General features: G+C 62.8%; 199 protein-coding genes, 3 tRNA genes, 3 rRNA genes and 7 pseudogenes (2 of these 212 cut by a window edge). 83 read left to right on the forward strand and 129 right to left on the reverse strand.

Annotated features, from left to right (window positions below):
• From PI93_RS22595 to PI93_RS22615, 5 genes are all read left to right on the forward strand, one after another.
• Window positions 1-1,021 carry the 3' portion of a sensor histidine kinase gene (locus tag PI93_RS22595; RefSeq protein ID WP_052241064.1) on the forward strand. Its footprint begins 536 nt before the window's first position, so the window shows 1,021 of its 1,557 coding nt (coding positions 537-1,557); its start codon lies off the left edge, out of view; it ends in the stop codon at window positions 1,019-1,021.
• Between the two features lie 193 nt (window positions 1,022-1,214).
• Window positions 1,215-1,421 carry a CsbD family protein gene (locus PI93_RS22600; RefSeq protein WP_039374866.1) on the forward strand — a complete coding sequence of 69 codons (207 nt, stop codon included), beginning with the start codon at window positions 1,215-1,217 and terminating at the stop codon, window positions 1,419-1,421.
• A gap of 107 nt (window positions 1,422-1,528) precedes the next feature.
• The gene (locus tag PI93_RS22605; RefSeq protein WP_039374867.1) at window positions 1,529-1,666 is read left to right on the forward strand and encodes an entericidin A/B family lipoprotein; all 138 of its coding nucleotides are present in this window, start codon (window positions 1,529-1,531) and stop codon (window positions 1,664-1,666) included.
• 89 nt (window positions 1,667-1,755) lie between these two features.
• Complete coding sequence (locus PI93_RS22610) at window positions 1,756-2,346, forward strand: hypothetical protein (RefSeq protein ID WP_039374869.1); 591 nt, start codon at window positions 1,756-1,758, stop codon at window positions 2,344-2,346.
• A gap of 536 nt (window positions 2,347-2,882) precedes the next feature.
• A complete protein-coding gene (locus PI93_RS22615) occupies window positions 2,883-3,191 on the forward strand; it encodes a hypothetical protein (RefSeq protein ID WP_039374871.1) in 309 nt (102 codons plus the stop codon).
• Between the two features lie 106 nt (window positions 3,192-3,297).
• On the opposite strand, the gene PI93_RS22620 is transcribed toward PI93_RS22615, so the two are convergent.
• Both PI93_RS22620 and PI93_RS22625 read right to left on the reverse strand, forming a co-directional pair.
• On the reverse strand, window positions 3,298-4,710 hold the full coding sequence (locus tag PI93_RS22620) for a methyl-accepting chemotaxis protein (RefSeq protein WP_039372123.1): 1,413 nt from the start codon (window positions 4,708-4,710) through the stop codon (window positions 3,298-3,300).
• 226 nt (window positions 4,711-4,936) lie between these two features.
• Window positions 4,937-5,866, reverse strand: coding sequence for a LysR family transcriptional regulator (locus tag PI93_RS22625; RefSeq protein WP_236105744.1), 930 nt, complete (start codon window positions 5,864-5,866; stop codon window positions 4,937-4,939).
• Window positions 5,867-6,003: 137 nt separating this feature from the next.
• On the opposite strand from PI93_RS22625, the gene PI93_RS22630 reads away from it, so the two are divergent.
• The 3 genes from PI93_RS22630 to PI93_RS22640 all read left to right on the forward strand — a co-directional run bounded on the left by PI93_RS22630 (window position 6,004) and on the right by PI93_RS22640 (window position 8,768).
• Window positions 6,004-6,786, forward strand: a complete 783-nt coding sequence (locus PI93_RS22630) for a sulfite exporter TauE/SafE family protein (protein WP_080759259.1) — start codon at window positions 6,004-6,006, stop codon at window positions 6,784-6,786.
• A gap of 74 nt (window positions 6,787-6,860) precedes the next feature.
• On the forward strand, window positions 6,861-7,790 hold the full coding sequence (locus PI93_RS22635; protein WP_039372126.1) for a carbohydrate kinase family protein: 930 nt from the start codon (window positions 6,861-6,863) through the stop codon (window positions 7,788-7,790).
• A gap of 69 nt (window positions 7,791-7,859) precedes the next feature.
• Window positions 7,860-8,768 (forward strand): LysR family transcriptional regulator, encoded by a 909-nt coding sequence (locus PI93_RS22640; RefSeq protein ID WP_039372128.1) that lies wholly within the window; start codon window positions 7,860-7,862, stop codon window positions 8,766-8,768.
• An 85-nt stretch (window positions 8,769-8,853) separates the two neighbouring features.
• On the opposite strand, the gene PI93_RS22645 is transcribed toward PI93_RS22640, so the two are convergent.
• A complete protein-coding gene (locus PI93_RS22645) occupies window positions 8,854-9,960 on the reverse strand; it encodes an SDR family oxidoreductase (RefSeq protein ID WP_052240766.1) in 1,107 nt (368 codons plus the stop codon).
• A 40-nt stretch (window positions 9,961-10,000) separates the two neighbouring features.
• Window positions 10,001-10,870: a MipA/OmpV family protein gene (locus PI93_RS22650; protein ID WP_052240767.1), complete on the reverse strand. Its 870-nt coding sequence runs from the start codon at window positions 10,868-10,870 to the stop codon at window positions 10,001-10,003.
• Between the two features lie 252 nt (window positions 10,871-11,122).
• Here PI93_RS22650 and PI93_RS22655 point away from each other — a divergent pair, with 252 nt between their 5' ends.
• From PI93_RS22655 to PI93_RS22680, 6 genes are all read left to right on the forward strand, one after another.
• Window positions 11,123-11,827: a response regulator transcription factor gene (locus tag PI93_RS22655; protein WP_039372129.1), complete on the forward strand. Its 705-nt coding sequence runs from the start codon at window positions 11,123-11,125 to the stop codon at window positions 11,825-11,827.
• 3 nt (window positions 11,828-11,830) lie between these two features.
• Entirely contained in the window at window positions 11,831-13,132 is a 1,302-nt protein-coding gene (locus tag PI93_RS22660) for an ATP-binding protein (protein WP_039372131.1), read from the forward strand.
• A gap of 187 nt (window positions 13,133-13,319) precedes the next feature.
• Entirely contained in the window at window positions 13,320-14,456 is a 1,137-nt protein-coding gene (locus tag PI93_RS22665; protein WP_039372133.1) for a porin, read from the forward strand.
• Window positions 14,456-15,166: an ABC transporter ATP-binding protein gene (locus PI93_RS22670; RefSeq protein WP_407945338.1), complete on the forward strand. Its 711-nt coding sequence runs from the start codon at window positions 14,456-14,458 to the stop codon at window positions 15,164-15,166. Before PI93_RS22665 ends, PI93_RS22670 begins: the two co-directional genes overlap by 1 nt.
• Window positions 15,167-15,205: 39 nt before the next feature.
• Window positions 15,206-16,144, forward strand: a complete 939-nt coding sequence (locus PI93_RS22675) for an ABC transporter substrate-binding protein (protein WP_236105741.1) — start codon at window positions 15,206-15,208, stop codon at window positions 16,142-16,144.
• A gap of 2 nt (window positions 16,145-16,146) precedes the next feature.
• Window positions 16,147-17,805, forward strand: a complete 1,659-nt coding sequence (locus PI93_RS22680; protein ID WP_039372139.1) for an ABC transporter permease — start codon at window positions 16,147-16,149, stop codon at window positions 17,803-17,805.
• Between the two features lie 93 nt (window positions 17,806-17,898).
• Here PI93_RS22680 and PI93_RS22685 read toward each other — a convergent pair whose 3' ends face one another.
• The gene (locus PI93_RS22685; RefSeq protein WP_052240768.1) at window positions 17,899-18,231 is read right to left on the reverse strand and encodes a flagellar hook-basal body complex protein FliE; all 333 of its coding nucleotides are present in this window, start codon (window positions 18,229-18,231) and stop codon (window positions 17,899-17,901) included.
• A 213-nt stretch (window positions 18,232-18,444) separates the two neighbouring features.
• Here PI93_RS22685 and PI93_RS22690 point away from each other — a divergent pair, with 213 nt between their 5' ends.
• From PI93_RS22690 to PI93_RS22720, 7 genes are read left to right on the forward strand one after another with little or no spacing between them, the layout of a single operon-like run.
• Window positions 18,445-19,302: a hypothetical protein gene (locus tag PI93_RS22690; protein ID WP_144400225.1), complete on the forward strand. Its 858-nt coding sequence runs from the start codon at window positions 18,445-18,447 to the stop codon at window positions 19,300-19,302.
• Between the two features lie 7 nt (window positions 19,303-19,309).
• Window positions 19,310-19,762, forward strand: coding sequence for a FliM/FliN family flagellar motor switch protein (locus tag PI93_RS22695; RefSeq protein WP_080759263.1), 453 nt, complete (start codon window positions 19,310-19,312; stop codon window positions 19,760-19,762).
• Window positions 19,759-20,580, forward strand: coding sequence for a flagellar type III secretion system pore protein FliP (locus PI93_RS22700; RefSeq protein ID WP_080759264.1), 822 nt, complete (start codon window positions 19,759-19,761; stop codon window positions 20,578-20,580). The genes PI93_RS22695 and PI93_RS22700 overlap by 4 nt, the downstream gene beginning before the upstream one ends.
• 10 nt (window positions 20,581-20,590) lie before the next feature.
• Window positions 20,591-20,863 carry a flagellar biosynthetic protein FliQ gene (locus PI93_RS22705; protein ID WP_039372143.1) on the forward strand — a complete coding sequence of 91 codons (273 nt, stop codon included), beginning with the start codon at window positions 20,591-20,593 and terminating at the stop codon, window positions 20,861-20,863.
• A gap of 37 nt (window positions 20,864-20,900) precedes the next feature.
• A complete protein-coding gene (locus PI93_RS22710) occupies window positions 20,901-21,716 on the forward strand; it encodes a flagellar biosynthetic protein FliR (RefSeq protein WP_039372146.1) in 816 nt (271 codons plus the stop codon).
• Window positions 21,717-21,720: 4 nt separating this feature from the next.
• Window positions 21,721-22,869: an EscU/YscU/HrcU family type III secretion system export apparatus switch protein gene (locus tag PI93_RS22715; RefSeq protein WP_039372149.1), complete on the forward strand. Its 1,149-nt coding sequence runs from the start codon at window positions 21,721-21,723 to the stop codon at window positions 22,867-22,869.
• A 4-nt stretch (window positions 22,870-22,873) separates the two neighbouring features.
• Window positions 22,874-24,952, forward strand: a complete 2,079-nt coding sequence (locus tag PI93_RS22720; protein WP_039372151.1) for a flagellar biosynthesis protein FlhA — start codon at window positions 22,874-22,876, stop codon at window positions 24,950-24,952.
• A gap of 346 nt (window positions 24,953-25,298) precedes the next feature.
• Here PI93_RS22720 and PI93_RS22725 read toward each other — a convergent pair whose 3' ends face one another.
• From PI93_RS22725 to PI93_RS22890, 34 genes are all read right to left on the reverse strand, one after another.
• Window positions 25,299-26,516 carry a flagellin N-terminal helical domain-containing protein gene (locus PI93_RS22725; RefSeq protein WP_039372153.1) on the reverse strand — a complete coding sequence of 406 codons (1,218 nt, stop codon included), beginning with the start codon at window positions 26,514-26,516 and terminating at the stop codon, window positions 25,299-25,301.
• Window positions 26,517-26,677: 161 nt separating this feature from the next.
• Window positions 26,678-27,823 carry a hypothetical protein gene (locus PI93_RS22730; RefSeq protein WP_039372155.1) on the reverse strand — a complete coding sequence of 382 codons (1,146 nt, stop codon included), beginning with the start codon at window positions 27,821-27,823 and terminating at the stop codon, window positions 26,678-26,680.
• Window positions 27,824-27,870: 47 nt separating this feature from the next.
• Window positions 27,871-28,761, reverse strand: coding sequence for a hypothetical protein (locus PI93_RS22735; RefSeq protein WP_039372158.1), 891 nt, complete (start codon window positions 28,759-28,761; stop codon window positions 27,871-27,873).
• Window positions 28,762-28,791: 30 nt separating this feature from the next.
• On the reverse strand, window positions 28,792-30,126 hold the full coding sequence (locus PI93_RS22740) for a FlgK family flagellar hook-associated protein (protein WP_039372161.1): 1,335 nt from the start codon (window positions 30,124-30,126) through the stop codon (window positions 28,792-28,794).
• Between the two features lie 37 nt (window positions 30,127-30,163).
• A complete protein-coding gene (locus PI93_RS22745) occupies window positions 30,164-30,493 on the reverse strand; it encodes a hypothetical protein (protein WP_052240769.1) in 330 nt (109 codons plus the stop codon).
• A gap of 8 nt (window positions 30,494-30,501) precedes the next feature.
• Window positions 30,502-31,662, reverse strand: coding sequence for a flagellar basal body P-ring protein FlgI (locus PI93_RS22750; protein ID WP_052240770.1), 1,161 nt, complete (start codon window positions 31,660-31,662; stop codon window positions 30,502-30,504).
• A gap of 13 nt (window positions 31,663-31,675) precedes the next feature.
• Entirely contained in the window at window positions 31,676-32,380 is a 705-nt protein-coding gene (gene flgH, locus PI93_RS22755) for a flagellar basal body L-ring protein FlgH (RefSeq protein ID WP_080759265.1), read from the reverse strand.
• Window positions 32,381-32,395: 15 nt separating this feature from the next.
• Window positions 32,396-33,184, reverse strand: a complete 789-nt coding sequence (gene flgG / locus PI93_RS22760) for a flagellar basal-body rod protein FlgG (RefSeq protein WP_039372163.1) — start codon at window positions 33,182-33,184, stop codon at window positions 32,396-32,398.
• Window positions 33,185-33,219: 35 nt separating this feature from the next.
• The gene (locus tag PI93_RS22765; protein ID WP_039372166.1) at window positions 33,220-33,951 is read right to left on the reverse strand and encodes a flagellar basal body rod protein FlgF; all 732 of its coding nucleotides are present in this window, start codon (window positions 33,949-33,951) and stop codon (window positions 33,220-33,222) included.
• 4 nt (window positions 33,952-33,955) lie between these two features.
• Complete coding sequence (locus PI93_RS22770) at window positions 33,956-35,062, reverse strand: flagellar hook protein FlgE (protein WP_039372169.1); 1,107 nt, start codon at window positions 35,060-35,062, stop codon at window positions 33,956-33,958.
• Window positions 35,059-35,781 (reverse strand): flagellar hook assembly protein FlgD, encoded by a 723-nt coding sequence (locus PI93_RS22775; RefSeq protein WP_052240771.1) that lies wholly within the window; start codon window positions 35,779-35,781, stop codon window positions 35,059-35,061. Before PI93_RS22775 ends, PI93_RS22770 begins: the two co-directional genes overlap by 4 nt.
• The gene (gene flgC, locus PI93_RS22780; protein WP_039372171.1) at window positions 35,778-36,188 is read right to left on the reverse strand and encodes a flagellar basal body rod protein FlgC; all 411 of its coding nucleotides are present in this window, start codon (window positions 36,186-36,188) and stop codon (window positions 35,778-35,780) included. The genes PI93_RS22775 and flgC overlap by 4 nt, the downstream gene beginning before the upstream one ends.
• Window positions 36,189-36,190: 2 nt before the next feature.
• A complete protein-coding gene (flgB, locus tag PI93_RS22785; protein WP_039372173.1) occupies window positions 36,191-36,577 on the reverse strand; it encodes a flagellar basal body rod protein FlgB in 387 nt (128 codons plus the stop codon).
• 213 nt (window positions 36,578-36,790) lie between these two features.
• Window positions 36,791-37,237 carry a flagellar export chaperone FlgN gene (flgN, locus tag PI93_RS22790; protein ID WP_039372176.1) on the reverse strand — a complete coding sequence of 149 codons (447 nt, stop codon included), beginning with the start codon at window positions 37,235-37,237 and terminating at the stop codon, window positions 36,791-36,793.
• A complete protein-coding gene (gene flgM, locus PI93_RS22795; RefSeq protein ID WP_039372178.1) occupies window positions 37,234-37,530 on the reverse strand; it encodes a flagellar biosynthesis anti-sigma factor FlgM in 297 nt (98 codons plus the stop codon). The genes flgN and flgM overlap by 4 nt, the downstream gene beginning before the upstream one ends.
• 18 nt (window positions 37,531-37,548) lie before the next feature.
• On the reverse strand, window positions 37,549-38,442 hold the full coding sequence (locus PI93_RS22800) for an OmpA family protein (protein ID WP_052240772.1): 894 nt from the start codon (window positions 38,440-38,442) through the stop codon (window positions 37,549-37,551).
• Complete coding sequence (locus PI93_RS22805; RefSeq protein ID WP_052240773.1) at window positions 38,439-39,311, reverse strand: motility-associated protein; 873 nt, start codon at window positions 39,309-39,311, stop codon at window positions 38,439-38,441. The genes PI93_RS22800 and PI93_RS22805 overlap by 4 nt, the downstream gene beginning before the upstream one ends.
• Complete coding sequence (locus tag PI93_RS22810; RefSeq protein ID WP_201278414.1) at window positions 39,308-40,237, reverse strand: FliA/WhiG family RNA polymerase sigma factor; 930 nt, start codon at window positions 40,235-40,237, stop codon at window positions 39,308-39,310. The genes PI93_RS22805 and PI93_RS22810 overlap by 4 nt, the downstream gene beginning before the upstream one ends.
• Window positions 40,234-41,478 (reverse strand): flagellar hook-length control protein FliK, encoded by a 1,245-nt coding sequence (locus PI93_RS22815; protein ID WP_039372180.1) that lies wholly within the window; start codon window positions 41,476-41,478, stop codon window positions 40,234-40,236. The genes PI93_RS22810 and PI93_RS22815 overlap by 4 nt, the downstream gene beginning before the upstream one ends.
• Window positions 41,468-41,776, reverse strand: a complete 309-nt coding sequence (locus tag PI93_RS22820; RefSeq protein WP_039372182.1) for a hypothetical protein — start codon at window positions 41,774-41,776, stop codon at window positions 41,468-41,470. Before PI93_RS22820 ends, PI93_RS22815 begins: the two co-directional genes overlap by 11 nt.
• A complete protein-coding gene (fliS, locus tag PI93_RS22825) occupies window positions 41,769-42,146 on the reverse strand; it encodes a flagellar export chaperone FliS (protein WP_039372185.1) in 378 nt (125 codons plus the stop codon). Before fliS ends, PI93_RS22820 begins: the two co-directional genes overlap by 8 nt.
• A gap of 35 nt (window positions 42,147-42,181) precedes the next feature.
• Window positions 42,182-43,606 carry a flagellar filament capping protein FliD gene (gene fliD, locus PI93_RS22830; protein ID WP_039372187.1) on the reverse strand — a complete coding sequence of 475 codons (1,425 nt, stop codon included), beginning with the start codon at window positions 43,604-43,606 and terminating at the stop codon, window positions 42,182-42,184.
• Window positions 43,594-44,145 carry a flagellar export protein FliJ gene (locus PI93_RS22835; RefSeq protein ID WP_144400227.1) on the reverse strand — a complete coding sequence of 184 codons (552 nt, stop codon included), beginning with the start codon at window positions 44,143-44,145 and terminating at the stop codon, window positions 43,594-43,596. The genes fliD and PI93_RS22835 overlap by 13 nt, the downstream gene beginning before the upstream one ends.
• 38 nt (window positions 44,146-44,183) lie before the next feature.
• The gene (locus tag PI93_RS22840) at window positions 44,184-45,467 is read right to left on the reverse strand and encodes a FliI/YscN family ATPase (protein WP_039372191.1); all 1,284 of its coding nucleotides are present in this window, start codon (window positions 45,465-45,467) and stop codon (window positions 44,184-44,186) included.
• A complete protein-coding gene (locus tag PI93_RS22845; RefSeq protein WP_039372192.1) occupies window positions 45,464-46,189 on the reverse strand; it encodes a FliH/SctL family protein in 726 nt (241 codons plus the stop codon). The genes PI93_RS22840 and PI93_RS22845 overlap by 4 nt, the downstream gene beginning before the upstream one ends.
• Window positions 46,186-47,205, reverse strand: coding sequence for a FliG C-terminal domain-containing protein (locus tag PI93_RS22850; protein WP_039372195.1), 1,020 nt, complete (start codon window positions 47,203-47,205; stop codon window positions 46,186-46,188). The genes PI93_RS22845 and PI93_RS22850 overlap by 4 nt, the downstream gene beginning before the upstream one ends.
• Window positions 47,189-48,829, reverse strand: coding sequence for a flagellar basal-body MS-ring/collar protein FliF (gene fliF / locus PI93_RS22855; protein WP_052240774.1), 1,641 nt, complete (start codon window positions 48,827-48,829; stop codon window positions 47,189-47,191). The genes PI93_RS22850 and fliF overlap by 17 nt, the downstream gene beginning before the upstream one ends.
• A gap of 364 nt (window positions 48,830-49,193) precedes the next feature.
• Window positions 49,194-50,792, reverse strand: coding sequence for an alkyl hydroperoxide reductase subunit F (gene ahpF / locus PI93_RS22860; protein ID WP_039372197.1), 1,599 nt, complete (start codon window positions 50,790-50,792; stop codon window positions 49,194-49,196).
• A 187-nt stretch (window positions 50,793-50,979) separates the two neighbouring features.
• Window positions 50,980-51,543, reverse strand: coding sequence for an alkyl hydroperoxide reductase subunit C (ahpC, locus tag PI93_RS22865; protein ID WP_039372199.1), 564 nt, complete (start codon window positions 51,541-51,543; stop codon window positions 50,980-50,982).
• A 169-nt stretch (window positions 51,544-51,712) separates the two neighbouring features.
• Window positions 51,713-52,381: a Vgb family protein gene (locus tag PI93_RS22870; RefSeq protein ID WP_052240775.1), complete on the reverse strand. Its 669-nt coding sequence runs from the start codon at window positions 52,379-52,381 to the stop codon at window positions 51,713-51,715.
• A 44-nt stretch (window positions 52,382-52,425) separates the two neighbouring features.
• A complete protein-coding gene (locus tag PI93_RS22875) occupies window positions 52,426-53,646 on the reverse strand; it encodes a hypothetical protein (protein WP_039372201.1) in 1,221 nt (406 codons plus the stop codon).
• A gap of 63 nt (window positions 53,647-53,709) precedes the next feature.
• A complete protein-coding gene (locus PI93_RS22880) occupies window positions 53,710-55,209 on the reverse strand; it encodes a YfcC family protein (protein WP_052240776.1) in 1,500 nt (499 codons plus the stop codon).
• A 107-nt stretch (window positions 55,210-55,316) separates the two neighbouring features.
• Window positions 55,317-56,111, reverse strand: coding sequence for an IclR family transcriptional regulator (locus PI93_RS22885; protein WP_052240777.1), 795 nt, complete (start codon window positions 56,109-56,111; stop codon window positions 55,317-55,319).
• On the reverse strand, window positions 56,108-57,031 hold the full coding sequence (locus PI93_RS22890) for an N-formylglutamate amidohydrolase (protein ID WP_080759268.1): 924 nt from the start codon (window positions 57,029-57,031) through the stop codon (window positions 56,108-56,110). The genes PI93_RS22885 and PI93_RS22890 overlap by 4 nt, the downstream gene beginning before the upstream one ends.
• Window positions 57,032-57,410: 379 nt before the next feature.
• Between PI93_RS22890 and PI93_RS22895 the strand changes: the two genes are divergently transcribed.
• A complete protein-coding gene (locus tag PI93_RS22895; RefSeq protein ID WP_052240778.1) occupies window positions 57,411-58,640 on the forward strand; it encodes a porin in 1,230 nt (409 codons plus the stop codon).
• Between the two features lie 45 nt (window positions 58,641-58,685).
• Here PI93_RS22895 and PI93_RS22900 read toward each other — a convergent pair whose 3' ends face one another.
• On the reverse strand, window positions 58,686-58,928 hold the full coding sequence (locus PI93_RS22900) for a hypothetical protein (RefSeq protein WP_039372203.1): 243 nt from the start codon (window positions 58,926-58,928) through the stop codon (window positions 58,686-58,688).
• A 241-nt stretch (window positions 58,929-59,169) separates the two neighbouring features.
• On the opposite strand from PI93_RS22900, the gene PI93_RS22905 reads away from it, so the two are divergent.
• The 3 genes from PI93_RS22905 to PI93_RS22915 all read left to right on the forward strand — a co-directional run bounded on the left by PI93_RS22905 (window position 59,170) and on the right by PI93_RS22915 (window position 62,356).
• On the forward strand, window positions 59,170-59,607 hold the full coding sequence (locus PI93_RS22905; RefSeq protein WP_052240779.1) for a MarR family winged helix-turn-helix transcriptional regulator: 438 nt from the start codon (window positions 59,170-59,172) through the stop codon (window positions 59,605-59,607).
• 13 nt (window positions 59,608-59,620) lie between these two features.
• Window positions 59,621-61,408, forward strand: coding sequence for a chloride channel protein (locus PI93_RS22910; protein ID WP_052240790.1), 1,788 nt, complete (start codon window positions 59,621-59,623; stop codon window positions 61,406-61,408).
• A gap of 81 nt (window positions 61,409-61,489) precedes the next feature.
• Window positions 61,490-62,356, forward strand: a complete 867-nt coding sequence (locus tag PI93_RS22915; protein ID WP_039372206.1) for a DUF72 domain-containing protein — start codon at window positions 61,490-61,492, stop codon at window positions 62,354-62,356.
• 94 nt (window positions 62,357-62,450) lie between these two features.
• Here the strand turns inward: PI93_RS22915 and PI93_RS22920 are convergent, their stop codons facing one another.
• Complete coding sequence (locus PI93_RS22920; RefSeq protein WP_039372208.1) at window positions 62,451-63,827, reverse strand: MFS transporter; 1,377 nt, start codon at window positions 63,825-63,827, stop codon at window positions 62,451-62,453.
• Window positions 63,828-64,100: 273 nt separating this feature from the next.
• A complete protein-coding gene (gene pobA, locus PI93_RS22925) occupies window positions 64,101-65,279 on the reverse strand; it encodes a 4-hydroxybenzoate 3-monooxygenase (protein ID WP_039372210.1) in 1,179 nt (392 codons plus the stop codon).
• Window positions 65,280-65,559: 280 nt separating this feature from the next.
• On the opposite strand from pobA, the gene PI93_RS22930 reads away from it, so the two are divergent.
• A complete protein-coding gene (locus PI93_RS22930; RefSeq protein WP_039372212.1) occupies window positions 65,560-66,486 on the forward strand; it encodes a helix-turn-helix domain-containing protein in 927 nt (308 codons plus the stop codon).
• 72 nt (window positions 66,487-66,558) lie between these two features.
• Here the strand turns inward: PI93_RS22930 and pcaD are convergent, their stop codons facing one another.
• From pcaD to pcaH, 5 genes are all read right to left on the reverse strand, one after another.
• Window positions 66,559-67,365: a 3-oxoadipate enol-lactonase gene (gene pcaD, locus PI93_RS22935; RefSeq protein WP_039372214.1), complete on the reverse strand. Its 807-nt coding sequence runs from the start codon at window positions 67,363-67,365 to the stop codon at window positions 66,559-66,561.
• A gap of 13 nt (window positions 67,366-67,378) precedes the next feature.
• Entirely contained in the window at window positions 67,379-67,804 is a 426-nt protein-coding gene (gene pcaC, locus PI93_RS22940) for a 4-carboxymuconolactone decarboxylase (protein ID WP_039372216.1), read from the reverse strand.
• Window positions 67,801-69,177: a 3-carboxy-cis,cis-muconate cycloisomerase gene (locus PI93_RS22945; protein ID WP_039372338.1), complete on the reverse strand. Its 1,377-nt coding sequence runs from the start codon at window positions 69,175-69,177 to the stop codon at window positions 67,801-67,803. The genes pcaC and PI93_RS22945 overlap by 4 nt, the downstream gene beginning before the upstream one ends.
• 163 nt (window positions 69,178-69,340) lie before the next feature.
• A complete protein-coding gene (pcaG, locus tag PI93_RS22950; protein ID WP_039372218.1) occupies window positions 69,341-69,931 on the reverse strand; it encodes a protocatechuate 3,4-dioxygenase subunit alpha in 591 nt (196 codons plus the stop codon).
• 3 nt (window positions 69,932-69,934) lie between these two features.
• A complete protein-coding gene (pcaH, locus tag PI93_RS22955; protein ID WP_039372219.1) occupies window positions 69,935-70,645 on the reverse strand; it encodes a protocatechuate 3,4-dioxygenase subunit beta in 711 nt (236 codons plus the stop codon).
• A 119-nt stretch (window positions 70,646-70,764) separates the two neighbouring features.
• On the opposite strand from pcaH, the gene pcaQ reads away from it, so the two are divergent.
• Window positions 70,765-71,712, forward strand: a complete 948-nt coding sequence (gene pcaQ, locus PI93_RS22960; RefSeq protein ID WP_039372221.1) for a pca operon transcription factor PcaQ — start codon at window positions 70,765-70,767, stop codon at window positions 71,710-71,712.
• 12 nt (window positions 71,713-71,724) lie between these two features.
• On the opposite strand, the gene PI93_RS22965 is transcribed toward pcaQ, so the two are convergent.
• From PI93_RS22965 to PI93_RS23030, 14 genes are all read right to left on the reverse strand, one after another.
• A complete protein-coding gene (locus PI93_RS22965) occupies window positions 71,725-72,633 on the reverse strand; it encodes an amidohydrolase family protein (protein WP_039372223.1) in 909 nt (302 codons plus the stop codon).
• Window positions 72,630-74,378: an acyl-CoA dehydrogenase family protein gene (locus PI93_RS22970; RefSeq protein ID WP_039372226.1), complete on the reverse strand. Its 1,749-nt coding sequence runs from the start codon at window positions 74,376-74,378 to the stop codon at window positions 72,630-72,632. Before PI93_RS22970 ends, PI93_RS22965 begins: the two co-directional genes overlap by 4 nt.
• 1 nt (window position 74,379) lies before the next feature.
• Complete coding sequence (locus tag PI93_RS22975) at window positions 74,380-76,257, reverse strand: feruloyl-CoA synthase (protein WP_052240780.1); 1,878 nt, start codon at window positions 76,255-76,257, stop codon at window positions 74,380-74,382.
• Between the two features lie 82 nt (window positions 76,258-76,339).
• Window positions 76,340-77,791 (reverse strand): aldehyde dehydrogenase, encoded by a 1,452-nt coding sequence (locus PI93_RS22980; RefSeq protein WP_039372228.1) that lies wholly within the window; start codon window positions 77,789-77,791, stop codon window positions 76,340-76,342.
• A gap of 48 nt (window positions 77,792-77,839) precedes the next feature.
• Window positions 77,840-78,670, reverse strand: coding sequence for a p-hydroxycinnamoyl CoA hydratase/lyase (locus tag PI93_RS22985; RefSeq protein WP_039372231.1), 831 nt, complete (start codon window positions 78,668-78,670; stop codon window positions 77,840-77,842).
• Between the two features lie 140 nt (window positions 78,671-78,810).
• Entirely contained in the window at window positions 78,811-79,953 is a 1,143-nt protein-coding gene (locus PI93_RS22990; RefSeq protein ID WP_039372233.1) for a porin, read from the reverse strand.
• Window positions 79,954-80,091: 138 nt separating this feature from the next.
• Window positions 80,092-81,345, reverse strand: a complete 1,254-nt coding sequence (gene mhpT, locus PI93_RS22995; protein WP_236105740.1) for a 3-(3-hydroxy-phenyl)propionate transporter MhpT — start codon at window positions 81,343-81,345, stop codon at window positions 80,092-80,094.
• A gap of 301 nt (window positions 81,346-81,646) precedes the next feature.
• Complete coding sequence (locus PI93_RS23000; RefSeq protein WP_039372235.1) at window positions 81,647-82,183, reverse strand: MarR family winged helix-turn-helix transcriptional regulator; 537 nt, start codon at window positions 82,181-82,183, stop codon at window positions 81,647-81,649.
• A 163-nt stretch (window positions 82,184-82,346) separates the two neighbouring features.
• Complete coding sequence (locus PI93_RS23005) at window positions 82,347-82,712, reverse strand: response regulator (protein ID WP_039372237.1); 366 nt, start codon at window positions 82,710-82,712, stop codon at window positions 82,347-82,349.
• A gap of 47 nt (window positions 82,713-82,759) precedes the next feature.
• Window positions 82,760-83,401, reverse strand: a complete 642-nt coding sequence (locus PI93_RS23010) for a chemotaxis protein CheX (protein WP_052240781.1) — start codon at window positions 83,399-83,401, stop codon at window positions 82,760-82,762.
• Between the two features lie 29 nt (window positions 83,402-83,430).
• Entirely contained in the window at window positions 83,431-84,000 is a 570-nt protein-coding gene (locus PI93_RS23015) for a hypothetical protein (RefSeq protein ID WP_039372239.1), read from the reverse strand.
• A 16-nt stretch (window positions 84,001-84,016) separates the two neighbouring features.
• A complete protein-coding gene (locus tag PI93_RS23020; protein WP_039372243.1) occupies window positions 84,017-84,745 on the reverse strand; it encodes a methyl-accepting chemotaxis protein in 729 nt (242 codons plus the stop codon).
• 118 nt (window positions 84,746-84,863) lie between these two features.
• Window positions 84,864-87,287: an MCP four helix bundle domain-containing protein gene (locus PI93_RS23025; protein ID WP_052240782.1), complete on the reverse strand. Its 2,424-nt coding sequence runs from the start codon at window positions 87,285-87,287 to the stop codon at window positions 84,864-84,866.
• 275 nt (window positions 87,288-87,562) lie between these two features.
• Window positions 87,563-88,507, reverse strand: coding sequence for a LysR family transcriptional regulator (locus PI93_RS23030; protein WP_039372245.1), 945 nt, complete (start codon window positions 88,505-88,507; stop codon window positions 87,563-87,565).
• 124 nt (window positions 88,508-88,631) lie between these two features.
• Between PI93_RS23030 and PI93_RS23035 the strand changes: the two genes are divergently transcribed.
• Together PI93_RS23035 and PI93_RS23040 are read left to right on the forward strand one after the other, a co-directional pair.
• A complete protein-coding gene (locus PI93_RS23035) occupies window positions 88,632-89,891 on the forward strand; it encodes a flavin-dependent oxidoreductase (RefSeq protein ID WP_039372246.1) in 1,260 nt (419 codons plus the stop codon).
• Window positions 89,892-90,007: 116 nt separating this feature from the next.
• Window positions 90,008-91,366 carry an MFS transporter gene (locus PI93_RS23040; RefSeq protein ID WP_039372248.1) on the forward strand — a complete coding sequence of 453 codons (1,359 nt, stop codon included), beginning with the start codon at window positions 90,008-90,010 and terminating at the stop codon, window positions 91,364-91,366.
• Here the strand turns inward: PI93_RS23040 and PI93_RS23045 are convergent, their stop codons facing one another.
• From PI93_RS23045 to PI93_RS23070, 6 genes are all read right to left on the reverse strand, one after another.
• Window positions 91,367-93,004: a gamma-glutamyltransferase family protein gene (locus PI93_RS23045; RefSeq protein WP_039372251.1), complete on the reverse strand. Its 1,638-nt coding sequence runs from the start codon at window positions 93,002-93,004 to the stop codon at window positions 91,367-91,369. It lies immediately after the preceding gene.
• An 83-nt stretch (window positions 93,005-93,087) separates the two neighbouring features.
• Window positions 93,088-94,011: an ABC transporter permease gene (locus PI93_RS23050; RefSeq protein ID WP_236105739.1), complete on the reverse strand. Its 924-nt coding sequence runs from the start codon at window positions 94,009-94,011 to the stop codon at window positions 93,088-93,090.
• Between the two features lie 13 nt (window positions 94,012-94,024).
• On the reverse strand, window positions 94,025-94,969 hold the full coding sequence (locus PI93_RS23055) for an ABC transporter permease (RefSeq protein ID WP_039372254.1): 945 nt from the start codon (window positions 94,967-94,969) through the stop codon (window positions 94,025-94,027).
• A gap of 44 nt (window positions 94,970-95,013) precedes the next feature.
• Entirely contained in the window at window positions 95,014-96,516 is a 1,503-nt protein-coding gene (locus PI93_RS23060) for an ABC transporter substrate-binding protein (RefSeq protein WP_039372256.1), read from the reverse strand.
• A 40-nt stretch (window positions 96,517-96,556) separates the two neighbouring features.
• Window positions 96,557-97,645: an ABC transporter ATP-binding protein gene (locus tag PI93_RS23065; protein ID WP_039372259.1), complete on the reverse strand. Its 1,089-nt coding sequence runs from the start codon at window positions 97,643-97,645 to the stop codon at window positions 96,557-96,559.
• Window positions 97,642-98,667, reverse strand: coding sequence for an ABC transporter ATP-binding protein (locus PI93_RS23070; protein ID WP_407945373.1), 1,026 nt, complete (start codon window positions 98,665-98,667; stop codon window positions 97,642-97,644). Before PI93_RS23070 ends, PI93_RS23065 begins: the two co-directional genes overlap by 4 nt.
• 150 nt (window positions 98,668-98,817) lie before the next feature.
• Here PI93_RS23070 and PI93_RS23075 point away from each other — a divergent pair, with 150 nt between their 5' ends.
• On the forward strand, window positions 98,818-99,702 hold the full coding sequence (locus tag PI93_RS23075) for a LysR substrate-binding domain-containing protein (protein ID WP_039372262.1): 885 nt from the start codon (window positions 98,818-98,820) through the stop codon (window positions 99,700-99,702).
• Window positions 99,703-99,772: 70 nt separating this feature from the next.
• On the opposite strand, the gene PI93_RS23080 is transcribed toward PI93_RS23075, so the two are convergent.
• Window positions 99,773-101,107 (reverse strand): MFS transporter, encoded by a 1,335-nt coding sequence (locus tag PI93_RS23080; protein WP_039372267.1) that lies wholly within the window; start codon window positions 101,105-101,107, stop codon window positions 99,773-99,775.
• 160 nt (window positions 101,108-101,267) lie between these two features.
• Between PI93_RS23080 and cyoA the strand changes: the two genes are divergently transcribed.
• The 5 genes from cyoA to PI93_RS23105 all read left to right on the forward strand — a co-directional run bounded on the left by cyoA (window position 101,268) and on the right by PI93_RS23105 (window position 106,288).
• The gene (gene cyoA, locus PI93_RS23085) at window positions 101,268-102,302 is read left to right on the forward strand and encodes a ubiquinol oxidase subunit II (RefSeq protein WP_052240783.1); all 1,035 of its coding nucleotides are present in this window, start codon (window positions 101,268-101,270) and stop codon (window positions 102,300-102,302) included.
• Between the two features lie 65 nt (window positions 102,303-102,367).
• Window positions 102,368-104,359, forward strand: a complete 1,992-nt coding sequence (gene cyoB, locus PI93_RS23090) for a cytochrome o ubiquinol oxidase subunit I (RefSeq protein WP_039372268.1) — start codon at window positions 102,368-102,370, stop codon at window positions 104,357-104,359.
• 82 nt (window positions 104,360-104,441) lie between these two features.
• A complete protein-coding gene (gene cyoC / locus PI93_RS23095) occupies window positions 104,442-105,020 on the forward strand; it encodes a cytochrome o ubiquinol oxidase subunit III (protein WP_370834729.1) in 579 nt (192 codons plus the stop codon).
• On the forward strand, window positions 105,017-105,418 hold the full coding sequence (gene cyoD / locus PI93_RS23100) for a cytochrome o ubiquinol oxidase subunit IV (RefSeq protein ID WP_039372272.1): 402 nt from the start codon (window positions 105,017-105,019) through the stop codon (window positions 105,416-105,418). Before cyoC ends, cyoD begins: the two co-directional genes overlap by 4 nt.
• A gap of 12 nt (window positions 105,419-105,430) precedes the next feature.
• The gene (locus PI93_RS23105) at window positions 105,431-106,288 is read left to right on the forward strand and encodes an SURF1 family protein (RefSeq protein ID WP_407945339.1); all 858 of its coding nucleotides are present in this window, start codon (window positions 105,431-105,433) and stop codon (window positions 106,286-106,288) included.
• Between the two features lie 19 nt (window positions 106,289-106,307).
• Here the strand turns inward: PI93_RS23105 and pdxR are convergent, their stop codons facing one another.
• Window positions 106,308-107,753 (reverse strand): MocR-like pyridoxine biosynthesis transcription factor PdxR, encoded by a 1,446-nt coding sequence (gene pdxR / locus PI93_RS23110; RefSeq protein WP_052240784.1) that lies wholly within the window; start codon window positions 107,751-107,753, stop codon window positions 106,308-106,310.
• A 229-nt stretch (window positions 107,754-107,982) separates the two neighbouring features.
• Between pdxR and PI93_RS23115 the strand changes: the two genes are divergently transcribed.
• Complete coding sequence (locus PI93_RS23115) at window positions 107,983-108,642, forward strand: M24 family metallopeptidase (protein ID WP_039372273.1); 660 nt, start codon at window positions 107,983-107,985, stop codon at window positions 108,640-108,642.
• A 633-nt stretch (window positions 108,643-109,275) separates the two neighbouring features.
• Window positions 109,276-110,898, forward strand: coding sequence for a gamma-glutamyltransferase (ggt, locus tag PI93_RS23120; protein WP_224786311.1), 1,623 nt, complete (start codon window positions 109,276-109,278; stop codon window positions 110,896-110,898).
• A gap of 99 nt (window positions 110,899-110,997) precedes the next feature.
• Here the strand turns inward: ggt and PI93_RS23125 are convergent, their stop codons facing one another.
• The 3 genes and pseudogenes from PI93_RS23125 to PI93_RS23135 all read right to left on the reverse strand — a co-directional run bounded on the left by PI93_RS23125 (window position 110,998) and on the right by PI93_RS23135 (window position 113,423).
• Window positions 110,998-111,642 carry a methionine ABC transporter permease gene (locus PI93_RS23125; RefSeq protein WP_039372277.1) on the reverse strand — a complete coding sequence of 215 codons (645 nt, stop codon included), beginning with the start codon at window positions 111,640-111,642 and terminating at the stop codon, window positions 110,998-111,000.
• 58 nt (window positions 111,643-111,700) lie between these two features.
• Window positions 111,701-112,528, reverse strand: a pseudogene (locus PI93_RS23130) (methionine ABC transporter ATP-binding protein); the annotation flags it as partial.
• Window positions 112,529-112,601: 73 nt separating this feature from the next.
• The gene (locus PI93_RS23135; protein ID WP_039372279.1) at window positions 112,602-113,423 is read right to left on the reverse strand and encodes a MetQ/NlpA family ABC transporter substrate-binding protein; all 822 of its coding nucleotides are present in this window, start codon (window positions 113,421-113,423) and stop codon (window positions 112,602-112,604) included.
• 323 nt (window positions 113,424-113,746) lie between these two features.
• Between PI93_RS23135 and PI93_RS23140 the strand changes: the two genes are divergently transcribed.
• Window positions 113,747-115,009 (forward strand): serine hydrolase, encoded by a 1,263-nt coding sequence (locus PI93_RS23140; protein WP_052240785.1) that lies wholly within the window; start codon window positions 113,747-113,749, stop codon window positions 115,007-115,009.
• Window positions 115,010-115,054: 45 nt separating this feature from the next.
• Here the strand turns inward: PI93_RS23140 and PI93_RS23145 are convergent, their stop codons facing one another.
• Window positions 115,055-116,569, reverse strand: coding sequence for an MFS transporter (locus tag PI93_RS23145; protein ID WP_039372282.1), 1,515 nt, complete (start codon window positions 116,567-116,569; stop codon window positions 115,055-115,057).
• Between the two features lie 324 nt (window positions 116,570-116,893).
• Here PI93_RS23145 and PI93_RS23150 point away from each other — a divergent pair, with 324 nt between their 5' ends.
• Window positions 116,894-118,972, forward strand: a complete 2,079-nt coding sequence (locus PI93_RS23150) for an OPT family oligopeptide transporter (protein WP_039372284.1) — start codon at window positions 116,894-116,896, stop codon at window positions 118,970-118,972.
• A 538-nt stretch (window positions 118,973-119,510) separates the two neighbouring features.
• On the opposite strand, the gene rrf is transcribed toward PI93_RS23150, so the two are convergent.
• The 5 genes from rrf to PI93_RS23175 all read right to left on the reverse strand — a co-directional run bounded on the left by rrf (window position 119,511) and on the right by PI93_RS23175 (window position 124,788).
• A 5S ribosomal RNA gene (rrf, locus tag PI93_RS23155) occupies window positions 119,511-119,623 on the reverse strand.
• 142 nt (window positions 119,624-119,765) lie between these two features.
• Window positions 119,766-122,643 (reverse strand): 23S ribosomal RNA (locus PI93_RS23160).
• A 283-nt stretch (window positions 122,644-122,926) separates the two neighbouring features.
• Window positions 122,927-123,002: transfer RNA gene (locus PI93_RS23165), tRNA-Ala, on the reverse strand.
• Window positions 123,003-123,114: 112 nt separating this feature from the next.
• Window positions 123,115-123,191 (reverse strand) — tRNA-Ile (locus tag PI93_RS23170).
• Window positions 123,192-123,255: 64 nt separating this feature from the next.
• A 16S ribosomal RNA gene (locus tag PI93_RS23175) occupies window positions 123,256-124,788 on the reverse strand.
• The 16S, 23S and 5S rRNA genes sit together here with 2 tRNA genes alongside, the layout of an rRNA operon.
• Window positions 124,789-125,474: 686 nt before the next feature.
• Between PI93_RS23175 and PI93_RS23180 the strand changes: the two genes are divergently transcribed.
• Window positions 125,475-127,109: a phospholipase D family protein gene (locus PI93_RS23180; protein ID WP_039373124.1), complete on the forward strand. Its 1,635-nt coding sequence runs from the start codon at window positions 125,475-125,477 to the stop codon at window positions 127,107-127,109.
• 131 nt (window positions 127,110-127,240) lie between these two features.
• Here the strand turns inward: PI93_RS23180 and PI93_RS23185 are convergent, their stop codons facing one another.
• The 4 genes from PI93_RS23185 to PI93_RS23200 all read right to left on the reverse strand — a co-directional run bounded on the left by PI93_RS23185 (window position 127,241) and on the right by PI93_RS23200 (window position 132,337).
• On the reverse strand, window positions 127,241-129,778 hold the full coding sequence (locus PI93_RS23185) for a TonB-dependent siderophore receptor (protein ID WP_039373127.1): 2,538 nt from the start codon (window positions 129,776-129,778) through the stop codon (window positions 127,241-127,243).
• A gap of 111 nt (window positions 129,779-129,889) precedes the next feature.
• The gene (locus PI93_RS23190) at window positions 129,890-130,933 is read right to left on the reverse strand and encodes a FecR domain-containing protein (protein ID WP_039373129.1); all 1,044 of its coding nucleotides are present in this window, start codon (window positions 130,931-130,933) and stop codon (window positions 129,890-129,892) included.
• On the reverse strand, window positions 130,930-131,445 hold the full coding sequence (locus PI93_RS23195) for a sigma-70 family RNA polymerase sigma factor (protein WP_039373132.1): 516 nt from the start codon (window positions 131,443-131,445) through the stop codon (window positions 130,930-130,932). Before PI93_RS23195 ends, PI93_RS23190 begins: the two co-directional genes overlap by 4 nt.
• Before the next feature lie 178 nt (window positions 131,446-131,623).
• Complete coding sequence (locus PI93_RS23200) at window positions 131,624-132,337, reverse strand: M24 family metallopeptidase (RefSeq protein ID WP_052240857.1); 714 nt, start codon at window positions 132,335-132,337, stop codon at window positions 131,624-131,626.
• Between the two features lie 214 nt (window positions 132,338-132,551).
• Between PI93_RS23200 and PI93_RS23205 the strand changes: the two genes are divergently transcribed.
• The 9 genes from PI93_RS23205 to PI93_RS23245 all read left to right on the forward strand — a co-directional run bounded on the left by PI93_RS23205 (window position 132,552) and on the right by PI93_RS23245 (window position 140,289).
• Entirely contained in the window at window positions 132,552-133,520 is a 969-nt protein-coding gene (locus PI93_RS23205; protein ID WP_039373134.1) for a GlxA family transcriptional regulator, read from the forward strand.
• A 157-nt stretch (window positions 133,521-133,677) separates the two neighbouring features.
• The gene (paaA, locus tag PI93_RS23210) at window positions 133,678-134,694 is read left to right on the forward strand and encodes a 1,2-phenylacetyl-CoA epoxidase subunit PaaA (protein ID WP_039373136.1); all 1,017 of its coding nucleotides are present in this window, start codon (window positions 133,678-133,680) and stop codon (window positions 134,692-134,694) included.
• Window positions 134,695-134,735: 41 nt separating this feature from the next.
• Complete coding sequence (paaB, locus tag PI93_RS23215; protein ID WP_039373139.1) at window positions 134,736-135,032, forward strand: 1,2-phenylacetyl-CoA epoxidase subunit PaaB; 297 nt, start codon at window positions 134,736-134,738, stop codon at window positions 135,030-135,032.
• 68 nt (window positions 135,033-135,100) lie between these two features.
• Window positions 135,101-135,904 carry a 1,2-phenylacetyl-CoA epoxidase subunit PaaC gene (paaC, locus tag PI93_RS23220; RefSeq protein WP_039373142.1) on the forward strand — a complete coding sequence of 268 codons (804 nt, stop codon included), beginning with the start codon at window positions 135,101-135,103 and terminating at the stop codon, window positions 135,902-135,904.
• Window positions 135,905-135,948: 44 nt separating this feature from the next.
• The gene (paaD, locus tag PI93_RS23225; RefSeq protein WP_052240860.1) at window positions 135,949-136,524 is read left to right on the forward strand and encodes a 1,2-phenylacetyl-CoA epoxidase subunit PaaD; all 576 of its coding nucleotides are present in this window, start codon (window positions 135,949-135,951) and stop codon (window positions 136,522-136,524) included.
• Window positions 136,525-136,609: 85 nt separating this feature from the next.
• Complete coding sequence (gene paaE / locus PI93_RS23230) at window positions 136,610-137,698, forward strand: 1,2-phenylacetyl-CoA epoxidase subunit PaaE (RefSeq protein ID WP_039373144.1); 1,089 nt, start codon at window positions 136,610-136,612, stop codon at window positions 137,696-137,698.
• Between the two features lie 240 nt (window positions 137,699-137,938).
• Window positions 137,939-138,727 carry a DUF1835 domain-containing protein gene (locus PI93_RS23235; protein ID WP_039373146.1) on the forward strand — a complete coding sequence of 263 codons (789 nt, stop codon included), beginning with the start codon at window positions 137,939-137,941 and terminating at the stop codon, window positions 138,725-138,727.
• A 9-nt stretch (window positions 138,728-138,736) separates the two neighbouring features.
• Window positions 138,737-139,393 carry a TetR/AcrR family transcriptional regulator gene (locus PI93_RS23240; protein ID WP_039373149.1) on the forward strand — a complete coding sequence of 219 codons (657 nt, stop codon included), beginning with the start codon at window positions 138,737-138,739 and terminating at the stop codon, window positions 139,391-139,393.
• Window positions 139,394-139,632: 239 nt separating this feature from the next.
• Window positions 139,633-140,289: a GNAT family N-acetyltransferase gene (locus PI93_RS23245; RefSeq protein WP_039373151.1), complete on the forward strand. Its 657-nt coding sequence runs from the start codon at window positions 139,633-139,635 to the stop codon at window positions 140,287-140,289.
• An 87-nt stretch (window positions 140,290-140,376) separates the two neighbouring features.
• Here the strand turns inward: PI93_RS23245 and PI93_RS23250 are convergent, their stop codons facing one another.
• Window positions 140,377-140,865 (reverse strand): Lrp/AsnC family transcriptional regulator, encoded by a 489-nt coding sequence (locus PI93_RS23250; protein ID WP_039373152.1) that lies wholly within the window; start codon window positions 140,863-140,865, stop codon window positions 140,377-140,379.
• Window positions 140,866-141,080: 215 nt separating this feature from the next.
• Window positions 141,081-141,296 (reverse strand): hypothetical protein, encoded by a 216-nt coding sequence (locus tag PI93_RS23255; protein ID WP_039373154.1) that lies wholly within the window; start codon window positions 141,294-141,296, stop codon window positions 141,081-141,083.
• A gap of 595 nt (window positions 141,297-141,891) precedes the next feature.
• Here PI93_RS23255 and PI93_RS23260 point away from each other — a divergent pair.
• Window positions 141,892-145,458: an indolepyruvate ferredoxin oxidoreductase family protein gene (locus PI93_RS23260; RefSeq protein WP_039373155.1), complete on the forward strand. Its 3,567-nt coding sequence runs from the start codon at window positions 141,892-141,894 to the stop codon at window positions 145,456-145,458.
• Between the two features lie 131 nt (window positions 145,459-145,589).
• Here PI93_RS23260 and PI93_RS23265 read toward each other — a convergent pair whose 3' ends face one another.
• Together PI93_RS23265 and PI93_RS23270 are read right to left on the reverse strand one after the other, a co-directional pair.
• Window positions 145,590-147,869 (reverse strand): NADP-dependent malic enzyme, encoded by a 2,280-nt coding sequence (locus PI93_RS23265; RefSeq protein ID WP_039373157.1) that lies wholly within the window; start codon window positions 147,867-147,869, stop codon window positions 145,590-145,592.
• Window positions 147,870-148,200: 331 nt separating this feature from the next.
• The gene (locus PI93_RS23270) at window positions 148,201-149,439 is read right to left on the reverse strand and encodes an MFS transporter (protein WP_039373159.1); all 1,239 of its coding nucleotides are present in this window, start codon (window positions 149,437-149,439) and stop codon (window positions 148,201-148,203) included.
• A 358-nt stretch (window positions 149,440-149,797) separates the two neighbouring features.
• Here PI93_RS23270 and PI93_RS23275 point away from each other — a divergent pair, with 358 nt between their 5' ends.
• A complete protein-coding gene (locus PI93_RS23275; protein ID WP_010806896.1) occupies window positions 149,798-150,487 on the forward strand; it encodes an orotate phosphoribosyltransferase in 690 nt (229 codons plus the stop codon).
• Between the two features lie 98 nt (window positions 150,488-150,585).
• Entirely contained in the window at window positions 150,586-150,984 is a 399-nt protein-coding gene (crcB, locus tag PI93_RS23280; RefSeq protein ID WP_039373161.1) for a fluoride efflux transporter CrcB, read from the forward strand.
• Window positions 150,985-151,014: 30 nt separating this feature from the next.
• Here the strand turns inward: crcB and PI93_RS23285 are convergent, their stop codons facing one another.
• Window positions 151,015-151,863: a helix-turn-helix transcriptional regulator gene (locus PI93_RS23285; protein ID WP_039373163.1), complete on the reverse strand. Its 849-nt coding sequence runs from the start codon at window positions 151,861-151,863 to the stop codon at window positions 151,015-151,017.
• Between the two features lie 132 nt (window positions 151,864-151,995).
• On the opposite strand from PI93_RS23285, the gene PI93_RS23290 reads away from it, so the two are divergent.
• Window positions 151,996-152,805 (forward strand): class I SAM-dependent methyltransferase, encoded by an 810-nt coding sequence (locus tag PI93_RS23290; RefSeq protein WP_039373166.1) that lies wholly within the window; start codon window positions 151,996-151,998, stop codon window positions 152,803-152,805.
• A gap of 81 nt (window positions 152,806-152,886) precedes the next feature.
• Here PI93_RS23290 and PI93_RS23295 read toward each other — a convergent pair whose 3' ends face one another.
• The 8 genes from PI93_RS23295 to PI93_RS23330 all read right to left on the reverse strand — a co-directional run bounded on the left by PI93_RS23295 (window position 152,887) and on the right by PI93_RS23330 (window position 162,166).
• Entirely contained in the window at window positions 152,887-154,371 is a 1,485-nt protein-coding gene (locus PI93_RS23295) for an NAD(P)/FAD-dependent oxidoreductase (RefSeq protein WP_052240858.1), read from the reverse strand.
• An 11-nt stretch (window positions 154,372-154,382) separates the two neighbouring features.
• A complete protein-coding gene (locus PI93_RS23300; RefSeq protein ID WP_039373171.1) occupies window positions 154,383-155,189 on the reverse strand; it encodes a fatty acid desaturase in 807 nt (268 codons plus the stop codon).
• Window positions 155,190-155,231: 42 nt separating this feature from the next.
• The gene (locus PI93_RS23305) at window positions 155,232-155,801 is read right to left on the reverse strand and encodes an AfsA-related hotdog domain-containing protein (protein ID WP_039373174.1); all 570 of its coding nucleotides are present in this window, start codon (window positions 155,799-155,801) and stop codon (window positions 155,232-155,234) included.
• Between the two features lie 83 nt (window positions 155,802-155,884).
• Window positions 155,885-157,270: a protoporphyrinogen/coproporphyrinogen oxidase gene (locus PI93_RS23310; protein WP_052240859.1), complete on the reverse strand. Its 1,386-nt coding sequence runs from the start codon at window positions 157,268-157,270 to the stop codon at window positions 155,885-155,887.
• Window positions 157,271-157,617: 347 nt separating this feature from the next.
• Window positions 157,618-158,379, reverse strand: a complete 762-nt coding sequence (locus PI93_RS23315; RefSeq protein ID WP_039373040.1) for a peptidylprolyl isomerase — start codon at window positions 158,377-158,379, stop codon at window positions 157,618-157,620.
• An 81-nt stretch (window positions 158,380-158,460) separates the two neighbouring features.
• A complete protein-coding gene (locus tag PI93_RS23320; protein WP_039373037.1) occupies window positions 158,461-159,021 on the reverse strand; it encodes a gamma carbonic anhydrase family protein in 561 nt (186 codons plus the stop codon).
• Window positions 159,022-159,297: 276 nt separating this feature from the next.
• Window positions 159,298-160,251 (reverse strand): ketopantoate/pantoate/pantothenate transporter PanS, encoded by a 954-nt coding sequence (gene panS / locus PI93_RS23325; RefSeq protein WP_039373115.1) that lies wholly within the window; start codon window positions 160,249-160,251, stop codon window positions 159,298-159,300.
• 313 nt (window positions 160,252-160,564) lie between these two features.
• Window positions 160,565-162,166 carry a DEAD/DEAH box helicase gene (locus PI93_RS23330; RefSeq protein ID WP_052240852.1) on the reverse strand — a complete coding sequence of 534 codons (1,602 nt, stop codon included), beginning with the start codon at window positions 162,164-162,166 and terminating at the stop codon, window positions 160,565-160,567.
• Window positions 162,167-162,528: 362 nt separating this feature from the next.
• Between PI93_RS23330 and PI93_RS23335 the strand changes: the two genes are divergently transcribed.
• Window positions 162,529-163,476 carry a LysR substrate-binding domain-containing protein gene (locus tag PI93_RS23335; RefSeq protein WP_039373035.1) on the forward strand — a complete coding sequence of 316 codons (948 nt, stop codon included), beginning with the start codon at window positions 162,529-162,531 and terminating at the stop codon, window positions 163,474-163,476.
• A 79-nt stretch (window positions 163,477-163,555) separates the two neighbouring features.
• On the opposite strand, the gene PI93_RS23340 is transcribed toward PI93_RS23335, so the two are convergent.
• The 3 genes from PI93_RS23340 to mprF form a co-directional block, all read right to left on the reverse strand.
• Window positions 163,556-164,863, reverse strand: coding sequence for a solute carrier family 23 protein (locus PI93_RS23340; RefSeq protein WP_039373033.1), 1,308 nt, complete (start codon window positions 164,861-164,863; stop codon window positions 163,556-163,558).
• Between the two features lie 166 nt (window positions 164,864-165,029).
• Window positions 165,030-166,805: a virulence factor family protein gene (locus PI93_RS23345; RefSeq protein WP_201278415.1), complete on the reverse strand. Its 1,776-nt coding sequence runs from the start codon at window positions 166,803-166,805 to the stop codon at window positions 165,030-165,032.
• Window positions 166,802-169,540 carry a bifunctional lysylphosphatidylglycerol flippase/synthetase MprF gene (gene mprF / locus PI93_RS23350; protein WP_039373031.1) on the reverse strand — a complete coding sequence of 913 codons (2,739 nt, stop codon included), beginning with the start codon at window positions 169,538-169,540 and terminating at the stop codon, window positions 166,802-166,804. Before mprF ends, PI93_RS23345 begins: the two co-directional genes overlap by 4 nt.
• Window positions 169,541-170,014: 474 nt before the next feature.
• Between mprF and PI93_RS23355 the strand changes: the two genes are divergently transcribed.
• Window positions 170,015-171,307 (forward strand): serine hydrolase domain-containing protein, encoded by a 1,293-nt coding sequence (locus tag PI93_RS23355; protein WP_039373028.1) that lies wholly within the window; start codon window positions 170,015-170,017, stop codon window positions 171,305-171,307.
• On the opposite strand, the gene PI93_RS23360 is transcribed toward PI93_RS23355, so the two are convergent.
• Window positions 171,279-171,623, reverse strand: a complete 345-nt coding sequence (locus tag PI93_RS23360) for a GIY-YIG nuclease family protein (protein ID WP_039373025.1) — start codon at window positions 171,621-171,623, stop codon at window positions 171,279-171,281. The genes PI93_RS23355 and PI93_RS23360 overlap by 29 nt on opposite strands.
• A 397-nt stretch (window positions 171,624-172,020) precedes the next feature.
• On the opposite strand from PI93_RS23360, the gene PI93_RS23365 reads away from it, so the two are divergent.
• The 4 genes from PI93_RS23365 (at window position 172,021) to PI93_RS24965 (ending at window position 175,518) form a co-directional block, all read left to right on the forward strand.
• On the forward strand, window positions 172,021-172,329 hold the full coding sequence (locus tag PI93_RS23365; RefSeq protein WP_052240851.1) for a type II toxin-antitoxin system RelE/ParE family toxin: 309 nt from the start codon (window positions 172,021-172,023) through the stop codon (window positions 172,327-172,329).
• Window positions 172,326-172,628, forward strand: a complete 303-nt coding sequence (locus tag PI93_RS23370; protein WP_039373022.1) for an addiction module antidote protein — start codon at window positions 172,326-172,328, stop codon at window positions 172,626-172,628. The genes PI93_RS23365 and PI93_RS23370 overlap by 4 nt, the downstream gene beginning before the upstream one ends.
• Before the next feature lie 91 nt (window positions 172,629-172,719).
• Window positions 172,720-174,189: an SLC13 family permease gene (locus tag PI93_RS23375; RefSeq protein WP_039373021.1), complete on the forward strand. Its 1,470-nt coding sequence runs from the start codon at window positions 172,720-172,722 to the stop codon at window positions 174,187-174,189.
• Window positions 174,190-174,384: 195 nt separating this feature from the next.
• Window positions 174,385-175,518: a methyl-accepting chemotaxis protein gene (locus PI93_RS24965; protein WP_080759322.1), complete on the forward strand. Its 1,134-nt coding sequence runs from the start codon at window positions 174,385-174,387 to the stop codon at window positions 175,516-175,518.
• A gap of 35 nt (window positions 175,519-175,553) precedes the next feature.
• Here PI93_RS24965 and PI93_RS23385 read toward each other — a convergent pair whose 3' ends face one another.
• The 10 genes from PI93_RS23385 to PI93_RS23430 all read right to left on the reverse strand — a co-directional run bounded on the left by PI93_RS23385 (window position 175,554) and on the right by PI93_RS23430 (window position 186,905).
• Window positions 175,554-175,982 carry a hypothetical protein gene (locus PI93_RS23385; RefSeq protein WP_039373020.1) on the reverse strand — a complete coding sequence of 143 codons (429 nt, stop codon included), beginning with the start codon at window positions 175,980-175,982 and terminating at the stop codon, window positions 175,554-175,556.
• 4 nt (window positions 175,983-175,986) lie between these two features.
• Window positions 175,987-176,661 carry a hypothetical protein gene (locus PI93_RS23390; protein WP_039373018.1) on the reverse strand — a complete coding sequence of 225 codons (675 nt, stop codon included), beginning with the start codon at window positions 176,659-176,661 and terminating at the stop codon, window positions 175,987-175,989.
• 59 nt (window positions 176,662-176,720) lie between these two features.
• Entirely contained in the window at window positions 176,721-178,235 is a 1,515-nt protein-coding gene (gene sctE, locus PI93_RS23395) for a type III secretion system translocon subunit SctE (protein ID WP_039373015.1), read from the reverse strand.
• A complete protein-coding gene (locus PI93_RS23400) occupies window positions 178,232-178,750 on the reverse strand; it encodes a SycD/LcrH family type III secretion system chaperone (protein ID WP_052240850.1) in 519 nt (172 codons plus the stop codon). The genes sctE and PI93_RS23400 overlap by 4 nt, the downstream gene beginning before the upstream one ends.
• A complete protein-coding gene (locus tag PI93_RS23405) occupies window positions 178,747-179,376 on the reverse strand; it encodes a hypothetical protein (protein WP_039373014.1) in 630 nt (209 codons plus the stop codon). Before PI93_RS23405 ends, PI93_RS23400 begins: the two co-directional genes overlap by 4 nt.
• 84 nt (window positions 179,377-179,460) lie before the next feature.
• Window positions 179,461-179,985 (reverse strand): hypothetical protein, encoded by a 525-nt coding sequence (locus PI93_RS23410; RefSeq protein ID WP_039373012.1) that lies wholly within the window; start codon window positions 179,983-179,985, stop codon window positions 179,461-179,463.
• 13 nt (window positions 179,986-179,998) lie between these two features.
• Window positions 179,999-180,412: a hypothetical protein gene (locus tag PI93_RS23415; protein WP_144400462.1), complete on the reverse strand. Its 414-nt coding sequence runs from the start codon at window positions 180,410-180,412 to the stop codon at window positions 179,999-180,001.
• Between the two features lie 158 nt (window positions 180,413-180,570).
• Window positions 180,571-184,251: a hydantoinase B/oxoprolinase family protein gene (locus PI93_RS23420; RefSeq protein WP_039373008.1), complete on the reverse strand. Its 3,681-nt coding sequence runs from the start codon at window positions 184,249-184,251 to the stop codon at window positions 180,571-180,573.
• Window positions 184,252-184,494: 243 nt separating this feature from the next.
• Window positions 184,495-185,817: an MFS transporter gene (locus PI93_RS23425; protein WP_039373102.1), complete on the reverse strand. Its 1,323-nt coding sequence runs from the start codon at window positions 185,815-185,817 to the stop codon at window positions 184,495-184,497.
• A gap of 314 nt (window positions 185,818-186,131) precedes the next feature.
• Entirely contained in the window at window positions 186,132-186,905 is a 774-nt protein-coding gene (locus PI93_RS23430; protein ID WP_039373100.1) for a putative hydro-lyase, read from the reverse strand.
• 274 nt (window positions 186,906-187,179) lie between these two features.
• Between PI93_RS23430 and PI93_RS23435 the strand changes: the two genes are divergently transcribed.
• Entirely contained in the window at window positions 187,180-188,112 is a 933-nt protein-coding gene (locus PI93_RS23435; RefSeq protein ID WP_039373006.1) for a LysR family transcriptional regulator, read from the forward strand.
• Between the two features lie 24 nt (window positions 188,113-188,136).
• Here PI93_RS23435 and PI93_RS23440 read toward each other — a convergent pair whose 3' ends face one another.
• The 5 genes and pseudogenes from PI93_RS23440 to PI93_RS23460 form a co-directional block, all read right to left on the reverse strand.
• On the reverse strand, window positions 188,137-188,502 hold the full coding sequence (locus tag PI93_RS23440) for a cytochrome C oxidase subunit IV family protein (protein WP_039373004.1): 366 nt from the start codon (window positions 188,500-188,502) through the stop codon (window positions 188,137-188,139).
• Window positions 188,503-188,510: 8 nt separating this feature from the next.
• Window positions 188,511-189,203 (reverse strand): heme-copper oxidase subunit III family protein, encoded by a 693-nt coding sequence (locus PI93_RS23445; RefSeq protein ID WP_039373002.1) that lies wholly within the window; start codon window positions 189,201-189,203, stop codon window positions 188,511-188,513.
• 35 nt (window positions 189,204-189,238) lie between these two features.
• Window positions 189,239-189,874 carry a cytochrome c oxidase subunit 3 gene (locus PI93_RS23450; RefSeq protein ID WP_080759320.1) on the reverse strand — a complete coding sequence of 212 codons (636 nt, stop codon included), beginning with the start codon at window positions 189,872-189,874 and terminating at the stop codon, window positions 189,239-189,241.
• Entirely contained in the window at window positions 189,871-191,745 is a 1,875-nt protein-coding gene (gene ctaD, locus PI93_RS23455; RefSeq protein WP_039372998.1) for a cytochrome c oxidase subunit I, read from the reverse strand. Before ctaD ends, PI93_RS23450 begins: the two co-directional genes overlap by 4 nt.
• 574 nt (window positions 191,746-192,319) lie before the next feature.
• Window positions 192,320-193,453 (reverse strand): annotated as a pseudogene (locus PI93_RS23460) (cytochrome c oxidase subunit II); the annotation flags it as partial.
• Window positions 193,454-193,743: 290 nt separating this feature from the next.
• On the opposite strand from PI93_RS23460, the pseudogene PI93_RS23465 reads away from it, so the two are divergent.
• A pseudogene (locus tag PI93_RS23465) lies at window positions 193,744-194,846 on the forward strand (IS3 family transposase).
• A gap of 120 nt (window positions 194,847-194,966) precedes the next feature.
• Here the strand turns inward: PI93_RS23465 and PI93_RS23470 are convergent.
• Both PI93_RS23470 and PI93_RS23475 read right to left on the reverse strand, forming a co-directional pair.
• On the reverse strand, window positions 194,967-195,776 hold the full coding sequence (locus PI93_RS23470) for a 2OG-Fe(II) oxygenase (protein ID WP_039372996.1): 810 nt from the start codon (window positions 195,774-195,776) through the stop codon (window positions 194,967-194,969).
• A gap of 263 nt (window positions 195,777-196,039) precedes the next feature.
• Window positions 196,040-196,281: pseudogene (locus PI93_RS23475) on the reverse strand (transposase domain-containing protein); the annotation flags it as partial.
• An 88-nt stretch (window positions 196,282-196,369) separates the two neighbouring features.
• Here PI93_RS23475 and PI93_RS23480 point away from each other — a divergent pair.
• The 22 genes and pseudogenes from PI93_RS23480 (at window position 196,370) to PI93_RS23585 (ending at window position 219,565) form a co-directional block, all read left to right on the forward strand.
• A complete protein-coding gene (locus PI93_RS23480; RefSeq protein ID WP_039372994.1) occupies window positions 196,370-196,594 on the forward strand; it encodes a hypothetical protein in 225 nt (74 codons plus the stop codon).
• Between the two features lie 133 nt (window positions 196,595-196,727).
• Entirely contained in the window at window positions 196,728-197,156 is a 429-nt protein-coding gene (locus PI93_RS23485) for a MarR family EPS-associated transcriptional regulator (RefSeq protein WP_236105668.1), read from the forward strand.
• Window positions 197,153-198,598, forward strand: a complete 1,446-nt coding sequence (locus PI93_RS23490) for a mannose-1-phosphate guanylyltransferase/mannose-6-phosphate isomerase (protein WP_039372993.1) — start codon at window positions 197,153-197,155, stop codon at window positions 198,596-198,598. The genes PI93_RS23485 and PI93_RS23490 overlap by 4 nt, the downstream gene beginning before the upstream one ends.
• Window positions 198,595-199,578, forward strand: coding sequence for a GDP-L-fucose synthase (gene fcl / locus PI93_RS23495; protein ID WP_039372991.1), 984 nt, complete (start codon window positions 198,595-198,597; stop codon window positions 199,576-199,578). The genes PI93_RS23490 and fcl overlap by 4 nt, the downstream gene beginning before the upstream one ends.
• A gap of 5 nt (window positions 199,579-199,583) precedes the next feature.
• Window positions 199,584-200,717 (forward strand): GDP-mannose 4,6-dehydratase, encoded by a 1,134-nt coding sequence (gene gmd, locus PI93_RS23500; RefSeq protein WP_201278460.1) that lies wholly within the window; start codon window positions 199,584-199,586, stop codon window positions 200,715-200,717.
• 3 nt (window positions 200,718-200,720) lie between these two features.
• Window positions 200,721-201,716 carry a 2Fe-2S iron-sulfur cluster-binding protein gene (locus PI93_RS23505; RefSeq protein WP_080759318.1) on the forward strand — a complete coding sequence of 332 codons (996 nt, stop codon included), beginning with the start codon at window positions 200,721-200,723 and terminating at the stop codon, window positions 201,714-201,716.
• 18 nt (window positions 201,717-201,734) lie between these two features.
• The gene (rfbF, locus tag PI93_RS23510) at window positions 201,735-202,508 is read left to right on the forward strand and encodes a glucose-1-phosphate cytidylyltransferase (protein ID WP_039372986.1); all 774 of its coding nucleotides are present in this window, start codon (window positions 201,735-201,737) and stop codon (window positions 202,506-202,508) included.
• A 7-nt stretch (window positions 202,509-202,515) separates the two neighbouring features.
• Window positions 202,516-203,580, forward strand: coding sequence for a CDP-glucose 4,6-dehydratase (gene rfbG, locus PI93_RS23515; RefSeq protein WP_039372983.1), 1,065 nt, complete (start codon window positions 202,516-202,518; stop codon window positions 203,578-203,580).
• Complete coding sequence (gene rfbH / locus PI93_RS23520; protein ID WP_052240849.1) at window positions 203,577-204,929, forward strand: lipopolysaccharide biosynthesis protein RfbH; 1,353 nt, start codon at window positions 203,577-203,579, stop codon at window positions 204,927-204,929. Before rfbG ends, rfbH begins: the two co-directional genes overlap by 4 nt.
• Window positions 204,916-205,851, forward strand: a complete 936-nt coding sequence (locus tag PI93_RS23525; protein ID WP_144400463.1) for an NAD-dependent epimerase/dehydratase family protein — start codon at window positions 204,916-204,918, stop codon at window positions 205,849-205,851. Before rfbH ends, PI93_RS23525 begins: the two co-directional genes overlap by 14 nt.
• Window positions 205,848-207,029 (forward strand): glycosyltransferase family 4 protein, encoded by a 1,182-nt coding sequence (locus PI93_RS23530; RefSeq protein ID WP_039372978.1) that lies wholly within the window; start codon window positions 205,848-205,850, stop codon window positions 207,027-207,029. The genes PI93_RS23525 and PI93_RS23530 overlap by 4 nt, the downstream gene beginning before the upstream one ends.
• Before the next feature lie 3 nt (window positions 207,030-207,032).
• Window positions 207,033-208,547 (forward strand): lipopolysaccharide biosynthesis protein, encoded by a 1,515-nt coding sequence (locus PI93_RS23535; protein WP_039372975.1) that lies wholly within the window; start codon window positions 207,033-207,035, stop codon window positions 208,545-208,547.
• Window positions 208,544-209,461 carry an alpha-1,2-fucosyltransferase gene (locus tag PI93_RS23540; RefSeq protein WP_201278416.1) on the forward strand — a complete coding sequence of 306 codons (918 nt, stop codon included), beginning with the start codon at window positions 208,544-208,546 and terminating at the stop codon, window positions 209,459-209,461. Before PI93_RS23535 ends, PI93_RS23540 begins: the two co-directional genes overlap by 4 nt.
• Window positions 209,462-209,543: 82 nt before the next feature.
• Window positions 209,544-210,863: a hypothetical protein gene (locus PI93_RS23545; protein ID WP_039372973.1), complete on the forward strand. Its 1,320-nt coding sequence runs from the start codon at window positions 209,544-209,546 to the stop codon at window positions 210,861-210,863.
• 232 nt (window positions 210,864-211,095) lie between these two features.
• Window positions 211,096-212,109, forward strand: coding sequence for an EpsG family protein (locus PI93_RS23550; protein WP_158453297.1), 1,014 nt, complete (start codon window positions 211,096-211,098; stop codon window positions 212,107-212,109).
• A gap of 148 nt (window positions 212,110-212,257) precedes the next feature.
• A pseudogene (locus tag PI93_RS23555) lies at window positions 212,258-213,349 on the forward strand (IS5 family transposase); the annotation flags it as partial.
• Window positions 213,350-213,458: 109 nt separating this feature from the next.
• Complete coding sequence (locus PI93_RS23560) at window positions 213,459-214,523, forward strand: glycosyltransferase (protein ID WP_158453298.1); 1,065 nt, start codon at window positions 213,459-213,461, stop codon at window positions 214,521-214,523.
• 88 nt (window positions 214,524-214,611) lie between these two features.
• Entirely contained in the window at window positions 214,612-215,196 is a 585-nt protein-coding gene (locus tag PI93_RS25025) for a DapH/DapD/GlmU-related protein (RefSeq protein ID WP_039372968.1), read from the forward strand.
• Window positions 215,175-216,275 (forward strand): glycosyltransferase, encoded by a 1,101-nt coding sequence (locus tag PI93_RS23570; RefSeq protein WP_144400464.1) that lies wholly within the window; start codon window positions 215,175-215,177, stop codon window positions 216,273-216,275. The genes PI93_RS25025 and PI93_RS23570 overlap by 22 nt, the downstream gene beginning before the upstream one ends.
• A 203-nt stretch (window positions 216,276-216,478) precedes the next feature.
• Window positions 216,479-217,330, forward strand: a pseudogene (locus tag PI93_RS23575) (transposase).
• 94 nt (window positions 217,331-217,424) lie between these two features.
• Window positions 217,425-218,207: a glycosyltransferase gene (locus PI93_RS23580; RefSeq protein WP_052240846.1), complete on the forward strand. Its 783-nt coding sequence runs from the start codon at window positions 217,425-217,427 to the stop codon at window positions 218,205-218,207.
• Window positions 218,165-219,565: a hypothetical protein gene (locus PI93_RS23585; RefSeq protein ID WP_144400465.1), complete on the forward strand. Its 1,401-nt coding sequence runs from the start codon at window positions 218,165-218,167 to the stop codon at window positions 219,563-219,565. The genes PI93_RS23580 and PI93_RS23585 overlap by 43 nt, the downstream gene beginning before the upstream one ends.
• Before the next feature lie 102 nt (window positions 219,566-219,667).
• On the opposite strand, the pseudogene PI93_RS23590 reads toward PI93_RS23585, so the two are convergent.
• From PI93_RS23590 to PI93_RS23650, 13 genes and pseudogenes are all read right to left on the reverse strand, one after another.
• Window positions 219,668-220,156: pseudogene (locus PI93_RS23590) on the reverse strand (ATP-binding protein); the annotation flags it as partial.
• 226 nt (window positions 220,157-220,382) lie between these two features.
• A tRNA-Ala gene (locus PI93_RS23595) sits at window positions 220,383-220,458 on the reverse strand.
• Between the two features lie 129 nt (window positions 220,459-220,587).
• Complete coding sequence (gene soxB, locus PI93_RS23600; protein ID WP_039372965.1) at window positions 220,588-222,297, reverse strand: thiosulfohydrolase SoxB; 1,710 nt, start codon at window positions 222,295-222,297, stop codon at window positions 220,588-220,590.
• A gap of 198 nt (window positions 222,298-222,495) precedes the next feature.
• The gene (locus PI93_RS25135; RefSeq protein WP_144400467.1) at window positions 222,496-222,942 is read right to left on the reverse strand and encodes a TlpA family protein disulfide reductase; all 447 of its coding nucleotides are present in this window, start codon (window positions 222,940-222,942) and stop codon (window positions 222,496-222,498) included.
• Window positions 222,943-223,305: 363 nt separating this feature from the next.
• The gene (gene soxX / locus PI93_RS23610; protein WP_039372963.1) at window positions 223,306-223,956 is read right to left on the reverse strand and encodes a sulfur oxidation c-type cytochrome SoxX; all 651 of its coding nucleotides are present in this window, start codon (window positions 223,954-223,956) and stop codon (window positions 223,306-223,308) included.
• A 19-nt stretch (window positions 223,957-223,975) separates the two neighbouring features.
• On the reverse strand, window positions 223,976-224,782 hold the full coding sequence (soxA, locus tag PI93_RS23615; RefSeq protein WP_080759314.1) for a sulfur oxidation c-type cytochrome SoxA: 807 nt from the start codon (window positions 224,780-224,782) through the stop codon (window positions 223,976-223,978).
• 154 nt (window positions 224,783-224,936) lie between these two features.
• Complete coding sequence (gene soxZ, locus PI93_RS23620) at window positions 224,937-225,248, reverse strand: thiosulfate oxidation carrier complex protein SoxZ (RefSeq protein WP_039372960.1); 312 nt, start codon at window positions 225,246-225,248, stop codon at window positions 224,937-224,939.
• A gap of 33 nt (window positions 225,249-225,281) precedes the next feature.
• On the reverse strand, window positions 225,282-225,749 hold the full coding sequence (gene soxY / locus PI93_RS23625; protein WP_039372958.1) for a thiosulfate oxidation carrier protein SoxY: 468 nt from the start codon (window positions 225,747-225,749) through the stop codon (window positions 225,282-225,284).
• Window positions 225,750-225,885: 136 nt separating this feature from the next.
• Complete coding sequence (locus PI93_RS23630; RefSeq protein ID WP_039372956.1) at window positions 225,886-226,215, reverse strand: c-type cytochrome; 330 nt, start codon at window positions 226,213-226,215, stop codon at window positions 225,886-225,888.
• A gap of 82 nt (window positions 226,216-226,297) precedes the next feature.
• Entirely contained in the window at window positions 226,298-227,488 is a 1,191-nt protein-coding gene (locus PI93_RS23635; protein WP_407945340.1) for a c-type cytochrome, read from the reverse strand.
• The gene (soxC, locus tag PI93_RS23640) at window positions 227,478-228,854 is read right to left on the reverse strand and encodes a sulfite dehydrogenase (RefSeq protein WP_039372955.1); all 1,377 of its coding nucleotides are present in this window, start codon (window positions 228,852-228,854) and stop codon (window positions 227,478-227,480) included. Before soxC ends, PI93_RS23635 begins: the two co-directional genes overlap by 11 nt.
• Before the next feature lie 157 nt (window positions 228,855-229,011).
• Window positions 229,012-229,359 carry an ArsR/SmtB family transcription factor gene (locus PI93_RS23645; RefSeq protein ID WP_052240844.1) on the reverse strand — a complete coding sequence of 116 codons (348 nt, stop codon included), beginning with the start codon at window positions 229,357-229,359 and terminating at the stop codon, window positions 229,012-229,014.
• 391 nt (window positions 229,360-229,750) lie between these two features.
• A protein-coding gene (locus tag PI93_RS23650) for a ShlB/FhaC/HecB family hemolysin secretion/activation protein (protein WP_236105672.1) crosses the window boundary here: on the reverse strand, window positions 229,751-230,686 show its 3' portion. 705 nt of this gene lie beyond the right edge of the window; only the last 936 of its 1,641 coding nucleotides appear in the window; its start codon lies off the right edge, out of view — the gene reads right to left on this strand; the stop codon is at window positions 229,751-229,753.

The following is a 230,686-nucleotide window of genomic DNA, read 5'->3' on the forward strand; positions in this document are numbered from 1 at the left end:
GGACGACGGCCGCTTCGATCAGGCAATCTCGGCGATAAGCGCCGGCGCCCTCTCGGTGCTCACCATCCTGCTGTTTATCCTGCTGTTCCGCACTCTCGGCCGGCAAATGCGACAGGAAGAACTGGCGCGCGAACAGTTGCGCGAACAGCAAGCGCATCTGGACCGGCTCGTGCGCGAACGTACCGAACAGCTCGACGAGTTGGCGACCCACTTGCAAAACGTCAGCGAAGACGAGAAGACGCGCCTCTCACGGGAGTTGCACGATGAACTGGGTGCGATTCTCACCGCCTGCAAAATGGACGTCACGTGGGCCCACCACAAACTGCGCGCGACCGATCCCTCCATCGCAGAGAAGCTGGCCCGCGCACAGCGCAATCTGGACTCGGGCATTCAAACCAAGCGCCGCATCATCGAAAATCTGCGCCCCACGGTGCTGATCAACTTCGGTCTGGTCACCGCATTACGCTCGCTTGCGGAGGAAACCGCAGATCAGCAACATTGGCAACTCGATCTCGATCTGCCAGAAGAAGATTTCGCACTGCCAGAGTCGACCGCCATCGTGCTGTTCCGCGTTGCTCAGGAGTCGCTCACGAACGCCGGCAAATACGCGCGTGCCACCGCTGTGCGCGTCGCGCTGGCATGCGACGGTCAACGAGTGCGTCTGGAAGTCATCGACAACGGCATCGGCCTCACGCGCGATCAGTTCAACAAGCCCAAGACGCATGGCCTGTTCGGCATGCGACAGCGTGTATCGGCCAAGGGTGGACGCATCGACATTCATTCGCTGCCGCAACGCCTCGGCACCGAAATTCAGGTCGTGCTGCCGCTGTGCAATCCCGCCGATGCACCTGACATCGCCACGGAAGTGACCGAGAGCACAGCGCCGCAAGCCCCCGTTGCCGGCACCACCGGTGCCGCCGACAACGGCACCGGCGAAGCGCCGCAAACGGCGCAAACGCCTGAATCGCAGCCATCCCCCCAAGCCGCCAAGCCCCCCACGCCGCCCGTCGGAATGCACTGACAGCGCAACCCGACTCCGCCTACACCGCAACGCTGACGCGGCTGACAGCGCGAACGTTTCGCACTCCCTACCATGGAATCACTTGCCGCCCTCATGGCGCGGTAACGACGCGGGTAACGACGCGGGCAATCATGCACGACGCTGTGCATGCAGTCGCACGAAACACACCTGAACCCAACATGAAGGAGTTGCTATGAACTCGGATCTGATCAAGGGCAAGTGGAACCAGCTTAAGGGTGAAGCCAAGAAGCAGTGGGGCAACCTGACCGACGACGATCTGCTCAAGATCGAAGGAAACCGCGACAAGTTCGTGGGCGTGATTCAGGAACGCTATGGCAAGGCCAAGGCCGATGCCGAACGCGAAGTCGACACCTGGAACAACCAGCACAAGCTCTGGTAAGCGAGTGTCACCGGCCCGCCGGGAGGCGGGCCGTCACCGCTCTCTCGCGCCTTCCTTGCGCTTTTCCGGCGCCTCGGACGACATCCTCTCTCAAAGGAGAAATCAAAATGAAACGATTGATCGCCATTGCACTGCTCTCCGGCTTCGCGCTGGGTCTCGCCGGCTGCAACACCATTCACGGTGCGGGCAAGGACGTTGAAAAGGGTGGCGAAGCCATCCAAGGCGCCGCAGACCGCAACAAGTAACGCGGGCATCCCGCCAGCCCCCTGACACGCGATGCATCGGCATCGCGCCTCATGCTCGTTCCAATGCCAGCCCAAAGGAGGACTTTGAGATGTCACATCGAATCGCCATGAACTTCCTCACCTGCGCCTGTCTCGCAGCAGGTGCCGCGGGAATGATGGGCACATCGGCAGCCACTGCGGCCGACGCCGCCGCCAAGGATCGTTACGACGCCGCGCAGAAATCTGCCGAGGCCGACTACAAGGCATCGGTGGCGCGCTGCGAAGATCTCAAGGACAACGCGAAGAAGGTCTGCGTCGAGAACGCCAAGGGTAACGAGAAGGTTGCCAAGGCCGTTGCTGAAGCCGACTACAAGCAAACGCCCAAGGCACGTTACGACGCCGCCGTCGCCAAGGCCGACGCCGATTACAGCGTCGCCAAGCTGCGCTGCGACGACAAGAAGGGCAACGAGAAGGACGTTTGCGTCAAGGACGCGGACGCCGCCAAGACCAAGGCCTACGGCGATGCCAAGGTCATGCGCACGAGCCGCGAATCGTCGAAGGACACCATGGCCGCACGCCAGGATGCCAATGCCGATGCGAACAAGGCGCAATACAAGGCAGCGGTTGAGCGTTGCGACAGCATGACCGGCAACAGCAAGGACGCCTGTGTCGCGGACGCCAAGGCGCGCTTCAACCAGTAACCGGGAATCACCGGGCATCCGCCCGAAGTCTCAGGACGATTCAGGGCGATTGCCCCAAAAGCAAAGCACAACGGCAGGTCGACCGGTTTGGCAGGGAGGAGACGGTGTCTCGTAGGCAGGAGAGACGCCGACAGCAGGCGGATGCCGTGTATGCGGCATCCGCCGCTGTTTTTGCGCCACATGACCGGGGCCGTCATGTAAATGAATGTAACAAGTGTCGCTCGACACCGCGCCCCCACGCGCGAATACCCCCCTGCGGCACGTCAACCGAAACGAGCGCAAAGCGTTGATTCTGCATAGAATAGGGGCCTGATTCACACGTTTGGCGGCCGCTTTTCTACGCCCGAGCGTTCCCTATGCCGTGTCAATGCGCATACTTTGCAACAATTGCGCCACGCCTGCGTTTCGGAACTTCAGTAAAGTTAAGTCAAGGAATCTGACGAACCAGGGTGCCGGCGGGCACCAGGCGCGTCGAGCGGCATGGTGCCGTTCGGGCGCTGTCATCAGTACGCTGCCAAGTCCGCAGGAGAAATGTCATGAAAACCAAGTTTGCCGCCCTTGCCATCGCCGGGATCGCGCTCGCCGCGGGTGCGATCGGCACGGCGCAGGCGCACGTCTCGGTCGGTATCGGTATTGGTGTGCCGCTGGTCGTCCCCGGCCCGGTGTATGCCCCGGCTCCGGTGTACGTGGCGCCGCCTCCGCCGGTCTACTATGCGCCGCCGCCCGTCTACGTCGCCCCCGCACCGGTTTACTACGGCGCGCCGCCGCCGGCTTATTACGGTCGTCCGTACTATGGCGGATACGGGCACGGCTACTGGCGCCACGGCCGCTGGTATCGCTATTGATCCACGGCCGGCAGGCCAGGCCATGGAAAACACAACGCGCCACCGACCTTGCAGTCGGTGGCGCGTTGCTTTTCATGCGGTGAACGACGTGCGTGCCTGCCCCCCACTAACGCGCCACCCGGTAAGCGATCCGAAAGCCCCCCCAATGACGCCCGTTCACATAGATCGGTGCCGAGGCGTCTTTCATCACCACGAACTCGCCCCCGCCCATGTCGCGCCGGTAGGTCTGGAGCAGCAGCGGTTTGGTGTTGCGTCCGGCGGCCGCGCCCGTGCGATCGTTGAAGAGACGGCGGTTGCGGCAATGCGCTGCGTTCCACACCGGGTCGTTCGTTGGCGACTGTGAGAACTTGCGGTTGTGCGTCGGCAGATAGCCATTCTCGTCGACCGCGGCACAAAACGTGATGCGCTCGTTGAGCCCGAGCAACGGTTCCTGAATCGCCGGCAATGTCTCGTCAGTGAAGCGAGTGAAGCGCGCCATCAACTGCTGCGGGTTCGACCCCGGAATCGGTTCGTAGCGACGGTCGAACAACTCCTGCTCGCTGATCTTGCCCTTGGCCAGCGCGGCCTCGAAACTCTCCCCCACTTGCTTGGCCGCCCGGCGCACGGCGCGAATGAACGGAGTGTCCTCCGTCTCCACGTCGGCTTCGGCGATCAGGCCGATCAGATGCTCCGAGACGGACAGCAACCCGTTGATTCGCTCGCGGGCGCTTTCGACGTGTTCCGCCGAATGCGAGACCCCATCGGCCATTTCGTCGACGTGGGCGGCGAGTGTCGTGCATTCGTTTTCGATGACTTCGCTGACTTCGGCGATCTGCCCAGCCTGACGATCGAACGTATCGAGCGCCGTGCCGGCGGTCTCGATCACGCTCGCAATGGCGCGGGTGCCTTCGCGCGCATCGTTGGCGCGAGCGACATTGGCATTGCTCTCACGCATCAGACGTTCGGTACGCTCGCCCAACGCCGCGAGGGTGTGCTCGATTTGCTGCGTCGCCTCCGCGGTCTTGCTGGCGAGCAATTTGACTTCCGTCGCCACGACCGCGAAGCTGCGGCCGGCCGCCCCCGCGCGCGCCGCTTCGATCGCCGCGTTGAGCGCGAGCAGATTGGTCTGACGAGCGATGACGGAAATGCCCTCGGCCACCTTCCCCACATGATCGAGGGCGTCACGTAGTCCGGCGATCTCACCCGCCATACCGGACACGCCCTCCACCAAGCCGTGAATGGAAGCCAGCGACGCATGCGCCGTGTTGCGCGACGCCGAAATCTCAGCGCTTGCGCGTTCAGCGACGTCGCGTGCCTCGCGTGCTGCGCTCGCGATGCGCTGATTCCCTTCGCTGGTATCGGAGGCGGCCCGGCGAAGGTCTTGAAACACTTCGGCCTGGCGCTTGATTCGAACGGCGATTTCGTCGACGTTACCGGCGATATCGCACAACTCAACGCCGAGGGTGCCCGCGCTCTCGGCCACCTCGTTCATGATAGCGACGGTCTGCGCCGCTCCCCTGGTGCGCGTGAATAGCCCCATCGTCAGTCTCCTCGCATCTCTGATCTGCTTGTTATGACGAGGGCGCGACATCCGCCGGAACTGCCGGAAACGCCGGGAAGACGTTCGCGCCGCACGCTGATGTGTCGAAAAGTATAACGGGAGAAAAAACGGCTGACTTGAGGGTTTCCTCGCTTGCTACAACGCCCGCAGCCCCCGCATTTCCGACTTTGTGGGGCCACCCTCTCACGCAGGGCTTACGCGGGACTTACTGCCTCTCGGGCTGGCTCGCAGACGCCGCGTGGCCGATCGCTGCGCGTAGCGCCTCGCCGACGGCAATGACCAATCCGCCGGCGTCGCGGCGGTGCAGCAAGGCGATTTTGCTGTCGGCGTTGGCGTCGTCGAGCGTCACGCGTCGCACCTCCGGCCCGGCCATGGCGGCAAGGCTTTGCGGCACGATGGCCACCCCAAATCCCGCCGCGACGAGATTCACGAGCGTTGCCTTGCGCGACGTCGCCACGGCAGCCTTCGGGAAAAAGCCATGCTGCTGGCACAACTGCGCGACACGGTAGCTCAATCCGCCACGCTCGCGATGTGGCAGCGACACAAACGGCTCGGCGGCCAGCGCCGCCACGCTTACCGACGTCTCGCCCGCCAGCGCGTGGCCCGGCGGCACCAGCAGCAGCAAGCGTTCGGTCGCGAGGGTCTCGCACATCAACGACGCCGCCGGGCGCAGCACCGGCAACCGCACCAGTCCCAGATCGATACGCCCCGCCTCGATGTCGTCCTGCTGCTGCTCCGAGGACAGGGTCGAGATGTCGACGCTCACGCCGGGATTGGCTTGAAGATGGGCCAACAAGGCGGCGGGCAACGTGCCGGCGAACGGTACCGAGCTCGAATGCGCCAGGCGTACCGTGCCCTGCTCACCGCGCGCCACGCTGCGCGTGAGGGCCACCGAGCCTTCGAGTTCTGTGAGCACACGCCGCGCCTCGTTCACGAACGTCCGTCCCGCAGGCGTGAGCGTCACGCCCTTGGACGAGCGCTCGAGCAACACCGCCTGCAACTCGCGCTCAAGTTCCGAGATCTGGCGGCTCAGCGCCGATTGTGCAACGAACAAACGTTCGGCCGCCGCACTGAACCCACCGGCGTCGACCACTTCCAGGAAATACCGCATCTGCCGCAGCGACACCATGACCATGCCGTTTCGAGATCGAATATCGCCACATTCTATATTGGCGCGCCTCCGGCACACGGCCCTATGCTGACGAGCATCCCGCGCAGGTCCTGTGCGGCCCCTGGCCCGCTTCGCTCACCTCTCATCCCTGCCCCGTCACCATGCTTTCGACGTTGTCTCTGCCGATCCTCGACACCCTTCTCGCCGCCCTCCCGACGCCCGGCCACTGGCTACTGATGAGCGCTGCGCTCGTCGTCGCTTATGTCATCTTCGGCGTGGCGGGCTTCGGCACAGCACTCGTTGCCAGTCCCATCCTCGCCTATGCCATGCCGGTCGCACAGATCGTGCCGATGTTGGCCTTGCTCGATTTCGGCGCAGCCTCGGGCAATGTGGTGCGCAACGCCCGTGCCGCAGACGTCGGCGAGTTGCGCCGTCTGGTGCCTGCCATCATCGCCGGCAGTCTTGCCGGTGCCGCGCTGTTGCTGACGTTACGACCCGACGTCCTGTTGCGCGCGCTGGCCTGGTTCATCTGCGGCTATGCCGTGTTCTCGCTGATCGGACCGCGCGCAAAATCGCGTCTGTCGCAGGCATGGGCAGTGCCGTTCGGGGCGCTGGGCGGCATGTTCGGCGCGATGTTCGGTAGCGGCGGCTTCATCTTCGCGATCTATCTGACGAGTCGGCTCGAGCGCGTCGAAGCGATGCGGGTGACGCAGGCAACGCTCATCGGCTTGAGCACGTTGGTGCGCGCCACACTTTTTCTGATTGCAGGGGTCTACGCCAATTTGTCGATGCTGGTCACGGCGGCATCGCTGATACCGGCCATGATCGCCGGGATGTGGCTCGGAAAGCACATCACCCTGCGACTCTCCCGCCAACAGTTCGTGAAGGTGGTCAATCTCGTCGTGCTGGCGGCAGGTATCGCGCTGCTCATGCGCAGTCGATAGCGCGCCGACGTCCCCGACACCCACCGGCAGCGGGTATGCTGGCGCCCGTACCCCACTGCACACGGCCTCGTCACATGTCCCTGCCTGCCTTGCTCGTCTTCGGCGAAGCGCTTACCGATCTGATTCGCCAACCCGGGGGCGACGGCCGCCAATGGGTGAGCCGCGCCGGCGGTGCGTGCTGGAATGTCGCGCGGGTCAGCGCAGCCATGGGGGTGGCAACGGGCTACGGTGGTGCGATCAGCACGCATGCACCGTTTGGCCACGAATTGCTGGCCCTGTCCCGCGCGGCCGGTCTCGACGAACGGTATCTGCAACCGGTCGATGCCCCACCGCTCGTCGCCGTTGTGCATCGTCACGATCCGCCCGCGTACTTCTTCCTCGGCGAAGGCGCCGCCGATCTCGCTTTCGATCCCGACGCGTTGCCCTCAGGCTGGCAGAATGCCGCCCGCGTCGCGCACTTCGGCTGTATCAGTCTTGTGCGAGAGCCGCTGGCGGGCAAGCTGATGTCGTTAGCCGCGCAGTTGCATGCGCGCGGCGTTGCGATCAGCTTCGACCCGAACCTGCGCAATCTGATGGGCCCCGACTACTTCGCCACGTTCACGCGCATGGCGACACTCGCGACATGGCTCAAGCTCTCGGTCGAAGACCTGCGCGGCCTGTACCCCGGACGTACCGATGACGATGCGCTGGCAGACTTGCGCCGTCACGCGCCACAGGCATCGGTCTTGCTCACGGACGGTGCACAAGGCATGCGATTGCTGCTCCCCGACGGCACGGTGCTTGTCCAGCCGGCATATGCGGTCGACGTCGCCGACACGGTCGGCGCGGGCGACGCTGCCATCGGCGGCTGGCTGGCCAGCCTGTCGCGCGACCCCGAAGCACCACTGGCCGCTCACCTGCGCCGCGCTGCGGCCGCGGCGGCCCTCGCTTGCACGCGCACCGGTGCCCACGCGCCCGACTGGCAGACCGTGGAAGCCCTCGTCGCCACCGGCCGCGCCCCCTGAGCGTCAAGTCAATCATCCAAATAATGGCTATGATGAGAGCCAATCATCACCCTAGCCGATGAATTCGACATGACGCCGGACCAATTGCTGACCTTCGCGACGGTCGCCGAACTGGGCAATATCAGCCACGCCGCCCAGGCGCTGCATCTGTCGCAGCCCGCCGTCTCCGGACAATTGCGGTTGTTGCAGGAGTCGTTCGGCGAGCCGCTCTACCGGCGCGACGGACGCGGCATCCGTCTCACGGCCGTGGGCGAACAGGTGGCGGTGTACGCCAACAAATTGCGGCAGGACTATCGTCAGGCGCTCGCCCTGCGCGACAGCCTGCGCGGCATGGAAACCGGTGCGTTGCGCATCGGTGCGAGCACGACGCCGGCCAGTTACCTGCTGCCCTACGTGATCGCGGAGTTTCATCAGCGCTACCCCGCCGTCGCCCTGCATATCGTTGACGGCAACACCAGTGAGATCGTGGCGCAGCTCGACCGGCTCGACGTTGCCTTCATCGAGGGGGCGGTGCCGCCGGGCCTGTCGCCGGAGATCGCGGTGCGGCCGTGGCGCGACGACGAGGTCGTGGCGATTGCACGTGCCGATCATCCGCTAGCGCAACGCCCCGAGGGGGCGTCGTTGCAGGCCATCGCCGACTACCCGTTGATCCTGCGCGAACCGGGTTCGGGGGTGCGGGCGCTGGTCGCCAGAGCGTTCTCGGTGGCCGGGCTCACGCCGCGCGTGGCGCTCGAATTGGCGGGGGTCGAAAGTATCAAGGAAGCGGTGCGCGCAGGCATGGGCGTGGGTTTCGTCTCGGCAATGTCGATGCGTCATGAAGATGCCGCGCTCGCCTCGGTACGCATCGATCCGCCACATGGTCTCAAGCGCTTGCTCACTGCCCTCGTGCCACACGCCGACGCCTTGTCGCGTCCCACCGAGCGCTTTCTCGCCCAGTGCTTTGCAGGAGACGCCGCCGATCCGGCTGCGGTGCGGTGACACGCGACAGCGACCCCATCGTGCGCAGCGCGGCACTCGTCGCATCGCCCACCGGACCGGCGCGTCAGGCCGATCTCCTACGGCCTCATTTGAAATCCCACGCCATCTGCTCCGCCACCGAGGTGGCCTCCGACGAACGCACGCATACCTCCAGATAGTCGGTGACGGGCGGCGGCGGAGGCGTGCCTTCGGACAGGAGACGACGGTTGTCGAACACATAATCGAGCGCCGCAAACGCGCCGTATCGACGCAGCGCCTTGGCCATCAGACGGCTGTTGCCATGGCCCAACTCACGGGCCAACGCCGGGGTCAGGCGATCGATCTCGGCTTCGCCGATGTGCCGGAAGCGCTCACCCAGCGGCGCCACACCTCGCGCCCTTGCCAGTGCCGCCTCGATCTGGCGAATGGTTCGCGCGCTGCCCTCACCCGCCGACACGTGATACAGCTCGTGACGCAGGTGCGGCAGAAATGCGAGATCGATCAACGCGTCGGCGCAGAAATCCACGGGCACCACATCGAGCCGGTCGTCGAGACCGCAGGTGAATGCGCCAAGCAACTGGACCATGCGGAACATCCAGAAGATGCTGCCGGACGGCTCGCAACCCAGTCGCGTATGCCCCACGACGATGGATGGCCTGGCGATCACCAGGGGCAGCCCCGGCCATTCACGGCGCAAACGCCGCTCGGCCTCGGCCTTCGATGCGGTGTAAGGCACGACCTGATGGTCCGCGAGCGCCAGATCGTGCGACTCGCGAACCAGTCCCGAGAGCGCGTCGCCACAGGCCATGGCCGTGCCGACGTGGACGAAGCGCTCGAGCACCGGCGACGCCGCAACCGCGCGGGCGAGTGCCAGCGTGCCGGTCACGTTGACGCTGTCGAGCTGCGGATGCGCGGAGAAGGTCGCAATCGCCCCGGCGTGAATCACATGCGTGACGCGGCGCATGCGCGGGTCGTCCTCGAACGAGACCGGCTGCGCAAGGTCGCCGCACACGATGTTCGCTTCGCCAAGCGCGAGCCGATGCACCGGCGCGACCCGAAAGCGATCCATCGCGGCACGCACGCGGGCCAGGCCATCACTGGTGGTACGCGCACGCACGAGGAGCAACAACGACGGACCGAAGCCGTCCTTGAGAAGCTGGGCGACAACCGCGCCGCCCACAAAACCGGTACTGCCGGTGACGAGAATTCGCATGGCTTTAGCCTCGCAGAAAAACAGAACCGCAACGCGTTCCTCAGAACGTGTAGTCGAGCGTTGCGGCGACCTGATAGTTGGTCTTGTTGAATACGATGGGGCTCTTCGACGCATTGCCCGTGTAGCGCATGACGCCGCCGGCCACCGTGGTGCTCCAGTGCTTGGTGAACTTGTGTGTCCAGTTCGCCGTCAGGCTCACGCCGTACAGGCCGCCACCCGCCGCGTACTGGCGATAGCCCGAATTCAGGCTCTGGTTGGACGTCACGCCGAAATAGGTCTGCGCATACTTGCCGCTGGCAAAGTGCGCCGTGGCGCCGAGGCCGACCGAGTCCGTCGCCGACTTGAAAAGCACGCTGTCCACGGCGAAGCGATAGACGTTGCCGCGCTCGCGATTGGACAGTGGGATATCCGTCGCCACACTCACAACGGCCAGATCGCCAATCGCGTAGCCGGCTTGCAGCGTGGTGAAGACCGAGCCCTTGATGTCGCCCATGCCGCGCAACTTGTTCGAGCCGGAATCGAGCCCCTTGGCGCTGTCCTTGCGTCCACCGTCGTAGGAGAGCGCCGCCGACACAAAGAAGCCCAGCGGCAGCGGAAGCCGATAGCCGATCCCCCCCAGACCGACGAACACGCCATAGGGCGTTTGCAGCGCGAGGTTGAGGGCCGGCGTGGCGCGATACTCGTCGCTGCCCATGTAGCGCGGGGAGTAACCGACACCGCCCCCAATCGTGAATTCGTAGTCGCTTTGCGCTGCGCTGGACGGCAGGCTCTGGTCCTGCTGAATGCCGCTATACCGGGCGGGTTCGACCGCGAAAGCCTGCGGGGCGGTACCGGCGAGCCACAACCCTGCCGCACTTGCAGCGAGACTGGGGAGATGACGACGGGCGAGGCGTGAGTAGCGACTTTTCATGGCACTCCTACAAATACGAGGCGTTTCTGTTATTGGGGAATTGCAATCAGCGCAGGGATCGCAAGGTGAACGCATGGTAGGCGTGAAGCGAGCGCGTGGCTGTTACCTGATTTAGGAGAGTTGTGAACAAATGTTTTCATTTGTTCGCAGGTTTGAAACGCCCGCCCGGCGGGGCTCCGGGGCAGTAGAATGCGCATCACGGGAGTGCCGCCGAGTGTGTGCGGCACGGCACAACAGGAAAGGAATACGGCCATGTACCGTGTCTTGCTGGTCGAAGACGATGCGCGGCTGGCCGCGCTTGTCACGGAATACCTGCACGCCTATCGCTTCGAAGTGATGGTCGTTGCCAATGGCGCGCGCGCTCTGGAGCGCTTTCGCGCGTTCTCACCGGATATCGTGGTGCTCGATCTGATGCTGCCCGGCATGGACGGCATGGAAATCTGCCGCCAATTGCGCGCGGTGAGCACCACGCCGATCCTTATCCTCACCGCGCGTGAAGACACCTACGACCAGGTCGCGGGCCTGGAAGTCGGGGCTGACGATTACGTCGTGAAACCGGTCGAGCCACGCCTGTTGCTCGCGCGTTTGCGTGCGCTGCTGCGGCGTGCCGTACCGGTTGCCGAAGTGGAGATCGCGAACGACGACGGACTGGCGTTCGGTCTGTTGCGCATCGTGCCGCGCGATCGCATGGTGTTCTGGCGTGGCGTGCCCGTGGAATTGAAGTCCAACGAATTCAGTCTGCTGCTGATTCTGGCGCGCGGCGCCGGCCGCGTGGTCACGCGCGACGAGATCCTGCAACAGCTGCGCGGCATTGAATTCGACGGCATCGACCGCACGGTCGATGTCGGCATTTACCGGTTGCGCAAGCGCTTCGAAGACACCGACGGTGAGCCGCAACGTATCAAAACCGTCTGGGGACGCGGCTATCTGTTCAGCCCGTCGGCCTGGGAGAGCTGAGCCATGTTTCGTGTTCTTTTAAAGTTGTACGTGTTAGTCGGCATCTCGCTCGTCGCCGCGATTCTGCTGATCCAGCACACCTTCGGCTACCTGTTCTACGACATCATGAACCGATCCATGCAGACGCAGTTAGGCGCCTATGTGTGGCTCGTCAATGAGTCGCTCGCGAAGATTCCTGAATCGAAATGGCCCGAGTTCATCGCCGAATTCCAGAGCAAGGGCAAGGACAAGATGGACATCGTGCCGCTCAAGGGCTTCAAGCTCGAACGCGAGTACGTGCGAGCGCAACTGGAAGCCGGCCTGCCGATCGTCAACGACACCGCAGGCGACCACGTTGCCGTGCGGCTGCGCAACTCCGACTGGGTGCTCTCCTACGAGAGCGGCACCGATCTGAAGCTGAAGCAGATCAACTACCTCGCCTACGCGTTGCTCGCGGCGCTCATGCTCATCGCTGTGCTGACGTGGGTTCGATGGTACTGGAGCGATTTGCAATCGCTCAATCGCGCCGCGATCCGCTTCGGGGAGGGCGATTTCAACTCTCGGGCGAAAGTCTCGCGTTTCTCGAATCTCGGCTCACTCGTCTACGTCTTCAACACGATGGCCGAGCGTATCGACCGCTCCATCAAGGCACAGAAAGACATGATCAACGCGGTGTCGCATGAGTTGCGCACGCCGATCGCCCGCCTCGATTTCGGGCTGGAAATCCTTCAGCAGCGCCGGCATGAGAGCGACGCCGACGAGCGCATCAACGCCCTCAAAGGCGACATCCGCGAACTCGACGAACTGGTCACCGAACTGCTCTCGCTCGCAAGGCTGGATCAGATCACCGTACCGCCCGCGCGTCACGCCGTCTCGTTACGTCTGATGTTCGACAGCCTCGCGGCGAATTGCACCGAAGCGCTGGCCGCCCGTTCGATTGCACTCGACATTGCCGCCGAACCCGGGGCGGATTGCGTCGAAGTCGAACCCAAACTGCTCGCGCGCGCCGTGCAGAACCTGCTCAACAACGCCATGCGGCATACGTCGCGACGCATTGTCTGCGGAGCAAAGACCTGCGAGGGGGACGCCGTCATGATCTATGTCGACGACGACGGCGAGGGCGTACCCGTGTCTGAGCGCGCCCGCATCTTCGAGCCCTTCCACCGGCTGGACAGCAGTCGCAACCGCGCGACGGGCGGCTTCGGTCTGGGGCTCGCCATCGTGCGACGCATCGCGCTGCTGCACGGCGGTCGCGTCGGCGTGGATACGTCGCCGCTGGGTGGCGCACGCTTCACCATCACGCTTCCAGGCACCTCCACGGGCTGATATCAAGCAGCCCGCGCCCCCCTCAACGCCAATCACCCCCAATCAACCCCAACCGTAACGGCCGGCGAACGATTCGCCGGCCTTTTGCATTGCCGCGTCTCTCTTCGGATGGCGATCCATTGTCATGTTCGCGACATGTTGGCCGCTTACATTGGCGGCTCAATTTAATCCCAAAGAGGACCTTGTCATGAAACCCAACCTCCGCATGGCGGCGGCCGGGGGCTGTCTGGCGTTTGCCAGCTGCCTGCCCATGCCCGCTCTGGCCCAATCCAACGTTCAGCTCTACGGGCTGATCGACTCGGGCGTCGAATTCCTCACCAATGCCGACAAGAATGCTGCCGGCAACACCGTCAACCTGACCCGCGTCACCTCGGGCAACCTCGCCGGCTCGCGCTGGGGCATCAAGGGCACCGAAGATCTCGGCGGTGGCAACAAGGCCCTGTTCCTGCTCGAAAACGGCTTCAACCTCGGCAACGGCCAATCGCTCCAGGGCGGCCGCGAGTTTGGTCGTCTGGCCTACGTCGGCCTGTCGAACAGCGCGTTTGGCACCGTCACGATCGGCCGGCAGGGCGGCGTGTTCCTCGACTGGGTGAGCAAGTTCAACCCGCTCAACAACGCCGTGTACGCCATCAAGATGCAGGACACGGCGTTCTCCGATCGTCTGGACAATAGCCTGCGATATAGCGGCAAGATCGGTGCGTTCGAAGGCATGGTCCAGTACTCGAAGGGCTACGACGACGTGAGCTTCGGCGCCGCCAGCACCACGCCGGGCGACAATCGTCGCGCCCAGGTCATCGACGCCGGTGTGCGTTACGCCAACGGCCCGCTGTCGTTCGTGATCGCCTACGACCAGAAGAACGGGGGGTCGACGCTGCCCAACGCCGCCATGACCTCGAAGGTCGGCGGCTATGAAGGCAACATCGATCGCCGTATCGCCGCCGCCGTGCAGTACTCGCTGCAAAGCGTCGATCTGTACGTGGGTTATCGCTACCTGAACGCCAAGGCGATCCACCTCTCGGCCCTGAACAAGAGCCCGGTGGAAGCGTCGAGCTACTACTGGATCGGCTCGACGTGGCACGCAACGCCGGCGCTCGACCTGTCGGCCACGGCGATGTATCAGGACTTCTACGGTACTAACCGCGACCCGCTGTCGTTCCAGGTCAGCGCCGACTACAACTTCTCGAAGCGTACCGACGTCTACGTCAACCTCGGCTATGTGGTGAACCGCAATGGCTCCGACCTCGGGCTGAACGGCTTCGGCACCAACGTGGTCGCTGGCAAGAACCAGTTCGGCACGATGGCCGGCATCAAGCACACGTTCTGATGACGAGCGACACTCGCGCTTCGCACGGCCGTATGTCGTCGGGCGTGTCCCTGTCGCTGCGCGCGTTGCACCAGACCTTCGGTGCAACGCGTGTCCTCGACGGCATCGACCTCGATGTGCCGGCCGGCACCACGACCGCCCTGCTCGGCCCCTCGGGCTGCGGCAAGAGCACCCTGCTCAAGCTGCTCGCCGGCCTGCTCGCTCCCACTGGGGGCGAAATCCGTTTCGACGACACGGTCGTCGCCAGCGACAGCGTCTGCCACGCGCCCGAGCGGCGCTCGCTCGGCATGGTCTTTCAGGACTACGCCCTGTGGCCGCACATGACCGTGGCCGCCAATGTGGCCTTCCCGCTCGAGATGCGTGGTGTGAAACGCCCCGAGCGCGCCGAACGTGTCGAGGAAGCGCTCTCGCTCGTCGGTCTGGCAGGTCTTGGCTCGCGCCGTCCGCAAGCGCTCTCCGGTGGCCAGCAGCAACGGGTTGCGCTGGCACGCGCCATCGTCTCGGCGCCGCGTCTGCTGCTGTTCGACGAACCGCTCTCGAACCTCGACCGTGATCTGCGCACACGTTTGTGCACCGATATCGGCGCACTGCTCTCGCGCCTTGGCACCACGGCCGTCTACGTCACACACGACCGCGACGAAGCCGAGACGCTGGCCGATCAGATCGTGATCCTCGCCCACGGGCGCGTTGACAAACGTATTACGAGGTAGCCCATAATGTTTCACCGCAAAATTATCGCGACACTCACCATGGCATTTGCTGCGAGCGTCGGCGCACAACACGCGCATGCGCTGACCGTCTATACCGCCGGCCCCGGCAACCTCAGCAAGAAGCTCGCTGCAGGTTTCGAGAAGAAGACCGGCATCAAAGTCGATGTATTTCAAGCCACGACCGGCAAGGTGATGGCACGTATCGAAGCAGAACAGGCCAACCCGCGCGCCGACGTTCTGATTTCGGCCTCGTGGGACACCGCGCAGGATCTCGAGAAGCGCGGCTGGCTCGCCCCTGTCCAGAGTCCCAATGCCGCACGCGTGCCCGCGCCGTTCAAGACGTCACATTACGTGGCACAGGGCCTCTCGGCGCTCGGCATTGTCTGGAACGCCAAGTCGGGCACCCCCGAGCCGCATGACTGGCGCGACCTGACCAAGCCGGCCTATCGCCATCTCGTGACGATGCCGGACCCGGCTCTCTCGGGGGCGTCGGCGGATCTGTTGCTGGGATTGCAAGCCCGTCTGGGCGTCGAAGCGTGGAAACTCTTCGACGATCTCAAGCAAAACGGCATGGTCATCTCGGGCCCGAACGCTCAGGCGCTCAACCCGGTGCTGCAAGGCGCGAAGGCGGCCGTGTTCGGTGCGGTCGATTACGTCGCCTACGCAGCCGCGGCAAACGGCGAAGCAGTGAAGGTCATCTTCCCGACGAGCGGCACGGTCATCGCTCCGCGGCCGATGATGATCCTGAACACGTCGAAGCAGCAGAACGAAGCGCGTCAGTTCATCGACTATGTCCTGTCGGAAGAAGGTCAGCAGATGGTCGCCGAAGCGTGGCTGATTCCCGCGCGCGAGGACATCGCGATCAAGCGCGCGTCGTTCAAGGATCTGCGACTGTTGCCGCAGGGTGACGCACAATCGTCGGGCGCTTCGCGCGCCGAAGTCCTGGCACGTTTCGCCAAACTTAACGGCCAGCACTGACGGTGAAATCGTTCCGACTACTCCCCTCGGCGACGGTTGCAGCCCTCGCCGTCGTGGTAGCGTTGCCGGTCGCGTTCGTGCTGTTGCAGGCGGTTTTTCCGCACCTCGCGCAAGGCTCGTTCGCCGAGCCCTTCGCCGCGCTCTGGCCCACGCTGTCGCATGACAGCACGCTACCGCTGGTCACCAACACGTTACGGTTGGGACTCTCGGTCGCGCTGGGTACGGCACTCGTCGGCGGTGCGCTGGGGGCGGTACGCGGCCTGTTTCATGTACCGGGCGCCCGGCTCTGGGATCTGTGCTTCCTGCTCCCGTTTCTCGTGCCGCCGTATCTCGCGGCACTCGGCTGGATGCTGTTGTTGCAAACGGGCGGCTACGCCCAGCAACTCACCGGGCTCGATGCCGGACAGTTCCTGTTCTCGCTGCCGGGCCTCGTCTTCGTGATGACGCTCAACATCTTCCCTGTCGTGTACTTCGCCGTCTCGCGCGCACTTGCCACCACCGGCTCACGCCTGGCCGACGTCGCGCGCGTGCACGGCGCCTCGGCATGGCGGGCGTTTGCCCGGGTGACGTTGCCGCTGGCGCTGCCCGCGTTCGCTGCCAGTCTGCTGCTGGCGTTCACGATGGCCATCGAGGAGTTCGGTGCGCCCGCCGCCCTCGGCGCGCGTGCCGGCTTTTCCGTGCTGGTGACGTCTATCGAAGGCCGCTTTGCCGACTGGCCCATCGATCTGCCGGGCGCGTCGATTCTGTCGGTCATGCTCGCCGCGATCGCTCTGCTCGCCTTCGTGTTGCAGCACAGACTCGCGGCAGGCAAGGACGTCGAGACGCAGACCGGCAAACCGATCGCTTCACCACCGCGTGCGCTGGGGCGCTGGCAGGCGCCGGTGCTGTGCGGCTTCGGTTTTGTGGCGCTGCTGGCCACGCTCGCCCCCCTGTTCTCGATTCTGGCCACGGCGTTCTCGGGCACGCTCTCGGGCGGCCTGTCGCTCGCCAATCTGACGACGGCGCACTTCGCGGCGTTACTGGGTCAGGGAGCGGAGGGCATCGAAGCGCTGGCGACGAGCCTGTCGCTCGCGTTGGGGACATCGCTAGTGACCGGCGTGCTGGGGTTTCTGTGCGCTTGGTGCGTCGTGAAGTCGACGATGCGCGGACGTGTCCTGATCGACGGCCTGTCGTTGCTGCCGCATGCGCTGCCGGGCATCGTTGTCGGCGTGGGCCTGATCCTCGCGTGGAACCTGCCGTTCTGGCCGGTCACGCCGTACAACACGTGGGGGATTCTGCTGCTGTCGTATAGCTGCCTGTTACTGCCCTACCCGGTGCGTTACACGAGCGCGGCCTTGCGTCAGACAGCCGCCTCGCTCGAAGCCGCCGCTCGCGTGCACGGCGCGCCCGCCGGTGTGGCGCTGCGCCGCATCACGTTGCCACTCGTGATGCCCGCCCTCGGGGCGTCGCTGATGATCGTGTTCGCCATCGCATCGCGCGAGTTGGTGACCTCGTTGCTACTCGCTCCCAGTGGCGTGCAGACAGTCTCGATCTTCGTGTGGCGTCAGTTCGAGCAGGGCTCCATCGGGCAAGGCATGGCGATGGGTGTCGTGTCGATGACCGTGAGCGGCACCTTGCTTGCGCTGGCGTCGAAGCTCAACGGCAAACCGGCGAACGGCTAACGCCATGCGCATCGCGCCCGGCTTGCCCTGACCTCGATTGACGTCAGCGCCGGGCGCAACCCGCTGCCCCTATCGCCGCAATGCGTGTGCCGTTCAGAACGGCATGCGCACCAACTCCTCCACCGCGCCCACCACCTTGTCGCGCGTGCGCATGAGCATGGAAAACGACAGGTCGGCCTGAGCGCTCGCCAGCATCGCGCCCGTCAGATCGTCGCTGTGCCCCAGATCGACCGCCTTCATGCGGTCGCCCGCGTCGCGCTGAGCGGCATCGACACCGCGCAGCATCGCGCCGAAATCGGGCCTGCCCGAGGGACCGGCCAATGCTGGCTCGGCCTCGCGCACACCTGCGGCCATATTCAATTCGCGTTGCGTCGCCTGCATGCGACGCATTTCAGTCATCAGCGACTGTTCCATCGAGATGGGCATTCGGATCTCCGTGATGCGTTTGAACGGGTGCCTCGCTGACTGCACAAGCGCACCGGCATGAGTCCGCACTTTACGCACACCCACCCCCCTCACGATTGGGCAATCCCCCAAAGCGCACGCACTTGAGTTATTCCCCATCAACAAGGATGGGCTACGCCCTTAGGATGCGAACTTCCCTGCGCTCAGAAGCGCTGCGAACCGTCTACCCATCTCATGAACACTATGCACGCGCCTACGCCGCCCGGCGTGATCCGGGCACTCGATCCATGCCGGCTCGGACAGCCGACGCAGCTCCTCGATCCCCTGACCGAGCGGCTGCGCTCGCGTCTCGATGTCCAATTACCGCAGCACGTCCGTCATCGCCATGCTATGGCGTGGCGCGTCACCGCCATGTCGGTGAGCGCCAACGCCCCGGATACGGCCAATGTCATCGTGCAGCGCTTTCGCATCGAGGGTCATTGCATCGACGTGGCGCTCGACGCCGGCCTGCTCCGTGACGCCTTCCGTCTGCGCTACGACGCGGACGACTTCGTCGGGCCGCCCGCCATGCACGCGACGCCCCCTGCGGCGACTTACGAGCGCTTTGTCACCCGCTTTGCGAGGCAAATGCTCGACGCCCTGCGACAGGCGGTGTCCCCGGAGATGGCGCCGGTCCCGGCCAATGTCGAGACCCTCGACCCCGATCCGCGACTGACGCCGTCCTCCTTGTGGATCGGCGCGTGCATTGCAGATCGTGCCGGCGACACCCCGCTGGGCACCGTCACGTTCCGGCTCGCGGCAGAAGACGCGCGCCGTTGGCTCACGATGTTGGGCCCCGATGCGAGCGAACGTGCCGCACAACACACCCGGGCCGCGTGCGACGTCGCCACGATTCCAGTGCGTCTGAGCGCGCACTGGCTCGACATCGATCTGTCGCTCGGCGCCCTGCTCGACGCCCGTGCCGGCGATGTGCTGCCCGTGCGCTTCATGCAACGTGCCCTCGTTTGCGTGGATAACGACCCGCTGATGAGTGCCGACATCATCGAGCGCGATGCCCATCTGTGCCTCACGCACTTCCAAACTCTGGAGTAAGGTTCCCATGACTACCCATTTCCCTCACGACCCCGCCGCTCAGGCGTCGCACGACGCCAACGTGGCCGATCTGCGCCCGGACGCGGCTCTGGACGATCTTCCCCCGTTGGACGATCTCGCTCAAGACCTTGCCGGCGACTGGCTCGGCGACGCCGTTACGGGATCGGCGCCTGCGTCGCAAGCCGGCGCTGCGCCCGTACCGCTCGCCATGCGCGAGACGCTGCGCCGCGTGCCGGTCAAGCTCACGCTCGAAGTCGGTGCGACGCGTCTTACGCTCGGTGAACTGGCCGCGCTGCGCGCCGACGACGTACTCAGCCTCGACCGTGCCGCCGGTGCGCCGCTCGCCGTGCTGGTCAATGGCGTGCCCGTCGGCCTGGCCGAGGTGGTGGTCTCGGGTGCGCAATACGGACTGAAGATCCTCACGCTCGACGCGCTCGAGCTGGATCGTCTCGCGCGATGAAAGCCGCGCTACAGATCGTGCGCCAGCGGTTGGTGCACCCGATCAGGACGCGCGGCTTCCCGCTGTGCGCATCGGAGACCTTCGTCCTCGCGATTCTGGCGATCGGCTTCGCCCTGTTCGCCACCGGGGCACGCGCCGACGAGGCAGGCGACCTGATGCGCTTGCGCTCACAGGGCGGCACGACCGACTTCACCGTCAAGACGCAGTTGCTCATCCTGATGACGCTGCTGGGCCTGCTGCCCATGATGCTGATGGTGATGACCACATTCGTGCGCTTCGCCATCATCCTGGCGCTGCTGCGTCAGGCGCTCGGTCTTCAACAGGGGTTGCCTGCGCGCGTGCTGACCGGCATGGCACTCTTGCTCAGCCTGCTCGTCATGCGCCCGGTCGGCGAAGCCATCTGGTCACAAGCGGTCGTGCCCTACGACGAAAACCGGATCACGCTGACCGAAGCGATCCGTGCCGGCGAGGCACCGCTCTCGCGCTTCATGCTCGCGCAGACCCGTCAATCTTCTCTCGACCTGATGGCTCGCCTCACAGGTGAGACCGAGGTTGCCGAGCCGCAGGCGCACAGTTTTCTGGTCAAGGCATCGGCCTTCCTGCTGAGCGAACTCAAAACCGCGTTTCAGGTGGGCGCCATGCTCTTCGTGCCGTTTCTCGTCATCGATCTGGTGGTGGCCTCGGTGCTGATGGCGATGGGCATGATGATGCTCTCGCCGCTGGTCGTCTCCCTGCCGCTCAAGCTCCTGCTGTTCGTCCTCATCGACGGTTGGACACTGACCGTCAGCACGTTGGTCTCCAGCGTGCAGGCCGTTTGAGGAGAACGTCATGCTTACCAGCGACATTGCCATTGACATCGGCCTCGACGCGCTACGGCTCGTCATCACCATCGTGCTTGTGCTGATCGTGCCGAGCCTCGTGATGGGCCTTGTGGTTGCCCTGTTTCAGGCGGCCACGCAAATCAACGAGCAGACGCTGTCGTTTCTGCCGCGCCTGATCGTCACACTGATTACGCTCGGGCTCGCCGCCCCTTGGCTCGCCGGCACGCTCACCGACTTTGCCGCCGAAACCTTTGCCCGGGCGGCCACCCTGGCCGGTTAGCGCTGCGCGCACCGACGCCGCTGCCGGACGAACGATCATGCCGTTTCCCCTCCCCTTTGCCGCGTGGCCCGGCCTCGAAGGCTGGCTTGCCCAGTGGCCCGCCCAACTCGTCGTGCTGTGGTGGCCGTTCTGCCGCTTCATCGCGGCACTGAGCATGCTGCCGCTCGTGGGCGAAGGCGTGGTGCCAATGCGCTGGCGTGTGTTGATGGCGCTGATGCTAAGCCTCGCCCTCTGGCCGATATTCGCCCAGAGCGGCGTGCCGTCGACCGATCCGTTTTCACTCGCCGGCATTGCGCTCGCGGCCGAGCAGGCAATCATCGGCGCATGCCTCGGTCTGGCGTTCTTCATCGTACGCAGTCTGCTCACGCTCGTGGGATATCTGTGCGCGTCGCAGATGGGATTGGCCATGGCGGCCATGAACGATCCGATGAACGGCGAAGCCAGCGAACCGGTATCGCTGCTGATGGTCTGCCTTGGCACGTTGCTCTTCTTCATCGCCGATGCGCACCTGATCGCCGTGTCGGTCGTTGCGCGCAGTTTCGAGGTGTGGCCCATCGGGGGCGGGTTGCCGCTCACCGACCTGACCGGTCTGCTGCGCGCCCTGGGCTGGACGCTGGCCGCCGCGATCACACTGGCGCTGCCCGTCGTGCTCACGACGTTCATCGTGCAATTCGGTCTCGGATTGCTCAACCGTGCCGCGCCGGCCCTGAATCTGTTCTCGCTGGGCTTCGCCGTGACGACGCTTGTCGGACTGGTCGTGCTCGCCGCACTCGTCCCGGCCCTGCCGGCCCATTACCTGACGTTGACCGAGCGCGTACTCGATTCGCTCGGCCCCGTCGCACGACCGGGATGAGTGCATGACGCCCCAAGACACCGGCGACAAGTCGGAAGCCGCCTCCCATCAGAAGCTGCGCCGCGCGCGTGAGCAAGGACAGGTGGCGCGCTCGCGCGATACGGCCACGGCCGTGGGCATCATGGCCAGCGTCGCGGTGCTCGCCGTCACCGCCCCTGCGCAGCTCGACGAATTCCGCTCGCTCTACGCGGCAGCATTCGCCGACCTCGCCGGCATCGGCTTCGACGACGCATGGACGGCCTTGTTGCCCGCCGCGATGGGGTTGCTCGTCAAACTCATCGCCCCGCTCGCGGCCATTCCGCTATGCATCAGCGTGGCCGCCATGCTGCCCGGCGGTTACGTCTTCAGCACGACCTTGCTCAAACCGAAATGGCAACGTCTGTCGCCCAAGTCGAACCTCGGGCGGCTGGTCTCGATGAAGCACTACGCGCAGGTCGGGACCGCCATTCTCAAGGTCGCACTGGTCGTGACCGTGCTGATCCTTGCCCTGCGCGCGCGCTGGGACGATTTGCTCGCGTTGCAGGCGAGCGCTCCCACCGAGGCCATCACCGTGGGATTGTGGCTGTTGCGCGACGCCGTGCTCGCACTGGGTGGCGCGTTCGTGGCGTTCGCGATGCTCGATCTGCCGCTGCAACGCTTTCTGTTCATGCGCGACCAGCGCATGACCAAGCAAGAGGTGAAGAACGAACACAAGCAGACCGAGGGACGCCCCGAAGTGAAGCAGCGCATTCGCCAGATTCAGCGCCGCATGGCCGAGCGTAGCTTGCGCCGCACGGTGCCGGGCGCCGATGTAGTGATCGTCAACCCGACGCACTACGCCATCGCGCTCAAGTACGACACCGCGCGCGCGCAGGCGCCCTACGTGGTGGCGCGCGGCCTCGACGAAATGGCCGGCGTGATGCGCCAGATCGCCCGCGAACACAAGATCGACGTGGTGAGTGCTCCGCCGCTCGCCCGCGCCCTGTACCACACAAGTCAGGTCAACCAGCAGATTCCCGGCGTCCTTTACGACGCGGTCGCCGTGATTCTGGCCTACGTCCTGCAATTGCGCGCCTGGCGTACCGGCGAGCGCGCGACCCAACCCGACCGTCCGGACACGCCCGCCGTGCCCGTGGCGCTCTCCGATCCCCCTTCCACGCGACCGAGTCCCTGAACCTATGAGCCGACTACTGACCGACCTTCGGCGTCACAAATTTCTGACGCCGCTCCTCGTCTTCGCCATCCTCGCGATGGTGATCCTGCCGCTGCCGCCGCTGCTGCTCGACACGCTCTTCACGTTCAACATCGTGCTCTCGATGGTCGTGATTCTGGTGAGTCTGTCAGTGCGGCGTCCGCTCGACTTCTCCGTCTTCCCGACGGTCATCCTCGCCACGACGCTCATGCGTCTGACGCTGAATGTGGCCTCCACGCGCGTGGTGCTGCTCAACGGCAACGAAGGCACGCATGCGGCGGGTAGCGTCATCGAATCGTTCGGTAACGTGGTCATCGGGGGCAACTTCGTCGTGGGCCTCGTGGTGTTCGTGATCCTGATGATCATCAACTTCGTGGTGGTCACAAAGGGAGCCGAGCGCATTTCCGAGGTCTCGGCGCGCTTCACACTCGACGCGTTGCCCGGCAAGCAGATGGCCATCGATGCCGACCTCAACGCGGGGCTCATCAATCAGGAAGCCGCGCAGACCCGCCGACGCGAAGTGAGTTCGGAGGCCGATTTCTACGGCGCGATGGATGGGGCTTCGAAGTTCGTGCGTGGCGACGCCATCGCCAGCATCCTGATCCTGCTCATCAATCTGATCGGGGGTGCGGCCATCGGCGTGACGATGCACGACATGAGTGCCGGCGACGCCTTCCGTCAGTACTCGCTGCTGACCATCGGCGACGGGCTGGTCGCACAGATCCCGGCCCTGCTGCTCTCGTCGGCCGCCGCCATCATCGTGACGCGCGTCTCCGACGCGGGCGACTTCGAGAAGCAGGTCGGCAGTCAGTTGCTGGCCTCGCCCTCGGTGCTCGCGAGCGTGGCGGTATTGATGTTCATTCTGGCGGTGATACCGGGCATGCCGACGCTGCCGTTTCTGGCGTTCGCGGCGGTCATGGCATTCGTTGCGTGGCGCGTGAGCCAGCGGCGTGCCCCTGACGAAGCGGACGACACAGAGGCACTCGAGGCAGCCCTGACGGCCTTTGAGCCGCCCGCACTCACGTGGCAGCAACTGCCGTTCGTCTCGCCGGTGACGGTCAGCCTCGGTTATCAGATCGTCGGGCTGGTGGACAAACGCGAAGGGGCGCCGCTGGTGCAGCGGCTATATGGCATGCGGCAAACGCTCTCGCAAGCGATGGGCTTCGTGGTGCCTGCCGTCAAGCTGGACACGGGCCTCGGACTGGGCGCCAGCGAATATGCCATCGACGTGGGCGGCGTGCGGGTCGCGAGCGCGACGCTGCCGCACGACCGCCTCATGGCCATTGCCGCGCCGGACTGCTATGGCGAACTCGACGGCATGCCGGCCATCGACCCGTCGTTTGGCATGTCCGTCGTGTGGATCGAACCGGAGCAACGTGCCCACGCGCTGGGTCTGGGCTACCAGATCGTCGATCCGGCGGGGGTCATCGCCACGCATGTCCAGGAGGCGATGAAGGCGCATCTGGCCGATCTGTTCACTTATCAGGATGTGACGTCGCTGGGTGAGCGGTTGCGAGAGCTATCGCCTTCGCTCGCCGATGCGCTGGACAAGGCGCTCACGCATCAACAGCAACTGGCGGTCATCCGTCTGCTGCTCGCGGAGGCCGTGTCGTTGCAGGATATCGACGTGTTGGCGACCGCGCTGGTCAACGCGTCGGCCGTGAGCAAGGAGCCATTGGTGCTGGCCGCCGAAGCGCGCAGTGCGCTCAAGCGACGGCTGGTGCACGGGCTGATCGGTGACGAGCCGACGCTGCACGTTTATCAGCTCACGACGGATCTGGAGAACCTTCTGCTGGGCGCCTACACGGCGGCGCAACAGGCCGGGAAGTCGACCGCCGACGCCTTCCCGCTCGACCCGCAACTGCTTGAGCAATTGCAATCGCATATGCCGCAGGCCCGCGAAAACATGAAGCAGACGGGCCGCACGCCGGTGCTGCTCGTCATGCCCCAACTTCGCCCGCTGCTGTCGCGTTATGCGCGGATGTTCGCGAGCGGGTTGCATGTGCTCTCGTATAACGAAGTGCCGCAAACGAAAGAGATCGAAGTGGCCGGAACCCTGGGCTGACAAAGGCGTTTGCAAACGCGCGGCCAGTCCAAAGTCTTCAAGCGCCAACGGCATCACGTCGTTGGCGCTTTTTTGTGCGGAGCGCAACGCCGCCTGTCATCAATATCCATTGATGCACACGCGAGAACACGTTCCCGGCGGACCACACGGCGCACGCACACAACCTCTGCTGTCATTCCGGCAGGATGTCGACCGGAAGGACGGAGGAGCCAGGTATTGGCATTCTCGAACGCGGCCTTGGTTGAACATTCCTGCGCATAAAGCAAAAGAGCCAACGGCATAAAACCGTTGGCTCTTTCTTTCCAGACTATCCGGCCGGAAGACTTCACCGGCCGGTGCGGCGCGATTAGCGCAGCAGCATCTGGATCATGCCCGGCATTTCGCCGGCCTTTTGCAGCATTTGCAGGTTCACGTTCATCTGCGTTTGCAGCTTGGTCAGTTCCGACACCGACTCGGCAAAGTCCACTTCGTTCAGACGCGAATTGGCTTCACGCGTGTTTTGCAGCAGCGTCGACTGGACTTCCTCACGGCCGTCCAGATCCATCATCGCAGCGCCGATGCTGGCTTGCACGGTGGCGAGTTGACCGATGGCGGCTTCGAGGTTGGTGATGGCGCTTTCTGCATCATTTGCCGTGGTCAGTTGGGTCGAAGACGACTGCACCTTCGATACCAACAGGGTTTCAACCGCGCTAAAGAGCTTTCCACTTTCCTCGGTGGTCAACGTGTTAGCCCCCACTCGGGCCAGCGTTCTATACGCATTATCGAGACTCGACTTCAGAGTTCCGATATCGCTCGGCGTTTTTGCGACTTCTGCGGTAAGAATGGTCGTCAAAACGGATTCCCAATTGTTACCGCTGGTCTGGTCCTTCGACAAAATCGTTGCGATTTCCGAGTTTCCTTTGAGGTCGTCCACCATCGATGCCGCCAATGCTGCAGCACTCTGAGCGCCCACCAGGGTGAAAATCTCGGAGCTGCCGTCCAATGCCGCGACGGGCTTACCGAACTCGCCGGTCGCAGAGCCAACGCTCGCGAACAATTGCTGAAGGTCGGCGCTGATGTCCAGCGTCTTCGTTTCGGCAGCGCCCGCGCCGACTTGCAGATCGATCTTGCCCGAAGCCAGAATGCCCGTTGCCGACTGACCAAATTCCATCTTCAACAGGTTCTTACCAGCGAACGTGGTGTTCTCGAAGATGGCTTGCAGTGCCTGTGCGTTGTTGGTGTATTGCTGTTGCAGCGCGGCCTTCTCGGCGTCGCCCTTCAGGCCGTCCTTTGCTTGCGTGGCCAGATCCTTCATGGTCACGAGCAGTTCGTTGGCCTTGTCCAGCGCGCCTTGGGCAACACGGGTGCTCGACTGAGCGTACTTCATGTTGCTGATCGCCGCCTTGGTGCCGCTGGCGTGCATGTTCAGCATGGCCGAGATACGGGCAGCAGCCGGATCGTTCTTATACAGGTCGTTTTTCTTGCCGGTCGAGAGATCGCGCATGATGGCGTTCAGCTTGCCGCCGGTGCTGCGTTGCGAGTTCAGCGACGACATTTGCGCCACGTTGGTATGCAGAGTCAACATTGCTAGGGCTCCTTGTTCTGGTGAGCTATTCGGCAGACCGGATTGCCTGCCTCACCGTGTTAAGGCGTCCCTTCGCGAATTTTGTTAATCCCTTGCGGCGGAGATTTTTCCCATCTGCATGTTCGGCCCGACAGCGCGTTTGCCGAACGCCCAACGCTTGCTTACACGTTGCCCAGCAACGCGCGCACGTTCGCACGTGTGACAGGAAGGCCCTTCGGCATGGCCAGCGTCAGCGCGACAAACGGGGGCTGCGTGCCGAGTCGCGACGTCCATGCCTTCGCCGATGCCAGCGCGATATCGAACGCCGCGTCGTCTGCAACAGCACGCTGGCTGACCAGCGCCGCTTGTCCAACAGCCTTCGTCGAGGTGCTCGCTGCGTGCTTTGCCACGGCATGGGAGGCGCGAATGGCTCTGACCATCGACGCCAATGCGCGGCGGGTCTCTGCGATTGCCTTCGCGCTATCGAGACGCCATGTCTGCGGTGCAATCGCATCGGGAGCATCACGCAACGTGGCGCGTTGCGGGTGGCCCTCGACGCCCTGACTCGTTTGTGCAACGGCGAAGCGCGACGCCAGCGACGGCCATGCGGTGCCGGGCGCACTCATCACCCATCCGCGCTCGGGCGGAGGCGGCTCCAGCGTAATGCCATAGGCCGCCAGTGCCCGGGTCGTCCGACGGCGCAAGCCGGCTTGCGATACCGCGTTCGCCAGATCGATCTCCACCCCCGCCTTGTAGGGCCCCGCCGGGAAAAGCGTCATCTGCTCAGCTTTCGACGCGCGCCACTGCGCGGGCGCAACGCCATCGACGGTGAACCGTCGCGGCGCCTTTCCCTGCGCATCGAAATGCAGACGGTCGTCGACGGTGCCCAGACTTGCGCGCTCGCGGCTTTGCCATTGCGCGCCAAGCGCGTCGAGCGCCCGGCGTGCCTGCGCCTGCGAGACGGGGTCGCCGTCCTGCCAGCGCGAGAGCGACGTCAGTGCCACGGTTGCCGACGCATGCAGCGTCGACAACCATTGCGCCCCGGCGCTCGCACGGCTGGCCGTCGCGTGCTGCGAAATCAGTTCGGTGACTTGTGCGACACGTTGTTTGTCGAACGACTCGGCGCCTCGCACCGCCGGCCAGGCCGACGCGCCGACGCGCGCCCCCCCGGTGGCGAGCGTCGACGCATTCGTCGAATCGACCCCCGAAGGCGCCCGCGACGACGCGCCGACCGTCGGCCCGTCGCCCTGGCGGGGATTCAGGCGCGCCGAACTCAGTGCATCGTCCAGCGCGGCGCTGCCGGGAATCTCACGGATGCTATCGACCATGAACGAGATCCTGTCGGGTCATGCGGTACGAATCCACGGGGAGCGTCTTAGACGACATCGAAGAAAGACAACTTGCCCACTTCAGCGTGCGCAGTGCGCGCAGCGGAAATGAGGCGATACATGGCCAACAGTTCCGGCAAGGCCTCGGTGGCACTCTTTCCTTCAATGACGACGCGAGCCTTCGTCAGCACCTCGCCCTGCAACACATAGTCCTGACGCACGGCATCAAGACGTTTCGCAGCGTGGTCGTTCGTGAATTGAACGGCGGCAATCTGACGCGCCAGATCGTCAACGGGATCGGCCAGATCACGCAGCACGGCGATCGGTGCCGCCCCCGCATTTGTCAGGGCGGCAGCCGCCGCCCCGAGACGGTTGAGCAGATCCGGCATGCCCTGCCAAACCTGAGACGCCTGCGTATGGACCAGCCCATCGCCGATCTCGACGGAGGCCGGCGCTTGCGTGGCAGCGCTCAATACGTAATTCGTCGCCGCGCCCGGCACGGCCGTATCGCTGATGGGTGCACCGCTACCGGCGAACAGATAGCTGCCGTCCGCGCGACGCGTGTTGATCGCGCCAACAAGACCGGTCATCAGTTCGCGAATCTTGTCTGCGGAGGCCTGCGCGTCACCGGCCTGCAACGCGTCCGACTTCAACGACACTTCGTTCTTGAAGGCGCTAAGTCGGTCGTAAGCATTCTTGAGGCTCACACTCGCTTGCTTGAGATCGGCCTCAAGGCTGGCGACGATCTTCGTGCGATGCGCGATGGTCTGCTGTTCCCGGTCGATGCGCGCGAGGCGCTCGAAATCGACGGGATCGTCGGAGGCGCGCAGTACGCGCTTCTCTTCGCGCGCGTGGTCGGTCATACGCGCCAGCCGTTCATTCATGTCGCGCAGGACGTGTTCGCGCTCGAAGCGGCTGAAATGATGATGAATTTGCATGGTGGTTTCCTTTCCCGGAGGTGGTGCAGATCAGCGCACCATCGCCAGCGTGGCATCGAATAATTCGTTGGCGACCGACGCCACCCGGGCGTTCGCGCGGTAGAGCTTCATATAGGACATGAGTGCGCCGCCCGACTCCGTCTCGTCGACGCCCGCCTGCTTTTGAAATTGCGTGCGTGCGGACACCAGCACCGCACGGGCAGACGTTCCGCCCGCCTCGATGTCACTGGCACGACGGCCGGTATCCGCCGCCAGCGCACTCATCGCTTCCACGAGCGTGGTGTTCACGCGACCCGGCAGCGATACCGGCGCGTGGATCGCCCCTTTCAGACGCTGCAACGTCTTGCCGTTGCCGTTGGCGCTATCGGCGTTCAGATCGAGCCCCTGAGCCGTCGCGAGCGTGCGCTCCAGTCGCGGCACACCGTTCGGGCCGACAGCGAGCGACAGCAGCGGCGTAGCGCTAAAGCCAGACGACGTGTCGTCGGCATGCGCACGATTCAGTTGTTCGACGAGTGTGCGGGCGACTTCGGTCACGTCTGCGATTCGCTGATCGAGCTCGCGCGTGATAAATGCGTCGTGCCCTCCCAATCGACCGCCCAGCCCATCCGCCGGCACGCTCACCCGCGACGCCCCTGCCACGAGCGTGTAGCCCCCCGCTGGCAGCGCTTCGAGTTGCGCCGCACGATTGCCCAGCACGAGCGGATGCCCGCTACGCGTGAGCACGTGATACGCGCCGCTGCTGTCCTCCCGCACGTCCACATCGAGAAACGTCGCCAGTTCGCCCAATGCCTGATCGCGCTGGTCCTCGATGGCAAGGCGGCCTGCCTCGTCGGGTGCAAGCCGATGCAAACGATTCAGATCGGCCACCGTGGCCGTGAGGCGATTGACCTTCTCCGCATCCCCGCTGCGCACCATGTTGAGGTTCCCGCGCAGGCGTTCCAACGCGGAGAACATCGAATTGGTGCGCTCGGCGACGCGGCCCAGCGCGGCGAAGACTTCGTCGGCATGCACATCGCCGCCGACCGTCTGTGCCTCATGGTCGAGCGCCTTGACGAAGTCGCGCAGCCCCAGCGGGTCGCTCGCCACGTCGGTCCCGCCCAGTTGCACGAGCAACGCGTCGGCGTGCGGCTTCTGCACCTCAAGCTCGTTCGCACCGGACACCGCACGCCACAACTGACGCCGCTGCTCCAGCCCGGCCACGCGCACAACTTCCTGCGCCTGCACCGTGCCGTCCGCGCGCGACGTCACGCGCACGTTCCGGCGCGTGTACGCCGAATTTCCCATCTGGGAGATGTTGAGCGACTCGTTGTCGAGCAGCGACTGCGCAGTTTTCACGCCTTGCGTGGCGATGTTCAGCATGTTCATGTTGGAGTGCCTGTCGTGTCGGAGTTAGCTGGCGCGCTCAGCGGCCCGCCATTTGCCGGATGATCGTGTCGGCAATGCCGAACGCGCGCCGCGACGCGAGCGCCTGCGCGACCTGCGTGTCGGCCCAGTCATGCAGACCGTCGGTCGAGCGATCGCGTTTGCCTAGCCCAGCGGCATCGTCGCGGTCGTCGCGCAATGCCTGTGTCGCGCGTCGCATCTCGCCAAGCAGGCGTGCAACAAAGATCGCTTCGAACTGTTCGGCGGCCGCCTCGAGCGTTGTCCCCGAGGCTTTCGGTGCTGCGCCTGCCTCTTGCACAGGCGACCCGGTCGCGGAAATCGGTAAATAGTGGTGGGTTATCGGCGTCATCAGATATCTCAGATCACATGCAGCTCGCCGTTTAGCGCGCCAGCTTCGTCCAGGGCTTGCAGGATCGCAATCACGTCGTCGGGGGTCGCCCCCGAACGGCGCAGACTGTCGACGATGGTTTGCAGATCGACGCCGTCCGGCCAGACCTGAATGTCCATGCCGTCCTCCTGCACGTCGATATTCGAGCGTTGCACCTCGGCGGTACGTCCGCGCGAGAAGGGGGCGGGTTGCGCGATGACCGGCGACTCGGTCACCGTCACCCGCAGCGAGCCATGCGAGACCGCCACCGGGCGCACGGTCACGCCCTGCGAGATCACCACCGTGCCCGAGCGTGCGTTGATCACGGCACGCGGCACCCGGTTGACGCCCGGCACTGGCAACGAATGAACGTCGGCGAGAAAGCGCACGCGGGCGTCGGCGTCTTCAGGCGCGCTCACCTCGACCGTGCTGCCGTTCATGGCCTGCGCCACGCGCTCGCCAAAGCGGGTGTTGATGGCATCTGCGATATTCGCCGCCAACTGAAAGTCGGGGCGTTTCAGGCTCAAACGCATGGCGCCCCCCTCGCCGACCGGCACGGGAATCTCTTGCTCGATCGTTGCCCCGTTGGGCACGCGGCCGGCAGTCGGCGTGTTTTTCTGGACACGCGAGCCGCTGCGCCCCTCGGCCTGCATGGCGCTCACGACCAGATTGCCCTGCGCCAGCGCGTAAGTCTGGCCGTCGACGGCGCGAAGCTGAGTCAACAGCAATGTTCCCCCGCGCAGGCTGCGCGCGTCGCCCATCGACGACACGGTCACGTCGATGGTCTGCCCCCGAAGAAAGCCGGAGGGATAGGTCGCGCTGACCATGACCGCAGCGACATTGCGCGAGCGCAGTTGCACGTTGTCGGGCATGCTCACGCCGAACTGCTTGAGCAGGTTGGCGAGCGACTGACTGGAGTGACGCGAACGCGGGCCGTCGCCCGTGCCGGGCAGTCCTACGACCAGACCGTAGCCCACAAGCTGGTTATCTCGCACGCCTTCCACATTCACGTAGTTGCGCACGGTCTGTGCATGGCCGGCCGGTGCCGTGACCAACGCCGCGATCACGGCGATGGCGACAATCGTCGTCGACAACGACAATGCGGCCAACCGGCGGGACACCGGCCCGAGCGCCTCAGGAATTCCGAACATATGAGTCTCCCCCTCAGAGCGGCGCGAACTGGCTGTTGAAGAAGCGCGTCAGCCAGCCGGGATTGTTGCTGTCTGCAAGCGCCCCGGTACCGAAGTACTGAATGCGGGCATTCGCCACACGCAGCGACGACACGCGATTGGTCGTGTCGATATCGCCGGCACGCACGTAACCCGCGACGCGCACGGTTTCTTCGCCTTGATTCAGGAACAGCCGCTTCTCGCCGCGCACGTGTAACAGCCCGCTGGGCAACACGCGATGCACAACGACCGTGATCGCGCCGCGCAGCGTGTTCTGCGCCGTGCTCGAGCTATCGCCGCGAAAGCCGCGTCGCGCACCCAGCGCGGAATCACCGAAGGTGGACTTGCCCATCAGCGTGATCTCGTCGATCGACATGTCGCTGCGCTTGTCCAACCGTGTGCCTGCGCGCTTGCTCGCCTGTGTCTGCTCTTGCAGCACGATGGTCAACACATCGCCCGAGCGGAACGCACGCTGATCCGAGGTCAGCGACAACGCGTTTCCGGATGAAAAGAGCCCGCCTGCCTGTCCCTGCGAGGACATTTCGGCCACGCTAGGCAGGTCGTCACTCTCTTCGAGCTGCGGCGGCAGATAGCCTGCGCAGCCCGTGAGCACGGCGGCCAGCGCGACTACGACCGCCGCGCGCACGCCACGATAAGCCGTGCGGGCATCGTTCGGTAGAAGGCGGAGCGCGTCCGTCATGATGATCTCCGTCCGTTACCGCGCGACCTGCGCGAGGCTTTGCATCATGTTGTCGGCGGCCGACAGCACTTTGGTGCTCATTTCGTAAGCACGCTGCGCCTGAATCATGTTCACCATTTCTTCGACGGCAACGACGTTCGAGCCCTCCAGCGCCTTCTGTCGCAACAGACCCAGATTTTCCTCTCCCGGGTTGCCTTCGATAGCCGGACCGCTCGCGGCCGTCTCTGCGAACAGGTTGCTGCCCATCGGACGCAGCCCGGAGGGGTTCACGAAGTCGGCCAGTTGCAGGCGGCCGAGCGATGTCGGCGCGGTGTCGCCGTCCTCCAGCGCGCTGATGTCGCCGTCGGCGCTGATCGTCAGATCGCGCGCGCCCGGGGGCACAACGATATCGCCCACGAGCGGGTGCCCGGCCTGCGTCACCAACCGTCCGTCCGAGTCGAGCCGGAGATTGCCGGCACGGGTGTACGCGGTCTCGCCATCGGGCATCTCGACCTGCAGAAAGCCGCGCCCGGTAATGGCGACGTCGAGTTCGTTCTGGGTGTCTTGTTCCGCCCCGTTGACGAACTGCTTCTGCGTGCCGGCGAGCCGCACGCCGGTACCGAAGTACATGCCACCGGGCAATGTCGCGTCGCCCTGCGTGCGCGCACCTGCCGGACGGATGGCGCGGTAAAACGTGTCTTCGAACGCAAGACGATCGCGCTTGAAGCCGGTGGTGTTCACATTGGCCAGATTGTTGGCAATGGACTGCAACTGCGCGTCTTGCGCGTGAACCGCCGTGCGGGCGATGAGAAGTGCGGGATTCATGACATCTCGATAGGAATAGGGGGAATGAACGCGGTTTAGCCACGCACGAGGCGATTGCCGCCTTCTGCCATGTCGTCGGCGATCTTGAGGACACGCATCTGCATCTCGAAGTCGCGGCTCGCGTTCATGCTCTGCACCATGGCGCCGACAGCCGAAACGTTGCTCGCTTCGAGGTGCGCGCCGCGCAGCATGACGTCGTCGCCGGGCAGCGTGCCGGCGTCGCTCACGAGCAGACCACCGCCAGTGCTGCGCATATCGCCCGGCATGGCAAGTACGCGTCGCAGCGTGCCTACCGGCACCAGATCGGTCGACCCTTCGAGCACGACGGAGACTGTGCCGTCGGCACCGATGTCGAGTTCGCGATGCGGCGGTACCACGATGGGACCGCCCTCGCCCAGCACCGGGCGGCCATGCAACAGCAACGTGCCGTCGCCATCGAGCATGAGCGAGCCGCCACGCGAGTAGACGGCGTCTGCACCGTCTTCGGGAAGCGCCGCGAGCGCGAGATAGCCATCACCATCGATGGCCACGTCGAGCGCGCGCCCCGTCGGCTCGAGCACGCCGGGCGTAGTATCGAGACCGGCAGGTGCCTGAACCGCGTAGTGGCGCGAGCCCAATCCGGGACCGGGCAAGGCGTTGGCCTGCGCCACAGCCAGCGACGCTCGAAAGCCAGTCGTCGTGGTGTTGGCCAGGTTGTGCGCCACTGTGCGCTGGGCATCGTGCGCGCGCTGCGCGCCCGACATGGCCGTATAGATCAGGGCGTCCATCGCGTCAGATCGACTGCATCAGGTTGCGCATCATCTCGTTCTGCGTCGAGATGACTTTCGTGTTTGCCTGATAGTTACGCTGTGCGGACATCAGGTTCACCAGTTCGTCCGTCACATTGACGTTCGAGCCTTCGAGCGAACCGCTCACGAGCACCCCTGCGGCGCCCTCGCCAGGACGACGCAGTTGCGCGACGCCGGAATCGCCCGTTTCGCGCCAGACCGTGCCGTCCACGGGAACCAGACCGCCCGCATTGGCGAACTCGCCCAGAGCGAGTTGGTATTGCGTGCTGCTCGTGCCGTTGCTGTACTCCGCGACCACCGAGCCGTCCTTGTCGATGCGCGCACGAACAAAGCTGCCCGCTTCACGGCCACCGACTTCGGTGGCGGTCGCGTCGAACCCACCCGCCTGGAAGCGCATGCCGCTGAAATCGAGGTTCGGGAGCGTGCCGTTCCCTGTGGGACCGGTCAATTGCATCGTTGTCGGATTGAGCACACCCAAGATGACGGAACTTGCCCCATCAATCTCTGAGATTTCCAGCGAAGCCGGCGAACCCGCCACCATGTTGAACTGGAGGTTTCTCACCGCCAGTTCGCCGCTGCCGTCGCGGAAGGTGACCGAGATCTCACCGAGGCGTCCCGCCGTGCTCGGCAGCGGGTTCGGCAAACGCCCGGTCACGTTGATCGCCGTGCTCGGCAACGCCCCCACCGGACTCTTGTCGATCGTGACATCCGACACGTTGGCCTGACCTTGCGCAAAGCCCTGCACGTTGCGACCGCTTCCGTCGACCAGTTTGTTGTCCTTGTCGACTTCGAAATCGCCCACACGCGAATAGACTCGCTGCCCGTTCGTCTCTTTGAGGATGAAGAACCCACCCCCTTGAATCGCCTGATGCAGACGATCGCCGGAGCTACGCAGGCTGCCGTTGGCACCGACCGAATAGCGCGTGCCGCTGACTTTCACGCCGGCAGGCTGCGCCTCGGCCATTGCCGACTCGAAGTTGGTTCGCCCCGACTTGTAGCCATTCGTCTCCACGTTGGAGATGTTCTGCGAAATGGTCTCAAGCGACTTGTTGATGGCGTTGATGCCCGACAGGGCAATATCGAAACTCATGCTGCACTCCCATGCTTGGCCGCGCCCGGGGGCGCACTGGCCGACAATTCTTTGATGTTTGCCGCGTCGATGCGGCTCCCCACGCCCGTCACGTCGATCTGCGCGCCGGCACCGTCGAGATGCACGCGCTCGACACGCCCCGCGATGCGAACCGGCAGCTTGGTCGTGCCCGATTGAACGTGAATATCGAACCGGCCTGCGCCGAGGTTGTGCTCGGTGAACCACGCGTCGTCGATGTGGAATTCCGTCCGCCCGGCAGACACCGGCAGCGGCTTGCGAACCGTCTTGCCGTCGTGGCTCGTGAGCACGATCTCGGCACCCTCGCTGCCCACCGGCAGGTCGACGCTGCCCCGAACCCCTCGGCCGCTCACACGATCGATGCCGGGCGTCTCCACACTCACCTCCCGGCCGACATGGTTACCCAGCGTATAGCCCTGCAGACCGGAGAGCACCTTGGTCTGCGTCAGCATGCGCTGGCTGACCTGCTGCATGGTTTCGGTCTGGCTGAGTTGCGTGAGCTGTGCGACGAACTGCGCCGGATCGGTCGGATTGAGCGGGTCCTGATGGCGAATCTGCGCGACCAGCAACTTCGTGAACATCATGCGGATGTCGTCGCCGGCGTCGCCTGCGGATGCCGGTGCGGCAGCGGTATTCGCCGGCGCGCTCAGTGCGCCGGCGTGGTTTCCAGTGTTTCCAATACTTCCAATAGGCAGCGTCATCCGCGCTCTCCAAGTCGTAACAGTTCCTGCTGCGCCGTACGCACACGGGCCAGCACTTCCAGATTGGTTTGAAACGCCCGCGACGCATCGAGCATGTCCGTCATCTCCTCGATTGCATTCACGTTCGCATAGAAGACATTGCCGTCGGCGTCGGCGACCGGATTGCCGGGTTCGTAGGCGACGCGCGGCAAATCCTCGCTCTCGTAGATATCGATGACCTGCACGTGTTGCGCACCCTGTGCTTCTCCAAGCACGGTGGCGAACACCGGCTTGCGCGCGCGATATGCGGTCTCGGCGTCGCCCGATACGGCGCTGGCGTTCGCCAGATTGCTCGCCACGGTGTTCAATCGAATCGTTTGCGCGGCCATCGCCGAACCGGCGATTCCCGCAATTTCTCTGAAGCTCATCGTCAACGGCCTCCGTCGATGACCTTCTGCAACCCGGCAAGACGCCGGTTCAGAAAGGAAAGACTTGCCTGCCAGTCAGACAGGTTCTGTGCAAAAAGCGCCTGCTCGATACCGAGCTCCACGGTGTTGCCGTCGGCACGCGCCTGCATCGGCACGCGATAACGCAAGGCGTCCGACGACTCGCTCGCATGGAATGCATCGACGCTGCCGAGCGGTGCCATGCCGGCGTCCAGATGCCGCTGCACGCGCGCTCCGAAGTCGAGGTCGCGTGCCTGATAACCCGGCGTTGCCTCGTTCGCGAGATTGGCCGCAAGCACACGCGTGCGTTCCTCCCTCGCGCGCAAAGCCGCAGCGTGAACGCCAAGCGCCTGAGAAAAAAATGTCTGCAAAACTCCGCCTCCGTGGATCACTGATATCGACTGCAGCCATTGTCGGCATAACTATCGAAAAGCGGCCCAAAAGCGATGGAAATTGACATGTTTCCCAAAGGACTTGCCCCGCTTTGGGCAAATGACGTTGGTTGCGTAGATTTTTTCGATTGACAGGGGCGTTACCCTACGCAAGTCGTCGGTCGAGATGCACGACGCGCACAGGCAGGGAGGTCAGCGCTGCGGCGAGTAAGTTGCCGAGACGGGGGACAGCACGACATCGAGTGCCTGAAGGCGCGTGCCGATGTCTTGCAGATTGCGGGCATTGCTCGCTTTGCAGCGTGCCGCGCTCGCCTGAAGTGCCTGCCAGCGCGCGGAGAAAGTCTGACGCGCGGGGGCGTCCAGCCATTGCAGGACGGGCGCCATGGTGTTGGCCGACGCCTCGCCGAACGCCCGCTCCAGAGACTGGACGCGGCGACGTGCGCGGATCTGCAAACGGCTGACCAATTGCACGGCGCGATCGTGTGCGCGCCCGAGTGCATCGAGTTGTTCGTCGACAAGTGCGCGATGCAGTCCGTCAAGGGTATCGATCAGCAGACGATAGTCCCCGAGATCGGCATCGACGTCGGCCACGATACGTGCCACGCACTCACCGCGAAGACGCTGAAGCTCGGCGCTCAACGCAGCATCCCGTGATGCGCGAGAATCCCGTTCGCCACGCGCTCGCTGTCGAAAGCCAGTTCGCCGCTCGCCAGCATTGCCTTGATGCGGGCGACCTTGGCGGTATCGATACGGGGGATGGCATCGATGGCGGCACGCGTGCCGGCGATCCATTCGCTGGCGCTCGTCGGCATCGCGCGAACGGCGCCCTCTGCGGCATTCGCCTTCGCCTGCGGCTTCGACTGCCCTGCCGTCAGGCGCATGCGCGCGGCGTCGATGGGCGTGACATTGGCAATCGAGTCGATCTTGGGCATGAGAGGTGTCCTTGGAAATTACGGTTCACTCGAATCAGGCGACCGGTCGCCGTCATTTGTTAAGCGCGCCGGGAGCGTGGCGATCGCGGCGGCATCCGACGCCGGGTTCTGGCCGGAAAGCACCATCTCGCCGGCCTGCGGCGCACCGAACATCTGAGACAGTTGTGTCGCCCTCGCCTTCGTGAGCACCACGAATTCGATGCGTCGGTTGGCCGCCGCGACCGGATCGTCCACCCGCAACGGCGCGTGGTCTGCCATGCCGACCGCCATCAGCACGCGATCGAGTTCCAACCCTCCGGCAACCAGTGCGGTGCGCGCCGCGAGTGCTCGTTCCGACGACAGGTGCCAGTTCGTATAGCCATCGGCCGCCGTGGTGCGATATCGCACGGCGTCGGTATGCCCCACGATCATCAGCGAGTTCTCGACGTTCGCCAGCAACCCGCCGATACGCGAGAGCAATGCGCGAGCGCCCGGCGACGGCGTGGCGCTGCCCCGCTCGAACATGCCTCGCTCGTCGGAGTCGGCCAGTCGCACACGCAACCCGTCGGGCGTGATGGTTGTGCTCACGTGGTCCGAGAGCTTCGCCATCTCGCCGAGTTGCTGCACGGCATCGGCCAGACGCGCCAGATCGGCCGGCGACTCGAACTGCCCGTGAGGCAATTCGTCGGCCGTCTCGTTCGCGGCATGCCGGGCGTCGGACGGCGAAACGCTCGTGGACGACGACGCCGTCCATGAGGGCTGCTGCTGGCTGGACGTCTGCGAGCTGGACGGTGCCGGCTCCTCGAAGACCCGCCGCTCCAGCATCCACATCACGACGAACAGACACATGAGCACCAGACACAAATCGGCAAACGCCACCTTCCAGGCGCCGCTATGCTCCTCGTGCGCGGCGCGCGATCGACGCGTGCTCATCGCCCATCCTCGACGTTGCGCACCCACCCTTCAAGCGCGCTGAAACTTGGCAACGCGCCGTACTGCAACATGCGACGGCCCGCGTCGGCCGAAAGTAGCGGTGTCTTGCCGCTCAGGAACGCGATCAATGCCGCGTGCACGCATTCGAAGCCGGTCATTTCCACAGCAACCGACTGCGACAGACGGTTCGCCAGCGGGCTGATCACGGCATAGCAGGCGAAAACACCGAAGAACGTGCCGACCATCGCCACGGCCACCTGACGCGTGATCGTGGCCGTTGCCGCACCGGCACCGATGTCGTACATCGCGAGCACCAGACCAAGCACCGCCGCGATGATGCCGAAGCCCGGCATCGACTCGCCCAGTTTGTGCAGCGCCTGCACCGGCTGCATCATGCGACGCTCCCGGCTCTCGATCTCCATTGCCAGCAAGCTGTCGAGTTCACTGCGCGAGCCTTTGCTCAGGGCCGCCACACGCAGCGCATCGACCGTGAAGTCGACCAGCCTCGTGTTGGCCAGCACGTGACGGCTGCGCTGGAAGATGGCGCTGCGCGACGGATCGTCAAGGTGTGCATCGAGTGCGCGAACGCCGTCACGCGACGAAGTTTGAAGCAGCGAGTAGGTCAGCGTGAGCAATTCCTGCTCGAACGCTTCGCCATGACGGCGGCGGCGCATTGCGGCAGCCACCACGGCGCGCAGGTCGCCCAGCACGCGTGCCGTATTGCCGACGAGAAACGCCCCCAGCGCGGTGCCGATCACCAGCACGAGTTCGTTCAGATGAAAGACAGTCTCGAACTGGCCGCCATTGAGCCAGAACATGCCGAACACGCTGCCCGCGATCACGGCAGCCCCAAGCATCAATAATTTCATTTCCCTTGCCTCGTCTCACATTTCGGTCGTGGTGTACGGGCAGCCTGTGAGCTGCCTCGCTCTGCGTCTTGCAGGGCGACTTTCATCTTTCCGAGCGCTGCCTGATGGATCTGGCAGATGCGAGCACGGGTCACGCCCAGCACTTCGCCAATCTCTTCAAGATTCATGTCGAACTCGTAGTAAAGCTGTACGACGTGTTGCTCCCGCTCGTCGAGCGCGTCGAGTGCTCGCGTCAGACTCTGCCGCGTGGCGACCAGAGATTCCGGACTGCGCCGCTCGACAAGCGCCTCGTTGGCCACCAGGCCTCCTTCGTCCAGCATCTGGTCGAAGCTCGCGATGCTCTCGGCGTATCCGGCCATCTCGGCCGCTTCGAGCGAGGTGTCGTCCATGCCGGCGTGTGCGCTCAACTCCTCGCGCGTCGGTGCGCGACCGAGCGAGCGGGTCAGCTCGCGCTCGGCGTCGCGACGCTTGTGCGATGCCTGCCGCAACGTGCGCGGGCGCCAGTCCAGCCGCCGAAGTTCATCCAGCACGGCACCGCGAATGCGCGTGGCTGCGTAAGCGGTAAAGCGTTCGTCGGGCGGCCCGTAGCGTCGAACCGCATCGAGCGCAGCGATCAGGGCGATCTGCGTCATGTCTTCCTGCGCAATCGTCACACTGGTCTGCGGTGCCAGCGAGCGCACGATGCGCGCAATCACAGGCATCAGCCGCAGAACGTGCGCCTGTTCCTCGGCCACCGGCAACGATTGCCATCCGGGCGACGACGGCCCCTTCGTCGCGGCGACAGGCTTCGCGTCATGCGAGTGCATCGTCGCGTTCATGCCCTGCGCAAGTTTCGCCTCGGGTGCGCTGCCCCGCTTCTCGCTCCGCTTGTCGCCCTGCTTCTCGCCCCGGCGGTACACAACGGGGCCGTACATCAATGTGTTCATAGCCGGAACGCCTTGCGCTCGCGCGCAGCGTCTCCCAGAGCCAGCCCCGGGTCGGCCTCGCCGGACGAGTCATCGCGCGACTGCCGCTCGCGTGCGTTGCCCGATGCACCGTCGCCGCTATAGGAAGGCATGCCCGCGACGCTCACCTGCACCTCGCCCGGGTGACGCTGGGAAAGCATGTCGCGTAACAGCGCCGCCGTCCCCTGCACCAGGCTCAACGCCTCGGGGCGCGCCACCTGCAAGCTCACGCTCAACTGCATGGGCGACTTGCGAACCACGATGGCGATGTCGCCCAACTCGGCGGGCGTCAGGCGCAGGCGAGCCTCGTGGACACCCTTCTGCGTCATCGTGTGCACCCGCTCGGACAGTGCCCGGGCCACCGCCGTGTCATCGCCAGCGGCGACGTTTGCACTCACGGACCCGCTCGACACCGTGGGCGCGGACGGCTCGCCCGCATAGGCGTTGCCGAAGGTCACCGGCGCAAACGGCGTGCGTAGGGCTGGCGTCGCCCCGTTATCGATGGATGCCACACCTTGCGATGCGGGCTCCGTTGCCATCTGGCGCGTCGCCAACGACGGCGTCACCGGACCGAGAGGTGGCAACACGAGCGACGCCGACGCCACGGCTGCGGAAGCGCGCACCGCAGCGGCTGGCGAGGACACCGACGTATCGACGTCCCCGGCCTGTGGCTGGCCATCTGGTGCCGACACCTGACTGCCGAGCGCACCGCGCATCCTGTGCTCATGCGCAGCGAGCAACGTCGCGATATGCGGCGCCACCGTATCGCGCAGCGATTCGTCGCCCGCCGCAGGCCGATCTTGTGTGGCAAACGCCAGGTCATCGGCGACGGGCATGACTACACCCGGCAAGACCGGAACGTCGTGCGGTAGAGATGCGGCGTCGTCTGCCGCCAGCAAACCGTCGTCACCCGGCGCGACCGCCGGCTTGACCGCTATCGCGGGCAAGCCTGTGAACGTTGCCACATCGGGATGCGCCAGCGCCTGCGTTTCCGGCGCCTGCGCCGGGGCGACGAGACCTGCCTCGCGCTCGGTGTCTTGCCCAGAAAAATCAGGCACTTGCCCCGTCGAACGATCGAGTGACGCGGCAAAATCGCCGAGCGCCGTGTCGATGCCGGCATCGGCCAGCGTCTGCGCAAACCCGTCGGGCAGCGCACCGTCCGCGACCGGCGCCAACGAGTCCGCGCTGCCGGGCGTCATGAGACGTGTGATTTCAACGATCATCGTGCATCCTCAGATAGCCGAGCGCGCCGTCGCGCCAATGCCCCAGTCCTGCCAGACGTCTGCGAGCTTCCGACGTCGCTCGCTGGCTTAGCGCGTAGGCTTGCTCGTGCGCCACCCGCGCATCCGCCATGGCTTGCGCGAGCGAAGCGTCGCGTGCAGCGGGCGCAGGTGCGAGTCGCCACGCCCGCCGGAACAAGGCGTCGGTGGCTTGCAACAAGTCCCACTCACGCGCGGCGGAATACCGTCGCAGATCTCGCGCCAGCGCTCGAAAGGTCGCCGCGTCAGCCGTATTAGCCACGCCGCGTCTCCAACGCTCGCCAGCCCTGCGTGAGCTGCGTGATGACTGCTACGACCTCGTCGAGCTTGGCAAGATCGAGTTCCACACTGGCCTGCGCAACCCCTCGCATGCAGAAGTCGTACACGGTCGTGAGCGGCTGCGTGACGCCCGGGCCGTCGGCCACGTCGATATGCGACGCCAGCCCGTTGAGCAGGTTCAGGCATTTGGTCACGCTACGCAGTCGCGCATCGTGACGTGAGTGTTCGATGTGTCCGCGCACGCGGGCCAGTTCGTCGAGCAGCCCATCCAGAAGGATCAGCATGAGCTGCAACGGTGTTGCACCGGCGATGCGCGCATCGAGGTCGGACGCATGGTATTGCTGGTAGGTCATGATTGGATTGACTCCCTGAAAGATGGCGTCGCGCGTCAGTCGTCGGACTTGCGCGACCCACGGAAGAGCGCGTCGACAAAGCCGCGTGTCTCTTTCATTTGTTGCTGAACCTGCTCGGCACGAGCGAGTTCGTCGGTGTAGCGCGCCACAAGCGCCAGAAAACGCGCCCTGAGCTGGTCTTCTTTCGCGGCAAGCCGCTGTGTGGCAACCTCGTCGGTATCCGTGCGGTGCTTGAGCACCCCGGTGATCTCGTCGGTCCATTCACGAATCCGCACGGCAAGGCGCATGCCTGCCGGCTGTTTGTCCAGATCGGTACTGGTGTCGCGCTTCATCACGTCGGCGGTCTCGCCGAACCACTGCGCCAGCAGTGCCTTGTCGCCGGCATACGCCGCCTCGAAGCGCTTCTGATCGAAGGTGACGGACCCGTCGGCGTTTCGCTTCACACCGAACTGGGTCGGGTCGAAGGTCTTGCCGTCGATCGTCACGGGCCGCTCGAAGTTGCGTTCGAGATCGCGCAACAAGGCCCGCACGCCGGCATCGGCATAAAAAGCCCCGGCCGGTTTGACGTCGCTTTTCTCTTCGCTATCGGGCGATATCGACGCACCCGGCGTGCCCGGGTCCATCAGTTCACGCAGTTGCTTGCGCACGGCGTCGTAGGCCTGTACGAGGGCGCGCATGTTTGCGGCCGTGCCCTCCATGTCGGGGGTGACTGACACACGCGTGGTTTCGCCAGCGGCGTTGGCCTTCTTCAGCGAGAGCGTCACGCCGGTAAATAGCGTGATGTCGTTGCTGGCATAGGACTCCTCGGCCCCTGCGTTGCCGATTCGCACGACGGCGTTCTGCCCTTGCGCGAGCACGGTCGCGTTCGACGCGCCGAGATCCGTACCGGACGACGACTGCAAGTCGAACGTCGCCTCAGTGCCTGATGTCGTCGCGCTCAGCAGCAAGTACGGTGTCGGCTGTCCCGGCACATGTCGAAGATCGGCGCGAACGACGTCCTTCAAAGCCGAATCGGCGTTGATTCGTCTCGCAAGGTCCCGAACCCCTTCGGCCGTCGTCAGATCGAGCCCTGAGGTGTCCAGTGCAATCGGGTTAGCGCCGCCAGCCAGTTTCACGTTGCCACCTGCCAGCGCCGCCACGTTCATGATCTGCACCTGATGCACGGTCGCGAGCTGCTGAACGTGCACGTCGAAATCGAGCTGCTGCGCGCCCTTCTCCAGCTTGACCGAGAACACCGAATCGCTCGACAACGTCGCTTTGTGCTGATGCAGGTCCGCGCTGTCGCCGATGCGCCGGAGTTGCTTCTCGAAATTGCCGAGAACTTCCTTGAGCGTTGCCACGCCTTTCTGACGGGCTTCGGCGCCAGCCTTGTCCTTACCCAGACGCCCGAACTCCGCCCCCATCTTTCTCTGGGCGATTTCGGCGGCCATTTCGTCGATACGGTTTTTCACTTGCAGCATGGCAAAGCTCCTGGTTCGGGTGATGTGCGAGACGCGGAATGCGTTTTCCCGACCCAAGCGACCGCCGTGCATGCTTTGTCAACGCAAACCCGCGGGGCGATTTCCCCAATTGCTCCGATATCGCCAACGGCGCCATGCGCCTCGCGTGACGACACGCCTCGCTGCCAGACCTCCAAGGCCTGGGCGACCTGCGCCTGCTGCTCTCGCTTGTTCCGTGCCTGCTTCACCGCCACCTCGTGACGGGTGACAAGCGTCGCGACACCTTCACGCCGACGCTGCGCATCGCGCACGGCTTGCGCCGCGACCGTCTGTGAGCGAGCCAATTGCGCCATCGGCGCCTGCTGCGTCTCGATCATCTGCACGAGCGCGCGTTTGTAATCGGCGCGATTCTGAAAACTGTAGGCATTGGCTCGCCTGCCGTTGATCGACACCGCGCGATACAGCCGTGTTAGCTGGTCGACATTGCGTGCAAGCCGCACTTGCCGCTCGGCGAGCTGGCGTCCGTCGTGCTGCGCGAGCGCAAGCTCACGCTCGCGCATCGACAGCAACGCATGCAGGGCGCGCGGCGTTCCTGGCGTCATCGACATAGCGCCTCCAGCCGTTCGCACAGGCCCTGCGGCGTGTGGGTCTCACCGTCGCGCTGACGCAGAAAGTCGAGCATGAGCGGATGTCGGGAGACGGCGCGGTCGGTCTCGGCGTGAGCGCCCGGCACGTAGGCACCGAGCGGCATCAACTCGCGAACCTGCTGATATGCATGCCACTGCGCTTTGAACGCGCGCGCGGCGTTGGCGTGCCGCGCGCCGACCGCTTGCGTCATGCATCGACTCACCGATGCGCCGACGTCGATCGCCGGATAATGCCCGGCGTCGGCCAATTCACGCGACAGCACGATGTGCCCGTCCAGCACCGCGCGGGCGGTGTCCACCACCGGGTCTTGCAAATCGTCGCCCTCGGCCAGCACCGTGTAGATTGCGCTGAGGCTGCCCGTGCCTGCGCCATTGCCCGCGCACTCGACCAGTCGCGGCAAGCGTGCAAACACGGAGACCGGGTAGCCGCGCGCGGCCGGCGCTTCGCCAAGCGAGAGCGCGACCTCTCGGCACGCCATCGCGTAGCGCGTGAGCGAGTCGACGAGCAACAGCACGTCGTGCCCTGCATCGCGAAAATGGGCGGCAATGGCGTGGCACAACTCCGTGGCCTTCATGCGCTGCGCGGGCGGTGCGTCGGCGGGCGCCGCCACCACGATGGCCTTCGCGAGTCCCGCCTGTCCGAGCGTCTCGCTGACGAACTCGCCCACCTCCCGGCCACGCTCGCCGATCATGCCGACCACCACGATCTGTGCGCTGGTATGCCGGGTCATCATGCCCAGCAATACGCTCTTGCCGACGCCGCTGCCGGCAAAGAGTCCCACGCGCTGCCCTTTGCCCAGACTGAGCAGGCCGTCGATGGCGCGCACGCCCACCGGCAGCGGCTCGGTGATGGCGCGGCGATCCAGCGGTGCCGGCGGCGAGCAGCGCGTGTCGAGCCATGCATCGCCACGCAACGCACCTTTCCCATCAAGGGGAAGGCCAAAGGCGTCGACCACGCGGCCGAGCCACGCCAGCCCGATGCGCAGCGCTGGCGTCGCCGTTCCCGGCAACACACGTGCGCCGGGCACAATGTCGGTCACCGCCGAATACGTCAAAAGCTGCAACGCGCCGTTGGCGAACCCGACGACCTCGGCCTCGGTCCACCGGCCTGCGGCAGTTTCGACACGGCACGTTTGTCCCAGCGAAAAACGCTGCCCACGCGCCTCGAGTACCGCGCCATTGGCTCGCGTGACGAATGCCATCGGGGTCGCGAGTGCGATCTCGTCGTGCATCATCGTGACTCCGGCATCGCGGCAGGAACCGTGGCGTTTGCCGAGGCATCCACCCATTCTCCGAGACGCCGACGGATGATCGTCTGGGCGGCCGCTTCACGGCCTTCGCACCCCGCGTCGTACCAGAGGCCGTCGACCTCGACGCGGCAATCCCCGCGAGCCAACGACGGATCGGCGGCAATGCGCCAGCCCGGATGCGCACCGTGCGCGTGCGCCGATTCGCTGCCGACACGGGCGCTCAGTGCCCGGGCATCTTCGGGGCTGACATGAACGGTGACCGCATCGTCGCTCCCGCCCACCTGCGCGAGCAGACGCGCAACGATGCCGGCGATGTCGGCAGGCGCCGTGTGCAATTCGCGCTGCACGATGGCGCCGACGGCGCGCGTCGCCACATCGCTCAACACATCGATGGCAGCCGCTGCCAGCCGGGCGTGCACTTGTTCCCGGGCCGCCTGGAGTGCCGCGAGCGGGAGCCGCATGGCTTCCTGCTCGTCATGCATGCGCTGGGCGTGCGACGCCTGCAAACGCGCCTCGGCCGCCTGCTCGCCATCCGCACGTCCGGCATCGAAAGCCTCCTGCCAGACGAGCTCACGCATGTTCGCGGCGCCATCGGTCATCCCTTGCGCATAGGCCTGAGCCCGCAAGGTGTCGACGTCCGGCTGAACCGGTAACCAGCCGCGTTGAGCTGCGACATCGGACTTCGTGCCAAACCGGTGCGGCTTCATTCGAGTACCTCACCGTCGGCAAGGCGCAAAAGCATGTCGGCCTCGCGCGCTCGTGTGCGCAGCAGGGTCATGATCTCGTCGCGCGCCGCTTCGACGCGTGCTGCCGACATGGCGCCCAGACGCTGCATCGCCTGCGTAAGCGCGTCCTCCTGAAGGCGGGACATGCGCTCGCGCACGACCTGCCGCATACGGGCGTCGGTCCCCTTGAGCGCGACGGCCCACAATTCGGTCGGCACTTCGGCCACCGCCAGATCGATGACTTCCGGCGCCTGATAGGCAAGGATGTCGAAGCCATACATGCTCGCTTCGACGGATTCCGCCAGAGACGCGTCATGCGCACGCAGCGCATCCATCAGGCGTTTCTGTTCGTCGGGCACATGGCCCATGATCTGAGCAGCCAGCCGAGTGCCAGGCACATCGGTGCTCTCCGCAGACAACCCCGCGAGACAGCGATCGGCAATCACTTCGAGATCGGCCAGCAATTCGCGATCGACGCGTTTGAGCTGCGCCGTCTCCAGGAGCAGCGCTTCCTGCTGCGATTCGGGGAGCGCGCGAAGCAATTGCCCCCCCAGATCGGCGGGCAGATAAGCGAGCAGCAACGCCTGCATACGGTGATGTTCGCGCGAGAGCACGTCGGCCAGTCGCGTCACGCTCACCCACTGAAGACGCGCGAGCTTGGGGCGAATCCGATCGCCATAAATGCCGTCGAGCACGTTGCTCGCGATACCTTCCCCGAGCGCGGCAGCCAGCGAGCGCTCCAGATAGGCACGCGGGGCGGCATTCGCGCCGCCATGCTGCGTGCTGGCTTCGAGGAACTGGTCGACGATGGCATGCACGTCGTGCTTCTTCACGCTACCGGCGCGCGACATGGCATGGGCCACGCGCAGAAGCTCATTGGGGGCCAACTGGGCCATCACACCGGCGGCAGCCTTCTCCCCCATGCAGAGCAACAGGACGGCGGCGCGATCAACGCCATTGATTTCGGTCAGAGTGGAGTTATCAGCGGGCAGAGGCATGCGAACCGATCCATTGTTTGATGATCTGGGCGACCCGCTCGGGTTCGCCGTCAGCCAGTGTTGTCAGGCGTCCGAGCTTCGTGTCGAACGAAGCGTCCGAGTCGGGCGGCATGTCGTTGGCGAAGGCCGGCAAGGCAGCCTGCTGAGCCGCACTCTCGGCGTCGCGGCGGCTACGTTCGCGCGCTTCGGCCTCGGCAACGCGCGCGGCCTCCTTGCGCCGGCGACCACGACGAGCCAGCGCCACCCAGGTGATCAACGCGATCAACAGCGCCGCTGCGGCGGCCATCGCGGCGTATTGTCTTTGCGTATCGGTGAGCCCAAGCCCCGCGGCAGCGGTGTCCTGTGTATCGAACGTCATGACGCCATCGGTGGCCACGAACGGCATGGCACTCACCACCAGCGTGTCGCCACGGTCGATCTGAATGCCTGCGCTCGCCCGTAACGCACGCTCCAGCTCGGCGAGGGTGTCGACGGTCCAGCCGTTGCCACCCGGTGCTGCCTGTGAATCCACCATGACCGCCACATGCATCTGGCGAACGCGCGGACGATGACGCTTGGTCTGCGTGATCGAGCGGTCATAGGCGAACTGACGCGTGGACGACGTGGTGCGCATCGCCGCGCCTTCGCCCCCGAGGATCGGTGCCGCGTCGACGGGACGATTCGCCATCGCGCCCGGCACACCGCCCACGACAGCGTCGTCGTCGCGCGCTTCGCGCACGGCTTCCTGCATGACACGGGGATCGGCACCGAGCGCCTCGGTGGTGTTGGACACCAGATCCTCGTCCAGATCGATGCTCACGCTCGCGCGGTAGCGATCGGCGCCGAGAATGCCGTCGAGCAGACCCCGCACGTTGCGAAGCGCTTCGTCACGCGAGCGCGTTCGGGCTTCCACGTTGCCGTATGTCGCATCGTCGAGATCGAGATTCGCGGTGAGCGGCGTGCCGTGCTGATCGACGACGGAGACGTTCTCCGCCGCCAGCCCGTTCACACTGCCGGCCACGAGCTTGACAATCGCGCTGACCTGCTGCGGCGCGAGCTTTTGCCCGGGGCGCACTGAAATCAGCACCGACGCGCTGGCCGATGCCTTGGTATGCGTGACGAAGGACGTCTGCGGCGCAAGAGCAATGTGCACACGCGCGGCATCGACCGCGTCGATCGACATGACGGTGCGCGCGAGTTCGCCTTCCAGACCGCGACGAAAACGCACGTCCTGTACGAACTGACGCACTCCCAGGCGCTCGTCGCGATCGACCAGTTCCAGTCCCGGCGGCAGCTCCGGCGTTACGCCCTTGGCGGCCAGCGCGAGACGTGCGCGGCCGAGCCGGTCGTGCGGCACGAGGATTGCGCCAGTGTCCGGATGCATGCGAAACGGGATCTGCTCCGCTTCGAGCACGCCGGTGGCCTGCGCGATCGGAATGCGCTGGTTCTGCCCGAACAGCGGCGCGTAGCCCGTGTCGTGCGAATACCAGGCGAGCGTGGCCGCGGTGATGGCACCGGCGGCCACGACGAGCGGCAACGCACTGCGCAGTTGTCCGGCAAAGCCCGATGGCTGGGCACGCCACTTCAGCCATCGCTCACGCGATCGCGTTCCAGCGCTGCCCAGCGCACGAAAGATGTTGTCCATTCCCATATGTCGATTCACTTGCCTCGCTGTTGAGCCTCCGGATCGCAATCCGATGCGGGGGCTCGTCTAAGGCGTGACGCATAAGACTCACGCGTCGGGTATCCATTTGAAGGAGCACATGGTGACAACGAATCCGCGAATTAACGAAAATCTGCGTAGTCTTTGGGCATTGGCTGTACGTTGGCCGGAAATTTGGTACGTTTTCCCATTAACGCGACTGTCGATGACCCGCCGCTCGGCGACCGGCGGGCCAATGTCAGGCAGCGCACCGGCCGGGACGGCATGGAAAAAAAAGCCCTCACGCGCATGACGCGTGAGGGCTCGACTGTCAAATGAGTGCGGCGCGCAGCCGCGTCAGCGACGCTCAGGCAGCGATCTTCTCCGGTGTCGTCGCTTCGTCTTCCACCGAGCTGAGCATCAGGTGTTCAAAAGCACCCAGCGAGGCCTTTGCGCCGTCGCCTACCGCGATCACGATCTGCTTGAACGGCACCGTCGTGACGTCACCCGCCGCGAACACGCCGGGCAGCGACGTCTTGCCCTTGGCATCGACTTCGATCTCGCCGTGACGCGAGAGGGCCACCGTGCCCTTGAGCCATTCGGTGTTGGGGACCAGACCGATCTGCACGAACACCCCTTCGAGCGCGATCGCGCCGGTCTCGCCGGATTCACGGTCGCGATAGGCAAGGCCGTTGACCTTCTGACCGTCACCGTGAATTTCGGTCGTTTGCGCGTTCATCAGCACGCGCACATTCGGCAGACTGCGCAGCTTGCGCTGCAACACTTCGTCTGCACGGAGTTGCGCACCATATTCGATCAGCGTGACTTCCTTGACGATGCCCGCCAGATCGATGGCCGCTTCCACGCCAGAGTTGCCACCGCCAACGACCGCGACGCGCTTGCCCCTGAAGAGCGGGCCATCGCAGTGCGGGCAGTAAGCCACGCCACGGTTGCGGTATTCGCGTTCTCCCGGCACGCCGATTTCGCGCCAACGCGCACCGGTAGCAAGCACGATGGCACGTGCTTTCAGTACGGCGCCGCTTGCCAGATGCACTTCGTGAATCTTGCCCGGGATCAAGGCTTCGGCGCGTTGCGTGTCGATCACGTCGACGTCATACGTCTTGACGTGTTGCTCCAGCGCGGTGGCGAACTTCGGCCCTTCGGTGTGCGTCACCGAGACGAAATTCTCGATGGCCATCGTGTCGAGCACCTGACCGCCGAAACGCTCGGCGACCACGCCCGTCACGATCCCCTTGCGAGCGGCGTAGATGGCAGCGGCGGCGCCTGCCGGGCCACCGCCCACGATCAGCATGTCGTAGACCGGCTTGTTTTCGAGCGCCTTCGCGGCCCGTGCGCTCGCTCCCGTGTCGAGCTTCGCAAGCAACTCCTTCACGCTGGTACGGCCTTGCGTGAAGGACTCGCCGTTGAGGAACACCGTCGGCACGGCCATCACCTGACGCGCTTCGACTTCACTCTGGAACAGCGCGCCGTCGATGGTGACCTGCTGAATGCGCGGATTGATGAGCGCCATGACGTTGAGCGCCTGCACGACTTCCGGGCAGTTCTGGCACGACAGCGAAATGTACGTCTCGAAGCGGAAATCACCGTCCAGCGCACGGATCTGCGCGATGGTGTCGTCGTCGAGTTTGACCGGATGGCCGCCGACTTGCAGCAGCGCAAGCACCAGTGACGTGAACTCGTGCCCCATGGGCAGACCGGCGAAACGAATCCGCGGTGCCTCGCCCGGCGTACCGATGGCAAAAGACGGACGACGCTCGCCTGCGTCCTGATCCCTGTCGTTGCGCACCACAACTGCAATCTGCGGCGAGAGCGGCGCGATCTCGTCCACCAGCGCCTTCATCTCGGCCGCCTTGGGACTGTCGTCGAGCCAAACAGCGATCTCGATCGGGCGCGTGACTTTCTGGAGGTACGTTTGCAACTGGGCTTTGAGGTTCGCGTCCAACATGGCGTTTATCCGTCTCAATAGGGTATTAGGGCGAGCAGAGGCCACCGCGTCGGCCAGCGGCAGGCGCAGATGAGCGTCGGGAATTCGGGGGTGGGTGCCGGCGCGGCAGGTTTAGGGGGGCTGACGCGCCGGCGGGACGCCGCTCCGTGACGGGAGCGGCGCTTGCTACGGTGATGACGCGTGCCGCTTAGATCTTGCCGATCAGGTCGAGCGACGGGCTCAGGGTTTCGGCACCCGGCGTCCACTTGGCCGGGCAGACTTCGCCCGGATGCGCTGCAATGTACTGTGCTGCCTGCACCTTGCGCAGCAGTTCCTTGGCGTCGCGGCCAATGCCGTTGTCATGAATTTCGCACAGCTTGATCTCGCCTTCCGGGTTGATCACGAACGTGCCACGCAGTGCCAGGCCTTCTTCTTCGATCAGCACGTCGAAGTTGCGCGAGATCGCGAGTGTCGGGTCGGCAACCATCGGGTACTGGATCTTCTGGATCGTGTCCGACGTATCGTGCCAGGCTTTATGGGTGAAGTGGGTATCGGTCGAGACGCTGTAAATCTCGACGCCCAGCTTCTTGAATTCTTCGTAATGGTCGGCCAGATCACCCAGCTCGGTCGGGCACACGAACGTGAAGTCGGCCGGGTAGAACACCACCACCGACCACTTGCCCTTCAGGGTTTCGTCGGTCACGGTGATGAAATCGCCGTTTTGGTAGGCGTTGGCTTTGAACGGCTTGATCTGGGTGTTGATGATCGGCATGTCGTTGTCTCTCTGACGGGGTGGAAAGTGTTGACAGTATGCCGAATGCTATCAATTAACAGAAATTGATTATTAAAATCTATTCAATTAAGCCAGGCTATCGGTACCGATAGCCTGGCCGCAATGACGATGGCCGCGCACCAAAGGCCATTCTGGTGAGGGGGCGTTGTCAGTTCTTCGGGTAGCGCACGGCGCGCAACTTCCCGCTCGCGCCGCCACCGCAGTAAAAGAGGCCCTTGCCGTCGTACTCCAGACCGCTCACGCCGACACCGTCGGGCATCTGCACACGCTGAAGGACTTCGCCACCGACCGGATCGACCTGACGCAATTCGCTCTCGTCGTTCTCCCATGTCCCGTGCCAAAGTTCGTCGCCGACCCATGTGACGCCCGTCACGAACCGGTCGGATTCGATGCTGCGAAGGACCTTCCCGGTTGCCGGATCCACTTGAAAGATGCGCCGGTCGCGGTATTGTCCGACCCAAAGACTGCCTTCGGCCCACGTCAGTCCCGAGTTACTGCCGCTGTCCGGTGCGGGAATCGAATGCACGACACGGCCGGTGGAGGGATCGATCTTGTCGATGCGGTTCTCGCCGATCTGATAGAGATGGGTGCCATCGAAGGTGGTGCCGGCGTCGCTTGCGGCGTCGATCGTGCGCAGGACTTCGCCGCTGACCGGATCGATGGCCAGCAGTTTTTCCCCGTTGGCTGCCCAGACTTGCCGACCATCGAAGGTCACGCCGTGGATGCTCGCTGTGCCGGGGAACGGGCCGTATTCGCAAGTGATGTCGGCCGCGCTCACGGTGGCGGCGGGAAGGCTTCGTTGCGGTTTGCTCGTCATATCAGTCTCCTGTGGTAACGCCGAGGTTGGCGTGCAAGACCACTCTAGCCAAACGACCATCCGGCAGGGAGTAACAAAATCGTCGTGAATTCGGTGAGCGGCGGCGCCATCCAGCGCTGCGCCCGGGCACGGCCGATGGATCGCACCCGGCCTTGCGATTCGAGGTCGCCCAAGGCACGTTGCACGGTGCGCTGACTGGCATCGAGGGCCAGTGCCAACGCTGAAGTCGACCACGCCGCGCCGTCCGCCAGCAAGGCCATCAACGATGCGCTTTCGCCATCGATGGGCGGCAGCAGCACGGTCACGGCGGCCGCCGTCGTCGTTCTCAGTGCGAAGCCGCGCGGCGTCGCGTCGATCTCGGCAATGCCCTTGAGCAGCGCGCGCAGACGTCCGATTTCGACACGCAGACGCGCACGATGCGTCTCGTCCGGATGACGCAGCCGGAAGGCGTCGGCGATCAACGATTCGCGCTCGACATCGCCGGGCCAGGCGCGGGCCAGTTGTTGTGCCAGCCTAAACAGCACGGGGCGCTTCGCCAGCGGACGCCACGTGTTGCCGATGCTGACGCCGCGACGACAAGCGTCAATCACCAGCGAGTCCGAGTGAAGCAGCGACACCGCATCGTCGAGATTGAGGGTGCGCTCCCTCCCCTCATGCCATTGCCGGGCGGCGGGACGTCGCAACGTATCGTGCAGGTTTTCAATTTCAGCGCTGAGCGCGGGGACACCTGCGGCAGTGGCGGCATCTTGTGCGCGAGCGAGCGCGTTCCTGGCATCGGCAACCCGCAGCGTGCGCAGCGCCAATTCGGCGACGATCAGCGCGTGGACAGCGACATGACGCGCCGGCACGTTGGGTAGCGGGGCTTCTTGCAGCGCCTGTGCGGCGGCGTCGAGTTTGCCCACGAGCAGCAGGCGGCGTGCGACGAGCAACCGCGCGAGCATGGCGTTGGGGAGGTCGTCGTGCGCGGCGAGTAGCGAGGCCGCGTCTTGCAGCGAGCGTGTGGTCCCACTCAGATCGCGCGTGGCGAGGGCGACTTCGGCTTCGGCAACGACACATCGCGCACGGGCGAGGGCCTCGTGACGGCCAAAGCCTCGGGCGGCACGCTTGAGCAATTCTCGCGAACGCGCATAGTCCCCGAGCTGCGCCATCGCGATTCCGCGCAGCGCGAGCGCAGGCGGATCGTCGCGAAGCGCGACACGGTGCAGCGCACCCAGCGGGTCGCCCGCAGCCAACGCGCGGGCGGAAGCGGCGATGAGGGAGTCCATCGCGCGATATTACCGCGTGGCGCGATACGCCCTTGCCACGACTTCGCGCAGCCCCCGCGTCGATCAATACCCGCTCATCACCGCGAACGCGAGCGCACCGCCCGACAGCACGAGCAACACGAAGAACAGAGGGAGGATGAATTTCAGCCACTGGCCGAAGCCAACGCGCGCCGTGGCGAGATAGGCCAGCAACATGCCGGATGTCGGCGTGATCATGTTCGTCAGGCCGCCGCCCAGCAGGAACGCCAGCACCGACGTCTGCGGACTCACGCCCGAGAGTTGCGCGATCGGTCCGATGATCGGCATGCTCACCGCCGCCTTGCCGGAGACCGACGGAATAAACACGTCCAGCGCCATCTGCACGCCCATCAGACCGTTGGCGACGGCTACCGCCGATTGCCCTCGCACCTTGAGCGTGAAGTCGTTGATGAGCGTATCGAGCACGTAGCTGCCGTGCAGAATGATTTCGACCGACGCCGCCAGCCCGATCAGCAATCCGGCAAGCATCATGCCCTTGAGCCCTTCCACGAACGCGTCGGCGGCCGTGCGCGAATCGAGGCGGCCGACCACCGCCGTCACCAGACTCGTCAGCACGTAGAAGGCCGACAGTTCGAGATTGCCCCACTTCAGCTCGCGCGTGCCGTAGACGAGCATCACTGCTGCGAGCGCCAGTACGAGCAGCGTGGCCTTGTGTCGAGGGGATAGCCGCGCATGCAAATGCGCCACCGTCGCCATCTGTGCACGCGCCTCGGCCAAACGATAGTCGCTGCGGTACACATGCCAGAGAAAGTAAGCGATGCCCAGCGCAAGAAACACCACGAACACCGCGATACGAAGGCCAATGCCCGAAAAAAGCGGCAGCCCCACCAACGGTTGCGCCACGGCCAGCGCCAGCGGATTGGTCACCGACGCGATGTAGCCGATCTTCGCCGCAATCGCCACCAGCGCCACGGCGAACAGATTGGAAAGCCCCAGCCGACGTGTGAGCACCATCACCATGGGAATCACAACGAGGTACTCGGAAATGAAGCCGAGTAACGTGCTGCCCAGCGCAATCAGCACCATGAGCAACGGCGCGAGCACATACATGTTGCCCGACGTCAGTTGCAGCAGCCGGTCGATGCCCGCATCGATGGCCCCCGTCTTGCGCATCACGCCGAACATGCCGCCAACGAACATCACCATGAAGATGAGCGGCGCGTTCTTCACAAGGCCTTGAGGCACCGAGAGAAACGCCGACACCACGTTGGCCGGCTGCGCCTGTTCAGGCGTGCTGTGCGCGGCCTTTGGCGCGACGAGTGTGCCGATGTCGTGCATCTTCGGCACCACCTGATAAGTCCCCGGCACGACCAGCTTGCCGTCGCGCTCGAAGCGCCCGGCGTCGACCCACCATGTCATCGCCACGGCCATGATCAGCACCCAGAGCATCATGACGACGGGGTGGAGCATCTTGCCGTGCGGTTTTTCGGCCTTGCCGGGCTCGCCATCGCCATGCCCGGCAGCGGGATTCGCGAGATCGGAATGGGGATGCCCGTCGACGGGCGTCGGCGCAAGCGCTGTCATGTCAGTCCTGCCTGTTGTCTCTTTTGTGTTGGTGAAATGACGTTGCGCTGCGCCCCGCCCCGTTCAGCCGATGCGATTGACGCGCCGGCCCGGGCACGAGCGCCGGACTACGCCACCTTGTTGGCTTGCGCCTCGTTCGGGGCCTGCGCGCCGGCGGCGCCTGCATACCCCAGCTCGGCCGAGATCTGCCGGCTGCACGCCTGCAGACGCTCCAGATAATCGGGAATCTCGATGCGGCTGATGCGCGCTTCCGGCCCCGAAATGGAAAGCGCCGCCACCACATCGCCGGACACATCGCGCACCGGCACCGCAATGGCGACCGCGCCGCTCGTGACTTCGCCCGCGCTCATCGCATAGCCCTTGCGTGCCACCGCCGCCAGCTCGTCGGCGAACGCCATCGGCTCGGCAGCCACCGGCAGATGTTTCATGCGTGCGAAGAACTCGTTGCGAATCGCATCCTGAGAGAACGCAAGCAACAACTTGCCCGACGCCCCCGAACTGAGCGGCCGGCGATTGCCGACCGAGCCCACCGAGCGCACCTGATGTGTGGTTTCGCAGCGCGCCACGCACACCGTCTCCAGCCCCTCGCGCACGCGCAGCACGATCGTCTCGTTGATCGCTTGATTGAGCGCGAGCATGAACTTCTGCGCGGCCCGCACAAGAATGTTCTGCTGCGACGCCGCCACACCGATCACAAACGCCTGCGGTCCTAGCGAATAGGTGGTGGTGCGCTCGTCCTGCAACACGAAGCGGTTGTGCTCCAGCGTGCACAACATGCGGTAGGTGCGCGACTTGTTGATGCCCAGACGATTGGACAGCTCCGTCACACCGAGTCCCGGATGCTCCGCGACCAGCGAGAGCAGTTTCAGGGCGCTGTCGACGGAATCGACGATGTAGTTCATGGGATTTCCTTCGGGCTTGACTGCGTGCGCACCCAGCGGGCGAGCGCAGCCGTGAACGTTTCCAGGTTGCGCCCGAGCGTATCAAATCCCGCGTGCTTCACAAAGCGCGCCTCGTCCATATACAACGCCCGATTGATTTCGATCTGCAAACTGGAACGCCGGCGGGCCGGATCGCTCACGGCCGTGAGCAAATCGCCCCCCTGATACGGCGCATTGACCTGAACACGGTAACCCTGCTCTCGCAAGGCTTCGACCACCCACTGCGTAAAGGCCGGGTCGGAGGTCGTCCCCAGCCGGTCGCTCACGACCATGTCCGGACGCGACTCGCCGTCGTCCACGTTCATCGCATTGCCTCGCGACTTCATCGAATGGCAGTCAACGTGCCACAGCGCCCCATGCTCGGCATAGGCCGCATCGGCCACTGTGCTCAACGCCCGACGATATGGCAGGTAGTAAGCCTCGATGCGATGACGCACCTCGGCCACCGTCAGCTTGCGGTCGTACATCGGCATGCCCGGCAGGGCGTAGCGACGCAGCAGGCCCATGCCGCGCGCCGAGTACTTTTCGGGGGCAATGCGGCCCGGCCACGGCGCGTCGAGCATGTCGGCATCGATATCCGTCACGGCGCGATTGGCGTCGATGTAAGCCCGCGGGAAATTTGCAGCGATCAAAGTGCCGCCGTGACGCGGCACGCTTGCCCAGAGTTCGTCCACGAACGCATCCCATCCGGTGAGCAGCGCTTCACGCGGCGCGACCGTGCCGAAGTCGGCGGGCATGTCGATGCCACTGTGCGGCGAGTCGAACACGATCGGGAGCGACGGCGCGCTCGGCGGCACCACCCCGCAGACCTCGCGGCGGGTCATCTCACCGGTCAGGAATGTGCCGGGCAAAGCGGTCGTGTTGTTTTCTTGCGTCACCATCAAAAATTTTTCTCACGCGCCAGTGACCCCATGACGGGCCGAAATCGCGACCACCTTCGTCGCAGAACCCCTTTTGTTTTATTTATTAAAACAGTGTATTAAAAATTAAGCCTCAAAAATTTGAGCCGGTCAAGCAAGGAATCTGTCATCGGCACAAGTCCGCTCCTCCAGAATCGCGCAAACCCTTGCCGATCATGAATATTTTTTCGTGTTTCGATCATTGAAATACATGTAATTCGCCGTTAGCGCCACTTCGTCACTCGCAATTTTTTCTCGACGGTTGACGTCTTCGCGTTCCTGAATCGATAATTTTCAAAACATTGTTTTAATCAATAAGACATACGAAGTGCATTATTCAACACAAACCCGGAGGGGGGATATGAAGCAGAAGGTTTGGCCAAACGCTCGCGTGGCCGCAATGGGGATGGGGGTCGCAGCGCTGTCGGTGCTCAGCACGTCAGCGCTCGCGCAATCGAACGTCACGCTGTACGGGCTGATCGACAGCGGCGTCACTTACGTGAGCAAGGTGGCGGGTCCGACCGGCGCCACAGGCAGCCGCTTCAGCGTGGACAGCGGAGACCTTCAGCAATCGCGCTGGGGCATGAAGGGGACAGAGGATCTTGGCGGCGGGATGAAGGCGCTGTTCATCCTCGAAGGGGGCTTTTCGGTCGCCAACGGCACCGCCGGACAAGGCGGACTGCCGTTGGGTCGCACGTCGGTGGTCGGCCTCTCGAGCCCCTACGGTACCGTGCAGATCGGTCGCCGCAAGGACTACATCGACGAGATCGCCACCTGGTATTCGAGCGTCTACAACTTCGGCGTGTTCATCAACGGCGTACACGACAACAATCTCGACCGCGTGGGTGGCAACCGTGCCAACAACTCGGTCCGCTACGACACCCCCGACTATCGCGGCCTGACGGCCAACGTCACCTACGGCTTCGGCGGCACGGCCGGCTCTATGGCGACGGGTCAGTCACTCGGCTTCGGTGCGAACTACAAATACGGTGGCTTCGGCGTGGGCTTCGGTTACTGGCAGTCGCGTCTGGGCACCGGTACGGCCGCCACGAACACGTCGAGCGACGTCGGCGCAAGCTCCGGCGCGGGCTGCGATCCGGCGTTCGGTCAGGCGGGCGATGTGTGTATCCGCACGTGGATGGTCGGCACGAGCTACAAGTGGGACAAGGCGCGTGTCTACGCGTCGTGGTCGCGCACGCTGCAACCGCTGGCACGCTTCGGCGGCACGGCTGCACCGCTGGCCACCATGCCCACCAGCGCGGCAAGCAGTGGCGCCTTTGCGGCCGCAGGGTCGAACAACAACGCCACCAACGTGTTCGACGTCGGCGTGAACTACTGGGTACTGCCCAATCTCGAGTTGATCGGCGCCGTGCTGCACTCGCGCTACTCGTTCGTCGGCGCGCCCGCAACGGGCCGTCTGCTCCAGTTCAACGTCGGTCTGGACTACTTCCTGTCCAAGCGCACCGACATCTACTCGTACTTCGCCAACCTGCGGGCCTGGGACATGTATAACCCCGGCATCACCGGCGGCGCGCCGGGACGCGATGCAACGCAAAACGCCATGACCATCGGTCTGCGTCACGTGTTCTAAACGGGAGGGCCGCACCCTGCAATGGGGTGCGGCAGCAAACCGGACTCAGTGCGCCTGCGACGTCGACCCATCGCGGCAATCTGCGCCCGGACAGGAAGACGGCGAGCCGCGCGCATGCGCGACCGGCCCGGACGACGTGCCCTGGCGTCCAAATCCGATCTGCTCAAAGACACCGCCACCCAGCTCGAAGCCAGTGGCGTAGTGATAGGCGGCAACGGTGGAGCCGAGTGCCACCGACAGCAACAACAACGTACCCGCACGCCAGCGGCGTCGGACCGTGGAAGCCATGTCTCCTCCCTGTCAGAGGTCGGCCCGCTCGAACGACGCTCGTCACCATCCCACGGCAACCACACTTCAGCATCTCGGCGGGGATCGAGTTCTAGTCAACGACTGAGTCTCGTTTTTTCGCGATTTTGCACGTTGCAGGCCTGATTTGTCACCCCGGCTATCCCTAAGCCCGTCAAATATATCGTGTTGTGATATATTTTTTCGCTCTTCGGACTCTCCGGCGTTCATCGCCCCACTGCCCATGCCCGAGCCCACCTCACCCGGCTCATCGATCACCGCCGACGCGCTGACCAAAAGCGATTTCGAAGCGCTTTCGGAATTCCGCTATCGCCTGCGCCGCTTCCTCAATTTCAGCGAGATGGCGGCGCGCGAAGGTGGTATTACGCCCCAGCAATATCTGCTGCTGCTTCATGTGAAAGGTATACCGGGGCGCGACTGGGCGTCCATCAGTGAGTTGGCCGAACGCCTGCAAGCCGTGCATCACAGCGTGGTGGCGCTCGTCGCGCGTTGCGAGAAGGCCGGGCTGGTCACGCGCCGTCAAAACGACAGCGACCGGCGCGTGGTGGAAGTGCATCTGTCGGCGGCAGGCGACGCCTGTCTCGCCAATCTCGCCGCCCAGCATCGCAACGAGTTAAGCACCTTTGCAGACATCTTCCACATTCGTGGCGTTCATCTGTAATCACGGCACCGTCATGGCTTCCGCTCCCCCTCCTGCCTCACCCCACCCGACCCTGCCCTCGCACGCACGCGACTTCACGCGCGCACCGGGGCTGCCACGACTCCTCGCGCTGGCCGCCGTCATCGGCTTTTGCGGCGTGCCGGCGGCGTGGTTGTTGCTGCAACTGATTCAGGGCTTCACCAACCTCTTCTTCTATCAAACGCTGTCGCTTGCGCCACGCTCGCCTGCCAATCACACCTTGGGTGCCATGGTGATCGTGCTGCCGGTCATCGGCGGGCTGATCGTCGGGGTGATGGCACGCTTGGGCAGCGACAAAATTCGCGGCCACGGAATTCCGGAAGCCATCGAGGCGATTCTGTTCGGCAAGAGCAAGATGTCACCGCGTGTTGCCGTTCTCAAACCCTTGTCGTCGGGCATAGTGATCGGCAGCGGCGGCCCGTTTGGCGCCGAAGGACCGATCATCATGACGGGCGGCGCCATCGGCTCGCTCATCGCCCAGTATTTCCATCTGAGCGCCGCCGAGCGCAAGACGTTGCTGGTCGCCGGCGCCACCGCCGGCATGACGGCCGTATTCGGCACGCCTGTCGCAGCGGTTCTGCTTGCGGTGGAACTGCTGTTGTTCGAATGGCGTCCGCGCAGCCTGCTGCCGGTGATGGTGGCTTGCGCCGTCGCGGGCTTTGCGCGACCACTGATGCTCGAAGCCGGCCCGCTATTTCCCATGACGACGGCGGACGTCGCCCCCATCGCACTGTTCTCCTGTCTGGTCGCCGGGGTTTGCGCCGGCCTGTTGTCGGCGGGAATGTCGCGCGCACTCTATGCCATCGAAGATGGCTTCCACAAGCTGCCCGTGCACTGGATGTGGTGGCCTGCGATCGGCGGTCTGGCCGTAGGCATCGGCGGCTACCTCCAGCCGCGCGCGCTGGGCGTCGGCTACGACGTCATCGCGGATCTGCTCGCCGGGCACTTCACCCTGCATGCCGCGCTGGCGCTGCTGATTGTGAAGGCGATCGTCTGGGCGATTGCGCTGGGCTCGTGCACCTCGGGCGGCGTACTCGCCCCGCTGCTCATGATCGGCGCGGGCCTCGGCACGCTGCTCGCCACGGTACTGCCCGGTGGCGATGTTTCGCTCTGGGCGCTCGTGTGCATGGCCGCCACCCTCGCGGGCGTGCTCGGCGCGCCACTCACCGCCATCGTCTTCGCTCTCGGTCTCACACACGACGTGAATGCGCTGCTGCCGCTGCTACTGACATGTGGCGTGTCCTACGGCGTGTCGATCTGGATCATGCCGCGCTCGATCATGACGGAAAAGATCGCGCGACGCGGACGTCATATTCATCGCGAGTACGGTGTCGATCCGTTGGAGCGTCTGCATGTCGGAGAGTTGATGAGTCACGAGCCGGTGGCCCTACGCGACGTCATGTCGATCGACGCCGCGACGAAGGAGGCCTTCGGTGCCGGTCAGCGTCATCGCGCGTACCCGGTTGTCGACGCTTCGAACGCCGTGCTCGGCATGGTCGATCGCCAGACGCTCATGCGTGCACAGGCGCAAGGACTCAAGACGCTGGGAGCGTTGTACGGTGTCAATCCTCCGCTCGTCGCGCTGCCTTCGGAGACAGGGCGGATCGTATCGGCACGCTTCGCCGCGCATCAACTGGAGCGGCTGCCCGTCGTGAGCGACGCCACTTCGCGCCAGCTCATCGGCATCATCAGCCGCAGCGATCTGGTCAAGCCTGCGGAGCACTGGCGCTCGGAAGAGGAAGTGCGCGAACGCATGCTTCATCTCGGGCGCCGACGTCACTGACCATTGACGCACGTCGGCGCATTGCTTCACCATCGGGGACTTCATCCCACCGAAGGCGCAGGGCACCCTGTGCAATCCCCGATGGCGACCACCCAATCCCCCGAAGTCCTCCCTGCGACGAGTGCGAAAAGCGCGCCGCACGCCTCGGCCGGCAGCCACATTCGCATCGGTGTCGGCGGCTGGAATTACGCGCCGTGGCAAGGCGCGTTTTATCCTGAAAAGTGGCCCAAGCGCCGCGAACTCGAATACGCCAGCCGGCATCTCACCTCCATCGAAATCAACAGCACGTTCTACGGCTCGCAAAAGCCCGCAACGTTCCGGCATTGGTTCGAGGAAACCCCGGACGACTTCGTGTTCTCGGTCAAGGCATCGCGCTTCACCACCCATCGGCGCGTGCTCGCCGACGCCGGCGAATCGGTCTCGCGCTTCTTCGACAGCGGTGTGTTGGAACTCGGCAAGAAGCTCGGTCCGGTGAACTGGCAATTCGCCCCGTCGAAGGCCTTCGACGCGCAGGATTTCGAGCATTTCCTGAGTCTGTTGCCGGCCGAAGCGGGTGGCCATCCGATTCGTCATGCCCTGGAAGTCCGGCACGAGAGTTTTGCCGTGCCCGAGTTCATCGCCTTGGCGCGCAAGTACCAGATGGCGATCGTGCTCGCTGGCGACGCGAAATTCCCTTGCATTGCCGATGTCACCGCACCGTTCGTCTACGCGCGACTCATGGGCACGCAAGAGCGCTACAAGCTCGGATATGCCCCAAAGGCGATGACGCAATGGCTCGAACGTGCGCAAGTCTTTGCACAAGGCGGCGTACCGAAGGACCTCGACACCCTCTCAGACGCCCCGCCCAAGGCGAAGCATCGCGATGTGTTTCTCTATGTCATCAGCGGCTTCAAGGAACGCAATCCCGCCGCCGCGATGGCAATGATCGACGCGTTGGCGAAGGACTGACCCAGTCTCGCAAGGAATACGCCTCGCAAAAAAACGGCGCCCAGGGCGCCGCGTGAGGTACTGCCAAGACTACGGTCAATCGTTCAGACGAACTTCAGTGCATGGCGGCCGAGTTACGGGCGTCGCTCGACGTTGTCGATGAATTCCCGCTGGCGCGCTCCCACGTATTCTTTGCCAGCAGTGCAACGGTCGCGATCACGGCCGGAATCGCCAGCAGCGAGAAGGTCGCGGAAAAGCCCAGATGGCGGCGCATCAATTCTGCACCGAGCAACGCCCCGGCGATGCCGCCGAAGCGTCCGATGCCGAGCATCCATGCCACACCGGTCGCACGCCCATGCGTCGGGTAGAACATGGCGGCGAGCGACGGCATCGACGACTGCGCGCCGTTCATCGCCGTGCCGGCGAGGAAAATCAACGCCACCAGCCAGCCGATGTTGCCCATGGCCTGCCCCACCGAGTACACGAGCACGGCAGTCAGTGCGTACCCGACGGCCACCACCTTCTGCGCATTGAACTTGTCCATCAGCCAGCCCGACAGAATCGTGCCGATGCCCCCGCCCAGCGGGAACAGTGCCGTGATGAGCGCGGCACGTTCGATGGTAAAGCCCGCGTCCTTGAACAGAATCGGCATCCAGCTCGTGAGCAGGTAAAAGATCACGAGCCCCATGAAATACGTGAGCCACAGCATCACCGAACCGAAGCCGTACTGCCTGGACAGCACAACGCCGATGGCCGAACCGGCGCGCTTCGGCGCGGCTTCATTGACCGTGAACGTGCCGACGTCGCTGAGCGATTCACCGGAGATGCGCGACAGAATGCGGCGCACGCGTTCCACCGGCTTGCGGCGCACGACGAGAAACTTCACCGATTCCGGCAAACACAGCACGAGCAGCACCGAGAGCGCCAGCGGCAGCACACCGCCCAGCACAAGCACGCTGTGCCAACCGAAGTGCGGAATCAGCCATGAGGCAACGAAGCCACCGACCGAGGCCCCGAGCGGGAAACCGCAGAACATCGTGTTGACGATCACGGCGCGACGCGACTCCGGTGCGTACTCCGAGATCAGCGTCACGGCGTTGGGCATCGCCGCGCCAAGTCCCAGACCGGTGAGAAAGCGCAGCGCGGTCAGCGTCTCCAGGTCCTGAGCGAACGCCGTTGCCAGACTCGCAATACCGAAAAAGACCACGGAGAGCACCAGCAGCGTCTTGCGCCCCAGCTTGTCGGCAAGCGGCCCAGCAAAGATTGCGCCACCGGCCAGACCGAAGAGGGCGGCCGAGAGCACCGGGCCGAGCGAGCCGCGATCGATGTGCCATTGCTGCACGAGCGAGGGTGCGATGTAGCCGATGGCGGCCGTATCGAAACCATCGATGGCCACCACGAAGAAACAAAGGATCAGCACCAGCCATTGATAGCTGGAGAACCGTTGTGCGTTGATATAGGCGGGCACGTCCACCGTGCGCGATTGATTCATGAAGCTGTCTCCTCGGGGCGTCGCCGCCCCGCTTGTCATCCCATTATTATTTTGAGTTCGGCGCCGCCTGTGTGCGCCCGTTCATCTGGGGGTGAGCGCGACCTGACCGTCTTGACGCAGCGGTGCTGCGGCGTCGAAATCTGCCGCTACTGTACGTCTTTCGGCTGCCCGCCCAAATGATCTTTCGTCAGACCATCCATAACGGCCGGTTATGCTCCCGGCCACCGCAGGCGGTTATAGCACATCGGTGGCCCGGCCCCGACGCCCCACTCGTCACACGAGCGGCAGCCCCACATAGTTCTCCGCCAGCATGAGCGACGCGGCGCGCGAACTGACCACATATTCCAGTTCCGAGCGCTGCATCTGCTGCTCGAACGGCGTGGCGTCGTCGATACGGTGCAGCATGCGCGTCATCCAGTACGAAAAATGCTCGGCGCGCCAGATCCGCTTGAGCGCCGCTTCGGAATAGCCCTGAAGCGCCGACTCACTATCGCGATGAAAGAAGTCGTCGAGCGCACGCGCCAGGCGCCAGACGTCGGCCACCGCCAGATTCATGCCCTTGGCCCCCGTCGGAGGAACGATGTGCGCGGCGTCGCCCGCCAGAAACAGACGACCGTACTGCATCGGCGTGGCGACGAAGCTGCGCATCGCGACCACATTCTTCTGGAAAATCGGGCCTTCCTTGAGACGCCAGCCGTCGTGTGTCTCGGTGCGCGTGTGCAATTCGCTCCAGATACGCTCGTCGCTCCACGCCTCGGCGCGCTCGCTCGGATCGCACTGGAAATACATGCGTTGCACCGTTGGCGAGCGCGTGCTGATCAACGCGAACCCCCGCTCGTGCGCGGCGTAAATCAGCTCGTCGGACGACGGCGGCGCCTCCACCAGCACACCGAACCAGCCGAACGGATACACCCGCTGATATTCCTTGCGCACCGACGCCGGCATCGCGGGACGACATACCCCGTGGAAGCCGTCGCAGCCCGCGATGAAGTCGCACATCAAACGCCGTGTCTGACCATCCACCGTGAACTGCACGCTCGGTTGGGTGCTGTCGATGTCGTGCACCGAGACGTCCGACACGTCGAACAGAATCTCGCCCTGTGCGGCTTCGCGCGCCGCGATCAGATCCTTGATGACCTCGTGCTGCGCGTAGACGGTGATGGCACGCCCCGTCAATTCGGTGAGCGGTATGCGATGACGCTGACCGCCGAACGCCAGTTCGACACCGTGATGCACCGCGCCTTCGCGTTGCATGCGCTCGCCCACTCCGGTCTCGTTGAGAATGTCCATCGTTCCCTGCTCGAGCACACCGGCGCGAATGGTCGACTCGACCGCCGCACGCGAGCGCGATTCGAGCACGATCGACTCGATACCTTGCAGGTGAAGCAGATGGGAAAGCAGCAAGCCGGCAGGACCGGCGCCGACGATGACGACGGGGTAATGAGTACGCATGAATTGTCTCCTGAGATTTGCACCGCCCTCGTCCGGCATGTCTGCGCCGGGTCATATCGCGACAGGAAAACGGCAGTCGTGTGGATTGCATTTCTTGGCTGCCTTGCACACGCTGCACCAACTTAGGACTGCGCGTAAACGAGCATGCCGAAAGCGGCGTTCACGCCTTGTCACGAGGGGCGAATGCGTCATATCTTATGGAGCGCGCGCGTCGCGTTGAATGGATGAATCGACGACTTTCTTGTACTTTTTTGACAACTTCGCCCAAGGGAAAACCAGTATGTCAGGCGCGTCATCCCGGCTACGTGCGGCTCGCGAGACGATTCCGGAATTCTCGCTATACGGAGAGTTGACACAAACCGACAGCGCCGACTTCGTCCATATCGAATGGATCGAGACGCGCAGCCGCCTCTACGACTGGCATATCGATACTCATCGGCATCTGGGACTCTTTCAGGTCCTGGCGATTTTCGAAGGTACGGTCGAAGCGAACGTCGACGACGCGACTTGGGAAGTCGAGGGACCGGCCGTCATCACGGTGCATCCGTCCGCCGTACACAACTTCCGCTTTTCGCGCGGTGCACACGGCTTTGTGCTCACCATGGCGCAAAGCGTGCCGTTCGACGCAGCTATCGGCGCCGATGCGGATATGGAGTCCTTGCTGAGCAAGCCGTGGCTCTTCCCGCTGGGCGATGCACCGCAAACGCGCGATCGCCTCTACACGCTGCTTGGCCTGATCATGGACGAGTTTTCGCGCCCGCAACTGGGGCACGCGGAGATGGTCGGATGGCTCACGCGCAGCGTGTTGCTGTTGCTCGCCAGATTGCACGCGCATCACGATTCCGCAACACGCTCCGGCCGTACCGAACTGGATCTCTTCGCGCGCTTTCGTGCGCTCGTCGAGACGCACTACACGCAGGCCTGGGCCATTCCCGCTTACGCCGAACGGCTGCATGTCACCGAGAGCAAGCTCAACCGGCTGTGCCGCCGCATTGCGGGCAAGTCTGCCTTCGATCTGGTGCAGGATCGCCTGATGCTCGAGGCACGCCGCAAGCTCATCTACATCCCCGCGCCCGTCTCGCACGTCGCCTACGAACTCGGCTTTCAGGACCCGGCGTATTTCTGCCGCGTGTTCAAACGGCATGTCGGCGTCACGCCGTCGACCTTTCGGCGCACCGCGCAAAACGCCCATCTGGGCGACGAGTGACGACACCTGGCCGGGTTGGCGAGGCCGCTACGTCGAGCGCCTCGCCCCCGTGCTCACGCAAGCGACTGGCGCTTACGCGCCCGCCAGCGTCTTCCCCCGGAAGAAGGTCAGCAACGCGTCGGTGACGGCCGGCGCGCATTCGATGTTCGACAGATGCGCGCCCGGCACCGTGACCTGCTGCGCGCCCGAAATGCGTTCGACGATCGCGCTCGACATGGCGGGCGGCGTTGCCAGATCGCCCGCACCGGTAATCACCAGTGTCGGCGCCTTGATCGATGCAATCTCATCCAGTTGATTCATGTCGCGCACCGCTGCGCATGCTGCGGCGTAACCGTCCGCAGAGAGGGACCGGAACATCGTCTTCATGCGATCGATGAGCGCGGGTTCCCGTTGCGCGAATTCGGGCGTGAACCAGCGCGACACGACCGCGTCGGCAACCGCGTTCATGCCGTCGGCCTGCACGGCGCGAATGCGCGTGTTCCAGCCGTCTTCGCCGCCGATGTGCGCAGACGAGCAGACAATCGCCAGACGATCGAGCCGCTGCGGTGCGTGAATGCCCAGCCACATCCCCGTCATCCCCCCCATCGAGACACCGGCCAGACTGGCTCGCTCGATGTGCAGGGCGTCGAGCAGCGCGATCACGTCACGTCCCAACTGGCCGATGACATACGGCCCCGGCGTGACCGACGATCCCCCGTGTCCGCGCGTGTCATAACGAATCACGCGAAACTCGCGCGCGAGCGCAGGCACCTGCGGCGCCCACATGTCGAGCGTAGTGCCCAGCGAATTGGACAGCACAAGCGCCGGCGCACGTTCGTCGCCGTCTACCGCGACGCGAAGCGTGGCGTCACCTACCTCGATCAAGCATTCCATCGTCATGCCGTGAGTCTCCTCAGCCCTGTGCATCGTCGCGCACACGCGTGGTCGAGCCGGGCTCGGCGGCTTCCATCTCCGCGAACACCTTCTCGGCATCATGAATCGCCTGATTGGCCGCAGGCAGACCGCAATACAGCGCGGCGTGCATGAACAACTCCTTCATTTCCTCGCGCGTCACGCCGTTGTTGAACGCGGCGCGCACATGCATGCGGAACTCGTCGCCACGATTGAGGGCGATGAGCAGCGAGAGCGTAATCATGCTGCGCATATGGCGCGTGAGGCCGGGGCGCGTCCACACGTCGCCCCAGGCGAAGCGCGTGATGAAGTTCTGAAAGTCGTCGTTGAACTCGTTGCGGCGTGTGAGCGTGCGGTCCACGTGTGCGTCGCCGAGAACGGCGCGGCGTACCTGCATACCGTTGTCGTAGCGTTCCTGATCGTTCATTGGGATTTCCTGCCGGGTTGGGAGATCGGCGTTGCGGCGTCGGCGAGCGTGAGCACGCGGCTCACGAACGTCTCGGCAGCGCCAAGATAATGTTGCGGATCCATCAGGCGTTCGAGCGCCTCGATGGAGAGAATGCGCGTGATGTCGCCGTCTTCGCGCAGCACATCGAGCAAATGACGCTGCTGCGCAAGCGCGTCGCGACAGCGGGCTTCGACACGGCGATGTGCTTCGAGACGACCCATCGCTTCGCCCAACGCCATTGTCACGGCCTCGGCCATGATGAGCCCGTGCGTGATCTCGAGATTCGCGCGCATGCGCGCCGTATCGACGGTCCAGTCGTCAACGAGGGTGCGCGCAGTGGCCACTGCGCCACCGCACAGCATGAGCAGCTCCGGCAGGGTTTCCCACTCGGCGTGCCAGGTGCCCAGACCACGCTCGTGGTCCTGCTGCATGGCAGCGAAGAGCGTGGCGACCAGTTGCGGCGTGCGGGCGGCGGCAGCCAGTATCGCGGCACAGCCGACCGGGTTGCGCTTGTGCGGCATGGTGGATGAGCCGCCACGTCCCGGGCCGGAAGCCTCGGCGATTTCACCGACTTCGGTTTGCGTCAGCAGGGCCGTGTCGCGCGCGAACTTGCCAAGCGAGCCGGTCAGCGATGCCGCCCAGCCGCCCACACGCACGATGCGATCGCGCTGGCCATGCCACGGCGTGGCGACATCCGAGAGCCCCAGATGCCGCGCAAGCGCCGCCGCGACATCGGCGCCCTGCGTGCCGAGCGACGCCAGCGTGCCGGCGGCGCCACCGAACTGCACGCATAGCACTTGCTCGCGCACGTTCGCGAGATCGGCGCGAGCCCGCAACAAAGCGTCGAGCGTACCCGCGAGCTTGAGCCCGAACGTGATAGGCAGCGCGTGCTGCAACCAGGTGCGCCCGACCATGACCGTCGCGCGATGCTGTCTGACTTGTTCGGTGAGTTGACGAATGAGGCCGTCGAGATCGCCCCCCAGATCGTCGAGGGCGCCGCGCACTTGCAGAACGAGACCGGTATCGATCGCGTCCTGACTGGTGGCGCCCCAATGCACAAAGCGTGCGGCGTCGGCATCGAGCGCCTTCACACGCGCCGTGAGTTGCTTGACCAGAGGAATGGCGAGGTTGCCCGCGCTCGCCGCGTCGTCGCGCAGCGCGGCCCAGTCGAGGTCGCTCGCGCGGGCGGCGGCGGTAATCGGGGCGACGGCGGCAGCCGGGATCAGTCCGGCCTCGGCTTCGGCGGCGGCCAGCGCCACTTCAAAGTCGAGCATGCCCTGAAGCGTGGCGTCGCGCGAGAAACGCGCCGTCACGGCAGAGCCGCGCAGCAATGAGTCAAGCAGTTCCGTCATCGGAGAGTCGATGGTGCGATGGTGGTTAAGGCCGGCTCGCATGAATTGCGCATGCGCGACCAGACCCGTGTACGTTGCAAAAATGCGGATACGGCTACGGGCCGCAGGCATTGTCATGCCGGCAGCCCGAAGCCGCGCCAGTTTCAGCCTTGCACGACCGACTTCAAAGGTCGAGGAAAACCGTCTCCTCGTCACCCTGCATCCGGATGTCGAACCGGTACGACACACGCCCGCCGCTCACTTCGCGGCGTGCAATCAGCGTGTGGCGACGCTCGGCCGGCACTTGTTGCAGCACGGGGTCGGCCTCGTTGGCCGCTGCCTCGTCGTCGAAATAGATACGCGTAAACAGATGATTGAGCAAGCCCCGCATCGTCAGAATCACATCGATGCGCGGCGCTTCGCCCGGCCCGGTCGAGCCCGGCTTGATGGTCTCGATCACGAAACGGTGCTCGGCGTCGGTGCCGGTGCCGCAACGGCCCGTGCCGGCAAAGCCCGTGCGCTCGATCTCATCGGCGTTCTGGACATAGCGGCCGTGGGCGTCGGCTTGCACGACTTCGATCAGCGCGTCGTTGATCGGATTGCCGGCGCCATCGTATACCCGACCGATCAGGCGAATCGCCTCGCCCTCAGCGCGATCGAGCGCCACCACGGGTGTGAAGGCGCTCTTGAAGTCGTACAGGTATTGCTCCGGCGACAGGCCATAGGCGAAGTACGGACCGACGGTCTGCGACGGCGTTTGCTGGTAATCGGACATGGCTCAGGACTCCATCGGCGTTTGGTCGGCACCGCGCAGCACGATGTCGAATTCATAACCCAGCGCGTACTCGGGCTCGGTGATATCCATCGAGAAGCGCGCAATCAGACGGTCGCGGGCATGGGCCGGCGTGGCCTGAAAAATCGGGTCGTAAGCCAGCAGCGGATCGCCGGGGAAGTACATCTGCGTCACAAGACGGGTCGCGAAATACTGGCCGAACACCGAGAAGTGCAAATGTTGCGGACGCCACGCGTTGTGGTGGTTCTTCCACGGATAAGCGCCGGGCTTGATGGTCAGGAATTTGTAGCGGCCCTGCGCATCGGTCAGGGCGCGACCGGCGCCGAGGAAGTTGGCGTCGAGCGGTGCGTCGTGCTGGTCGACCTTGTGCACGTAGCGTCCGCACGCGTTGGCCTGCCACAGCTCCACGAGCGTATTGGGCACCGGGCGGCCGCCTTCGTCGAGCACACGGCCCGTGACAATCATGCGCTCACCCAGCGGCTCGCCGTTGCGGACCGCATTGCGCGTGAGATCGCCGTCGAGTTCGCTGATGATGCCGTGGCCATAAACCGGCGCGCGAAGGTTCGCGAGGTTCTGTTTGACCGGGACGAGCAGTTGCTTGGGGCCGCGCAGCGCGGTGGACTTGTACCCGCTGTCGATGAGCTTGGGATGCGAATCCCAGTCCCGGGGGCGCAGGACGGTGGTCGTTTCCGACATGGTCTCACTCCATTTTGTGTTGACTGATCTGGCTTGCCGCCAGCTTGTTTTCGACACTATATCCATAATCAACGGATATATTTATTGACATTTTCTTAGGTTTTTCATAACTTTTTGGCATGGAAAGACATCTACTCGACGGGCGAATCAAGCTGCGCCATCTGCAATGCCTGCTAGCCGTGGCCCAACACGGCAGCCTTCAGCGGGCGGCCGAAGCGCTGTCCATCACACAGCCGGCTGTCAGCAAGACGATTGCCGAACTGGAAGGGCTGCTTGGCGTGCGGTTGTTCGATCGCGGGCGCAACGGCGCACGCCCGACGGCGCAAGCGGAGTTGTTTCTCCGGCATGCCGGGGCGAGCGTGAGTGCGTTGCGACAAGGGATCGATGTCCTCTCGCGCGCCGTCGGTCAGACGGGCGGGGTGATCGAGATCGCCGTGCTGCCCACGTTGGCCGCTGCCATGATGCCCAGTGTGCTCGAGACCTTTCGGCGCGAATGGCCGGGCATCGTGGTGCAGGTACACACGGGGGCGAATCAGCGATTGCTCACGCAGTTGAAGTCCGGAGAGATGACGCTTGCGCTCGGCCGGATGTCCGATCCCGAGGGCATGGCAGGGCTCACCTTCGAACATCTTTGTGCAACGCCCCTCTGCGTGGTGGTGCGTCCAGCGCATCCGCTCGTGCGGCAACGCAGCGTATCGATGGCCGATCTGGCCGACCATCATGTGATCCTGCCGCCGCACGGCACGATCCTGCGCCATACCGCCGACAGCTTCCTGCGCGCGCACGGCGTGGGCACGCTCGACGACTACTCCGAACTGCTGTCGATGTCCCTTGCCCGCGCCATGACCCTGCGCGACGACGTGGTGTGGATCGCCTCCGAGATTACCGTGCAGGACGATCTCGCCGACGGCGTGCTGTGCGCTCTGCCCTTTGCGACGAAAGGCACCGAGGAGTCCATCGGCATTCTGTGGCGCAACGACACGGTGCCCACGCCACCGGAACAAACGCTCATCAGCGCGATGCGCGAAGCCGCGCGAGTGCGCTACGGCGTGCCGGGCTTGCGCTGACACAATCACCGCTCACGCCTGCGCCATTGATGACGCGACCTGAACCGGCGCAAGCCCTAACATTCTCACCGCATTGTCCTTGAGCAGCAGCGGCTTGACCTCATCGCGAAATCCGGCCGTCTCGAAGTCGCGCAGCCATCGGTCCGGGGCGATCAACGGGAAGTCCGAGCCGAACAACATCTTCTCGCGCAGCAGCGAGTTCGCGTACTGAATCAGCTCCGGCGAAAAATACTTGGGCGACCAACCCGAGAGATCGATGTAGACGTTGGGCTTGTGCAGCGCAATGGACAGCGCCTGCGATTGCCAGGGCCACGACGGGTGCGCGATTACGATGTTCATGTCCGGGAAATCGATCGCAACGTCGTCCAGATGGATCGGCTCGGAGAACTTGAGCCGCAGGCCACCGCCCCCCGGCATCCCCGACCCGATGCCCGAATGCCCGCTGTGGAATACGGCCGTGAGATGGTATTCCGCGATCAGTTCGTACAACGGATATGCCATGCGGTCATTGGCAAAGAACCCCTGCATGGTCGGGTGGAACTTGAAGCCGCGCACGCCGAATTCCTCGACAAGCCGCCGCGCCTCGCGCACGCCCATGCGCCCCTTGTGCGGATCGATGCTGGCGAACGCGATCATGATGTCGTCGTTCTCTTGCGCGAAGCCCGCAATCTCCTCGTTGGGAATCCGGCGGCGACCGATGTTCGCCTCGCAATCGACCGTGAACATCACGAAACCGATCTTGCGCTCGCGGTAATGCTCGATGGTCTCGGGAATGGTCGGTCGGCGATTCTGTTTGAGAACAGTGCCGAAGTACTTGTCCGCAGCGTCGTCGAACGCCTTGCCGAACAAATCCGGCGGCTGGCAGCACGAGACTTCCGCGTGCACGTGCGTGTCGATGGCAACGAGTGTCTCGAGGTTCATTCGGCAATCTCCGGATCCTGGATTTGCGCCGCCACGATCGCCATGGCGCGACGCGTTTCCGGCAGTTCGAACTTCAGCCAATAGCGGGCGGCACGGCGCTTGTCGTTACACCCGACATCGCCGGCCGCTTGTGCGCGATGCTCGGCCAGTGCCGCGTGCGCCCACAGCCCGCTCATCGTCAGCCCATGCACAGCCCGCATCACGTCCCCGGCCACGCACAACGCCGCGCGCGGCGACGACCGCGCCAACGCGATGACGCACGGCAGCAGCGAGACCCACTCGTCCAGCGCTGCTAACGCTGCGCCGAAGCCGTCGAGTGTCGCAACGGATCGCGCATCGTCCACCTGCACGCGTGTCCAGGCGAGCCATTGCCGCAATGTCGCACCATCGTCCTTCACCACCTTGCGCAACATCAGATCGATGGCCTGAATCTCGTTGGTTCCCTCATAGATCATGGGGATGCGTGCATCGCGCAGGTACTGCGAGATGCCGGTCTCTTCGACATATCCGTAGCCGCCGAAGACCTGCAAGGCAGCGCTCGCGCCGTCGAATGCCTGCTCGGTCAACATCGCTTTGACAACCGGCGTGAGCAGCGCCGCGAGGGCCTCGGCACTCGTTCGCGCTTCGGGAGTATCGGCGTGATGGGCCTCGTCGATGGCGAGCGCGGCGCGGTACAACAACAAGCGCGCTCCTTCGACGGCAACCCGCTGGCCTTCGAGCAGACGCCACACCGCCGGGTGCCGCGCAATCGGTGCGCCGGCCTCAGCCCCCGGCACACGCGATTGCACACGGGCCAGCGCATGCTTCGCCGCCATCTCATAGGCGTTCTGGGCGAGTCCGAGCGCCGACGCGCCGACATGCAGACGTGCCGAGTTCATCATCGCGAACATCGCTTCAAGCCCGCGATACGGCTTGCCGATCAGATACCCCGTCGCGCCCTCGAACGCCATCGAGCACGTGGCGCTGCCGCGAATGCCCATCTTGTGCTCGATGCCGGTGCAGCGCACCGCGTTGCGCTCGCCGCTCGGCAGGACCTTGGGCACGAGGAACAGCGACAGGCCGCCGCTTCCGGCAGGCGCGTCAGGCGTGCGCGCCAGCACGAGGTGCACGATGTTCGGCGTCAGATCCTGCTCGCCGCCGGAGATGAAGATCTTCTCGCCGGTCACCTTCACCGTGTCATCCGCGCCGTCGATCCATTCAGCACGGGTGCGAATCTGCCCCAGATCGCTGCCTGCCCCAGGCTCCGTCAGCGCCATCGTGGCGAGCCATTCGCCGCTCACGAGCGGGCCAAGCCACGCCTGGCGCAGGGCGTCGCTACCGAAACGATGCACGCACTCGTATGCGCCATGCAGAATGCCGGGATACATCGTCCAGGCGAGATTCGCGCCGGCGGTCAGTTCCTGCACCGCGACCTGCGCGACGACCGGCAGCCCCTGCCCGCCTAGGGACGGATCGCACGGCAAGGACGGCCAGCCGGCGTCGCGATACTGGCGATAAGCGTCGGCAAATCCGGTGGGGGTGCGAACCTCGCCGTCGCGCCATGTACACCCCTCCCGGTCGCCCACGGCATTCAACGGCGCCAGCACTTCGCGGGAAAAGCGTGCCGCTTCGTCGACGACTTGCACCAGCGTCGCGGTGTCGAATTCACGAAACGGTGCGAGACGCGTCAATGCCTCACCGACGCCGAGCTTATCCAGCACGAACGCGATATCGGCGGCCGCGCTTTGCAACGCCGGATAACCCATGTCAGCCTCTTGCCGGCGCGAGAATGATCCGATCGCCGTCGGTCTTCGCCGCGTGCAACGCTTCGACCGTTGCCGCACGATGATCCTGCACAGCGCGCTGATTGATCGACCCCTTGTCGGTCACCTCGCCCCGATCGAGCGAGGGAGGCGAATCGAGCAACAGGAGACGAGCGACGTAAGTGGCGCTGCCGCCTGCCGACGCGTTGAGCTTCGTCAGCAATGCAGCAAACACCTCGCGCACAGGGGCACTCGCCAGCACATCGGCTATCGGTGCGTCCTTCGCCAGACCGCTCAGACGACGGCAGTCCTCGACACGCGGGAAGATCATCAACCCGATGTCGTCGCGATTGATCCCCGTGACCACGGCGTCCTGCACATACGGCGCACCCTCCGAAATCACGCGGGCGCGCAACGGGCCGACGCTGACAAACGTGCCCGAGCTGAGTTTGAAGTCTTCGGTGATGCGCCCGTCGAACTGAAGGCCAATCTCCGGTTGCTGCGCATCGACGAACGTCGCAGCGTCGCCCGTGCGGTAGTACCCCTCTTCGTCGAACACCGGCTCGCCGGCCTCGTGACGCCAATACCCCGCCATGACATTCGGACCGCGAAACCGGACTTCCAGCTTGCCGCCGACCGGGGCCAGCTTCACCTCGCAGCCCGGCGCGGGCAGGCCGATGTAGCCCGCGCGCATGATGGGGCCGGTGGTGAACATGCAACTCGGTGACGTCTCGGTCATGCCGAGCCCGGACATGATCCGGATACGTTCGCCGCAATGCTGCTCGGTCACGCGTTCGAGCCGGTTCCACGCGGCCTGCGACAAACCTGCGCCGCCGAAGAAATAGAGATTCACACGCGCGAAGAAGCGCTCGCGCAATGCGGCGTCGGTCTCCAGCGCGATGGCGAGGTCTTCCCATCCTTTCGGCACATTGAAGTACACCGTGGGCGAAATCTCGCGCAGATTGCGAAGCGTCTCTTCGAACTTTCCCGCGACCGGTTTTCCGTCGTCGATGTAGAGCGTGCCGCCGTTGTACAACGCGATGCCCACGTTGTGGCTGCCGCCGTAGGTGTGATTCCACGGCAACCAGTCCACCAGTACCGGCGGCGCCTCGCCGAAGGTCGGGAACGTCTGCAGCAGCATCTGCTGATTGCTGCACAGCATGCGTTGCGTGGTCGGCACGGCTTTCGGCTGACGGGTCGAGCCAGACGTGAACAGAATCTTGGCGATGGTGTCGCCCGTCACCTTCGCATGCATTGCGTCGACATCGCGCGGCACGGTATCGAGCAGCGTATCGAACGCCAGCGTGCCGCCCTCGCCGTCGCCGGTCACGCGAATCACGTCGTCGCCCAGCACGGCGTCCATGGCGCGTCCGTAGGACCTGACATCGGAGGCATAGACAAGGCCCGGGCGCAGCACGCCCAGCGTGTGACGCAACTTGCCGAAGTCGGTCGACACGATCGAGTAGGCCGGCGAAATCGGCGCAAACGGTACGCCCGCGTACATGGCGCCGAGGGCCAATTGAAAGTGTTCGAGATCGTTGCCCGACAGAATCGCCATCGGGCGATCGGCAGATAACCCGCGATCGCGCAATGCCTGCCCGATAGCACGCGCACGCAACAGCATCTGCCCATACGTGATGCCGATCCATGCGCCGTCGGGACCGCGTCGCGCGATCAACCACCGCTCCGGGTGCCGGGCCGCGCCCGACACCAGACGGTCGGTCAGGCGCTCGGGAAAATCGCCGAGCGTTTCGCGCGAGCGCAGATACCAGAACTCGCCCTCGCGCCGCACTTCCACACCGGGATTGCCGAGGGCGACCGGGCGATAGCGATGCGCCGCGATGTCGGGCGTTTGCGCCGCCGTGTTATTGCCGTGATTCAAAACGCTGTCTCCTGCTTCTATCCCGCCCCGACGCGCTCTCGGGCGCGTTCGCAGGCGGGCACATCCTCATCCCTTCACGCCGTCAGATCGGGTAGTGACGCGGGGTCGTTTGTACCGTGATCCAGCGAAGCTCCGTGAACTCGCCGATAGACGCCTTGCTGCCAAAACGGCCGTAACCGCTCGCCTTGACGCCGCCGAACGGCATCTGCGCTTCGTCGTGCACCGTCGGGCCATTGATGTGGCAAATACCCGATTCGATGCGTCGGGCCAATTGCAGGGCACGCGACACGTCGCGGCTGAAAATCGAGGCCGACAGACCGAATTCGCTGTCGTTGGCAACGCGCACGGCTTCGTCGTCGCTCTCCACCCGCTGAATCGTCACCACCGGGCCGAACGATTCTTCGCGATACAGACGCATCGCAGGCGTCACGCCGTCGACAATCGCCGCTTGCATGATCGCCCCGTCCACGCGGCACCCCAACGGCAAACGCGCGCCATGCTCACGGGCGTCTTCGACAAGCGCCGCCACGCGCGACGCCGCCTGCGCACTCACCATCGCGCCAAGCACGCTGTCGGGCGAGCTCGGCGATCCGGCGTGCAGCTTGGCCGCACGCGCGGTGAGCTTCTCGACGAAGGCGTCGGCGATGCGTGCATCGACGATGACCCGCTCCGTGGACATGCAGATCTGCCCCTGATTGAAGAAGGCGCCGAACGCAATGCCGTCGACCGCAGCATCCAGATCCGCGTCGTCGAGCACGAGCACCGGTGCCTTGCCGCCCAACTCCAGCAACGCCGGCTTGAGATGCTCGGCCGCAAGACGCGCGATGATGCGCCCCACATGCGTGGAACCGGTGAAATTCACACGGCGCACCGCCGGGTGGGCGATCAGACGCGCCACGATCTCGCCGGCGTCTTCCGGCGCGTTCGTCACCACGTTGACCACGCCGTCGCCGAGCCCGGCCTCATGCAGACATGCGCCGATCAGCGCATGCACGCCCGGACATTGTTCCGACGCCTTGAGCACGACCGTGTTGCCACACGCGAGCGGCATCGCCAAGGCACGCGTCGCCAGAATGACCGGCGCGTTCCAGGGGGCGATGCCCAGCACCACACCGACCGGCGCGCGCACGGCCAGTGCGAGGCTGCCGGGGACATCGCTCGGAATCACGCTGCCGTCGATCTGCGTGGTCATGGCCGCCGCCTCGCGCAGCATGTTCGCCGCGAGCATCACGTTGAAACCGTACCAGTTCGCCATGGCGCCCGTCTCGGCCGCCCCGATCGCAATGAACTCCGCCGCGCGGCTGTCCATGCGCTCGGCAGCCGCGAGCAAACGCTGGCGCCGCGCCGTGGGCGAGAGCGCCGCCCATGCAGGGAACGCCGCTTGCGCCGCATCGACCGCCGCGTCGGCATCCGCCACCGTGGCTGCCGGGGCTCGCGTGGCAACCTCGCCCGTCACCGGATCGATTCGCTCGAACGTCGCCCCGCTCTGTGCGCCGCGCCACTGGCCACCGATCAGCATCTGTACTTCATGCATTGCGCGATTCCTCTTTCGTCGGTTCGTTCTTGAGTGAACGGCTGCGCGTCAGCGCTTGTAGGCTTGCAGACCCGGCTTGATCGACTTGTCGTCAAGGAATTGCTTGAGGCCTTGCTCGCGGCCATGCTCCGGATCGCGCAATTGCGCCTGATCGAGCTTGGCGTACAGATAGTCTTCGCTCTGCTCCCACGTGAGCTCACGTGCGCGCTTGAAGCCGTGCTTCGCGGCGCGCAGCACCACCGGGTTCTTCTCGAGCAGCTTGCCTGCCAGGGCAATCGTCGCATCGCGCAATTGGGCCAGCGGCACGCTTTGATTGACCAGCCCCATATCGGCGGCTTGCACACCGGTGAACGTGTCGCCGGTCATGATGTAGTGCAGGGCACGACGATGACCGACCGTATCGGCCATCGCCTTGCTCACCAGATTCCCCGGCGGAATGCCCCAGTTGATTTCCGACAGGCCGAAAACCGCCTCGTCCGCAGCAATGGCCAGATCGCAGGCCACCAGCGGCGAGAAACCGCCACCGAAGCACCAGCCGTTGACCATCGCAATCGTGGGCTTCGAATACATGCGCAGACGACGCCACTGCCAGTCCGAGGCATCGCGACGCACGCGCTCCTGCACGATCTCCGGTCCACCGTCGATCTCGCGGAAGTACTCCTTCAGATCCATGCCCGCCGTCCACGCTGCGCCAGCGCCGGTGAGTACGACAACCTTCACGTCCGCATCGAGTTCGACCGCATCGAGCACCTGATTCATCTCGGTGTTGAGCGTCGGGCTCATCGCGTTGCGCTTCTCCGGGCGATTGAAGATCACCCAGCCAATGCCGCCTTCGACTTTCACGTCGACCGTTTTCCAGCGTCCTTCGTATGCGTTCATTTGCGTAATTCCCAAGTGTGCGGGGCAACTTGCGCCGCGCGCCGGGAGTGGCGCGCGGTGTTGCCGACACCCACATTTAATATCAGGTAACCTTACATTGCAAGGGCTGTGTTTTCAGTGGAAACCCTTAGCCCGGGAGATCAGAACGTATGACGCATGCCGAGCATCACGCCGGCCTGGCCCTCGCCGACGGGCGGCGTGGTACCGCCACCGCCACCGCTGACCGAGTACGCGGCGTGTGCGCTGTTAAAGAGATAGGCGGCTTGCGCGTAGACCGCCGTGCGCACCGACAGCGAATACGTGGCGCGCAGCGTGGTCATGGTGCCGCGCGTGTTGTGATCGCTGTTGATGATGCGATAGACCTCCCCGTCCACCAGCCATGCAGGCGTGAGGTTGTATGCCGCGCCGAGGTAGAACAGATTCGAGTGCGTGTTGACGGCAGACGTCGAGACACGGCGGCCCAGCCACCCGCCACCGACCTTGAAGGCACCGTACTTGTAATACGCGCCGAGGGTCGTGCGCGCGTCCTTGTCGTTGCTGCTGGTGAAAGCCGACGTGGCTTGCCCGTCGAAGAAGTTGGCTGCGGCATTGGTGCCGCCGCGTTGCTCTTCATACGACGCCGCCACGCCAAAATTGCTCGCGTCGTACTTGAGCATCACCGACCAGTCGCGGCACTGCACCGCCTGCCCCGGGACCTGGCCCGCGCAGGTGCCCTGCCCCGGCGAGTTGCCCGTGCCACCGGAATCGCGGCCAAACGAATAGCCCGCGCCGAAGCTCAGCCCTTGCCAGCCGACCTGATACGTAATCGAATTGTCGGTGCGGGCGTTGGGGATATAGGCGTCGAACGACCCCATGCCGTAGATGTCCGGGCCGAGCACGTCGGAGCCCAGCAGCGCGTAATACGTCATGGTGTATTGCCGGCCCAGCGCGACCGTGCCGTAAGGTCCTTTGACCCCCACGAAGGCCTGACGGCCGAACAGTCGTCCGCCCTGACCGAGATCGCCGCCGCGAATGTTGAAGCCGCTCTCCAACTGGAAAATCGCCGCCAGGCCACCGCCGAGATCTTCCGACCCGCGCAGGCCCCAGCGCGACGGCAACTCGCCCGTCACGCCCGGCATACGCACGACGGCGCCGTTCGGGCTCGCGTGAGAGACGTATTCGATCCCGGTGTCCACAATGCCGTACAGCGTGATATTCGATTGCGCACCGGCGATGCCGGGAACCGCCAGCGCGGCGATTGTGCCGAGGGTTGCGAGCGCACGTGTGCGAGAAGGAAAAGCCATGCGAGTCTCCAGGTTGTTAATGTCGTTATGTGGGTAATTTGCAGCGGCGGGTGCGCACGAAGCGCACAAGAAAAAACGCGACGGGGGCAGCCGAATGCCGTCCGTCGCGTGCAAGCGAGGCCAACCGGTCGATGCAGGTCAGTCAGCCGCGCGGGGACGACGGATCAGCGTGAGTGCAGCCAGCGCAGCCACGACGGTGACGGGAATGCTCGCGCCGATGACCACGGCTGCGCTGCTGCCTACTGCGAGCAACATGCCGGCGGCGAGCGGCCCGACCACCGAGCCGATGCGCCCGATGGCCACGGCGGCGCCCACGCCGGTGCCGCGCATGGCGGTCGGGTAGTAGGCCGCGGCGAGTGCGTAGAGTACGGACTGCCCGCCGATGATGAACATGCCCGCGAAGAATGCCGCCGTGGCGAGTACACCGAAACCTTGCGCGGCGGCCAACCCCACGAGCGACGCGATCATGCCCAGATACATGCCGCCGATCACCAGCGACATGCGCGCGCGATCCATCAGATAGCCCAGCGCGAGCACCCCCACGGCACTACCGACGTTAAAGAGAATCTGCACCCAGCCGATTTCCCCGCGCGCCAGACCGCGCGACCCCATGAGCGAGGGCAGCCAGTTGAGCAGGAAGTACAGCACGATGAGTGTGCAGAAGTAGGACAGCCAGAGCTGGACGGTCGAGATGCCGCGCCCTTCGGAGAACAACACCGACATCATCGGTGCAGGGGTGGCACGCTGGCCTTGCGCCGTCGCCGCGGCAAACGCGCGCGACTCGGGCAGACACCACGCCAGCAACGGCAACAGCAACAGCGGGCCGACACCGCCCACGTAGAAGATGTGACGCCAGTCGGCATCGCTCACTGCCAGCATGCCAATCGTGGCCGCAATGCCCCCACCCAGCGGAATGCCGCAATACATGATGCTCACGGCCGTACCACGCAAGCGCGGCGCCACGGCTTCCGAGGACAGCGCAATCAGGTTCGGCATCGCGCCGCCCAGCCCGATCCCCGTGAGCACGCGCACGATCACCAGCATCCAGAAGTCGGACACGAAGGCGGTGGCAATCGACAACACGCCGAACAGCGCCGCCGAGAGCATCAGCACGCGCTTGCGGCCGATGCTGTCGGCCAGCCGTCCGCCGACCATCGCGCCGGGCAACAGGCCAAACGTGCCGGCAGAAAACGCGATCCCCATTTGCGCGACGCTAAGACCGAACTCCTTCGCCATGCCGCGCGCCGCAACGCCGACCGACTGCAGGTCGAGGCCCTCGAGCAATGCCACCGCAAAGCACAAGGCCAGCGTCAGTACGACCGGACTCGCGCCGCTCGCCCCCTCCGCGCCCAATGGCAGCGCGCGAGCGCCGCCGTCCCGATTCGATTCCATGGTGTCTCCTGTGATCTTCTTGATGGACTTCGGTCACGCCCTCACGGGCGGCACCTGATACGAAGCCAGTCGACGCCGGCGACGACACGCACCGTTCGCGTCAGCACCAATCATTTAATCAGGTAACCTGATATTAAAGACGCAAGTGCGACAGGCACGGCGACGCCGCAAGCGCGGCTCGTCGTTATCGTCTTACCGTGTCACTGGGGTTCGGTCGCGCGTATCTTCGCGTCGACGGACTCCATTAAATATCAAGCTACCTGACAATACAAGCAATCGGCAGGTCGGGACAAACCCGGAGTCAGTCGCGCAGATTCCGCACGAACATTTCGAGATGGCGTTGCACGGCCGCAGCGTCTTCACGGCTCACGTCGGCACGCATGCGCGAGTCGATTTCCTTGGCCACGGCCTCGCATTGGGCGAGTACGCGACGGCCTTCGTCGGTCAGTTGCAACAACACGATGCGGCCGTGATTGGGGTCGGGCTCGCGCGTGATCCACTGGCGCGACGCCATCACGCTCACCACCTCGTTGGCCGACTGCGGGGTGATGAACGAGCGCTGCGCGAGCTGGGCGTTGGAGAGCTTGCCGCGGGCATCAAGCACTGACAGCGCGGTGAACTGGGCCAGCGTCAGCCCCAGCGGGGCGAGGGCTTCCGACATGTGGCGGCGCAGCAATCGATCGAGGCTGGCAATGACATACGTCAGTCGCAGCTTGGAACGGCGCGGACGCGCCTCGGACGTGCCCGACGCTTCGAGCGCTTCACTGTGAGGTTCCGGCGCGAAGGTATCGCGGGACGTTGCGGCGGCTGACTTCTTTTTCTGGGGTACGACGCTCATGGCGAGATGGCGATCAGGCGCACACGATGTGCGCAGATTTTCGCGGGGTGCGGGAAAGTCAGCAGTGTACCGCCGCCGCCGTGCGGTGGCGACGGTCGATCCACGATTCATCCCGACGATGAGCGCCGCGAGCGACTCGCCTCGGCTTGCGCCGGCCAGACGCTCAACTCGCGAGCTTGCGGAACGTCTCCAGCACGGCGTCGCCCTTGAACGGCTTGACGATCCAGCCCTTCACACCGGCGGCCTTGCCACGCTCTTTCATCGCCGGGCTGCTCTCCGTGGTGAGCATCACCACGTTGACGGTCTTGTTCGCGAGTTCGCCGCGAATCTTCTCGACCATCGTCAGTCCGTCCATATTCGGCATGTTCACGTCGCTGATGACCAGCTTGACGCCCGGGCTGGCCTTGATCTTCGCCAGACCGTCCTTGCCGTCCACGGCCGTGTCCACATCCAGGCCGTTCTTGCGCAGGAAACCTGCGACTTCGTCGCGCACGGTACTCGAGTCATCGACCACGAGAATCTTCGACATGGTGTTGTCCTTGTGTGTAAGAGGTAATGGGTAGGCGAGCCGGGGTCTCAGAATATTTCCAGCGCCCCGGTCTCGACGGGCTCGGTCGCGACCTGCGCAGCTTCGCGAAACGCTTCCGGCGACCAGTTCAGACTGAAGACGAAATGCTGATGCAACGTCACGGTCTGTGCGTTGACCGGATCGGTGAGCCGGTAGACGAAGCACAACTGCGGATTGTCGGTACCGAACGAGATGTACTTCTGCTTGTGATTGATCAGCAGCGGCACTTGCACCTGCGCACGGTCGACTGCCAACGGGTCGCCCATGTAGCGATTCTTGAACGCGCCCCAGATCAGATTCGTCAACTCGCCGAGCATGCCGTTGAGTTCGCGAAAGCCTGCCTGGCCTTCGCAACGCCCCGTGTGTTCGAGCAGTTGCATGAACGGCACCTGTTCGGCCTGCATCATCATGTAGCCACGGCACCAGGCACTCTCGAGCGGGATCAGGCTGAAGACTTCGCCAAAGATAATGCGATCGCGCACCACGCTGGGCGGCTCGCAACGCATGGCGATCTCACCGAACAGGCCGCGAAACACGCCGTCGGTAATGTCGATCATGCCGCGCACGAGCGCTTCGGGATATTCGTGCTCGACGCTGTCTTCGAGGATCAAAAACTGGCTGACCGACTCGCGGGGGGTGCTTCGGTTCATTGTCGTCATTTCCTATGGCCTACACCGATTCAAAACATTTCCAGTTCGCCGCTGCTGTCCTGCGTCTCGCTGACCTCGGCGTTGAAGTCGAGCGGCGCATGCGCGCAAATACACAGCGTGGCAGCCAGACGCACCGAGCCGTCGAGCGTGATGTCCCACGACGCCAGATGGTTCGGCTTGAGCTGCATGAGGTGAGGCACGCAGTGCGCACTCAGCACGTATGGGGTCGACATGCCCAGGTCGGGAAAGTAGTTGAGCAGTTCCTGATTGATCGCCCCGCAGCAGAGGTTGCTGATTTCGAGGAACGCTTCGCGGAACGATTTGTTCTGATCGTCGCCGACAAAGTACTGCGTCGTGATGTCGTCCTCGTCGAAATGCAGCACTAGCAGCATGCGAAATCCGATGGAGGAGATCGTGAGCACCGCCACGTTGGCGTGCCGGGCCACCATGTCGACGTCGGCCTCAGAGGCCGCCGAATCCAGCTGACGTACCTTGAGCGGCACCATGTCGCACGCGGCGTCCGGCGAGCGGGCCAGCCGCGTGCGTGCCGCCTTGTGCAGAATGCGTTCGAAACTGTCGCGTGCGTGAGCGCTGATCACAACGAAACCTGTCGGCTTAGTGAAGACGGGAATGCAACTGCTGCGCCAACGACTCGACGCTCGAGAGCGAGGCCGCAATCATCTTGCCGCCCGCCTGAATGTCCTGAAACGTCGCCGTGGTCGTCACGTCGTTGCGATGCAGACTGTCGCGATAACTCTTCGACAATTCCTCGGAGCGCGTGGCGAGCGCGCGCACTTCGCTCGCAACAATGCCGAAGCCGCGTCCGGCGGTTCCCGCGCGCGCGGCTTCGATGGACGCGTTGAGCGACACGATCAACACATGACGGACAATCGACGCCAGTTCATGATTCTTCGCGTGCATGTCCTGGTTCTGCGTCATGAGCGAAATCATCTGCTCGTGCCAACGCTCGAACGTTGCCGCCAACCCTCGCAGGCGAGCGGCCTCGCCGGCAATGCGCTCTGCCTCGGCCTGCCAGAGACCCTTCGCTTCGAGCACGGCCGCTTCCGACTTGCGCGCCCCCTGCAAATCCAGTTCGGCTTGCGCGAGACGCGCTTGCAGTGCAGCAATCGCCTCCTCGTGCATCTGGACCGCTTCCTGTTGGCTGGCGACTGCCAAACGCTCACGTTCGAGGGCTTGCTCCAGCGCTTCGTCGTGCGTTTTCGTGAGCGCGCGCCAGTGCGCCGTGGCCTGCGCCATGCGCCAGCGGTGCGCGACGAACGCCACGACACCCGCCCCGATCACGCCGGCGAGCCCCCCTGCCAACAGCCATTCCACTGCTTCCATACCTCATTCGTCTCCGAAAGCGGCACGGCGGCGGCAGACCCGCGGGGCCTGCGCCGCCTTGCCCATCGTGCTTGCTATGCCAAACGGTGCGACCCAGCCTCAACCCTTTCAACCCTTCTCAGACCTTGTCGGCCTGCGACAAACCGCCATGTGAGGCGGAGCGCTCGCCGGCGTCGATGGCCGGGAGGTCGACGGCATCGGCCGCCACGCTGTTCAGGTCGAAGCCGTCGACCACGAGGTTGTCGGGCAGACACACCACCGTCTGGAACTGACGGAACTCGGCGCCCTTTCGCTCGTCGGTGAAGCGCAGTTCGATGCGGCCGTGTTCGCGGCGCACGAAGTCCTGCACTGCGTCCATGCCCACGCCGCGCCCCGACACCTCGGTGACCTGCGCCGCCGTGGAGAAGCCCGGACGGAAGATGAACTGGGCAATCTGCTCGTCCGTCACATACGTCTCGGCCGTAATCCAGCCACGCTGCACGGCGATGTTGCGAATACGATGCAACGCGAGTCCGCGGCCATCGTCCGTGAGCGTGACTTGCAGCATGTTGTGATCGAGGCCAACTTCGATGTCGATGGTGCCTGCGGCCGGCTTGCCCTTCGCACGGCGCTCGTCTGCCCCTTCCAACCCGTGATCCATCGAATTGCGCAGCAAGTGCATGAACACGTCGCGCAGAATTCGCACGGCCGGCGAGCGCAGGCGGTAGCCGTTGTCGTCGATCCGCACGGCAGGGGCCGGCTTGCCAAGTTCGGCAGCGAGCGACGGCAGCGAGTCCAGAACACCACCCAGCGCTTCGCCCACGCCTTCGGTGCCCAGCAGACGCAACGTCTGGTGAACGGCGTCGCGCATGGCCACCAGTTGCATCGGATCGTTCGGGTCGGCCGCTTCGAGCATGCGCAGGCTGGCGCGAATGTGCGCGCGGTCGACCACCATTGATTGCTCGTCGGCCGTTCTGCCCGGCCCTTTGCGTCCGAGGCTCATCTCGTTGATGTGCGCATAGGTATCGACCGCCTCGCGCACACGCTCCAATTCGCGCATCAGACCGTCCTGATCCCACAGACGGGCGACGTCGGGCTGACGCAGCTCGTGGTAGCGCTGTTCGGTCTCGTGCACCACGTTGGTCAGATATTGCAGGTTGTACGTGCGCGCGTTGCCCTTGATGGTGTGCATGTTGCGGAACAGCTCCGCGATAGCTGCGCTATCTGCTTGCGAATGCTTACGGATAATACGTTCGTTCTCGCGAATGAAATCGGTCGAGCTTTCGATGAAGTGGTGAAACTTCTCCTGACTCACCGCCAGAATCTCGCCGATCATCTCCAGGCGTTGCTTCTGCTCGTTGGCCTCGGCGGCGAGTTCGCGCAGTTCCGTGACATCGCGCACGCATAGCATCAGGCGCAGAATCGTGTCGCTCTCGTCGGTAATCGCCGACCACGTCAGATCGAGTTGCTTGACGCGACCGTCCGGCATGCGCTTGCCGATCTCGCCGACCAGCAGGTGTTCGTTGAACGCGAAGTTGATGGCGTCCTGGCCGATGCAGGCATCGATAGCCGCTTCGACCTGCGAGAGTGCATCCGAGCCCAGATCGCTATCACCGAAGACCAATTCCATGACGGGGCGACCGGCGATGTCCTGCGTCTCGAAGATGGCTTCGAGATAAGCCGAGTATTCGCCGTGCACCTTCGAGCCGTCGATAACCGTCAGAATGCCCTGTTGCATGTTCTGCAACATCGCCTGAATGTCGGCCGTCTTTTGCTTGAGTTGCGCCGAGCGCTCCTGAATCTTCTCGATCATGCCGTTGAACGCCACGATCGAATGCCCAATCTCATCCATGCGGCCGACCGGCACACGGCGGGTGAAGTCCTGGCTATTGGCGATCTCGCTCATCATGGCTTGCATGCGCGACAGCGGACGCGTGATCTGGCGGTACAGCAGTGCGCCGATGGCCGTGAGCAACACGATCGCCAGCCCGGTCACGAGCGCAATCGCCGTCGTGGTCGTGGAGAGCGTGTCGTTGAGCGTGGTGATGGCCGAATCTTTCTGGCGGTTTTTCTCGACGCGCAGCGTATTGACCACGCCTTCGAGTTCGTCGCGATATTGCGCGACCATTGCGAAGAGGAACGCCTGCGCCATCTCCGTCTTGCCCGCCTGCTTGAGTTTGGCGGTATCGTTGATCGCGTTGAAATAGTTCTCGACGCTTTCGCGGGCCTGCGTCACCAATCCCTTCTGCGCGTCGCTCGCGGCACCTTCGGCCTGACGCGCCAGCGACCGGTCGATGTCGCCACGCAGCTTCCTGAGATTCTCGAGCGCCTGCTCCACGACGGTGTCGTCCGGCGCGTAGACCAATGTCATGGTGGCAATTTGCACTGCCTTGACTTGCGAGACGAGATCGGCGGAAGCCAGTGCGCTCGGCACGACGCCTTCCGTAACCTGCCGCACCTTGTGGGCGCTGGCGCGAGTCTGATAGACCGCGTAGCCACCAATGATCGAAAGCGCGACAAACGTCAGGATCACCAATAGCGTTATTCGATGACGGATCGTCATTGCGTCGTTTCCCCGGGTCGCACCGGCGCCCGGTGCCACGCGTGAGTTGACGCAGTAGATCGGCCGCCGAATTAGTTGTAGATTCCTCGTGCGACGTGATTATTGCGGGTGAACTGTGACGATTCGATGAATCAACGCAAGCTTCACGTATCCCGGATGTCGTAACGCCGTGTAGGAATCCGAGAGGAATCAGTGTGTACCAACCCCCACCGCTCCCCCCGGCCAGTCCTCACAGCATCCCCTGACGGCGGCAGGCGATCGTTCACTTCACCGTTTCACCGGGCTTGCGCCATGGCGTCGATCCGTTGCATCGACTCGACTGCCAGCTCGGTGAATTGCCGCCAGAGTTCCGGCTTCGAGCGACCACGCTTCACGATGCGATGAAAGCCCAGGGTGACCTCGGGGTGAGCGAGCACCTCGCAGCGAACCGCACGATGACGGCAGGCGGGAAACGCGAACGTCGGCATGATGGCCGTGCCGAGGCCCGCCTCGGCCATGCCGATCAACGTTTCGAAGCGGCGAAACATGGTGCGCGGTTCATCGGCGCGGCCAATGCGCGCGAGGTGAGTCTCCACCAACTGCTGGATCGGATTGTCCGGCGGCAGGCCGATGAGCACTTCGTCGCGCAGCGCTTCCCACCCCGCGCGAGCGTCATCGTCCGCCCCGGCACCCCGGGTCGCTTTGCGCGGCAGGCGCTTGCCCGCTGCCGAGACCTTCATCAGCCGGAACGACTGCAACAAGGTTCGCTCGATACCGTGCGACGCCTTCGTGAAGAAGCCAAAGCCGATATCGGCCTCGCCCTGCTCCACCAGCCCCTGCACCTGCGCGAGTTCCGCTTCGTGCAACCGCACGTCCACATCGGGATGCGTCGTTCGAAATGCCCCGAACCACTCCGGTATCAGGTGAGACGACACCAGCGGCGTGGCCGCGATGCGCAGTGTCTTGCGCTGCGCCTGCCCGAACGCTGCGATCTGCCCCGCGACGGCATCGAGTTGGCCGACTGCCGCACTCGCCACGGGTAACAATGCCTGCCCGGCCTCCGTGAGCGTCACGCTGCGCGTGGTGCGATCGAACAACCGGCTGCCGAATTGCGTCTCGATCTCCCGCATCATCACCGACAGCCCGGCCTGCGTAATGTGCAGCCGCTCCGCCGCCCGCGTGAAGTTGCCGAGCGTAGCTACGAGCACAAAGGCCTTCAACTGCCGCAGTGAGATGTTCACGAGAGACTCATAAATAATAGATATGAATTCATATGATAATCAAAATTCTCCAATGACTGACGACGCGGTTTAATGGTGCCCATTCCAGAACCATTAGCGCATTGCCGCTCAGGAGACACGCATCATGTCCTCATCGATCGATGTGGCCATCGTCGGCGCCGGCATCGGTGGCCTGACCCTCGCCCTCAGCCTGCACGAGGCCGGCATCGCCTGCCGGGTATACGAGGCCGCGGCGCAGATCCGCCCGCTTGGCGTGGGCGTGAATATCCTGCCGCACGCCTCTCGCGTGCTCGACGGACTCGGTCTGACGCCCGCCCTGCGCGAAGTCGCCGTCACGACCCGTGAATCCGCGTTCTACAACCGCTTCGGTCAGTTCGTCTACAGCGAACCGGCGGGCGAACACGCCGGATATGCGTGGCCGCAGTTCTCCATTCATCGCGGCGATCTGCAAGGGGTGCTGCTGGCCGCCGTGCGCGAGCGCCTTGGTCACGACGCTGTCGTCGAAGGACATCGCTGCACCGGCTTCCAGCAGAACGACGCGGAAGTGACGATCTCGTTCGAAGCGCCCGAAGGCGATACGCGGGCACCCGTCAGGGCACGCCTGCTCATCGCGGCCGACGGCATCCACTCGGTGGTGCGCAAACATTGCTATCCGACCGAGGGCGCGCCACGCTATTCGGGCGTGAACATGTGGCGTGGCAGTGTGGTGCTGCCACCGTTCCTCACCGGGGCGTCGATGGTCCGCGCGGGCTGGCTCTCGGTCGGAAAGATGGTGATCTACCCGATTCGCAACAACGTCGACGGTCGTGGCAATCAACTGGTGAACTGGGTCGCCGAGATCGAGGCGCCCCGGCCCGCGCGGCGCGACTGGAATGGCGTCGGACGCCTGGAAGACTTCTTCCCCGCGTTCGCCGACTGGCATTTCGACTGGCTCGACGTGGCCGGCATGATCGAGTCGACGGAGACCATCCTCGAATACCCGATGGTCGATCAGGACCCGCTGCCGCGCTGGACCTTCGGGCGCGTCACGTTGCTTGGCGACGCGGCGCATCCGATGGTGCCGCGCGGTTCGAACGGCGCCGGGCAGGCGATTCTCGATGCGCCGTGTCTTGCCGCGCAACTGCGCGAACATGGCCTCACCCCCGCCGCGCTCGACGCCTATGAACAGATTCGCGGGAAGGCCACGGCCGACGTCGTGCTGATGAACCGCAAGGCGCCGCCCGACGCCATCCTGCAAACCGTGCATGAACTGAGCGGCGACAAGCCGTTCTCCCGCATCGAGGATGTGATCAGCGCGGCCGACCTCGCAGAGATCTCAAATCGCTACAAAAACGTTGCCGGACTGAATCGCGAATCGCTGAACGCAGCGAGCGCGCCCCGCTAGGCGACGCCGGCGAAGCAACCGAATCAACGCCGACCATGCGTGCGTGCCGCCGGGTGCGCACGCTTTTGCTATTACGACAGAGCCTCGCCAACGAGGCCGTTCATGGAGACACTGTGATGCCCATCCCCCGCATCGATCTGCGCGCGCTCATCGACGAGCGACCCTTTGGCCGATATCAGATATTCGTCACGGCGCTGTGCGCGCTGATCGTCTTTCTCGACGGTTTCGACGCGCAGGCCATCGGCTATGTCGCGCCGGCCATTGTCCATGCGCTGAACATCGAGCGCTCGGCGCTCAGCCCGGTGTTTTCGGCGAGTCTCGTCGGTCTTACGCTCGGTGCGCTCGTCGGTGGCCCGGTATCGGATCGCATCGGACGCCGTCCGGTGCTCATCGCCGGCATGCTGATATTCGGCGCCATGTCGCTGGCCACCGCACTCGCCCAGTCGGTCACGTCGCTGCTCCTGCTGCGGCTCGCCACGGGCATTGGTCTGGGGTGCGTCATGCCGAACGCCATCGCGCTCACCAGCGAGTTCGCCCCCGAACGCGTTCGCTCGACCGCCATCATGGTGATGTTCTGCGGCTTCTCGCTGGGCGCCGCGCTGGGCGGTCTCGCCGCCGCCGGACTGATTCGCGACTTCGGCTGGCCATCCGTTTTCATCGTGGGCGGCGTGCTGCCCCTGCTTGCCGCACTGATCGCGTGGCGCAGTCTGCCGGAGTCGCCGCGTTTTCTCATCGTTCGCGCGAAGGACCCGGCACGTCTGCGACGCGTGCTCCGCAAGCTCGCGCCGGACCTGCCCGCCGATGCGCAGATCGACGGTGGCACCGATCTGCACGCCGCGTCTCGCACGGGCGTGAGCGCACTTTTCGCCGACAAACGCGCACGCATCACCCTGTTGCTCTGGGTGATTTTCTTCATGAGCCTGATGGATCTCTACTTCCTGTCGAGTTGGCTGCCCACCGTGATACACGACGCGGGCATCGCGCTGGATACGGCCGCGCTCATCACATCGATGCTCCAGATCGGCGGTACCCTCGGAACACTCACGCTGGGGCGAGTGTTCGACCGTGTATCGCCGTTCAAGGCGCTCGGCGTGGTCTATCTATGCGCAGCGGGATGTATCGTGCTGGTGGGTCTCGCAGGAACGTCGGTGAACGTGCTGGCCGCGACCATCTTCGGCGCAGGATTCTGCGTGGTGGGCGGGCAGATCGGCGCAAACGCGCTGGCAGCGCGCACCTATCCGACGGCGATTCGCGGCACCGGAGTCGGCTGGGCGCTGGGCATCGGCCGCATCGGCTCCATTGTCGGGCCGATCGTCGGAGGGGTACTGCTGGCCCTGCATTGGGACCCGCAGCATCTGTTCATGATCGCCGCGTTGCCGGTGTTCCTCGCCAGCGTCGCAGCGTTCATGATCAGCGTGGGCGCACGGTACGAAGCGCACCGTGCGGCCCGCGCCGCAGGAGAGGCGAACTCCTGATCAGTAGCCGGCGGCCAGACCGTCGCGGCGGCTATCGCTGGCGGCAACGTAGCCGCGCTCCGGATCGTTGCGATCCAGACGCCAGATGTACTGGCCCGAGCCGAAGTCCATGTACGGGTCGTCGATGGACTTGAGTTGATGGCCCATCGCGACCAGCCCCTCCACCGTTTCGCGGTCGAGCGTCGATTCGATATCGACGGTGAAATCGCGATTGACCTTCCAGCGCGGTGCGTCGCATGCCGCCTGCGGCTGCTGGCCGTAGTCGAGCATCCGCACGATGGATTGCAGATGGCCTTGCGGCTGCATGTCGCCGCCCATCACGCCGAAACTCATCACGGCCTCGTGCTTCCCATCGACCTTCTGCGTGAGGAACGCCGGAATGATCGTGTGGAACGGGCGCTTGCCGCCCTCGACCACGTTGGCCGACTTCGGGTCCATCGAGAAGCCGCAGCCACGATTCTGCAAGGCGATCCCCAGATCGGGCACCACGACACCGGAACCGAAGCCCATGTAGTTCGACTGGATGAAGCTCACCATCATGCCCTGCTCGTCGGCCGACGACAGGTAGATCGTGCCGCCGGATTTCGGCATGCCGAAGTCGAACTGCGATGCGCGCTCGGGGTTGATGAGCTTGGCACGGGCAGTTAGGTAAGCGTCATCGAGCATCTGCTCGGGCGTGACTTCCATCGAACGCGGATCGGCCACATATCGATAGAGATCGGCGAACGCGAGCTTCATCGCTTCGATCTGCAAGTGCTGCGAGTGCACGCGATCGACAGCCAGACGCGACACATCGAACTTCTCGAGAATGCCCAGCGCCATGAGTGCCGCGATGCCCTGCCCGTTCGGCGGAATCTCATGCACGGTGTAGCCGCGATAGTCCTTCTCGATGGGCTTGACCCAGTCGGCACGATAGTTGCGCAGATCGTCGGTCGTCAGGGCGCCGCCATGCTCGCCAGACCACGCGGCGATGCGCTGTGCGATCTCGCCTTCGTAGTAAGCGCGCGGCCCCTGCTCGGCGAGCATGCGCAACGTGCACGCGTGGCCCGGCAGGCGGATCATTTCGCTCGTCGTCGGTGCACGACCGTTCGGCATGAACGTTTGCGCATAGCCCGGCAAATCCTTCAACTCGGGCACGGCCGCCGCCCATTTGCGGGCAACGATATGCGCCACGGCATGGCCGCGCTCCGCAATCTCGATGGCCGGCGCCATGAGATCCGCGAACGGCAATTTGCCGAACTTCGCATGCAAGGCTTCCCAACCGGCGATGACACCGGGCACGGTGGTGGTGTCGACGCCTCGCGTCGGTTGCTTGGCGATGCCATGCTGCTCGCCGTACTTCTTGCGGAAATAGTCGATGTTCCACGCGGCCGGGGCAACGCCCGAGGCGTTCAGGCCGTGCAGTTCCTTGCCGTCCCAGATCAGCGCGAAACAGTCGCCACCGAGGCCGTTGGATACAGGCTCCACGACCGTCATGCAGGCGGCGGCGGCAATGGCCGCGTCGACGGCATTGCCGCCCTGCCACAGGATGCGCAGGCCGGCCTGTGCGGCCAGCGGGTGCGATGTCGACACGATGTTGCGGGCGAACACCGGCAGGCGCGGCGTCGGGTACGGATTCTGCCAATTGAATTGCGTCATGGGACTAACTGTTGACCTCTGTCTCTAATGGTTGGAATGGGCCTGCCGGGTAATTGCCAACGATGACCTCGCGGCTCGCCGCGTTATTGCTCGCGCGGATCGAGCGCGTCTCGCAAGCCGTCGCCCAGCAGGTTGAAACCGAGTACCGTCAGAAAAATCGCGATACCGGGAAAAATGGACATCCAGGGCGCCTGTTCGACAAAGTCCTTGGCCGTATTGAGCATCGAGCCCCACGACGGCAACGGCGGCAATTGCCCCAGCCCCAGAAACGACAGACTCGCCTCGGCAATGATGGCGGTCGCCACCGTCAGGCTCGCCTGCACGATGATCGGCGGCAGCACGTTGGGCAGGATGTAGCGCACGATAATGCGCGTGTCGGTCAGGCCGATGGCGCGCGCGCCTTCGACATACTCCTCTGCCTTGACGGTCAGCGCCTGGGCTCGCGCCAGCCGCACGAAACGCGGCATCGCCGACACGCCGATGGCGATCATCGCATTCGTCAGGCTCGCGCCCAGAAACGCCGCCATCGCAATCGCGAGGATCAGGAACGGAATGGACAACAACGCGTCGGCCAGTCGCGACACGATCGCATCGACCCAACGGCCGAAGTACCCGGCGAGCAACCCCAGCGGCACGCCAACGATCACCGCAATACCGACGGACACCACACCCGCCGCGAGCGACGCCCGCGCACCGAAGATCATGCGCGCGAGCACGTCGCGGCCCAGTTCGTCGGTGCCGAACCAGTGCAGTGCGCTGGGCGCCTGCCGCACGGTCATGAAGCTCGTGGCGATGGGATCGTAGGGTGAGAGCCACGGCGCGAAGATCGCGACGATCACCGCGAACGCCACGATCACCGCGCCCGCGACTGCCGCCCGGTTGCGCGCGAACTTGCGCAGACCGCGATGGCGGCGTTGTGGCAAACGCTCGGTGACGGCCACCGTCGTGGCGGTAGCCGTGCCTTCGGGTACAGACGATGCGGAAGAGGTGGTTGGCAATGCGGCCATGTTCGGATAGGTCTCAGGCGCGACGCAGGCGCGGATTGAGCAGGACGTAAAGCACGTCGGCCAGCAGGTTCAGTACGATGAAGCCCACCGCCGTCACCAGCACTACACCCTGCACCACGGCATAGTCGCGGTTGAACACGGCGTCGACGATCAGCTTGCCGAAGCCCGGAATGGTGAAGACCTGCTCGGTGAGCACGGCACCGGCGAGCAACTCGCCGAACAGCAACGCGAGCACCGTCACGATAGGAATCAGCGCATTGCGCAGCGCATGTTTGAGCACCACCGTGCCGCGCAGGAGCCCTTTGGCGCGCGCCGTGCGAATGTAGTCGGTGCGCAGCACACCGAGCATGGCGCTGCGTGTGTGGCGCATCAACTGTGCGCCCAGCGCCGCCCCGAGCACGAAGGCGGGCATCACCATCGTCTTCAAACTCATCCACAGATCTTCGCCCGGCGGCACATAGCCGGACGAGGGCAGCAACTGCCAGCGCACCGAGACCAGGAAGATCAGCAGAATGCCAAGCCAGAAGTTCGGGATCGACATGCCCGACAAGGCCAGCACGTTCGCGCCGTAATCGATGGCCTTGCCGCGATTCGCCGCCGACAGGATACCGAGCGGAATGCCGATCCCGATGGCGATCACCAGCCCGAACATCGCCAGTTGCAGCGTGACGGGCAACTTCTGCGCGATCAGCGTCGTGACCGGCTCGCCCGTGCGCAGCGAGGCGCCGAGATTGCCGTGCAGCACGTCGCCAATCCAGAGGGCGTACTGCGTGGGCAACGGCTTGTCGAGGTGATACTTCTCTCGCAGCGCGGCAATGACCTGCGGGTTCTGGTCCTCGCCGGCCATCGCGAGCACGGGATCGCCGGGCAACATCTTCTGAAGCCCGAAGATCATCATCGACACGATGATGAGTGTGGGGATCGCGACCAGCGCACGATGAACGACGAGGCGCAGCATGGCGAACTCTTCTCCTTTTCCCGATGACCCGGCTCGTGATCCCGTTATCCCTTCAGGCTCACGCCGCGCAGGCGAATCAAGCCGTCGGGATACGCGACGAACCCCTGCACCTTCTTGCTGAGCACGTATGGCCACGGCTGTACGTACAGATAAAGAATGGGATTCTCGTCGACCAGAATCTTGTTGGCGGCGTCGTACAGCGGCTTGCGCTCGGCCACGCTGGACTTCACGCGGGCGTCGTTGAGCAGCTTGTCGACCTCCGCATTGCAATACTGGCCATAGTTCAGGTTGCCCTTGCAAGTGACGAACTGATGCAGATTGCCGTCCGGATCGACACGTCCCGACCAGCCGTTGTAGAGCACGTCGAAGTCGCCGCGATGTGCCGCGTCGAGCGCCGCCGCATAGTCCATCGGCCGCAGTTTGAGCGTAATGCCCGCTTCGGCGAGCATCGCCTGCAACATCTGCGCCATCTGATTGGAGACGGTGTTGTTGCCAAAGCTCAGCGTGACGTCGACCTTCTCGAAGCCGGCCGATTTGAGCAACGCCTTCGCGCGGGCGACGTCGCGCTTGGTGGTCTTGATCGACGTGTCGTAGTACTGGCCCGAGCGCGGCAGTGCCTGATTGGCCGGCGTGAAGATGCCGCCACCGATGACCTGATTGATGGCGTCGCGATCGATCGCCAGATCGAACGCCTGACGCACGCGCTTGTCACGCAACGCCTTCGGCGCATTTGCCGCCACATTGAACGTGAGGCCGTAATAGCCCAGCCCGTCGATGGTGATGAAGTTCAGGTTGGCATCACGCTTGACCGACTTCACGTCGGACGGCGAGAGGCGCTCCAGCATATCGAGCGATCCCGAGCGCACATTGGCCAGTCGCACGGTCGTGTCGGGAATCGGAAGGAAGATGACCTTTTGCGTCGGATACTTGTCGGCGTCCCAGAAGCCTGCGAATTTCTCCAGCACCACGCGGTCGTTCTGCACGCGCTGGACGAACTTGTACGGTCCTGAGCACACGGGGTGGGCCTGCACGGCAGCGTCGTCGGTGAGCGTCTTGGGCGCGAGCATCATCCCCGCGCGGTCGGACAGCGTGGCGAGCAGCGCGGAATCCGGCGCCTTGAGCACAATGTTGACCGTCGTGTCGTCGATCGCATCGACATGATCGATGGAGGACAATTCGCTCTTGCGATTGCTCGCCGGCAGGCTGCGCGCCCGGTCGAGGTTCGCCTTGACGGCGCGTGCGTTGAAGGGCTCGTCGTCGTGGAACTTCACGCCCTGACGCAGTTTGAACGTCCATGTCTTTCCATCCGCACTCACGCTCCACGACGTCGCAAGCATTGGCACGAACTTCAGATCGGTGCCGATATCGACCAGCGAGCTGCACAGCGAACGCAGCACCATGCGGTCGACGACCTGCGAACTGCGCGCAGGATCGAGCGAACCAATGTCCTCCTGCAAACCGATGCGAAGGGTCGACTGCGCCATCGCAGAGGCTGCACCGGCCGTCAGAGACGCCGCCAGAACAAGATCGAGCAAAACGTTTCGCATGCGTGAGATCCCTTGTGTGTGATGGGGAGTGAAGGTGTGGTTATCCGATGATCGTCGCGTCGGCCTGCGCCTGCCTGGCGCGGTACAGCGCCAGGCGTTCTCCCAGCTTCTCGCTGGGTGCCGCCGCGCGCGCCGGGCTAGCGCCCGCGTTCTGAATCTCGCGCCAGAAGTGGCAAGCCACCTGCCGCCCGTCGGGCAGCACTTCGTCGATGGGTCGCTGCTCGCGGCACGCCGCCTTCGCATGGGGGCAGCGCGGATGAAAACGGCAGCCCGGCGGCGGCGCCGTCGGACTCGGCAATTCGCCGCCCAACGGTGCACGCTCGCGCCGCAGGTGCGGACGACTCGCCGGAATTGCCTGCAACAGCGCCTGTGTATAGGGGTGCAACGGGTTGTCGAATAGCGCGTCGGCGCTGGCCAGTTCAACGATCTCGCCGAGGTACATCACGGCCACACGGTCGCTCATGTGACGGATCACGGCCAGATCGTGGGCGACCATGATGAGCGTCAGGCCAAAGTCGTGCTTGAGCCGTTCGAGCAGGTTGATGACCTGCGCCTGCACGGAAACGTCGAGCGCCGAGACCGGTTCGTCGCCAATGATCACGCGTGGCTCGCCGGCCAACGCGCGGGCGATGCCAATGCGCTGACGCTGTCCGCCGGAGAATTCGTGGGGAAAGCGCTGGGCATAGTCCGGTTGCAGGCCCACAGTGCGCAACAGCTCGGCGACGCGTTCGTCCCGGGCACGCCCGCGCGCGAGTCCATGCAGCGCGATGGGCTCGCCGATCAGGCTGCCGACCGTCATGCTCGGATTGAGCGACGCAAACGGGTCCTGAAAAATGATCTGCAATTCGCGCCGCAGACGACGCATCGCCCCGGCACCCAGCGTCATGATGTCTTCGCCCTGATAGCGCACTTCGCCACGTGTGGCGTCGAGCAAACGCAACAACAGCCGGCCCAGCGTGGATTTGCCGCAGCCGGATTCGCCCACGATGGCGAACGTCTCGCCTGCCTGCACCGCGAACGACACGCCGTTCACGGCATACACGGTAGGCGCACGGGAAAAACCGACACGATGTCCGCCGAAGTGCTTGGTCAGGTCGCGCGCTTCCAGCAGCGGGGATGGGGCGTTCATACGGTGACCTCTTCCAACGGCGTAGCCGGCGGCGTGAGCGTTTCGACCGGCGCGAGCCAGCAGGCCACGCGATGCGCGCCGGACAAGGTGCGCTCGACCGGTGCTTCGCGCGTACAACGCGCTTGCGCGAAGGGGCAGCGCGGCGCAAAGCGGCAACCGGCGGGCATGCGCTCGGGCGACGGCACGGCGCCGCGAATGGTGGCGAGTGTGCCCTCGCGTTTGCCGATCGAGGGAATCGCCCCCATCAGGCCGATGGTGTACGGATGCTGCGGATCGTCGAAGACCTCGTCGGCCGTGCCATATTCGACGATGCGTCCGGCATACATCACGGCAACGTCGTCGGCGACCTCGGCCACCACACCCAGATCGTGCGTAATGAGCACGACAGCGGTTCCCGTTTCGCGCTGCAACGTCTGAATGAGCGTGAGCACTTGCGCCTGAATCGTCACGTCGAGCGCCGTGGTCGGCTCGTCGGCAATCAGCAGCGCGGGCCGGTTGGCCAGCGCCATGGCAATCATCACGCGCTGGCGCATCCCGCCCGAGAGTTCGTGCGGATAGTTGTCGAGCCGGGTTTCCGGTGCGGGAATACGCACCCGTTTGAGCATGTCGAGCGCCTCGGCGCGTGCAGCGCGCCGGTCAAGCCCCCGATGTCGGCGAATGCCTTCCTCGATCTGATGGCCGATGGTGAATGCCGGATTGAGCGACGTCATCGGCTCCTGAAAGATCATCGCCAGCCGATTGCCGCGCAGGTCGGCGAACTTGCGCTCGTCCAGCGCCAGCAGATCGCGGCCTTCGAACATCGCCCGGCCGGCCACGATATTCGCCGGCGGGCTTGGCAGCAGCCCCATCAGCGCGAGCGACGTCACGCTCTTGCCGCAGCCCGATTCGCCAACGATGCACAGCGTCTTGCCGGGATGCACGGCAAACGAGACCCCGTCGATCAGGTTCGGCGCGTCGGGCGCCTTGGAGAATTTCAGCGATAGTCCGGTGACATCGAGCACCGGCCCAGCGTCTGCGGGCATGGTCATGGGCGCGTTGTGTGGGTCGGTCTTCCCGCCCTGCATCCCGGCGAGCCGGTCATGAGGGATGGGCATGACACGATTATGTCTCCCACGCGATCAAAGGAAATATTAATATTTCTTTTTCATTCGTAAATTATTTTTAACTTCCAGATGCTCACATTGCGAATGTTGAAGACGTTCCGGCTAGTGGCACAAACCGGTTCGTTTGCGGCGGCGGCCGAGCGCGCTGCGCTCACCCAGGCGGCCGTCAGCCTGCAAATGCGCGGGCTTGAAGACGCCGTCGGCCAGCGGCTGTTCGACCGGCGCGGGCGGCAAATCACGCTCACGCGGCAGGGGCGCGATCTGTTTCCTCGCGTGGAGCAGATTCTGGCGCTCACGGCCGAGCTGACCGCCACGCCGATCGATGCCATGCAGGGGCCCGTGACCATTGGTGCGGTGGTGTCGGTCATCGGCGCCCTCTCGCTCGTGGTTGCCGAACTGAAGACGGCGCACCCTCGCCTTGACGTGCGCCTCACCTCTGCGCGCTCCGACGAACTCACCGATCTCGTCGAGCAAGGCGAGGTCGATATCGCCGCCGTGGTTGCCCGTGCCGACGAGGCGCGGGCCGACGGGCTGGTGTGGACGCCGCTCTACACCGAGCCGATGGTCATGGTCGTGAATCGCGACGTGATCGAGACGGAACCCGGCGAGACTGAACCGCAGCGCATTCTCGATGAGCACGCGTTTTTGCGCTTCGACCGACGCGTTCGCACCGGTATGGTGGTCGAGCAGGCATTGCGCGCGGCGAAGCTCGGCGTGACCGAGTACCTGGAGTTGAACTCCATCGAGACGATCGTGGCGCTGGTTCGCAAGAACGTCGGCGTGTCCGTGTTGCCGCTGCTGCATCGTGGCGACTGGCAATCCGACCCGCTCTTGCGCATCGTGCCGATTGCGCAGCCACCTTTGCTGCGCACGGTCGGCATGATTCATCGCGAGCACGATTCGCGCACACACAGCATTACGGCTGCCATCGCCGCCATGCTGCAAGACGTGTGAGTTTCCCGCAGGCATTGAAAACGGCGCGAACCCGTCGCGCCGTCGGCAAGACATGAGGTAGTGCCCGACGTCAGTCGCGCGTCTCGAACGCTTTGTTGATCCGCAGGGCCAGCAAGGTGCACACCGTGCCCGAGAGCAGATAGGCGCTCACGGCGACCAGACCAAACTCGGACGACAGCCCCAGAGCCACCAGCGGCGCGAACGCCGCACCGAACAGCCACGCGAAGTCGGTCGTAAGCGCCGCCCCGGTGTAGCGGAAGCGCTGCTCGAAGTTTGACGTCACCGTGCCGGCTGCCTGCCCATACGACAGACCGAGCAGCGCGAAGCCCACCAGAATGAAGATGTCCTGCTGTGTCGATCCGCCGCCCATCAGGAACGGCGCGAAGAGCGCGAACACGCCGATGAAAATGGCGAAAAGGCCGAGCGTCGTGCGCCGGCCGATGCGGTCGGCGATGCGTCCGGAAATGACCGTGCACACAATCGCAATCGCCGCCCCGCAAAGTTGCACGATCAACACACTGTTCAGATCCTGTGTGTTTTGCAGGGCAATCCACGACAGGGGGAACACCGTCACCAAGTGAAACAGCGCGTAGCTGGCGAGCGCGGCAAACGCACCGAGAAAGATGTTGTAGCCCTGCGAGCGCATCATCTCTCGCGTGCTGATCGGCTCCAATTGCCCTTCTTCCAGCATCTCCGTGTACTCGTGCGTCACCACCAGACGCAGCCGCGCGAACAGCGCCACCACGTTCACGGCGAACGCCACGTAGAACGGGTACCGCCAGCCCCATGTGAGGAAGTCGTCGGACTCAAGGCTCCAGTGCAGGAACAGGAACAGACCGGCCGCGATGATGAAGCCGATCGGTGCGCCCAACTGCCCCATCATCGAATACCAGCCGCGCCGTTGCGGTGGGGCGTTCATCGCGAGCAGCGATGGCAGACCATCCCACGAACCACCGAAACCGATGCCCTGAACCAGGCGGAAAAATGCCAGCAGCCAGATCGCGCGATCGCCCAGCACGGCGTATCCCGGCAGGAAAGCCATGCCGGCCGTGGCCGTGCCAAGTACGAACAGCGCTGCAGTGAGCTTCACACTGCGCCCCCAGCGGCGCTGCACGTTCATGAACAACGCGGTGCCGAAGGGGCGCGAGATAAATGCGAAGGAGAAGATCGTGAACGCGTACAGCAGGCCTTTCAGCCCGTCGGCGAACGGAAAGAAAACGTGGGGAAAGACGAGGACAGCGGCGATACCGAACACAAAAAAGTCGAAGTACTCGGAGGTACGTCCGACGACCACACCGACGGCGATTTCCTCCGGCGCAATGCGGGACTTGCTCCCGTGATCATGCGCCGTCGTCGCGACGGTGACGCCCTGCGGCGTCGGCGTTTGATGAGCACTGCTTGACATTATCGGACCCCCTTGCGGATCGGGATGACCATGACACTCGTGCCAGAAAAGCATCGCAGGTATCGCGAATCGACGCTATAGGGTTTACCCTAGATTGATGCATCAGAGTGTGGGGGCCATGATGGGTCCGGTCTAAGGCTACGGTTCCATCGATCGCAGCATGACTTCCCCCAAGTTCGTTCGCGGGGTACTTTTGCTCCCCGCCGCCGCGTTGCTGTCCGGATGCAATACCGTATTGATGTCGCCATCGGGCGATCTCGCGGTAAGGCAGCGGGACATCATCATCGTTTCCACCGTCTTGATGTTGCTGATCATCGTTCCGGTGATCGTGTTGACATTACTCTTTGCGTGGCGCTATCGCGCCTCGAACAAGAACGCCGTCTACACCCCCGAATGGGATCACTCGACGCTGCTCGAACTGCTCATCTGGGCCGCGCCGCTGCTGATCATCATCGCGCTGGGAGCGCTCACCTGGGTGAGCACGCACAAGCTCGATCCCTACCGGCCGCTCGAGCGAATCGACGCCAGACGCGATCTGCTCCCCGACACGCGCCCGCTGACGGTGCAAGTGGTCGCGATGGACTGGAAGTGGTTGTTCTTCTATCCCGATCAGGGAATTGCCACCGTCAACGAGCTGGCGGCGCCGGTAGATCGGCCGATCCGCTTCGAGATCACATCGACCACGATGATGAACTCGTTCTTCGTTCCTGCGCTGGCCGGTCAGATCTACGCCATGCCCGGCATGGAGACCAAGCTCCACGCGATCATCAACAAGCCCGGCGTTTATGACGGCTTCTCCGCGAACTACAGCGGGGCGGGCTTCTCGGGCATGCGATTCAAGTTCCACGGTCTCTCGGCAGACGACTTCGACGCCTGGGTGAAACAGGTCAAGGCGAAGGGCGACAACCTCTCGCGCGACAAGTACCTCGCGCTCGAGAAGCCGAGCGAATGGGTTCCCGTGCATTACTACGGCGATGTCGCGCCCGATCTCTATGACGCGATCCTGAACCGTTGCGTGCAGGCCGGGCAGCCCTGCCTGAAAGACATGATGGACCAGCCCAATCACCAGCACGCGAGCAAAGCGCCCGCAGGCAGGACCGACGCGTTGCTTGCCAATGCGATGTGCACGGCGCAGAACACCGTGCAGTTCGCTTCCGGCATGCCACGTGCCCCCGGTGAAGGGCTCACGCAGTGACGCACACCGCGCGCAACCCTCGACAATGATGCGCCTCGCGCGCGAATGATCCCAGGCTCTCGCTTATGGACATCGTCAAGCTGATCTTCGGCCGCCTCACGATCGAGGCTATCCCGTACCACGAACCGATCCTGCTCGCGACGTTTGCGGGTGTGGCCATCGGCGGCATCGTCGTACTGGGCGCCATCACCTACTTCAAACTCTGGGGCTATCTGTGGCGTGAGTGGTTCACGAGCATCGATCACAAGAAGATCGGCATCATGTACGTGATCCTCGGCATCATCATGTTGCTCCGCGGCTTTGCCGACGCCGCGATGATGCGCCTGCAACAAGCGGTCTCGTTCGGCGACAACATGGGGTATCTGCCGCCGCACCACTACGACCAGATCTTCACGGCGCACGGCGTGATCATGATCTTCTTCGTGGCGATGCCGCTCGTGACCGGGCTCATGAACTTCGTGGTGCCGCTGCAAATCGGTGCGCGCGACGTGGCGTTTCCGTTCCTCAACAACTTCAGCTTCTGGATGACGACGAGCGGTGCCGTGCTCGTGATGATGTCGCTGTTCGTCGGCGAATTTGCGCGCACTGGCTGGCTGGCGTATCCGCCCTTGTCCGGCGTGTTGCAGAGTCCGGACGTGGGCGTCGATTACTACATCTGGGCCTTGCAGATCGCGGGGATCGGCACCCTGCTCTCGGGGATCAACCTGCTCGTGACCATCGTGAAGATGCGCGCACCGGGCATGTCGATGATGCGCATGCCGGTCTTCACGTGGACGTCGCTGTGCACCAACGTGCTGATCGTGGCCGCCTTCCCGGTGCTGACCGCCGTGCTCGCTCTGCTGGCACTGGATCGCTACGCGGGCACCAACTTCTTCACGAACGATCTCGGCGGCAACGCCATGATGTACGTGAACCTGATCTGGATCTGGGGCCACCCCGAGGTCTACATTCTCGTGCTGCCGGTGTTCGGCGTGTTCTCCGAAGTCGTCTCCACGTTCTCCGGCAAGCGGCTGTTCGGCTACGCGTCGATGGTCTATGCGACGGTGGTGATTACCGTGCTGTCGTACCTCGTGTGGCTGCACCACTTCTTCACGATGGGCTCCGGCGCCAGTGTGAATTCGTTCTTCGGTATCACCACGATGATCATCTCGATACCGACCGGGGCCAAGATATTCAACTGGCTGTTCACCATGTATCGCGGCCGTATCCGCTTTGAAGTGCCCATGCTGTGGACGGTCGGCTTCATGATCACGTTCGTCATCGGCGGCATGACCGGCGTGCTGCTCGCCGTGCCGCCAGCGGACTTCTCGCTGCATAACGGCCTGTTCCTGATCGCGCACTTCCACAACGTGATCATCGGCGGCGTGATCTTCGGGATCATGGCGGCCATCACTTACTGGTTCCCGAAAGCCTTCGGCTACCGGCTCGATCCGTTCTGGGGCAAGTGCTCGTTCTGGTTCTGGTTCATCGGCTTCTACGTCGCCTTCATGCCGCTGTATCTGCTCGGTCTGATGGGCGTGACGCGGCGCATGAGCCACTTCGACGATATGTCGCTGCAGATCTGGTTCCAGGTCGCCGCCGTGGGCGCGCTGCTCATCGCCATCGGCATCGGATGCTTCATCATCCAGCTCGTGGTGAGTTTCATGCGCCGCGAGCAACTGCGCGACGATACCGGCGACCCGTGGAATGGCCGCACGCTGGAGTGGTCGACGTCATCGCCGCCGCCGGCTTACAACTTCGCCTTCACGCCGCTCATTCACGATAACGACGCCTGGTGGCAAATGAAGCAGCACGGCTTCAAGCGTCCGGAGAATGGTTTCCTCCCGATTCACATGCCGAAGAACACCGGGGCGGGCATCATCCTCGCCGGGCTTTCAACGGTCTGCGGCTTCGGGCTCATCTGGCACATGTGGCTGGTGGTGATCGTCGCGTTCGTGGCGCTGCTCGCCGTCGCGATCGGTCACACGTTCAACTATCACCGCGAGTACTACATCCCGGCCGATCAGGTCGAACACACGGAGGCAGCGCGCACGCGACTGCTCGCCCAGCATGTCTGATACGACCGCAACGTTCCCGCCTGGGGGCGCCCCGCTCGGGGCCCACACGCCGAGTCCACCGCGCGACGGCGATCTGAAGTTCATGATGACGAGCGACTATCACCCGCCCAACGGGACGTTGCTCGGCTTCTGGGTCTACCTGATGAGCGACTGTCTCGTCTTCGCCTGTCTGTTTGCGGCGTATGGCGTGCTCGGGCGCAACTACGCGGGCGGGCCGACCGGCGCAGAGCTGTTCGAACTGCCGCTCGTCGCGGTGAATACGACCTTCCTGCTGCTCTCGTCGATCACCTACGGGTTCGCGATGCTGGAGATGCAAAAGCGCCGCCAAAGTGCCGTGCTCGGCTGGCTCGCCGTGACCGGCGTGCTCGGCGCGGCGTTCCTCTCGCTGGAACTGTACGAATTCGCGACCCTCATTCACGAGGGCGCAGGCCCGTGGCGCAGCGCGTTCCTGTCGTCGTTCTTTACGCTGGTGAGCACGCACGGGCTGCACGTCACGTTCGGCATCATCTGGCTCATCACGCTGATGGTGCAAGTCGGCAAGCATGGCCTCACGGCGCCCAACCGCCGCCGGCTGATGTGCCTGTCGATGTTCTGGCACTTTCTCGACGTCGTGTGGATCGGCGTCTTCACGTTTGTCTATCTGATGGGAGTGCTGCCGTGAGCACCCACGACTCGACGATGCACGATGCCGACGGACACGATCACGACCACGATCATGGCGACGAAGGGCCGCACAGCACGCTGCGCGGTTATGCGACCGGCTTCATCCTGTCGGTCGTGCTCACCGCCATTCCGTTCTGGTTCGTGATGGGCGGGGTGTTCGAGAAATCGAGCACTACCGCGATCATGATTCTCTTTCTGGGCGCGATTCAGATCGTTGTGCATATGATTTACTTCCTGCACATGAACGGGAAGTCCGAGGGCGGCTGGAACCTGCTGTCGCTGATTTTCACTATCGTGCTGGTCGTGATTACGCTGTCGGGATCGCTATGGGTGATGTATCACCTGAACCAGAACATGATGCCGGGTATGATGCAGGATACGAAAAACCTTCCTTGAACGGCATTCCCCTTGAGCAGCAATCGACTTCATGACTCGGGGGACGCACAGCGTCCCCCGCGCGCTTCCGGCGCTTCCGGCGCCCCCGCCCGTCCCTCTGCCCTGCGGCTGGTCATTCTCGGCGTCATTACGCTGGTGCTGATCACGGTGTTCGCGTCTCTTGGCACCTGGCAGCTTCAGCGCCGCGCCTGGAAACTCGATCTCATCGAGCGCGTGAATTCACGCGTGCATGCACCGCCCGCGCCCGCCCCTGCCCGCTCGCAGTGGCCCGCCATCAATGCGGCCGACGACGAATATCGTCACGTTTCGCTCACCGGTGCGTATCAATTCGACAAGGACACTCTCGTGCAGGCCGTCACCGATCTGGGCGGCGGGTACTGGGTGCTCACGCCGCTGCGCACGGCCGACGGCGACGAAGTGCTGGTCAACCGGGGCTTCGTGCCGCCGGGCTGGAAAGAGGCGGAGCCGCCCGCCCCGGCGGGTGACGTCACCGTCACCGGTCTGCTGCGCATGCCCGAGCCGGGGGGCGGGTTCCTGCGCAAGAACGCGCCATCGGAAAACCTCTGGTATTCGCGAGACGTCGCAGGCATCGCGGCCGCACGCGGCCTGACGGCAACCGACGTGGCGCCTTACTTCATCGATGCCGACGGCAAGCCGGGCGCGAGCGCCGGCACCCACGCCGTTCGAGGCGATGCCGAAGCCGTCACCGGCAACGCGCCCGCACGCGACTACCCCGTGGGCGGACTCACCGTAGTGCAGTTCCCGAACAACCACATGAGCTATCTGTTGACGTGGTACGCCCTGGCCCTCATGTCAGCCGTGGCCGGCTGGTTCGTGATCCGGCTGGAACTGCGCAAGCGCGCAGACTGAGACGCAGGACGACGCGGACTTACCTTGCCGCCGCCGCAATGGCGTCGGCGATCCGCGTCGCAATCTCCGGCAAGCGCGCATCGTCGAGCGCGGCGTAGCCGAGCACCAGCGCAGGCGCCACGGTCTGCGAGCGGGTGAACTCCCCCAGCCCTTCCACGAATACCTCCTGCTCGCGCAGCGTTGCGACGAGCGCCGCCTCGTCGACTTGCAACGGCAACCAGAGGACGAAGTGAAATCCCGCATGCTCGCCCGTCACGCGGCACGGTGGGGTCATCCGCGAACGAAGTCCATCCAGCAACAGATTGCGGCGGCGCAGATAAACACTGCGCGACGCGCGCAGATGCCGCGCAAAATCACCGGCATCGATATAGCTCGCCAACGCCATCTGCTCGATGAGACTATTGGCGCGCCCCGACGCCGAGCGCAGCCCCGCGATTCGGGTGAGCAACGCCGCAGGGGCCAGCAAATAGCCGATGCGCAGCGACGGAAATAGCGTCTTGTTGAAGCTGCTGCAATGAATCACCCGAGCCTGCGTATCGATCGCCTTGAGCGCCGGCAGCGGCGCACTGCCGTAGCTGAACTCGCTGTCGTAGTCGTCCTCGACGATCCACACGCCGCGCGACGCCGCCCATTCCAGCAGTTGCATGCGACGATTGATCGACATCGTGGTGCCCAGCGGCGCCTGATGCGCAGGGGTGACGTAGGCAATGCCCGAGCGCCCCGCCCCGGCGCGCTCTGCGGCCTCCACGACGAAGCCTTCGTCGTCGACCGGCACGCTCACACAGCGCTGCGTCGGCGCCTTGAGCAACGACGCCAGATTCTTGTATCCGGGATCTTCGAAGTAGAACGCAGTGGTGTCGTCCGCCAGCACGTCGGTGACGAGATCGATCGCATGACGAATCCCTGTGGTCACGACGATCTCGGCGGCGTCGCATGCAATACCGCGCGTCACACGGACATAACGCGCGATGCTCTCGCGCAGTGGCAAATAGCCGCGCGGATCGGTATCGGCCAACAACTCGGGGGTGACCGCACGCAAGGCGCGGTTCATGTGCTTGCGCCACGCGGGCAGGGAGAAGAGCGCGGCATCCACCGAACGGCCGGTCTTGAGTGCAATCGACGCCGCGTTTTCGGGCAATGGGGCGGCAAGCATTCCGGCATCCTGCGCCGCATGCGTCGATGCCACGGCCGCCGACAGGTCCGCCACCACTTCAGTACCCGCGCCAACGCGGCTTGCCACATACCCTTCCAGCGTCAGTTGCTCGAACGCCAGCTCGACGATCCCGCGCGACACGCCCCACCGCTCCGCCAGCGTGCGCGTGGACGGCAACCGGTCGCCCCGGCGCAACTCGCCCGCCACGATGCGCTCGCGCACACAACGATAGACCCACGCCTGACGTGTCTCCTTCTCATGGCGATCCGCTAGCGGCAGTTCAAGCGATTGACTGAGGTGTCGTCGGCGCATGGCAAGGATTCGGCGAAGGGTGAGCGAAAGCATGCAACGGGTTGCGGCGTGCCATGTCGCCATGTCGCCACGCCGCCGGAAGCCATCCAAAGTGGCCCAATCGGGACCGCGACAAATGGCGCTTCGAATTATACAAGTAAGACCGTATGCTTATCGGCGTGGCGCTTGTCATGCAGGTTGCAACGCGACGGGCGGCCCCCAAAGTCATAAAGATCAGTGGAGAGATTCAATGGAGTTGGCACAACGAGAAGCGGTCGGGGCGAAGTTCAGCGCCGCCGCCATGCAGCGCGCGCAGGCCCTCACATGGGAAGCGACCGAAAAGATCGCCGCCCTGATCAAGCCCGGCATGCGCGAATCGGAAGCGATTGCCGCGAGCAAGACGCTGCTCGGCACACTCGGCATGGACCGCATCTGGCACCCCGTGCTGATCCGCTTCGGCGAAAACACGCTGCGCACGTTCAGTGAGCGCAGCGAAAACGACCCGGTACTGGGCGACGACGACATCTACTTCATCGACATCGGCGTGGTGTTTGGTGCGCACGAGGGCGATTGCGGCTTCACGCGCACAACCGGCACCGATCCCGAGATGCAACGCTGTGCCGACGACGCGAAGCGCCTGTTCGACATCGTGCAGGAACACTGGCGCACGCAGGGCGTAAGCGGTGTGGCGCTGTACGAGTTCGCGAAGGCGCAGGCCGAGGCGATGGGCTGGGTGCTCAACCTCGATATGAAGGGCCATCGCGTGAGCGACTTCCCGCACGCCATCTACAAGGCCGGCAAACTCGCCGATCTGGCAGATACACCCAGCGGTGGTCTGTGGATTCTGGAGATCCAGATCGCGCACCCGACACGTGCGTTCGGCGCGTTCTACGAAGACCTGCTGGTCTGATCGACCGGGTCCAATGAGCGGCAACGATTGGCGTTGCCGCTCAACACCGCGTTCCATCCAACGCCCCCCTCCCGTCGCCGCGTGCCACCTCGCACGAAAGCGTGACGCATGCGCCGGCACCGAGTCGATGACGACGTGGTGACAGCGCAACAGCCTCGGGGTCGATTCGCCTCGCGATCCGCCTCATTTCGACGGACAATCCCCCGTCTTCATCTGGCCCCAAATATCATCCAGCGCTTGCCAGTGAAGGCGCGAACGCCTTTTCGCGAAATGTCCAGTGCCACCCGAGATCGCGTCGTGGCCCGCCGCCCGGACTTTTGGCGCATCTTTCCCCAATTACCCGTTATGCGTTAACGTTCGATAGTCGACGGAACTTTTACGCACGTCAGTCATACGGCAGCGGAGACGTCGCCCCGGAACAGCGCCGGCCTCAGGCGCGGTACGAGGGCGAGCTTGCCGATCGTGCGTCCGTCGCCGGCGCAGTTGACGTTCCATTTATCTCGCTCAGACAAGAACCATAGAAAGACGATGAAAAACCCAACTTTCACTAAAGCGCTTCTGGCGACAGCTCTGAGCTGTGCGCTATTCAACGTCCACGCAGCCTCGCAGGCACCGGTCGGTGCCGAGAACGGTATGGTCGTCACGGCCCAGCACCTTGCGTCGAAAGTCGGCGTGGACGTGCTCAAGGCTGGCGGTAACGCCATCGACGCCGCCGTTGCCGTGGGCTACGCCCTCGCCGTGGTGTATCCGGCAGCCGGCAATATCGGCGGCGGTGGCTTCATGACGATCCAGCTTGCCGATGGCCGCAAGACCTTCCTCGACTTCCGCGAGAAGGCCCCGCTGGCTGCCACGGCGAACATGTATCTCGACAAGGACGGCAACGTCATCAAGGGTGCCTCGACCACCGGCTATCTCGCCGTAGGCGTGCCGGGCACCGTGTCGGGCATGGAATACGCCCGCGAGAAGTACGGCACGAAGACGCGTCAGCAACTGCTCGCCCCGGCGGTCACGCTCGCGGACAAGGGCTTTGTGCTCGATCAGGGCGACGTCGACATGCTGTGGACGTCGACCAAGGATTTCGAGAAGGATCGTGCCAACTCGGGCGCCATCTTCCTGAACAAGGGACAGCCGTTCCAGCCGGGCGAGCGTCTCGTGCAGAAGGATCTCGCACGCACGCTGAAGCTCATCAGCGCCAAGGGCACCGATGGCTTCTACAAGGGTGAAGTCGCCGACAAGCTCGTGGCGTCGATGAAGGCCGGCGGCGGCATCATCACGCAGGCCGACCTCGATCAGTACAAGACGCGCGAACTCGCCCCGGTCGAATGCGACTATCGTGGCTATCACGTGGTGTCGGCACCGCCCCCCAGCTCGGGCGGCGTGGTGATCTGCGAGATCATGAACATCCTCGAGGGCTACCCGATGAAGGAACTGGGTTATCACTCGGCGCAGGGTGTGCACTACACGATCGAGGCGATGCGTCACGCTTACGTCGACCGCAACAGCTATCTGGGCGACCCGGACTTCATCAAGAACCCGATCGCGCAGTTGCTCGACAAGAGCTACGCCGCCAAGCTGCGTGCCGCCATCAACCCGCAGAAGGCCGGTATTTCGCAAGAGATCAAGCCGGGCGTGCCGCCGCATGAAGGCAGCAACACCACGCACTACTCGATCATCGACCGCGACGGCAACGCTGTGTCCGTCACCTACACGTTGAACGACTGGTTCGGCGCGAAGGTCATGGCCAACGGCACGGGCGTGCTGCTCAACGACGAAATGGACGACTTCACCGCCAAGGTCGGGGTGCCGAACCTGTACGGCCTGATCCAGGGTGAAGCGAACGCCATCGGCCCGGGTCGCCGTCCGCTGTCGTCGATGAGCCCGACGATCGTCACGAAGGATGGCAAGCCGGTCATGGTGGTGGGTACGCCGGGCGGTAGCCGCATCATTACGGCAACGCTGCTGACGATGCTCAACGTCATCGACTACGGCATGAATCTGCAGGAAGCCGTCGATGCACCGCGCTTCCATCAACAGTGGATGCCGGAGGCGACCAACATCGAGCCGTTCGCGCTGAGCCCCGACACGCAGAAGATTCTCGAGAGCTGGGGCCAGAAGTTTGCCGGCCCGCAACCGGCGAATCACATCGCCGCGATTATCGTCGGCGCGCCGTCGCTGGGCGGTAAACCGATCGGCAAGAACCGCTACTACGGTTCGAACGATCCGCGTCGCAATACGGGTCTCGCACTCGGGTATTAACGCGATGCCTTGATCCGGACTGTGTCCGGTACAGTCAGTCGATGGGGCCGCGCGAGCGGCCCCATTGATTTTGCAACGGCGCTAAAGACGCTAAAGACATCAGCGGCGATGATCGACGCGCCGCGCGAGTCGCTCGCCTGCGAACTGCACAAGGGTGACAAGCGCGACGAGAATCACGATGACGTTGAACATGACGCTCGTCTCATAGCGCTCGTAACCATATCGCACCGCCAGATCCCCCAGACCGCCTGCACCGACGGCCCCGGCCATCGCCGACGCACCGACCATCGCAATCACCGTTACCGTCGCGCCGCCGAGAATGGCGGGCAATGCCTCGGGCAGCAATACGTGACGCACGATATGCCAGCGACGGCAGCCCATCGCACGGGCCGCTTCGATCAGCCCCGGCTCGATTTCGCGCAAGCCGACTTGCGTCACGCGGGCAAAGAACGGGATCAGATGCACCGCCAGCGGCACCACGGCGGCCCACGTTCCCATCGTCGTGCCGACGATCCAGCGTGTGACCGGCAACAGCGCCACCAGAAGAATGATGAACGGCACCGCGCGGAACAGGTTCACCACGACCGACAGCGCCCGGTTCAGACGCGGTCGCGGTGCCAGGCCGCCCGGCGCGGTGACCACCAACACCACGGCCAGCAACAACCCGAGTGCGAAGACGATGGCGCAAGCGCTCGTCACCATCAACAACGTTTCGCCAAGCGCGCGCAGATATTTGTCTAGCATGGGAACTCCGGAAAAATCAGAGCGCGTGAACCTGCGCCTTCGCACGCGTCGCCGACGCCGCGAGGCGTCCTTGCCATGCGTGTTGCAGCGGACGCAGTAGCGCACGAGTGGCGTCGGCCTGCGGGTTCGCGAACACCTCGTCGACCGCGCCCAGTTCGACGATGCGCCCCTGATCGAGCACCAGCACACGGTCGCATGCCTGATGGATCACGCCCATGTCGTGGGTGATGAGCACCACGGTCAGACCGAACTCGCTTTGCACGTCGCCCAGTAGCGAGAGAATCGCGTCGGTCGTCTCGGGGTCGAGCGCCGAGGTCGCTTCGTCGCACAACAGGATTTCGGGGCGGTGGACAAGCGCACGCGCGATGCCCACGCGTTGTTTCTGGCCCCCGGAAAGCATGGCGGGATACGCATCGGCTTTGCCCGCCAGCCCGACGAGCGAGAGCAGTTCGTTCACACGCGGCGCGATCTGCGCTTTCGGCAGCCCCGTCACGCGCAGCGGCAACGCAACGTTCTCGAAAACGGTTTTCGCCGAGAGCAGATTGAAGTGCTGGAAGATCATGCCAATGCGGCATCGCAGACCGACGAGCGCGTCTTCGCCAAGGGTCGCGACATCGATACCGTCGACCTTGACGTGACCGCTGCTCGGTAGCTCAAGCGCGTTGATCGTTCGCAGCAGCGTGGATTTGCCTGCGCCGCTGCGACCGATGATGCCAAAGCTCTCACCGCGTTGCACGGCGAACGAGATGTCTTGCAACGCGGCGCTCGAGGCCCCCGCATAGCGTTTGCCGAGCCCATCGAACGTGATGTGCGCAACTTCGCGCGCGGCCGCCGTAGGCAGCCGTGTGACGGGGGCCGTCGACGTGTGTCGGGGAGTCGTGGTCATCGCTTGTGTTCCTCGCGGGTGACGTGGGGCTTCGTGCGGTTCGGAAGACGCCGTTTGCGGCGTCCCCCCTGCCTCAGAATGCCGGGACGACCGAGCCTTGATACTTCGTCTCGATGAATTTGCGCACGTCTTCAGACTGGTACGCCTTCACCAGCGGTGCGACCCACGGTGCGTTCTTGTCCTTCTCGCGCACGGCAATGATGTTCACGTAAGGATTGTTCTCGCGCTTCTCCACGGCAATGCCGTCGCGCGTGGCAATCAGGCCGGCCTGGTAGGCGAAGCTGTTCACGATGGCCGAGGCGTCCACGTCGGGCAGCGAGCGGGCCAGCACCACCGAGGCGCTCTCGATGAATTCGAGCTTGCGTGGATTGGCCGTAACGTCGGCGAGTGTGGCCGTGCCGGTGTACGGATCGAAGCCGTCGCGCAATTTGATCAGGCCATGGTCACGCAGAATCACCAGCGCGCGGGTCTGATTGCTCGGATCGTTCGGCAAACCGATCTTCGCGCCCACCGGGAGGGCTTCCAGCGACTTGTACTTCTTCGAATAGAAGGCGATGGGCGAAATCAGCGTGTCGCCCACGGACACGAGCTTGTACCCGCGTTGCTTGACCTGATCGCGCAGGAACGGAATGTGCTGGAACGAGTTGGCATCGAGATCGCCGTTGTTGAGCGCTTCGTTCGGGCTCGCGGTGCCGGAGACCACCACCGTCTCGACGTTCAGGCCACGCGACTTGGCGACCTTCGTGACGACTTCCCAGATCTCCTCGTCGACTCCGCCGCGCACACCGACCTTGAGCGGTTTGTCGGCAGCATGTGCGCCCATCGTCCCCATCGTACCGATGGCCAGTGCGAGCGAGAGACGGCCGAGCAGGCGAAACCATTGGCGGCGTTGCATGGGTGATTTCCTTTCGATAGTGAGCGGGAGGGTGCCAATTCAGGCGAAGGCACAGTCTAGGAAACCGCCCCCGATGGCGTCCAATAACCAAACGCGCAAAGCAAATTCGACACCCGGCGCAGAGCATTCGCAGACCGAAGGTTCGATGAATGTAACTTTTTGTAATACGCGAGCGGGAAATTCAGGAACTCCTCGTTGACCTGCCGTCCAACAGGTTTCCCCGTGTATTGCGTCTGTGTCCGTGTGGCGGCCCTCGCCGCACGAGGCTGTTCTTTTGCATGCACGCGTCGACCGTCACCCTCTCACTACGGAATCGCGCGAAGATGTCTGCCCTGTGGTATCCGCTGCTCAGCCCCTCCCTGCCCCGTCTCTACGGTCTGCCGCCGCGCGTTATCGCGCTCGCGCGTCTGGTGCTCTTCGGCGTGATATTGCTGATCGCGGGGCTGCCTGTGAGCGACGCGCTCGGCGCCACCGCCCATCACGCCAGCACCGGCAAGCGCCGTGACGACGCGACCAAAAAGAAGAAAGCTGTAGCGAAGAAGCCGGCGAAATCCTCACATCGGAAAGCGGCAGCCGCGAGTACCTCGCGCAAGCGCGCGGCAACCGCTCGGGCAAAGACACCCGCCGGGCGCAAGGCGGTGAAGCCGCCGCGTCGGGCGGAGGCCGCAGCGAAACGTCCGTCAACGACGGCTAAGCGGCACGTGGCGCCGAAGACATCGACAGCCGCCGTGGCTGCGGCAGCACCAGCGGCGGTGTCCCGGAACGTCAAGGCACCGCCGCCTCAAGTGAGCAGCGACGCGAAACCCCGACTCCTCGCGCGTTGCGGCTTCACGCCGGCATCGCGCAAGCGTCTGTTCTCACGGGCCGTCTATATCGTCGACGAGAAAACGAATACGCCGCTCTTCGCCCGCAATGCGGATCAGGTGCGGCCGATTGCCTCGCTGTCCAAGCTGATGACGGCCGTGGTCTGGCTCGACAGCCGGCCGGCGATGCGCACGCCGCTCACCGTGACGAAGGCAGACCTCGATACGCTCAAGTACACGCATTCACGTCTCGCGGTCGGCTCGACGCTCTCTCGGGCCGATATGCTGCACATCTCGCTGATGGCGTCGGAGAACCGGGCCGCCGCCGCGTTGAGCCGCGACTATCCGGGCGGACGCGCGGCGTTCATCTCGGCCATGAACGCCAAAGCACGCGCGTTGAACATGCCGAATACGCGTTTTGAAAACTCGACCGGGTTATCGCCACGCAATGTGTCGACGGCGCGCGAGCTGGCACGTCTGGTGCGCGCGTCGAACGCCTACCCGCTCATTCGGCGCTATTCGATCGATCATCAGCAGTTGGTGCGCACGGGCAAAGGGCAACTGCAATACGTCAATACGAACCGGCTGGTGCGCTACGGAAAAGTGAATGCGAGTGTGCAGAAGACCGGCTTCATCAACGAGTCGGGGCACAACATGGTGATGCGCGTGATGGTGCATAAGCGGCGTCCCGTCATTGTGACGATGCTCGGCAGCGACACGCCGGAAGGCTCGCGCCTCGACGGGGTGCGCATTGCGCATTGGTTGTCGTGTTCGCTGAAATGATGCGCACGCTCATGGGAAAGTGAGCGCGCGCTTATGCCTTGCCGGTCAGCGCTTGCGCGCGTGCCAGCGACCCCAGACGGCCGTTGCGAAGAGCAGCAACGCGCCCGCACCGATCACCGCGTTGAAGCCCTGATTGAAGGCGGCATTCGCCATAGTCATCAACGCGTCGGCCAGCGCTGGCGGCAGGTGCTCCGCGACCAGTTGCGCTTCGTCGAGACTGTCGCGCACGGTGTCGGGCAACGCCACCGCTTGCGGCACATCCATTGCCCGGCCGTAGACGAACGTCAGCAGGCTTCCCATGAACGTCACGCCCAGCGCGCCACCCAGTTCATAAGACACCTCTTCGACCGACGCCGCCATGCCAGCGCGCTCGGGCGGGGCACTCTGCATGATGGTGCTCGATGCCGCGGTCATCGTGGCGCCCACACCAAGGCCAAGAATCGCCAGCGATAGCGCCGACCCGACTAGCCCCATGTCGCGCGTGACGAGGTAACCGGCCATACCGACCGCCGATATCAGCAACGCGATCGGCAACATCCGTGCGCCGCCCATCCGCGGCAGCAACCGCCCGGCAATCGGCCCCGCCACGAAAGCGGCCAGCGACAGCGGCATGTTGGCCAATCCCGCTTCCAGCGGTGAATACCCGAGGACCAGTTGCAAGCGCTGGCTGAACACCAGTTGCATGCCGATCAATGCGGCGGCAGCCACTAGCGCCGCAGCGACCGCACCCGAGAATGCCGGATTGCGAAACAGCGCAAAGTCGAGCAACGGGTGTTCGCTGCGTTGCTGCCGTCGCACGAAAGCCCACAGGAAGACACCTCCTACGATCAGTGCCACGACCACCGCGGCCCAGTCCGGAGACGATTTGCCCGCGCTCTTGATCGCATACGTCAGCCCGATCAGGCCGACCATGAAGAGCAGCGAGCCCCACCAGTCCCACGGTTGGGTCGACGTTGCACCGCCCTTCGGAATCAGCCACCACGCGAGCGGCAGTGCCACGAGCACGATGGGGACATTGATCAGGAAGACCGAGCCCCACCAGAAATGCTCGAGCAGCGCGCCACCGACGATCGGCCCGAACGCGGCGCCGCCGGAGGCAACGGACGCCCAGATACCGATAGCGAGCGCTCGCTCATGGGCGTCGGCAAACGTCAGTCGGATCAATGACAAGGTTGCGGGCATCATCATGGCGGCGCCGACGCCAAGGAATGCACGCGCGCCGATCAGGAAGTTGGCGTCGGGGGAAAATGCCGCTGCGAGCGACGCCACGCCGAAGACCACCAGTCCGGCGAGGAAAAGACGCTTGTGGCCGAGTCGATCGCCCAACGTGCCCATGCCGAGCAGCAGGCCCGACACCACGAGTGCGTAAGCATTGACGATCCACAGCTTGGCGGAGGCCGTCGCTGCCAGATCGTGGGTCAGACGAGGCAGTGCCGTATAGAGCACCGTCATGTCGATCACGATGAGCAGCAGCGCCACCGACACAATGGCAAGTACCAGCCAGCGACGTGCGCCGCTCGACTGGGTTGCCGGGTGCGATGAAGTAAGCAGACTGGACATCGGGAAGCTCCTTTGACTGCGCGATCCCCGTTTCCCCTGGGGAGTCCACGCGTTTGCTTTTACTTTTAGGGGAAAACCCGCATCATCCATCAATAAATCGATTAAGAAAAGTTGGATTCCATCGAACAAATCGATGGATTCTGTACGTATGGAATCTGCCGATGGGTAGATGGGATTGAAGTGAGTGGGGACTGGCTTCGGGGATTGGGAAGGTAAATTCGAACGGTCGTTCTATCTCGCCCGTCAAGACTGGCGGTGCACCACCGGGGCGCATACAATTTGCGCCACATTCCCATTGGGTAAAAAACTCCCCCCGATTCATACATGGCATCTCTTCCGACCCGAATTCCCGACGCCGTCTCGCTCCCCGAGTTGACGGTGCGCGGCATGATCCTTGGCGCCCTGATCACCGTGGTGTTCACCGCTTCCAACGTCTACCTTGGTCTGAAAGTCGGCCTGACATTCTCCTCATCGATTCCGGCAGCCGTCATTTCCATGGCCGTGCTGCGCGCACTGCGCGGTGGCAACATCCTCGAGAACAACATGGTGCAGACGCAGGCGTCTGCGGCCGGCACGCTCTCGTCGATTATTTTCGTGTTGCCGGGTTTGTTGATGATCGGTCACTGGCAGGGCTTTCCGTTCGGCTTGACGCTCGCAATCTGCGCGTCGGGCGGCATTCTCGGCGTGCTGTTCACGATTCCGTTGCGACGCGCGATGGTCGTCGATAGTGATCTGCCATACCCCGAAGGCGTGGCTGCGGCAGAGATTCTGCGCGTTGGCAGTGAAGGTGACGACGCGGCGTTGTCCGACGGCAAGACCTCGCCAGCAAAACGCGAAGGCACCCAGGAAGCCAGCGGTGTGCGCGAAATCGCGTTCGGCGGTGTGGTCTCGGCACTGTTCGCATTCGCGACGGCCGGCCTGAAGGTGCTGGGCGAGAGCATTACCGCGTGGATTCCCGCAGGCGCTGCTGTCTTCCGCCTGACGACCGGCTTCTCCCTGGCGTTGATTGGCGCGGGCTACCTCATCGGGATTGTGTCTGGCCTGGCGATTCTGTTTGGCATCGTCTTTAGCTGGGGCATTGCGGTGCCGGTACTCACTTCCATTACGCCGAATACTGAAGGACAAACGATTGCCGCGTTTGCCAACGGTCTCTGGCAGCACAAGGTGCGATTTATGGGGGCGGGTGTGATTGGCGTGTCTGCCGTCTGGACACTCATCACGCTCGCGAAGCCGATGGTCGACGGCGTGAAGACATCGTTCACTGCGTTGGGACAATCGCGCGGCAAAGGCGGCAAGGGTGGCGCTTTGGGACGTACCGAGCAAGATCTCTCGCCGTATTGGGTCATCGGGCTCACGCTGGTGTGCGTGGCGGTATGGGTCGTGACGTTTGGCGTGTTCCTCGCGAAAGCACCGCTGTCGTTCGGCGCCATCGCGACGCTGGTGGCTTGCAGCGTAGTTTTCGCCGTGGTCTTCGGCTTTCTCGTGGCGGCTGCTTGCGGCTATATGGCAGGACTGGTTGGCTCGTCGGCCAGCCCGATTTCGGGTATCGGCATCGTTGCGGTCGTGCTCGTCTCGCTGCTGATTCTGAGCGTCAGTCAGGCGAGCGGACTGCTGGATACGAGCGAGGGCAGCAAGCTCGCCATTGCGTTGGCGCTGTTCACCACATCGGCCGTCATCGCCATCGCGACGATCTCCAACGACAATCTGCAAGATCTGAAGACGGGGTGGCTGGTGGGCGCGACGCCGTGGCGTCAGCAGGTCGCATTGCTGGTGGGCTGTGTGGTTGGCGCTGCCGTGATCCCGCCGGTGCTGAATCTGCTGTACAACGCCTATGGATTTACGGATGCGTTGCCGCGTCCGGGCATGGACCCGTCGCAAGCGCTTTCGGCACCGCAGGCGATTTTGATGACGGCCATCGCGAAGGGCATCTTCACGCACAAGCTCGACTGGTCGATGCTCGGGATTGGCGCGCTGCTGGGGCTCGCGTTGATTGCTATCGATGCCATGCTGGCGAAGCGCGGCGGTGTTGCACGACTGCCGGTGATTGCTGTGGGGATTGGCATCTATTTGCCGCCGACGATTGGTTCGGTGCTGGTGATTGGTGCGGTATTGGGCTGGATCGCGCAACGGGTGTTGAAAGCACGCGCGAGGGCGCAGGGCAAGGATTACGGCCCGTTTGCGGAAGCGGCGGAACGACGTGGCGTGTTGCTGGCGTCGGGCTTGATCGTCGGAGAGAGTCTTGTTGGTGTCGCGATGGCGATGGTCGTCGGCTTTACCGGCTCTGATTCCCCGTTGGCCATCGTCGGGAGTCATTTTGCCCCGACCGCCGAATGGCTCGCACTGATCGTGTTCGCAGGTATTTGCGTGGTTCTGGTTCGACGCGTTCTTGCGACAGCACGGTAACGCACGAGCCATGTGAGTTCGTTGGTGTTTTTGGATGTCGGCTGTACGCTGTGAGTCGTTGGGTGCCATCTCGGCATCGAGTGGCTCACAGTGCCTTCTTCCCTCGCGTTCCTTCGTCCCCTGCTGTAGTGGACAGCACGGCAGCCCACATTGCCGAGCCGTTATGCGTTATCGCGCGTCATCTTCAGCATGGCGCCCTTCCTGTCGACAATCCCGGCTAGATTCAGAGTCAATGCACTTAGCTGGCAACGATCCGCTTCGATTGAATAGGTATAAGGGACGTGCCCCGATTCAAGCTGTCATTCAGTTGATTGGAATGCTTTCGCTCGCTACACCACGTCAACTGAGATGCTTCGGAAAACGAAGCTCGGTAGAAAGTGTGAGCACGAATCCGCTTCGCCGCGTTCGTTAACGAGGGCCGACGTCATGAAGTTGGATGGGAATAAGCGAAACCAGCTCCCCCGCAAGCCATAAGATAAAGCGATCGCACAAAGCAAAAACCCCTTGCTACGCGTTGTAGCAAGGGGTCTTTAGGGGAGCCTGACGATTACCTACTTTCACACGGGTATCCGCACTATCATCGGCGTGGAGTCGTTTCACGGTCCTGTTCGGGATGGGAAGGGGTGGTTCCAACTCGCTATGGTCATCAGGCATAACTTGTATGTCTTGCTGCACTAGGCGTGCAACAAAACCAATTCAGAAGAAGCGTAGTACTACATGTAATTGGGTTGTGAGCGTATCAGCGCCATTGGGGCACACACGTCACTCAAACCAGGGAAAACACACTGGTTATAGGATCAAGCCTTACGGGCAATTAGTATCAGTTAGCTTAACGCATTACTGCGCTTCCACACCTGACCTATCAACGTCCTGGTCTTGAACGACCCTTCAAAGGAATCGAGTTCCTAGGGAAGTCTCATCTTAAGGCGAGTTTCCCGCTTAGATGCTTTCAGCGGTTATCTCTTCCGAACATAGCTACCCGGCGATGCCACTGGCGTGACAACCGGTACACCAGAGGTTCGTCCACTCCGGTCCTCTCGTACTAGGAGCAGCCCCCTTCAAACTTCCAACGCCCACGGCAGATAGGGACCAAACTGTCTCACGACGTTTTAAACCCAGCTCACGTACCTCTTTAAATGGCGAACAGCCATACCCTTGGGACCGGCTACAGCCCCAGGATGAGATGAGCCGACATCGAGGTGCCAAACACCGCCGTCGATATGAACTCTTGGGCGGTATCAGCCTGTTATCCCCAGAGTACCTTTTATCCGTTGAGCGATGGCCCTTCCATACAGAACCACCGGATCACTATGACCTGCTTTCGCACCTGCTCGACTTGTCAGTCTCGCAGTTAAGCACGCTTTTGCCATTGCACTATCAGCACGATTTCCGACCGTACCTAGCGTACCTTCGTACTCCTCCGTTACACTTTGGGAGGAGACCGCCCCAGTCAAACTGCCTACCATGCACTGTCCCCGATCCGGATTACGGACCTAGGTTAGAACCTCAAACAAGCCAGGGTGGTATTTCAAGGACGGCTCCACAGAAACTAGCGTTCCTGCTTCAAAGCCTCCCACCTATCCTACACAGACCGGTTCAAAGTCCAATGCAAAGCTACAGTAAAGGTTCATGGGGTCTTTCCGTCTAGCCGCGGGTAGATTGCATCATCACAAACACTTCAACTTCGCTGAGTCTCGGGAGGAGACAGTGTGGCCATCGTTACGCCATTCGTGCAGGTCGGAACTTACCCGACAAGGAATTTCGCTACCTTAGGACCGTTATAGTTACGGCCGCCGTTTACCGGGACTTCAATCAAGAGCTTGCACCCCATCATTTAATCTTCCGGCACCGGGCAGGCGTCACACCCTATACGTCCACTTTCGTGTTTGCAGAGTGCTGTGTTTTTATTAAACAGTCGCAGCCACCAGTTTATTGCAACCCCTTCACCCTCCTGGCGCAGGCCAGTCAAGCTACAAGGGCGTACCTTATCCCGAAGTTACGGTACCAATTTGCCGAGTTCCTTCTCCCGAGTTCTCTCAAGCGCCTTAGAATACTCATCTCGCCCACCTGTGTCGGTTTGCGGTACGGTCTCGTATGACTGAAGCTTAGAGGCTTTTCTTGGAACCACTTCCAATTGCTTCGCGAACAAGTTCGCTCGCCCCACAGCCTTGAATTACGCGCCCGGATTTGCCTAAGCGCCTTCTCCACTGCAGGGACCGGGACTTCCAACACCCGGACAACCTTCCGCGATCCGTCCCCCCATCGCATCATACGACGGTGCAGGAATATTAACCTGCTTCCCATCAGCTACGCATCTCTGCCTCGCCTTAGGGGCCGACTCACCCTACGCCGATGAACGTTGCGTAGGAAACCTTGGGCTTACGGCGAGGGGGCCTTTCACCCCCTTTATCGCTACTCATGTCAGCATTCGCACTTCTGATACCTCCAGCATCCTTTACAAGACACCTTCACAGGCTTACAGAACGCTCTCCTACCATGCGAGCAAGCTCGCATCCGCAGCTTCGGTATATTGCTTAGCCCCGTTACATCTTCCGCGCAGGACGACTCGATCAGTGAGCTATTACGCTTTCTTTAAAGGGTGGCTGCTTCTAAGCCAACCTCCTGACTGTTTTAGCCTTCCCACTTCGTTTCCCACTTAGCAATATTTAGGGACCTTAGCTGGCGGTCTGGGTTGTTTCCCTCTTGACACCGGACGTTAGCACCCGATGTCTGTCTCCCGTGATTGCACTCTTCGGTATTCGGAGTTTGCTATGGCGAAGTAATCCGCAATGGACCCTTCAACCATGACAGTGCTCTACCCCCGAAGGTGATACACGAGGCACTACCTAAATAGTTTTCGGAGAGAACCAGCTATTTCCAAGTTTGTTTAGCCTTTCACCCCTATCCACAGCTCATCCCCTAATTTTTCAACATTAGTGGGTTCGGACCTCCAGTACGTGTTACCGCACCTTCATCCTGGCCATGGATAGATCACTTGGTTTCGGGTCTACACCCAGCGACTGAACGCCCTATTCGGACTCGCTTTCGCTACGCCTTCCCTATTCGGTTAAGCTCGCCACTGAATGTAAGTCGCTGACCCATTATACAAAAGGTACGCCGTCACCCCTTACGAGGCTCCGACTGTTTGTATGCATGCGGTTTCAGGATCTATTTCACTCCCCTCCCGGGGTTCTTTTCGCCTTTCCCTCACGGTACTGGTTCACTATCGGTCGATTACGAGTATTTAGCCTTGGAGGATGGTCCCCCCATCTTCAGACAGGATTTCACGTGTCCCGCCCTACTTGTCTCAAGCTTAGTTCCACACCAGGGTTTTCTCATACGGGGCTATCACCCACTATGGCCGGACTTTCCATTCCGTTTTGATAACACCGGTGCTAAATCTTGAAGGCTGGTCCCATTTCGCTCGCCACTACTTTGGGAATCTCGGTTGATTTCTTTTCCTGCAGCTACTTAGATGTTTCAGTTCGCCGCGTTCGCTTCGCTAGACCTATGTATTCAGTCTAGGATGACCTAAAAGGCCGGGTTTCCCCATTCGGACATTTGTGGATCAATGCTTATTTGCCAGCTCCCCACAACTTTTCGCAGGCTATCGCGTCCTTCATCGCCTGTAATCGCCAAGGCATCCACCACATGCACTTATTCGCTTGACCCTATAACCAGAATGTCTTCCAGCTATAGGTTGAGTTATCGCGTTGTGCCGTATTCCAAGTCATCTTTCGATCACTTAAATACTGGTTGATACAATCACAACCCGTACAATTTCCACGCGCCATCTCTAACGCGCTTCCGTTGTACTACTACTTCTTCTAAATTGTTAAAGAACAAATACTGCATGACATTGCTGTCATTCAAAAACGTTCACGCTAAATCACTATTGGGATTTACTACAGACGTAAAAGCTTTTGACTGACATCGATGTGTGATCTAAGGAATTGGTGGAGGCAGACGGGATCGAACCGACGACCCCCTGCTTGCAAAGCAGGTGCTCTCCCAGCTGAGCTATGCCCCCCAAATCAGTCTGATGCGGCGTTACAAAAAACCTTGCATACCAATGTATGCCGCGGCTTTTTGTGCCTTGCCTCAGCCAGATTTCTTTCTACCAGGCGTCGGTGGAAAGAGATTGGTGGGTCTGGAAGGACTTGAACCTTCGACCCCCGCCTTATCAAGACGGTGCTCTAACCACCTGAGCTACAGACCCGACTTAGATCTACGCAGTCAACAACCGATAAGCGTGAACACTCAACTTCCAGTGCATGCTCTAGAAAGGAGGTGATCCAGCCGCAGGTTCCCCTACGGCTACCTTGTTACGACTTCACCCCAGTCATGAATCCTGCCGTGGTAAGCGCCCTCCTTACGGTTAGGCTACCTACTTCTGGCAAAACCCACTCCCATGGTGTGACGGGCGGTGTGTACAAGACCCGGGAACGTATTCACCGCGACATGCTGATCCGCGATTACTAGCGATTCCAGCTTCACGCAGTCGAGTTGCAGACTGCGATCCGGACTACGATCGGTTTTCTGGGGTTAGCTCCACCTCGCGGTTTGGCAGCCCTCTGTACCGACCATTGTATGACGTGTGAAGCCCTACCCATAAGGGCCATGAGGACTTGACGTCATCCCCACCTTCCTCCGGTTTGTCACCGGCAGTCTCCTTAGAGTGCTCTTGCGTAGCAACTAAGGACAAGGGTTGCGCTCGTTGCGGGACTTAACCCAACATCTCACGACACGAGCTGACGACAGCCATGCAGCACCTGTGTTACGGTTCTCTTTCGAGCACTCCCACCTCTCAGCAGGATTCCGTACATGTCAAGGGTAGGTAAGGTTTTTCGCGTTGCATCGAATTAATCCACATCATCCACCGCTTGTGCGGGTCCCCGTCAATTCCTTTGAGTTTTAATCTTGCGACCGTACTCCCCAGGCGGTCAACTTCACGCGTTAGCTTCGTTACTAAGGAAATGAATCCCCAACAACTAGTTGACATCGTTTAGGGCGTGGACTACCAGGGTATCTAATCCTGTTTGCTCCCCACGCTTTCGTGCATGAGCGTCAGTATTGGCCCAGGGGGCTGCCTTCGCCATCGGTATTCCTCCACATCTCTACGCATTTCACTGCTACACGTGGAATTCTACCCCCCTCTGCCATACTCTAGCCTTGCAGTCACGAATGCAGTTCCCAGGTTAAGCCCGGGGATTTCACATCCGTCTTACAAAACCGCCTGCGCACGCTTTACGCCCAGTAATTCCGATTAACGCTTGCACCCTACGTATTACCGCGGCTGCTGGCACGTAGTTAGCCGGTGCTTATTCTTCCGGTACCGTCATCCCCCCGAGGTATTAACCCAGAGGATTTCTTTCCGGACAAAAGTGCTTTACAACCCGAAGGCCTTCTTCACACACGCGGCATTGCTGGATCAGGCTTTCGCCCATTGTCCAAAATTCCCCACTGCTGCCTCCCGTAGGAGTCTGGGCCGTGTCTCAGTCCCAGTGTGGCTGGTCGTCCTCTCAGACCAGCTACAGATCGTCGCCTTGGTGAGCTTTTACCCCACCAACTAGCTAATCTGACATCGGCTGCTCTTGTAGCACGAGGCCCGAAGGTCCCCCGCTTTCCTCCTCAGAGCGTATGCGGTATTAATCCGGCTTTCGCCGAGCTATCCCCCACTACAAGGTACATTCCGATGTATTACTCACCCGTTCGCCACTCGCCACCAGGTGCAAGCACCCGTGCTGCCGTTCGACTTGCATGTGTAAGGCATGCCGCCAGCGTTCAATCTGAGCCAGGATCAAACTCTTCAGTTTAAACCTGTTACTGTTTTCGGTTTTTCGTGATAAATCACTCGAACCGGTCGCTCTCAAAGTATGCTGACAAGTTAATTACTTAACTTACCTATTACTATGTGAGCCTCAATAAATTTAAAGCTAATCTGCCGAAGCAGACGCACTATTCATCGAGTGCCCACACTTATCGGTTGTTCAATTTTTAAAGATCAATCGCATCTGACTTCGCTTCGTCGCACACTTACCGCGCCGTCGCTTCGTTTTCTGCGTCGCTGCATCAGCAGCAGAGAAGTGAGATTATGTCGCAGCTTCTCGTCGTCGTCAACAGTTTTTTTCGCTTCTCTTCGCTCATCGCCGTAGCGACTCACAAGCTCGAAAACCCCTAACCACCGGGCTTTCCAGCCCGTCGCCCCAACTTCGCCGCTGCTTTCGCTGCGTCTCTGTCGTTGCGAGAGACGAGATATTAGTGAAAACCCCGTACCCTGGCAAGCCCTTTGTGAAAATATTTTGAAAAGGGCAAAAAAAGGCCCGCGTCGTGAGCGGGCCAAGATCCATGGGACAGGACACATGGAGGAGACGGATCCAATGTATCCGGGCATCCCCGGGCGACGCAACCAATGAAATCGCATATGCTTCTCGAAAGCTTGCCTATATGGAAAGGCGGCGCCGGTCTCTACCCCATCCTTTCTATATATAGAGCGTTCGAGATGTTCCTTTCGCTCCTCCGTTACCTCTCTTGGCAAACGCTCGCGCGAGCCGCGCTTCTCCCGCTCGCGTTCGTCGTGGTCGCCTGCAGTTCAGTGCGGCCACCGCCCGAACCATCACAATGGACGTCTCACACGCCAGCCACCACCCCGGGTGCGCTCGCCGACGCCCTGGCGCCTGCCGTCGCCGCACATCCGGGACAGTCAGGCTTCCAGTTACTCGCGACAGGTTCGGCGGCCTTCACCTCCCGCCTCGCGCTTGTTCAGTCCGCCCAGCACAGTCTGGACGTGCAGTACTACAGCGCCGGGGAGGACATCACCGGACGCCTTCTGCTCCAGTCGCTACTCGACGCCGCCGCCCGTGGCGTGCGCGTTCGCATGCTGGTCGACGACATCAACCGGCGCCACACGGACCCCACCTTCGCCGTACTCGATCAGACGCCCAACATCGAAATTCGCGTGTTCAATCCGTTTGGCACCCTCGACACAACGCTTTTCGAGCGCGCTGGCAATCTGCTCACCCAGTTCGATCAGCTCAACCGCCGCATGCATAACAAGGCGCTGGTGGCCGACAACCAGTTGGCGATCGTTGGCGGGCGCAATCTGGGAGACGAATATTTCGACGCCAATCCGGACCTCTCCTTCCGTGATTTCGATCTGCTCTGCGCCGGCCCCGTCGTCGACGCCGTTTCCCGCAGCTTCGATCACTTCTGGACCAGCCCTCAGTCCTACCCACTCAAACAGGTGCAATCGAAGATCGACGAGCAGACGCTGGACGAAACACGCGAAGCCCTGGCCCGTCACTGGCGCGATGCCGATGGCGTGCCAGCCGGCCACCAAGCGCTCCACCAGCCCCCGCTCGCCGACAGCCTGCGAACCGGCAAAATGCCACTCTTCTGGGCCCCGGCGGAGTTGGCCGCCGACACGCCCGACAAGCTGGACACCCCTGCCGACCAAACCAAGAGCGCGCCCGGCACCCGATTGCGCCAGTTGGCGGGGAACGCCCAAAGCGAAGTCCTGATCATCTCCCCGTACTTCGTACCGATGGACGGCGGCGTGCGGTTCCTATCGGCGCTCACGCAGCGCGGCGTCAAGGTGCGCGTGCTGACGAACTCCCTCGCGGCAACGGACGTCGTGCCGGTCCACGCCGGCTACGCTCGTTACCGTCCCGCCCTGCTGCAGGCGGGCGTCGCGCTTTACGAGTTCAAGCCGATTCGCTCCGACACCGGCGAGCCCTCGCCAAGGCGCGTCAGATTCGGTGGCTCATCGCGCGCAAGTCTGCACGGCAAGGTGTACGTCATCGATCGACGAGACGTCATTCTCGGCTCTTTCAATCTGGACCCGCGTTCGGTGCGCCTGAACACCGAGTTGGCCATCGTGATCCACAGCCCGGAATTTGCCGAACGCATGGCCGGCATCTTCGAACGCGCGACATTGCCTCGCGTGAGCTTCCGCGTCGAACTGTTGCCGCCCGGCGCGACGCCCCCCACCCCAACCCCGCCGACCATGCCCGCACTGCGCTGGGTCGGCGAGGAGAACGGTCAGCCGCGCACATTCGACGTCGAGCCCTACGCGTCTTTCTGGCGCAACTCGGTCGCGGGTGCCTTCACGCTGCTGCCGAACGACGATCTGCTCTGAGCCGAGCGGCGCCCGGCGGCACCTTCGCCATCCCCCTCAACCCAAAACCGCCACGCCAGCATCCCGGGCGCGGCAGTCATTCGCACCAACACGCATCACCACCCCGCCGCACGACGGCAGCCGCCCAGCCGTCAGAACTCGAACGTTGCCGACAGCGTGGCCGAACGCGCATCGCCAATCGCGACGAAATACTGGCTTGCACTCGACGGGTAATACGTCTTGTTGAAGACGTTCTTGACGTTGAACTGATAGTGCACCGGGTGACGGCCGATCTTCGTGTCGTAGGTGGCGAACACATCGGCAACGAAATACGCTGGCAGTGTGAAGCTGTTGGCGGAATCCCCCGGACGCGCCCCGATGTAGCGCCCCACCGCCCCGAGACGCAAGTTGCCGCCACCATCGCCCAGCACCGGCCCCCAGTCATACACCCCGGCCAACGACGCCGTGTGACGCGCCACGTTCACCAGCGTGTTGCCGGTGTAGAGCGGATCGTCCGTCGTCTTCGCATCGATGAACGCGTAGCTCGCGATCACGTTCCAGCGTTGCCCGATTCGGCCCGAGACATCCAGCTCGACACCCCGCGAGCGCGCCGCACCCGACGTGCGCCAATCGGTGGCCTTGGTGGCGTCGTTGAACTGCGACACCAGCACGTTGCGCTTGTCGATATTGAAGACGGCCAACGACCCGCTCAGCCCGTTCGGCATGTCGAGCTTCGCGCCAACCTCGTATGACCTGGCGTGCTCCGGCGCCACGTTCGAATCGATCACCACTCCCGACGACAGCGGCGCAATGGTCGACGTCGGCTTGAGCGACTCCGAGTAGCTGCTATATAGCGACAGGTAGTCCGTCGCCTTATAGATCACGCCGGCACGCGGCAGCCACTTCGAGTCGCTCAAATTCGTATTGACCCGGAACGGCCGCCCCTTTCCCGCCAGTTGGCTGTAGGTCAGAAGACGCACGCCGCCCACGACGATCCAACGCTCGGTCACGTGAATGGCGTCCTGGAAGAAGAGCGAAGCATCGTGCAGCGTATCCGTCTGGTCGCTGTCGCTGGCCGACACGGTCGTTGGAATGACCTCGCAGCCGTACACCGGATCCAGGTAACTGAACGTGCACGTCGCTGCCTGACGAATCAGATCGCGGCGGTAGATGCGCCGGTACTCCCAATCGCCGCCGAATTGCAGATCATGGCGCATGCCGGCCAGATGCACCTTGCCGTCGAGATACGCAATGCCGTAACTGTCCGTGCTATCCGAGCCGCGCGTGCCGTCGTTACTGCGCGAAAGAATCCCGGTCCTGGTGTTGATGCCGTTCACACGCAGTTGCCCCGCGTCGTAAGTCTCGGTGTTGTAGCTGTAGCCGAAATGCGCCTTCCAGTCCGGATTGAACTGGTGATCGACCGTGATCTGCGCCAGATGCGACTGCCCCGTCATCTCGTTGTGCACGTCGTCCAGACGTTCACGCGCCGACACGGCGAGCGGCTTGTTCGTCGTCGGATCGATGACCGTGCCGCGATCGAACGGCGTGAGGAAATTACGGTACTCATACGAGAGCACCACTTGCGTGTCGCGTCCGTAATAGGCAAGCGTCGGCGCGACCAGCGTCTCACGCTGCGAGCCGAAGTTGCGCCAGTACTGCTGGTTGTTCTGATCCACGACCAGCCGGTACGCCAGACCGCTATCGCCGATCGGCCCCGTCGTGTCGAGCGTTTCTTGCGCACCGTTCTTGCCATGACCATAGGTGGTACCAGCCACACTCACCGCCGTATAGGGCTTGAGCAGCGGACGCTTGCTCACCACGTTGATCACGCCCCCCGGATCCATGATCCCGTAGAGCAGCGACGTCGGCCCCTTGAGCACTTCCACGGCATCGGCGTTCGCATTGAGCCCGCGCCCCTGCACGAGCGGCATGCCGTTGTGCATGATCGAGCCGTCGCGATTGCCGCCGAAGCCGCGTTTGAGCAGCGTGTCCTGCGTGCCTGCGAGCGTGTTGCCCTGCACGATACCGCTGACGTTGATCAGCGCGTCGTCAAGCGTGCGGGCGCGCTGATCGGCCAACACCTGATGCGGCACAACGTTGATGATCTGCGGGATGTCGAGCAGCGGAGTGTCGGCGCGCGCGATGTTGGCGTCTGCCGGCAGACGATACGCATCGGACCACGCCTGCGCCTGAACGTGCGTCGCCGGCAATGCCACGTCGCCCGAACCACCCCCGGACGCCAGGGTTGCGACGGCCGGCGAACCATGTGGCACCAGCGTGTAACCCACGCCTTGCGGCGATGCGCTCAGGCCCGTGCCGGCCAGCAATTGCCCGAAGGCCGCTGGCACGTCGAAGCGACCCTGCACGCCGGGACTCTGACGCCCTGCCGTCAACGCGGGCGCGTAGGTGAGCAGAATGCCGGCCTCGCGGCCGAAGCGCGTCAACACGGTGTCGAGCGAGCCGGCCGAAATGTCATAAGCGCGGATGGTGGCACCGGCGGCGACTTTGGCAGACGCCTCCGGCTCGCCCGCCGTCTGCGCATGCACCGTGCTAACAGATAGCGCCGAGGCGAACGTCACCGCCACCGCGATGCCCACGCTGCGACGATGCAGACCAGGAAGGAAGTCGGGAGACGCACAAACGCCGGAACGGCGGGAAGCGCGCGGGAAATCGGGTGAAGCGACGGCCATGATGTGAGATCTCGTTCAGGCAATGGAGAGAAGGTTTCACTTCCCTTGTCACGCGAGACCGACGAAACAGCTCACTGACCGGATAAAAAATGGAAACGAGACGGCAACGCGTCAGCCGCGCGGGCCGACCGTCACCCAATAGCGCGTGACCAACGCCACCGACACCGGCAATGCGCGTGGCAATACGGCGAGAATCGCGTCCGTATCGCCCAGCGGATAGGTGCCGGATACCCGCAACGCCGCCACCGCAGGATCGCAACGGACGTATCCCCGTCGATAGCGGGCCAACTCGGCAAGGAACGCGTCGAGACGCATGTCGACGGCAACGAACATGCCGTCAGCCCACGCGCCGTCGCCATCGCCGAGGGGCGTGGCAGTCGCCACGTCGCGCGACGTGAACCGCGTCTGTTCTCCCGCCCGCACCAGACGGCCCCCTGACGCGTCGATCCCCTCCCGCCCGAACGCCTTGGGCGCGAGAGGGTCGACACGCACCGCGCCTTCGAATACCTGCACCGTGCCCCCGTCGGCTCCCTGTCCCGTCTGACGTACCGCGAAGCGCGTGCCCATCGGCTGCAACGTCGCATGTGCGGTGGCCACGATCAGCGCTCTGGGCGGCGCGTGCCCGACGTCCTTGCCGGTCGTGACCATGATTTCGCCGTCGATGAGCGTGATGCGGCGCGTCTCGCCGTCCATCGACAGTCGCACGGCGCTGCGCGTATTGAGGACGAGCGTGGTGCCATCCGCCAGACGCAGCGTGCGGCGCTCCCCCACCCCCGTTCGCGCATCGGCTCGCAGCCACTGAACCGCCAGCGGATCGGTCGCCACCCAGGCTCCGGTGCCCACGAACAGCGCGCCGGCAATCGCCTTCACCGCCATACGACGCCCGCGCGAATGCGGTGCCCTGAGCGCCGCCTGCGCAACCGCTGCGCCGAGCGTGCCGGAGACATGGCGCATGCGCTGGTCGGCCTTTTCGATATGCCGCCACGCGCGCTCGTGCTCGGGATGGGCGTCGCGCCAGCGGAGGCAGGCCACGCGCAACGCCTCGGTGGCGTCGCCGCTATTGAGCGTCACCCACCATTCGACCGCTTGCTGCGCGACATCCGCGTCGAAACCGCCGACGGGCGAGGGGCGAACGGTTGACGCGGTGCGCGTCATGCGGCGCCCATCGCGAAGAAGCACTGTGTCCCGGCGCGCACGAGATGACGCTTGACTGTCGCTAAAGAAATTCCCAGCGCGGCGGCGATCTCCCGATGGGTCAGTCCGTCGAGTTGCGCCAGCAGGAAGGCGCGTTTGACGAGGGCAGGCAGACCGTCGAGGCAGCGATCGATCTCCAGCAGCGTCTCGAGCACGATGGCACGCGCTTCGGGCGACGGCACGAGCGCTTCCGGCTGTTGTGCAAGGGCATCGAGGTACGCCCGCTCGATCTGCGCGCGACGCCAGTCGTTATAGAGAACGCGTTGGGCCACGGTCGTGAGGAAGGCGCGCGGCGAGACCAGCATGCGTGGCGGATCGCGCTCAAGCAGACGCACGAACGTGTCGTGCGCCAGATCTGCGGCGCGGTGCGAACAGCCGGTCTTGCGATGGAGCCAGCCATGCAGCCAGCCGTGATGGTCGGTGTAGAGTCCCTGCAGCGTGGTATCGCGCGGCAGCGTGTCGTCGGCGGGCATACGCCCCTCCTGTCCCCGGGCCAGGTGTGACTGAATGGCTCAGGCACCTGATTTGCAAATGAGAATTGTTCTCAGTATAGCAAACAAGTTTCCCGGGACGACATGCCGCTCATACCGCGGCCGCTACGCGTGGCGCGTATGCGACAACGGTGTGAAATGTGCGAATTGAACTGCCGAATCAGTAGTACGAATCCTCGAGCAGCATGTCTTCGAAGAACGCCCCGAAGCGCTGCTGCGGATCGCGCAGGTGGATTTCCAGAATCCATCGCATGGCCGAGGGCGTCGTTTCGAAGTCCGCGAGCGAGCCGGTGTGGATCGCCGCATGCGGGAAGTCCGACACCCGGTGCCCCGGCAGATCGAAATTCAGCGTCCAGCCCATGCGTCTGGCGACCTCGTCGGCATAGGCGTATAGCGCCTGACCGGTCGCCCCTTCGCGCTGCCACTTGGCGCGCACGTCATGGAAGAGCGCCTCGGCGTCGCGGGCGCAGCGAGCGTATTCGGCGTGCTCGCCGACCACGAAACTCGCGCCGCCGTCCCCTTCCCACGCCTCGAAGCGCGGGGCGATGTCGATGAAGAACAGATCGTTTTCCCCCAACACGACGCCCGGCTCGGACGCCTGACGCATCGGCTTGAGCGTGTTCTTACCGAAGCGCACACGCGTGGGATGCCAACTCAGCGCCAGCCCTGCGGCCACGAGCACGCCTTTGGCCATGGCTACGGCGTCTTCCTCAACCATGCCCGGGCGCACTCGGGCGGCAATATCGCGGATGGCCGCGCGGGTCTTGTGACGCGCCATGAGCATGCCGTCGACGGAAAACGCCGGGCCGACGCGCTCGACCAACGAGGCCTCGTCCGGGAAACGAACGGCAGATGAAGTCGCTTGATTGGGCATGGATAACCTCTCGGTGGGGAAGGGAAACATCGCGACAGCCCTTGCCGTCGCCAACACCACCGATTTTCGGAGCGGCGCGCAATCGCATCCCCCGCCGCGCGCGGCCCGATCGCGCCAACCCGCGGCATCTTCGGGCCAACGTGCGGCCGACAACGTCCCAAGGCGCCGCTTTCTGCCAAAATGCGGCGCATCACTGCCAGCGTTCCTCCCTCTCATGATCCGTCACGTCGCCTTGCTGGTTTTTCCCGGTGTGCAATCGCTCGACGTGAGCGGGCCACTGGATGTCTTCGCGGAAGCCAATCGTTTCCTTTTGCCCGGCGACCACTATCAGACGGAGGTCGTCGGCACGCAGCACGGCGCCATCACCTGCTCGAACGGCATGGCACTCATGCCGCGCCGCCACTATCAGGACGTGGGTGGCCATCTCGATCTGCTGCTGGTGGCCGGTGGCCCGTCGCTGCTCACCGACGCTCTGGGTCCTAACGTCTATCGGTGGCTGCACGACATGGTGCCGCGGGCGCGTCGCTACGGATCCATCTGCAACGGTGCGCTGGTGCTCGCGGCGGCCGGATTGCTCGACGGCAAGCGCGTCACCACGCACTGGAACGACGTGGATGTGCTCGCCGAACGCGCGCCCGGGGCATACATCGAGGCGGATCGGCTGTTTGTGCAGGACGAAAACCTCTATACCTCGGCGGGAGTCACGGCCGGAATCGACCTGTCATTGCACCTGCTCGCGCAGGATCACGGGCAGGAGGTGGCACTCAATGTCGCGAAGCGTCTGGTCGTCTTCACGCAGCGCTCGGGCGGACAGTCACAGTTCAGCCCATACCTGACGCCTTACGTCGAACCGAACTCGCCGGTCGCTCAAGTGCAGCAATACGTGCTGGAGCATCTGGCCGATCCGCTCTCGGTGGGCGATCTGGCAGCGGTGGCGAAGATGAGCGTGCGCAACTTCTCTCGGGTCTTCGCGCGCGACGCCGGCGTCACGCCCGCCGATTTCGTAAGCGCCGCCCGCGTCGATGCTGCCCGGGTGATGCTGGAGAACGGTAACGCGCCGCTCAAGACCGTGGCCTGGCAATGCGGTTTCGGTGATCCGCACAATATGCGCAAGGTCTTCCAGCGACGCTTCGGCGTGTCGCCACAGCAGTACCGCGAGCACTTCGGGCAGCCGCAGCGCTAACCGCCCGGCACGCCGGGAGACTCCCCCTCCCCCGGCGCTCGCTCCCCCATTACCCTCGCAATCACCTTCGCCATATCATGGAAAACATTTATTGACCGACCGGCCGGTCGGTTTATAATGCGTTCCATATCCCCACATGCCGCGGAGGCCTTCCTCTATGTATACGCAAGCCATCGATCTGGCCGGCAACAGCCCCAAGGGCCCGGGCGCTGTTCTCGCCCTGAGTGAGGCGGAGCAGGCGCAACAAGCCCGCTTCGACGCACGCGTCGCCGCCGATCAGAAGATTGAGCCGCAGGACTACATGCCCGCCGAGTATCGCAAGACGCTCGTGCGCCAGATCTCGCAGCACGCGCACTCCGAAGTCGTCGGCATGCTGCCGGAAGGCAACTGGATCTCGCGTGCCCCGAGCCTCAAGCGCAAAGCGATTCTGCTCGCCAAGGTGCAGGACGAAGCCGGTCACGGCCTCTATCTGTATTCGGCGGCCGAGACGCTCGGCACGTCGCGCGACCAGATGATCGACGCGTTGCACTCCGGCAAGGCCAAGTACTCCAGCATCTTCAATTACCCGACGCTCACGTGGGCCGATGTCGGCGTGATCGGCTGGCTCGTCGATGGCGCCGCCATCATGAATCAGGTGCCGCTGTGCCGCTGCTCTTACGGTCCTTACGCCCGCGCCATGATTCGCGTGTGCAAGGAGGAGTCGTTCCACCAGCGTCAGGGCTTCGACGCCCTGCTCGCGATGATGAGCGGCACGCAAGCCCAGCGCGACATGGTGCAGGAAGCCGTGAACCGCTGGTGGTGGCCGGTGCTGATGATGTTCGGCCCGAGCGACAAGGAGTCGATCCACAGCACGCAGACCATGAAGTGGGGCATCAAGCGCATCTCGAACGACGACCTGCGTCAGAAGTTCGTCGACGCCGCCGTCGAACAGGCCAAGGTACTCGGCGTGACCTTCCCCGACCCGGATCTGAAGTGGAACGAAGCCCGTAAGGCGCACGACTACGGCGAGATCGACTGGAGCGAATTCTGGCGCGTGGTCGGCGGCGACGGCCCGTGCAACAAGGAACGTGTCGGCACGCGTGTCGCCGCCCACGAGAAAGGCGCCTGGGTGCGCGACGCCGCACTGGCGCACGCCGCCAAGCAGCGCCAGCGCGCCGAGAAGCAGGCCGCCTGAGCCGCCTGCGACCCGCCCCTCACAAGACATCAGGAACGATCATGACGCAAGCAAGCAACAAGGAATGGCCCCTCTGGGAAGTGTTCGTGCGCAGCAAGATGGGCCTCGAGCACAAGCACAGCGGTAGTCTGCACGCCGCCGACGCCGACATGGCGCTGCGCATGGCGCGCGACGTCTACACGCGCCGCCAGGAAGGCGTGAGCATCTGGGTCGTGCCGTCGGTCGCCATCACGGCATCGGCACCGGAAGACAAGGCCGAGCTGTTCGATCCGGCCGCCGACAAGATCTACCGCCATCCGACCTTCTACCAGTTGCCGGAAGAAGTGAACCACATGTAAGCGGCGGTGCGCCGGTGCGAATCCACGCGATTCATACGAACGGCGCGCCCCATGCGAGACCCCAGAACATGAAACCGACGCAGGAACACCTGTCCTATCTGCTGCGCCTCGCCGACAACGCGCTGATCCTCGGTCAGCGTAATGCGGAATGGTGTGGTCACGGCCCCGTGCTGGAAGAAGACATCGCGCTCACCAACCTGAGCCTCGATCTCATCGGCCAGGCGCGCATGCTGTATCAGCACGCCGCCAAGCTCGAAACCGATCTCACCGGCATCACCAAGCAGGAAGACGACTACGCCTTCTGGCGCGACGAATTCGCGTTCCGCAACTGGACGCTCGTCGAGCTGCCCCACTACGGCCCGACGGCCGGTACGTCCGCGGCAGAACGCGACTACGCCGTGACGATTGTGCGCAACTTCCTCTACTCGGCCCTGATGGTCGAGGTGTGGCAGGCCCTCGCAGAGTCGGCCGACACCGAGCTCGCCGCCATCGCGGCCAAGTCGGTCAAAGAAGCGCATTACCACCTGCATCACGCGCGCGACTGGCTCGTGCGCTTCGGCGACGGTACCGAGGAATCGCACCGCCGCGCGCAGGCCGCGCTCGACTATCTGGTGCCGTACATGAACGAGATCTTCAAGCGCGACACGCTCGAAGACACCGTGGCCGCCGCCGGTACGGGCGTCACGATGGCCGACCTGAAGGACGCCTGGCAAGCCACGGTGAGCGACGCGCTCGCCGAAGCCACGCTCACCGCACCGGTCGGCGGCGCGTTCGAGAGCACGGGCAAATTCGGTCATCACTCCGAGCACATGAGCTATCTGCTCGGCGAAATGCAGGGACTGGCACGCCAGCATCCCGGCGCGACCTGGTAAGCCCGGCGATGCCTTCGTTTGCCGCCCTGGACACCGATCCGACCATGAATCTTCCGCTCACACCGCCGGTCGCGCCCGACGTGCTCACGCCGGCCTCGGAGGCGTCATTGCCGCTCGCGTGGCAGACGCTCGAAGCGGTGCCCGATCCCGAGATTCCGGTCGTATCGATCCGGGAGCTCGGCATTCTGCGCGACGTGCGCGTCGTCGCGAACGACCGCGGGGAAGCGGCATTCGAGATCGTGATTACGCCGACGTACTCGGGCTGCCCGGCGATGCAGCAGATCGCCGAGGACATCGCGGCGGCCATGACGCGCGCAGGCCTCGGCCCGTGGCACGTCAAGACGGTGCTCGCCCCCGCGTGGACGACGGACTGGATCAGCCCGCAAGCCCGCGAGAAGCTGCGCAGCTACGGCATTGCGCCCCCCACCGGCGCGCATGCCGTGGCCGCCGATGCCCCGCGCAAGATCACGTTCTACGGACGTCCGAAGGACGGTGTGCCGTGCCCGCATTGCGGCTCGGCCGACACCGAAGTCGTATCGGCCTTCGGCTCGACCGCCTGCAAAGCGCATTACCGTTGCCGCACGTGCCGTGAGCCGTTCGACTACTTCAAGCCCTATTGATTGATCCGACTGATCCCGCTTCGCGCGTAGCGATGCCGACACTCTGCCCGTCGGCACCCGCACCCGGGCGGCAAGGAAGCCCACGATGACGACCCCGCAATTCCACTCGCTGACCATCCGCGAAATCCGGCCCGAAACCGCCGACGCCATCTCCATCGCCTTTACGGTGCCGGACACGTTGCGCGACGCCTATCGTTTCACGCAAGGCCAGTTCCTCACGCTCAAGACCGAGATCGACGGCGAAGAAGCCCGTCGTTCCTACTCGATCTGCGTCGGGGTGCCCGAGTACGAAGCCACGGGCGAACTGCGCGTCGGCATCAAGCGCGTGCCGGGCGGCAAGTTCTCGAACTTCGCGAACGACCAGTTGAAGCCGGGACAGCAGATCGACGTGATGACGCCGGATGGCCGCTTTTTCACGCGTCTTGCCGCGGATAACGCCAAGCACTACGTCGGCTTCGCCGGCGGTTCGGGCATCACGCCGATGCTCGCGCTCATCAAGACCACGCTGGCCGCCGAGCCGGACAGCCAGTTCACACTGGTCTACGGCAACCGTTCGGTGCCCGCGATCATGTTCGCCGAAGCGCTCGAAGACCTGAAGAACACCTATCTGGGCCGCCTGCGCCTGTATCACGTGCTGTCGGACGAAGCGCAGGAAGTCGAGCTGTTCAACGGCCTGCTCGATCAGGACAAGTGCACGGCCTTCCTCGAGACGCTGATTCCGGCGTCGAGCATCGACGAAGCTTTCATCTGCGGCCCGGGCCCGATGATGGACGCCGCCGAAGCTGCGCTCGCCGCCGCGGGCGTTGCCAAGGAAAAGATTCACGTCGAGCGGTTCGGTGTGCCGAGCGCGCCGGCGGCGGTCAAACCGGTCGTCATCACGGACGACACGCCAATGGCCGAACTGGTCGTAGTGATGGACGGCAAGGAGCGTCGTCTGCGCCAGCCGTATGAGGGCCAGAGCATTCTGGATACGGGGCTGGCCGCGGGCCTGTCGCTGCCGTATGCCTGCAAGGGTGGCGTGTGCTGCACTTGCCGCGCGAAGGTGCTCGAGGGCGAAGTGGCCATGGAAAAGAACTACACGCTGGAAGATTACGAAGTCGAGCAGGGTTTCGTGCTGACCTGTCAGGCGCGCCCGCTCACCGAGCGTGTGGTGGTGAGCTACGACGAGCGTTGAGGGCTTGCGCCGGATTTGCGCGCCGCAGTCTACGCGACATGCGCGCTAATCCGGCAAGCCATCGCGGGGCGGTGGCGGTCACGTCGCATCGCGTCGAGATGTCGAACGCCTGTTTGCCACGCCGTGCGAACCCTACGTCAACGCGGCCGGAACATGCGTGAAATCCTGCCAATGCGTCGATTATTTCGGGCATTACGGGAGCGTCAACCCGAGGGTGCGGGAATACCGTAAACTACCGGGATGAATACCATCCATGTCGTTTGTGGCGATATCGCCGCACAGCAGTTGCGTGCGGCGATGGCGCAAGCGCGTCGCGCCGACCCCGTGCTTGTCCTGCGCGATGATCTGGCCATTGGCCCGTTGCGCGAAATCGACGAGAACGAGCGGCAGCGGGCCGCCTTCTGGCAACGCGTGGTGCCGTCGGCCGGTCGCGACTACGCAGGCGAGCTACGCGAGGAACTGGCATCGCTGCAACGTCTGGTCGAAGGCGAGAGCGCCGTGGTCTGCTGGCATGGCGACAGCGCGTCGGATCAGTTGACGCTGCGGCGCGTGGCATTCATGTTGCGCAACACCCCTGCCCGGCTGAACGAAATCGTGCTGCGCAGCGGCGATCTGGCAACGCCCGGCGCGCCGCAAGCCGCAGAGCGACGTACCAGCGTCGGCATGTATGCGCCGGAAGTACTGGCCGAGCGCTTCGCTCGGATCGCCCCGATTTCGCTATTGCGGATTGGCCGCCTGTCGCTGGAATGGCGGGCGCTCAAACAAGTGAACACACAGGTGCGCCGCTGGGTGCACAACACCTTCGAAGGGGCGACGTTCGCCGAGATCGACGACCAGATTCTGAACCGGGCCCCCGTTGACTGGACGCCGATGGCCACGTTTCTCGGGGAGATGATGTCCCGCGTCGAAGGTTTTTTTGCGACTGACAGTTTTCTGTTGTGGCGCTGCCGCGAACTCGGTGCGGCAGGCCGGCTCGCGTTGCGCGGCGACACCACGGCGCCCGCCGCGTGCGATCTACGACTGGAGTAACCCCCGTTTATGGCACGTACCAAAGCGCCCGATCACGAATCGCAGCGCGAACAGATTCTCGACGTCGCCGCCGAGGCCTTCGCCCGCGCGAGCTATCCGAGCACGTCGATGTCCGAGCTGGCCGCCGCGTGCGGCACCTCGAAAGCCCGGCTGTATCACTACTACGCGAGCAAGGACGCCATCCTGTTCGATCTGCTCGAGCGCTATACCAAGCGCCTGATGCTGATCGTCACCGAGGTCGAGGCACTGGGCCAACGCCGCGGGCTGTCCGAGCGCGACACATTCCACGAACTGATCCGCGCGTTTCTCGATGAGTACGAGACGTCGCAGACACGTCACATCGCGCTGCTCAACGACGTGAAGTTCCTGAACGACGAACAACGCGAGATCGTGCTCAATCGCCAGCGCGACGTGGTAGCCGCCTTTGCCCGCCAACTCTCGCGTGCGTTCCCCGACCGGGTGGCCAAGCACAACCAGACGGCCCTCACGATGATGCTGTTCGGCATGATCAACTGGACCTTCACCTGGCTCAAACCCGGCGGCCGCATGCGGTATCGCGACTTCGCCAATGAAGTGATCGCCGTGCTCGAACATGGCCTCGTCGCCCCGCTGCCAGGCGGTATCGAAGCCGCCATTCCGGCCGCGGCAACGCCCACGCGCGCCTGAAGTCAGTCATCACTCACATGAAAAAGGGCGATTTGTCGCCCTTTTTTGTTGCCTCGCAACAACTCCCAGGGGGACCTCGTTGAGGGTTACATCCAGAAAAGACGCCGCGCTTCAGCAACTTAGACACTTCCCTCCACGACAGTCATTTATTTCCTAGGGTTTTTACCTACTCGTTCAGGTATAATTCTTTTGCGTCGCACAATTCAGTACACGCACTATGAATACCTAAGGATTTCGCCATGACTGCCCCGAACCACACGCCCGACGTCGCCCACGCGACGGTTGCCGCCAACGAGCGGTCGAGCGTGATGATTCGTGAGCTGACCTCCGGCGACATCCACCGACTCCAGCGCCACTTCCTGGCGCTCGGCGAAGAAGACCGCCTGCTGCGCTTCGGCCAGGCCGTCACCGACGACGTGATCACCCGTTACGTTGCCAGCCTCGACTTCTCGCGTGACAGCGTGTTTGGGGTCTACGACGACAATCTCGCGCTCGTCGCCGTGGCGCACGTTGCCCAACTGCCGGAAGGCAAGAACGGCCGTGTCGCGGAATTCGGCGTCTCGGTGCTTGAATCGGCACGCGGCCGTGGCATTGGCTCCCGTCTGTTCGAGCGCGCCGCCATCCATTGCCGCAACAAGCGCGTCGACACCCTGTATATGCACTGCCTCTCGCGCAACGCCCGCATGATGCGTATTGCGAAGAAGGCTGGCATGGAGATCAACTTCGCTTACGGCGAAGCCGACGCCTATCTGAGCCTGCCCCCGGCCGACACGCAGTCGATGCTCTCGGAAATGATGCAGGATCAGGTTGCCGCCTTCGATTACGCGGTCAAGCGTCAGCTTCGCAACGCCCGCCGTTTGTTCGGCGCGCTCCTGCCGAATCAGCGCGCAGCCTGACCCGGACGTCAGTCATCCCGCGCAAAAGAAAACCCGGTCGATTGGCCGGGTTTTTTTGTCTTCGTCACAATGACGACGTGAGTCGATTCACGGTAACGGAAGCGCCGTCGTTTCCTTGAGTTGATCGAGCACGAAACTCGTTTTGACGTCGACGACGCTCGGATGCACGATCAGTTGCGTCTGCATGAATCGCGAGAAGTGCGCCATGTCGCGGACATGCACGCGCAACAGATAGTCCATGTCGCCCGCCATCGCGTAGCAGCCGACCACCTCCGTCCAGGTATCGACCACGCTGCGAAAGTGCTCGATGACCGAGCCGCCCTCCCCGTCGCCGGGATGCCGCTTGTCGAGCCGAACGTTCACGTAGGCAAGCAGACCGAGACCGAGTCGCGTTGGCTCCAGCAGCGCAACGTAGCCGCGAATGACGCCGGCTTCTTCAAGGCGTCGGATGCGTCGCAGACAGGGACTCGGCGACAGTCGGACCTGCTCGGCGATTTCAAGATTGGACAGCCGGCCATTGCTCTGCAGCAAGGCGAGGATCCGGCGATCGATCTTGTCCAGTTCCAGTTTTGACATCTCTCTCCCCATTATTGGTATATATGCGCAACATTATTGCGCATTATTTTCATTTTCAGGAAGATATCGCCCGAATTCGACGGTTACGACAGATTACAGCGAGATGCTCGGGAACCCAGGGACAAAGAAAAAGCGCCAACCTTGTCGAGGCGGCGCCTTGGTGAGCCGGAACGTGTCGCCGTCAGGGCAACGCGCTCAGCGGGGATGAGGCCGCATTAGCGGCGCTGGAATTCTCGCGGATCGATCGTGCGCTGGTCGAGCGGGCCTTCGTAACGCTGCGGCTGTTGCGTGGTTCGCTGCTGCGTCTGCGTAATGGGGGTAGGTTCGGCCGTCTTGTCGCGCGCCATTTCATCGGCGCGAGCGACGCTCACTTCCAGGGTCAGGAACGAAGCGGAAACCAGCAGGAATTTGGCGATGTTTCGTTGATTCACAGTGACTCCTTTCTTGCGTATCGCTTTATTGCTACACGCACAAACTGTGCGCTAAGTACGTACCCAACGTGTCGGGTAAGGCATTAGTTGCCATTCTGCCCGGTCTGTTCCCGGTCGCCCCGAATCGTTACACGTTGTTACCCGTGTGTCAGAAGGCACCGACAAACGGACGGTTGCCGACATAATCGCGACACAATGCCGTCATTTTGAGGCGAAATCCGAAAGCAGCAGTGCGTCTCGGTGACGCACCTATGGGTAATGTGAGGGGGGCAGCACGAAAACGTCAGACAAGGGTTTACGCCATCCATCTTACGTTTACGTAAACGTCATAATCCTCGTTATACTGCCCCCGATCGGCACCTATGAAGCGGCACCGTTACCGTCAGGCAACGCCCTGACACCGGTGCTAACATAAGTCCGACTGGCAACAGCATCACGATAAAAGGCCCGCTCGATGGATGACCTCATGCAAGTGAGCACCCGGGAAAGCAATAAACAAAGGCCGGCATTCACCGCTGCCGTCCTGCTTCACGAGAGCGGGAGGGGCAAGAAGTTTTGGCGATCCCAAAATCAGTGAGAGTGAGGAGCACACCCCATGAACGCCCCCGTCAATCCGAGCTTGTTGGCCGCCCTAGAATCGGTCACGCTCGACGACAAATACACGCTTGAGCGCGGTCGCGCGTACATGAGCGGCATCCAGGCTTTGGTCCGGCTACCGATGTTGCAACAGGCGCGCGACGCTGCCGCCGGCCTCAACACCGCGGGTTACATATCCGGCTATCGCGGCTCGCCGCTAGGCGGCCTGGATCTGTCGCTGTGGAAAGCCAAACAGCACCTCGCCAGCCATCACATCGTCTTCCAGCCCGGCCTGAACGAAGACCTCGCCGCCACCGCCGTGTGGGGTTCGCAGCAGGTCAATCTATACCCCGCCAAGTTCGATGGCGTGTTCTCCATGTGGTACGGCAAGGGCCCCGGCGTCGACCGCTCGATGGACGTGCTCAAGCACGGCAACTCGGCCGGCTCGTCCAAGCATGGCGGCGTGCTGGTGCTCGCCGGCGACGACCACGCAGCCAAGTCCTCCACGCTCGCGCATCAGTCCGAACACGTCTTCAAGGCAGCCGGCATTCCCGTGCTGTATCCGTCGAACGTTCAGGAATATCTCGACTACGGCTTGCATGGCTGGGCGATGAGCCGTTACTCCGGCCTCTGGGTCGCGATGAAGTGCGTGACGGACGTGGTCGAATCGTCGGCCTCGGTGATGATCGATCCGCACAACGTGGACATCCGCCTGCCGGACGACTTCATCATGCCGCCCGACGGCCTGAACATCCGCTGGCCCGATCCGCCGCTGGTGCAGGAAGCGCGGATGATCGACCACAAATGGTACGCCGCCCTCGCCTACGTGCGTGCCAACAAGCTCGACCGCGTGACGATCGACTCGCCCAATGCGCGCTTCGGCATCATGACCGGCGGCAAGGCGTATCTCGACGTCTGTCAGGCGCTCGCCGATCTGGGACTGGACGAAGCGACCTGCCAGCGCATTGGCATCCGACTGTACAAGGTGGGCTGTGTGTGGCCGCTCGAAGCGCAGAGTGCGCGCGCGTTCGCACAGGGGTTGCAGGAAATTCTCGTGGTCGAGGAGAAGCGTCAGATCCTCGAATATCAGATCAAGGAAGAGCTGTACAACTGGCGTGACGACGTGCGTCCGCGCGTGTACGGAAAGTTCGACGAGAAGGACGGCGCCGGTGGCGAATGGTCCGTGCCGATGGCCAACTGGCTGCTGCCGGCGCACTACGAACTCTCGCCCGCCCTCATTGCCAAGGCCATCGCCACGCGTCTCGAGAAGTTCGAGCTGCCAAGCGACGTGCGCGAGCGCATCGCCGCGCGCCTGCGGGTGATCGAAGCGAAGGAGCAAGCGCTCGCCAAGCCGCGCGTTGCGGCCGAACGCAAGCCATGGTTCTGCTCGGGCTGTCCGCACAACACGTCGACCAATGTGCCCGAAGGCTCGCGCGCGATCGCCGGCATCGGTTGCCACTACATGACCGTGTGGATGGACCGCAAGACCGATACCTTCTCGCAGATGGGCGGTGAAGGCGTGCCCTGGATCGGACAGGCGCCGTTCTCGTGCGACGAACACATCTTCGCCAACCTGGGCGACGGGACCTACTTCCATTCGGGGCTGCTCGCGATTCGTGCGGCGATCTCGTCGAAGGTGAACATCACCTACAAGATTCTTTACAACGATGCGGTCGCCATGACCGGCGGCCAGCCCGTGGACGGCACGCTCACCGTGCCGCAGATCGTGGCGCAGGTCGATGCCGAAGGCGCGGCAAAGATCGTCATCGTGACGGATGAACCCGAGAAATACGACGGCGTGAAGCTCGTCGGCGACATTCCCGTCTATCACCGCAGCGAACTGGATCGCGTGCAGCGCGAACTCCGGCTGGTCAAGGGCACCTCGATTCTGATTTATGACCAGACCTGCGCCACCGAGAAGCGCCGCCGCCGCAAACGCGGGGCGTATCCCGATCCGGCCAAGCGCGTGGTCATCAACGAAGCGGTCTGCGAGGGTTGCGGCGATTGCTCCGTGAAGTCGAACTGTCTGTCGGTCGAGCCGCTCGAGACGGAATTTGGCACGAAGCGTCAGATCAACCAGTCGACCTGCAACAAGGACTATTCCTGCCTGAACGGTTTCTGCCCGAGCTTCGTGACGGTCGAAGGCGGTCAACTGCGCAAGCCCAAGACGGCGCAGGTCGACAGCAGCGGTCTGCCGCCGCTGCCCGAACCGGCGCTGCCGGCGATCACGCGTCCGTATGGCATTCTCGTGACGGGCGTGGGCGGTACGGGCGTCGTCACGATCGGCGGCTTGCTCGGCATGGCCGCACATCTGGAGAACAAGGGCGTCACAACGCTCGACGTGACCGGTCTCGCGCAGAAGGGCGGCGCGGTGACGAGCCACGTGCAGATCGCACTGCAACCGGAAGACATTCACGCCACGCGCATCGCCATGGGCGACGCGCGCGTGGTGATCGGTTGCGACGCCATCACCACGGCGAGCGACGACACGCTCTCGCGCGTACAGCATGGCGTGACGAACATCGTGGTCAACAGCGCACACACGCCCACGGCCGAGTTCATCCGCAATCCGAACTGGCGCTTCCCCGGCTCAAGCACGGAGAACGATATCCGCGCCGCAGCGGGCGAGAGCGTCGATTTCGTCGATGCCAATCACCTCTCGCTGCGTCTGCTGGGCGACACGATCTACACCAACCCGTTCGTGCTGGGCTACGCCTGGCAAAAGGGCTGGGTGCCGCTCTCTTACGCGGCTCTCACACGCGCCATCGAACTGAACGGCGTCGCCATCGAGAAGAACAAGCAGGCGTTCGAATGGGGCCGTCGCGCAGCACACGATCTGGCGTCTGTGCGTCGATTGGCACAGCAGAACGAAGCGCCGGAGTCGTCCGCAGCGGGCGGCAAGCTGATCACGTTGCACTCGCCGCACGCGCTCGACACGCTGATCCAGCGTCGCTACGACCAACTCGTGGCGTATCAGGATCGCGCCTACGCGGAGCGCTTCAAGCAAACGGTGGATCGTGTGCGCGCCGCCGAAACGGCGCTCGCCAGCGGCGCCATGCAGATGCCGCTGACCGAAGCCGTCGCCCGTGCGCTGTACAAGCTCATGGCGTACAAGGACGAATACGAAGTAGCGCGTCTGTACACCGATCCGGCGTTCATGAAGAAGCTGAACGAGCAGTTCGAAGGCGACTTCACACTGCGCTTCCATCTCGCGCCGCCGTCGCTGGCCAAACACGACGACAAGGGGCATCTGGTCAAGAAGGCCTACGGCGCGTGGATGATGAAGGCGTTCGGTGTGCTGGCGAAGTTCAAGGGCCTGCGCGGCGGTGCGTTCGATATCTTCGGCCGCACGCAAGAGCGTCGCACGGAGCGGGCGCTGATCGGCGAGTATGAAGCGCTGGTAAGCGAACTGATCTCGCGTCTGAACGAACACAATGTGTCGCTGGCCGTGCAACTGGCCGAACTGCCGCAGGAAATTCGCGGCTACGGGCATGTCAAGGAGCAGAACCTCGCTGCCACGCGCATCAAGTGGACGAAGCTGCTCGCGCAATTGCGCGATGGCGGTTCGCATCGCGCGGCGGCCTGATCGTCCAGGGCGTCGTTTCAACAAAAATCCCGCCAGCGCGCGAGCGTCTGGCGGGATTTTTTTATGCGCTCTCGCGCGCTCGGCAGACACGACCGCCAGCGATTATCGCGGCGGCCAGTCCATCCCGATCATCAACGGCTGACGTTGGCGGCTGCCACGGCCGTCATGTTGATGATACGGCGCACGGTCGCCGCCGGCGTCAGGATGTGAACCGGCTTGGCGCAGCCCAGCAGGAACGGGCCGACCGTCACGCCTTCGCCGCCCGTCATCTTGAGCAGGTTGTACGTGATGTTCGCCGCTTCCACATTCGGCATGACGAGCAGGTTCGCCTCGCCCGACAGACGCGATGCCGGATACGCTGCGCGACGAATCGTCTCCGACAACGCCGCGTCGCCGTGCATTTCACCGTCGACTTCCAGCGCCGGCGCACGTGCGGCGAGCAGTTCGCAGGCGCGGGCCATGCGTTGGGCCGATGCCGACTTCACGCTGCCGAAGTTCGAGTTCGAGAGTAGCGCCACCTTCGGGGCGATGCCAAAGCGCTCGATTTCCTTCGCGGCCAGCACCGTCATCTCGGCGAGTTGCTCCGACGTCGGCACCTCGTTGACGTAGGTGTCGCTGATGAACAGGTTGCGGTTCTCCAGCATCAGCAGGTTCATCGCGGCGTAGTTCTCGACACCCGCGGCGCGGCCCAGCACCTGATCGACCACATCCAGATGGCGGTGGTACGTGTCGATCATGCCGCAGACCATGCCGTCGGCTTCGCCCAGACGCACGAGGATCGCGCCGATCAGCGTGTTGTCCTTGCGCATGGCGGCCTTGGCGACTTCCGGCGTCACACCGTGACGCGCACCGAGGTTGTGATACTCCTGCCAGCAGCGTTGATAACGCGTGTCGTCTTCCGGATTCACGATCTCGAAATCGACGCCCGGCTTGAGCTTCGAGCCGATTTTCTGCAGACGCATTTCCACCACGGCCGGACGGCCGATGATGATCGGCTTGGCGATGCGCTCGGCCAGCACGAACTGGGCGGCACGCAGCACGCGTTCGTCCTCGCCTTCGGCGAACACGATACGGGCAGCGTCGTTGCCAAAGCGCGCACGGGCAGCGGCGAACACCGGACGCATGATGAAGCCGGTGCGATACACGGTCGTGCCGAGTTGTTCGCGATAGGCGTCCATGTCCTTGATCGGACGCGTGGCCACCCCCGAGTCCATGGCTGCCTGCGCCACGGCCGGAGCGATCTTGATGATCAGCCGCGGATCGAACGGCTTCGGAATGATGTATTCCGGACCGAACTCGAGCGACTGGCCTTCATAGGCGCGCGCGACTTCTTCGCTTTGCTCTTCTTCCTGCGCCAGCTCGGCGATGGCACGCACGGTAGCGAGCTTCATCTCTTCCGTAATGGTGGTCGCGCCGACGTCGAGCGCGCCACGGAAGATGAACGGGAAGCACAGCACGTTGTTGACCTGGTTCGGGTAGTCCGAACGGCCGGTCGCAACGATGCAATCCGGACGCGCAGCCTTCGCGATTTCCGGACGAATTTCCGGCTCCGGGTTGGCGAGCGCCAGAATCAGCGGCTTCGGGCCCATGGTCTTGACCATTTCGGCCGTGAGCACACCGGCGGTCGAGCAACCGAGGAACACGTCGGCGCCGTTGCTCGCGTCGGCCAGCGTGCGGGCTTCGGTCGCCACGGCGTAGCGCGCCTTGCTCTCGTCGAGCTTGTCGCGGCCGGTGTGAATCACGCCCTTCGAGTCGAGAACGAGAATGTTCTCTTTCTTCAGGCCGAGGTTCACCAGCAGATCCAGACAGGCGATGGCGGCAGCGCCGGCGCCCGAGCAGACCAGCTTCACTTTGGCGATGTCCTTGCCGACGACCTTCAGGCCGTTGAGGATGGCGGCCGAAGCGATGATGGCGGTGCCGTGCTGATCGTCATGGAAGACGGGGATCTTCATGCGCTCGCGCAGCTTCTTCTCGATGTAGAAGCACTCCGGCGCCTTGATGTCTTCGAGGTTGATGCCGCCGAGCGTCGGCTCGAGCATGGCAATGGCTTCGACGAGCTTGTCCGGGTCATGCTCGGCGAGTTCGATGTCGAACACGTCGATACCGGCGAACTTCTTGAACAGGCAACCCTTGCCTTCCATCACCGGCTTGGCGGCGAGCGGGCCGATGTTGCCCAGACCGAGCACGGCAGTACCGTTGGTAATCACACCGACGAGGTTGCTGCGCGACGTGTAACGATTGGCTGCCAGCGGATCTTCGGCGATCGCTTCGCAGGCGTAGGCGACACCCGGGGAGTAGGCCAGCGACAGATCGATCTGGTTCGACAGCGGCTTGGTCGGCGTCACCGAGATTTTGCCCGGACGCGGATTCTCGTGGTACGCCAGGGCGCTTTGTTTCAGTTGTTCATCCATATCTCGATACCTAAGGACAGGGCGACGGCCGGCCCCTGCCGCATGCGGGCAGCGTCTGGGTTCAGCCGTCTTTTAACGGATCACGGCGGGGAAGCGCCAACCGGAGGGATTCGACGATTGTGTCGTCGACGGTCGTCTTCTCTGCGCGGCAGTGTGATGACCGCCGCCTCCCCGATCCGGCATGCCGCGCTTGCGCGCGCCGGATCGCTGGACTGACGGTGCGCCGGAGGCACCGCAGGACGCAAAGTGTACACCTTGCGCCGAAAGCGGGATGCCGCACGCGGCGCCTGCCGCGCGGGCAAGATGAGGACACTGTGACGTGCGTCGCGCCTTATTGCAGCGCCTCGCCGCGACGCTCCGGAATCAGGAAGAGCGTGGCGAGAATGTCGAGCACGTAGATGCCGGCAAGGAAGACGAGCGCCATCTTGAACGAATACGCGGCAGCCAGCGCCCCGACCGTGAGCGGCCCGAAACCGCCGACGGCGCGGCCGATATTGAACAGCACGTTTTGCGCCGTTGCACGGGCGGCCGTCGGATACAACTCCGAAATCAGCGCGCCGTAGCCACCGATCATGCCATTCACGAACAGGCCCATCACCGCGCCACCGATCAGCAGCGCAAACTGCGACTGCAACTGGGCGTAGACGAACACCATCACGACCGCACCGATCTGATAACCGATAAACGTCGGGCGGCGACCGAAGCGATCGGCCAGACGACCGAACAGCCAGATACCGAACGCCATGCCGAGCACCGTGACGGCCGTCCACATCGCAGACTTGGTGAGCGAGTAACCGAACGTCTTCGACAGGTACGACGGCATCCAGATCATCAGGCCGTAGTAACCGAAGTTCTGCACCGAGCACAGAATCGCCACGCCGAGACTCGCGCGCGTGGTGGCACTGTCTTTGACCAGCAGTTTGAGCGGGGCATGTTCGCGCGGCTGCTTCTGTTGCGCGAGGAACATCTCGGGCTCGCCCAGCGTGCGGCGCATGACGAACGACACGACTGCCGGCAGCAGACCCACGGCGAACATGCCGCGCCAGCCGATCACCGGCAGCAGCAGCGGCGTGAGCAGCGCGGCGGCGAGCACACCGGCCTGCCATCCCAGCCCCACGAACGACGACGCGCGCGCACGGCGCTCCGGCGCACACGCTTCGGCCGCCAGCGCCATGCCGATGCCGAACTCGCCACCCAGACCGATACCGGCAATCGTCCGGTAGGCCAGCAGATCCCAGTACCCTTGAGCCAGCGAGCACAGACCGGTGAACACCGCAAAGAGCAGGATCGTCCACGACAGCACGCGCACGCGGCCGTAGCGATCGGAGAGCATGCCGAAGACGATACCGCCCACGACCGCGCCCACGAGCGTCCAGGTGACGAGTGCCCCCGACTGCGCGCTCGAGAGCGCAAGGTCGGCCGCGATGGCGGGCAGGATGAAGCCGAGAATCAGCAGATCGAAGCCGTCCATGGCGTAGCCGATGGCCGAGGCCCAGAGGGCACGGTTCGCGTAAGCGTGGTCTTGCGGGACAGCGGTAACCGCAAGCGAGGGCGAGGAATCGTTTGGCATGAGCACGTCCGACGGGTCTGAATTTTCGGCGTGAGTGTATGCCTGTCATAAAGGCTCGGCAACTGTCTCTTTTTTTGGACTCATCTATCGGAGACGATTTTTCATATGCGCCGTGCGGGCACACCGCGCGTATTTCCCCGATCAGAAATATACGCTCAGTGCATAATTGGCCTCGCATTTGCTGAAACTTGTGGCATAATTCGCGTTTAAGCGCCGGTCGGTCGTCGCAAGACGTGCAGACCCGCCGCCTGAGACGGCGTGCAGCCACAGTGCCCTACGCGCTGCGGTGCCCCGCCGACTTACCCATGACTCCTGGCTGCACGCCCCATGGCGGGCAGCTATGCTAAGGAACCGCATCATGATTGGCATCGACCGCCAGGCGATTTCCGACATCACCGCCAAGATCCTGCTCGAAGTGGGCGCGGTGCATTTCAACGCCGAGAAGCCGTACATCTTCACCTCGGGCTGGGCCAGCCCGGTCTACACCGACTGCCGCAAGCTGATCTCGTACCCGCGTGTGCGCCGTACGCTGATGGACTTCGCCGAGGCCGTCATCATTCAGGACGTCGGCTGCGAGCAGTTCGACACGGTGGCCGGTGGCGAGACCGCAGGCATTCCGTTCGCCGCCTGGATCGCCGACAAGCTGATGCTGCCGATGCAGTACGTCCGCAAAAAACCGAAGGGTTTCGGTCGCAATGCACAGATCGAAGGCGATCTGCCGGAAGGCTCGCGCGTGCTGCTCGTGGAAGATCTGACGACCGACGGTCGCAGCAAGATCAACTTCTGCAAGGCGCTGCGTGAAGCCGGTGCGAGCGTGAATCACGTGTTCGTGATCTTCCACTACGACATCTTCCCGGAGAGCCGTCAGGTGCTCAAGGACATCGACGTCCAGTTGCACTCGCTCGCCACGTGGTGGGACGTGCTGCGCGTTGCCAAGCAGCAGAACCACTTCGACACGAAGACGCTCGACGAAGTTGAGAAATTCCTGCACGCACCGGCCGAGTGGTCGGGCGCGCACGGCGGCGCCACGTCGTTCCCGAAGGACTAAGTCCTGTGGCAATGCCCGTAGTCTTCGCTTGAGAGGCGAGAGCGGTCGGTCCTGAAGGACTGACCGTTTTTTTTATCCGCTTGGCAGAGGAGTCACCCATGTTTGCTTCGGTCTTCGCCATCAGCATCGGGGCCGCACTCGGCGCGCTGCTGCGCTGGGTCCTCAGCGTACAGTTCAACGCGATCCTGCCGACACTACCGCTCGGCACGCTCGCCGCCAATCTCGTGGGCGGCTATCTGATCGGGGTCGCCGTCGCGCTCTTCAGTCACTTTCCGTCGATCCCGGTCGAGTGGCGTCTGTTGATCGTCACCGGGTTTCTCGGCGGCCTCACCACGTTCTCCACGTTTTCGGCCGAAGTCACCACGCTGTTGCGTCAGGGGCAGATCGGTTGGGCGTCGCTCATCGTGATCGTGCATGTCGGGGGCTCGCTCGTCATGACGCTGCTCGGCATGGCCAGCGCCACGCTCTTCGTGCAATGGTTGCGTCCTGCCGTCTGACAGACGCACGGCACGGACGACGTCACAAGCTCAGGGCAGCAACATCACCAGCTTGACGTCGTCGTGCCCCGACAGGCGGAAGGTGACCTGCGCGAAGTCGATATCGCCCCGTACTGGATGGCGAAAGCCGCGCCGTCCGCCTTCGCGCTCCACGACGTCCTGCTGCGACCACAGTGCAGCGAACACGCTGCTCTCGCGTTGCAAGACGTCGGTCAGCGCACGCACAGGCGTGTCGTCCAGATAAGCACTGCATTCCGCGCGAAACTCGGCAACGACCCGTTGCGCTCGGCGCTCCCAGTCCTGAATCAGCGTTTGCGCGCCGGCATCGAGAAAGATGTAGCGCAGCAGATTTTTCGCACCGGGCACGTCGAGCCATCCCCGGAAGATATCGGCGGCCGCGTCGTTCCATGCGAGAACGTCCCAGCACCGGTCGAGCGCATAGGCAGGTGCCGCCACAGCAGCCACCGCCGCCTGCACCTGTGCTGCGGCATGGTGCGGCAACGGCTCGGCGCCGCGCTCCGGATCGCGCTTGCCCGCCAGATCGAAGAGATACGCCCGCTCAGCGCGCGACAGCCGCAACGCGCCGGCGACCGCGGCCAACGCACCCGCCGAAATCGACACTTCCCGCGCTTGCTCGATCCAGGTGTACCAGGTCGACGACAGCCCGCACAACTGCGCGACCTCTTCTCGCCTCAGTCCCGGCGTGCGACGTCGCCCGAGCAACGGCAGTCCGACCGCCGCAGGCGTCAGCCGCTCGCGATGCGCGCGCAGAAAGTCGCCCAGCGCGCGACGTTGGCGTGCATCATCGCCATGGGGAGCTGGCTCGCCCGACGCAGCGCCGGGACGAGGAACGGGAGTCGAATTGGGGGTAGTTTTCATACCAGGATAAATAGGTAACTTGTACCGGTATTAACGAACCATTATCGTGAGTCCCATCGATGTCGTGCAAGCCCTCGTGCGAAACATCGCCAAAGCCGACACGCCCCGCCCCACAGACCAAGGAGACTCGCCGTGAGCGATACCCCGCAATCCCACGCCGCCGCCGCGGCACCCGACGCCCATCAAGCTCACAATGCCGTTGTCACGGGCCAGTTCGGCCCTCAGGCGTCCGCCTACCTGACGAGCGCCAATCACGCTCAAGGTGCCGATCTGGAGCAACTCGCCGCGATGGCGCGCGCGCATCCCGACGCACAGGTGCTGGATCTGGGCTGCGGTGCGGGTCATGTGAGTTTCTTCACCGCGCCACACGTCGCGCGCGTGGTGGCCTACGACCTGTCGGCCGACATGCTCGGCGTGGTCGCGGCGGAAGCCGCAAAGCGCGGGCTGACGAACGTCGACACTCAACTCGGCGCGGCCGAATCGCTGCCGTTTGCCGACGCCAGTTTCGATCTCGTCTTCAGCCGCTACAGCGCCCATCACTGGGCCGACGTGGGCGCCGCGCTGCGCGAAATGCGCCGCGTGCTCAAGCCGGGCGGACGCGTGGCGATCTGCGACGTCGCCTCGACCGGCCAGCCGTTGTTCGACACGTACCTGCAAGCGGTGGAAGTGCTGCGCGACACCTCGCATGTGCGCGACTATGCGGCGAGCGAATGGATGACGATGGCGGCGGGCGCAGGCTTTTCGGTGGCATCGCTCACGCCCCGCACGCTCGATCTCGACTTCAAGACCTGGACGACTCGCATGCGCACACCAGCGTCCATGCAAGTCGCCATTCGCGCTTTGCAAACAGCGATGGCCGACGATGTGCGCCGTCACTTCAAGATTCAGGACGACGGCTCGTTCACGCTCGACACGCTCACGCTGGAACTCGTTGTCGGTTGAGCGCGTTGCCTTCCCGAATGCCGCCGGGGCATCCCCCGACATGGGCATCACACCCACGTCGGGCCCCCTGATCGTCTCGCGTCACTTTCGTTCTGCTTTGTTGACACCAATCCCATGGGATGGGCCCCGGGAAGACAACGTCCCCGGCGCAAACACGGGCGCGATCTGCCCTGAGACGTATTTCATTGCAACCCGCGCCGCCACCGATGGTGCGAAAAGCGCGCCGGGCGACTCGACCATATGCATGACGCGCAAAAACCGGCGGTAAATCGCCGCGTCGTCCACCGCCAGCCCAAGCAGTAATTCCACGTAACGTTGCATGAGCCGCGCTCGCCAGTGCGCTGCCCCCTTCTGCCTCGTCAGACGCAAATCGACGCCAGTCGAGAACGTCCATGCATGCCGTGCAACCTGCGCCAGTCCACGTTGCAACGTCAGACTCCCGGGCGCAGCATCAGCGCTGCGAAGTACGTACAGATGGGCGTCGAGGGCCACCGCACTGAGCGCGGCCACGGTCATGCCCTGCCCATAGACCGGGTTGAAACAGCAAGCGGCATCGCCCAACACCACGAACCCCTCGGGCCAGCGCTTCATCTCGCTGAAGTGCCTCACCCGGTTCTCGGTCTGACGAAAACGGCGAATCGGCGATACCGGCTCGGCGCTGGCCATCGCGTCGTGAAGTGTCGGCGCTCGCAGACTGCGGGCAAATGCCATGAAACCGTCTTCGTCGCCGGGAGGATAATCGCCGCCCACGCCCGTCAAGGTCACAATCCAGCGATTGCCCTCAATGGGGAAAAGCGTGCCGCTGCGCGGACAGTCCGGCGCACGGCCATGCACCACCAATGCCTGCCAATCTCGCCATGGCGAACGCTTCGGCACCGCGAAGAGGCGACTCGAATAGCCAACGCGGGCGTCGACAACCGTCTCTCGCGGCGTGTCGAAGCCAGCGGCTTTCAGCCACGATGGCGCGCGCGAATTGCGGCCGCTGGCGTCAACGACGAACGCGGCCGGCAACATCGAAACACTGCCGGCCTCCTCCGCCAATCCACCGCAACGTCGCCGAATCGTCACCCCGCAAACATGCGTTTGCGTTGCGTCGACGCTCAGCCCCGTGACCTCGCACCCTGGCATGACAGTGATACGCCGCTCGCCGAGCACACGTTGTCGCACCGCGAACTCAAGCAGGTCGCGGCTCGTCGACCAGGTGACGAAACCCTCGCCTGCGGGTGGCATCCAGCCCGCTGCCGAAAACCAGCGCACCGACCGGTACCAGTCGAGCTGCACCGCGCCGGCATCCAGCAACGCCTGACCCAGATCGGGAAAGAGTGCCTCGAGCGTGCGACGTCCACGCATGAGCAACTGATGTACGAATTGCCCTTGCGGTACGCCGGCCCGTGAAGCCGGCGTATCCGTGAGCTCGTCTCGTTCGAGAAGACAGACCTCTTCGAAATGCCCGGTCAGCATGTGGGCCGCAAGCAGCCCTGCCATGCCTGCCCCGATCACAATCGCCCGCGACGCGGCGGGTGCTGCCGGCCCCGGCATGACAAACGCAGACGTCGTTGAAGTCATGGCTTGCCTCACTATCGAAACCAGCGGTTCAATCCGCTCAGCGACGCCGGCACGTCGATCTGATGGGCAATCTGCCGGTGAAATGCCGGGAGCCGGCTCCAATGCAGCCCCGGACGCACATGGTGCGCAAGGTGATATCCATTGTTGAAAAACACGAGATTGAGCCAGGTGTTGGCCTTCGTGTGCGACGCCTTGAAGGGATCGCTCGAGTACAGATCGATATGGTCGTCATACGTCATGTGGATGAAGTTCACCCAGACCAGCACGATCGGTACGACAAAGAAGATGAGCGCATTACGCGGATCGTGAAGGAGCAAGCCGATCAGCACCGCATAGCTGGTTGCCACCTGCCAGAGACAGCGCCGGCGCAAACGCCGGGAAGTGCGCCCGATACGCAGCACGTGATAGTTGTACGTAAAAAAATAATGCGCGATGTACGCAAGTCTCGACATCCGGCGGCCGCCGGCGTCTATCCAGCGCGACGGGTCACGTTCCGGCTCGGTGTAATGCAGATGATGGCCGCGGCTATGATGCAGACGGAATTTCGCGGCGTACATGCCGGTTTGCAGCCACATGACCAATTCGATGAACCGGTTGCCCCAGGCGCTGGAGAACATCCCCACATGCGATTGGTTATGCACCGCAGTGGAGACCGCGATCTGGGGCAATAAGAGCAGTGCGGCCCATGCGACGGCCGTTCCCGGCGCACGCGCGAAAAGGTAGCCGGCGAACTGCGCGACCGCCGTCCCCGCCACCAGGGCAAGCGGGGCCAGATCCTCCTGATAATGCAGCCCTAACCAACGGGCGAGATGTCTCATGATGCCTCCTTGCAAAGCACGATCCCGAGCGGCAGGCGCGCCTCAATGAACCTCGCCAGTCGACATGTTGCGGCGCAGCCGGGCAAGCAGCGCAGGCGAAGAAAAGCTCCAGCGTGCATTCATCGTGCCCAGCGGACGGTCGAACTGCAGCCACTGACTCTCGCAAGCCAGCGCAGACAGGTGCTCGTGCCGATAAGTCTTGGCGACGATCACGAATCGCACCGACAGCGGAGCGCGCAATTCGGCAAAGTGCTCGAACACAACGTCCAACGAATTGAGCACGAAGGCCAGATCGTGTGAAACCTCATAGAAACGATGGGAAATAGCGGTCCCGACTTGTCGGGTCGCTTCGATGAGCATCAGACCTGGCACATGGTCCAGCGGATGCTCGAAGAAGAAGACGTGGTTCGGGTCGATGTGAAGCGTGGCGATAAAGCAGTCGTGGCCGTCTGGCGTGGCGTCGGCGCGCGTGATCGACGCAACGAAGACATTCGCCGGGTCCGTCTTGTGGACCAGTGTCTGATCCAGCTTACCGTTCATCGTGAGGGCTTCGGCACCGGTGCCGTCGGGCAGTACGGTCACGCGGCTCGTCAGGGGGGGCTGAAGGTTCATGGCGACTCCATTCAGAGGATTGCGGGGACGAAGACCCGTCGTCGCGGCTCGCGGCGACGCGCTGGAAAGTGAGTCACCTGAAGTTATGTCGACGCGTAGTCGCTGTACCCGACGTCGCGCGAGCGGCGTCTGCCACGTTCGCGAGCGCCATGGACAATGCGAGCCACGGCTTCCTGCGCCGAAAGCACACAAGCCTCGATCGATGCGCCGCGCAAATAATCGCCGGCGAACGACAGGCCGTCGATGGTGTGCCGGTGGTCATCGAGCAACGCCCTCAATCGATAATGATGTGGTGCGTATGCGCAAAGGCCGGGATCGAACAGGTGGGCAACGGCGTCGCGCCGATCTGCGCGTGCCACCGGAATATATTGACGAAGGGCTGCCTCGGCGAGATCGAGCAGCGCCCGGGCTTGCGCGCCATCGACATCGCCGCCGAGCCCGACACGTTCGATCAGTTCGCGGGCCTTGCGGCCACTGAACGTATAACGCACCGTGTCCAATCTATCGACGCCATAGGCGCCGGCATTGCTCAGCACCTGGTCCGGACCAAAAGACAGGCCACGGACCTGCGCCGAGAATATTGGCCGGCGATACGCGGCGACAACCACCAACACCGGGTAGTAGCGAATCCCGTCGAGTGCCGCCGCGAGTCCGGCATCGTGTTCGCGCAGCAGGTCGGCACTCACGCTTGCGGGCGTCGCGAGCACCACGTGGTCGTATTCCAGATCGCGCGTGCTACCGTCCGCATGACGTACCGACACGCCCCGTACCCGACCGTCGCGGACCACGATACGCTCGACGCGAACATCGCAACGAACCTGCATCGAAGCCGCCGCCGCGTCCACGAAGGTCTCCATGCCGTCCCGGAGCTGGTCATAGGTATCGAGCCACATGCCCAAATGGGTGCCGAAGTTGCCAAGGTGAATTTCGTCGGGCTCCGCGCCGTTCATTCGCACCGACATGGCCCGCACAACGGCGCGACAGAATGCAGGACTGAAATAGGCGTCGAGTGGCGAATCGTCGGTGCGTCGGGCCAGCCTTGCAAACGATGGGCCGTCGAGAAACCGATTTCGTGCGTCGAACCATACCCGCAGGCAAAGTCCGCCCAGACGCAAGGCGTCTGCCGTGGGACAGCCTCGCAGGTAGGCAAAGGTGCTGCCTAGCCGACGCGTGCTGTCCAACGTGACAATCCGCCCGTCGCGCACGCGCGACGTGTTGATGCCGAAGGGTTCGAATCCAAATGGACCGAGCTCGCGAGCGAGCGCACGAAATCGCTCGTAGTGCCGACCGATGTTCTTGCCGCCAAGATCGATCCTGCCCCCGTCGAGCGTGGCGCCGCATATTCGGCCGCCCAGCGTCGCTCGACGTTCGATCAGCTCAGCGGGAATTCCGGCCTTGCGCAGATAATGCGCGGTCGCGATTCCGGAGATGCCGCCACCAACGACGGCGCATGCCGCAGTGGTTGTCATCGTAGAGCCCCCCGCATGTTCATCGGACATGCTTCAAGTGTCGAGACAATGACACTTGAATGTCACGACATCCTAAGCATAGTCAAACGAAACCATCCGCCTGTATCTCTTAGCGGGGTAACTCATAGTGCTCAATCGCGAGCATCGGAGCCCGCTCATTTTTTGCCAGCGCGGTTGCCATTGCTTAGGATGACGAACTTTACGATGTCGTCGGGCAAGCGTGCTTTGTCGAAAAACAAGAAGGGCCGGGTTCTGCCATATGCAGAACCCGGCCCTCGGCACATCGACGTTGTGCACGAACCTTATGTCTTCAGGGCTTCTCCTCGCTTCGCACGCGACCGACGCGGTTACTGCACGCGCGTCGGTCCATCGCTATCGTTGGCACCGCTGATCTCGGCGGCGCCAGCGAGCAACGCCACATAGTGACGTAACGCGCGCGCTCGCGCCTGGTCATACAACTGCGCCGCAATGCGATCGGCCACCCGCTCGAAAGGTGGCATGCGCCCTTTCATCCGACGCTCGATACGCACGACGTGAAAGCCGTAGCGTGTGTTCACGAGCCTTGGCAATACCCCCAGCCGATCCCCGCAGAACAGCACCAGCTCGAACTCCGGCGCGCCGCTACCGCGGGCGAGCATACCCAGACTTCCTCCTGTGCGTCCCGATGGACAATCCGACATCGATTGCGCCACCGACTCGAACGAGGCCGGCTCGGCGAGCACCGCGTCCAGGGCGGACTGTGCGCGCGACAACGTGCTGGACAGGGGCACGCCGGCCGACAGCGCAAACAGAATATGACTCGCCTGCACCTTGTCGCCAACGCGGAACTGCCCGGCATGCTCATGGAAATAAGCCCGACATTCGGCTTCGGTCGGACGGCGCACCTGTACGTCACGCGTGAACAGCGCGTCGACGATGGCGTCGTCGCTCGCGCTTTCGTCATCGGTATCGGCCAGCAGCCGCAAGTCCCGCGCGCGCTGACGCAATAACTCCCGGCTGACGAGCGCACGCTGAGCCGCCGCCTCCGGATCGGCCGCGTCTCGATGCAGATCGATCTCATCGGCGACGCGGCGTGCGTCGATGACAATCCCGTTGACACTCAAAGACATGACGGACTCCCACGAAAACGTTCACTGCCACCGGCCACGTGCGCTCGCCGGCACGCACTTCGGCGTGCCGATCGCCTGTCGTCAGAATTCGTTCTGAATTCGACGGTAGGCGCGGGCGAGTTGCACATTCGTGCGGCTCACCGATTCGGAGAACTCGCGCGCATCGACGGTGACTTTCGGAATGGTCGCGAGATCGGTCTCGCGGCTGATGTGTGTGGTCGAGGGAATGTAGAAATTCTCGGGAATGTCGCGCCCGTCGACCACACTGTTGTGCCGCACTACCACGCCGTCGTGCACGACGCAGTTGAACAGCACCGAATTGAAACCGATGAAGACGTTGTTGCCGATGACACAGGGCCCGTGCACGATGGAGCGATGGGCAATCGATGTGTTCTCGCCAATGGAAACGCGTGCGCCGTCTTTCGAGTGGATCACGACCCCGTCCTGGATATTGGAGTTGGCGCCGATCACAATCGGCTCCATCTTGCCGTTCTCATCGACTTCATCGGCACGCAATACGGCATAAGGTCCGATGAAGACGTTCTCGCCGACGATAATCTGGCCGCACAAAATGGCCGTGGGATCGACGAACGAGGTCTCGTGCACCACGGGGTAGTCCCCGCGCGGATTCTTTCGCAACATTCTCAGGTAACTCCAGACCGCTCGCTCGTACGCCGGGTTGCGACAGGGCGTCGCGCGTCCTGCACGACACACGCTGCCTGAGCTGACCACGTCGGATACGCCCTGTGGGCGAGCGGGGGAAAGGGAACACGGACGGGCGCCGTGATGCGGATTCTCTCACCGCCGCGAACGGTATATCGAAGTTGTAGGCGATGAGAGACAGAAAGGCAAATGCGCGCGATGACGGTGCGCGCCCCCGTTGCGCGCCGCACACACCCGCATGCGGCGCCCGAAAATTTAATGCAGCGGGCGCGTTGCCGCCACCTGCGAATCGTTCGCGGTGCCGGTCGGACGACCACGCCAGTAACCCGCGAGCAACGATCCCGAAAGGTTGTGCCAGACGGAGAAGAGCGCCCCCGGCAGGGCGGCCAGCGGCGTGAAGTAAATCTTGCCGAGCGTGGCGGCCAGCCCCGAGTTCTGCATGCCGACTTCGATCGCCAGCGTGCGGCAAATCGATTCGTCGAACCCCAGCAGACGCCCGCCCCAATAGCCGCCGAGCAGACCCAGACCGTTGTGCAGGATCACGCCCGCCATGACCAACGGCCCGACCGTCGCGATATTGCCCTGGTTCGCACCGACCACCGCGCCGATGATGAGCACGATCGCGACCATCGAGACCAGCGGCAGATACCCTTCGACAGCACGCACCGCACGCCCGAGATAACGGTTGATGAGCAGCCCCGCGCCAATCGGCAGCGCCACGATCTGAAGAATCGACAGCAGCATGCCCTCCACATCCACCACGATCGACGCATCGACGTACAGGCGCGTGAGCAGTGGGGTTGCGAACACACCGACGAGCGTCGACATCGCGCTGATCGTGACCGACAGGGCCACGTCGCCACGAGCGAGATAGATCATGACATTCGACGCCGTACCACTCGCCACGCTGCCGACGAGCACCATGCCGGCCGTGAGATCGGGCGGCATGTGCAACACGCGCGCAATGATCCAGGCCGCCAGCGGCATCACGAGATAGTGCAGCACCACGCCCGCCACAATCGGAGCGGGACGCGTGAATACACGCTTGAAGTCGTCGAAGGTCAGCGTCACGCCCATCGCGAACATCACGATCGTCAGAAGCGCCGTGACGTGCGGCGTAATGCCGGAGAAGCTGCCGGGCGAGTAAAAGGCGAAAACGGACAGCAGCAGAGCCCACAACGGGAACAGCCGGGTAACACGGGCGATCATGAAATCCTCGGAGAACGGGAAGACGGCGCGTGCGCTGGCAAGCCGGTGCGCCGGGGATTCCAGGAGGATCCCCGGCGTCATCGCTGCCGCCATGCCCGAGCCGTCGGGCGCAAAAAGTTAATATTTTACTTATTTTGCGCAGCCCGCCCCTCCGGGACTGTCCGGATGACGCTGGCCGGTGCGAATCGCGGGCGTCGCGAGAATCGTGGATCACGCCGCGACGTCGCATCGCCACTGCACGGATACCGAACGCGCAACTCAAATTCATCGGAATGTTGAGCTGCGCGCGCATCGTCGATACCGTTGCGAACGCTTAGTCGCGTTTCGGTTTGCCCATCAGCAGGGCACCGCCGACGCCATCGCGACGCGCCGGGCGCGGACCGCGCTGGGCGAAGTCGCCTCGCTCGCCACCACCGCCCTGACCGCGCGGTGCGTTCTGCGAACTGCGGCCATCCTGACCCTGACGCGGCGTGCCGGAACCCTGTGCAGCACGCGCGGGGGCGCGCTGCGCATCGCCCTGACGCTTGGGTGCCGGCTGGCGCGGCTGACCGGCATTTCCGGCGTTTCCGGCACTCACGCCGGTACCGGCCTTGCCACCATTGCCACCCTGACGGCCACCGCGATCGCCTTCGCGACGCGGCTTCGCTTCACGGGCTTCGCGCGGTGCGCGTGCCGGTTGACGTGCCTCGTCACCACCGCTGCGTCCACCGCGTCCGCCACCGGCACCACGGCCTTGTTGGGCCTTGCGAATCGGCTGCGCCACGGCGTGCGGGTCCGGCTCGAAGCCCGGAATCACTTCGCGCTCGATGGTGCGCTTGATGAGACGCTCGATCTGCGTGAGCAGTTGGTGTTCGTCCACGCACACGAGCGATACGGCTTCACCGTTCGCACCCGCGCGGCCCGTGCGGCCGATACGGTGCACGTAATCTTCCGCCACTTCCGGCAGATCGAAGTTGACCACATGCGGCAGTTGGTCGATATCGATGCCGCGCGCCGCGATATCGGTCGCGACCAGCACTTGCAGCGTGCCGCTCTTGAATTCGGCGAGCGCACGCGTGCGCGCGCCCTGACTCTTGTTACCGTGAATGGCCAGCGCGGGAATGCCGCCCTTCGTCAATTGTTCGGCCAGACGGTTCGCGCCGTGCTTGGTGCGCGTGAACACGAGCACCTGGAACCAGTTGTGCTCGCGCACGAGGTGTTCGAGCAACTCGCGCTTGCGGTCGCGATCGACCGGGTGAATCTTCTGCGCGACAGTCTCGGCGGTCGTGTTGCGACGTGCCACTTCGATGAGCGCCGGCGACTTGAGCAGACCGTCGGCCAGCTGCTTGATCTCGTCGGAGAACGTGGCCGAGAACAACAGGTTCTGACGTTTCGCGGGCAGCACCGCCAGCACGCGGCGGATATCGCGAATGAAGCCCATGTCGAGCATGCGGTCGGCCTCGTCCAGTACGAGAATCTCGACAGCGGACAGATCGACCGTCTTCTGCTGCATGTGATCGAGCAGACGACCCGGTGTGGCGACGAGAATATCCACGCCGCGTGCCAGTTGCTTGACCTGCGGCACCATCGACACACCGCCGAACACGGTCATGGAGGTCAGGCGCAGGTATTTGCCGTATTGCGTGACGCTTTCCTCGACCTGTGCGGCCAGTTCGCGCGTGGGGGTCAGCACGAGGGCGCGCACGGGGCGCTTGCCGTTCGCGGCCGCAGGGCGTGCGCGCGAAGCCAGCATCTGCAGGATCGGCAGCGTGAAGCCTGCCGTTTTACCGGTCCCGGTCTGAGCACCGGCGAGAAGATCGCCGCCTTGCAGGACGGCCGGAATCGCTTGCAGTTGAATCGGAGTCGGAGCGGTATAACCGAGATCGGCAACCGCACGCAGGATGTCGGCCGACAGGCCGAGCGTTTCAAAAGACATATAAAGACCAATGCGCGGACTCCACGATGTGTGTCCCCGCGCGTATCGATGTTGTTTATTTTTGGTGGAATGCCCGCGTCGGGCGTGCGACGGGCATCGCGCTCATATGGGCGACGCGCCTGAAGACGCCGGCAAGACGACCCGCCGGCGATGAAATCAAGCGGCTTGGCGGGCGAGGCCGTCGCGGGTACGGCCGTGTCTTGAAAGGGCGTAGTTTACCATGTGCCCTTTCCCAAGTCAGTTGGCATCGACGTTTGTGCCTCCCGCGGCCCTCAATATTCGGAGAATCCACCGCGCGTGCGCGTGCCCCGACCGAGCCGTTACACTGACGTCATTGCCCCGCCACCCCTGCCGCCTGCCCCGTGCGATTCGACCTGACCGATCTGCGTCTTTGCCTGCTGGTTGCCGAAGCCGGCAGCATCACCGGCGGCGCCGAACGCGCCCATCTGACGCTGGCCTCTGCCAGTGCGCGCATTCGGGGTCTGGAGGAGACGCTGGGCGTCGCGCTGTTCATGCGTCACCGTCAGGGGGTCATCCCAACGCCCGCCGGACGCGCCCTGCTCGCCCACGCCCGGCGCGTGCTCGCGCAGATCGAGCAGATGCGCGGCGAATTGGGCGAATACGCGGCCGGCCTCAAGGGCAATGTGCGCATCGCCTCCAACACCGTTGCGATGTCCGAATTCCTGCCCGATCTGCTGGGCGCGTTCCTCGCCGAACATCCGAACGTCGAAATCTCCCTGCGCGAGCAGACGAGCCCTGCCGTCGTGCAGGCCGTCCTCGAGGGCGCGGCCGATATTGGCGTCGTCTCGGACTGGATCGAGTTGACGGGACTCGAGACGGTGCCGTTCCGGCAAGACCGGCTGGTCGTGGTCACCCCGCCGGGACATGCACTGGCCGCACAACGCGCCCCTCATGCCCCCCATGCCCTTCATACGCCGCACGAAGTGGCCTTCATCGACGTACTGGACTCCGAGTTCATCGGACTGCCCGAGCAAAGTGCGCTAGCCGAGCATCTGGACGGTCACGCCAAACGTGCCGGACGCCCCCTGCGCTACCGCCTGCGCCTGCGAGACTTCGACAGTCTGTGCCGTGCCGTGGCCACCGGTGCCGCGCTGGGTATCGTGCCGCTGAGCGCCGCCCGACGCTCGGCCGCGTCGCTGGGCATCGGCATCGTGCCGCTCTCGGACCCGTGGGCGCTGCGCACGCTGGTGCTGTGCGTGCGCGATCGCGACGCCCTGCCCGTCTACGCGCGGCAACTGCTCGAACGGCTGGCCACGCCAGTCGCCACAAACGAAAACGGCACGACTTGAGCGTCGTGCCGTTTTGCCAACCCGCCAACCTTGCCAACTTTCCCCTACCCGTTCAGGCGGAAAAACGCAGCAATGAGTCTTACATCGCCGCCGGCGTCGAGGCCTCGCGCCCGCGCAGCAGCGCGTACAGAATGATGGCGCCGAACGTCGCGCAACCGATGCCGCCCAGCGAGAAACTGCCGAACTTCAGCGTGAAGTCGCCCGCGCCGAGCACCAGCGTGACGGCCGCCACGATCAGGTTGCGGTTATCCGAGAAGTCGACCTTGTTCTGCACCCAGATGCGCGCACCGGCCACCGTGATCAGGCCGAACACCACGATCGACACGCCGCCGAGCACCGGCCCCGGAATCGTCTGAATGACGGCGCCGAACTTCGGCGAGAAACCCAGCACCAGCGCAATCACGGCCGCCACGGCGAAGACCACCGTCGAATAGATCTTGGTGACGGCCATCACGCCGATGTTCTCGGCATACGTCGTCACCCCCGTGCCGCCGACACTGCCCGACACGATGGTCGCCAGCCCGTCGCCGAGGAACGCACGGCCCATGTAGCGGTCGAGGTTCTGCCCGGTCATGGCGCTCACCGCCTTGATGTGCCCCAGGTTCTCCGCCACCAGAATGATGGCGATGGGCGCGAGCAGCACCATGGCTTCGGCCTTGAACACCGGTGCGGCGAAATGCGGCAGGCCAAACCATGCCGCGTTGGCTACGATGGAGAAGTCGATCGGCTTGCCCAGCCCCATGCCGTTGGTCAGCACGGCGTAAAGCACATAGGCCAGCAACAGGCCCACGAGAATCAGCAGGCGCTGCACCATGCCGCGAGCAAACACGGCGACCAGCCCCACGCACAGCACCGTCGCGAGCGCCATCCACGTATCGAAGCTGGTGGCCGACACCCCCTTCACGGCGACCGGTGCGAGGTTCAGGCCGATCACGGCCACGACCGCGCCCGTCACGACCGGCGGCATGAGCGCCTCGATCCAGCGTGTGCCGACGACCATCACGATCAGACCGATGATGGCGTAAAGCACGCCGCACGCAATGATGCCGCCGAGCGCCACCGGGATATTCAGGTTCGGACCGCTGCCGGCATAGCCCGTCACCGAAATGACGAGACCGATGAACGCGAAACTCGAGCCGAGATAGCTCGGCACGCGCCCGCCCACGAGCACGAAGAACAGCAATGTGCCGATGCCCGACATGAAGATCGCGAGATTCGGGTCGAAGCCCATGAGCAGCGGTGCGAGCACGGTCGAGCCGAACATGGCGACCACGTGCTGCACCCCCATCGCAATGGTCTGCGGCCAGGGCAGGCGCTCATCGGGGGCGATCACGCGGCCCGAGCCCGTGTCCTGTTGCTGCCACTTCGGGAAATAACCCTCAGCCATGTCGATCTTCTCCTGTGTGCCGTACCGTATCTGACGGGACGTGCGGAACGTGGGTCGATGGGAAAACTGGCGGCAGTGTACGGAGCGCCCGCACGGAAGGCAAGGCGAGAAAATGCGGCGCCCCCGGCGGCGCCCGAATATGTTGGCCCGGCCCGACAACCGGGCGTCAGCGCTTGGCGAGCCCCTTGAGAATCACGTCGGCCAATCCGGCGTAATTACCGTCGAAATGGTGGCCGCCCGGCATCTTCACGACCTGAACCCGCTTGGGATCGAGTCCCGGGCAGTTGCTGTCGTCCTCGTCGGCGCCGTAGACGCACATTGCCATGCCGTCGGGCAGGCGCTCGACCTCCGGACGAATCGGCAGCCCGTTCTGGCTGGACATCACCCAGTTGGTCATGCGGAATTCGAAATCCGCTTTCTGGCCGAGCCCCATCAGCACGAGCAATCCGACACGCTCGCGGGCCACCGGGGACAGACGATTGACCATGAATGGCAACACGTCGGCGCCTTGCGAATAGCCGATGAGAATCACCCGCTTCTTGTTCCAGCGGGTTTGATAGAAGCGCATGAGACGGTCGATATCGAGCGCGCCGGACGCCGGGGTGCGCGCCGACCAGAAATAGCGCAACGAATCGACCCCCACCACGGGAATGCCGTGCGCCGACAGTGCACTAGCGACGTCGCGGTCCAGACCGGCCCAGCCGCCGTCACCCGACATCAGGATGGCAAAGGTATCGGCCATGTTCGCGGCAGGCTTGCCCGTGGCCGGCACCTCGACGACAGGCAGGTCGGCGACCGCCGCAGGCGGCCGGGCGGTGCCCGCCACATGATGCGCGTTCAGACGGCGGAACGCGTTCTTGTACTGCGTCACCCAATCGGCCAGCACGGGTGTGGACGGCGCTCCGCCGGCGGTGGCCGTGCTAGACGTATCGATGGCGCCCAGACTGCCGGCAAGACCGCCGACGAGCCACGTCGAATTCGGCGTGCGCGCGGCAAATTCCTGCGCCATCCGGTCCGAACAGCGTGGGGCGCGCCCGGCAGGGCCGCCGACCGGGCCGCCCATCGTCATCCACGGGGCACTCATGACCGGCGCGGGCAGCAAGCGCATCGGCGCGCCACCGGCCGTGTGCGTGATGCCGCGTCCGAAATGCACACCTTCGCCCTGACACAACGGCCGCGACATCGGCAGTACCGGACAGAAATCGACGGACAACGCGCCCGAGAAGGTATCGCTACCCGCCTGCGCGAGCATCGCGTAGGCGAACGTGCCGCCCACGCCGTCGCCGACCAGGATCGGCGGGGTGTAGCCGGGCAGCTTCACCGCCGCTTCGACCCATCGGCCGAAATTATCGAGGTCACCCGCCGCGTAGACGCAGGCGATGTCGTCTTTGGTGTAGTTCGCCATCAGGCGCGCCGTGTCGATGCCAGCGACCAGCGCGCCCGTATCGGCGAGTGCGCGGGCCATTCGTTCGGCGCGCGGGGTCCATCCGTCGTCGTCCGAGAAGAACAGCACCGTCGCGTTCGGATCGCCCTGCGGACGGAAGATGGGGACGTTCTCGAAGCGGCCGTGCGTCATGATCTCCGGCGCCGCGTTGCCGGCCCCCCGGAACGCCGCAGCTCCCGCGGCAGCCGCCGCCGCTTGCGGCATCACCGGCGCGGGCACGCTCGACGCCGCCGCCGGGGGCTGTGCAACCGGCCCCGCCTTGGGGGCGGGCTTGAGCACGTTGGGACGCGATGCCGCCACCTCTGCGCCCGGTGCCGCTCCCGTGGGCGTCGAGAACTGGGCCAGTCCGGCAAGCGGTGTCATCGTGACGACGCAAGCGGCGGCACTTGCCGCGATGCGCCGTGCCCAGCGGGGTGCGCGGGGGTCGTTCGCGCGAATGCGCGAACTCGCATGGCCTTCGCTCGACTTGCCGCGCGTCACGCTCGTGTGCCCTGTCATTTGGTCATCATCCCTTTCCAGCCACCGCCCACGAGCGCCGCCACGTCGGCGAGTGTGAGCATCGGTGCGATTCCGCCCGGCGTCATCAGATAACGCGCCTCCCATTGCGGATCGAATTTGTCCTTGAAACTGCGCAGCCCGCGGAAGTTATAGAAGCGGGCGCCGTGCGCAAACATCATGCGCCCGAAGCGATGCCAGCGAGGCGCAAGCTGATGCGTCTCCATGCCCGACATCGGCGCCATTCCCAGGCCGAAACGCTGGTAACCCTGCGCCTTGAAATGCAGCATCAGCTTCGCGAACAGGAAGTCCATCGTGCCCGGCGGGGCGTCGGGTACCTGTCGCATCAGATCGATGCTCGCCTCGATGCGCTGCACGTCGGGACACATCAGCGTGGCAAATGCCACGAGGCGCTCCTCGCGACGCACGAGCGCCACCGGTTGCCGCGCGACGTAAGCGTCGTCGAACGCGCCGAGCGAGAAGCCCTTCTCCCGCGTGTGCTGCCGCGCGAGCCATGCATCCGATACCCGGCGCATTTCCGCGATGTGCGGCGTCACGGCCTCGGGCGGCACGATCTCCAGTGTCAGCCCTTCGCGTTCGCCACGCGTCACGCCATGCCGTAGATTCGCTCGCCGCCCCCCCTGAAGACTGAACTCGGGCAACGAGACGAACGCCTCCTCGCCCAGCTTGAAGGCGCGCAATCCGGCATCGATATAGAGCGGCAGTGCGTGCGGGCGTGTCTTATAGAAAGCGGCGCGTCCGCCGTGCGCATCGGCCAGTTCGATGAAGCGCCAGATCAGCTCCGGCCACTCCTTCTGATCGCCGACCGGATCGGAGAGCGATATCCACGAGCGGCGATGCTTCGCATACATGATGAAAGCGTTGCCCGACGGGGAGAACAGGAAGCTCTTGTCGCCCATCAGCGCGAGACACGCATCGGCGGCGGGTTGCTTGCGAATGACGGCAAGTGCGCGCGCCAGTTCCTCCTCGCTCGCGGGCACCAGCGCGCCGGGCGACTGCCGCAGCAGTTGCCACAATGACAACCCCAGTCCGATCACGGCCACGACCATCAGCGCACGCATCGAGCGCGGAGCGTCGCCGTCGAACGTGAATTGCCACCAGAGCTGGTTCGCATACCCCACGCGCCGGTACGACATGAACATCAGCCAGGTACACGCGCCCAGCACCGAGAGCACCGCAATGATCCAGCCCGGCTCGAATGTCTGCGTGAAGAGCGACGAGCGCCGGTCGAACTGCTTGCGCGAGACCAGCAGCAACGTGGCGAGTACGGCGAGGACAAAACACTCCGAGAGCGCAATGCCCTTAGGAATCGCCAGCACCGCCGCAACGATCGTCAGTCCGAGCGAGCCCCACCAGGCCGCGTCGAGCCTGTGCAGCAAACCTCGTGCGAGGAACAGCATGGACAGCCCGGCCACGCTGCCGAGCAAGTGCGATACCTCCACGAGGAACAACGGCACATGGGCCCGCAGGAAGTCCTCGGCATCACGCGTGGCGGGCGTCACGCCCGAGATCAGCAGCATGACCCCGGCAACGAGGGTCAGCGCCGCCAGCAGGCCCGGGAAGAGGCGCACGGCCGCGCGCCCGATCGGTGCCGCCGGCCCTCGTCGCAATTCGAACCCGGCGAGCAGGCACGCGGCAAGCATCAGCGGCAGCAGGTAATAGATCCCGCGATAGAGCACCAGCGCGCCCGCCACGTGACTGATGGGGGCGTGGCCATTCGTCGCCAGAAGAATCACGGCCTCGAATACGCCGACGCCGCCTGGCACATGGCTGAGCACGCCAAGCGCCATGGCGATCGCGTAGAAGACGACGAAGGTCGGCAGATCGACCACGCCCGCAGGCAGCAGACACCACAGCGCGGCAGCGGCCATGCCCAGATCGGCGGCGGAGATCAGCAACTGACGCAACGCGAGACGAATCGGCGGCAGCGGAATCGCCCAGCGGCCGAAGACCGATACCGAGCGCTTGCGCACGCACAGCACGAGGAACGCGCCCGCGCCGGCCAGCAGCAAGACAGCGAACAGTTGCAGCATCCACGCGGGAATCGGCACCAGCGCCGAGACGCGCGATGCGCCCCACAACATCCCGAGCGAGCCGAACACCGTCATGCCAAGTCCGAAAGCGCCCGCGTTGAACGCCACAGCCTGCGCGACCTTCGAGGCGTCGATCCCCGCGGCGGCGTACATCCGCATGCGCACGGTGCCGCCAGTGAGCACCCCGAGGCCAACGGAGTTACCCAGGGCATAGGCAATGAACGACGTGAGCACGACGGTCGAGCGTTTGACCGTCACCCCGGCAAAGCGAAGCCCCGAAATGTCGTACCCGGTGAGGGCCGCGTAGCTCGCCAGGGTTGCCAGCATGGCAAGCACCAGCCGCGTCACGGGCGTGTCGTGAATCGCGGCGACGATGTTGTCGTAATGCACGTGACGCAGCATGTGATGCAACGCGTCGAACACGAACAGACCGAGCAGCGCCACGCCGGCCACGATCAGCCAGGGGCGCGCAGCGCTCCAGGGAAAGCGTCTGAGCCAGCGCAGGGGGGCGGGCAGCGCGAGCCACGCGGCCTCGACCGGTGGCATCAGGGGCTCAGGCGGGTTGTCACCTGCCCCGCCGGCGACGGATGCCGCAGCGCTGGGCCCACCGGTGGCCATCGGCAGCGCCTCGGGGGAACGTGCATCGGCGGGCCGGCTCGGGCGCGCACGGGAGGGTTCTGTCATCTATCGGTCGAGCCTTCGGCCAGCACGACGCCTTCTACGGGACGCCGCCCCTACGGCCTATGGGCGAGTCGGAGCCTGTCTGGGGGATAGCTTACACCGCGATGCGTGACAGGTCTTGTCGGTGACGGCTGACAAAACGGCCGCGATGCCCCGCCGAGGGGCGCACAGCGGGCGGTTTCACGTAATCCCTCGCGGTACAAGAAGGTTTTGACGGCGCGCTATCGGTAACCGTCCGCGCGCCGCCCTCGCCCGACGGGGCCCCGACCGGGGCGATTGCGTCCGACTATGGGCGCGTCACCGCGATACGTGCAACTTAATGTAAAATGCCGGGTTTTTACTAGGTACTTGAACGAAGTTTTTCCTAAACTTCGATTTTGAAGAACGCCGCAATGCGGCACGTGCGCACACCGAACCATTCCGACTCCGAAGAGAGTCGTTTCGCGGTTCGAAGCATCGTGCGCGGGGGGAGTTGAAATGAATGTCGAACGGCATTGCCGTCCGGCAGGGGCACGTCTGAACACGCCGTTGGCATGGCGACGCAATTCGCCTGCCATCGTGCGCGCTACGGGTCGATGCGGTGCGTCTGTACGCCGCTCGGTCATGGGTGCTCTGCTGGGCATTGCCACGCTGATGATGGCGAGTCATGCGAGCGCACAAACCGCGTCGCCGGCGAGTGCGGCGAGCGCGGCCAGTGCGGCGAACACGGGCAGCGCCGTCGTTGCGCTACCGTCGTCCGGCGCAGCCACGCCGATCAGGCCGGCCGTTCCGATCGGGCAGTCGACCATCGCGCAGGGTGTGGCGCAGCTCAAGGAGCGTTACAACCTGTCGCATGTGTGGTTGCGCACCGAGTCCGATGCCGGCGGGGTGCTCGAGGCGGCCACGTCGGGAGACGAGGTCCAGCAGTTGTTGCCCGTCGCCAGCCTGTCGAAGTCGGTCACGGCCATCGGCATCGCCCTGCTCGTGCAACAGGGCAAGCTCTCGCTCGACGCCAGGCTCGGCGATCTGCTCGACGCCTATTCGAAAGCCCACGGCAAGCCACTCGATCCGTCGCTGCGCGACTTGACCGTGCGGCGTCTGCTCGCACATCGCGCGGGCCTTGCCACGAACGGCTATAACGATCCCGTCAACGGCTTGTTCAGCGGGCTGGCGATCCGGCGCGTTGGCGGTAGTGCCGACTTCTTCAACTATCTTGATGCCGGCGACGCCGCACACTCGAGCGGCAAGACGGATTTCGTCTACTCCAACGTGTCGTATCTGCTGCTTGGCATGGTGATCGAAGCCGTTTCCGGCGAAGACTACAAGGACTACTGCGAGAAGCACATCTTCGCGCCGCTCGGGGTGACGGACGCCAAGCTGCCCGATAGCTGGCGTCTGCTGGCGCCATTCGCCGGGTGGCAGATGTCGACGGGTGCGTTGCTCAAGGTGTGGAACGTGTTCGACATCCGCCATCCGAGTCTGCTCAGCGAGAAGACGTTGCGAGCGCTGTTGCTCGACAAGCAGTCGGGGCCGGTCAACGCCGATCGCGACGTGTATTACACGCTCGGCGTGTTCCTGCTGGCGGGGTCGGGTGAGCGCAGTTATCGCATCAGTCACGACGGCATTGCCGACTTCTTCCGCACGCAATCGACCTATTACACGGTGGTGGAAAAGACCGTGCCCGGCGATAGCTGGGCGCTCGTGGTGTCGCCGATTCCATCGCGCGGCCAGTTCGGGGCCATTCAGCGCGACGTCCGCCGGATCATTCGTCAGGCGCGGCTGGTGCCCTGAGGTCGATGGCGGCAGCGTCTGCGTTCACGTCGGGGTTGCCGAAGTCGCACACGAACTTGCCGGCAATGAGCGCGCGTTTCTGCGATGCACTCAGTTGCTTGATGCGGTACTCGGCGCGCGAGGCTGCCGCGCGGTCGGCAAACGTCAACGAGAGCAGCACGCGCGAGGGTGGGTAGGCACGCGTGAAGCGCGCGCCTTTGCCCGCGACGTGCGCTGCGTAGCGTGCGTCCACGTCGACGGTGATGCCTGTGTAGATGCGTCCGCCTGCACACTCCAGCAGGTAGAGGAACCACGGCTTTGGCGTTGCGGTGGTCATGACGTTGTTCGTTCCAGACGCGCGAGCGTTTCCTGCATCAGTTCATGAAAGGTCATGTGAGATCGGCGCTCACGCAAGATCGCTGTGGAGATTTCATCGCGTGCGGGCGAACCGAATTATGGCGCATGAGGCTCGACGTCGCCTACGAAACCAGCGGAGAACTCGACTTGTCGTCCGATGAGCGTTACATTGCCGCCGCGACTTCAGACATCACAAGACACCAGCCATCTCATCGCCCTCCTCTGACTAACGTCTCTCCTTCGATGCCATCTCCCTGTTGAGCGGGAACGCATCGTCAATTCCCGCAACATCCGCGCGCGACCACACCTCTGAAGCACCAAACAAAATACAAATCGGGGCAATCTTTGACATTTGTATCCAATTGGATACAATCCGCATGTACGTCATCAATCAAAGTCGAGCATTCCGCACATGGCTGAAAGGGCTTCGAGATACCGCGGCCAAGGCGAGAATCCTTGTGCGCATCAAGCGTGCCGAGATGGGAAACTTTGGCGATACCAAATCACTCGGGGCGGGCCTTTGGGAAATGCGAATCGATGTTGGCGCCGGATATCGCGTGTATTACGGGCAGGATGAAGCGCTAACCTACCTGCTCGTATGCGGAGGAGACAAGTCGACCCAATCGGCCGATATAGCACGCGCGAAAATCGTGTGGGCCAACGTCAAGAAGGAGTCATCAAGATGAGTCACCCCGACATTACACGCTTCGATGCATCGGAGTATCTGGACAATGACGACATGATCGCCGAGTACCTCAATGCAGCGCTCGATGAAAATGACGCCGCAACCTTTCTCTCTGCTGTCGCCGACGTTGCGAAAGCAAAAGGCATGACGCAAGTCGCGCTGGCCGCCGGCCTCGGGCGAGAAAGTCTGTACAAGGCGCTCGCTCCAAACGCGCAGCCTCGCTTCTTCACGATACTGCGCGTGATGCATGCGTTAGGCGTCACGTTTTCCGCCGTCCCCAATCGAACCGCTCACGGTTGAATGCGAACGAGCCTCAACGTCATGTTCTGGTAGCAAGCAACACTCCGTACCGCCCCCCCCTTTCTGGCCCATCATCAAAACGACAAGCGCCATGACCGAATCTGCTTCGCCCGAGACACCGAACCTGCCGTGCGCTGCCGACCTGCTGCGTCGCGAGCGATTGCGTGCCCGCTGGCGCGCGCTTGGCGGTTATGCCGCCTATGCGTTGCTCGCGCTGGCGCTATGGGCGGCGAGCCATGGCAGCGCCACGCTCGGGTTATCGCCCACGGCGGCGCAGGCGGCCGTGCTCGTGCTGTTCACCATCGGCGCGTGGGCGTTCGGCATGTTCCCCGAGCCGATCACCACGCTGACGTTCTTCCTGCTCGCCGTACTGCTTCACGTCGCGAAACCGGAAGTGATCTTCGCAGGGTTTCATTCCGCTGCGTGGTGGCTCGTCTTCGGCGGTGCCGTCACCGGCATTGCCGTGCGCACGACCGGACTCGGTTCGCGTCTCGCGGCCACGGTCTTCGCGCTCAAGCGCCCCACCTATGCGCGCTACGTGGCCTCCGTGATGGTCGCGTGTGTCGGACTGGCCTTCGTCATGCCATCGACGACCGGACGCATTCTGCTGCTTATCCCCATCGTGCTCGCCCTCGCCGAGCGCATCGGCCTCACCGAAGGACGACGTGGGCGCACCGGCCTCGTGATGACCGTCGCCGCCGCGAGCTATATGCCGCCCACGACGATCCTGCCCGCGAACATTCCGAACAGTGTGCTCATGGGGGCGGCAGATTCGTTCTACGGCGTGAAGCTGCATTACGCACCCTACCTGCTGTTGCACTTCCCGGTACTCGGCGCGCTCAAGGCCGCCATTCTGGTGTGGGTTATCTGTCGCCTGTTCCCGGACGACGGGCCCCTCACCAACGTGTCCTCGTCCTCAGATGCACCGCCGCCGCTCTCCGGCGACGCCCGCCGCCTGTCGGTTCTGCTCGCGCTCGCCCTCGCCGGTTTCGCCACCGACGCCTGGCATGGCATTTCCCCCGCGTGGATCTCCGTGGCAGCCGCCATCGTCTGCCTGCTGCCCGCGATTCAGATCATCACGCCGAAGACCTTCACCGAGCAGATGCACATCACACCGCTCGTCTATGTCGCCGGCTTTCTCGGCGTGGGCGCTGTGGTGGCCGATACGGGACTGGGAGAGAAAGTGGCGCAACTCTGTCTGGATGCCGTGGGCATGGCGCCGGGCACGCCGGCGATCAATGCGGCATGGCTGATTGCCATCGGCGCGGCCATCGGACTTGTCGCGACGCTGCCCGGATTGCCCGCCGTACTCACACCGCTCGCAGGACACTTGTCCGCCGCCAGCGGCCTGCCGCTCTACACCGTGCTGATGCTGCAAGTGCCCGTGTTCTCTACGGTGCTGCTGCCATATCAAAGCCCGCCCATGATGATTGCCATGCATCTCGGCGGCGTGGGCATGCGCGACGGCACACGGCTGACCGTCGTCATGACGATCATTACGCTCGTCTTTCTCTTCCCGCTCGACTATCTCTGGTGGCGCGTGCTCGGCATGCTGCCCTGAATTTCACTGAATCTCCCCGATGCCCGTATGGGTGCGATGGCACGCCGCTTGCTTATGTCTGTCATGCGGCTGCCGTCATCACCCCCTGTCGATTCCCGATGCGGTAGTGCCCGCCCTCGTCTCATGCCGGCTCGCCACGGAGCCGGTCGTTGCCGGTACTCCGGCACCAACGCAAGGCACGTTTGGGAGATCGTTATGGCATCACCGGAGAGAATCGTAGAGCTGGCGCACGCCGTCAAAAATGTCGCCGACGACAAGATCGCGACCATCGCTCACATCACGAGAGAGACCAAATATCTCGCGCTCAATGCGCTCATCGAGGCGGCCCGTGCGGGCGATGCGGGGCGTGGCTTCGCCGTCGTCGCGAATGAAGTGAAGCATGTCTCGCAGCGCATCACGGACATTGCCGGGGATCTGACGTCGGAACTCGCGGGTTCGCTGGCCGAGCTTTCGGCCCTGGGCGACAGCATGATCGGCCAACTGGAACAGCATCGTGGACAACGGCTGACCGACCTCGCGCATCACATGATCGAGATCATCGACCGCAATCTTTACGAGCGCTCGTGCGACGTGCGCTGGTGGGCCACCGACGCCGCCATCGTCGACGTGCTGAGTGCGCCGTCACCCGAGGCGGCACGACACGCGAGCCGCCGACTGGGGGTGATTCTCGACAGCTATACCGTCTACCTCGATCTGTGGGTAGCCGATGCTTCGGGCCGTATCGTGGCGAACGGGCGTCCCGAGCGTTATCCCGGCGTGATTGGCGCAGACGCCTCGCGTCACCCGTGGTTTCTTCAGGCGATGCGCACCGAGAGCGGGGCAGACTACGCAGCGTTCGACGTGCGCCGCGCAAAGCTGTTGCACAACGCCGAGGTGGCGACTTACGCGACGGCCATTCGCGAGGCCGGTGAAACCCACGGCGCTCCCATCGGGGCACTGGGCATCTTCTTCGACTGGGCGCCGCAGGCGAAAGCCGTGGTGGAGGGCGTTCCTCTCTTGCCGCATGAGCGCGAGGGCACCCGCTGCCTGCTGCTCGACGCGCAGCACCGGGTGCTGGCGTCGTCCGACGGCGAGGGAGTGCTGATGGAACGTTTCGACTTGCGATGCCCGCCAGATGGCGCTCCCACGAGCGGGTTCTATAACGCCGGAAACCATCAACTCGTGGGGTATGCGCTAACGCCGGGGTACGAAACGTATGAAGGTTTGGGATGGTACGGGGTGGTGCAGCAGGGCCCAAGTCATGCTTCGGATGGCGAAATTCGCACCACATCGGTGCCTGCCGCGCAGGTGGCGACGTTGGCCGGCGCGTCGGAGGCGCTCGCCGCATAACCACTGCCCCTCATGCCGCGAGTGCAACGGATGCCTTACCGTCGGCTGTGCTCGCGGCAGAAGACCAGCCAACGGTCGCCGTCCTCTTCCCGCCAGAACGCGCCTTCGCGTTCGAGAATCGCACCGAGTCGCAAGCGCACGGTGCGAACGCGGGTGTCGCTCACCCCGGGCAGAATCATGCCGCGCACGTACCCGACATGCGGCACCGTGCGCAGCAGCGTGCGAATCAGTTGGCAGAAGCGCCTCACGGCGTGCTCTCCCGTTTTCGCCTCTGGACTCAATCGAAAATCGGTGATCGTGAGCACGATCCCCGAGGCCACTCTGTCGAGACGATGGCAAAGCGACAACTCGCCATTCTCGACGCGCTGCCCCACAGCGATGCGGGTGCGCTCACAGACTTCGTCGCGCGCCGAAAAACGGTGAGTCCTGAAAAATGCCGCAACGGCGCGCTCGCAGACTGTCATGGGCTTACCGGATGGTGTCGTACATCTTCGTGACTTGCTGCCCGATCATGCCGTACATCGAGCGGGATACGTCGCGGATATCGGCACTCGTGGCATCGATTCGCTGGCGCAGACGATCGTTGGTGCGACGCGTCTCATCCGTGAGCGACATTTCGAATTCGCCGAGCACATCGTTGTCGCGCCCGGCGAGCGAGTCTTCGTTCGACACGACATCGAACGGCGACTTCACGAACTGGCTGAAGCCCTTGGTCGTCTCGCCCACTGCCGTACCGATGGTGTGCAATTTGCCGACCCCGCCGCCCAGACCCGCGGCGCCAGCCCCGGCACCGCCCGCGAGCGCAAAAGTCCCTGAGACGATACCCCCGACAGCCGAATTCAGCCCTGCGTAGTAATGCGACTGGTTGGCCTTGTACTTCTCCGAGCGCGCCGTCAAACCACGCTCGAAGACCATCGCATCATGACGCGTGCGATACGACTGATCCGTATTACGCTCGGCAACCCGCATGGCAAGAAACAGGGCAATGAGCGCTTGTGCGGACTGCAGACCATCCACCTTCTCTCGAATGCGTGGCAGCACTTGGGAACCGTCGCCGGCAGACGCCACACGTTGCTGCGCTTCGAGCGCCGCGATATCCGTCTGACGATAACCCGAAGATGTCGAACTCAATGCAGTAGTCATGTCATCACTCCGTAGGTTGAAAGCGCGGCGAATACCGCGCCCGATAAATCAACGCCCGCTCACGCCCGCGAAAGCGAGGCCGCGATCCGAATACGCATCTCGCCGGTTTTCTGCACCTGCTCGCCCACCGACACCGCAATGTCGCTCTGCTGCCCCACCAGCGTCTCCATCGACTTCGCCGCGCGCTTCTTGTCGTCGCCGTTCATTTGCATGAGCAACTGCAACCACATCATGTCCACGGCAAGATCGCGGGCCTCCAATTGCAGCTTCGAGCGCTGTACGCCGACAATGCCCTGCCCAAGCGCATTCGCGCCGGAGAACACGCCGCGCACGGCATTCGAGAGCGACCACGTGCCACGCGCCAGCGCGAAGTAGCCTTGCACGTTCATGGCCGACGTGAACGACTGCGTCAGCCCCTTGGCGCTCACGGCCTTCCCACGCGCCACCTGCTTCGCCGCGTTCTTCACGACTTTGTCGAACGCACGCGACGCCATCTGCTCGACCATCTGCTGCGTGAACTGCTCGGCCATGCGATTGAAGCCGGCCTTCGCGAGCCGACGCGCGCCTTGCGACCCGCTTTGCAGCAACGACTGCCCCACTCGTTTGCCGACCTCGTTGCCGACCACGAAGCCGATCTCGGAGACCACACGCGTCTTGATCGCGCCGATGGCCGCCTTGTCGCCGGATTTGACGGCCTGTTCCAACGCTTCCCCCGCGCCCGCCTTGAACACGCGGCTCGCGGCCTTGGTCGTCGCGCGCTTCGCAAGGAAACCCCGAACCGAAGTGCCGAAACCGATGACCATACCGAGCATCTGGAACGCCAATTGCGCGTGCCCCCATTTGCCGGCCTCCTTCTCGTGGTACGCCGCGTTTTTCGGATCGACCAACGCCATCGTCTTGTGGAACGCCACGCCGAGCCCGGCGATCCCCGCGCCCACATCGGCGACTCCGCCGGCGATCATCAGCGGGTTCATCGTGAGCACGCCCGTCACCACCTTGACTGCGCCGACCACGACGTCGACCGCTGCGATGAGCCAGTCGAACACCACACCGAAGATGCCGCCCTTGCGCGCCTTGTTCGCGTCTTCGGTCTTCGCGTCCATCTGTTCGCGAAACTTCTTGATGTCCTCCTGCCGCAGCTTCTCCTGGCGCACGCCCAACAACTCCAGCGCACGTTGTGTCAATTTCGCGGTGTCGCCCAATGCGTCCATCGCCAGCATCGACGCCATCATCGCAAGCGTGGACGGGTCCACGTTCTCGAGTGCGGAGAGGTCCGTAGCGCCCTTCGGATTGGACGCACGCAAAGCCTCCGCGCCCAATCCGCTGCCAACCGCGAAGAGACGATTCAGCAGGCGCGAAAACGCGCCGTCGGCGTCGCGCCAATCCGCGCCGCCCGACGTATCCGGCGCGAAGTCTTCAGTGCGGAGCCACTCTGCCCGCTCGCGTCGTTTGCGTGCGGCATCGCCGGCGTCGTTTGCATCGGCCACTTCGTCTGCAGGGGCGGCCGGCGCGTTGGTGACACCGCCGGTCCAGGTCGGCAGGTAGCCGGCACGCGAAGAATGAATGACTGTCATTGGGTGCTTTGAGATTCCGAAGAGACGTTCAGTGCGTCGCGTCGCGCACGGGCCGAGCGCGACAGTGCATCGTGCTCGGGCAGTTGTCCGCATACGCGCAGCGTGGCGTCGTAGGCCTTGCGCGCAAATTCCCGGTTGCCCATGTGCTCGTAGCTCATTCCGGCGAGGTACGGCGGACGCGGGTCTGAGACGCGGATTACCCCCGCTTTCGCGAAGCACGGTAGCGCTTGCTCGTGCTGCCCGAGTCGCTGGTAGCAGAGCCCGAGTCCGTACCAATCGTCGAACGACCATTGGTCGAGCGTGGCGAGCACGAAGTACACGCGTTGCGCAGCGGCAATCTGGCCTTGCGCGAAACGCTGGCCGGCGTGCGCACGAACGCGCGCCAGATCGTTCTCGTCGAGGTCGGCCAGCATGCGCAGTGCGCCGCCGCTCTCGAAGAAATGCGCGAGGACGGCGGGAGCATCGTCCACATCGAGCGTCGTTGGCACGGCTTGCGGGGGCGTGGGTTGGCTCACGTGCGCATCGATCCGTTGATCTGGTTGAGCTGCGAGCCTTGCGAGCTGTAGATGGTGTTCACCAGCGTCGATGCGCCGTTGTACTCCTGAAGTTTTTTGTTGATCTTGATCTGGTCGACGGTGCGGCTATCGGACGCCTGCTCGGTAAAGCCTTCGGCAGCCGCCTTCAAAGTGCGCAGATCCGACGCCGAGTACTGAGCGTTTGCGCCCGCCGGCGCCACGTAACCTTCTTCGCCAACGCGTTTGGTACGGTTCTCCCATTCCATCATCGTCTTCTTCGTGCCGTCGCCGTACACGCTGATCTCGATGTTGTGCTTATCGAAGAACGCGCGAATGCCGTCGCCAACCGTCACCTTCTTCGCCGTGTCCGATCCGATGTCGTTGATCAGCGATTCAATCTGATTCGCCGCCTCGCGCGCCTCCTGCCCTTCCTTCTGGCGACGCTGCATCTCCTGAATCATGTTCTGCGCTTCGCCGTTATTCATCTCCATCATCAACATCGCGTATTGCGCGAGGGTGCCGTGAAAATCGAGCGATTTCGTTATGCCGCCGACATTGACGTCGCGCGTGAGGCCCGTTTGCAACGGCATCAGGCGGGGCGCGGCGTACTGCTGGATAGTCGTCATGAGGTTTGCCTCCTTGAATAGGTAGGACCGGATTGAGAAAGGACGAACGACAGACGTCGTCCGATGACACACGGGCGCTCTCGCTCAGATGCTGTTCACGATTTTTTTCGTGACTTCACCAAGCCGGGAGATCACGGCGTTGTAGAGCGTGAGCGTGTTGTCGTAACTGGTGACGAAGCGCTTCAGTTGGATCTGCTCGCTCGTGCTCGACGCGCCGTCGTTCAACGCCAACGACTGGAGTTTCGAAGCCAGGTGTTGCAACGCTGCGGCATCCAGCGGTTCGCTTGCGGCTTGCGTCGATATGAGGTCGTGCCTGAGGGCAAAGTCGCGCAGCGCCTGTGGCAACATTTCCTGCTTCGCGCCGGCGGAAGCGCGCTTTGCCATCTCACCGGCCAACGTGGCAAACCCGTTGGCGTCGCGAGCCATGTCGACGCGCGCCTGGGCCGACGCCAGCCATGCATCGGCGCTCGCCTGCAAGCCACTCAATCGGCTTTTGGCAAGACTCATCGTCGCGAGCAACGGGTTCTGGGAGTTCGCGGAACGCGCTCCGGTGGAGAACTCCGCGTCACTGTAGGTATGCGAGCGCGCGCCGGAGATTCGATCGATCATTCGGAACCTCGGCTCAGGCGCACACGCGACGCACGTTAGGCGCACGTTTCGCGGGAGAGGGAGAGGGAGAAGGAGAGGTATCGTCGAGCGGCACGGGGGCGTCGGCCCGAATCCGCTCGATGGTGTGCGCAAGCGCGGCTGTCATCCTGCGGATCTCCCGATCGTCGCGTTGAAACGCTTCGCTCTCGACCAATGCCTCGAGACGCTTGAGCTTCTCACGCGCATCGGGCGTGCCCGTCGCTTCGAGACGCGCCACTTCGTCGAGCACCGCCTGATACTCCTGCATCTGACGGTGCAATTTGCGCCCCGCCAACTGCATTTCGGCACACGCGCGTTCGTACTGAACGAGAAGCTCGTCCACACCGGGAGATGTCGGATCGGGGGATGCGGCAGACGTGGGGATCGGGTGTTGCAACGGGTCAGACATAAGAGCGCCTCCGTATGTTGCGGTCAGTCATTCAAGACATAACGCATGGTACGAAGACGCTCGACGTCTGCCTTTGCAAAGGCAGCATTCCCTTCCGGTATCACGCCGCGCTTCAGCGAATTCCCATCGGCGCGGCGTGTTCAGACGGGTGGGACCGCTCAGGCGGCACCGAAGCCGCCTCCCCCCGGGGTTTCGACGACGAAGATGTCGCCCGGCTGCATCTGCGTGCGTCCGATGTGCGCCAGCGCCTCGCGAGAGCCATCCACCCGTTCGACATAGTTCGCCCCCAGTGCGCCAACGGCACCGCCCTGCGCACCGAACGGCGCGTGAACACGGTTGTTGGAGAGGATCGATGCCGTCATCGGCGTCAGGAAACGAATGCGCCGCACGGCACCGTTCCCGCCATGCCAACGCCCGGCCCCACCCGACCCGGCGCGAATGCGATGGCTCTCCAGCCGTACCGGATAACGCCATTCCAGGACTTCCGGGTCGGTCAGACGCGAGTTCGTCATGTGTGTCTGCACGGCGTCGGCGCCGTGGAATCCGTCCCCTGCGCCGCTACCGCCCGCGATGGTCTCGTAGTACTGATACGTCTCGTTGCCGAACGTGAAGTTGTTCATCGTGCCCTGGCTCGACGCCACCCGCCCCAGTGCGCCGTAAAGTGCGTTGGTAATGGCAGACGACGTCTCCACGTTGCCCGACACCACGGCTGCGGGATAGACGGGATTGAGCATCGAGCCTTGCGGCACGATCACCGTCAGCGGCTTCAGGCAACCCGCATTGAGCGGGATATCGTCGTCCACAAGCGTGCGGAAGACGTACAGCACGGCGGCCATGCACACGGCGCGCGGTGCGTTGAAGTTGTTGGGCAACTGTGCCGACGTGCCGGTGAAATCGATGGTTGCCGAGCGCGTCGCCTGATCGACACGAATCGCGACCTCGATCACCGCACCGTTATCCAGCGCGTAGCGATAGTGCCCGTCGGCCAGCGCGCCGATCACACGTCGCACGGCGGCTTCGGCGTTGTCTTGCACATGGTCCATATAGGCCAGCACGACATCGCGCCCGAATTCGCTCACCATGCGACGCAGTTCGTCCACGCCCTTCTGATTTGCCGCAACCTGCGCCCGCAGATCGGCCATGTTCTGGTCGATGTTGCGCGCCGGGTAGCGCGCACCGCCCAGCAGCTCGCGCGTCTCGCGATCCCGCAGTTCGCCCGCCGCCACCAGTTGCCAGTTATCGATGAGCACCCCCTCCTCTTCAACGTGCGTCGAGTCGGGCGGCATCGAGCCCGGGGTGATACCGCCGATATCCGCGTGATGACCGCGCGAGCCGACATAGAAGAGCGGCTCGGCGGCCTCCTCCTTGCGACTGCCTTCGCCCGTCACGAAGACAGGCGTGATCACCGTGACGTCCGGCAAGTGCGTGCCGCCGTGATACGGATCGTTGAGCATGAAGACATCGCCCTCTCGCATCGCGCCGCGATTGCGCTCGATCACGGTCTTGATACTCTCGCCCATCGATCCCAGATGCACCGGCATATGCGGTGCGTTGGCGATGAGGTTGCCGTCACGGTCGAACAACGCGCACGAGAAATCCAGACGCTCCTTGATGTTCACCGAGTAGGCCGTGTTCTGCAAACGCAGCCCCATCTGCTCGGCAATCGACATGAAGAGATTGTTGAAAATTTCGAGACGCACCGGATCGGCTTGCGTGCCGCGCTCGCCGGCATCGCGTTGCGTCTCGCGCGGCACCACGCGCGCGAGCACGAGATTGCCTTGCGCGGTCATCCTCGCTTGCCAGCCCGGCTCAACGACGGTCGTCCCGCTCTTCTCAGTGACGATGGCGGGTCCGTCGATGGTGTCGCCGGCGAGCAACGTGTCGCGCGCGAACAGCGCCGCCTCGTGCCACGCGCCGCCCGCATACAACTTCACACGATCGACGACCTGCGGCGCACCCGAGGTGCGTGCGTCGAGCGGCGCAATGTCGACCGGTGCGTCCGAGTGCCCGATGGCTTCGACCGACGCCACCTCCACGATCAACGCCGCACCGTCCATCAGGAACGAGTAGCGCTGACGATAAGCGGCTTCAAAAGCGGCGCGCATCTGGGCAACATCGCCAAACGGCACCGCCAGCGCCGAATCGGTTCCGGCATAACGCACATGAACACGACGCACCGTCTCGATGCGCGACGGGGGCACACCTTGCGACAACAGCGCACCCACTGCTTCATCCTCCAGCGCGCCGAGGGCATCCTCGAGCGTGGCCAGACCATCGCTCGACAACGGCGCTTCGATCATGCGCTCGCGCATCGCCGTCTGATCCGCCAGCCCCATGCCATACGCCGAGAGCACGCCGGCAAGCGGATGCGCGAAGACCTGAGTCATGCCAAGCGCATCGGCCACGCCACAGGCATGTTGACCGCCCGCGCCACCGAACGTCGTCAGCACATAGCGGCTCACATCGTGACCGCGCTGCACGGAAATCTTCTTGATGGCGTTGGCCATACTGCCGATCGCGATTTCGAGGAAGCCTTCGGCAAGGGCTTCGGGTGTCTGACGACGGCCCGTCGCCCGTTCGATGTCCTTGGCCAGTGTCGTGAACTTCGCGACGACGATATCGCGATCCAGCGGCTCGTTGGCGTTCGGCCCGAAAACCTTCGGAAAGTACGCGGGCTGGATCTTGCCGAGCATGACGTTGCAGTCAGTGACCGTGAGCGGTCCACCGCGACGGTACGCTGCCGGCCCTGGATTGGCGCCTGCGGAGTCCGGCCCTACGCGCAGACGGGTGCCGTCGAACGACAGCACCGACCCGCCGCCCGCCGCGACCGTGTGAATGCTCATCATCGGTGCACGCATGCGCACGCCGGCAACCTGTGTCTCGAACACGCGCTCGAACTCGCCGTTGTAGTGCGACACGTCGGTCGACGTGCCGCCCATGTCGAAGCCGATCACGCGATCGAAGCCCGCCGCGCTCGACGCACGCACCATGCCGACGATACCGCCCGCCGGGCCGGACAGGATGGCGTCCTTGCCCTGAAAGTTATCGGCGCGCGTCAGCCCGCCGCTGCTTTGCATGAATTGCAGATTGACGCCCGGCATCTCGTGCGCGACCTGCTCGACGTAACGACGCAGAATGGGCGACAGATAGGCATCGACCACTGTCGTGTCGCCGCGCGAGACGAGCTTCATGAGCGGCGAGACTTCGTGCGAGACGGAGACCTGCGTGAAACCCAGCGCACGCGCCATCGTCGCCAGTGCCTTTTCATGCGCCTGATAGCGATAGCCGTGCATCAGCACGATGGCGAGCGCGCGCACGCCTTTCGCATAAACCGCCTCCAGCGAGGCGCGCGCCGCATCGAGATCGAGTTCGCGCACCACTTCGCCATGCGCGCCCACACGCTCGTCGACTTCCACGACTTCCGAATACAACGCTTCGGGCAACGCAATGTCCAGATCGAACAGACGCGGGCGATTCTGATACGCGATGCGCAACGCGTCGCGAAAGCCATGCGTCGTCACCAGCGCGAGCGGCTCGCCTTTGCGTTCGAGCAACGCGTTGGTCGCTACGGTCGTGCCCATCTTCACCATGTCCACGACAGCCGGCGTAATCGGTTCGCCCGGCGCCAGATCCAGCAAGTGGCGAATACCGGCGACGGCGGCGTCGCGATACTGCTCGGGATTTTCGGAGAGCAGCTTGTGGGTAACGAGCGTGCCGTCCGGGCGGCGGGCCACGATGTCGGTGAAGGTGCCGCCACGGTCAATCCAGAACTGCCAGCGTGAAGGCGTCTGATGCGCGGGCGCACGGTTTTGGTCGGAGGGCGTGAGAACGTTCGTCATGAGGTCACTCGCAAAGCAATGGTCAAATGAGAATTGAGGGCGATCACGGTGCGGAGCACCGTCGGTGATTCCTGTTGGCGCAAGGCGCACGTCTCCCGGCGCGGGCCTGCCCGACATCGTCGGACGGGGCCGCACATTCGACACTTCGATTTCCGGGAGCGATTTGTGGAAGCGTTAAGAGACAGTCATCTGACGCGGCAGCGACGGCTGCCGCGGTAGTTCATCGGCACACGCCGCACGGTGTCACGACGCACTCGTCTCAAGCGACTCGAGTTCGCGGCCGCGTGTCTCGGGCAGGGTAAGCGCCGCGAGGATCAACACGCCGTAGGCCACGGCGGCGAAGATGCCGATGGTCGTGCCCAGGCCGTATTGCTTCGAGAGCATGCCGATCAGGAACGGGAACAGCGCACCCACGGCACGGCCGACGTTGTAGCAGAAGCCTTGACCGGACCCACGCACCCGCGTCGGGAACAGTTCGGTCAGGAAGGCGCCCATGCCGCTGAAGATACCCGACGCGAAGAAGCCGAGCGGGAATCCGAGCCAGAACATCGCGCTGTCGGTCAACGGCAGCGACGTGTACGAGAACGCGATCACCATCGATCCCACGGCGAACAGAATGAAGTTCGGCTTGCGGCCCAGACGGTCGGTCAGATACGAACTGGCGAGATAGCCGACCCACGATCCGAAGATGATCATGGCGAGATAGCCGCCGGTGCCCATCACCGTGAGGTGACGCTCAGTCTTCAGGAACGTGGGCAGCCACGTCGTGATGGCGTAGTAACCGCCTTGCGCGCCGGTGGTCAGCAGTGCGGCGCGAATCGTTGTCGAGAGCAGTGCCGGGCTGAAAATGGCGGCCAGCCCCGGTGCGTCTTCCGCCTTCTGTTTGGCTTTTTCTTTCTGGTACACCTCGGGCTCTTGCACGTAGCGACGAATGAAGAGCACGAGCAACGCGGGCAGCAAACCGATCAGGAACAGCGCGCGCCACGCCATTTCGGCGGGCAACAGCGAGAACAGCGCCGAGTAGAGAATTGCCGTCAGCCCCCAGCCGATGGCCCAGCCCGATTGCACGAGACCCACGGCCTTGCCGCGGTCACGTGCGCGAATGACCTCGCCGATGAGCACGGCGCCCGCTGTCCATTCGCCACCGAAGCCGAAGCCCATGAGCGCACGCGCGGCAAGCAGTTGGTGGTAGTTCTGCGCGAGACCGCACAGCCCGGTGAAGACCGCGAACCACAGCACGGTGAGTTGCAGCGTGCGAACGCGTCCGATGCGGTCCGACAGAATACCGGCGACCCAGCCGCCGAGCGCCGAGGCGAGCAGCGTGAGCGTGCCGATGAAGCCGGCGTCCGCGAGGCTGATGCCCCACGTCGCGACCAGCGTCGGGATGACGAAGCTCAGCATCTGGGTATCCATACCGTCGAGCATGTAGCCGACCTTACAGCTCCAGAAGGCGCGTTTTTCGCGCGGCGTGGCGTCGCCATACCAGCCGAATAGACTGCCACCGGCCTCGGGCGAGGCAGACGGTGCCGACCCGACAGGGGGCGCGAGAGGGGTTTTGCTTTCCATGAGAAAAAGGCTCCGGTGATGTCCTGACTTGCGTGTGATATCGACGATTTCGCGCATTGCCATGTGCGTGTGGGATTCGCGGCGAACTCATCTGCGCCCGCCGCCTCCCGTCTTGGCGCGATAGTTGGGGGTCTGCGACGACCTATCGCGGTGACTGCCTGATGCGCCTGCTTTGCTTCGGTCCTGCTTGCGAGCGCGTGCTCGATTTCTGCTACGTGGCGGCGTGTTGGTGCCGGGAAGGCGCGCGATACGCCTTCCCTTGTCGAGGGGTTTCCGATCCGCCGCCTGGGTGATCGGCCTCGTTGCCTAACTCGTCAGAAAACGGCCAGCGACGCGTTCGGGATATCCGTCATGAGCATGTAGCCGGGACGGTGCGCGATGGCGAGCGGGAGCTTCGCCTCCATGAGCGCCGTTTGCGGTGTCACACCGCAGGCCCAATACACCGGCAACTCGCCGTCCCGAATCGTGACCGCATCGCCGAACTCGGGCTTCGCCAGATCTTCGATACCCAACGCCGACGGATCGCCGATGTGAATCGGCGCGCCATGCACGCCGGGAAAACGGCTCGTGATCTGCACGGCACGAATGGCGTCTGCGCCCTTCATCGGCCGCATCGACACGACCAGTTGACCGGCGAACACCCCGGCGCGTTGATTCGCGATCTTGGTGCGGTACATCGGCACATTGCGCCCCTCTTCGACGTGTCTGAGCGGAATGCCTGCCTTGGCCAACATGTCTTCGAACGAGAACGAACACCCGATGGCGAAGACCACGAAATCGTTCTGCCAGTACGCGGCGAGGTTATCCACTTGTTCGGCGAGCTTGCCGTCGCGGTAGACGTTGTAGCCCGGCACGTCGGAGCGGATATCCACTTCGCGCCCCAGCGCCGGCACATGCCATTGCCCAGGCTCGCCCACCCCCAGCAAGGGGCACGCCTTCGGATTGCTCTGGCAGAAGCGCAGGAAGTCGTGCGCATGGGCCACCGGCAGAATAGCCAGATTGGCCTGCGCGAAGTCGCCGCAATAGCCGGCGGTCGGCCCGCGGAACTGAGCACTGCGAACGGCCTGACGGAATTCGAAGGGCGTGATCGTGTCGCGTTGCGAGAAGACGTCGTGCGGCAAAGTTCGGTGGTTCATGACAGTTCCGGCGTGGGGAGGAAATACCGTTGCGGCATCGGATGGGTGAAGCATAGGAAGAAAAAAATATTGTCGCTAACGAGTTTTTTTACGTTCAGCCGTATAGAATTTCTTAACAACCTCACGGGTTTTCCCGAAGTTCGTTGCATTTCTTTTCATCGCACCGTTGTGCGTTTTGGGCACGCTCCCGGCGTGCTGTCGTCTTGCTCTGGTCAAGCCGAGTCTCATGAACACGCGATTTCTCGAAACCTTCGTCACGCTGGCCAAACTGCGCAACTTTCGTGCGACGGCGGCAGCACTGCACGCCACGCCCGCCGCGATCTCGCAACGGCTCAAAGTGCTGGAAGAGGAGTTGAAAACCGAGCTCGTCGATCGCGACAGCCGCGAGTTTCGTCTCACGCCGAATGGCGAATACCTGCTGGGATATGCGAAGGCCGTCGTGGAAGCCGCACGGCGTCTGCAAACCGCGGCGGCGGGGGAAAGCACCCTACGGGGGCGGCTGCGTCTTGGCGTGATCGAGACCGTCGTGCATAGCTGGTTGCCGCACTACCTGCGACGGCTCGCCGCCGACTACCCCACACTGGAAGTCGAGTTGACGGTGGACGTCTCGGTGCAGTTGCAGCGACGTCTGATCGCCGACGAACTCGACCTCATCATCCGAGTGGAAGGCAGCGACGACAGCAGCGTGGTGTGCGACGCGCTCGCCAATTACCCGGTGCACTGGATCGCGCGCACAGGCATGTTTCCAAACACGCGCAGCGGTCTGGCAAAGCAGGTGCTGCAACATCCGATCCTCACCTACGGACGTGGCACGGCGCCGCATCGCGCGCTCGAGGACATTGTGGCGAAGCTGGCCGGTGTGCATGGCGTACCGCTCTCGGAGACACGCATCACGGGCTCACCGTCGATTGCCGTGATCGTGCAGTTGGTAAGAGACGGCTTCGGGGTCGCGGCGATTCCGCGTCTGTTCGTGGACGACCTGATAGCGAGCGGCGAAGTGGCCGAGTTGCCGTTACAGCCCGCGCCGCCGTCCATCGTCGTGTCGATGTCGCGACGCGCCGACGCACCGCTCTTCGTACACGGCGCCGCGACCGCAGCGCGTGCCGCGTGCACCGAGTACTGCCGCAAGAGCGACCGGCGACTGGTGGAATTGCTGTAGCGCGAGACTCGGCAGCCCGGTGACTCAGTGGAAATGCGCGAGCCGTGTGAGGAACGTGTAGTCCGCCTCGGTGGCCATCAACGCCATCAACGCCATCAACACCAGCAACGCCAGCGGCGGAATCAGAATTGCGTAGACGAGCGCGAGACGCTCCCAGCGCATATGCATGAACACCGCCACGATGAGTCCCGCCTTGGCCACCATCAGCGCAAGAATCAACCCCCATCGCAAATAGCCGTGCAGGTTCGCATAATCGACCAGATACGACAGCGTCGAGAGCACGAACAGCAGCCCCCACACCTTGAGGTAGATGCCGACCGAATGCTGTTGGCCGTGAGCCTCACCACCGGTAACGGCGGTGTGGGCAACAGGTGTCGCAGAGGATTCCATCGCGCCTCCTACCAGAGATAAAACAGCGCAAAGATGAACACCCAGACGAGATCGACGAAGTGCCAATAAAGGCCCGCGATCTCGACGAGTTGATAGTTGTTGCGTCGCTCGAGCGTACCGTTGAGTACCTTGCGCATCACTGTCAGCAGATAGATGACCCCGGCGCTCACGTGCAGCCCGTGGAAGCCGGTAATCATGAAAAAGCATGCGCCGAACTGCGCCGCGCCCATCGAGTTGCCCCACGGGCGAATGCCTTCGTGCACGATCAGGTTCGTCCACTCGAATGCCTGCATGCCGACGAACGCAATGCCGAGATACGCCGTGGCGAGAATGCATGCCGCCGTCTTGTCACGGCCGCGCCGGTACGCGAAGTTCACCGCCATCGCCATGCTCCCGCTGCTGCTGATGAGCACGAACGTCATGATCGCGATGAGAAGCAGCGGCACCGGATGGCCGTTCACGTTGAGCGCGAAAATTTCTGCCGGATTCGGCCACGCGGCGGTCGTCGAAATACGCACCGTCATGTAGCCGATGAGGAAGCTGCTGAACACGAACGTATCCGAGAGCAGGAAGATCCACATCATCGCCTTGCCCCACGGCACATGGAACGCGGCGCGGTCTCCCGACCAGTCGGTAACGACGCCGCGCCAACCCTCAGGCGGCTGCGCTGCGGGGGGAACGGCAGAAGATGACGTATTCACGATGCAACTCCTCGTGCCAGAGCCAACACCTCACATCACGGACTCAACCCGCCGGTGCCGCACAACCGCTGAGCGATCTCCGGCGTGAGATTGACGATCGCCGCGAACAACACGACCCACAGCACGAACAGGAAGTGCCAGTACTGTGCGGTCAACGACAGACGGCGGGCACGCGTGGCGTGGGTCAGACGGGTCGGTAGCAGACATGCCCATGCCACCCATCCGCCGATCAGATGCAGCGCGTGCAGCCCCGTCAACAGAAAGAAGAAGCTGTTCGCCGGATTGCCGGACACTCCGTAGCGACGCGCGACCAGATCGCGCCAGACCCACAGTTGACCGACGACGAACACCAGTGCCAGGGCACCCGCGAGTCCCCAGTCGCGTCGCGAGCGTCGTAGCTCGCCGCGTCTGGCCTGCGAGGCCGACGATTGCATCACGATGCAGGCGGCGGCCAGCACGCCCGTGTTGACCCACAACGCGTTGATGGGGGGCAACGGGCGCCAGTCGCCCTGGCTCATGCGCATCACATAAGCGACGAGCATCAGCGCGAACAACACGCCCATCACGCCCATCAACCACCAGAGCGCGACTTGCGACGCCGCACGACGATGCGGCAGCGCAATCGGTGCGCCTCCCGGTGGCATCGGCGGCCAGGACGGAACAGGTCTCATGGTGTGGCTCCCTTGGGGGCATCGGGCGTACCCGGTGGGCGCGGTGTGCCCGTGGAATCGGGTGGCGTCGGTGGCAAGGCGTCGCGGCGATGCAGCGCCGCCGAATCGCCATGCACGAGCGTGGCCGGTCGGCGAGGATCGGGGGCGAGATTCTGCGGCACGAAGTCGTCGATATCGCCCGGCACGCTGTACTCGTATGGCCAGCGATAGGCCACCGGTAGCAACGGCCCCCAGTTGCCATGAACGGGCGGCACATCCGGTGTCTGCCATTCGAGCGAGGCCGCACGCCACGGATTCGCGCCTGCCGGTTTGCCGTGCCGCAGACTCCACCCCAGATTGAACAGGAACATCAACTGACCGGCCGCGACAATAAACGCCGCCACCGAAATGTAGGCGTTCATCGTGTGCGCCGATTCGGGAATGAAGCTGTAGTTCTGGAACTCGTAGTAGCGGCGCGGCATGCCGAGCACGCCGAGGTAATGCATCGGAAAGAAGATCGCGTAGGTGCCGAGAAACGTGATCCAGAAATGCCACTGTCCGAGGCGGTCGTTCAGACGCCTGCCGGTCACGAGCGGATACCAGTGATAGATGCCACCGAAGATCACCAGCAAGGGGGCGACGCCCATCACCATATGAAAGTGCGCGACCACGAAATAGGTGTTGGACAGCGGCATGTCCACGCTCACGTTGCCGAGGAACAGTCCGGTCAGTCCACCGATGACAAACGTGCTGATGAAGCCGATGGCGAACAGCATCGGCACCGTCAGATGAATGTCGCCACGCCAGAGCGTGAGCACCCAGTTGTAGACCTTGATGGCTGTCGGGATGGCGATGATGAGTGTTGTCGTCGCGAAAAGAAAGCCGAAGTACGGATTCATGCCGCTGATGAACATGTGGTGCGCCCACACGACGAACGACAACACGCCGATGGCCAGAATCGCCCAGACCATCATGCGGTAGCCGAAGATGTTCTTGCGGGCGTGCACGCTGATGAGATCCGACACGATGCCGAATGCGGGTAGCGCGACGATGTACACCTCCGGGTGACCGAAGAACCAGAACAGGTGCTGGAACAGCAGCGGACTACCGCCGCGATAGTCGAGCGGTTGCCCCATCGACACGAGCGCGGGCATGAAGAAGCTCGTGTGCAATGTCTTGTCGAGCAACATCATCACGGCGGAGACGAACAACGCGGGGAACGCCAGCAGCGCGAGCACCGTCGCCATCACGATGCCCCAGACGGTGAGCGGCATGCGCAGCAACGTCATGCCCTCGGTGCGTGCCTGCAGTACCGTCGTTACGTAATTCAGACCGCCCATCGTGGCCGCGACGATGAAGATAGCCAGCGAGATGAGCATCAACACGATGCCCCACTCGGTGCCCGGTGTGCCCGGCAGAATCGCTTGTGGGGGATAGAGCGTCCAGCCCGCGCCTGTCGGGCCGCCCGGCACGAAGAAGCTCGCCAGCAGCACGATGACCGCGAGCAGGTAGACCCAGTAGCTGAGCATGTTCAGGAACGGGAACACCATGTCGCGCGCACCGACCATCAACGGAATGAGGTAGTTGCCGAAGCCGCCGAGGAAGAGCGCGGTGAGCAGGTAGATCACCATGATCATGCCGTGCATGGTGACGTACTGGTAGTAGTGATTCGCGTCGATGAAGGAGAACTTGCCGGGGAAACCCAGTTGCATACGCATGAGATTCGAGAGCACGAGGCCCACAAGCCCGACCGCGATGGCCGTGCATGTGTATTGCACGGCGATCACCTTGTGGTCCTGGCTCCAGACGTACTTCGTCCAGAAGCTATAGGAACCGCCGGCGTGTGCGCCGGCATGGGCAGTGCTGTCGGAACTGTCGGGATCTCCGGTCATGAGATGTCTCCCTGTGTTGTTGTCGGTGCGGCGTCTTCTCTTTCTCTCTGTTTCGTTGTTCGGCGTTGCTTGCTGATGCTGTCTTTCGGTGTCGCGACAATCACCGTCTTGCCGGCTACGGGGCCGGCCGGATCATCGGCACACTCGGTTGCGCAGGGCCCGACGACGGGTTACCAGACTGCCGTGGCGGAATCGCCAGCGGCGGCGCGTTCGTGTTCGGGTCGTTCTGCAACGGCAGGCCGGCCGTGCCACCCGACCGGCGAGCCGGTTGCGACGGCCGCTGCGTACCGGCATTCGGCGAGGCAGAGGGTGTCAGCGGGGCGAACTGGACCGGTGGGCGTGGCGTTACGGCGTCCTGCGCCAATTGAATGGTCGGCGCTGGCGCCTGAGGGGCGGCCTGCACCGACGTCGACATGAGGACGGTGGCAGCAGCGGAAATAGCGACGGTATGAAGCATATGTGTGAGCGTATTGGCTGTAGAAACGGACTTAGGGGGCGTAATGGATCCCGCGGGCACCACGGTGGTACCGGACTGCCCGGCAACGGGCGCAGCAGGCGTAGACCGCGGGGGTGTTGGCTGACCGGGTGCCGGCCCGGGTGAAGTCGCGGTACCTAATGTCTTAATGTAGGCGATGAGCGCCTTTAGCTCGTCGTCGGTCAGATCGAGCTTGGGCATGATCGGCGCGAAGCCTTTGGGTACGCGCGCGGTCGGATTGCGAATGAAGCTGGCGAGATAAGCGTCGTCGACGTGCGCCGAAGTGCCGTCCTGAAACGTTTCGGTCTTGCCGAACAGGCCGTGCCATGTGGGTCCGACGCCGGGCGAGCCGTCAACGGTGTGGCAACTGGCGCATCCCTTGGCCTGTGCGAGCAACTTCCCTTTGGCGGCGAGCGGGTCTAGCGTCTCTGCCCCCGCATGTTGTGCTTGCAGTGCAGCAAAGGTGGGAAGCTTGGCGACCCAGGCGTCGTAGGCAGGCTTGTCGTCGACGACGACCACGCCGCGCATGTTCGCGTGGCCGACGCCACAGAGTTGGGCGCAAAGGATGTCGAAGCGTCCGGTGCGCGTGGGAGTGAGCCACATCTGCGTGACCATGCCCGGCACCATGTTCATCCGCGTGCGGAACGGCGGGACGTAAAAATCGTGCAGGACGTCTTTTGCGCGCAGCAGCAATTTCACCGGCTCGCCGACGAGTAGATGTAGCTCGGGGGCGTCGACGATACGGTTGTCCTGATTCGCGGGGTCTTTGGGATTCAGGCCGAGCGGGTTATCGGCGGTGACGTAGCTGGGGTCGGAAGTGCCCAGACGACCGTCCGGACCGGGTAGGCGGAAGCGCCACTGCCACTGCTGGCCGACGACCTCGACGACACGGGCGCTGGCGGGGGGATCGATGAGCTTGGCGTAGACAAACAGGCCGGGCGCGAGCATGGCGGCAATGCCAATGGTGGTGATGCCGATCAGCCAGCCCTCTAGACGCCTGTTGTGAGGCTCATAGACCGCCCGATGGCCGTCGCGGTGACGATAGCGGAAGATCGCCCAGGCAACGAACAAATTGATGACGACAAACGCTACGCCGGTGATCACCAGCGTAATGGTGAGGGTGTCGTCCATCTGACGCCAGTTCGACGCCAGCGGGGTCAGCCACCACGGGCTCCAGAAGTGAAACGCGAGCGCGGCGGCTACGATGACGATCAGGAAGATTGGGAGGGCCATTGGTAGAAATAAATCCTGTAGCTGCAGCCCGTCATCACTTGCTTGATAAACATCACGCGGCCTTCCATTTGCGCTGTTGGGCGGCGCACTGGGCGACTATCGCGCATCTTCCGCCGAAAAATATGCCAACCTCAGTACGAGGCTAGGATAGTAAGCACGATTGTCAAGAAGCAGTGTCTAGCGAAAGGCGAGGTACTTCATGCGCGACCTGATCTGCATTGAGAAATCTAGACCACCTGGGATGTTAGTTTTTCGGCAAACTTATCCCTTGGAAAAAGGAGGAGTTTGCTATGAAACGCAAGCGCTTTTCAGTAGAGCAGATTGTGGCGGTACTGAAGCAGGCCGAGTTGGGCATGCCGGTGGCCGATCTCATCCGTCACGTCGGTATTTCGGAGCAGACGTTTTATCGCTGGAAAAAGCAATACGCGGGTATATAGTCAGATCAGGTACGTGAGCTCAAACCGTTGCAAGATGAGAACGCACGACTTAAGAAGCTGGTGGCCGAGCTAAGCCTGGACGAGGCCATTTTGCAGGACGTTGCCTCAAAAAAGTAGCCCGGCCCGCGCTGAGAAAAGACGTGGTGGATTACGTGATAAGCCACGACGGATTGGCGATGAGGCGGGCCTGTCGTTTGGTGAAGCAACCTCGCAGTACGCAGTACTACCAAAGCGTGAAAGATCCTCGGCCCGAGCTTCGTGCCCGCATGCGCGAAATTGCCTATACGCGGGTGCGCTATGGTTATCGGCGCGTGCATGTGCTGCTACGACGTGAAGGCTGGCAGTTGGGCCGGGACCAAGCATACCGGCTGTATTGCGAAGAACAATTGCAACTACGATCGAAACTGCTCAAGCGCCGCAAGATGGTCGTCACGCGCGTGCAGAAAATCGTGCCGAGCAAACCAAATGATGCCTGGAGTATGGATTTCGTCGCCGATCAACTCGCAGATGGCTCAAAGTTTCGCACGTTGACAGTTGTCGATGTATTCACGAAAGAAGCCCTGGCCATCGAAGTTGGTCAACGGTTGAGGGGAGAGCACGTGGTGTCGGCACTCAATCGTATCGCGGCCAGACGCGGTGCACCTCGGCATATTTTCGTAGACAACAGCAGTGAGTTTTCCGGGCGATTGCTCGACATGTGGGCATATCACCATAAGTCGAAAATCGATTTCAGTCGCCCAGGAAACCCCACGGACAATTGCCACATTGAAACGTTTAACGGATCATTCCGTGATGAATGCTTGAACTTGCATTGGTTCGAGACGCTGGACGAAGCGAAAGCGATTATCGAGGTATGGCGCGGGGACTACAACGAGAGTCGGCCTCACTCAGCTCTTAAAGAGCTGGTGCCGGCCGAATTCGCCCGACAATTGGTGTTTTTACCCAGGTCGACTTGACCCGATACGCCGAAAAACTCGCTCTGGATTTTGTATAGAAAACCCCAGCGGATCAGAGGAGCCGTTATCTCTAGATTCCGTTGGTACGAAATTTCCCGGACAGGGCGCGCTAAGTTAGAGTTACTTCTTATAAAAGTGATCTGTCTTCACTACGCCCTTGGGAAAAATCTTGCGCAGTCCCATGCGTAGCGCAGAGTCAGCGCGCAGCGCTATGTCGCGCAGCACCTGTTCAGGACGGCCGCGGAAGGTCGTAACGTGAAAGTATTCTGCACTCTCGGCTGGAAACTTCGAGAAGTAGTAATTCGACACGCAGCAACGCGGACGATCTACATTGACCGGTGACACCGAGTGCCAGGATTGCGAGTTAGTGATCATTACTACCAGACGATTGAATCTGCTCTCAACAGTTACTTGACGGGCCTTCGGACCATCAGGCCAAAGCTCCAAGTTCCCTCCGTCTCTTAGACCCCAATCTTCAGATACATAGTACAAAAGGTTTAGAACTCGATAACGCTCACGTTCCTTGTCGTGAGAGTTATCTAGGTGCGGATTTAGGAAATGGTCCTTAGCCATCATAGAGATGCCCCCCGCGTACAGCAACTCGTCGGGCTCGAGTGCCTGCAGGTTGGTGATCTCACCGACCAACTCCACGATGCGCGGATCCTGGAAAGCGAACAGCGTCTCCTCCAGAATCGGGTCGAACTGATCCATCTGTGCGGCGATGTATTTCAGTTCTCGTAGACTCCTGCGCACGCGCATCGAATTGCCAGCTGGGTAAGCGTTTCGTATGCGACGTGCAGTCTCTGGGGGCAGCACATCGTCGAGCACGAAATAATGGATGGGCCCGGACGATTGCCATTGCGCCAGGATTTCGCTGCGGCTCGCCATCATGCGCGCCAAAATTTGATCCGCCAGTACTTTGCGATTCATTGTTGAGTCTCCAGATATGAAGGGAGCGTCAGGCCATTAGGAGATAGCGACTGCCGCAAGATTGCTAAAACCAACATGCCACCGGGGGCCAGTGACGTAGATTTTGGGATATTGGGTCATGAGTACGTCCGTGCATCGGTGATGTAGCCACCGTCAACGGACTTGATATTACCTAACCTTTCGAATTTGATGCCTCTTCCGTACTTTTGTAAGCACTCGATGAGTACCGTAGATCCGGTTGTTGACGCGCCGGTGATTGGCGGTTATCGAATGGGCTCGATCTTAGCGGTGTCGGGCTGATGCTGTGCCACGTTCCATGGCAGCAACTCGTCGATACGATCGGCCGGGTGATCGGCAATCCGTTCAAGCACATAGGCGAGATACGCTTCGGGAGTAAGGCCGTTCAGGCATGCCGTGCCGTGCCGATCAGGCTATACATGGCGGCGGCCCGCTCGCCGCCCGAGTCGGCGCCGGCAAACAGATAGTTCCGGCGGCCGATAGCCACGCCGCCGGAGCAACGCACCGACGCGAAGCCGGCCGAGCGAGAGAAGAAGACTGCGCCCATCGAACAGATCGAAAAGCTGGAAAAGGAGATGAGCCAGGTACAGGAGAAGTACCAGGGGGCCGAGTCCAACTATGGATCCGACCTGCTCAACCTGGTGGTGGCCAAGGGCTACCTCAGCAAGCTGCTGGCCAACGAGGCCGTCAAGAGCCGCATCGGCCGCCACGAGCCCGAGATCCTGACCCACCTGGAGCTGGTGGTGAACACCGTCAGCATGGAAGAGGCGGTGCAGCAGCAACAGGAGGCCGATGCCTGAACCCTTCTACTCCCGAGAAATATTTTTTATGACGGAGTGGACCGCACGGCAAAGCACCGGATACAATGTTCAAGTTCTTACAGAACTTTACTTCGCCACTCCCCACGACTGCGCTTGCTGAACGTGATACAGCATGGCAGTAGCGTACCTAAAGCACATTCAAACCCACACCGCACAGATAAAACTCGTCAATCTTATGACCAGTCGCCAAGCCAAACTGCAAGAAGACACCTATTTCAGGGTGATGCGCATCCTGCAAGAAAACCCGGACCTTACCCAGCGCGAACTGGCCGAGAAACTGGGTATCAGCGTCGGTGGGCTGAATTACTGCCTGAAAGCGCTCATGGAGAAGGGCTTGGTGAAGATGAAAAACTTCGCCAATTCCAAGAATAAGTTTGGCTATGTGTATGTGCTCACGCCAACAGGAATCTCAGAGAAAGCGGCCATCACGCACCGCTTCTTGCAGCGGAAGATGGATGAATATGAAGCCCTGAAGGCGGAAATCGAGGCGCTGAGGTCTGAGGTTGAAAAGTCTGGTGAGGAAGGGACTCAGCAAACATGATCAAAGTCACCCCCGTCATCCTCTGTGGTGGCTCCGGAACCCGTCTCTGGCCCCTCTCCCGCGCTGGATTTCCTAAACAGTTCCTGTCGCTGACTGGCAACGAAAGCCTGTTCCAGCAGGCTGCACAGCGCTTAGTGGCACTCGGTTCAGGTGACATACAGGTTGCTAGGCCTCTGATCGTTGCTGGCGAAGAGCACCGCTTTCTAGCATCTGAGCAACTGCGCGAGGCAGGTATTGAAATGGGCGCTGCCCTGCTGGAGCCGATAGGCCGCAACACGGCTCCTGCACTTACTTTGGCTGCGCTGGCTGCCCAGGAGGGTGGAGAAGACCCCGTGTTGGTTGTCACCCCCGCAGACCAAACTGTAGCCAACACAGCTGCCTTCACCCGGGCCATGCAGCAAGCCATTCGAGAGGCTGACAGCGGCAGCGTCGTCATTCTGGGCATTACCCCTGACCGCCCCGAAACCGGCTACGGCTATATCCAGACCCGAAGTGAAAGCAGTGCGGGAGTCGAGACAGTTCAGCGCTTTGTTGAGAAACCCAACGCCGACACCGCCCAGCAGTACATCAATGAAGGCGGATACTACTGGAACGCCGGAATATTCGTGCTCAAAGCATCGTCCTGGCTACAGGCGCTGAGTGCGTTCCGCCCTGACATCGCCAATGCCACTGCAGCCGCGTGGAACGGCAAGTCGCAGGACAAAGCCTTCGTCCGACCCGGTAACGCCGAATTCACCGCCATCCCAAGCGAATCCATTGACTACGCCGTCATCGAGCGATGCCCTGGCAGCGACTTCCCCATCAAGATGGTGCCTATGGACGCAGGGTGGAGCGACCTAGGTGCTTGGGATGCAGTCTGGAACGTGCTGGCCAAAGACGACCAAGGCAACGCCCATCTGGGCGACGTGCTCACCACCGACAGCCGTAATACCCTCGTGCATGCCTCCAGCCGGCTGGTCAGCTTGGTGGGGGTGAGCAACCTGATCGTCGTTGAAACACCCGACGCCGTGCTCGTGGCCGACAAAACCCGCAGCCAAGAGGTGAAGCACATCGTCACCCAACTGCAAGCTACAAAGCGCGAAGAACACACTCTTCACCGCAAGGTGCACCGTCCTTGGGGCTGGTACGACAGCATCGACGCAGGCGGTCGCTTCAAGGTGAAGCGTATTCAGGTCAAACCCGGCGCCAGCCTCAGCCTGCAAAAGCACCACCACCGCGCCGAGCACTGGATAGTGGTCAAGGGCACCGCTGAGATCACCAATGGCGACAAGGTGTTGCTGCTGACTGAAAACCAGTCCACTTACATCCCGGTGGGCGAAGTCCACCGCCTTGCCAACCCAGGCACCATCCCACTGGAAATCATCGAAGTGCAGTCGGGTAGCTACTTGGGCGAAGACGACATCGTCCGTTTTGAGGACAACTACGGGCGAACAAAACCATGAGTCACACCCCCAAGATCTACGTCGCAGGCCACCGGGGCATGGTGGGATCAGCCATCGTGCGGCAGTTGCTAGCCCAGGGCCAACCGGCCAGCCGCATCCTTACTCGCACCCATGCAGAGCTGGATCTCACCGACCAAACGGCCGTCCGCGCCTTTTTCGCTACCGAAAAACCGGATCAGGTCTACCTCGCTGCCGCGAAGGTCGGCGGTATTCATGCCAACAACACTTACCCGGCCGAATTCATCTATCAAAACCTGATGATGCAGGCCAACATCATCGACGCCGCCTTCCGCAATGGCGTACAGAAGCTACTGTTCCTCGGCTCCAGCTGCATTTACCCCAAGCTTGCTCCACAGCCTATGCGGGAAGACGCGCTGCTGACCGGTACGCTGGAACCGACCAACGAGCCCTACGCCATCGCCAAAATAGCCGGCATAAAGCTGTGTGAAAGTTACAACCGGCAGTACGGCGATAGCCATGGTGTGGACTACCGCAGTGTCATGCCCACCAACCTCTACGGACCTGGCGACAACTACCACCCGGAAAACTCTCACGTTATCCCCGCACTGATCCGCCGCTTCCACCAAGCCAAGATCAACAGCGCCCCCAGCGTAGCAATCTGGGGCACCGGCTCCCCGAAGCGTGAATTCTTGTATGTCGATGACATGGCGGCTGCCTGCGCTCACGTCATGAACTTGGACAAGTCCATTTACGACCAGCATACCCAGCCCATGCTCAGCCACATCAATGTGGGTTGCGGGGATGACATCACCATCCGCGATGTTGCTGAAGCGATTAGCAAGACGGTAGGTTACGAAGGCGAAATCACTTTCGACACTACCAAACCCGATGGCACTCCACGCAAGCTCATGGACAGCTCACGCATGAATGCTTTGGGCTGGCACGCCCGGGTGGGACTGGAGGCCGGCCTAGATGCTGCCTACAAAGATTTCCTGATCAATAACCTTTCCGAGCATTAAAGGCCATTACTGTGACTACTCAACCCAAAGTTGCTCTTATCACCGGCATCACTGGTCAAGATGGCTCCTATCTCGCCGAGTTTTTGCTTGAAAAGGGTTACATCGTTCACGGCATCAAGCGCCGGGGCAGCTTGTTTAACACCCAGCGCATCGACCACATTTACCAAGATCCGCACATCGACAATGCGCGCTTCAAGCTGCACTATGGTGACCTATCCGACACAAGCAACCTGGTGCGCATCATTCAGGAAACACAGCCAGACGAGATTTACAACCTCGGTGCCATGAGCCATGTTGCAGTGTCTTTCGAAAGCCCTGAATACACGGCTGACATTGACGGGATTGGCACGCTGCGTATTCTTGAGGCCATTCGCATCCTGGGCCTTGAGAAGAAGACTCGTTTCTATCAAGCTTCTACATCTGAGTTGTACGGCTTGGTGCAAGAAACTCCACAAAGGGAAACCACGCCGTTCTACCCACGCAGCCCCTACGCTGTGGCCAAGCTGTACGCCTACTGGATAGTGGTGAATTACCGCGAGGCTTACGGTATGTACGCCTGTAACGGCATTCTGTTCAACCACGAGAGCCCGCGCCGTGGTGAGACTTTTGTGACTCGAAAAATCACCCGTGGTTTGGCAAACATTGCCCAAGGCTTGGAGCCGTGCCTGTACATGGGAAATATGGATGCGCTGCGCGACTGGGGGCATGCCAAAGACTATGTGCGCATGCAGTGGATGATGCTGCAGCAACAGCAGCCTGAAGACTTCGTCATCGCCACTGGTGTGCAATACAGCGTACGCCAGTTTATTAAATGGTCTGCTGCCGAATTGGGCATCAAGTTGCGTTTCGAAGGCCAGGGCGTGGACGAAGTCGCCATCATCGATAGCATCACGGGTGACAAGGCTCCGGCGCTTAAAACCGGGCAGATCATCGTACGGGTCGACCCTCGTTACTTCCGACCCACCGAGGTGGAAACCCTGCTAGGTGATCCGTCTAAAGCCAAGGCCAAGCTGGGCTGGACTCCTGAAATCACCGTGCAACAAATGTGCGCCGAAATGGTGGCAGCTGACCTGCAAGCTTCTAAACAGCACGCTCTGCTTAAGGCAAATGGTTTCGCCGTGAACGTCAGCGTCGAATAGTCTATGTCGATCGTTCATTTAACTAGCGGGCGGGAATTTGCCATCGAATCCGGCAGTTCCATACTTGACGCAGCCTCATCTGCAGGTATCGCGTTGCCCTACAGTTGTCGTACTGGTCGCTGCAGCGCATGCAAAGCACTCGTTCGACGCGGTCAAACTCGTTCGCTCACTGACGAAACGGGTCTTAGCCCCGAGGAGATCGAGAGGGGATGGATCCTCACTTGTGTGCGCACAGCGGAAACAGATGTCGAGCTGGACACAGAGGACCTGGGGGGTATTACCCTGCCTCAACCTAAAACGCTACCCTGCCGGATTGCCGAACTAGAGAAACTTGCGCCAGATGTTGTGAGAGTGAAACTCAGGCTCCCTCCCACTTCTGCCTTCTCTTTCATACCTGGCCAATACATAAATGTTATAGGTGCCAATGGCCTACGCCGTAGTTACTCACTGGCAAATGCAAGTCATGTAGAAAAATTACTTGAATTGCATATCAGAGCCGTCAACGGCGGGGCGATGAGTGATTATTGGTTTAACCACGCCAGAACAAATGATCTATTGCGTCTGAACGGGCCGCTGGGTACTTTCTTTCTGCGCGGATGTGCAAACACCGACATCTTCTTTTTGGCAACAGGTACTGGCATAGCGCCAGTGAAAGCCATACTTGAATCGTTGACACAAATGCACGAAGAGCAGCTGCCTAGGTCCGTGACCGTGCTATGGGGTGGGCGGAAACCCGAGGATTTCTATATGGACATTGCAGCCATCCCTGGAAAGCACCGTTATATCCCTGCGATTTCTCGCCATAACGAGGGTTGGACTGGTGCTAAAGGGTACGTTCAGGATATTTTGTTATCTACAGCGCCGGATCTAAGTAATTCGGCCGTCTACGCTTGCGGCTCTGACAACATGATCCACGATGCAAAAAAATTACTGTCCGATGCTGGTTTGCCCTTGGAGCGTTTTTACTCAGATGCATTTGTCAGTTCAGGCAACATTTAACCAATCTGAAGACGAAATATGAAAGCAGTCATTCTTGCAGGAGGGCTGGGCACAAGACTCAGCGAGGAGACATCAACCCGACCAAAGCCTATGGTGGAAATTGGTGGCAAGCCAATGCTTTGGCACATTATGAAAATGTATTCCCACCATGGCATCAATGATTTCGTGGTGTGTTGCGGATACAAGGGTTACGTCATCAAAGAGTATTTCGCAAACTACTTCCTACACATGTCAGACGTTACCTTTGACATGCAAGCCAACACCATGCACGTGCATGAGAAACGTGCTGAGCCATGGAAAGTCACCCTTGTAGATACTGGGGATGACTCAATGACTGGCGGACGTCTTGGCCGAGTTGCCAATTACGTGAAAGATGAGAAGGATTTTTGTTTTACGTATGGCGACGGCGTGGGCGATATAGATATCTCTGCAACCATTTCTTTTCATCGCCAACATGGCAAATCCGCTACCCTCACAGCGACTTTCCCGCCTGGGCGTTTTGGTGCGTTGGATATTCAAAGCCGTCAGGTCATGAGCTTCAAAGAAAAGCCGAAAGGTGATGGCGCGATGATCAATGGTGGTTTCTTCGTGCTCAGCCCCAAAGTGTTGGGTTACTTGAACGGCGACAGCACCATCTGGGAGCAAGAACCGCTGATGAAGCTTGCCGAGGATGGCCAACTGATGGCCTTTGAACATCACGGCTTCTGGCAGCCGATGGACACACTGCGAGACAAGCTCCTCTTAGAGGAGCTTTGGGCTTCAGGCAAAGCTCCTTGGAAGAAGTGGGACTGACCTGAACATGGAGCAGACCAATACTGAATTCTGGCTTGCCAAGCGCGTCCTACTCACGGGCCACACCGGCTTCAAAGGTAGCTGGCTAAGTCTTTGGTTGCAGTCAATGGGTGCAAACTTGCGCGGTTTATCCTTGGTGCCGCCGACAGAACCAGCGCTGTTCAATGTAGCCCGAGTCGCCGAAGGCATGGAGCACCGCATCGCGGACATCCGCGACTTCGCTGCGGTGAAGGCCGAGATGGACAACTTCAAGCCGGAGATCGTCATCCACATGGCGGCTCAGCCGCTGGTGCGCCTGTCCTACAACCAGCCGATCGAGACCTACGCGACCAACGTGATGGGCACAGTGCACGTGCTCGAAGCCGCACGTCATGCGGGCTCGGTCAAGGCCATCGTGAACATCACGACGGACAAGTGCTACGAGAACCGCGAATGGGTCTGGGGCTATCGCGAAGACGAGCCCATGGGCGGCTACGACCCCTACTCCAACAGCAAGGGCTGTGCGGAGCTGGTGAGTTCGGCCTACCGCAAATCTTTCCTGAAGGACGCTGGCATAGCGATGGCGACAGCCCGCGCGGGCAACGTCATCGGTGGTGGTGACTGGGCACTGGACCGCCTGATCCCGGACATACTTCGGGCGCTTCAAGATATGCAGCCAGTGCTGATCCGCAACCCGCATGCAATCCGTCCGTGGCAGCACGTGCTGGAGCCGCTGTCGGGCTACCTGCTGCTGGCCGAGCGCCTCTATACGCACGGCCAGGCCGACGCCGAAGGCTGGAACTTCGGTCCGCGCGACGAGGACGCCCGTCCCGTGCAATGGATTGTCGAGCACCTGTGCGAGTCCTGGGGCAACGGCGCCTCCTGGACGCTGCAGCCGGGCAATCACCCGCATGAAGCCAGCTTCCTGAAGCTGGACATCTCCAAGGCGCGTCAGCGCCTGCAATGGGCGCCGCGCTGGTCTCTCGAGACCACGCTGAGCCGTATCACTGACTGGCATAAGGCCTGGCTCTCGGGCCAGGACATGCGCGCCATCTGCCTGGATCAAATTTCTCAATACCGATCAGACTTATGACTACCTCCACCATCAACTTCCAACCGCAGCTGGACATGCTGCGCAGTCAGATCAGCGAGCTGGTCCAGCAGTACGCCGACATCGCGTACGCCCCCAAGGCCTTCGTGCCCGGCCAGACGCCAGTGCCCGTCTCGGGCAAGGTCATTGGCGCCAGCGAACTGAAGATGATGGTCGACGCCTCGCTCGACGGCTGGCTGACCACAGGCCGCTTCAACGCCATGTTCGAGCAGCGCCTGGCGCAGTTCCTCGGCGTGAAGTACCTGATCACGGTGAACTCCGGCTCGTCGGCCAACCTGGTGGCGTTCTCGGCGCTGACCAGCCCCAAGCTGGGCGAACGCGCGATCAAGCAGGGCGACGAGGTCATCGGCGTCGCCGCCGGCTTCCCGACCACGGTCAACCCGATCGTGCAGTTCGGCGCCGTGCCGGTGTTCGTCGACGTCGACCTGGCCACGCACAACATCGACGCCAGCAAGATCGAGGCAGCCATCACGCCCAAGACCAAGGCCATCATGCTGGCCCACAGCCTGGGCAACCCGTTCAACTTGGACGTGGTCATGGCGCTGTGCAAGAAGTACAAGCTGTGGCTGGTCGAGGACTGCTGCGACGCGCTCGGCGCGACCTACAATGGCCAGTTGGTCGGCACCTTCGGCGACATCGCCACGCTGAGCTTCTACCCTGCCCATCACATCACTATGGGCGAAGGTGGTGCGGTGTTCACCAATAACGCCGAGCTCAAGCTGATCGCCGAGTCCTTCCGCGACTGGGGGCGCGACTGCTACTGCCCGCCCGGCAAGGACAACACCTGCGACAAACGCTTCTGCTGGACGAAGAAGGAACTCGGCGGCGAGCTTCCCGACGGCTACGACCACAAGTACACCTACAGCCACCTTGGCTACAACCTGAAGATCTCCGACATGCAGGCCGCCTGTGCGCTGGCCCAGATGGACCGCCTCGAGGAGTTCATCACCAAGCGCCGTGCCAACTTCACCTACCTGAAGGCGAAGCTGGCCAGCGTCGCCGACTTCCTGCACCTGCCCGAGGCGACGCCCAACAGCGAGCCGTCGTGGTTCGGTTTCCCGCTGATCGTGAAGGACAGTGCCGGCGTCAAGCGTGCCGACCTGATCAACTTCCTCGAAGAGAACAAGATCGGCACGCGCCTGTTGTTCGCCGGCAACCTGACCAAGCAGCCCTACATGGCCGGTCGCAACTTCCGCGTCAGCGGCGAGCTGACCAACACCGACGTCGTGATGAACCAAACCTTCTGGCTGGGCACCTTCCCGGCGCTGGGCCAGGAGCAGCTCGACTACATAGCCGGCAAGCTGGAAGAGTTTTTCGGTGTCAACTTCTGACATGACGGCGAGTGGACTCGTGATTGGACGGACGATTGTGCTGACAGGCGCAACGGGCTTCGTTGGCAGTCATCTGCTGACTGGCTTACTCGCCGCCGGATATTCTGTGGTCGCCCTGCATCGACGCCCCACCGTCCATGGTCTTCGTTGCGAAGCCGGTCTGACTTGGGTGCCTTTGGCCGAGGCGGCAACGGTCTTCAAGCGCCAGCCGATCGACGCGGTCTGCCACCTTGCGACTGCCTACGGCAATGGCATGGCGCTCACCGAGGTGGTCGAGTCGAATGTCGTGATGCCGCTGCGTCTGCTGGAATTGGCCATCGAACAGGGTTGCGCCCTCTTCGTCAGCACCGACACCTTCTTTGCCAAGCCGGAGTTCAACTATCCCCACATGCGGTCCTATACCGAATCGAAAGGACAGTTCCTTCGCTGGGCAGGACTGGCCGCCGCGTCTGCACCGGCCACGAAGTTCGTCAATGCGCGGTTAGAGCATGTCTACGGCACCGGCGATGGGCCTCAAAAATTCGTCCCTTGGGTGCTCAATAAGCTGATGACGAATGCCCCGCTGGCACTCACCCCCGGCGACCAGCGACGCGACTTCGTACATGTAGACGACGTCGTCAGCGCGTACCTGACGATCCTGGCGTCCGCCGAGGCCCTGCACATGATCCCGAGCGAGATCCAAGTCGGCACTGGAGAATCACACACGGTCCGGTCCTTTGTCGAAACCGCCCGGACCTTATGTGGTTCCACTTCGACGCTCGACTTCGGCGCATATCCGCATCGCCCCCAAGAAATCATGCATTCACAAGCCGACAATGCCGTCTTGAGAACGCTCGGCTGGAATCCTGTTCACTCTCTGAGCTCGGGGATTCGTGCTGTGCTGGAGGAAACTCGCGGCCAGTCGCCGGGAACCGCACTATGAAGATCCTGTTTGTCTGTGAGTCGTTCAGTTCAAAACTGTCTGGCGGCAAGGTTGTGCGCTATCTCCGTCAGATCCTGGCAGATCAAGGCCATGATGTCCGTGTTGCCATCACCAGCCCCTTCGACAAGGCGGACACCTGGATGACGGGCGCTGACGAATTCATCACCAGCATCCCTAGCCGACCGCGCTTTTACTGGCGGCTGTACAACCTAGCCAACAAGCATTGCGTTCCCGTCGAGTTCTCCCGCCTAGTCGACGACTTCGCGCCGGATGTAGTTCATTTCGCCTCCTTCGACCACACCAAATCCGCCAATCTCTACCAGTACTGTGTGGACCGGAAGTTGCGTATCGTTCTGCAGCCTTGGACCATGCACTTCTACTGCGCCCAGGGCTTTGGCTTCCGCGAGGGTAACCAATGCACGCGTTGCATCGATGATGGATTCACCACCGCGATCTCGACAGGCTGCACCAGCCTTCGCGGCGCGGTGAGCCAGTTCGAGCGGCTATCGCTGCGCCGCATGGCCACCCGGTCCGCCGACGTGGTCCTGTCCAGCAACAGTGACCTGGACAACATCCTGCTTGCATACGGCATCGGGAAGGAGAAAATCCACCGTTTCCCGATCGCCTTCGATCCGACCAAGACCGAAGCGGTGGAGCAGACGACCTGCGGCAACTACTTTATCTACTACGGCCAGGCCAACAGCCACAAGGGCACGGATTTCATCATCGATCTGTTCAGGCAATTGCCGGACAAGAAATTGAAGCTCTACCCCATGGCACATTACGCGACCGCCGAACCGCTGCCGCCCAATATCGAGGTAGTGCCTGGCGTGGGTTGGGGCAGCGGATTGCGGGAGGCCATCGAACGGGCCAAGGCCGTCGTCGTACCTAGCCTGTGGGCCACGTCGACGGAGTACGCGCTGTGCGAGGCCATGATGATGCGCAAGCCGCTCATTGTCTTCGGCGTGGGCGTGCACAAGGACATCCTGACCGACAGAAAGGATGCGATGGTGATCCAAGTCGGCAACAGGGAACAGTTCAAGGCTGCGCTGGACGCCCTGGACGACGATCCGTCACTCTGTGAACGCATCGCTGCGGAAGGCGCCGCGCGGATTCAAGAGATCAACAGCCCCGACCGTCTGCACACGCTATTAATGTCGGCTTACACCCCTGAATGACTAATGAGCAAGTACCGTCGCAACTCCATCCTGAATCTGATATTTAACTACTCGAATATCGTTTTCAATCTGATCACAGGAATCTTCCTAGTTCCCTTCTATCTTCGGAAGATCCCGCTTGACGCTTACGGCTCCTTCTTGGCCGCGGTAGCCTTAGCCGCACTGATTGGATTGCTGGAGTTCGGCCTCAGTATGGTGCTGACACAGCAACTGGCGCGCAGCTATGCACGCTCTGAATGGAGCGACTTCCGCCAACTCACTTACAGCGGACTTGTCGCGGCGACACTCCTCGCCGCAGTCACCTGCCTGATCACGTTGTCCCTAGCTCCCTGGGTGCCAGCGTTGACCAATACCGTCGCGCCCCATACCAGCGACCTCAGAGCAGCATTCCTCCTGCTGGGAATTGCCGCCGCCGGCAACATCTACCTGAACCTGTTCGGTTCAGTTTTTCAGGCGCTACTCAAGGCTGGGACCCTTGGCGCGATCAATTTGCTGGCCGCCTTCTTCGGGATTCTTACGGTCATTGTTGGATTCAGCTGGTATGGCACGATCACAGCCATCGCCGCCGGCACCATAGTGCGGGTGTGTTCCGCCACCCTATTGTTGATGGGGGCCTCGCTACTCACCTTGCGGAAGCTCGCGCTGTTGCCTCAGCGAGCGACGATCAGCGAAACCGTGCGACTGCTTCGCGCCTGCGTACCGATCTTCATCGGCGGGGTCGCCAAGTCAGTCGCTGAGAATACGCAGAACCTGCTACTGGCCAATGTGGTCTCGCCATCGGCCATCGCCGTGCTGGCCCTGACCCAGAAGGCTTTCCAGGTCTGCAACATGGTGCTGGCGCCGATTGGCTCCTCAATCTACTCGAACCTCACCCAGATCAAGGAGAAAACGAATACCCTCTATTTCTCGGCCCTCCTGGGCATCAGCATCCGCAGCCACTTCCTGGTGTCCGTGCTGCTGGTGGCGACGGCACTCACGTTCAACAAATCGTTCGTCGCCCTGTGGGTAGGGGCTGAGAAGTTCGGCGGCCTCGGCCTGTCCATCCTGCTGGCTGTGGCGATGCTCCTCGTCACCCGCTTCTCCTTCTTCAGCTTCCTTATTTACTCTACCGGGGAGTTCAAGAAGCCGCTTATCTTGGAGACGAGTTACTCTGTCACAAAGATCGCGCTGCTGCTGGCCCTGATCCATCCTCTCGGCCTGTTCGCTGTCCCGCTGGCGGACGTTGTTGCGGGAACTGTCTTCCTGTACAGCTTGAGCACTCGGCTCATGGCCCCTCATGTTCGGAGTTCCACGTTCGGTGCGGGCCTCTACACTAACGGTTGGATCGAGCTCGGCGTTCTGACGGTGATTGGCTACGCTGCAATGGCCTGGCTCCCTCCGATCCAGGGGTGGCCAACATTGGCCATGAGCATCTCGGCCTATCTTGTGTTGGCTGCCGCCGTCGCGCTGGCGATCAATTTCCGCTTCCTCAATGCCTGTTCATACTTTCTCCGCCGCAGATCTGCGACAACCCAATGACGGAACGCTCACGCGTTGCCAACGACACCATGGACATTCATATCCTCTGCCACGGACTCGGAAATCAGCTTTCCCAATACGCCTTTACTCTTGCTCGGCGCAGTCTGAATCAGCGCGCCCACGCCTATTATGCGTTCAAGGAGCACAACGGCTATGAGCTGGATCGCCTTTTCGGCCTCAAGGAAGGGCTGCCGTGGTACCTGAGATTCGTCCCGCTCGTCTGCCGTCTTGGCACTTCACGCCGCTTCTATTCGGAGCGCACCGCCAATTTCATCCTGTCTCTGTTCCGCATCAAGGTCGTGGTGGAACCGAACAACTATCGATTCGACCCTGAGCTCACGAAACCGTGGTTCGGGCTCCGAATCTTGTACGGTGGCTGGCACGACTGGCGCTATTTCCAGGCCGCCGAGCCCTTCGTTCGAGAGGCGTTCCGCTTCCCTGAGCTGGGCCCGGTTAATCAAAAGATCCTCGACGACATCGACAACTCGCACAGCGTCTCGATCCATGTTCGTCGCGGCGACTATCTGAAAGTCCAGAATCGCGCACTATTCGGAGACATTGCAACTGCCGGCTACTACAGGAACGCCATTAAGACGGTCGGCGAACATGCCGCACGCGCAGGCAAGACTCCAAAGTTCTTCATCTTTTCTGACGACATCGCTTGGTGTCAGGAAAATCTGGGCCTTCCAGATGCCTACTTCGTGAACGCCAATCGCGGCAGCGATTCGTGGAAGGACATGGCGCTGATGGCCCGATGTAAGGTCAACATCATCGCGAACAGTACGTTCAGTTGGTGGGCAGCTTGGCTCAATGGTCACCCGGACAAATTGGTGCTGTGTCCCACGAAATTCTCGAATCCGGACATCGCGCGCCAAACGATCTACCCGGCTACATGGCTACACATCGAAAGTTGATGCGAACACCATGCGCGAGAACGAATCATCATTTACTATCGCGCCCGTTCTGCCTCCCTCTAGCACCTAAATCTTGACTCCTATGACTGTCACCATCTTCACTATCGTCGCGCGCAACTATTACGGATTGGCTCAAGTCTTGCGTAAATCCGTCATGCGTTATCACGACAATGTCGAATTCTTGGTATTCATTGCCGATGGTATTACCGAGCCCGAGCGCGACCAGTTCGGTCCCGATGCCATCGACGCTGCGGCGCTCATGGGCGAGTATGTCTCCCAGGACAAGCTGGCAGAACTGGCATTCAAGTACAACCTGACCGAGTATTGCACCGCAATCAAGCCCTTCTGCTTCCAACATTTATTCGATACGACTGACTGTCGCGAGGCAATCTACCTTGACCCGGATATTTTTGTGTTCGGGCCCATGACGCCCATCTTTGAGAAGCTTGCTAGCGCCGACATCGTACTGACGCCCCATATCCTCTTTCCCTCGTCGCGAGAGGGGAAGGGAAAGGACAGCAATATCCTGTCTGCGGGGATTTTCAATCTCGGATTTGCCGGGTTGCGGCGCTCCAATAGCGGGATCGCCTTCGTCAAATGGTGGGGTCAACGTCTACTGGACCAATGCTTCGCCGACGGTCATAGCGCCCTATTCACGGACCAGAAGTGGGTCGATTTCGTCCCAGCGCTTTTCCCAGCTGAAGATATCGCGGTGATTCGCCATTGCGGAACTAATCTTGCGCCATGGAACTTCCATGAGCGCCGGGTGAGCAAATCAGAGGGCGATCAATTTTGGGTTGAACGGCGCGTCGATCCATCCGACCTCTTCGCAACGGAGACCGGCCGTGAGCCGGAGCCGGTCGTGTTCGTCCATTTCTCCGGGTTCGACTACAAGCGGCTGTGCAGCGGGGAAGTCACCCAATACAACATCGACGGTCTGACGTTCTATCAAGACTTGCAGCCTCTGATCGACCGGTACATGACTGCCATCCAGACGGATCGCGAGACCGTGCTCAAGTTCCTGAGCATGACCTACCGCTACGCCAAGTTCAAGGACGGCAGTCCCATCATCGCCTTCCACCGCCGCCTTCTTCGGTCTGCGGTGGATGCTGGTATGCACTTCGAAGATCCATTCGCTGTCGGCGTGGGGACGTTCCACCAACGGCTTGTCGACAACAACCTGGTGCTGGAGGATGGGGCCGAGGGGGCCCAACTGGACAAGTCGACCAAGAACAACATGGCAGGCATTGATAGGAAACTCGCGATGGTGAACCGGGTCATGCGGGGGGTGAAGCGGGTCATCGGTTTCCGCCGCTACCTTTTGCTTCTGCGCCTAATGCGCCCCTATTCTCGCGCGGAGGCCCAGTTGCATCTCATCGATTCGAACCAAAACAAGCTCTAAGCCGCCGCAAAGACTCCCCCCGATTACACTGCACTGCTATTCATTAGTCCAGAAGTGAGATTCCTCCGCGAAAAGGCAATTTAAATTTTTGTTGAAATATTTAAATCACAGTTGAGCCGCCAAAAAATATAACTTCACAATGAATATTTACGTCGCAACAATAGCATTATTGTCGCTTTTTTCTTATATTGAGGTATTGGGGGGTAGTTCGACCACAAGACGGGTTATGCTTATGGTTACATTTCTCATTCTAGTGGCTCAAATCGGCCTACGCTGGGAGATGGGAACTGATTGGACTCCATATCGAAACCATTTTGAACAGGAGCACTCATGGGAATCAGTTCTTTTAAATGTAACCATTGGATTTGAACTCGGCTACGGTCTATTTGTATGGTTAATAAATACCATATCCAAAGATTACACCGTATTTTTGTTAATTCACGCGCTAATATTTTACGCTCTTATTTTCAAAGCCTCCAATCAACTTAGCAAGTATCCAATACTCACCTTACTGCTATTCTATGCAGCAACGATAGGGCTTACTGGTTCAAATCGCCAATTGTTGGCCCTTGCGATTTGTCTATATTCTTTGAAATACGTGGTCAATAAAAAATTGACCCCATTTCTTTTCTGCGTATCTGTTGCGACGCTTTTTCACACCAGCGCACTTCTCTTCTCAATTTATTATCTACTTAACCGAGATCTAAAAAATCGAACCATATTTTTGTTGCTCACTCTTAGTGTATTCATTGGTCTTTCATCAATTCCAGCCATTGCATTTGACAGCATAGCTGGATTTTTGGGGGGGACAATTAGTCAGAAAGCGGAATACTATATCAAAGGCTCAAGCATTGCTGGTGCTGACCTCAGCGTGCTAGGACTACTTCGAAGAATTCTGGTTCTCATTATTGGCCTATACATGTACCAGCCAACTGTCCGGCGCGTACCAACATTCAGAATATTTTTTAATGGCTATCTGGTCGGGCTAATTTTATATTTTTTGTTTTCTCATTCTTTGCTAATTCTAGTGAATCGCGGCAGCCTTTATTTCAGCGTAATGGAGGCATTCATTCTTGCCTCAATTATTGTTACCCTAAAGGACAATTTAACCAAGATAATCGCCCTTGGTTTGCTTATTGCATACACCATTGTAGTATTCAATCAAAGCATTAGCGCTTATCCGGATTTATTCATTCCATACCAAGGAATATTCATCAACACCGAATATCACCGCAACCTTTATTAGTCGGTCCTGAAAATTTCGCAAGACCTTATGTAGCGGTGCAGAGGTAAACAATAAGCGTTGCCGTATTTGCAGGATAGCGGCATATTTGCCTGGGTAATCCTGCAAATTCCGACGAGGTTTTATGCGGCCAAGGGTGAAAACGGGGAAGAGCGAGAGCTTTACATCGGACCGAGGCCGTCCGGGCACATGCACGCGATTGATAGCGGGTCTGCTGTACTTGCAGACAAAGGCGCCGATTGATCCGTCGAGCAGGCGGCTGGGCGAAGCGGGCGTGGAAGAACTGCTGGCCGAGACGATTGAAGCGGCGAAGAAGGCCCAAGTGATCAAGAGCACGGCCCTGAAGCGGGTGATTGTGGACACGACAGTGATGGACAAAGCGATAGCGCATCCGACGGATTCACATTTGCTCGAGCGCTGCCGTGAACATCTGGTTAATAAAGAGGCAGCCCGGCACGGATTGAAGCTGCGTCAGAACTACAACCGCGAGGCGCCACGCCTAGCAAGCCAGATTGGCCGGTACGCCCACGCGAAGCAGTACAAGCGAATGAGGAAGGCGTTGCGCACGTTGCGCTCGCGCGTGGGTCGAGTGATGCGGGATGTGCAGCGCCAGACCGGCAAGGTGGCTGAGAATCGCCGAGCGGGATTGGAAGATCTGATTGCGAAGACGAAGCGGGTTATGACGCAAGGGCAAAAGGACAAAGGGAAGTTGTATGCGCTGCATGCGCCTGAGGTGGATTGCATCTCAAAGGGCAAGGCGCGGCAACCGTATGAGTTCGGCGTGAAAGTGTCGATCACGACGACACACCGAGAAGGCTTGGTGGTGGGCGCGCGCTCGATGCCGGGCAATCCGTACGATGGGCACACACTGGAAGAAGCGCTCGAACAGGCGGGGATCCTGAGTGAGGTGAAGCCAGAAGTGGCGGTGGTGGATCGGGGTTACCGTGGCGTTGCGATACCGGGCGTGAAGATTTACCACCCGGGCTTGCGGCGCGGGATCACGCGTACGCTCAAAGCGATGATCAAACGGCGTAGTGCGATCGAACCGGCCATCGGCCACATGAAAGCCGAAGGCAAACTCGGGCGGAACTGGCTCAAGGGATCGATTGGCGATGCGTTGAATGCCGTGCCGTGCGGCGCGGGCTACAACTTGCGCATGATCCTGAGGAGGCTGCGGCGTCTTTGCGCCCTGATTCTGGCTGCTGTTGTGGGCAGAAATTTCAATCTGACGCCGCTTGCGTAACACCCTCGAGCTGCGATATCGATTTGTTCAGAGGCGACTTATGAGGTTCAGGGTGCGCCAAAGTGTTAATAAATAGCATTCACTAATCTTCTCGATGTCAAAATCTATCTTGTCCGCCATCGTGTACCTGGGATTCAATGACCCTCGTCAACACATTCGTGGTACTGAAAATGTTGTGCAAATGCAGGCCAATGCAGCACCTGGAAAGAAGTACTACGTCTTCAGGGCAGCTCACACTTCAGTGTTTCGGTGGAGAGGGATTGTCGCTATTGGATGTCCTAGCAACCTGATACTTGCATCAATATTCATTCGCCGATTGATCCAACGAATCGAGCGAAAAATCGGTCAACCGCCGATTATTCATGGTCATAGCTATTTGCTAACAGCGGTTTCATCTGGCGCCCCAATAGTCTTCACCGTTCATGACGGGCTAACATACCTGAAGCGCTGCTTCGGCTCCCGTGTTGTCTGGCCCTATCGATGGATAGAACGCTTTGTCTACTGGCGTGCTACGCGAATCCACGCGATTTCACGGTATGCGTGGTCGCAAGTGGTTGCCGGGTCTGCGGCGCAGAGTAAGGTCAGCTACATCTACAACTCACTGCCGCGCCCCCTTGACGCAACGGCCGATATGCAGGCAACGACGGACATTCCCCGCGCCAAGACCGAGTATCTGGTTGTACGCAGCATCGAGGATCGCGCTAACCTGGAACTAATCTTGGAATTCGCGCGGCACTGCCAGCGCGAGCAGCCAGACGCCACAATCCTAGTCGCCGGCAAGGGGCCGCTGTTGCAGCACTATCTGTCGCTGGTCGAGACTGAGCGCCTGTCCAACCTGAAGTTCCTCGGCTACGTTCCGGACGCGACGCTGGATGCGCTGTACCGTCGTGCGGCCTGCGTCCTCATGCCGGCCAAGTATGGCGAGGGCTTCGGTCTGCCTCTGATCGAGGCCTATGCCCGCGGTGTGCCCGCCGTTGGGTCACGGGTCTGCGCTGTGCCAGAGGTCATCCACTCTGCGCCGCTGATGTTCGACAACGAACTTACCTCGCTTTGTGATGCCATTGCCGCTGCAGTCCGAATCCCGAGGCGGGATTTCGTAGCCCACTTCCAATCCCGCTTTTCCCCTGGCGCGATCCAACGACAGTACCAGGCCTTCTACAGCGCTGTCGTTTGAGCCAGCCGCGCCCTTCAAGTGACATTCTCCGATCTTGTACATCTAATCCGCTATGAATGAGTCAAAACATTTGCGCAAGCAATCACCTATGGGCCTGTACGGACCATTTCATCTGATGTGGATGATGGTCTGCCTGCTGGTGACCCGGCTTCTGTTCCGCCCCTGCCGGCTGGTCAGGCTGCCGATTGCCGTGCGTGGCAAGCGCAATATCCGCTTTGGCGAAGGCTTTGTCTGCGGCTACATGGTGCGACTGGATGCATGGGCGGACGCTGGCTGCATCACCTTTGGTCGTAACGTCCAAATAAATGACTTCGTCCACATCGGTGCCCGAAATCGAATCTTGATTGGGGACGACGTGCTGATTGCCAGTCGGGTTTTTATATCAGATCACGATCACGGAATTTACTCCGCAGTGCAGGGGAGCAGCAGCCCGGACATTCCCCCTTCGCACCGTGTAGAACCAACGGCCCCAGTGCACATCGGCAATCGTGTATGGATTGGCGAAGGAGCCGCTGTCTTGTCCGGGGTGTCGATCGGCGATGGTACGGTAATCGGCGCCGGCGCTGTGGTGACCAAAGACATTCCGGCCGATTGCATCGCGGTAGGAATTCCCGCGCGCGTAATACGACGTTTTGACCGATCGACAAACACTTGGAAGGCTATCTCCAAATGAGGCTAGTGATTTCAGCAGTTAATTTCACCGAGGGTGGCCCTCTGACGGTGCTGCGGGACGCTGTCGAAGCGGCAACAACACACTTCCCAGACTGGGAAATTATCGTGGCTGTGAATCGCGTAGGTCTAATTCCACCGAGTCGCGCAAGGGAGATTGCATTCCCTGAACCCAAGTCATCCTGGTTGCGTCGCCTGCAATTGGAATGGTTTGGATTCCGTCGACTGTCACGCGAATTAAAGCCTGATGTATGGCTCTCGCTACACGACATCACACCACGAGTTGAAGCTACTCGCCAGTACGTGTATTGCCACAATCCGGCACCATTTTGCACAGTTACGGTCCCGCTTGAGCAGCTGGACCGCTCTTTCAGGTTGTTCAGACGCTTCTACGGGCTCTTATATCGGTGCTTCATTCATCGGAACGCTGCCGTCATCGTCCAGCAGCAATGGCTTCGTGACCAGTTCAAAATGCGTTTTGGAGTTCGCCAAGTGATCGTGGCGCACCCGACGTCAGCGGTTGATAATTTTTCTCAACCTCACGCCAGCGCGCTACCTAGTACCTTTTTCTACCCTGCCTTTCCGCGCGTCTTTAAGAACATCGAGCTGCTCGGTGAATGCGCAGCGCGCCTGGAAAACAATCCGGCCTGGAACGGTAAGATTTTGATCACGCTGGACGGCCGCGAAAATGCATACGCACGCACGATGCGCGAACGCTATGGACATCTACGTTCGCTTGTCTTCTTGGGTCTGCAGAACAAGCTGCAGATGGAAGCGCTGTATTCTGAGTGCGACGCGATCATTTTTCCATCCCTGCTGGAAACTTGGGGACTTCCAATCAGTGAAGCCAAGGCACGCAAGATTCCTGTGCTTGCAGCCGATCTTCCCTACGCGCGGGAGACGGTGGGGAACTACGATGCCATTCGGTTTTTCGATCCGCAGGATGCTGATTCTCTGGCTCAACTACTTCTTAATTTGCATTTGGGAGCTGAAAGCCTCGGCACAGCCCGGAGTTCCGCGCCGGATGCCCCCTTCGCCGAGGATTGGAAGAGTTTGCTGAAGATGATTCTGTCCGACTGTTAGAAACTCGGGCACAGGGTGACACACAAAGCGGAGCGATGGCCGAGAATTGCGTCCGTATGGCTTGCACGACCGCATGCCGACGTTGCGCCAACAACATGTCTTTCAGGATTGGATTAGCCCCTTGAATCGCCGGACACAGTCACCCACGTAAAATTACGGGTAGACATACGATTGTGTTTTTGACTAACAACAAGCTAGAAGTGATGGAAGTGCTGACTGGGCCGGAGCGCCGGCGGAGATGGTCGGCGGATGAAAAGCTGGCGATGGTGCGTGAGAGTTTCGAGCCTGGCAAGTCAGTCTCGATGGCGGCGCGCCGCAATGGCGTCAATCCGAATCAGCTATTCCACTGGCGCAAGCTGTATCAGGACGGTAGCCTTTCGGCGGTCAGCTCAGGCGAGGAAGTTGTCTCTGCATCGGAATTGAGTGACGCCCTTAAGCAAATCCGGGAGCTTCAGCGGATGCTTGGTAAAAAACCATGGAGAACGAAATTCTTCGTGAGGCGGTGGAGGTAGCGAAGTTGCGAAAATGGATTGCGCGCTCACCCTCATTGCCGGAGGACGACCAGTGAAGCGGGTCTGTGACGTCCTCGGTGTAGCGCGCTCGAATGTGGCGAAAAAACTGGCATGGCCGGCTGATTGGCAGGACGGGCGGCAACGACCGGCGGACACAGTGGCGACGTGGCGCGTGATGTCATGCTGGCCGCCGTCGAGAACCGCTTCGGCAATGTGATGCGGGCACCGGCCGAGATTGAATGGCTCAGCGACAACGGTTCAGACTACACGGCCGACAGGACCAGGCGCTTCGCGTCGTCCATCGGCCTGAAGCCATTGACTACGCCAGTGTGCAGCCCGCAGAGCAATGGTATGGCGGAGAGCTTCGTGAAAACGATGAAGCGCGGCTATGTTGCCTTTATGCCAAAACCGGACGCCGCGACCGCTGCACGTAATCTCGCAATTGCATTTGAACACTACAACGAGAAACATCCTCATAGCGCGCTGAAGTACCGCTCGCCACGCGAGTTCAGACGCAGAACCGAATCATCAACCTTGGTGTGAGACGGTGTCCGGAGGGGCAGGGGCAAATCCAAGGATTACCAGAACCACCCTGCGACAGAAACCATCAGTACATATATTTTGCGCCGATTGTTAAATGAGTACAGGTGACCAGTTGAACACCACTTACCTTGATACCCCCAGTTTTGTACATACCCCTGTACCAAAGCTGACGCTTTCGATTGTCAGCCACGGACAGGCGGAACTCGTTCGCCCCTTACTCCTCGAATTGGCAGCTCTACCGCATCGGGATTTTGAAATAATCCTGACCCTAAACATCCCTGAGGATGAGCGGCCCTACGCGGTGGACGGACTATCCTTGACCGTGATTCGAAATAACGTCAGAAAGGGCTTCGGCGCCAACCACAACGCAGCTTTTCGCGCGTCCCAGGCACCTTACTTTGCCGTTGTCAATCCGGATGTCCGACTTGGGCAGACTGACCCTACTGCACTGCTAGAGGGATTCACAGATTCACGTACAGCCGTATGTGCGCCACTCGTGACCAACAGTCTTGGCGAAGTCGAGGACAGTGCGCGCCGCTTTCCCACCTGGCGCAGTTTGACTCAAAAAGCGCTGGGTCGGCACCCTCGCGTGGAATACGTCATTGGAGACATGCCGTTAGAGGTCGACTGGGTCGCCGGCATGTTTGCCGTGTTTCGCCGCGAGGCCTACCTTGATGTGGACGGATTCGACGATCGGCGGTACTTCATGTACTACGAGGATGTGGACGTCTGTTACAGACTGCACCAACGCCACTGGGCGGTATTGCTGGTGCCATCCATACGGGTCATTCATGACGCACAGCGCGCCAGCCGTAGAAACGCTCGCCATATGCGATGGCACGCAACGAGCGTGTTCAGATTCCTGACAGGTTGGTGATTTTTTTATGTACTCCAGATATCTCTCCTCACATGAACACAACCGCCCATAAGCCCCTGCTGGTCGTCGAACTGAACGAGGTCAATTTCGACCTAGTCCGTCGATATCTATCGACGAACGAGCTGCCCGCCTTTCGCCGGCTGTTGACTGAATTTGACAGCATCGAGACATTCGCCGAGAGCCAATACGATCAACTTGAACCCTGGATCCAGTGGGTTTCCGCACACTCCGGCAAGACATTTGGTGAGCATGGCATCTTTCGCCTTGGAGATGGTGCCGTGAGCAATATCCCGCAGATCTATGAGGCTTTGGAAGGGGCTGGCCTTTCTGTAGGCGCTATCTCGCCAATGAACAGCCGGAACAGCCTTGCTAGGCCCGCCTACTTCGTTCCAGATCCTTGGACACAGACGCCGAGCGACTCCAGCGGCTTCTCACGTCGCCTGACAGCGATGCTTCGCCAAACCGTCAATGAAAACGCACAAGGAAAAATCTCGTGGCGCTCGCTGCTTACGTTGGCGGAAGTTGTCTTACGAACTTTTAATCTTCGTGGAACTAAGCAATTAGTCAAGCTGATTGGCAAGGCTAAAGGGTGCCATTGGTACAAGGCACTCGTGCTAGACCAACTCATTCACCTCGTCCATCTGCACTCGTTGCAAGCAGCCAGGCCAGACGTTTCGTTCGTTTTCTTTAATGCCGGGGCACACATTCAGCACCACTATTACTTCAACTCTACGCAGATTCAAACTGCGTCCAAAAACCCGGCTTGGTACGTCTCAGCGTCTGCAGATCCGATTCTTGACATGATCAAGGCGTATGACCACGCCCTGGAGGATTATCTCGCGCTAGTCGACCAAGGTGCCCGCTTGCTTCTCGCCACTGGACTCACGCAGGTGCCCTACAACCGAGTCAAGTTCTATTACCGTCTTAGGAATCACGCCGAGTTCTTGGGGCGCCTTGGTATCCGATTTATTGCTGTCCAGCCACGGATGACTCGTGACTTTGAGATCCTGTTCGCTTCGAACGAAGAAGCGACAGCAGCAGCTGACAGTTTGAGCGCATTGAAATTGTCGAGAGACGGGGTCCAACTTTTTAATGAGATCGACAACCGTGGGAAAAGTTTATTTGTCACCTTGACCTATCCTAATGAAATCATTCCCGGTGACAAGGCAGTGTCACCAGAAGTAGAGGTTGCGGATCTCGATAAGCAATTTACCTTCGTTGCCATCAAGAATGGCATGCACGACACAAAGGGGTTTGCATTCGCTTCCAAAGGAAGTTTGAAGTCAATACCGAGGTCTGCGGTGCACGTTTCTGCGCTATATGACTTGACCATGCAGGCCGCAAACCGATCTCTATGACCTTGAACTGGTAAGGAGTTGGGGTGCGTATTTCGGGGAAGTTGAACGCCCGTTTCGGTGAAGTCGAACAGGCCGGGAGAGAGGTACTGCGAGTGCTCGAGATCAGGCTACTTTTTGATCAGGCGTGTTCTTCTTGCGCATCGAATCGCCCTTCAACGGAAGCTTGTGAGCCTGATGGACGAGGCGGTCGGGGATTGCGTCGGCGAGGGTCGGGTCTTGCAGCCATGCGTGCCAGTGTTCAAGGGGCAGTTGGCTTGTGATGATCGTGGATCGCGTGCCGACGCGATCGTCGAGTACTTCGAGCAGATCGTTGCTCTCGCCTTGGTCGACGTCCTGCAGTCCCCAGTCGTCGAGCAACAAGACGTCCATCTTGGCGAGGTGCGCAAGCCGACGCGTGAAGCTGCCATCGCCGTGGGCAATCTTCAATTCCTCAAACAGCCGGGCAGCGCACACGTACAGCACGGAGCAGCCCTATCGACAGGCCTGCTGGTCGAAGGCGCAGGCAATCCATGTCTTTCCGGCGCCCGTTGGCCCCGGGGGGATGAGGTTCTGTGCATTGCGGATCCAGTCACAGCAGGCGAGCGCGACGACGATACGCCAGTTGCAACCGCACCGCTGCAAGTCGCTGATTTTTCTATACCGTGTCACTTGAACGCTCAAGAGCCCGGTAGAGAATAGAGACAGAAACGGGGCGTCAGGGCATGAATAGTGGCGCCGTTGCCATCGTGCCGCTCAAGAGGAAACTGCGCCGAACCGCGCCATCACTGGGGGAACGGGCAAAAAAATCCCGACTGATAGGAGTCGGGACTTCTATGAATGGTGGAGCGGAGGAGGATCGAACTCCCGACCTTCGCATTGCGAACGCGACGCTCTCCCAGCTGAGCTACCGCCCCACACGAAGCAACGATTATAGCGACTTTTTTGGGCACGGCGAGCAGCCGACAAAATTGCTCGGGATTTGCGTTTCTCCGACAAAACCCGGGGCGCCCAGGCCTCGCCCTCACCCGGTGGCCGCCCGCGACTCAAACCGCTCCCAGATTCCCCTTCATCCCCTTGATGGACGGCACTTTCGGCGCTTTTGCAACAACCGTCTTCTGAGCCCTGAGATACCGCGCCACGACGTCCCAGACCGGCTCGCCCTGCGCTCCCTCGGCCACCGGCGCCCAGCCGGCCACCTTGTACGTCTTGCCCGTCTCGATCAGCTTGCCGTTCAGACGCATTTCCGTAATCCGCTGCCCCATCGGTGCCATCGGATCGATCGTGTAGTCCATGCCGCCCACCCGCACCATGTCCCCGCCCTGCTGGTAATACGGGTCGGGATTGAACAGGTTGTCGGCCACGTCCTCCAGCACCGTCTTGATCGTCTCGCCAGTCATCGGCGTGAGCGTCGTGTACGGATAGGTCACTGCCGTCTGGTCAAGCAGTTGCTCCATCGTGATCGTCGCGCCCGGCAGCAGCGACGTTCCCCAGCGGAAGCCCGGCGAGAAGCCGATTTCGGCGTCCTTCTCGGCCATCACCGCGTCGAGCAGCAACTGGTCGAAGGTGCCGTTGAAGTTGCCCCGGCGGTACAGCACGCCCTCCGTCACCGCCAGCGGCTCGGCCAGCTTCGCGGCAAACGGCGCACGCACACGCTCGATGAGCGCCTGCATCGGCGCATCGGCCGGCAGCAGATTGGAGAACACCGGCAGCAGCTTGTAGCGGAAGTCCACCGGCTTGCCGCCCTTCACGTCGAAGTCGAGCACCGCCAGAAACTTGCCATTCGACCCGGCATTGGTCACGAGTGTCTTGCCGCCCGCGTTCTCCACGACGACCGGCTTCGGCACGCCGTCGTGCGTGTGACCGCCCATGATCGCGTCGATGCCGCGCACGCGCGACGCGAGCTTCAGGTCCACATCCATGCCATTGTGCGACAGCACCACCACGACCTGCGCGCCCTTGCCACGCACCTCGTCGACCATCGACTGCAAGCGCTCCTCCTGAATCCCGAACGTCCAGTCCGGGACAAAGTAGCGCGGGTTCGCAATCGGAGTGTACGGAAACGCCTGCCCGATGATCGCCACCGGCACGCCATTCATCGTCTTGATCGTATAAGGCGCGAAGACCGGGTCGCCGAAATCGTTCGTCTGCACGTTCTGCGCGACAAAGTCGATCTTGCCCTTGAGCTGCTCCTCGACGACGGACTTCACGCGGTCCGCCCCATACGTGAATTCCCAGTGCGCAGTCATGACATCGACACCCAGCGCGAGCGTGGCGTCGACCATGTCCTGGCCTTTCGTCCACATGGCGGTGCCGGAGCCCTGCCAGGTGTCGCCACCGTCGAGCAACAATGCTCCCGGGCGCGACGCCTTCATGCGCTTGACCAGCGTAGCCAAATGCGCGAAACCGCCGACCTTGCCGTAGGTGCGGCACGCCGCCGCAAAATCCAGATAGGTGAACGCATACGCATCAGGCGTGCCGGGACGTAGACCATAGGCTTTCAGGAAAGCCTCGCCCACCAGATGCGGCGGCTTGTTGGCCTGCGCACCGATGCCCAGATTGACGCTCGGCTCGCGGAAGTAGATCGGCAACAACTGCGCATGGCAGTCGGTGAAGTGCAGCAGGTGCACGTTGCCGAACGTCGGCAGATCGTAGAACGCCGCAGCCGCCTTGGCCGCAGCCGTCTCGTGATGCGACAGCGCCATTCCTCCGGCCGCTGCCACCGCCAGCACCTGCATGAACTCGCGTCGATTCATTTCGTCTCCGTAGCGCACACGTCGTGCGGCGCGCCTGCTTTTTCGTTATTCGATGAGATCCATCCGGGCAGGATCGGATCGCGCCATCTGGTCGTCACCGCCATTGCGCGACGACCGTGCCACGCCCGCCTCACTGCCTCACCTCGCCAGTTCCCGTCACGGGCTCACGCCGTCGCGTCACCCGTCCGAGTCATGTCGTTATTTCCCCGCGTAATCCGCGAGCGCCGCCACGTCCTCGCCGAACATCTCGCCCACTTCCTTGCGCAGCACCTTGCCGTTACGGCCGATCACGTACAACTCCGGCAATCCACGGCGCTTACCCAGCGCCGCCTGCCACGCGTCGTTTTCCATGCCCGCCGGGAACGTATAGCCATGCGCCTTCATATAGTCGACGGCTTCCTGCGGCTTCTTGTCGATGGAGAGCGTGACGATCTGGATCGGCTTGCCGCGCGTGGCCTCGTAGAGCTTCTGCACATGCGGATTCTGCTGTGCGCAGAACGGGCACCACGACGCCCAGTACTCGACGATCACCGTACGGTCCTTGAACGCGCTGGCGGGCAACGTCTTGCCGTCGAGCAACGTGAGCGACGGCAAGGTGACGGTGTCGCCAACCTCGATCGCATGCGCCGGCGTGCCGAGAACCATCGCCCCCGTGGCTAACGCCGCGCCTGTCACCGCCCGGATACGTCTGAGCACGTCGATCCCCGCTCGTCGCGCAATCTTGCGCATTGGAAGAAGCACCGCGCCGAAGGCGAAGTCGATAACAGCGCGCACCGAACGCATCGATGGCGCGCCCATTTGCCAGAAGGTCGTACGCGCGAAAGGCGTCTTAACATCGGAAGCCGGCACACGCGCACCTCGCCACCACTCACGCGAGCGGGCACATTGCGACGAACCGTGACGCTCAGCGGCCCGGCTCGGAAATTTCAGGGATGTCATGCAGCACTCCGGAAGTCGGCGGCGACCCCGGTCGGACAGACCCGGGTCGCGCGCCGCAACGGCGGTGACTTACTGGTTCACAGGCGAGGCCGGATCGAGCAACAGCGCCATGACGTCCTTCAACTGCTGTTCCGTCAGGATGCCCGCCGCACCGAAGCGCGGCATGTTCGAACACGCCATATAGCTGTGCGAGTCGTAGACCTTCGCCCACGTGTACTTGACCACCTCGGGCGAATCGCCGCGCAGCTTGCCGTAGTTGTACAGCGAAGGGCCGATGTTGCCGAACGATATCTCGCTCTTGGTCAACTGGTGGCACGCGTAGCAATTGCCGCCGTTGACGGTGTCCGCCTTGTCGGTGAACTGCATGCCGCGGCCGTTCTGCGCAACCTTCTCGCCTTCCTTCCAGTCGCCGAGATACTTGCCGTCAGCCGGCGCCTTGACGTTTGCCAGTTCGGCCTTTTGCAGACGCTCTGCAATCTTCGCCGGCATCGGCTTGACTGCGTACTGCGTGCACAGCTTCTGCAATTCGCTCTGATCGATGCGATCGAGCTGGGCGATGCCCGAAGGACGGAACGAGTCGCGCAGTTCCTGCACGACGGCCGCGTCGGTCGAACCGGTGACGAGCTTCGTGCCCTCGCCCTGTGCGAACGCCATGCCGACGACGAGTGCCCCGGCCGCTGCCAGCGCGACGCTCGTCGCGCGCAATGCGAATGATTTCATGGGTGTGCCTCGTGATCGGTCAGCGCTTCAGGCCGGGGGCGTCCATCTTGCCGCCGTTGGCCATCACACCGAGGAAGGTAATCAGATCGACGGATGCCTGCGAGCCGTAGTTCAGCTCAGGCATGCGCTGCTGACGGAAGCAGTCGTACATGCGCCACTGGATGGTGCGCAGCGCGCCTTGCGAGACGCGATAGCCCGGCCACGTGGCAAACGCCTGACGCGCCGCCGCGGGTTTGGTCAGATTCGGCAGATCCTGAAGGCGAATACGCTTGTCGTCCGACCCGTGGCACGACGCGCACGAGAAATCATACGGCCCGGCGCGGTAATAGAAGATCTTCTGACCACGCGCGTAGGCTTCCTTCTCTTCCTTGTGCGACTGCGGCACGCGAATGACCGCACCGCGCGACTGGCCTGCCACATAGGCCGTGAGCGCTTCGAGATCGGTCGGGTCCTGACCTTCCTTGGAGAACGGTTGCTTGATGACGTCTGCGCGCTTGAAGCCCTGCAGATTCACCATGCATTCGACGATGCGCGACTCGGCGTCGAGCACACGTTTCGTATCGGGGAAGTAACGCGGCAGTTGGGCGTAGACGTCTTTCACGACACCTGCACCCAGACCCAGATCGCATTGGGCAAGCGAGACGTTGTTCGGGCCGCGCGGCGTTTTCCAGAGTTCCTCGCCGCGCATTTCGATCAGTTCGGCCGGGTTGCCGTCGGCGAGCATCTCGCGGTATTGCGCGATAGCGTCGGCCGTCGAACTATCGGCAGCGTGTACAACGGCGACGGGGGCGCTGGCACCCGCGATGGCGAGCATGCCGCCGAGCATAGTCCGACGCAGCCATGCTGCGTGACGTGGGGTGCTCACCCGTGCGCTATGTTGCGCCTCAAGCATCTGACTCTCCTCTGTGTGGGGTTGTTCGGCGCATCGCGGGGAGGCTCCCCGCCTGCGCCACCGCGCACTTCCCGGCATTCGCCCCGTGTCAGGCGACGCTCGCCTCGTCGGTCCGCGAGTCGCCCTTGTTGTCGGTCCACGTCACCGTGACCTTGTCGCCTTTCTTGCCGCCCTTGAACTTGAACGACATGAACGGGTCTTTCGACACCGCCGGGCCCCATTCCGCCGTGAGCACCGTCTTGCCGTTGCAGGTGACCGTGACCGTCTGGATGAAGTGTGCGGGGACGATATTACCGGAAGCGTCTTTGCGCTGACCGGTTTCCATGATGTGGCTCATCAGCGCCTTGACCTCGACGACACCGCCGGCCTCGGTTGCGCGAATGCGCATCGGATTACCCATGTTGTGCTCCTCTAGAGTGCGACGATGCGCCGCTTAACCGCCGCAACCGCCCAGCGTGACCTTGATTTCCTTCTCGGCCACGAGGTACTTGTTATCCGCTTTGACGAGGGCGTAGACCTTCGAGGTCTGCCCCATCTTCACGCGCGTGGTCACCGACGGTTCGGTCCCCTCGGGAATGTCGAACGACGCGGCGAGCGTGTTCGGATTCTTCTCGATCAGAATCGCGATCGATTGCGTATTCGGTGCCTTGCTCGTCACCGCCACCGGCACGACCGCACCGTTCTCGGCAATGTCGGGAGCGGTCAGCACGACCAGGTCGCTGGGGCTTGCGCTCGTGCCGCCCAGCGCCTTGACCGTATCGGCCACGCTCTTGGTCGCAAACGCTGCCTTGTTCCATTCCACCTGTGCCGCGCGAGCCTCTTCGGGCTTGATCAGCCCGGCGGCCACCGCCAGTCCCATTACCGCGGAAAACCGCAGCATGTCGCGTCGCTGTTGGTTCATCTCTGTGTATTTCCTTCTCTGAAGGCCGCCGATGCGTCATGTGCCGAAGGCACCGAACACACCGGCCGCCGTTCGCTCGCCCGACCCGCCGCCCGGTATTGCATGACGGCGTGCCAGCGAGCCCCCTGCCCCGACTTTACTTCGCCGGGGCGCCAGCCAGGACCCACTCGACGAGGATCTTGGCGTCGGCATCCGACAGGTTCGGGTGTGCCGGCATCGGGATCGGACCCCAGACGCCCGAACCGCCACCCTTCACTTTCTTCACCAGCTTGGCCACGGCATCCTTGTCGCCCTTGTACTTGGCAGCGACTTCCTGATAAGACGGGCCCACGAGCTTCTTGTCGACGGCATGGCAACCCATACAGGCGTTGGCACCCGCGAGCTTGGTCGCCGCAGCAACGTCGACACCGGCGTGCGCCAGCGAGGTGCCGGCCAGCATGGCCGCAGCGATCAGCAACTTTTTCATCGTATCTCCTTCGGTTTGTGTAGGGGACGGGGTCCTGCGGCGGCCTTGAGAACCGGGCGCATCCGTCGGACACCCTGCCCGCTCAATGTGCACCACGGAGAATCCAGTCGACCATCGTGCGGACGTCGGTTTCGGCGACCTGTGCCTGAGGCGGCATTGGCATGCTGCCCCAGTTACCGGCACCTCCGGCACGTATCTTCGCCACCAGTTTTTCAGTCGCATCCGACTGCCCATGGTACTTGGTGGCGACCTCCGAGAAGGCGGGCCCGATCTTCTTGTCGGTCACGCCGTGACAGGCCAGACAACCGTTCTTGTCCGCAAGCGTTGCTGCCGGTGACGTCACAGCGGCGGTTTGGGCCGGCGCGTCCGGACTCGTCATGCCAAGCGTGACGAGAGCCGCCGTCTTGCGCACCGACGCATTTTGCGCGGCAGTGCCCGACAGCGGCGGCAGCTTCGTATCGACACCGCGCACCGGTCCGATGACACGGTTCTGCGCGGCCAGATCCCCATGTGCGTCGCGGGCGTACGCAGGGAGTGCGGACGTCACGATACCAGCCTCAGGACAATCCTGCATACACGCCTTGTTATGAGTATCCGGTTTGTCGCCCACGCGCCACATGCCGTGCGCACGCGTCATGCCGTTGCGATTGGGCATGCGTTTCTGCACGTCGGCGATGTTCTTGTCCGACAGCACGAAGTCCGCCGGCACGATCTCGCCCAGATTCAGGATGTAGGCCGTGACCGCATACACCTCGTCCGGCGTGAGCGAGCGCGGCGCGTTCCACGGCATGGCCCGACGGATGTAATCCCAGATCGTCGAGACGGTGTCGACTTTCATGAGCGTGGTACGTACCGGCTGGTTATTCGCGCGCAGCGACGCCACGTGCCCCGTCTTGATGTCATCCGCCGTGGTCCCGCCGACCAGCGGGTTGAACACCTCGTTGCTCTCGCCGAACGTGCCGTGACACGACGCGCAGCGCGCGTCGAACAGCTTCTGGCCGTCCGCCACAGAACCCTGCCCCTTCGGCAACCCTTTGAAGTCGGGACGCACGTCGATGTCCCACGCGCTGACTTCTGCGGGCGTGGCGTCGCGTCCGATCCCGGTGGGCGTCTTGATCTTGACGGGGGCCGACGATGCAGCCTGCGCCGGCGATGAAAGCCACGCCACGACAGTCAGGGCCACGAGCGCCAACGCACTCGCCCAGAGTCCGGCGACGATCAACATTTGTATGCGCTGCATCACCTGGCGAGGAGACTTGCGTTCAATCGACATGAACATTGGTCACCTCCCCGTTGGCTGCGACCTGCCATGTCTGGATCGCGTTGTTGTGATAAATCGACTTAGTGCCACGCACATCGCGGAGCTGCCGGTATCGGGGCTGTACGAAACCCGTCTCGTCCACCGCACGGCTTTGCAGCAGCGCGGGCGATCCGTCCCACTGCCAGTCGAAGTTGAAGCGCGTAAGGCACTTCGGCAACACCGGCGACTCGAGGCGTGCCGCGCGCCACGACTTGCCGCCATCGGTCGACACGTCGACCCGCTTGATGCGGCCTCGCCCCGACCACGCGAGACCGGTCACATTGAAATAGCCGCGATCAAGCAACGCCTGCCCTCCCGAGGGCGACGTGATCACCGATTTGCACTCCTGAATCGAGGTGTACTGACGATGCTGGCCGTCCGGCATCAGGTCGACGTAGTGACTGGTTTCATCCTTGGTATTCCACGGCGCGTCGCCCACCTTGATGCGACGCAGCCATTTCACCCAAGACACGCCCTGCACACCGGGCACGACCAGTCGCAACGGATAGCCGTTTTCGGGGCGCAGCATTTCGCCGTTCATGCCCCACGCGACGAGCACGTCGGAGAGCGCCGCCTCCATCGAGATCGTGCGGGTCATGCCGGAGCCGTCGCCGCCTTCGGCGAGTACGAACTGGCCGCGCCGGGTGTCGGCGCCCACGTCGTCGAGCAGCACGGACAACGGCACTCCGGTGAATTCGCAGCACGACAGCATGCCGTGCGTGTACTGAACGGTCGGCACCGCTGCGTTGCCCCACTCCATACCGGTATTCGCGCCGCACTCGATGAAGTGCATGCGCGACACCGAGGGCAGACGCATGATGTCGTCCATCGTGTACACCTTCGCCTCGCGCACGAGACCGTGCACCATCAGGCGATGCTGCGTCGGATCGATCTCCTGCCAGCCTTGATGGTGACGCTCGAAGTGCAGACCGCTCGGCGTGATGATGCCGAACAGGCCTTGCAACGGTGTGAAGGCAACCGAGGCTTGCGCCGTCTGCGTGAGTCCCGGCGACTGACGCCGTTGCAGGTTCGCTTCGTACTTCGACGGCATGCCATAGGGACGTGCCGCGACCGCCTGCCCCAGCGAGGTGGCCCATGGGCGCGGTTCGAGAATCATCGGGTCGCCAGCGGCGCCGGCACTGGCCGGGGCGTCGGCGGCGAAGGCGGCGCCGCCCGCCAGCGCAGCCCCTGCCGCCAGAAAGCTGCGCTGCAGGAAGCTGCGTCGGGTCGGGTTCAATCCGTCGCGAACGATGTCGGCGGCGAGGTTGTTGTCGACGAAATTCTCCGGAGCGCGGCGCAAACGGCCGGCTCGCGATGCGCTATCGCTGGTCTTGCTCACCCTGTCTCCTCGCGTTTTGTGGCGGCCGCCTGTATCGCGAGGACACGGGCGGCTTACCGCTTTTGTTCTAGCTTTTGAACGCGGTCTCGTTGCCGCGCTGTCTTACGGGTCTTGCCATGCTGCAGTGCTACGGTTCCACAACGACCTGCGGCGTGTGTCAGTGCCCGCGTGGCATGAAGCCATCGACGGCACGCTCCGGCAGGGCCTCCTCCTCGATTCGGCCGGCGACCTGCACGCACACGGCGCGACAGATCTCGACCACCCCGGTATCGGCAATCGTGTAATACACCTGATTCCCGTCGCGACGGCGCGACAACACCCCCGCCTGATACATCGCCCCGAGATGCCGCGAGACGTTCGTCTGTGACGAACCCACCTGCGTCACCACCTCGTTCACCGAGCGCTCGCCACCGCACAGCGCGTGCAGAATTCGCAACCGGGTCGGCTCCGAGAGCAGACTGAAGTAGTGCGACACCTTTTCGAATACGCGATCGAGTTCTTCCATGACGGTCAGTCTTTGAGTTCGTGTGAAGGCAAGGAAAATTCCGTATATGCCCACATACGCATATACGGATAATCAAAATAACGGGCGACAGAAGCAAGCTGCACTGCAACATATCGGACCCCGATGCATTTCGCCGGACGGCGCGGATTTTGCGTTTGGCAAACCACTTTCCGTGTATACCGTCGGATATAGCGCTCCCAACCTCATACGCTTGCGCGCTGGCAGGCGCCGAACCGGCGGGCAGCGGCAGCGACTCACCAGGCGACACGGCGGATGGGGACATCAGGGAAAAACCCGATAAGAAAAGTAACAAGGGACGGCCCGCCGGAACCACGTTTTCAGCGGACTTCGTCCCTTGCAGGGGGTGGCGACGCGGGAAACCTGCCGCGTCTCACTCAAATTGATACGACCAGTTCGCATTGAACCGCAGCGGCCGGTTCGGCGAGTTGGTCGGAGCGTCGGCCATTGGTTTAGCCACCGACAGGTCGAGCGAATAGTACTTGCTGTCGGAAATCCGAACGCCCAGCCCGACAGAGGCGAGCTGATTGTGGAACAACTGTCCGTAGTTCAGATAGACACGAGCCGTATCGAGCATCAGATACGGCTGGATCGTCTTCAGATAGCGGAAGTCTGTGCGGAACATCCGGTTCAACTCGATCGACGCGCCCCAGCCCTTGTCCCCGGCGATTTCGCCCGCCGGATAGCCCAGACCGAAACGCTGGCCACCGAACGTCGCCTGCTCGGACGTCGGCAGTGTGTTGCTGCTGTACTGGGCGCCGGCCGAGACGATGACACCGAAATCCCACGGCAACACAACGCCTTGCTTGCCATCGAGCGTGAAGCGCCAGAAGGCCAGATCGTAGGGACCGAGGATTTGGGCCACGCCCGCCGGCTGCGTGGTGTAGGACTGGCTCGCGCCCATCCCGTTGAAGCCCTTGAACACCCCCAGCGTGGCGCTGCGGGTCTGCTTGTCGGTGACTTCGTTATACGCGAGCTGCACTTGCCCGGCGCGCACGTTCGTCTGCGAATTGATGTTGTTCGGCGAATTCGGCACTTCGTAGCGGTCGCGCGAATTCACGCCATACATGCCGCCACTGACCGTGAGGCTGCGCTGATTGTTCAGCAAAATCGGATACGACACGCTCACGGCGACGCGCTTGGTGTCGAGGTGTCGCGTGAGGCCCGCGAGCGCCTGATCGTCCGGCTGACCGCGATAGTGCGACGCATCGACACGCGCCTGCAAACCGTCGGAGCCCAGCGGCTGGATGTACGACGCCGCATAGAACTCCTCGTCGTTGTGTCCTTTGGGGGCAATCGCGGTGAGCTG

This window comes from Pandoraea fibrosis (assembly GCF_000807775.2).
GTDB classification, from domain to species: Bacteria; Pseudomonadota; Gammaproteobacteria; order Burkholderiales; family Burkholderiaceae; genus Pandoraea; species Pandoraea fibrosis.

Coding starts and splice junctions, on each gene's coding strand:
- PI93_RS22600 (WP_039374866.1), top strand. CDS start 1,215: ATGAACTCGGATCTGATCAAGGGCAAGTGGAACCAGCTTAAGGGTGAA.
- PI93_RS22605 (WP_039374867.1), top strand. CDS start 1,529: ATGAAACGATTGATCGCCATTGCACTGCTCTCCGGCTTCGCGCTGGGT.
- PI93_RS22610 (WP_039374869.1), top strand. CDS start 1,756: ATGTCACATCGAATCGCCATGAACTTCCTCACCTGCGCCTGTCTCGCA.
- PI93_RS22615 (WP_039374871.1), top strand. CDS start 2,883: ATGAAAACCAAGTTTGCCGCCCTTGCCATCGCCGGGATCGCGCTCGCC.
- PI93_RS22620 (WP_039372123.1), bottom strand. CDS start 4,710: ATGGGGCTATTCACGCGCACCAGGGGAGCGGCGCAGACCGTCGCTATC.
- PI93_RS22625 (WP_236105744.1), bottom strand. CDS start 5,866: ATGGTCATGGTGTCGCTGCGGCAGATGCGGTATTTCCTGGAAGTGGTC.
- PI93_RS22630 (WP_080759259.1), top strand. CDS start 6,004: ATGCTTTCGACGTTGTCTCTGCCGATCCTCGACACCCTTCTCGCCGCC.
- PI93_RS22635 (WP_039372126.1), top strand. CDS start 6,861: ATGTCCCTGCCTGCCTTGCTCGTCTTCGGCGAAGCGCTTACCGATCTG.
- PI93_RS22640 (WP_039372128.1), top strand. CDS start 7,860: ATGACGCCGGACCAATTGCTGACCTTCGCGACGGTCGCCGAACTGGGC.
- PI93_RS22645 (WP_052240766.1), bottom strand. CDS start 9,960: ATGCGAATTCTCGTCACCGGCAGTACCGGTTTTGTGGGCGGCGCGGTT.
- PI93_RS22650 (WP_052240767.1), bottom strand. CDS start 10,870: ATGAAAAGTCGCTACTCACGCCTCGCCCGTCGTCATCTCCCCAGTCTC.
- PI93_RS22655 (WP_039372129.1), top strand. CDS start 11,123: ATGTACCGTGTCTTGCTGGTCGAAGACGATGCGCGGCTGGCCGCGCTT.
- PI93_RS22660 (WP_039372131.1), top strand. CDS start 11,831: ATGTTTCGTGTTCTTTTAAAGTTGTACGTGTTAGTCGGCATCTCGCTC.
- PI93_RS22665 (WP_039372133.1), top strand. CDS start 13,320: ATGAAACCCAACCTCCGCATGGCGGCGGCCGGGGGCTGTCTGGCGTTT.
- PI93_RS22670 (WP_407945338.1), top strand. CDS start 14,456: ATGACGAGCGACACTCGCGCTTCGCACGGCCGTATGTCGTCGGGCGTG.
- PI93_RS22675 (WP_236105741.1), top strand. CDS start 15,206: ATGGCATTTGCTGCGAGCGTCGGCGCACAACACGCGCATGCGCTGACC.
- PI93_RS22685 (WP_052240768.1), bottom strand. CDS start 18,231: ATGCCCATCTCGATGGAACAGTCGCTGATGACTGAAATGCGTCGCATG.
- PI93_RS22690 (WP_144400225.1), top strand. CDS start 18,445: ATGAACACTATGCACGCGCCTACGCCGCCCGGCGTGATCCGGGCACTC.
- PI93_RS22695 (WP_080759263.1), top strand. CDS start 19,310: ATGACTACCCATTTCCCTCACGACCCCGCCGCTCAGGCGTCGCACGAC.
- PI93_RS22700 (WP_080759264.1), top strand. CDS start 19,759: ATGAAAGCCGCGCTACAGATCGTGCGCCAGCGGTTGGTGCACCCGATC.
- PI93_RS22705 (WP_039372143.1), top strand. CDS start 20,591: ATGCTTACCAGCGACATTGCCATTGACATCGGCCTCGACGCGCTACGG.
- PI93_RS22710 (WP_039372146.1), top strand. CDS start 20,901: ATGCCGTTTCCCCTCCCCTTTGCCGCGTGGCCCGGCCTCGAAGGCTGG.
- PI93_RS22715 (WP_039372149.1), top strand. CDS start 21,721: ATGACGCCCCAAGACACCGGCGACAAGTCGGAAGCCGCCTCCCATCAG.
- PI93_RS22720 (WP_039372151.1), top strand. CDS start 22,874: ATGAGCCGACTACTGACCGACCTTCGGCGTCACAAATTTCTGACGCCG.
- PI93_RS22725 (WP_039372153.1), bottom strand. CDS start 26,516: ATGTTGACTCTGCATACCAACGTGGCGCAAATGTCGTCGCTGAACTCG.
- PI93_RS22730 (WP_039372155.1), bottom strand. CDS start 27,823: ATGGTCGATAGCATCCGTGAGATTCCCGGCAGCGCCGCGCTGGACGAT.
- PI93_RS22735 (WP_039372158.1), bottom strand. CDS start 28,761: ATGCAAATTCATCATCATTTCAGCCGCTTCGAGCGCGAACACGTCCTG.
- PI93_RS22740 (WP_039372161.1), bottom strand. CDS start 30,126: ATGAACATGCTGAACATCGCCACGCAAGGCGTGAAAACTGCGCAGTCG.
- PI93_RS22745 (WP_052240769.1), bottom strand. CDS start 30,493: ATGACGCCGATAACCCACCACTATTTACCGATTTCCGCGACCGGGTCG.
- PI93_RS22750 (WP_052240770.1), bottom strand. CDS start 31,662: ATGTTCGGAATTCCTGAGGCGCTCGGGCCGGTGTCCCGCCGGTTGGCC.
- flgH (WP_080759265.1), bottom strand. CDS start 32,380: ATGACGGACGCGCTCCGCCTTCTACCGAACGATGCCCGCACGGCTTAT.
- flgG (WP_039372163.1), bottom strand. CDS start 33,184: ATGAATCCCGCACTTCTCATCGCCCGCACGGCGGTTCACGCGCAAGAC.
- PI93_RS22765 (WP_039372166.1), bottom strand. CDS start 33,951: ATGGACGCCCTGATCTATACGGCCATGTCGGGCGCGCAGCGCGCGCAC.
- PI93_RS22770 (WP_039372169.1), bottom strand. CDS start 35,062: ATGAGTTTCGATATTGCCCTGTCGGGCATCAACGCCATCAACAAGTCG.
- PI93_RS22775 (WP_052240771.1), bottom strand. CDS start 35,781: ATGACGCTGCCTATTGGAAGTATTGGAAACACTGGAAACCACGCCGGC.
- flgC (WP_039372171.1), bottom strand. CDS start 36,188: ATGAGCTTCAGAGAAATTGCGGGAATCGCCGGTTCGGCGATGGCCGCG.
- flgM (WP_039372178.1), bottom strand. CDS start 37,530: ATGCCCAAGATCGACTCGATTGCCAATGTCACGCCCATCGACGCCGCG.
- PI93_RS22800 (WP_052240772.1), bottom strand. CDS start 38,442: ATGAGCACGCGTCGATCGCGCGCCGCGCACGAGGAGCATAGCGGCGCC.
- PI93_RS22805 (WP_052240773.1), bottom strand. CDS start 39,311: ATGAAATTATTGATGCTTGGGGCTGCCGTGATCGCGGGCAGCGTGTTC.
- PI93_RS22810 (WP_201278414.1), bottom strand. CDS start 40,237: ATGAACACATTGATGTACGGCCCCGTTGTGTACCGCCGGGGCGAGAAG.
- PI93_RS22815 (WP_039372180.1), bottom strand. CDS start 41,478: ATGATCGTTGAAATCACACGTCTCATGACGCCCGGCAGCGCGGACTCG.
- fliS (WP_039372185.1), bottom strand. CDS start 42,146: ATGACCTACCAGCAATACCATGCGTCCGACCTCGATGCGCGCATCGCC.
- fliD (WP_039372187.1), bottom strand. CDS start 43,606: ATGCTGCAAGTGAAAAACCGTATCGACGAAATGGCCGCCGAAATCGCC.
- PI93_RS22835 (WP_144400227.1), bottom strand. CDS start 44,145: ATGCGCGAGCGTGAGCTTGCGCTCGCGCAGCACGACGGACGCCAGCTC.
- PI93_RS22840 (WP_039372191.1), bottom strand. CDS start 45,467: ATGATGCACGACGAGATCGCACTCGCGACCCCGATGGCATTCGTCACG.
- PI93_RS22845 (WP_039372192.1), bottom strand. CDS start 46,189: ATGAAGCCGCACCGGTTTGGCACGAAGTCCGATGTCGCAGCTCAACGC.
- PI93_RS22850 (WP_039372195.1), bottom strand. CDS start 47,205: ATGCCTCTGCCCGCTGATAACTCCACTCTGACCGAAATCAATGGCGTT.
- fliF (WP_052240774.1), bottom strand. CDS start 48,829: ATGGACAACATCTTTCGTGCGCTGGGCAGCGCTGGAACGCGATCGCGT.
- ahpF (WP_039372197.1), bottom strand. CDS start 50,792: ATGTTGGACGCGAACCTCAAAGCCCAGTTGCAAACGTACCTCCAGAAA.
- ahpC (WP_039372199.1), bottom strand. CDS start 51,543: ATGCCGATCATCAACACCCAGATCAAGCCGTTCAAAGCCAACGCCTAC.
- PI93_RS22870 (WP_052240775.1), bottom strand. CDS start 52,381: ATGACGAGCAAACCGCAACGAAGCCTTCCCGCCGCCACCGTGAGCGCG.
- PI93_RS22875 (WP_039372201.1), bottom strand. CDS start 53,646: ATGGACTCCCTCATCGCCGCTTCCGCCCGCGCGTTGGCTGCGGGCGAC.
- PI93_RS22880 (WP_052240776.1), bottom strand. CDS start 55,209: ATGACAGCGCTTGCGCCGACGCCCGTCGACGGGCATCCCCATTCCGAT.
- PI93_RS22885 (WP_052240777.1), bottom strand. CDS start 56,111: ATGAACTACATCGTCGATTCCGTCGACAGCGCCCTGAAACTGCTCTCG.
- PI93_RS22890 (WP_080759268.1), bottom strand. CDS start 57,031: ATGGTGACGCAAGAAAACAACACGACCGCTTTGCCCGGCACATTCCTG.
- PI93_RS22895 (WP_052240778.1), top strand. CDS start 57,411: ATGAAGCAGAAGGTTTGGCCAAACGCTCGCGTGGCCGCAATGGGGATG.
- PI93_RS22900 (WP_039372203.1), bottom strand. CDS start 58,928: ATGGCTTCCACGGTCCGACGCCGCTGGCGTGCGGGTACGTTGTTGTTG.
- PI93_RS22905 (WP_052240779.1), top strand. CDS start 59,170: ATGCCCGAGCCCACCTCACCCGGCTCATCGATCACCGCCGACGCGCTG.
- PI93_RS22910 (WP_052240790.1), top strand. CDS start 59,621: ATGGCTTCCGCTCCCCCTCCTGCCTCACCCCACCCGACCCTGCCCTCG.
- PI93_RS22915 (WP_039372206.1), top strand. CDS start 61,490: ATGGCGACCACCCAATCCCCCGAAGTCCTCCCTGCGACGAGTGCGAAA.
- PI93_RS22920 (WP_039372208.1), bottom strand. CDS start 63,827: ATGAATCAATCGCGCACGGTGGACGTGCCCGCCTATATCAACGCACAA.
- pobA (WP_039372210.1), bottom strand. CDS start 65,279: ATGCGTACTCATTACCCCGTCGTCATCGTCGGCGCCGGTCCTGCCGGC.
- PI93_RS22930 (WP_039372212.1), top strand. CDS start 65,560: ATGTCAGGCGCGTCATCCCGGCTACGTGCGGCTCGCGAGACGATTCCG.
- pcaD (WP_039372214.1), bottom strand. CDS start 67,365: ATGACGATGGAATGCTTGATCGAGGTAGGTGACGCCACGCTTCGCGTC.
- pcaC (WP_039372216.1), bottom strand. CDS start 67,804: ATGAACGATCAGGAACGCTACGACAACGGTATGCAGGTACGCCGCGCC.
- PI93_RS22945 (WP_039372338.1), bottom strand. CDS start 69,177: ATGACGGAACTGCTTGACTCATTGCTGCGCGGCTCTGCCGTGACGGCG.
- pcaG (WP_039372218.1), bottom strand. CDS start 69,931: ATGTCCGATTACCAGCAAACGCCGTCGCAGACCGTCGGTCCGTACTTC.
- pcaH (WP_039372219.1), bottom strand. CDS start 70,645: ATGTCGGAAACGACCACCGTCCTGCGCCCCCGGGACTGGGATTCGCAT.
- pcaQ (WP_039372221.1), top strand. CDS start 70,765: ATGGAAAGACATCTACTCGACGGGCGAATCAAGCTGCGCCATCTGCAA.
- PI93_RS22965 (WP_039372223.1), bottom strand. CDS start 72,633: ATGAACCTCGAGACACTCGTTGCCATCGACACGCACGTGCACGCGGAA.
- PI93_RS22970 (WP_039372226.1), bottom strand. CDS start 74,378: ATGGGTTATCCGGCGTTGCAAAGCGCGGCCGCCGATATCGCGTTCGTG.
- PI93_RS22980 (WP_039372228.1), bottom strand. CDS start 77,791: ATGCATGAAGTACAGATGCTGATCGGTGGCCAGTGGCGCGGCGCACAG.
- PI93_RS22985 (WP_039372231.1), bottom strand. CDS start 78,670: ATGAACGCATACGAAGGACGCTGGAAAACGGTCGACGTGAAAGTCGAA.
- PI93_RS22990 (WP_039372233.1), bottom strand. CDS start 79,953: ATGGCTTTTCCTTCTCGCACACGTGCGCTCGCAACCCTCGGCACAATC.
- mhpT (WP_236105740.1), bottom strand. CDS start 81,345: ATGGAATCGAATCGGGACGGCGGCGCTCGCGCGCTGCCATTGGGCGCG.
- PI93_RS23000 (WP_039372235.1), bottom strand. CDS start 82,183: ATGAGCGTCGTACCCCAGAAAAAGAAGTCAGCCGCCGCAACGTCCCGC.
- PI93_RS23005 (WP_039372237.1), bottom strand. CDS start 82,712: ATGTCGAAGATTCTCGTGGTCGATGACTCGAGTACCGTGCGCGACGAA.
- PI93_RS23010 (WP_052240781.1), bottom strand. CDS start 83,401: ATGAACCGAAGCACCCCCCGCGAGTCGGTCAGCCAGTTTTTGATCCTC.
- PI93_RS23020 (WP_039372243.1), bottom strand. CDS start 84,745: ATGGAAGCAGTGGAATGGCTGTTGGCAGGGGGGCTCGCCGGCGTGATC.
- PI93_RS23025 (WP_052240782.1), bottom strand. CDS start 87,287: ATGACGATCCGTCATCGAATAACGCTATTGGTGATCCTGACGTTTGTC.
- PI93_RS23035 (WP_039372246.1), top strand. CDS start 88,632: ATGTCCTCATCGATCGATGTGGCCATCGTCGGCGCCGGCATCGGTGGC.
- PI93_RS23040 (WP_039372248.1), top strand. CDS start 90,008: ATGCCCATCCCCCGCATCGATCTGCGCGCGCTCATCGACGAGCGACCC.
- PI93_RS23045 (WP_039372251.1), bottom strand. CDS start 93,004: ATGACGCAATTCAATTGGCAGAATCCGTACCCGACGCCGCGCCTGCCG.
- PI93_RS23050 (WP_236105739.1), bottom strand. CDS start 94,011: ATGGCCGCATTGCCAACCACCTCTTCCGCATCGTCTGTACCCGAAGGC.
- PI93_RS23055 (WP_039372254.1), bottom strand. CDS start 94,969: ATGCTGCGCCTCGTCGTTCATCGTGCGCTGGTCGCGATCCCCACACTC.
- PI93_RS23060 (WP_039372256.1), bottom strand. CDS start 96,516: ATGCGAAACGTTTTGCTCGATCTTGTTCTGGCGGCGTCTCTGACGGCC.
- PI93_RS23065 (WP_039372259.1), bottom strand. CDS start 97,645: ATGAACGCCCCATCCCCGCTGCTGGAAGCGCGCGACCTGACCAAGCAC.
- PI93_RS23070 (WP_407945373.1), bottom strand. CDS start 98,667: ATGCCCGCAGACGCTGGGCCGGTGCTCGATGTCACCGGACTATCGCTG.
- PI93_RS23075 (WP_039372262.1), top strand. CDS start 98,818: ATGCTCACATTGCGAATGTTGAAGACGTTCCGGCTAGTGGCACAAACC.
- PI93_RS23080 (WP_039372267.1), bottom strand. CDS start 101,107: ATGTCAAGCAGTGCTCATCAAACGCCGACGCCGCAGGGCGTCACCGTC.
- cyoA (WP_052240783.1), top strand. CDS start 101,268: ATGACTTCCCCCAAGTTCGTTCGCGGGGTACTTTTGCTCCCCGCCGCC.
- cyoB (WP_039372268.1), top strand. CDS start 102,368: ATGGACATCGTCAAGCTGATCTTCGGCCGCCTCACGATCGAGGCTATC.
- cyoC (WP_370834729.1), top strand. CDS start 104,442: ATGATGACGAGCGACTATCACCCGCCCAACGGGACGTTGCTCGGCTTC.
- pdxR (WP_052240784.1), bottom strand. CDS start 107,753: ATGCGCCGACGACACCTCAGTCAATCGCTTGAACTGCCGCTAGCGGAT.
- PI93_RS23115 (WP_039372273.1), top strand. CDS start 107,983: ATGGAGTTGGCACAACGAGAAGCGGTCGGGGCGAAGTTCAGCGCCGCC.
- ggt (WP_224786311.1), top strand. CDS start 109,276: ATGGTCGTCACGGCCCAGCACCTTGCGTCGAAAGTCGGCGTGGACGTG.
- PI93_RS23125 (WP_039372277.1), bottom strand. CDS start 111,642: ATGCTAGACAAATATCTGCGCGCGCTTGGCGAAACGTTGTTGATGGTG.
- PI93_RS23135 (WP_039372279.1), bottom strand. CDS start 113,423: ATGCAACGCCGCCAATGGTTTCGCCTGCTCGGCCGTCTCTCGCTCGCA.
- PI93_RS23140 (WP_052240785.1), top strand. CDS start 113,747: ATGTCTGCCCTGTGGTATCCGCTGCTCAGCCCCTCCCTGCCCCGTCTC.
- PI93_RS23145 (WP_039372282.1), bottom strand. CDS start 116,569: ATGTCCAGTCTGCTTACTTCATCGCACCCGGCAACCCAGTCGAGCGGC.
- PI93_RS23150 (WP_039372284.1), top strand. CDS start 116,894: ATGGCATCTCTTCCGACCCGAATTCCCGACGCCGTCTCGCTCCCCGAG.
- PI93_RS23180 (WP_039373124.1), top strand. CDS start 125,475: ATGTTCCTTTCGCTCCTCCGTTACCTCTCTTGGCAAACGCTCGCGCGA.
- PI93_RS23185 (WP_039373127.1), bottom strand. CDS start 129,778: ATGGCCGTCGCTTCACCCGATTTCCCGCGCGCTTCCCGCCGTTCCGGC.
- PI93_RS23190 (WP_039373129.1), bottom strand. CDS start 130,933: ATGACGCGCACCGCGTCAACCGTTCGCCCCTCGCCCGTCGGCGGTTTC.
- PI93_RS23195 (WP_039373132.1), bottom strand. CDS start 131,445: ATGCCCGCCGACGACACGCTGCCGCGCGATACCACGCTGCAGGGACTC.
- PI93_RS23200 (WP_052240857.1), bottom strand. CDS start 132,337: ATGCCCAATCAAGCGACTTCATCTGCCGTTCGTTTCCCGGACGAGGCC.
- PI93_RS23205 (WP_039373134.1), top strand. CDS start 132,552: ATGATCCGTCACGTCGCCTTGCTGGTTTTTCCCGGTGTGCAATCGCTC.
- paaA (WP_039373136.1), top strand. CDS start 133,678: ATGTATACGCAAGCCATCGATCTGGCCGGCAACAGCCCCAAGGGCCCG.
- paaB (WP_039373139.1), top strand. CDS start 134,736: ATGACGCAAGCAAGCAACAAGGAATGGCCCCTCTGGGAAGTGTTCGTG.
- paaC (WP_039373142.1), top strand. CDS start 135,101: ATGAAACCGACGCAGGAACACCTGTCCTATCTGCTGCGCCTCGCCGAC.
- paaD (WP_052240860.1), top strand. CDS start 135,949: ATGAATCTTCCGCTCACACCGCCGGTCGCGCCCGACGTGCTCACGCCG.
- paaE (WP_039373144.1), top strand. CDS start 136,610: ATGACGACCCCGCAATTCCACTCGCTGACCATCCGCGAAATCCGGCCC.
- PI93_RS23235 (WP_039373146.1), top strand. CDS start 137,939: ATGAATACCATCCATGTCGTTTGTGGCGATATCGCCGCACAGCAGTTG.
- PI93_RS23240 (WP_039373149.1), top strand. CDS start 138,737: ATGGCACGTACCAAAGCGCCCGATCACGAATCGCAGCGCGAACAGATT.
- PI93_RS23245 (WP_039373151.1), top strand. CDS start 139,633: ATGACTGCCCCGAACCACACGCCCGACGTCGCCCACGCGACGGTTGCC.
- PI93_RS23250 (WP_039373152.1), bottom strand. CDS start 140,865: ATGTCAAAACTGGAACTGGACAAGATCGATCGCCGGATCCTCGCCTTG.
- PI93_RS23260 (WP_039373155.1), top strand. CDS start 141,892: ATGAACGCCCCCGTCAATCCGAGCTTGTTGGCCGCCCTAGAATCGGTC.
- PI93_RS23265 (WP_039373157.1), bottom strand. CDS start 147,869: ATGGATGAACAACTGAAACAAAGCGCCCTGGCGTACCACGAGAATCCG.
- PI93_RS23270 (WP_039373159.1), bottom strand. CDS start 149,439: ATGCCAAACGATTCCTCGCCCTCGCTTGCGGTTACCGCTGTCCCGCAA.
- PI93_RS23275 (WP_010806896.1), top strand. CDS start 149,798: ATGATTGGCATCGACCGCCAGGCGATTTCCGACATCACCGCCAAGATC.
- crcB (WP_039373161.1), top strand. CDS start 150,586: ATGTTTGCTTCGGTCTTCGCCATCAGCATCGGGGCCGCACTCGGCGCG.
- PI93_RS23285 (WP_039373163.1), bottom strand. CDS start 151,863: ATGAAAACTACCCCCAATTCGACTCCCGTTCCTCGTCCCGGCGCTGCG.
- PI93_RS23295 (WP_052240858.1), bottom strand. CDS start 154,371: ATGACTTCAACGACGTCTGCGTTTGTCATGCCGGGGCCGGCAGCACCC.
- PI93_RS23300 (WP_039373171.1), bottom strand. CDS start 155,189: ATGAGACATCTCGCCCGTTGGTTAGGGCTGCATTATCAGGAGGATCTG.
- PI93_RS23305 (WP_039373174.1), bottom strand. CDS start 155,801: ATGAACCTTCAGCCCCCCCTGACGAGCCGCGTGACCGTACTGCCCGAC.
- PI93_RS23310 (WP_052240859.1), bottom strand. CDS start 157,270: ATGACAACCACTGCGGCATGCGCCGTCGTTGGTGGCGGCATCTCCGGA.
- PI93_RS23315 (WP_039373040.1), bottom strand. CDS start 158,379: ATGTCTTTGAGTGTCAACGGGATTGTCATCGACGCACGCCGCGTCGCC.
- PI93_RS23320 (WP_039373037.1), bottom strand. CDS start 159,021: ATGTTGCGAAAGAATCCGCGCGGGGACTACCCCGTGGTGCACGAGACC.
- panS (WP_039373115.1), bottom strand. CDS start 160,251: ATGATCGCCCGTGTTACCCGGCTGTTCCCGTTGTGGGCTCTGCTGCTG.
- PI93_RS23330 (WP_052240852.1), bottom strand. CDS start 162,166: ATGTCTTTTGAAACGCTCGGCCTGTCGGCCGACATCCTGCGTGCGGTT.
- PI93_RS23340 (WP_039373033.1), bottom strand. CDS start 164,863: ATGGCTGAGGGTTATTTCCCGAAGTGGCAGCAACAGGACACGGGCTCG.
- PI93_RS23345 (WP_201278415.1), bottom strand. CDS start 166,805: ATGACAGGGCACACGAGCGTGACGCGCGGCAAGTCGAGCGAAGGCCAT.
- mprF (WP_039373031.1), bottom strand. CDS start 169,540: ATGACAGAACCCTCCCGTGCGCGCCCGAGCCGGCCCGCCGATGCACGT.
- PI93_RS23355 (WP_039373028.1), top strand. CDS start 170,015: ATGAATGTCGAACGGCATTGCCGTCCGGCAGGGGCACGTCTGAACACG.
- PI93_RS23360 (WP_039373025.1), bottom strand. CDS start 171,623: ATGACCACCGCAACGCCAAAGCCGTGGTTCCTCTACCTGCTGGAGTGT.
- PI93_RS23365 (WP_052240851.1), top strand. CDS start 172,021: ATGTACGTCATCAATCAAAGTCGAGCATTCCGCACATGGCTGAAAGGG.
- PI93_RS23370 (WP_039373022.1), top strand. CDS start 172,326: ATGAGTCACCCCGACATTACACGCTTCGATGCATCGGAGTATCTGGAC.
- PI93_RS23375 (WP_039373021.1), top strand. CDS start 172,720: ATGACCGAATCTGCTTCGCCCGAGACACCGAACCTGCCGTGCGCTGCC.
- PI93_RS24965 (WP_080759322.1), top strand. CDS start 174,385: ATGGCATCACCGGAGAGAATCGTAGAGCTGGCGCACGCCGTCAAAAAT.
- PI93_RS23385 (WP_039373020.1), bottom strand. CDS start 175,982: ATGACAGTCTGCGAGCGCGCCGTTGCGGCATTTTTCAGGACTCACCGT.
- PI93_RS23390 (WP_039373018.1), bottom strand. CDS start 176,661: ATGACTACTGCATTGAGTTCGACATCTTCGGGTTATCGTCAGACGGAT.
- sctE (WP_039373015.1), bottom strand. CDS start 178,235: ATGACAGTCATTCATTCTTCGCGTGCCGGCTACCTGCCGACCTGGACC.
- PI93_RS23405 (WP_039373014.1), bottom strand. CDS start 179,376: ATGACGACTATCCAGCAGTACGCCGCGCCCCGCCTGATGCCGTTGCAA.
- PI93_RS23410 (WP_039373012.1), bottom strand. CDS start 179,985: ATGATCGATCGAATCTCCGGCGCGCGCTCGCATACCTACAGTGACGCG.
- PI93_RS23415 (WP_144400462.1), bottom strand. CDS start 180,412: ATGTCTGACCCGTTGCAACACCCGATCCCCACGTCTGCCGCATCCCCC.
- PI93_RS23420 (WP_039373008.1), bottom strand. CDS start 184,251: ATGACGAACGTTCTCACGCCCTCCGACCAAAACCGTGCGCCCGCGCAT.
- PI93_RS23425 (WP_039373102.1), bottom strand. CDS start 185,817: ATGGAAAGCAAAACCCCTCTCGCGCCCCCTGTCGGGTCGGCACCGTCT.
- PI93_RS23435 (WP_039373006.1), top strand. CDS start 187,180: ATGAACACGCGATTTCTCGAAACCTTCGTCACGCTGGCCAAACTGCGC.
- PI93_RS23440 (WP_039373004.1), bottom strand. CDS start 188,502: ATGGAATCCTCTGCGACACCTGTTGCCCACACCGCCGTTACCGGTGGT.
- PI93_RS23450 (WP_080759320.1), bottom strand. CDS start 189,874: ATGAGACCTGTTCCGTCCTGGCCGCCGATGCCACCGGGAGGCGCACCG.
- ctaD (WP_039372998.1), bottom strand. CDS start 191,745: ATGACCGGAGATCCCGACAGTTCCGACAGCACTGCCCATGCCGGCGCA.
- PI93_RS23470 (WP_039372996.1), bottom strand. CDS start 195,776: ATGAATCGCAAAGTACTGGCGGATCAAATTTTGGCGCGCATGATGGCG.
- PI93_RS23480 (WP_039372994.1), top strand. CDS start 196,370: ATGAGCCAGGTACAGGAGAAGTACCAGGGGGCCGAGTCCAACTATGGA.
- PI93_RS23485 (WP_236105668.1), top strand. CDS start 196,728: ATGGCAGTAGCGTACCTAAAGCACATTCAAACCCACACCGCACAGATA.
- PI93_RS23490 (WP_039372993.1), top strand. CDS start 197,153: ATGATCAAAGTCACCCCCGTCATCCTCTGTGGTGGCTCCGGAACCCGT.
- fcl (WP_039372991.1), top strand. CDS start 198,595: ATGAGTCACACCCCCAAGATCTACGTCGCAGGCCACCGGGGCATGGTG.
- PI93_RS23505 (WP_080759318.1), top strand. CDS start 200,721: ATGTCGATCGTTCATTTAACTAGCGGGCGGGAATTTGCCATCGAATCC.
- rfbF (WP_039372986.1), top strand. CDS start 201,735: ATGAAAGCAGTCATTCTTGCAGGAGGGCTGGGCACAAGACTCAGCGAG.
- rfbG (WP_039372983.1), top strand. CDS start 202,516: ATGGAGCAGACCAATACTGAATTCTGGCTTGCCAAGCGCGTCCTACTC.
- rfbH (WP_052240849.1), top strand. CDS start 203,577: ATGACTACCTCCACCATCAACTTCCAACCGCAGCTGGACATGCTGCGC.
- PI93_RS23530 (WP_039372978.1), top strand. CDS start 205,848: ATGAAGATCCTGTTTGTCTGTGAGTCGTTCAGTTCAAAACTGTCTGGC.
- PI93_RS23535 (WP_039372975.1), top strand. CDS start 207,033: ATGAGCAAGTACCGTCGCAACTCCATCCTGAATCTGATATTTAACTAC.
- PI93_RS23540 (WP_201278416.1), top strand. CDS start 208,544: ATGACGGAACGCTCACGCGTTGCCAACGACACCATGGACATTCATATC.
- PI93_RS23545 (WP_039372973.1), top strand. CDS start 209,544: ATGACTGTCACCATCTTCACTATCGTCGCGCGCAACTATTACGGATTG.
- PI93_RS23550 (WP_158453297.1), top strand. CDS start 211,096: ATGGTTACATTTCTCATTCTAGTGGCTCAAATCGGCCTACGCTGGGAG.
- PI93_RS25025 (WP_039372968.1), top strand. CDS start 214,612: ATGGGCCTGTACGGACCATTTCATCTGATGTGGATGATGGTCTGCCTG.
- PI93_RS23580 (WP_052240846.1), top strand. CDS start 217,425: ATGAGTACAGGTGACCAGTTGAACACCACTTACCTTGATACCCCCAGT.
- PI93_RS23585 (WP_144400465.1), top strand. CDS start 218,165: ATGGCACGCAACGAGCGTGTTCAGATTCCTGACAGGTTGGTGATTTTT.
- soxB (WP_039372965.1), bottom strand. CDS start 222,297: ATGAATCGACGCGAGTTCATGCAGGTGCTGGCGGTGGCAGCGGCCGGA.
- PI93_RS25135 (WP_144400467.1), bottom strand. CDS start 222,942: ATGGTTCTCGGCACGCCGGCGCATGCGATCGAGGTTGGCGACACCGTC.
- soxX (WP_039372963.1), bottom strand. CDS start 223,956: ATGAAATCATTCGCATTGCGCGCGACGAGCGTCGCGCTGGCAGCGGCC.
- soxA (WP_080759314.1), bottom strand. CDS start 224,782: ATGCTCGGCGGCATGCTCGCCATCGCGGGTGCCAGCGCCCCCGTCGCC.
- soxZ (WP_039372960.1), bottom strand. CDS start 225,248: ATGGGTAATCCGATGCGCATTCGCGCAACCGAGGCCGGCGGTGTCGTC.
- soxY (WP_039372958.1), bottom strand. CDS start 225,749: ATGAACCAACAGCGACGCGACATGCTGCGGTTTTCCGCGGTAATGGGA.
- PI93_RS23630 (WP_039372956.1), bottom strand. CDS start 226,215: ATGAAAAAGTTGCTGATCGCTGCGGCCATGCTGGCCGGCACCTCGCTG.
- PI93_RS23635 (WP_407945340.1), bottom strand. CDS start 227,488: ATGTCGATTGAACGCAAGTCTCCTCGCCAGGTGATGCAGCGCATACAA.
- PI93_RS23645 (WP_052240844.1), bottom strand. CDS start 229,359: ATGGAAGAACTCGATCGCGTATTCGAAAAGGTGTCGCACTACTTCAGT.